Genomic DNA, 230686 nt, shown 5'->3' on the forward strand with positions numbered 1-230686 from the left:
CGGACCTCGGCGATCGCCACCGGCAGCCGGATGCCCGCGCCCTCGGGGCGGCCGTCCACCAACTGGGGCGTCAGCAGGGTCTGGAAGAAGGCGTCCATCACCACCGGGTGCACCTGGTGGCGCTCCCCCTGCCCGGCGACCGCCGCCGTCGGGCGGATCCGGGCCAGCGCCTCGCCGGGGCCGATCCAGACCTCCTCGATGCCCTGGAAGGCGGGGCCGTAGTGGTAGCCCAGCGCGGCCAGTTCGGCGTAGCAGTCGGGCCCGGCGAGCCGGCGCACCGCCCGCCCGCGCACCGCCTCGGCGTCCAGCGGCCGGCCGGGCCGGCGGCGCTGGGCGGGGCGGACGGTGCCGACCGCGTGCACGGTGCGCTCGGCGCCCTCGCCGGTGGCGACGGTGAACGAGCCGTGCTCGGCGGCGAGGGTGAGCCGGACGGCGCGGCTCTCCTCGTCCGGCAGGAACAGCGCCTTGCGCAGTTCGATGTCGGCCAGCGCGGCGTCCGTCCCGCCGGTGAGCGCGCGGACCGCCTGGACGGCCATCTCCAGATAGCCGGCGGCCGGGAAGAGCACGTCGCCCTGGATCCGGTGGTCCTCCAGGTAGGGCAGCGCCTCGGCGTCCAGCCGGGCCTCCCAGGCCGGTTCGGCCCCGGGCAGCCGGCGGCCGAGCAGCGGGTGGTCGACCTGCCCGCGCCTGACCTGCTCGACCGGCGGCGGCTCCACCCAGTGCCGGTCGCGCCGGAACGGGTAGCGCGGCAGCGGGACGATCCGCCCGGCGGGCTGGAGCACCGACCAGTCGACCGCCACACCGAGGTTGTGCAGCGCGGCCAGCGAGGCGGTGAGGACGGCCCGCTCGTCCTCCTGGCGGCGGATCGAGGGCAGGGTCCGCACCTCGGGCCGGTCCGCCGTGCCCGGGTGGGCCTCCAGGGTCTCCTGGATCGAGCGGCCGAGCACCGGGTGCGGGCCGATCTCCAGGAACAGGCCGTAGCCGTCGTCGGCCAGCCGCTCCACGGCCTGCCGGAAGCGGACGCTGTCACGGACGTTGTGCCACCAGTACCCGGCGTCGAGTTCGGTGCCGTGCGCGGTGCCCTCGCGGCCGGTGAGGTAGAGCGGGACCTGCGCCGGTCGGGCCTTGAGGTCGGCCAGCGACTCCAGCAGCTCGTCCTTGATCAGCTCCATCCGGGCGCTGTGGTAGGGGACTTCGACGGTCAGCGGCCGGGCGAAGACCTGCTCGGCGGTGAGCGCGGCGGCGAGCTCGGCCAGCGCCGGCTCCTCGCCCGCGAGGGTGAGCGAGCCGGGGCTGTTGACGGCGGCGACCGACACCGCGTCCCCGTACGGGCGGATCCGGCGCAGCGCCTCGGCCTCGGTGAGCGCGACGGCCAGCATGCCGCCGGTGCCGGCGAGCCGCTGCTGGAGGCGGCTGCGGTGGACCACCACCTTGACCGCGTCGGCCAGGTCGTAGACGCCGGCCTCGTGGAAGGCGGCGACCTCGCCGGTGGAGTGGCCGACGATCGCGTCCGGCCGCACGCCCCGGCTGCGCCAGAGCGCGGCCAGGCCGATCTGGACGGCGAAGTTGGCCGGCTGGGCGAGCCAGGTCTCGGCCATCCGGGAGGCCGCCTCGTCGGCGGCGAGTTCCTCGGTCAGCGACCAGCCGGTGAGCTCGGCCAGGTGCTCGCCGCACTGCTCGACGGCCGCCCGGTAGACGGGTTCGGTGGCGAACAGCTGACGGCCCATCGCCCACCACTGCGGGCCCATGCCGGTGAAGACCCAGGCGAGCCGGCGGTGCCGGGCCTCGCGGCGGTGGTCGGCGAGGACCCGGGGGTGCGGCTCGCCGCGCAGGTGCGCGCCGAGTGCCTCGTCCAGGGAGGCGCGGGCGGCGTGCTCCCGGGCGTCGTAGACGATCGAGAGCCGGGCGTCGTGGTGCTGGCGGCGGTGGGCGAGGGTGTGGCCGAGGTCGGCCGGGCGGGCGGGGCTGCCGCCGCGGACGCCGGTCAGCTCGGCCTGGACACCGGCGGCCAGTTCGGGCAGTGCGCCGGCCTCCCGGGCGGTGAGCGGCAGCACCGTCCAGGCGGGGAGGTCGGCGGCCTCCGCGGGGGCTTCTCCGGAGGAGTCCCGCGCGGGCTCCGTTGCAGGCTCCGGGGCAGCCTCCAGCAGGACGTGGGCGTTGGTGCCGCCGAAGCCGAAGGAGTTGACCCCGGCCCGGGCCGGGCCCTCGTGGGCCGGCCAGGGGGTGGGCTCGGTGGGGATCTGGTAGGGCAGGGTGGCCGGGTCGATCGCCGGGTTGAGCCGTTCCAGGTTGATGTGCGGCGGGATGGTCCGGTGCTTGAGGGCGAGTGCGGACTTGATCAGTCCGGCCAGGCCGGAGGCGGACTCGGTGTGCCCGATGTTGGTCTTGACCGAGCCGACGTAGCAGGCGTCGCCGGGGCGCCGGCCGACGGCGAGCGCCCGGGCGAGCGCGTTGGCCTCGATCGGGTCGCCGACCGGGGTGGAGGTGCCGTGCGCCTCGACGTACTGGAGGTTGCCCGGGGTGATCCCGGCCTCGGCGCAGACCCGCTCGATCAGGGCGACCTGGGCGTCCGGGTTGGGCACGGTGATGCCGTTGGTGCGGCCGTCCTGGTTGACGCCGCTGCCGATGACGACGGCGTGCACCGGGTCGCCGTCGCGCAGGGCGTCGGAGAGCCGCTTGAGGGCGACCACGGCGACGCCCTCGGCCCGGACGTAGCCGTCGGCGGCGGCGTCGAAGGTGCGCGAGCGGCCCTGCGGGGAGAGGAAGCCGCCCTTGGTCTCGGCGATGGTGTACTGCGGGGCGATGTGCAGCAGGGTGCCGCCGGCCAGCGCCAGGTCGGTCTCGCCGCGCTGCAGGCTCTGGGCGGCGAGGTGGACGGCGACCAGCGAGGAGGAGCAGGCGGTGTCGATCGAGACGCTCGGGCCGCGGAAGTCGAAGCAGTGCGAGATGCGGTTCGACACCATCGTCATCATGGTGCCGGTGGCGGTGTGCGCGGCGAGCGTCTCGAACGACAGGTCGGAGAACTGGACGATCTTGTAGTCCAGGGTGAACGCGCCGACGTAGACGCCGACCTCACGGCCGGCCAGCTCGGCCGGTTTCTGCCCGCCGTCCTCCAGTGCCTCCCAGGCCACCTCCAGCAGTTTCCGCTGCTGCGGGTCCATGTGGTCGGCCTCGCGGCCGCTGATGCCGAAGAACGCCGGGTCGAACTCGTCGAAGCCGTCGATGTAGCCGCCGCGGCCGCCGACCAGCCGGCCGGGCTTGGCCCTGTCGCGGCTGCCGAGGGTGGCGACGTCGTAGCGGCTGCGCGGGGTGGGGGTGATGCAGTCCTTGCCGTCGACCAGGTTCTGCCAGAACGACCGGTGGTCGCAGGCCCCGCCGGGCAGGCGGAGGCCGATCCCGATGATCGCGATCTTCTCCCGCCCGGCGGCGGACGGACCGGCGGGTGCGGGGCGTTCGGAGAGTTCCGGTGAGGTGACGAAGCGGGAATCCGTCATGCGAGTCGAGTCCTTGAGTCGCTGCGATCGCGCGTGCGGGCGGGGTGCGGGAGCGCCGCGCGCGCCGGGGAACGGCGGCCGTGCGCCGGTTCCGGGCAGGCCGGACACCGGGTCGGCCGAAGGGACGAGCCGGCCGGAGGGGTCGGTCGGGAGCTGGGCGGTCGGCGTGGGAGTGCCGGGTACGGAGTCGTCGGGTACGGGCGGGGCGGGTGAGAGCGGGGCGGGTGCGGGCGGATCAGGTCGAGCCGGTCGCCGAGCCCGCGGCCCGGGCGGAGCGGCGCCAGGCCTGGATATGGCTGGCGACCACCCGGCCGGTGGCGGGGAATCCGCCCGGATCGGCCAGCCCCACCGCGGCCGGACGGCGCCCCGGCCGCCAGGTGAAGCTGCCGAAGGCGTGGTCCCACACCGAGAGGTCGGAGCCGTAGTGGCCGGCCTCCGCCAGGTCGGTGCTGTGGTGCAGCCGGTGCAGCTCGGGCCCGGCGAGCACGTGGTTGAGCCGGCCGAGGCGGACGTCGACGTTGGCGTGCACGAAGTAGCCCTGGGCGACGACGAACAGGCCCACCACGAACACCGCCGGTTCCGAGAAGCCCGCCAGCGCCAAGGAGAACTGGACGCAGCCCTGGGTGAGCAGGACGTCCAGCAGGTGGTTGACCCCGTTGTTGCCGACGTTCACCTTGTCGGGCACGTGGTGCACCCCGTGCAGCCGCCAGAGCCTCGGGCTGGTGTGGCACCAGCGGTGGACCAGGTAGTTGGCCAGCGAGCCGAGCAGCAGCGCGAGTGGGACCTCCGCCCAGAACGGCAGTGCCCCGTGGGACGGCGCCGCCCAGAAGACCAGGGCGGACACGGGCACCTGGGACAGGGCCCCGCCGATCATCGTCAGCACGAAGTAGACGCCGTACCAGCCCCACTCGCGCGCGTTCGGCGCCCATTCCGGTTCGTACGGAATCAGCCGTTCGAGCAGCGCCATGTACCCGATCGTCCCGAGCAGGAAGAGCTGGTTCGCCCGGCCGAGATCCCAGCGCAGACGCAGGGTCGCGGTCGATATCACGACCAGGCCGACCAGCAGGAGCGGGTACGCGACATGGCGCAACGCGGTTCGAAGCTGCTCGCCCATGACGACCCCCTTCACGATCCCCACTCGAACGATCACCGAAAGTGTTCGTTCAGATACTAAGGGCGGCTGGAGTGCATGGCGAGGCATTTTCGAGGAGAATCATGAAATCCTCGATTTGTCTTATGATCTGCAGACAAACAATTCGGCAGAATGTACGGTTTTCGATCATCGGTAAGACATGAAATTGGATTCGATTAAGGAATCATCATTCCGGCCCGCTTGACGCTCCGGACCACCGGCGCCGTCTCCAGCGTGCCGACCCCCTCCAGTGCGCCCAGCCGCTCCGTCAGGTACTCGTAGAACGCCTCGGTGTCCCGGCAGACCAGCCCCGCCACCAGGTTGGTCGGCCCGGTGGTCGCCGCCACGAAGCCCACCTCGGGGTGGTCCGCCATCGCCCGGCCGACCGCCGCCAGCCGCCCCGGTGCCACCGTCAGCCAGCAGAACGCCTCGATCCCGTACCCGAGCGGGCGGGGATCCACGTCCACGTCGAAGAAGAGCAGCCCGCAGGCGATCAGCCCGGCCAGCCGCCGGCGCACCGTCGCCTCCGGGCTCCCGGTCCGGGCCGCCAGCGCGGCCAGCGGCGCCCGCCCGTCCACCGCGAGCTCCGCCAGCAGCGCGCGGTCCAGCGCGTCCGGCGCCGGCACCGCACCGCCCGCCGGCCCGGACGCGGGCGCGGCCCCGGGTACGGACGCTGGCGCGGACGCGGGCGCGGGAGACGGCGCCGCGGCGCGGAGCCGGTCGATCTGCCCGGCGCTCAGCGCCGAGGTCCGCCCGCTCCACGCCACCCGCCCGCCGACGTAGGTGCGCAGCAGGTAGTGCGCCGCCACCGACAGCACCCGCGGGGTCCGCGGCAGCTTGCCGAGCAGCAGTTCCGCCCGCTCCGGCCGGACCTCCGCGCGGGCGTTGCAGACGATCTCGCCGCCGGACAGCAGGCTCACCCAGGAGGTGTCCGGCCGCCTGGCCAGCGCCTCGGCGATCGACGCCGCAGCGTCCGGCACGCACCGGATCCGGGTCAGCCAGTCGACCTGCCCGAGCAGCCCCGCGTTGGTCCGGCCCACCACCCGCACCGCCCCGGCGGCGCGCAGCCGCTGGTAGCGGCGGGCCACCGTCTGGTCGGACACCCCCAGCACCTCGGCGATCCGCCGGAACGGCGCCCGGCCGTCCACCTGCAGGGCGTGCAGCAGCGCCCGGTCCAGCTCGTCCAGCGTCAGGGTTTCCACCACCAGGATGGTAGGTCGTGTCGAGATCCGCCGCACAACCGCCGCCGGGCGGCGCGGAGGGCGTCCCCGGACCGAGAGTGACGGGGCGTCCGGCCAGGGCGGCCAGCGCGGAGCGAGGGGACACGGGGATGCGCAAGTGGGGACCGCTGGTCGCGGTGAGCCTCGGGGTGTTCATGCTGCTGACCGACGTCAGCATCGTGATCGTGGCGCTGCCGGACATCGGCGCCGGACTGCACATGGACTTCGACGGCCTGCAGTGGGTGCTGGACGGCTACGCGCTGGCGCTGGCCGCGCTGCTGCTCGGCCTCGGCGCCCTCGGCGACCGGGCGGGCCGGCGGCGGGTGTACACGGCGGGCCTGGCGGTGTTCGCCCTGGCCTCGCTGGCCTGCGGGCTCGCCCCGGACGGCGGCACCCTGGTGGTGGCCCGGATCGTCCAGGCGGGCGGCGGCGCGGCGATGTTCGCCACCGCGATGGCCCTGCTCAACCTCGCCTACCGCGGCCGCGACCGGGCGGTGGCGTTCGGGGTCTGGGGCGCCGTCAGCGGCGCGGCCTCCGCCGTCGGGCCGGTGGCCGGCGGCGTGCTCACCGAGTACCTGGGCTGGCGCTCGGTCTTCCTGGTGAACCTCCCGCTAGCGCTGGCCGGCACGGTCATGGCCCGGCGCACGCTGAAGGAATCCCGCGACCCCGCCGCCCGCCGGCTCGACCTGCCCGGCGCCGCGGCCTTCACCGTCGCGGCCGGCGCGGCCGTCCTGGTGCTGATCCGCGGCGGGTCGGACGGCTGGACCTCGCCCGCCGTACTCGGCGCGGGCGCGGCCGCCGCCGCGGCGCTCACGGTGTTCGTGCTGGTCGAGCGCCGCAGCCCGGAACCGCTGCTGGACCTCGCGCTGCTGCGCCGCCCGGCGTTCACCGGGGTGCTGCTGTGCGGCGCCGTGTACTCCGCGGCCGCGTTCTCCGCGCTGCCCTACACCTCGCTGTGGCTGCAGTCGGTGCTCGGCCTCGGGCCGATGGCCACCGGGCTCACCCTGCTGCCGATGAGCGCCACGGCGTTCGTCGTCTCCGCGCTGGCGGGCCGCCGGCTCGCCGCCCTGCCGACGGCGGTGCCGCTGGCCGGGGGCCTGGCCGTGATCGGCCTGGGCGGGCTGCTCCAGGCCGTGCTGGACGGCTCGTCGGGCTGGGCCGCGCTGCTGCCCGGCCTCGCGCTCACCGGCCTCGGGGTCGGCGCGGTCAGTCCGATCCTGGCGTCCGGCGCGATGGCGTCCGTACCGCCGGAGCGCGGCGGCATGGCCGGCGGCGCCCTCAACACCTTCCGCCAGCTCGGCCAGGCGTTCGGCATCGCGGTGTTCGGCCTGGTCCTGCACCGCGGGCTGCGCGACGCCCTCGCCGGACACCCGGAGGCCGTCACCGATCCGGAGGCCACCGCCTCCGCCCTGAGCGCCGGCCACTCCCCGGCCGGCCTGCCCGGCGAGCTGCTCCGGACGGCCTTCGCCGACGCCCTGAACCACACCCTGCTGGCCGCCGGCCTCACCGCCCTGGCAGGCGCCGCGCTCGTCGCGGTCCTGCTGCGCCGCCGCCCGGAGACCGCTTCCGACCCTGGTCCGGCCTCCGATTCCGGCCGCGGTCGCACCACCGCGTCCCGCATCTGATAGCACTGGCAGTCCGCGACCGGCTGCAGAACGGACCCCTCCCGATGGACGACGGGAACCACGCCGCTTCCCACGGCTATTGGGACCCCCTGCCGACCGCCCGCCGCCTGCTCGCCGAGAACCGGCACCTGGACCAGTTCGGCGGACTCTGGCGGGAGCGCAACTGGCGCAACGTCCCCGGGCCGTTCTACGGCGCCGACACGGACACTATGGAGATGGGCCGGCTCGACGCGCCGTTCCACATCGCCTACGACGACGACGGCCGGGAGTTCGTCTACCGCCAGCCGACCGACCCGGACCAGACCTTCGACCTCGTGCACGGCTGCTTCTTCGGCCACGGCGGCTTCGCGATGGACGGGGACGACCACTGGACCGTCCCGGCCGTCCGCGACTGGTGGCAGGAGCGCGGCCGGGTGCGGGAGTGGGCCGTCGCGGCCTCCGACGTCCAGGCGCGGCTCCGCGGCGAGTACCGGGAGCACTACCGGGACGCCGCTCAGGGCCTGCGCGACTACATCGCCTACCTCGACCACGGCCTGGACGAGTACCTGCGCGGCTACCTCTTCTGGCTCGCCGAGCGCCGCCCGCCCCGTGCGGGCGAGGCCCGGCCCGAACCGGGACCGCCCCGCCGCAGCACTCCGGTGCCACCCACCGCCCGCGCCACCGGCGGTCCGCTGCTCGCGGGCTACTTCGTGGCGGTCCCCGAACGGCTGACCGGCCTCGACGTCCCGCACGAGCGGCTGACCACGGCCTGCGGCTGCCTGATCGACCGGCTGCCGGAGGACGGCTGCTGGTTCGACACCCCGCGGGAGGCCCTGGACGCCTGCGCGACGATCCGGGTGCCCGCCGAAGCACGGCTGTACGCGCTACTGGTACCCGCCGAGCACGCCGCCGGTCCGGTCTCCGACATCCGCGCGTCCGCGGTGTTCGAGCCGGTGCTGCTCGCCCACCTGGACCGCCCGGCCGGCGCCGGCCCCGCCCCCGGGCCGGGCGGGGGCGGGCGCGAGATCGGCTGGGAGGTGCTCGGCTACGACGACGGCGTGCTCCACAGCTGGCTCTGCAACGACCTCCACCGGGACGCCGTGCGCGACCTCGGAGTGACCACCGACGGACGCGGCCTCCTCCCCTCCCGCGAGCCGGCCGACCGCCTCGCCGCCTGGGCCAACGCCCGCGACGACACCAAGCCGGTCACCTGGTTCCCGGCCGCCCTCGTCGAGTGGGACACCCCGATCGAGAGCCGCTTCGTCCCGATCGTCACCGCACCCCCCGTCCCCGCCCCCGCCCCCTGGTGGAAGCGCCTCCTCGGGCCCTCCTGAACGGCACCTCACCTCCCGGCGCGCGCCTCGCGGAACGGCCCGGGCTCCCCGACCGGCTCGGCGACGGCCTCCCCGACCCCCTGTTCCCCGAGCCTCTCCAGCACCGTCTCCAGCAGTTCGGTGTCGCAGTAGATGTGCAGCTCGGTGATCCTCCCCCACTTGATCCGCACCACGTGCACGCCCTGGTTGGAGTAGTGGTTGCCCTCCCGGTCGGTGAGGTGGTCGACCCACTCGGCGAAGGCCACGGTGTCCCAGGGCCAGCCCTTGGCGACGACCTTCTTCAGCTCGAACCGCAGGTCGGGCATGACCTCGGCCAGCCGGTCGTACCACCGCTGGATCTCCTCACCACTGCGCCGCCCGCCCGACAGCGCGTGCCGCCCGGAGAACCAGTGCTCCGTCTCAGGCGCGAACTGCCGCACGATCGCCGCGTAGTTGCCGCGGTCGACCTCGGCGAAGGAGTTGCGGAGGTTGCGCCGGACGATGGCGTGGTACACGTTTCCACCTCTGGTCGTCGTGGTGCCGGTCGTACGGGATGACGGTTCGTCAACACCCTATGACCTTCCGACGAACGGCGACCGCCCATAGCTCCCATCCGCCCACCCCCTCCCCCGGACACCGCCGATCACCGGCCCGCACACCCCGACGCCGACACCGCCGAAGCCGACGACACCCGGCGTCGCACCACCCCGCCCCACGCCGCAAACACAAAGAAGCCCAGGTCAGACACTGTCTGACCTGGGCTTCTCACCGAGCCGCCTGCGGGGTTCGAACCCGCGACCTACGCATTACGAGCCCGAGAGTGATCATGTTGGCTGCTGCCAGCGTCGATCACTTGGTGACGTTTCCGCAGGTCAGGAGGTTGCGCCCTGGTCCACGATCTCGCTCGAACCGGCACGTGCTGCCCCGTCCGCTCACGCATCGCTCACGCAGATCCAGGCTCTCCGCTCGATCCTGAGCGTCACATCTGGGGACCAGGTCAATTCCCTCAGACAGCATCGGCTACGTCGTCCCCAGTCGATTGCACGCCCTTCTGCGGGACGATCCGCCCAGTCCCGGCGCCAAGGCGCTCTGCCCCATCCGACGTCCACGCCGATGACGGTGGCCGCACCCGTCCGCCGTGGCGACCGAGAGGATCAAGCCCGGCATATCGGCCATGCCACCGGTCGACTTCGACGGTGCCGGCGCCTGGCCGCCACACCGGCGCGGGCGCCGACGGCCAGTCTGGCGCCTCGGGGCATGCGGCCTGGAACGCATCTTCACCCATGCCGTGGTTCACGCCACCGCAGACGCAGTCGCACTGCGTGTCCGGTGAAGCCGCTGCGCAACTCGGCGAACCGCACCAGGGCAGGCCATTGCTGTCCGGATGGTGTCGGCACAGTCTGGGCGAACACGGGGTCCGCAGGTACCAGTCGAGACATCCGACTGCGCCCGTCAGCTCGCGATCTAGGACCGCCAGCATGATGGGTACGACGTCCTCCAGCATGGTGACGGCACTCCAGTAAGCCACTGGTGACCCACTACTGATGATGGCTTCTCGGTAACCGGAGGCGAAGGTCCGCGCCACCGCGTGGTCGCTGATCGCGCAGAGGTCCGCACTTAGCCCCAAGGGGCGGAAGTCGCCGATCACCCACGAGTCGTCGGACATGTGAGCCCACCGACTGCCCGTAGTGCTGCACTCGAATGCACCACCGCGGAACTCATCCCACTCGCGGACCATGCCGATGAGGACAGCCTTCGTTTCACGGCCGTCTGCGAGCCGTCGTTGGTTGGCAGGTGCCCTGGCGAGAACTGCACTGAGCGCATCCTCAGTTCGCTGGGCGCTCGTCCGCCCGGAACCCGCTTTGCCGCGTGATGACCTCAACCAGCACCTCTCGTGAGCGTGTGTAATGCCGGACAAGCCCGATCATGCTCACCGACCGGAGCCCGCAAACTGTGCTCCGGCTCGACCCTGGCTGCCGCGCCGCCGCCTTGCCGCCGAATCGCGCCTAACTTCGCCGAATCGCGCCGAAGTCTGCCGGACTGTGGTTTACTTGCGCCAGGTCACGAGGAGACTGGAGGAGGTGGGGCCCCATGGCGGATGTGCCGCGACCCGACTGGACGAACAAGAGCATGAGCTCCATGGTCCGAGTTGCCCTCTGGCTGCTTGCCGAGGTAGGCGAAGGGGGTGTCTTCGCTAAAGAACAGCTGAGAGCGGCCTTCCCTGACATCGCGCAGATCGACCGGCGAATGCGAGACCTTCGCGACTACGGTTGGCAGATTCACACGAACCGAGACGACGTCTCCCTGCAGATGACCGAACAGCGTTTCGTGCGAGCAGGTGAAGCCATTTGGGAACCCGGCGTCCGCCGAAGCGGCCGGGTGCGGGAACGGTTTCACTCCATGGGCATGGAGTCGGCCTACACCCTCCAGGCATCAGACCCCGAAGCTGCTTGGGAGCGGATGAAGAAGCTCTCTCCGAGTGAGAGATCACTGGTCTTGGCCTGGATCGCCATGGGTCAGCGGCCGAGCTCGCCTGCCGAACTGGCGTGGCGTGCGTACCGAAGCCTGCCCATGGAAAAGCGCCAAGAAATCACAGCCAAGCTCGGCGAGTTGGTCGCCTCCGAGATTCCCGAGGAGACGCCAACGCCAGGGAACGGGCCCACCACGCCCTAACCCAAAAAGAACTTCCGCCGGACCCGGTGTCACCTTCCACAGATCTCCCGGCCCCGGCGGATGGTCCACCCCCATCTACCGAGGAGAACCATGACTAGTATGCCGTCCGTATGGCGCGACGGCGAGCGTCCGCCCAGGCTCGAATTCCTCCTTGCGGCCGTCGCCGTTGGATACAGCGCCGGCTACAGCGCAGGAACCGGCAAGGAGGTCGAGCAGGCGATCGGCGCCGCGACGGTCTCACTGATCACCTGGCTCTGGTCGCGCCGGCGCCAGTGATGACAGCAGATCGCTAGCACCGTCGTCGAGCGCGTTGGTCCCTCTCGCCGCGAGGAGGACCAACGCGCCCTTCGTCTCGTCTATGACCCTTGCCTGGCAGTACTGGGCACGAGCTTCCCCCACACCGCCCAGGGACCGCCGCCGACATCGCGCCGCTCCTCCGACGCCTCCACGAACTTCCGTCCCAGCCATCCCATTGGGCTACCTCGCCCCATTTGTCCGGCTGGCCGCCCAGATCGACGGTGCGGCCACCCTCGATGACGAGCAGCGGCAGTGGCTACGCGACCGCCTAGCCGAACTCGAATCGGCCTGGTCCAGCCTCCCGCCGGGAATGCCGGCAAGCGTCATCCACGGCGACGCCTGGGGTGGGAACGTCGCGGTCACGCCCACCACCACCTACCTGCTCGACTTCGACTCACCTCCCTCGGGCCTCCCGAATGGGACCTCACCGCCACCGCCGTCGGCTATGGCACCTTCGGCACCGTTTCGGACAGCCAGTCCACGGCGTTCTGCGAGGCGTACGGCACTTACGTGACGGCCTGGGCCGGTTACCCGGTGCTGCGGGGCATCTGTGAGCTTCGGGTTACCTATTTCGCCCTCCAGCACGCGGCAGCCGATCCAACCCGTCACCGAGCGGAAGCCCACCACCGACTCGCCTGCATACGAGACCAGAGCGGTCCACGGCCATGGGGCTGGACCGCCGTCGGCTGGCGCCGGCTGGACGCCCAGCCACGGCGGTGGTTGGCATCAGGCCAAGCCGGGACGTCGAGATGCCCGAGTCTGGGTGATTCTGCCGTCCGTGGAAGGCTGGGGACGGTTGGCGTCAGCGTTGGCGTCAACCGGCGCGTGGACGGATCAGTGGTTCGGGAACGGCCAGGGGTAGGCGTGGGCGTTCTGTGAGTCGAGGTAGGGCGCCAGGTTCTGTCGGTTGGGTGGTGGATCGAGCGGCAGGGTCACGCCAGTGATCACCGGGTCGATGGAGTCGGCGTGCGCTTCCGCCCAGCGAAGCCACTCGATGGTCGCGTTGACGGGGGTACCGATGGCGCTCTCGCGTACCGCCGCGCAGAGGGCGCGGATCTCGTTGGCCGTCCGCCGGGTTTCCAGTTGCTGTTCGAGCGCCTTGATCCTGTGGTCGCGGATCAGCCTCTGGTGAGCTTCGTCAAGGGCTTCGAGCCAGCGCTGTTTGCGTAGCTGCTCTGCCTGCTCGGCCCGGACGCGTTCTTCTTCGGCCCGTTCAGCCCGCTCCTCGATGGCGGCGAGGAGGTGGCCCAGGCGGGATTCGAGGGTCCAGCGCGTCCCGTCCGAGCAGTCGTACTGGCGGTACCCGTAGGTCTGGTCATGACCAGGAGCGTCGATCATGAGCCGTCCGTCGGGCACGTGGTCGTACTTCGGGATGCGCTTGCGCATCCACGCGGGCTCGCGCTCGGCGTCGCGCAGTTCTCTGGCCGTCGGCTCATGCGGTTGCTTGGTGGTGCGTTCGCAGATCTCCAGCGGGAACGCATGCCCCTTCACGATGATTACGGCCGCGCTCCTTGGCTCGTCCCGTCGCCGGAATGCTTCTATCGGGCGGGCCTCCACTGTGTAGCCCCGCTGCTCGGCCTCGCTGAGGAGGCCCTGCATGATCCGCAAGGCCCGGTCGACGAGCGGGCTGGAGACATGGACCGGTATGACCCCCTGCTGTCCACGAGTGTCGGCCGTCCCCGTCTGGCGTCGCCCCAGGGCCTTGCGCGTAGCGGTGATCAACGGGTGTGCATGCGCGAGATCGGCAGGCACCTCGACGACTGGCACCGGCGGGGGCGGTGGAGGCTCCTTCGCGGGGTCGACGAGCCGTAGCTTGAGGTCCCCCTTCTCACGACCAGTGAGCCTCAACTTCTGCCCTGGTGGCAGGAGGTCGTTGTTTACCGCGTGGTAGAACGCCCTGGTCCACCGACCTCGGGTCATGACGCCTGGGTCCGGAACGGCGATGTTTCCGCCGGCGACTTCGAGTCGGCGAATCAGCTCGGCCCCGTCGGCCGGGGCATCCTTCGCCGTTTCCGGGTCACGGGCGTTGCGCTGTGCCTCGCGTTCGACCTCCTCCGGGTGCCGTCCGTGCTTCAGGTAGTACTTCCCCTGCTCGGTGACGGCTGCGGTCTGGACTTGGTAGCCCTGCTTCGTGATGGAGTACTTCCGCTTGACGAGTTTCCGCTGTTCGAGAGCCCATAAGGTGTTCGACTTGCGTGACTCGATCTCGACACCGGGGTTGGCGGCGACCCAGCGCAGCAGTTCGGCCTGGATCTCGGTTGGAGCCAGTGAGGACTTCACGTGCCGCACCATACGTGGGAGCTGACGGAGGTGGACGGCTTCAGCGAAGCTGCGAAGTGAGCGGATGCTGGGTGGTACGGGGCGGTGTCCGTGTGCTGCCGACATGGAGCAGCGCACGGACACCGATTACTTCTGGACGCTACGTACCGCAGAGGCAGCTGTGGTTACGCCTCGGCGATGGCCTCTTCAGCAGTGATGTCCGGCTTCACCTCACCGCCGAGAGCCTCGGCGATCGCCTCGAACTCGGCCAGGGCAGCCTGGAGATCTTCCACAATCTCCTGCGCGATGACATCAGGGGCGAGCATGCTGTCCGCGTCGTCAAGCGCGGGGTCCTTCAGCCAGGTGATGTCGAGGTTGACCTTGTCGCGTGCGATGAGCTCGTCGTACGTGAAACATTTGAAGCGGCCGTCCTCGGTCTCCTTGCGAGCCGAGCGGTCGTCCGGCTTGTATGCCTCAATGAAGTCGGCCAGGTCGGCGAGGCGGAGAGGATGCTGCTTGAGTGTGAAGTGCATCCCGGTGCGGAAGTCGTATACCCAGACTTCAGAGGTGTTGGGAACGTCGTCGGCCCGCGGGGGCCTCTTGTCGAAGAACAGGACGTTGGCCTTGACCCCGCCGGCGTAGAAGATGCCAGTGGGCAGGCGAAGAATTGTGTGGAGGTCGAACTCCTGGAGGAGGCGGCGGCGGATCTTCTCGCCGGCCCCTCCCTCGAACAGCACGTTGTCGGGCAGAACGACAGCCGCACGGCCATCCATCTCTAGCAGCGACATAATGTGCTGTAGGAAGTTCAGCTGCTTGTTGGTGGTCGTAGCACGAAAGTCGGAGCGGTCGTAAGAGATGTCTTCCCGGTCGGTTTTTCCGTCCGTTCCCACGACTGTGATCGCCGACTTCTTGCCGAATGGCGGGTTCGCGAGGACAAGAGAGGCCCGGTGGGAGGGGGCATCCGCGAGCGCGTCGCCGGTAGTGATGAGCGAACTGCCGTCTGCCTCACCGATGCCGTGAAGCAGCATGTTCATCGCGGCGAGGCGGGCGGTGCCGGGGACGAGTTCGTTCCCCCAAATGCTGCCCTGACCAAGTGCGAGGCGCTGCTCGCGGGAGAGGTCCTTGAGGTGGTGCTGACGGATGTAGCTGTGCGCGGCGATCAGGAAGCCGGCGGTGCCGCAGGCCGGGTCGGTGATCCGGTCGTTCGGGCGCGGCTGCATCACCTGCACGATGGCGTCGATTAGTGGGCGCGGGGTGAAGTACTGGCCGGCTCCGGTCTTGGTGTCCTCGGCTCCCTTGGCGAGCAGACCCTCGTAGGCGTCGCCCTTAAGGTCTGTGCCCTCCAGGACCCAGTCGGTCTTGCCGATCAGGTCGACGACCAGCTTCTCGAGGAGTGCTGGTTCGGTGATGCGGTTCTGAGCCTTGGCGAAGATAGTACCTAGGGTGGTGCCGGGGCGCTTACCGAGTTCGGTGAGCACCTTGCGGTAGTGCGCCTCTAGCTCTTCACCACGCTTGGAGACAAGCGATTTCCAGTCCAAGGCGGGAGGAACGATTGGAGCGGCTGCCTCGCGGGCGAACGGGTCGTCGGCCAACTCGTCGGCCATCTTGAGGAAGAGAAGATACGAGAGCTGCTCAACATATTCGATGGTCGACAGTCCGTTGTCGCGCAGGACGTTGCAGTAATTCCAGAGCTTGGCGACCAGTGAGTTGGTTTGCGTGATCGCCTTAGCGATGACCGGGGCGGCTTCGGTGCTCATCAGACGTCAAACTCCTGCTGTGCGATAATCTTATGGGGGAGATTTGAAGAATAAAGAGCCAGAAGCTCATAGGATTGGGCTGTTGCAGGAATTTGCGACCGCCGGGCAGGCTTGCGCTTCACCTTATCCTTTCGCCGTGCCTCTTGCTCGGCTCGGATCCGTTGGAGGAGCGTGCTGGCCGGTTCCTCCGCGGAGTTCTGCGGTACAAGCGTTCCTGTGAATGCGCGGGCGAGTATGGCGCTGCGAATATGGGTGGCACGGGTTTCTGCGTCGGTCGTCGCCGATGCCAGCCGGCGCGCTCCAGTCAATGCGACATCAACCGCTTCCAAAGTTTTCCGCTGTACTTCCAGAGGAGGCAAGGGAATGGGAAGCTGGGACAGGGTATCGGCACTCAGATTGTACTGGCCCGCGGATGATGCGGCGTACTGCTCAATCGTGCGGCGCCAGAGTGGGCTCTGCGTTACAAGCTCCACCCATCGGGGCTCAACAGCTCCAGGAGTAAGCCGGAATCGAATTAGATACGACGCAAAGGCGTAGGGGAGGGATCTGTCGACCACTCCTACTCGGCCAATCAATCTGGGGCTTCCGTTCGTGCGAACAAAAAGCACGTCGCCGGGCTCCAGGAAGAATTTGGTGAGATCAATCTCTGTATCGATCGCATGCTTCACATCGCTGAGATCGATCGTGCCGCTCTGAACATTTGGAATGCGCAGAACGGGTTGACCCTCTGCGCCGTAGTCACACTTTGTGGAAGTTCCATAGCCGGAAGCGTGGGAGAGCGTTCCGAGGCTCGCCATCGTCCAGTTAGGGGGAAGCGAGTAGCCCTTAACCTCAATTGGGGATACGGGCTTCCAGCGTCCAACTGCACGGGATCTGCTGAGCTGCTCGATGGCGGAAATGTCGACCTGATCGATTTCCTCGACCGGCTCGCTGAAACCACCGCTTGCTGCCTTGCCTAGCAGCAAACTGGCAAGTCGATCAGTTCGGTGTTGCGCAAGAGACAAATTCGAGGTTGCGGAATCGACGCGAGACAGGTAGCCATCGATGGCTTCTGCAATGCGATGCTGTTCTGCAAGTGGAGGTAGGCCAATCTGAACCTTTTCAAGGTTCTTCCTGGAGATCCGCTTTCTGGTCGTGCCGGTCTGATAACTAAGGATCTGCTCCCGCACTTGCGGTGAGTTAATGGCCCACATGAGCCACCGCTTATTGACGTGTCGGTGGTCGGGTCTGACGATACAGACGTCTACCACGGTGACTGCATGGCGATCCGATCCCGGATAAATGCACGCGCGCCCTAGAGGCTCCGGCATTCGAGCAACGAGAATGTCACCTTCCTGAATGAAGGTGCACCGAAGCTCCTCAGCCTTCTCCTGCGTCAGGGAACGATTGCTTCGATCGCGAAAGTGGCCGTCCCCAATGTCCGCTAGTTGTACAAGGCGAACTTCCCCGTCAGGATCCTGGTCCTTGCTTTCTACCCAGTCGCCGTCTTTAAAGATGCCATCTGGGGACACGAGATCCGCCAGTGAAACGAGGCACCAGCCCGTCGGGAGTTCCGTGTTGCTCAAGCCAGTTCTCGATTCAGCTCATTCAGAAGGTCGTGAGGGTCGCGTCCCGGAAAGGCCAGAGCGAGGCCCCTGCCGCCGCCGCGACTGGTGAAGGGTTCGGCTCGGAAATCCGCCGGAGCGATACCGACGTCGCTGGCTACGACGTCGCGGATGGCTTCCAGCCACCACAGCTGCTCGTCCGTGAACTCCGCGCCTGCCTGCTGTTGCCGCAGCAGCCAACCCTCGAAGCGTTCCTCTACGGTCTCACGGTAGGGCTTGAGCTCTGCGTCCACCCCGAGCTCGTACCTGATGAGAGAGATCAAGTCGGGTACGCCTGCCTGCTTACCGGGTTCCTGGCTGGCGTCGCCCAGATCCTCGTAATAAGTCCACAGGACCTGCGGGGTCCACGCGAAGTCAGGACGACGGATCTGGTCGGCCAGCTCCTTCAGTGCTGCGTATGCCTCAGTTGGGCCGACCGAGCGCGGGCTGGAGAGTGCGACGGAGACAGCGGCGATCTCGTCGCGTTGCTCCGTGAGTAGCCGGCTCCAGCGGTTGACTTCCTCGCGTGCCCGCTCCTCCCGGGGGATAGCGCGGACATCGGTCACCGAGACCGCGGTGGTCTCATCCATCACGTAGTCCTTGTCGCGACGGATCTCGATGATCATCTTTCGCAGGTCGGGGTTAGCGGTGAGTGGGGCGACGGCCGACTCCACAAGGGCTCGTGCCGCCTTCTCGCCACCCTCTGTCCTGGCGCGGTCCTGGCGGTCGGGGTCGACAGCCTTAACGATTGCGCCTGCGATTTCGGACAGCGTGCGCCCACCAGCGGCCTGGGTAAGCTGCTCGCGCTCTCGGTCGTTAAGCTGCTGGTTGAGGCGGGCAAGACGGCCGGCGAGGATTTCCGCCTCGGAAGCGCTGATCGACTTCGTGCCAGCCTTGTCGAGGAGCTTGGCCAGCGAGATCTGGCGCTCTCCTGCAGGGACGAGAGGTCGGGCGTCGACGAGCGGGGAGTCGGTGACGCCTACCGCGTCCACGAGGACGAACCGGTCCTTGCGCACCCGCTCGTCCCCGTCGGGGGTGACCTCGCGTAGCTCGGTGGCGTCGATCGTGCGGGCGCCGCGGCCCTTCATCTGCTCGAAGAGTACTGAGCTGCGGACTTCCCGTAGGAAGATCACGCACTCCAGTGCTTTGACGTCCGTCCCAGTGGCGATCATGTCGACGGTTACGGCGATCCGCAGTCGCGGGGACGTCCGCAGGGCGCGGATCAGTTCGTCAGGGTCCTCGCCGGCCTGGCGGCTCTTGTAGGTGATCTTCTTGGCGAAGTCGTCTCCGCGGCCAAAGACCTCCTTGGCCTGGGCGAGAACATCCTCGGCGTGGTCCTCGCCAACCGCGAAGATCAACGTCTTCGGGACCTCCATGCGGCCGGGGAACCAGCTCTGCCAGTTGTCCCGGTACGCCGTGAGGACGGCCCGGATCTCGTCAACGGCCACCACTGACCGCCCGATCTGGCGGGTGGTGTAGGTGAAGTCGTCCTCCAACTCCTGGTAGCGCTGGTGGCGGGTCTTACGGTCTCGAATCCTGACCGTCGTTCCCTCGTCTATGGTTGCGCCGCCGTTCTCCCGCAGATCTGTGTGCATGCGGACGACGTCGAAGTCGACGTTCACGCCGTCGGCGACGGCCTGCGGGTAGGTGTATTCGGAGACCAGGTTCCGGCCGAAGAAGCCGAGGGTCTGCAATGTCGGGGTGGCTGTGAGCCCCACCAGGTGGGCGTCGAAGTACTCGAGAACCCCACGCCACAGGCCGTAGATGGACCGGTGGCACTCGTCCACGATGATCAGATCGAAGGACTCGAGCGGTACGGCCGGGTTGTAGCCGACCTCGACGGGCCGCTCGGCCGTGTAGGACTGCTCATACGCGGTGTCGTCGTTTGCCTCGTCGGCCGGGTCGTCGTCGACGAGCTGCTCGCCGGTCAGCAGGCGGTACATCTTCTGGATGGTGCAGATCACCACTGACGTGCTGTCCTGCAGGCCGGCGGCGCCCAAGCGTTCGACGTTGTAGATGTCGGAAAACTTGCGCCCGTCGTCCGGGGTCGTGAACTTCCGGAACTCGTCCAGGGCCTGCTTGCCCAGGTTGTTGCGGTCCACCAGGAACAGCACACGGCGGGCACGGGCGTGCTTCAGCAGCCGGTACGTCTGGGAGACGGCGGTGTAGGTCTTACCGGCACCGGTCGCCATCTGGATGAGGGCCCGTGGCTTATCCACGGTGAGAGAGCTCTCCAGGCCGGTGATCGCCTCGATCTGGGCCGGGCGCAGCCCGTTGCGCTGCAGCGCCGGCATCTCGCGCAGGGCGGCGCGGAAGGTGGGCGCCTCGGGGTGCTCGTCGGCGCGCCGCATCCACGCGGCGATCGTCTCCGGCCGGTGGAAGGCGAACACCTCGCGGGAGCGTGCGTCGGGGTCGAGGCGGTTGATGAAGTACGTCTCGGTGCCGGTGGTGGCATACCGGAACGCGAACGGCTCGTCCTCTCGCCACACCGCCAGCCGGTGCTCCTTGAGGACACCGCCGGCGTAGCGGTCGTTCTGCGCGACCGCGCTCGCCAGGTGAGTGCCCTCACGCTTCGCCTCGATGACGCCGACGATGGACCCGTCGACGTACAGCACGTAGTCGGCGCGGCCGGTGGCGAGCGTGAACTCGCGTACCGCCACACCCCGACCGGCCATCGGGTTGACCGCGTCCCGATCCTGAACAAGCCAGCCTGCTGCCGCCAGCAGCTTGTCGATCTCTTCGCGGGCCTGCACCTCGTTGAGCGGAGCCGGCCGGTGGGCACGGTGGATGATCGCGTCCCGGGCCGCCGGATCCACTGTGCGCGGAGCCTGCCTCGCTTGCTCGTAGGCGGCCACTTGCACGGCGCGCATCTCGGCGACCTGCGCTGTCAGCTGTTCGAGCTGAGCCAGCAGCTCGGCGTTGTTAGCGCTGGCGCTGGCGATCAGGCGCTCTGCCTCCGCGCGAGCCTTGCGCTCAGCCTCCAGCTCGTCGGTGGACTCGGCGAGGCGGGTGCGCGCCTGGGTGAGGGCCTGACGATGGCCGGTCAGCGCCTCGTTCAGCTCGGCAAGCTCCGCCGGGTCGGCGATCCGCTCGGCTGCCTGCGGGTCGCTGGGCGGGACGAACTCCGCGACTGTCCGGCGGCCGGAGATCGCGTCGTGGAACCACAAGCCCAGCTTGTAGCAGGTACGCACGGCTGCCAGGGCCCGCGAGGTATCGAACAGGTGGGCGTGCGCCGCCTTGTTGCGATCGAGCCGCAGTTGATCGAAGTCGGTGCGGATCTCGGGGACCAGAACACCAGCCCGGGTCAGGGCCGTCAGGCGGTCGATCTGGCGATCACCTTCCACCCGCATGCCGATCCGGGTGACCAACTCCTCAGCGAGGACCTCCCCGAACTGGCCCGCCTGCACGAGCGAGGAGTTCGGGTTGGTGAAAACGGTCGCCTCGGCCTGAGCACCGTAGAGAGACAGCAGCGGCTTGAGCTGGTACAGGATGCCGAAGTTCGGTGAGGACTTGGCCAGATTCCGCAGTCGCGCGTCCATGTCCCCAGCTACTCCGTCCTCGTGGCGTCTGGCCGTGATGTCGCTCTGCTGTGACGTGCTAGCACTCAGTGTAGGAGCGATGAGGCCGGATGGAGAGCGAACGATCAAGGTGATGCCGCAGGGTGGGACCTGTAACACCCAACCTGTCTTCGACTACTGACGAGTCGCTCCATGCTCCAGGTAGACGGTCCCGGACTGCGTCCTGGCAGTGCAGGCGGCGTGGACGCGGCGGGCGAGGCGTGGGATGAGGAGTGCATCGAGCTGGTCGCTGGCGTGGAAGGCGTACTCGCCGATCTCGACCTGGTCGACGGCGATGCGGTCGAGTTCGTCGGCCGGGAGGACGCCCCCGTCGAAGACGAAGAGGAGCTTGTCGCCCTCGGTGGGGTGGGGTGCCCAGTCGGCGACGAGCAGGCGGCCGATCGGTGGGGTGATGCCGAGCTCCTCCTTGACCTCCCGGGCGGCGCCTTCGCTCGGGGTTTCGCCGGCGTGCAGGTAGCCGCCGGGGATCTCCCAGCCGGGCTTGTAGGTCGGCTTCACGAGGAGGATGTGGTCGTCCTCGTCGAAGAAGAGCACGCCGGCGGCGGTGCGAGGCTGGGCTACGACCTCTTGGGGCTGGGAGTCGCTCATGGTGACGACTGTAGCCGTCTGCGGCGATCACGCGACGATGCTGAGCCGCTGGGCGACGCCGGCGAGCAAGTGGCTGGGCTTGCCTCGCTGTTGGCGGACCCAGGCGGTCACCAGGTGTCGAGGGATGAAGTGGTAGCGGACCTGCTCGGGGGCCAGTTCCTCAGCGTCCAGGACGAGGGCGAGCGCCTCGTCCGTGCGGTTCTGTGCGCTGTAGGCGCGGGCGATTTCGAGGGTGTGTCGCACGCGGCGTTCGAGCGGGAGGGTCGAGGAGTCCACGCGGGGTCCTTGGTCGGCGGCGATCTGGACGTCGCCGAGCTCCATCGCGGTCGAGATCCGGTGGATGGCGACGTTGGTGGGGCCGAAGGCCGTCCACATGTGGTTGGCGTCGTGGCCGACGCGCTGTGCGGCCCGGTCCGCTTCGGCGAGGAACTCACGTACGGTGCCGCGGTCCTCGGTCCTTGCGGCGGCCATCGACCCGACGAGGAAGAGGGTGCCGTAGATCGAGAGGTAGGTCGGGGAGGCGTCGTCGAGGCCGGCTTCCAGATAGGCGGCGGAGTTCACGACCAGGTCGCGGGCTGCGGTGAGGCGTCCGTTGGTGAGCAGGCAGTGGGCGACCGAGCGGAAGAGTGAGCCGGTGACGACGATGTTGCCTGACTCCTGGGCGGCCGTGAGCCCGCGGTCGGCTGCGATCCAGGCGAGGTCGGCTTCGCCTATCTTCGTCAGGACCATGGCGGCACCCTGGTAGGCCATGGCGAGCAGTGCCTTGGCCTGAAGCTGCTGGTCGCCCTCGTACATGCGAACCGCACGCTGGGCCTGGGCGAGGATGTCGGGGACGAGCCTGGTTGCTCGGGAGTACCTGGCGTCCTGGTAGGCGGACCAGGCGGAGCCGACCTCGGCACGCAGGATGTCGAGGTCGGGCGGCTGCTCGACATCGTCGGCGGCCAGCAGGGGCGACATGTGCTTGTAGTCCATGAGCGCTTCGCGGAGCTTCGCGACCGCCCCGCTCTGGGTGTTGGTGGCCCCGTCGAGGAGCGACGGTTCGGCCAGGAGGTCGCCGAGCTGGACGTCGAGTGCGTCCGCCAGTGACTTGATGACCGAGAGGCGGTCGAGCTCGATCCGGCCGTTCTCGACCTTGCTCAGCCAGTCGGCCGTTCGCCCGACCAGGCCGGCCAGGACCTCCTGCGGCATGCCACGCCGGCGGCGGTACCAACCGACGCGCTCGCCGATGGTCAGCGTCTCCGTCATCCCTCGCATGCTCCCAGGCTCGGGGAGGCTCGGCTCCTTACCCCGGAAAGATTTTCCGGGTTCCTCTCCATCCATCCTCCTAGCGTTCTGACTTGCCCTCAAGCAGCTGTGCCTGATGGGCCATTGCGCGATGCGGAGGGGTGATCGTCATGGCACGTCAGGACCTGCGAGTCGGCACGACCGCAGCAGAGGGACAGGCATTCGCCAACCGCCTTCGCCCGGTGGCTCCTCGGGGCTGCGATGTGGACGCGCCCCAGCTGCCTCGCACCAGCGGTCTTGCGATGACCACCGCCTCGGCGACCGGCTGCGTGTCGGTGCTGATGAGTTTCCTCCGCGCTCCCGCCTCGGTGCCCTTGGTCCGGGCGCTGGTCCGAGGGATCGCAGGTGTTTGGGATCTCGACGAACTGCTTGTTCGGGACATCGAACTCGTGGCATCCGAGCTCTCCACGAACGCGGTACTCCACGGCGCGGCTTCCTGCATCGGTTGCTTCGACGTTCGGTTGGCGCCCCAGCCTCACGGGCTTCGGATCGAGGTCGCGGACGCGGGATCCGGGGCCGTCGGTCAGCGGGAGCCCGCCCAGACGGCCGAGAGCGGCCGGGGGCTTCTCCTCGTCAGCTGCTTGTGCGAGAGCTGGGGTGTCGACGAGACCCGCGACGGCACCGTGGTCTGGGCCGAGCTCAGGACCGATGCGGCATGACCGACTACCAGCTGCACCACGGCGTCCACCGCGCCGCCGACCGGGATCCGTTCGGCCGCGTCCTCACCTGGCTCTGGGCTCTCGGTCACCTGATCGTCCTCACCCTGCTGGGCGTGACGGCTCATGACCAGCTCAGTTCCGATCACTTCGGCCCCGTTCTGGCGGCCGACCACGAGCCCGACTGCGGCTTTGAGAACTTCACCGCGGTCGATCCCGGGGCCTGACGACGAAGTCACGCCCCGCCATCCGTCGCACCACCGAGATGAGAAGGGAACACTGCCATGTCGTCGATCGCGCACCTTCAGGCGCCCCAACCTCCGCCTCCTCCGCCCCCGCCGCCGCCGGCACCGCCGACCCCGCAGCCGCCGTACCCCGGTCGCTGAGCGAAGGAACCGTGTGGGCCTGCCGGACGGACACCGGCAGGCCCACACGGGCCCATCCTCCCCGACGAGTTGAGGGGAGCGAGACAGATCCAGCAGAGAACGACGCCGTGGCGGCACCGCCCGGTCGAGACAGCGACGGAGAGTGGATCATGACGACAGCGCTCGACGGCACACCGGCAGCGGTCCTCACGCCTTCGGCCATCAGGGCCATGGCGGAACACCACGGCGTGCCGGTGGAGGACGCCCTGCTCATCGCGATCAACCTGTACGGGATCTCCTCTGCCCACGGCCGGCACCGGGCCCGGATCTCCGTTCGCCTGACGACCCGGCCGGATGTCGCCTGGATGGTGATCGTCCCGCTCAACGCCGAGGCATCCCCGTTCCGCCTGGTCGGCGACGAGCTCTCGCTGGGCGGCGAGGTCGTCGGCACTATCGACCGGGTCTCCGCAGACGAGGCGGTCGGCGGGTACTTCCGGGACGGCGGGCGGGCCGCGACGCTCAACCCCAACGCCCGCAGCCGCTGTGTGGGGTGCGCGTTCTGCCCGAACACCCTGGAGGCCGCCGCTGATCCGCGGCTCGCCGAGGAGCGGGAGCTGAACGAGCTGCTGGCCGCGCTGGTCGAGCAGCACCCCCGGCACGACCTGACCGAGCTCCGGGAGGTCACCGTGTCGACCGGATGCTTCGAGCGGGAGCGGGCAGCCGTCGACCACCTGATAGGGCTGCGTGACGTGCTCTCCGCCCACGGGATCGGCGCCCGTATCGGATTCCTCACCTCGGTCATCCGCACCAGCGAGGCGTTCGAGGAACTGGCCGAGCGGGTCGCCCCGTTCGTGCTGCGGCTCACCGCCGAGTGCTTCAGCCGGAGAGACCTTCTCCTCAAGGCGAGCAAGGCGAACCTCACCACCGAGGAGATGCCACGCGTCCTGGACCGGGCGATCCGCGCGGGCCACGCGACCTCGTTCACCTACATCGTCGGCCTGGACCGCCTCACCGACCTCCGTTCCGGTGTGGCCGAGCTGATGCCGCTCGTCACCGAGTTCCCCAACTTCCAGGTGTACCAGGCGCACAACTCGATCATGGCGGGCCTTCGAGCCGACGGGTCCGACTCCCTCGAGTACTACCTCCAGGCCCGCCGGGACATCGAGGACATCGTCGGTCCGACCGGCCTTCGCCCGGCGGCATGGGAGTGCTACCGGCCGCTGTGGTACTTCACGTTCGGCGAGGAGCAGTTGGTGTCGCCATGCTGAACCGGGCCGATGCGCTGTGGCGGGCCGCCACGTGCGTGGCGGTGGCGCTGCTGCACCTCGACGACAACCAGCTGCTGACCGAACCGCTCAAGGCCGAGCACGTCAAGCCTCGCCCCGCAGGGCACTGGGGCACCGTTCCCGGCACGGCGTGGGCGCTCGCCCACACGGTTCTCGCCGCCGGAGAACTGGGCCCCGATCGCGAGCTGGTCCCGGTGATCGGGGCCGGCCATGCCGGGGTGGTCCAGCTCGCCTGCGCCTGGCTCACCGGCCAGCTGGCCTCCGTACGCCCCCAGTACTCCCGCGACGTGGCAGGGCTGCGACGCCTTGCCCGCGACTTCCCGCACGTCGACGGCCTCGGCTCCGAGACCCACCCCCTGCTGCCGGCGGGCGCGGCACCCGGAGGCTGCCTCGGTGGCGCACTCGCGTTCAGCCACGGCCTGGCGCTCGACGCGCCCGGGCGGATCGTCGTGCCGATCATCGGCGACGGCGAGTGCGAAACCCCTATGGCGGCGGCTTCGTGGCTTGCGGCCCGGACTCTCCAGGGGAGTGCCGTCCTGCCGATCGTGCACGTCAACGGCTTCCGGATGGGTGCCCAGTCGCTGCTGGGAACGATGACGGATGCCGAGCTCGTCGCGTACGCGGCCGGGCTGGGGTGGCAGGCCCGCGTGGTGCACGTGCCGGCGGCCACGGTGGATGCGCACGAGGCGTTCCGGGATGCCCTGGCCGCGTCGGCTGGCGAGGTCGCCGACGGCATGCGGACGGCCGTGTTCCTTCGCTGCGTGAAGGGTTGGAGCGGACCGGAGTCGGTCGACGGGCGGCCGGTGCTCGGCACGGCTGCGGCGCACAAGACGCCCCTCGGGGCGGCTCGCCAGGACGAAGGCCAGCGTGGCCAGCTGGAGAGCTGGTTGGCGTCGTACCGGCCCACCGAACTCTTCGACCAGGATGCCCAGCCGATCGGCCTGCTGGCCGAGGCGATCGAATCGGCCGCCTGGCACCCGGCTGAAGGCACCGGGCGCGCCGCGCTCGAACCGCCCAGGCCGGTCGTGCCCGCCCAGGCCGGTTGCCTCGGTGAGTCCGTGGGCAGCGTGCTCCGCAGGCACGCTGCTGCCGGCGGTTTCCGGGTCTTCAGCCCGGACGAACTCTCCTCGAACCGCCTCGGCGCACTGTCGGACGAGCCGTGGGTGTCCGAGGTGCTGGCCGAGGAGGTACTCCTGGGCTGGCTGGCCGGCTGGATCAGCAGCGGCCGTCGCGGTGTCCTGGTGTCCTACGAGGCATTCGCGCCTCTCCTGACCTCGGGAGTCGTCGGCCACCTCAAGCACCGCCGACTTGCCGGGGAGAAGGAGTCCCCGAGTCTCAACCTGCTGCTGACCTCGTACGGGTGGCACAACGTCTTCACCCACGGCGACCCATCGCTCTCGACCGCCCTCCTCGCGACGGAAGACCCTGCGGTGAGCGTGCTGGTCCCGGCCGATGCCCGGCGCACCGCCGCCGCGCTCGACGCGGAACTGAAGTCGACGGGCCGCGTCAACGTGCTGATCGCGGGCAAGCACACCGAGCTGCAGCTCCCGCACGAGACCGTCGAGCAGGAACTGGGACGCGGGCTCGCGATCTGGCCGCACCTGAGCGACCAGGAGGAGCCCGACCTCACCATCGTCGTGGCAGGCGACCTGCCGGCCGAGGCCGTCACGGCGGCGCTGCCGGTCATCCGTGACCAGCTGGGCTGCCGGATTCGCGTCGTGGGCGTTCTCGACCTGACCGTGCTCGGCGATCCGCAGCGCTGGCCGAGGGGCCTGACCGAGGCCGAGGTCGATCACTACCTCGGGGAGAACGCCTCGGTCCTGGTCGTCACGCTCGGGCACCCGGCAGCGGTGTGGGGACTGTTGACAGGGCGGTTGCGGAGGCCGGCCGAGGTGATCGGCTGGCGCGAGCCGTCCGGGCCTATGCCCCAGGATGTTCTCGCGCACGAACTCGGCCTCGACGGCACCGGATTGCTCCAGGCCGCCCGTCGGCTGACTGGCGAGCTGGGGGCAGCGCGATGACGGATCCACTCATCGACAAGGTGGAGACGGTGCTGGTCGGCGCCGAGACAGAGACCGGTGACGACACCGTGTTCGTTGCGGTCCATGGTGCGGGGCAGACGGGTTGGTACGGGCCTGTGAGCAGGCCGGTCGGTCGAGCCGTCGAGACGATCGGGCCTGTAGCCGTAGGGGCTGCCGTGTCCGACCACAGCGGTCTCCGACCGCGGCTTCGGGCAGCCGCACCCGGGGTCTCGGACTGGGCCGTCGGGGCAATCGACTGCGCTGCGTGGGATCTCCATGGCCGCCTGGTAGGCAGGCCAGTGGCCGACCTCCTGGTGCCACAACGGAGGACGAAGGCGGTACCGGCGTACGCCTCGTGGCTCCGGCTGGACCTCAGCGGACCCGCCAGCCACGGCACGCTGACCCAGGTCCTCGACGAGGGGTGGGCCTTCACCAAGTGGGGACTGCGCCGGCGCCCCGGGACCAGCGTCGCTGCTGAGGCCAGGGACCTGATCAAGGCACTGGCCCGCGCCGCTTCGGTGATCGAGGAGCCCTTCGCCGTCGACGCGGTGGGGACGTGGAGTCCACAGCTCGCCGCCGCTGTCGCCATCCTCCTCGACCAGCCCCACCTCACCTGGCTGGAGGATCCTCTGCCGGAGCACTACCTGCGCGTCTACAGCCAGCTGGCCACTGCCGGGGTGCCGGTCGCGGTCGGCGAGCGCTTGCGGCCCGACGAGGACCTGGGCACCCTCCTGGACCTTGCTCGACCCACCGCGCTGACCATCGACGTCGTCGGCTGCGGCGGCCTCACCCGCGCGGTCGAAATCACCGCGGTCGGCCACGAGGCGGGCATTCCCGTCTACCCCCACGGCCGCTCGTTGGTGCCCGGCATCCACCTCGCGGCGGCGTTCCCCGATGCCGTTCGAGCCGTCGAGTACCGCAGACAGTGGGAGCCGCGGCGCCAACTCCTCTACGCCGAACCGTGGATACCCGAGAACGGCAGATTCCCCGCACCCGAGGCCCCTGGACTCGGTACTCAACCCCGGAGCACCCGATGACCCGAACCACCGAGCATCTCCCCGTCCATGGAACGACCCGCCACGACGAACACGGCCTGCTGCTCGTCCTGGACCGGCGGCTCGACGGCCACGACACCTTCCTGTCCGGCCGCCTCGACCTCGGCCAGGGACCGGCTGCCGTCAGGATCATCACCCTCGACGACGTCACCGTCCTCCGCCCGATGGAGACGATCGAGGCACCCACCCCGGTCTGGGCCGGAACCCTCCACCTCCCCCACGGACTCCGACCGCGCAGCGTCCCCGGCGACCTGGCCGACGCCGCCCAGACCAGCCAACGGGATCTGGCAGCGCTCGACGCGGCCGAGATGCGGTACGCGCTGACCTTCCTGGGCGAGGCCACCACGGAGCAGATCCGCACCGCCCGGGTCGAGGCCATCGTCTCCGCCCTGCCCGCTGTCGGAGGCGATGCGGCATGAGCGAGTCAGTCCGTCCGCTGGTCAGCCTGGACATCGGGGGCACGCTGGGCAGTGCACAGGGCCCCGGCCTGGCGGCCCGGCTCGCGGCCATCTCGCCGCTCGGGCCCAAGCAGGCCCGTTGCGTCATGCGGGACGTCCTGCACACGGCTCCGGAGATCACCGATGACGTGATCAAGAAGGTCAGCGCGGCATTGGGCATCGAGCCGACCGAGTTTCCGACGGACCTGCCCGTCCCACCGCTCGTCCTGTTCCCCGGAGTCGTCGAGGCGCTTCAGCAGCTCAGCGACTGGGCCACCGTGGTCACGCTCTCGAACGTCACCTGCACCGAGGCCGACCCCGACCGGCTCCTCGCCCTCCTCTCCCCCTGGGTCAGCGCCCACTTCCCCTCCTGCCGTATCGGCTTCGCCAAGCCCGACTGCCGCGCGTTCTGGACCATCGCCGACTCCTACCAGGTCCCGGCCGCGACCATGGTCCACGTCGGCGACGACTGGGAGTGCGACATCCGCGGTGCTGCGGCAGCCGGCGTCGCCGCCGTCTGGCTCTCCCACGGCCGCACGGTCCCCGACGAACACGTACTCGTTGAGCACAACGTGCTCGTCGCCCACGACCTCACCGACGCAGTCCAACACGTCCGCCACCTACTCGGCACGAGGAACCCATGAGCCTGTTCACCGGCACCTCCAGCTACTACCGCCAGTACCGCCCCGGCATCCCCGACGAGGTCGCGACCGTCCTCGACCAGGCCGTCGCACCCGGCAAGCCCCGCCGGCTCCTCGACGTCGGCACCGGCACCGGACTCGTCGCCGAGTCCCTCCTCGGCTGGTTCGACGACATCATCGCCATCGACAACGACCCCGACATGCTCGCGGCCGCCCAGGAAGCCCTCCGGCCCCAACTCCCCGACGGGGTCAGCCTGTCACTCATCGAGTCGACGGCCGAGGACTTCAAGCCTCCGACCGGCTGGCAGGCCGACCTCGTGACGATCTGCCGGGCCTTCCACTGGCTCGACCAGGCCACCGTCCTCGCCCTCCTCGACGACCAGGTCGCACCCGGCGGTGCCGTCGCCATCTTCGGCGACAACAGCTTCTGGGCCGCCGACAGCCTCTGGAAGCAGTCCGTGCGCGCGGTCGTCCAAAGCTTCCTCGGTGAGGAACGGCGGGCCGGCAACAGCACCTTCAAGCACCACAACCGGCCCTACAGCGAGATCATGGAGGAGTCGCCCTTCAACCGGGTCGAGGAGATCCGAGTACCCGTCCACCGGACGTGGAGCACCAAGAGCATCCTCGGCTACCTCTACTCCACGAGCTTCGCCGCACCGCACCTCTTCGGAGACCGCCTCGACGAGTTCGAGGTGGCAGTGGAGAACGCCCTCGCGCAGCACAGCACCGAGGACGTGTTCCCGGAGGACAACGAGTTCCTCATCCGTATCGGCCGGCGGGGCACCGAGTGATACAGGCGGACGGTCCAGCCGCCCGCCAGTTCGGGTGGCTGGCCGCACCCGCGGTCCTCACCGAACTCACCACCGAATCCGTGCTCTGCCTGCCCATCGGCTCCCACGAACAGCACGGCCCCCACCTGCCGCTCAACACGGACACCGTGATCGCGGAGCGGTTCACCGCCATGCTCGTCCAGCGATACGGCGAACAGCACGACCTCTGGGCCCTGCCAGCCATCCCGTACGGGCTCTCACTCGAACACGCCTGGGCACCGGGCACCGTGTCGCTCCGGATCGCGAGCTTCATGTCCCTGCTCGACGCCGTGGTCGCCGAGTACCTGCGGGCAACCCCCGCCCGGCGGATTCTGATCATCAACGGCCACGGCGGCAACCGGGGAATCCTGGAGCCGGCGCTCTACGAGCTGAAGCGCAAGCACGCCTTCTCCGTCTGCGTCATCCACCCGGCCTCGCTGTCCGCCGTCAGGAGCGACAGCGAGACCGCACCGGAGATTCATGCAGGCATCCGCGAGACGGCCATCATGCTCGAACTCGCTCCGGACAATGTCCATCTCGACCGCCTCCCAGCGGACTTCAGCGTCTGCGGCGCCGAGGCGAAGCGGCTCGTCCTGGACCGCGGCACGACCTGGCCGTGGACCTCCGGCGACAGCACCATCGCCACCTGCGGCGTCATCGGAGGCGACCCGCGCGAGGCAACCGCCGACGCAGGCCGGGCCATTCTCGACGGCGCCCTCGACGCAGCCGGGCACGTACTCACGCACCTGACCAACCACCGCCAGTAGCAGACCTACGCCCACTTGGAGATCCCGTGGCCCTCACCGCCGCAGAGAAGCACGCCTTCATGCGCGACGGCCTGCTCGTCAGGCGCGGCACCGTCGCCGTCGACCAGATCGCCCGCGCCCGCGACCTGGTCACCGCCTGGTACCGCGAGTCGATGAACCCCGCGCTCATCAGCGCCTACACGCAGCGGACCTTCGCCCCGGAACTCGGAAGCCACCCCGACCTGCTCGCGCTGTTCGCCGAGTCCCCGGCCGCCGAACTCGCCCAAGACCTGCTCGGCGACCTCCGGCCCGTCTCCACTGTGCAGCTCCAGATCCGTATCCCCGACGGCCAGCTCGAACAGGGCCAGCCGGACAAGGCGATGCACGTGGACGGTGTCGCCTGCCCGCACCTTGACCCCGAGGAGCTACGGACTTTTTCGCTGCTGGTTTGCGTGGTGCTGTCCGACATCACCGATCCGCAGGCCGGCGCGCTGCGCTACCAGCCGGGCGGGCACCTGCCCATGGCCGAGTGGTTCCGCACCCAGTGGTCGCTCGGCATCACTGAACAGGTGCCCTCGGACATCGACGCCCAGGCCGGCACCCCGTTCCTCGGCCGACCGGGAGACCTGCTGCTGATGCACCACCTCGTCCCCCACGCCGTCGGCCGCAACCTCGGCCCCGAGCCGCGGATCATGGCGTACTTCCGCGTCGAACACCCCGACCACGCGTCGCGACGTCTTCAGGCACTGCAGGACCCGTGGCTCGACTACCAGGGCCTGCCGCAGGCTGCATGAACGCCCAGCGGAGCCGGCATCAAACCCAGCCCATCCACTGACTCCCAAGACGGAGGGATACCTGTGCGACCGATCCCAGCAGAACAGCTCGACGCCGCCGCCCGCGCGCTGGAAGCCGGCGAACTCGTCATCGTGCCCACCGAGCGCTGGTACATGATCTGTGCCGACGCCACGAACCTGGCCACCTGCAACAGCATCTTCGACGGCAAGCAGCGACCACGCACCAAGTCCCTCGTGCTCGTGCTCCCCTCGCTGGAGGAGTGCGAGAAGCAGTTCGTCATCCACCCCGAGGCCAAGCGACTGGCCGACGCCTTCTGGCCCGGCAACCTCGCCATCCTCCTTCCCTGGCAAAGCACCGAGGTCGGCGAACAGCACCCCGCTGTCGGGGCACCCGCGCTCACCACCATCTCGTCGGGCCCGCTCGGCGCCCTCGCGGCTGCGGCCCGTACCCCGGTGGCCGCCACGACCGTCAACATCTCGGGCGACGCAGGTGTCGACGCGCCCGGCCCGGCGATCACGGTCGGGGAGGTCCAGGACTTCCTGGACGCCAACGATGTCAAGGCGGCGGTCATCCTCGACGGCGGGGTCTCGCCGGCCGCCAACCACCTCACCATCGTCGACTGCTCTACGCCAGTCGCCCGGCTCATCCGTGCGGGCCTCATCCACGAGCGGGCGATCTCCGCTGTGCTCGGACGCCAAGTGACATGACCAGCAGCGCGAGGGGCAGGCCGGGCGACCCCGTATCCGATCTTGCCGACGTTCCGTCAGTGGACCGTCACTGGTGTACAACTCCGCCTACGCGGCTACCGTTGTGGACGGTCACGCAATTCCCCACCGCCGCGGTCACGAAATTCCCCAGATGCTCGACTGGGTCGGTGTGCTCGCGCCGCGCGACGATCGAGCTGATGGCCCGTCGCTGCTGGTACTGCTGGGGTCGCTGTCACCACGGATCAAGACATGCGGTCTGATCACTCGGGTTGTCCGTCAGCGGACTGGCCCCGGCCCGGGCTGGCTGAGGTGCGCGAGGATGCCCGGTCCTGGCTCGGGTGCGATGTCGTGTGCGGTGACGTCGGTTCCGCAGGTGTCGCAGGTGAGCCTGACGTGGGCCGCGCCGGTGCAGTCGCGGTGCCGGTAGCGCGCGGGCGGCCCGTCGGGGGCCATGTAGGTGTCGCCCCAGTCCCTGATCGCCATGAGGATCGGGTAGATGTCGTGGCCCTTGCGGGTCAGGCGGTATTCGACGTGGTCGCCGTCGTCGGCCTGCCGCCGGGCCAGGATGCCGTGCTCGACCAGTCGGGCGAGGCGGTCCTGCAGTCGGCTGCGGGAGATCCCGAGTGCGCTCTGGAAGGCGTTGAATCGGCGGACGCCGGCGAACGAGGCCTTCAGGATCAGCAGCGTCCAGCGGTCGCCGAGGATCACCAGCGGGCGCGTGATCGAGCACGGTAGGTCGGCGAGGTCTTCGTAACGCACGCCCCGACTCTACCCCCGCGGTTCCAAAACGAGACCGACCCGGCTAGTGTGCGGTCTCGAAACGAGACCGACAGCTCCGGCGGAGGCCACCCTTGAGCCCGACCAGCACCGGCACCGACCTGCACGAGGCGCTCAGCCGGATCCTCACCGACCGCTTCACCTGCCGCCAGTTCCGACCCGACCCCGTCCCCCGGGACACCATCGAGCGGCTACTGCACCTGGCCCAGCGCACCCCCTCCTGGTGCAACACCCAGCCCTGGCACGTGCACCTCACCGAAGGCGCCGCGACCGAACACCTGCGCACCCGACTCCTCGAGCACGTCCAGCGCCACCCCGCCGCCCCCGACTTCCCCTTCCCCGCCCAGTACACCGGCATCCACCGCCAGCGTCGGCGCGAATGCGGCCTCCAGCTGTACAGCAGCCTGGGCATCGCCAAGGGCGACCAGGAGCGGACCCTGCGGCAACTACTGCGCAACTTCGAGCTGTTCGACGCGCCGCACGTCGCGATCATCACCACCGAGGCGGACCTCGGCGTGTACGGCGCCGTCGACTGCGGCCTCTACATCAACACCTTCCTGCTCGCCGCCCACAGCCTCGGCCTGGCCACGGCACCCCAGGCCGCCCTCGCCTCCTACTCCGACTTCCTCCGCGACCACTTCGGCATCCCGGACAACCGGCGCGTGGTGGCCAGCATCTCCTTCGGCTACCCAGACCCCAACCACCCGGTCAACGCGTTTCGAACCACCCGCGAACAGCCCGAGAACGCCGTCACCTGGCATACGGGCAGCACCGAGGAATCAGCTGCAGATGCCTAATGCAAGGGGCCGGCGGACACGCACCGGACCAGCCCAGGAAGGACCGGCTCCGGACCGCCCGACCCACCGCTGGTGACCGCCGTCCCCATGGGGAATCGTGATCGCGGGGGTGGGGAATTTCGTGACGCCCAAGTGGCCTGGGGTGGGGAATTGCGTGACCGCCGACAACCGTGGAAGCCGTCACCAACCTGGGGAGAACCGACGTGGATCGTCGCAAGTTCATGGCCCTGGCACCGTTCGCCGCCGTCGCTGGCGTCGCTTCCCCACGTGACTGGCCATTGAGCGCGCTGGAGCAGTCCTCGACCATCTCCGGACCGCAGGTTCGGTTGGAAGACGTGACAGCGGTGCGGAACATGTTCGGCGCCTTCCAGCAGATGGACATCTTCCAGGGCGGCGGCTCCGGCCGCCTCGCGCTCGCCGAGTACATGAACGCCCACGTCTACCCGCTCCTCCGCCGCACCTACACCGAGCAGGTTCGGCGGGCGCTGTGCGAGGCCGCTGCCGAGCAGACGTACCTTCTCGGCTGGATGGCCTACGACAACGGCGAGCACGGCACTGCTCAGCGCTACCTGATTCAGTCCCTTCGCCTCGCCGAGGAGTCGCACAACCTCGCGCTCGGCGCCCACGTGTTGGCGGGCATGGCCGACCAGGCCACCCTGCTCGGCCACCCGGACGAAGGCCGCCGGCTCGCCCAAGCCGGCCGCGCTGGACTCTCCGGGGTCTCCTCTCCCGTCTGCCTCGCCGATCTCTGGGCACTGGAAGCTCGTGCCCTGGCCAAGCTCGGCGACAAGGTCGGCGCCGCTCAGGCCATCATGCGGTCCGAGGACGCCTTCGAGCGGGTCCAGCCGGACCAGGAGCGCGAGTGGGCGAAGTTCATCGACGCCGCCTACCTCCACGGCGAGCACGCCAACACCTTCCGGGACCTCGACCAGCCCGACCACGCGGCCGAACACGCCCGTCTCTCCATCGACCACGCCCGGCAGCAGAAGCGTGCCCGGCGCGGCGCGATGTCCCAGGCGGCGCTGGCCGTCTCGCACCTGCAGCGCAACGACCTTGAAGCCGCGCACGCTGCCGGTGTACGGACTCTCTCGCTCACCAAGCAGGTGCAGTCCTCTCGCACCGTCGAAGCCGTCCAGGACCTCCAGCGCCGCATGGAGCCGTTCGGCGGTCACCGTCTGGTGGTGGACTTCGCGGAACGGGCGCGGGAACTCACTGCTGCCGCCTGAGCCCGAATCTTGACCTGCTCACTCGCTGAACAACCAGCCCCCTCACTCAGTGAACGGTTGCAGCCCACCCGGTCGGTGAGTGAAAACATCGACATGCCCACAACGGGTCAGAGATCGCGGCATCCTGGAACTTCGATGTCGAAGGGGGCTTGATGGCCAAGCAGTTGACCGTCCACAACGCTACGATCAACACAGCGGCAGTAGAGGTGAAGACTCTCAGCATCTCGGGGAAACAGGTCACTCTCGCTGTCTTTCGCCAGCTCCGTGATGAACAGCTCATCGCTGATGATGGGACTGTCAACGGCCAGCCCTGGGGGTTTGTGAACTACCACCCCGACAAGTGCGATGGTGCACGAGCGCACAAGCATTACGTCTGGCAGCGCGGGGACGAACTTCTGCGAAGCAGGGTGTACGACGTTCCCGACTTCGACCCACAGGCAGACCGGCGGAGACTCCCCACTGACTTCCGACCCGACGAGGCCGATCGCTTCCTCGATGGGTTGGTTCGGGAGTGGATCAATGGGGCTGTCGAAGAGGCACCACTGACGCGCGAGAAATACCACTCCCGCCATATCGGCGAGCGCAGCCTTGGACACATGTTCGGGTTTCGTGTGATGGCATTTGCTTCAGACGCTGCTGTGGAAGCAGCGGACAAGAAGCTCCAAGCCGATCAGCAGCGAGCGGGGCTCGCGGAGAAGCTGCGAAAGGCTTCAGAGCCACTCGGGCGCTTCGAAACCGCGGAGTCGCGCGAGAGTGAGCTCAGTCGGCAACGCGAGTCGGCGGCCAAGGCTGACTCCGAGCTTGCCGCAGCGCTCGCCAACCTCGATGCAGAGCTCGACGCTTGGGGCATGACGTACGACATGCTGAAAGACGAGCTGACGGCGGCGGCCAAGGCAGAGTCTGACCGGCGCCAGCGACATCGCGACGCGAGGACCGAGCTGAACAAGCTGCCGCAGTTGTTCATTGCGGTATGAACGGTGAGGCCCTCCGCCCCCAGTGGCGGCCCTGCGCACGCTGAAGTCGGACATCATCGGCGGCCTCGGCGGACCAGTGGTCTTGGGGCTGGACACCACTGGGGAACGTGGCACACCAGCAGCAAGTACGGCCGCAGGTCCATCCCCGGGCATCGAGATCGTCGGTGTGGGGGACGGCTCGGACGATGGGTCGGTGGTCGCGGCTGGGGTTGGTCAAGTGGTGCCCTTCGGCCGGTGACGGGGTTCAGCGACACCACAAGACGTACGGCGGCCGGGGTGTTCCCGGCCGCCGTAGATGACATCAAATCGACATCGCAGTCTGGTCGTTGGTCCTGCAGGGTGGGTCAGGCAGCCTGATCCACTTCGCCGCACCTGGCCTCGCAGATGGTGAGGCGGGTGATGAGCGCGCGGTGGTCGGTGGTGAGCCCGTCGAGGACCTGGTGGGTGTGGAGGCTGTCGGGCTTGTTGGCGAGGGTCTGGAGGGTGTCCCAGCGCTCGGCGATCGCGGCCAGGCGCTCCTGGTCGCGGTGGACGGCGTCCTGCCTCCGCCCGAGCTCGTGGGTGGCGGCGTCGAGAGCAAGGTCGCCTTCGGTGACTCGGACGGCCAGGTCGGGGGCGTACCGGCGGAGGCTGTCGTACGCGGCCTGTTCGGCGTCGGCCTTGGCCTTGCGCTCGCGCGCAATGTCGGCGGCGGTGTCGAGTGGGAGCTTGCCGTCGCGGACGCGGTCGGCGAGGTCGGGTGCGGTCTTGAGGACGGTGTTGGCGAGGGACAGGCGGGTCCGGCTGATCGCGTGGAGCTTGGCGTGGGTCCGCAGCGAGTGTCCCGAAAGTGAAAGGTACATGGCCTGGACCATGGCGCGCTGGCCTGCGCTGATGTGTCGGCGGTGGACGTTGGCCGAGAGGATGTACGCGACCTGGTCGGTGCCGGTGTAGGTAGTGAAGGTCGGTGTGACGCCTGCGCGTTCGCAGGCGGCCAGGCGGTTGCGGCCGTCGAGGAGGACGCCGTCGGGGCCGAGGACGATCGGTTCGAGCAGGCCGTGGGTCTTGATGGCCTCGGCGAGGTCGTGCATCTCGTCCTCGGCGAGCAGCGGGAACATGTCGGCGTACGGGTGGATCTTCAGATGGGGCTCCTTGGTAGGGCGGGGCCGGGGGCACGGGATGGTGCCCCCGGGAGTGGGGCGGCTGGCGTGGGTGCCGGGCTGGGCTGCGGTCACGGCAGTGCAGGGGGCGGGGCTCGTGGCATCTGACTCCTCTCGGTTGGTCAGCGTCGGCGGACGGGGTCTTGGGCGGGCTGGATGCCGGTCGGCGCGGCGGCGGGCGTCGTGGACGTGGGTGCCGTGGTGGTGCGGCTGCCGGTGCGGGCGCGTGCGATGTGGGCGCGTTGGTCGATGCGGTCTGCGGTGGCGTGCCGGAGGCGCCAGAGGAGGACTTCGGCGGGGCGGTCGGCGGTGGTCAACTCCCGTTGCCGGGCGGCTTCGGCGAGGGCGCGGTGGGGCGGTTGGCCGGAGGATTCGGCCTGGGCGAGTGCGGTGGCGAGGGCGGGCCAGGAGGGGTCGGCGAGGATGCGCTGGGCGTGGTCCGGGACGGCAGTCTGGACGTGAGCTGCAAGGCGGTCGGTGGTCTTGGGGGTGGGGGTGCGGCGGGTGAGGTCGGCGACGACCGGTTCGGCGGTGTGCCGGTAGGCGGTGCGCAGGTGGACGAGGGCCTGCTGGGCCGCTGCCGCCTGCTGCTGGTGGCCTCGCCCCTGGTGCCAGTGCGCGATGGCGATGAGAACGAACACGGCGGTGGACAGGAGGGCTGCGGCTGCGTCGCCGTCCTGGCCCGAGCCTGCGGTGTACAGGAGTTCCTTGGCGGCCGTGCGCAGGGCTGCGGCCTGCTGGTGTTCGGCGCGGACGCGGGAGCGGTTGGCGCGGTTGAACGAGGTTGCGGCGGCTCGTAGTTCGGCGCGGGCGTGGGCGGGTGCGGTGAGGGCGGCGGTGTGGAGGAGTTCGCCGAACGCGGCGGCGTGGGCCTGGACGACCGCGTCCGACGCGAACGCCTCCGGCACTCCGCCGCCTGCCTTCTCGTCGGTGTCGTGCCGGCCGGGGAAGACGAACCGGAGTTCGCGCAGCGCGGTGTCGGCCTGCCGCCACCGGTCCGGCTCGCCCACGGCGCGGGTGGGCGTGGTGGGCTGCTGGGCAGTGAAGCGTTCGCGGAGGCGGTTGATGGACAGGTCGGGGGCGAGCTTGGAGCCGCCGAAGTAGACGGGTTCGCCTTGGGCGTTGACGTCGCCGGGGCGGGCGAGGCTGTAGCCGAGGACGTCACCGCTGTCGGGGCCGATGCGGTAGCGGAGCTGGATGCCGAGGGCGGTGAGGGTGGAGAAGTACTCCTGCTCGTTGCGGGAGGTGGCGGCGACGGCCTGGGCCTGGACCTGCAGCCACTCTTTGGCGGTCTGCTGGTGCCCAGCGCGCTGGGCCTTGGCCTGTTCGGCGCTGGTGGGCATCGGCGCGGCGGTGTGGTCGCCGGAGTTGAGCTGCCGCAGGCCGAGTTCCTTCTCGATCTTGCGGCACTCGGCCTGGGCGCGCCGGCCGTCGCCCTTGTTTCGGGGTCGGCGGCCGTCCTCGCGGACGGTGGTGGCCATGATGTGGATGTGGTCGTCGGCGTGCCGCACGGCGATCCACCGGCAGCCCTTGTCGTCCTGGTCGGGGGCGATGCCGGTGGCGTTGACGATCCGGTGGGCGACCTCGGCCCACTCGGCGTCGGTGAGGTAGCGGTCGCCGGGCGCGGTGCGGACGGGGCAGTGCCACACGTGCTGCGGCACCTTCTGGCCCAGGCGGGCCTCGCGGGCGCGGACGGGCTGGTCGAGGTAGTCGGCGAGCTGGTCGAGGAGCTGGTGGTGTTGGTCGAGGGGAGATCGGCCGGGGTCGGGCAGGCCGGGCATGGCGAACGCGGCGACGATGTGCGGGTCGGTGTGCTCGTCGCGCCGGCCGGGGCCGAAGAGGTAGGAGAGCAGGCCGCGCGTGCGCGAGCCGGTGGAGACGTCAGGCACCACGGCGGCCTCCCGGAGCCACACGCTGGTAGGCGAGGCGGGCCTCGGTCGCGCACGCGTCGAGGGCGCTGAGGACCTCCATGGCGCGCTCGGGGATCTCGCCCCGGTAGATCTCGACCATGAGCTGGTTGAGGTTGTTGCCGGCCTTGTTGATCGCCCGCTGATGGGTGCCGAGCAACACGGTGAGGTGATCGACGGCCCGCCGGTCGGGCAGCGGGACGAAACCGTCGGGGCGGCCCGTCTTCACGACCTCCTGCGCGACACTCATGGCACTGTCCGCCAGGAACGCGGAGCGCGACCGTTCGAGCTTGGCGGCGGCGATGTCGATGAAGTCCTTCTCCGCCGGTTCCACGGAGCAGGTCACCTGCTTGGTGCGGACGGTTCCGGAACGCGGCCGGTACATCCGCTCGGCAATCGGAACGATGTGATCGTCCACCGGAAGGGCCGGGCGGTCGAGTTCCGGAACTCCGAGGTGGAGGAACTCGGCGATGGTCACGGTCGGCGCTTCACGCACGACACGGACGTCGGCATCGACGGGCTCGACGTCGGGCTCGGAAAGCTCGTCCTGGTCGTGGCCGCCCTCGGTCACAACCTCCTGGTCCGGCGCGCCCTCGCGCCGGTCCCGCCCCGCCACCCCTGGGGCGGGGTCAAGCGCAAAGTCCGCGTCGCCAACGGCGATGTGGACTTTGCCCCAGCTTGCTCCGTCGTCATCCTGCCCCCGGCCTCCCCGGCTCAGCGCCCGCGTGACCTGGGCGAGAAACCGACCACGGCGGGGCTTGTCGCCACTGGTTGCAGGCACCTCGGTGCTCTCGTTGCCGGGGTTGTGGTCGTGCTGCGGGTCGGTCATGGGGGCCTCTGTTTCGTGTCGGTACAGGCGGTGACGGCCGGGTCGGAGGTTCGGTGGGAAATGCCGGCGATGCTTCCGGGCGGAACCCGGTTCGGAGGTCCCGGACATGCGGTGTTTCGGGGCGGCGGCCGGAAGTGCCGGATATCCGGATGGCGGGATGCAGGAGTTCCGGTGACCTGGAGGGGCGCGGCGAAGGAGGGCTCGCCCGATCCGGACCGGCCGGGTCGGGCGAGCCGGTTGTGGTGTGCCGGTCGGTTAGTCGACCCCGGAGTGGGCCATGACCGGCTCCGGCTGCCCGGCGGCCTGCTCGTCCTTGAGGAGCTGCAGGAGTTCGCCGAGGCGGTCGTTGGAGATCGGCGTCCCGGACGCGCGTACGGCGTTCTTGACCACGGTGAGGGTGGTGCCGCTCTCGGCGACGGCGGGCCGCGCGATCGCGAGGAGCTGGTCCATGGTCGCGGCCGGCGGACGGCCCCGCCTGATCGGCGACGCCGGCTCCCGATTCCCGGCAAGGACGGCGTCGACGGGCCCGACCTGCCTGGCAGCCACCTCCGGGGAGGGCTTCGGTGGCTGCGGCGCCGGGGCGTCGACCCCAGTCGGCATCGGTCCCGCTGGGTCAGCGTCGTTCAGATTCTGAACGGCACTGCTGTTCAGACTCTGAACGGTGACGCTGTTCAGAGGCTGAACGCCGACCGGTGGAGCGGGGGCTTCGGGGTTTGCGTGGAGGAGGCGTAGGAGGCCGGGGCTGACGATTCCCCAGCCGAGGAGGAGGCAGGGTGCGACAGCGTCGAGGCCGGCGCGGCCGTAGTGCCCGGCGAGGACAGGCTCGGTGGTGTTGAGGGCGAGGGTGAGCAGGCCGCACAGGTGCATCAGACGGATGGCCGGGCGGAGCTGGGCGGGGTCGGTGCCGGTCGCGGCGAGGTGGTGGAGGGCGACCAGGAGGCCGACGACGGAGAGATCGACCATAGGGGCGATCAGCGGTGCGACCGGACGCGATATGCCGAGCCGCAGCGCGAGTGCCCAGACGTTACCGAAGGAGAAGGCGAAGGCCAGGGCGGAGATGGCGGCAATCACGAGGGTGATGGTGGTGCGGGCGAAAGCACCGGAGCCGGTCGGGCGGTTGGCCAGCGGCGTCGTGGGCATGCGGTGGACGTCCTTGCATTGAAAGGGTGCTGTTGGATTGCCGTCTTTGCCGTCTTGCCGTTGCACCCGTGGGTCGGTGCGGATACAGCAGAGGCGGGCTCGGCTTGCCGAGGGGCACGGACGCGGCGGCGTTCAGTCTCGGGACGATGCGCGCATCTGTCTCGGGCCATCTCCGTCCTGGGACGCGCCCGGTGGGCCTGCAGCGTTACGGCGGGGTGGGCGCAAATGCGCGGGCGAATGTGCCGGTCAGACGGCGGTTCGCCTTCTGCGGTCGGTGCCGGTGAGGATGGCGCGTTCGCACATCTCGGCCAGCCGGGAGGCGGTGCGGTCGCCGAGGGCGGTCTTGATCTCGCCCGGCGCCAGGTTGGTGGTGAAGATCGTCGGGAGCAGGTGCTCGTAGCGGTGATCGACCAGCCGCAGCGTGAGTTCCTCGGTCCACTCGGACGCCTTGGCCGCGCCGAGGTCGTCGATGACCAGCAGCGGGCAGGTCATCAGCTCGCGCATCTCCCGCTCGGTGTCGACTCCCTGGCGGGGACGCTGGGAGGCGTACAGCTCCGTGGCGGTGAGCTTGTTCCAGCGCAGGCGCACCCCGGCCTTCAGCAGGCTGCGGATCGCCCCGTACGCCTGGTGGGTCTTGCCGGAGCCGGTGGGTCCGGCGATAAGGAGCGAGGGGCCCTGGGCAATGCCGGGGGTGCCGCCGGGGCCGGGTCGGCAGGCCAGGGTGACCTGTTGGACCCAGGTGGTGACCTCCGGGTGGTCGGCTTCGGCGAGCCGGTAGCGCGGCGGGATGCACCGGTCCGCCAGCTCCAGCGCAGTGGAAGGCTGGTCGGTGTCGTGCAGTGGCCGGTCCGGGTTGATGCCCTTGGCGGCCAGAAGCCGCTCCATACGGAGGATGGCCCCAGAGGCCGGCTGTGGGTCGCGACCGTCCGTGCGGCGGGGGTTGGGCAGGCTGGTCACAGGTCCCCCTCGTAGTAGGCGCGCGCGTCGGCCGGGTTGGCGAAGGGCTGGTAGGGCGCGCGGGCGGCTCCGTGCCCGGCGCGGGAGGGCGCGGTGGGCTGGGCGTTGATCGCCTCGTGGACCATGCTCGGCAGCACGCTCGGGCTCATCGGCTTCGCCGCGTACAGCCGCAGCCCGGCGCGAATGTCGTCAGCGCTGGTGCCGCCGTCCAGCAGGCCCTTGATGACCTTGCCGAGGTGGCCCCGCACGCCTCCCGGTACCGGCTTCGGGCAACTGGCGACGTACTCGGCCACCAGGTCGCCCGCGTTCACCGAGGGCTGGGCGGCTGGTGTGCCGACCAGCACCGAGCCGTCCCGACCGGGTGATGCCGGTGAGGGTGCCGGGGTGGGTGCGGCGAAGCCGCCCCCTTCAGGGGTAGGTCCATGGTCCACGGTCCATGGTCCAGGCACGACGTTCTCCGGAACCCTCCGGAGAGACTCCGGAGACGTGGCCTGACCTGCACTTTCGCCAGGAGCCGCCGTCTCGGGCACCGGCACGGCCCCGACGTGGGCGGACTCGGTACCGGCCGAGCCGGGCACCTTGGCGGGGAGGGGCTCGGAGACGGTCGCGAGCAGTTCCGGAACGCTCCGGAAGTTCTCCCGAGCCGGGCGCGCGCACCCCTTGGCCTTGCACTTGCCGCACCAGCGCGCCGTCTCGTGGACCGGGCAGGAGGGCAGGCGCGAGACGGTGGGGTGGGAGATCTTCTGGTGCTCGTGCCACTTGGCGATGTGCAGGTACTGGCGGCCGTCGCAGCCGGTGTACCGGCAGATCAGGCCGGTCTCGGCGAGCTGGCGCAGCTCGTCCTCGGTGTCGAGCGCCGTGTGCTCCGGCCGCAGCGACCACAAGGCGCCGTTGAGGACAGCCGCGTTGTCGCGGTGGCGTCCCTCGTCGTCGGCCTGGGTGAGCAGGCAGACGAAGGTACGCTCGGCGCCCAGGGACACCGAGGCCAAGTCCTCCGACACGGGGTACTCGGGCTTGATGGTGCGGATGCGCGCCATTGGCCTACCACCCCGTCTTCGGGGCGGCGGCGGGCGAGACAGGTGCGACGCAGGGGTGCGACGCCGTACGCTGGGGCACGCTGGTCCTTCCTCGGTGCACGTGGGCTGCAACCCTGCACCGCGGTCGATCGTCATGGAAGGGCGGTTCTGGACCTTGCGGGCCCTCGGTGTTCGAGCACCGGGGGCCTTTGCATGTCCGGGGACAGATGGGCACGCGAGCCGTCAACGCTCAACTCGCAGGATCGGCCTAGTCGTTGGCGGCGATCCATCGGCGACCTTGGGCGCCGAGGGACCACGAACCTACGCACACACGCCGGGAAGATCCACTCCAAACGGGCAAGTCCGCCCACAGCAGACAGGCTTGTCGAACGGGTTCTCGCCAAGTCAAGCTGCATCAGCCGCCACGTTCCCGCCGGCCGCATCCTCGATACCGAGCAGACGCAGGAGGTCTGCGGTGATCACGCGGTACTTCTTCCCCAGCCGGAGCACCCGGCAGGGGTAGTCGCCGAGGCGGGCCAGCTCGTAGCCCTTGCTGCGGCCCAGCCCGATGGCGCGGTTGGCGGTGTCAAGGTCGATGGCGACCGGCAGCGCGAGCAGCTCGGCCCGGCCCATTCCCTGCACCACGTCCGACGACGTATCAGTTCGCACATGAACTCCAAATCCGAGATCCCCCCGGGGAGGGGCGGCGGCGGAGTGCCGCAGCGGATAAGAGCTTGGCAGTAGCTATTGTGTCGATATGACACACGGCCGCTACGCAGACTGGTCCGCCGACGACGAGGACGTGCTCGACTGGCACGACCAGATCACCAAGGACGTGATCGAAGCGATCACCCGTACAAGGAAAGACCTGGAAATGACCGCGCAGGAGCTGGCCGACGAGACCCGGCGTCTGGGCCACGAGGTGCCCAGGAACGTGATCGCGAACTGGGAGTCCGGCCGGCGAAAGACGATCACGATTCCGGAGCTCATCGTGGTAGCCGAGGCCCTGGACGTCGCACCCGCCGACCTGGTCTTCTCACCTGCCCTCGGCGGCCATGTCAACTACCTGCCCGGGAAGGACATCGGCCGCTGGTCGGCCTTCAGCCGCTTCACCGGAGAGCACCCGCACTCACCCGGAACATTCGATCTCTACCTCCTCCGCGAGCACGCCCGAATCTGGCAGGAGCTGCAGCGCGAACATCACGACGCGTTCCAGCTGGAATTCAACTTCGACCGGGAGAACTGGCCACCCGGGTCAGAGGAGAAGCGCACCGCTTTCATCGATGCCGTCCGCCTTCGGCTTCAGCCCGTCAGAGCAAGAATGCGCGAGACGGGCTGCGAGGTACCCGACCTCGCGCCGAGCCTCAAGTTCCTGAACGCCGAACTCCCCCCGCTCAACACCGATTTCGACCTGGAGGACGAATGAAGGGTTCCACCTACCACCGCTGCTACTGCCGCGACGCCGAGACCGGGAAGCCGCTCGGCAAGGCGTGCCCGAAGGCTGGCAGCCGCAAGCACGGCTCCTACTCCATACGCCAGGAGCTGCCCAACGCCGAGGACGGCACGCGCCGTTCGTTCAACCGCGCCGGCTACGAGACGCTCAAGGAAGCTCAGGCCGACCTCGACCACGTTCGCGGCCTGCTCGCCCTCGGCAAGGAGGATCCGGACGACCTGGCCCTGGTCGCCGAGCTCCTCGTGAAGGTCGCCGATGAGAAGGCTCAGCTGCCCGACATCGAGGAGACCCGCAACCGCCTGAAGGCCGGTCAGGACCTCTCCTCTCGCGTCACCGTGGGCGAGTGGCTCGACACCTGGCTGGCCGGCAAGAAGATCCGCAAGTCCGGCATCACCCGCTACGAGTGTGACGTCCGGATCCACCTCAAGCCCCGCATCGGGCACATCCGCGTCGACCGGCTGCGGGTGAGCACGCTCGCCGAGATGTTCACGGCCATCGCCGACGCCAACGAGGAGATCCTCGAGAACAACGCCCTGCGGCACGCGCTGAAGGCCGAGCTCGCCACGGTGCCGATCAAGGGCGTGGAGAACCGCGCCCGCCGCAAGGCTCTGCGCACCGAACTCGCCGAGATGCCGCCCTTCCGGCGGACAACCGGCGCGGCCACCCGCCAGCGCATCCGGGCCACGCTCCGGACCGCCCTGAACGCCGCGATCCCCGAGGGCCTGATCACCCTCAACCCGGCCGCCCACGTCAAGCTCGACCCGGCGACCAAGCCGAAGGGTCTGGTGTGGACACCCGAGCGGGTCACGCAGTGGCGGGAGACCGGTGTGAAGCCCTCCCCCGTGATGGTCTGGACGCCACAGCAGACTGGCGCGTTCCTCGATTTCGTCGCTGACGACCGCCTGTACGCGATGTGGCACGTGATCGCCTTCCGCGGTCTTCGCCGAGGCGAGGCGTGCGGGCAGCTGTGGTCCGAGACCAACCTCGACGCCAACTCGCTGACCGTGACGACCCAGCTCGTGCAGGACGGCTGGGAGGTCGAGGAGTCCGACCCCAAGACCGACGGGAGCTTCCGGACCGTGGCGCTGGACGACGACACGGTGGCCGTCCTGCGGCGCCACCGCGAGCGCCAGCAGAAGGAACGGGACGACTGGGGAGCGGCTTGGAAGAACACCGGCCGGGTCTTCACCAACGAGGACGGGTCCTGGCTCCACCCCGGCAAGGTCACCGAGATGTTCGCGCGACTGATCGCCGCATCCGGGCTGCCGCCGATCCGCCTGCACGACCTCCGCCACGGCGCGGCCACGCTCGCCCTCGCCGGCGGGGTCGACATGAAGGTGGTGTCCGAGATGCTCGGCCACTCCTCCATCAAGATCACGTCGGACACCTACACCAGCGTCCTGCCCGAGATCGCCAAGGGCGCGGCCGAAGCCGCCGCGAGGCTCGTTCCCCTCCAGCGGAAGACCGAGGCCGAGACTCGCGCCAAGGCCGCGGCCGAAGCCGAGAAGGCCAAGCGGAAGGCCGCGAAGAAGGCGAAGACCAAGGCCAAGAAGGCCAAGGGCTAACCCAAGATCAACACCGGCGCTCACGCATCGCTCACGCAAGCGATCTTGTGGCGCGTCGCTGACGCCTGATCACACGTCAAGGAATGGCAAAAGGCCCAGGTCATGGGCTATATGACCTGGGCCTTTCCTGAGCCGCCTGCGGGATTCGAACCCGCGACCTACGCATTACGAGTGCGTTGCTCTGGCCAACTGAGCTAAGGCGGCGCCGTTGCCGGAAGTCCTGGCAACGCGGGCCAGTCTACACAGGTTCGCGGGTGATCCGTAACGGGATACCCGGGTGGGGGGTCAGGCGGAGGAGACGGCGAGCTTGGCGGCGAAGCCGGCGAAGAGGGCGGCGACGCCGCTGGTGAGGCCGGCGGAGAGGCGCTTGCGGCGGCGGAAGGCGGAGGCGAGGGAGGTGCCCGCGAAGATCAGCAGGGAGAGGTAGAGGAAGCTGAAGGTCTGCAGGATGCCGCCGAGGAGGGCGAAGGAGAGCACCGGGCTGCCGTAGGAGGGGTCCACGAACTGGGTGAAGAAGGACAAGAGGAAAAGTATGGCCTTGGGGTTCAGCAGGCTGATCACCAGGGCGCGGCGGAACGGGCGTTCGGTGGACTCGGCGGGGTCGGCGGCGGCCGCCGCGGCGAGGGCCTCGGCGCCGGCGCGGTGTTCGCGCCAGAGCTGGCGGGCGGCCCGCAGCATGCCGATGCCGATCCAGAGCAGGTAGGCGGCGCCGCCGAACTTCACCACCGCGAAGACCGCCGGGTTGGCCTCCAGGAGGGAGGCGGCGCCCAGGGCGGTCAGGCTGATGAGCGTGAAGTCGCCGACGAAGACGCCGGCGGCGGCGCGGTAGCCGGTGCGGACGCCCTTGCGGGCGGCGACGGACAGCACGTAGAGGGAGTTGGGGCCGGGGAGGAGGACGATGACGAGGGCGCCGAGGACGTAGGTCGCCAGGTCGTTGACTCCGAGCACGGTGGGCTCCGGTGGGGGCTGGAGAGCGATGAGGGGGCGCTCATCCTAACGTCGTACCGGGTGCCTGCTCAGTGCCCGCAGCGCTTCCCGTTCTCCGGTGCCTCGCCGGCCAGCAGGTAGCGGTTGACCGCGCCGTCCACGCAGGCGTCGTGGCGGCCGTACGCGGTGTGGCCGTCCCCGTCGTACGTCAGCAGCCGGCCGGACTCCAGCTGCCCGGCCAGTGCCTGCGCCCACGCGTACGGGGTGGCCGGGTCCCGGGTGGTGCCGACGACCACGATCGGGGTGGCTCCGGCGGCCCGGACGGTGTGCGGCGTGCCGGTGGCCCGCACCGGCCAGTAGGTGCAGGTCAGCGCCATCCAGGCCATGTCCCGGCCGAACCGGGGCGAGGTCCGCTCGAACTCCGGCACCGCCCGCGCGGCGTCGTCGGGGCCCGTGAACGGCGCGGGCAGGTCGAGGCAGTTCACCGCCATGTTGGCGGACATCAGGTTGGGGTAGGAGCCGTCCGGCCCACGGCCGTAGTAGTCGTCGGAGAGCCCGAGCAGGCCGGTGCCGTCGCCGGCCCGGGCGTCGGCGAGCGCGGTGCGCAGCCGGGGCCAGAGGAAGTCCGCGTACATGGCCTGGATGACGCCGGTGGTCGCCTGCGCCTCGGTGAGCCGGCGGGCGCCGTCGGTGGTGGGCAGGGGCTTCGCGTCGACCGCCGCGAACAGGGCGGTGAGCTGCTCGCCCACCTGCTGCTCGGTGCGGCCGAGCGGGCAGTCCTCGTGGGTGGCGCAGTCCCGGGCGAAGGCGGTCCAGGCGGTCTCGAAGCCGCCCGCCTGGGTGCGGTTGCCGGCCAGCGAGTCGAGCGACGGGTCCATCGCGCCGTCGAGCACCATCCGGCCGGCGCGGCCGGGGAACAGGCCCGCGTAGGTCGCGCCGAGGAAGGTGCCGTAGGACTTGCCGACGTAGTTGAGCCGCTCGTCGCCGAGCAGGGCGCGCAGCACGTCCAGGTCGCGTGCCGCCTCGACGGTGCTCAGGTGGCCGAGCCGGGCGCCGGAACGCTCGCGGCAGCCCTCGGCGAACTCCTTGGCGGCGGTCACCAGGGCGTCGACCTCGGCCCGGTCGTCGGGGGTGATGTCGACGGCGGTGTACGCGTCCATCCGCTCGCCGCTCAGGCAGGTGACCGGGGAACTGCGGCCGACTCCGCGCGGGTCCAGGCCGACCAGGTCGTACCGGGCGCGCACCGCGGGGTCGTACGCGCGGGCCGCGCCCTCGACGTACTCGACGGCCGAGCCGCCGGGGCCGCCGGGGTTGAGCAGCAGGGAGCCGAGGCGGCCGTCGGATCCACCGGATCCCTCGGAGCCCGCGGCCCCGGTGGGGACGGCCGGGGCGCGGACGGCGGCCAGGGTGAGGTCGCCGTCCGCCGGGTGCTCGTAGTCCAGCGGCACCCGGAAGGTGGTGCACTCGTAGCCGTCGTCGCAGGGCTGCCAGGCGAGCCGCTGCCCGTAGTAGGGCGCGAGCCCGGGCGGCACGGCGGCGGGCAGCGACTCCAACGGGGTGACCGCCGGACCGGACGCCGCCCCAGGCGCCGCCCCGGCCCCGGATGCAGCCGCGGACGGGGACGCGGACAGGGACGGGGACGGGGGGCCCGACGGCGTGGCGGCCGAGCAGCCGCCCACGAGCAGCCCGGCGGCCGCCGCCCACGCGGCCGCCGCCACCCGCCCGCCACGCCGCCCGCGCCCCGCGCCCAGCCGCGCCGGTGCGTCCTGCCGCCTGTCGGCCCGCATCTGGCATCCCCTCAGCCGTTCACTCCCGGTGGCCCCACTGCCACCCGGGGTACCGGTACCGGAAGCGTAGTGCCGCGCGCCGACGGCCTCAGGACGCCTTGCCGAGCGCCTCGCCGAGGAACTGCGCCGCCTGCCGGACCAGCCGCAGCCGGATCCGCTCCGCCGAGTAGTCCGTCGCGTTGTCGGAGATCCGCACCTCCGCGCGGGCGGCCGCGCCGGTGCCGCCGCGCAGCGCCGCCTGCAGCTTGCGGGCGGCGTCCAGCCCGGCGGTGTCGGCCTTGCCGGCGGCGAGCAGCAGCCTCGGGGTCCCGGTCGCGGGCGCCTCGGCACCGGTGCGGGCGAGCGCGGCCGCGTCGTACCGGCCGGAGACGGCCGCCGCCGCGCCGTACAGATCGGGGCGGGCGAGGCCGGCGGCCGCGGCGCAGGGCGCGCCGTCCTCGACGCCGAGCGTGCCCCAGCCCGCCGGACCGGGCGGCAGGGTGCGGAAGGTGGCCGCGATGGTGGTGCGCAGCGCGGCGTCGTCGGCGACGGCCATCGGGGCGGCGGCGACCAGCTCGCAGGGGTGGGCGGTGCCGTTCGGGGCCTCGGGGGCGACCAGGATGAACGGCTTGCCCTTGGCGCTCTGCACGGCGGAGGCCAGGCCCTCGAAGACGTCCGGCACCTCGGCGTCGGCGGTCTTCCGGGGGGTGGCGGCCTGCATCACGACGACCGGGAAGCGGGCGTTCGGGTCCTTGGCGTACTGGGCCGGCAGCCAGACCCGGACGTTGCGCGGATGGCCGTCCGGACCGGGCACGGCGGACTGCAGCAGCTCGCCGCCGCCCGGGTGGCCGACGCTGTCGAACCGGCTGACCACCGGCACCGGTGACGGCGTCGGCACGGCCGGCACGGCGGCCGGGGCGGCCCCCGCCGCGGGGGCCGCGGCGGGGTCGACCGGCGGAGCGGCCTGCCGGCCCCCGCCCGCACCGGCCTGCCCGTCGTCGAACCGGTCGCCGAACCGGTCGTCGAACCCGTCCGGGAGCGACCCGGCCGACCCGATCGACGCGTCCGCCCCGCCGCCGCTCAGCGCGCCGAACGTGCCCAGCGCCGTGAGCAGGGTCAGCACGGTGACGCAGACCCCGCAGACCATCGCCCCGGCCGCCCGCAGCAGCATCGGCCGCTGCTCCCCGGCCAGCTCGTACGTCTCGGCGGCCCTCAGGTCGCGCCAGCGCAGCAACGCGCCGCGTGCCAACCAGACGCCGCCCCCGGCGGCGGCCAGCAGCGGGATGATCAGGAGCGAACGGACCATGGGACGCACCACCTCGCAGGAGGGCCGGCCGACCGTGCGGGCCCGGCACCGTACGGGACGCGACGGCCCCGAAGCGGTGGGGCGCTGTCGGCCCCAGCGTGCAAGACGATCGGGGCTCGCACACGCGTGTGCCCGGCGCGTAACGCACGTTCACTCGAAGGTGGGACGGCCACATGCGGGCGGGGGCCGGACCGGCGCCCCTCGGCGCACCGCCCGCGCGGCTCAGCCCGCGCGCAGCGCCACCGTCATCGCCTCGACGGCGAGCAGCGGGTCGACGTTGCGGTCCAGCGCCTGCCGGCAGGCGAGCACCGCCTCGATCCGGCGCAGCGTGGACTCCGGCGGACCGGCCTGGGCGACCCGGTCCAGCGCCTGCCGCTGGTCCTCGTTGGCCAGCGCGCCGGTCGAGCCGAGCTGGAGCGCGAGCACGTCCCGGTAGAAGCCGAGCAGGTCGAGCAGGGCGACGCCGAGGGTCTCCCGGCGGGTCCGGGTGGCCCGGCTCTTCTGCCGCTTCTCCAGTTCCTTGACCGCTCCGGCCATGCCGCGCGGCGCCTTGGTGCCCTCGGCCGCGCCGTACGCGGCCCTGAGGTCGTCGGTCTCCTTGGCGTCCTGGGTCTCGGCGAGCGCCTCGGCGTCGGCCTTGGCGGTGTCGACCAGACGCTGGGCGGCGGCCAGGCAGCCGCCGATGTCGCCGACCTCCAGCGGGATGCGCAGCACGTCGGTGCGGCGGGTCCGGGCCTGCTCGTCGACCGCCAGCCGGCGCGCGCGCTCGACGTCGCCCTGGCCGGCCAGCGCGGCGAGCCGGGCGGTGTGCGGCTCGACGCCGTCGCGGCGCACCAGCATGTCGGCGACCGCGTCGGCGGCCGGGGTGCGCAGCACCAGCAGGCGGCAGCGGGAGCGGATGGTCGGCAGCACGTCCTGCACCGAGGGGGCGCACAGCAGCCAGACGGTGCGCGGGGACGGTTCCTCCACGCCCTTGAGCAGCGCGTTGGCGGCGGCCTCGGTGAGCCGGTGGGCGGCGTCGACCAGGATCACCGACCAGCGGCCGCCGGTGGGGTAGCTGGAGGCGCGCAGGACGAGGTCGCGCATGTCGCCGACGCCGATGGACAGGCCGTCGGTGCGCACGTACTTCACGTCGGCGTGGCTGCCCGCGAGGACGGTGTGGCAGCCGTCGCAGAAGCCGCAGCCGGGCGTGCCGCCGAGCGCGAGGTCGGGGCTGGTGCACTGGAGCGCGGCGGCGAAGGCCCGGGCGGCGGTGGTCTGGCCGGCTCCGGGCGGACCGGTGAACAGCCAGGCGTGGGTCATCAGCGAGGCGTTGGCGCCCGCCGCCGGCTCGGCGCCGCGCCCGGCGCCGATGATCGCCCCGGCCGCCCGGGCGGCGGCGGTCAGCTGCTCGACCACCCGATCCTGGCCCACCAGGTCGTCCCAGACGGCCACTGCTGCTCCCAAGCTCGCTACGGACCTGCCGCCCCGCCCGTACGGGCGGAGGCGGGGTGCGGGACCCGTCGGGCGTACCGGCCCGGCCGGCTCTCCCGTTCCCGCCGTCGAGCATACGTGGCCGCCACGACACCACCGGGCCCGTCGCGACAGCTGCGCCCGGCCGGACGGGCCCCTCGTCGCCCTGCGGCCGATCAGCTCCGGCGGCCCCAGCGGCGGCCCTTGCCCTTGCCGCCGTCCTCGCTCTGGTCCGGAGCGCCGCCGCGACCGCCGTTGCCGCCGTTGCCACCGGCGGGCCGGTCCTCCGGTCCCCAGCGGTCCCACTCCTCGCGGGAGCCGAGCAGGGTGTCGGTGAGGCTCGGCAGGTCGTCCATCGGGGTCTCCTCCGCCCAGTCCGGCCTCGGCCGGGGCTCGGCGGCGGGCGGCTGCTGCGGGTCGATCACCGGCATCTCGCGGGTGCTGTCCACCGGACGCTCGGCCGGACGCTCCGCAGGGCGGGCCGCCGGGCGGGCCCCGGTGCCCGGCCGCTCGTCGCGCCACAGGTGCGGGGGCGTCCGGTCCACGGGCGCGTCCGGCTCGATCCGGGGCAGCACCGCCGTCCGGTCGGCGTCCTCCGCCGGGATCCTGGGCAGCACGGCCGTCTCGTCCGCCGCCGCGCCGGTCCGCTCCGCCGGCGTGCCGGGCACGACCGGCAGCTTCGCCGTCGCCGTGAGGTCCGCCGCACCGGCGGAACCGGGGCCGGCGCCCGGGCCGCGCAGCGCGAGCTCCTGGGTCGCCTCGTCACCGCCGCCCGGGCGGTCCGCCGGGCCGGTGTCCCGCACCGCCCGCAGCTCGGTGGTCGCCGCGTCGTCCGGCGAGCCCGCGCCGGCACCGGCACCGGTGGCACCGGACGCACCCGCGCGCTCCGCCGCCTCGGCCGCCGCGGCAGCAGCCGCCGCGAGCGCGGCCGCCTGCGCCAGCCGGGCCTCCTCGGCCCGCTGCAGCGCCTCCTCCGCCCGGCGGCGCTGCTCCTCGCGGGCCAGCTCACGCTGCCGCTGGAGCTCCGCCCGGGCGGCCTCCTCCTCCGCCAGCCGCTTGCGCTCGGCCTCCTCGGCGGCCCGGCGGGCCTCCTCCTCGGCGCGCCGCTTCGCCTCCTCCTCGGCGCGCTTGCGGGCCTCCTCCTCGGCCTTCTTCCGCGCCTCCTCGGCGGCCTTGCGCGCGGCCTCGGCGGCGACCCGCTCGGCCTCCTCCTTGGCCAGCCGCTCCTTCTCCGCCTGCTCGGCCCGCAGCTGCGCCAGCACCTCCTGGCGCTTGCGCTCGGCGGCCTCCTCCTCGGCGCGCTTGCGGGCCTCCTCCTCGGCCCGGCGCCGCGCCTCCTCGGCCGCCTTCCGCTCCTGCTCGGCGCGGGCGGCCTTCTCCTGCTCGGAGAGCGGCAGCTCGCGGTCGAGCCGGTGGCGGATCGCGGTGGTGACGACACCGGGGGCCTGGCTGCCGTCGACGACCAGGTAGCGCGCCGGATCGGCGGCGGCGAGCGCCAGGAAGCCGGAGCGCACCCGCTGGTGGAACTCGGTCGGCTCGGACTCCAGCCGGTCCAGCGCCTCGGTGAACCGCTCGCGGGCCCGGGTCGGGTCGACGTCCAGGACGACGGTCAGGTCGGGCAGCAGCCCGCCGGTCGCCCAGCGCGAGATCCGGGCGACCTCGGTGGCGGCCAGGTCGCGGCCGGCGCCCTGGTAGGCGATCGACGAGTCCATGTACCGGTCGGTGATGACCACCGCGCCGCGGGCCAGCGCCGGACGGATCACGTTCTCGACGTGCTCGGCCCGGTCGGCCGCGTAGATCAGGGCCTCGGCGCGGTGCGAGAGGCCGGTGTTGCCGACGTCCAGGACGAGGCCGCGCAGCCGCTGGCCGACCGGGCTGCCGCCGGGCTCGCGGGTGAGCACGACCTCGTGGCCCTTGCCGCGGATCCACTCGGCGAGCGCCTGGGCCTGGGTGGACTTGCCGGCGCCGTCGCCGCCCTCCAGGGCGATGAAGAAGCCGGTGCCCGCCCGGTGCGGGGCGGGGCCGGTGGCGCCGCGCACGGCGTCGACCAGGTCCCGGCCGAACGGCACGGTGCCGCGCCGGTCGTCGGTGCGCAGCAGCACGACGGCGGCCAGCACCAGGGTGAGCAGTCCGGCGGTGGCGATCGCGAGGGCCGCGCCGCCGTGGATGAAGGTGAACGAGCCGGGCTCGACCGTGCCGTACTCGACGTCCCCGTAGGCGGCGGCGATCAGCGGGACGCCGACCAGCGCGGCGCCGACCACGGCCCGCAGCACCGCGTGCAGGTGCTCGGTGACCTGCGGCAGCCGGACCTCCTCGACCTCCTGGGCGAGCAGGGCTCGGCCGGTGGAGATCACCACGCCGGCGGCCAGCGCGGCCAGCACGGTGAGCAGCAGGACGAGCACGAAGTCCAGCACCAGGCCGGCCAGGATCAGCGCGACGCCCTCGGTGAGCAGGGCGAGCGCGAGCAGCCGGCGGCGGGAGAGCGAGGGCAGCACGGCCCGGGTGATCCGGACGCCGAGCGCGGGCACGCCGGTGGCGGCCAGCACCAGCAGGCCGTAGCCGATCGGCCCGGCGCGGTGCTCGGCGGCGGTCAGCAGGGCCAGCGCGGCGACGCCGGCCATCGTGGCGTACCCGGCGCAGACCGCGAAGGTGAAGTAGGGGGCGCAGCCGGTGCGGCCCTTGGCCAGGGCCGGGCCGGGAGCGGCGTCGGTGGGAGCGCGCAGGCCCCGCAGCGGCGAGACCGGCGGCACCCGGACGGGGCCGCCGGGCAGCTCCTGGAGGTGGACCCGGGCCGCCGAGACGGCGAACAGGGCGGCCGCGCCGAGGGCGGCGAAGGTGGTCTGGTGGGCGCGCAGCCAGTCCGAGCCGAGCGCCGCGCAGACGTTGTTGAGCAGGGTGAGCGCGATCAGCGCGGCGGCGCCGAGCGGCACGGTGGCCCAGCCGGTGCGGTGGTCCAGCGTCCGCACGGTGGCCAGGTTGGCGGCGGACGGGCGCTGCTCGGCGGCCGCGGCGTACGGGTCGGCGGGCGGCAGCAGCGCGGGGACGGCGGCGGCCTTGGCGATCGCCCAGACCCGTTCGGCGGCGCCGGTCAGGAAGACGGTGGCGAGCAGCACCCAGGTCGCGGCCCCGGAGGGCTTCGGGCCGGAGCCCAGCCAGACGATCCACCAGGGGGCGACGCCGATCAGCACGGCGCGGGCCGCGTCGGCGCCGAACAGCGTCCAGCGCCGGTCGAGCTTCCCGCTGAGCAGTCCGTGCACCGGGCCGAGCAGCGCGGCGCCGACCAGTCCGGTGGCGGCCAACCGGGTGGCGAGGACGGCGGCGACGGCGAGCGGCAGGCTGCGCGGCGGGTCACCGAAGGACCCGCCGAGCACGGCGGCGATCACGGTGAGCACGAGCAGCACCAGCAGACCGAGCCGGTCGGCGGTGCCGCCGATCAGCTGGGTGGTCCACAGCCGCCGGTAGGGGCGCAGCCGCAGCAGCGCCCGGATCCGCTCGCCGGCGGTTCCCGCGGGCGCGGTCTCCGGCCGGTCGGGCGTGCCGGTGCCGGCGGCCGCCGCGGCGCTGGGGGTGGGCTGCTCCTCGCTCGTCATACGGTCAGCGTAGCGGTCGGGGCATGGCGCAAAAGAGGGGAGCGCGGCTCCGGGAGGGCTCCGCCACCGGGTTGTGACGGTCCGCGTACGCCCCTGTCACGCCCGGGCCCCGGGTCCGCCGGGGCGGACCGGTGAACGGTTCGGGCCCGCGCCGCCGGGGCGGACACGGGCCCGGATGCGACCGACCGGGGGTCAGCCCTCGTCGGTGGCGGTGGTCTTGCTCGCCGCGGTCTTCTTGGCCGCCGCCGTCTTGGTGGCGGCCTTCTTCACGGTGGTGGTCTTCTTCGCCGCCGTCTTGGCCGCCGCGGTGGTCTTCTTGGCGGCGGTCTTGGTCGCGGTCTTCTTGGCCGCCGCCTTCTTCGCCGGGGCCTTCTTCGCCGTCTTCTTCACCGGCCCGCGCGCCCGCTTCTCGGCGAGCAGCTCGTAACCGCGCTCGGGGGTGATGGTCTCGACCGCGTCGTCCTTGCGGAGCGTGGCGTTGGTCTCACCGTCGGTCACGTACGGCCCGAACCGGCCGTCCTTGACCACCACCGGGCGCTCGCTGACCGGGTCGGTGCCCAGCTCCTTGAGCGGCGGCGCGGCGGCGGCCCGGCCGCGCTGCTTGGGCTGGGCGTAGATCGCCAGCGCCTCCTCCAGCGTGACCGTGAACAGCTGGTCCTCGCTGGTGAGCGAGCGGGAGTCGGTGCCGCGCTTCAGGTACGGGCCGTAGCGGCCGTTCTGCGCGGTGATCTCCACGCCCTCCGCGTCCACGCCGACCACGCGCGGCAGCGAGAGCAGCTTCAGCGCGTCGTCCAGCGTGACGGTGTCCAGCGCCATCGTCTTGAACAGCGAGGCGGTGCGCGGCTTGACGGCGTTCTTGCCGGTCTTGGGCGTGCCCTCGGGCAGGATCTCGGTGACGTACGGGCCGTAGCGGCCGTCCTTGGCGACGAGCGTGTTGCCGCTGACCGGGTCCGGGCCCAGCTCGTAGTCGCCGCTGGGGCGGGCCAGCAGCTCCTCGGCCAGCTCGACGGTCAGCTCGTCCGGCGGCAGCTCCTCCGGGATGTCGGCGCGCTGGCCGGGCTCGCCCTCGACCTCGGAGGCGCGCTCCACGTACGGGCCGTAGCGGCCGACCCGCAGGGTGATGTCGTCGCTGACCCGGAACGAGCTGATCTCCCGGGCGTCGATCGCGCCGAGGTCGGTGACCAGTTCCTTCAGGCCGCCCAGGTGGTCGCCGTCGCCGTTGCCGGCCTCGGCGGCGCCGCCCGCGGCCGTGCCCTCGCCCTCGCCGAAGTAGAAGCGCTTCAGCCACGGCACGGACTGCGCCTCGCCGGCCGCGATCCGGTCGAGGTCGTCCTCCATCTTCGCGGTGAAGTCGTAGTCGACCAGCCGGCCGAAGTGCTTCTCCAGCAGGTTGACCACGGCGAAGGAGAGGAACGACGGCACCAGCGCCGTCCCCTTCTTGAAGACGTAGCGGCGGCCGATGATGGTGTCGATGATCGAGGCGTAGGTGGAGGGGCGGCCGATCTCCCGGTCCTCCAGCTCCTTGACCAGCGAGGCCTCGGTGTAGCGGGCCGGCGGCTTGGTGGCGTGGCCCTCGGGGGTGATCTGCTCGGCGGCCAGCGGGTCGCCCTCGGTGACCTGCGGCAGCCGGCGCTCGCGGTCGTCCAGCTCGGCGTTCGGGTCGTCGGCGCCCTCGACGTAGGCCTTGAGGAAGCCGTGGAAGGTGATGATCTTGCCGGAGGCGGAGAACTCGACGTCCCGGCCGTCGGCGGCCCGGCCGCCCACCTTGACGGTGACCGACTGGCCGACCGCGTCCTTCATCTGGGAGGCGACGGTGCGCATCCAGATCAGCTCGTAGAGCCTGAAGTCGTCACCGCTCAGGCCGGTCTCGGCGGGGGTGCGGAAGCGGTCGCCGGACGGCCGGACCGCCTCGTGCGCCTCCTGCGCGTTCTTCACCTTGGAGGCGTAGGTGCGCGGCGCGTCCGGCAGGTAGTCGGCGCCGTACAGCTGGGTGACCTGCGCGCGGGCGGCGGCGACGGCGGTGTCCGACAGCGTGGTCGAGTCGGTGCGCATATAGGTGATGAAGCCGTTCTCGTACAGCTTCTGGGCCACCTGCATGGTCCGCTTGGCGCCGAAGCCCAGCTTGCGGCTGGCCTCCTGCTGGAGCGTGGTGGTGCGGAACGGCGCGTACGGCGAGCGGCGGTAGGGCTTGGACTCGACGCCGCGCACCGAGAACGCGGTCTGCTCCAGGGCGGCGGCCAGCGCGCGGGCGGCCTGCTCGTCCAGGTGCAGGGTGTTGGCGCTGCCCGCCTTGAGCCGGCCGTCCTGGCCGAAGTCGCGGCCGCTGGCGATCCGCTTGCCGTCGACGGCGATCAGCCGGGCGCCGAAGCTCTCCGGGTTGGCGGCGTCGGCCGGGGTGCGGCCGGTGCCGAAGGTGCCGACCAGGTCCCAGTACGAGGCCGAACGGAACGCCATCCGCTCGCGCTCGCGCTCGACGACCAGCCGGGTCGCGACCGACTGCACGCGGCCGGCCGACAGCTTCGGCATGACCTTCTTCCAGAGCACCGGCGAGACCTCGAAGCCGTACAGGCGGTCGAGGATGCGGCGGGTCTCCTGGGCGTCGACCAGACGCTGGTTCAGCTCGCGCGGGTTGGCCACCGCCTCCTGGATGGCCGACTTGGTGATCTCGTGGAACACCATGCGGTGCACCGGCACCTTGGGCTTGAGCACCTGCTGGAGGTGCCACGCGATGGCCTCGCCCTCGCGGTCCTCATCGGTGGCGAGGAAGAGCTCGTCGGACTCCGCGAGCAGCGACTTCAACTTGCTGACCTGGGACTTCTTGTCCGCGTTGACCACGTAGATCGGGGCGAAGTCGTGGTCCACGTCCACACCGAGCCGGCGCACCTCGCCGGTGTACTTGTCCGGGACCTCGGCGGCCGTGCTCGGGAGGTCGCGAATGTGCCCGACGCTCGCCTCGACGATGTAGCCGGGGCCCAGGTAGCCCTTGATCGTCTTCGCCTTGGCCGGCGACTCGACAATGACGAGTCGCTGTCCGTGCGCGGTCTCGCTGCTCGGGGACACCTTCGCTCTTCTCTCCCGGTCGTTACGTGAGCTGGTCGGCGCTGGCAGCACGGGCTGCGCTCCGCCCGACCCCTCCACCGTCCCGGGGCTGCCGCTGTACGACGACCCCACCAGCGGAGTGTGACCGTACCCCGGCCACCCTTGTCAAACGGACGGATCCCGCAATTTCACCGGCAAGGCCGACCGACGCCACTCGAACGGTAACCCGACGGCGACGGATCGCGCCCTGCGGAGGGGGGCTTCGGCGGGTTTCGAAGGATGGAATGACGGATTTCAAAATCTGTCAACGGAATATCCGCCCCCGGATCCCGGCCGCGGCCGGGGGTGGCGGGGGCCGCCGGACGGCCACCGCGGGCGGCGGCGGGGCCGGTCAGGAGGCGGTGAGCAGCAGGAGTGCGCCGGCGGCCAGGCAGCCGAGGGCGAGCACCGTCCACAGCAGGTCGGCGACGACGGCCCGCGGACCGGTCTCCTCCGGCGCGAGCACGGCGAGGCCCGGGCGGCGGGGGTCGTAGGCGATCCGCACAGAGGTCCCGGGGACGAGCCGGGGCGGGCGGCGCAGCGGGGTGTGACCGCGTGGCCGGGTCAGCACCAGCTCGCACGCCTCGACGGCCGGCAGCGGGACGCCGGGGGACACCGCCACGGGCTCGGTGGCGAAGGAGAGCAGGGGCGCGCTGTCGAGTTCGCCGTGCGCGTCGGACTCGGCGACCACGGTCGCGACGGCCGGCCGGCCTCGCCGGCGCACTCGGTGGCGCAGGCGCACTTCGGCGGCGCACCAGAGCATGAGTGCGCCGCCGAAGAGGGCGAAGACCACGCCCCCCGCCGTAGCCGTCGTCGTCTCCACCCCAGCCGCCCCCAGCTCTGTCCACAGCCTGTGGACAGAGCCTCACAGGCCACGGCCAACGAGGGGCGGATTTTCGGCGAACGGCCGCCGAACCGGGGGAAGCCTCGAAGTGAACCGGCCCCCGGGCAGCCGGCGCCGGCGGGGCTCGGGCCAGCGGGGCTCGGGCCGGCGCTTCGACCGGTGGGGTTCGGGCCTGCGGGGTTCGTGACGGCAGGGATCGTGACGGCAGGGATCGTGACGGCGGGGATCAGGCCACCGGCCGGATGAACCCCTGTTCGGTCAGCAGCCGCAGCGACTCCGGCATCCGGTCGCGCAGTACCACCCGGTCCTCGCCCAGCAGCTGGGCGATCGCGTCGACGATCTCGCCCGCCGACAGGGTCCCGTCGCAGACCCCGACGAAGCCGGCGCCCACCGTGTCCACCGTGGTCGCCCGGCGCATCCCGCGGTGGTACCGCAGGATCACGTGCTCCGGGTCCTCCGCCCCCGGTGCGCCCACCTGCTCCTGGACGACCTCGTCGGCCAGCACGTACCGCGCCGCCAGCAGGCCCGCGTCGTCGTGCGTGCGCAGGAAGTCCTGCCGGTCGAACCACTCCTCGATGTGCGGGCCGAGCGGCTGCTCCACCGGGTGCGGCCACTCCTCCACCCGGACGGTCGGCTGCTCGGCACCGCCGGCCCGCAGGGTGATCCAGCCGAAGCCGATGCCCTCGACCCGGCCGGCCTCGAAGGCGTCCAGCCACTCGCCGTAGCGGGCCCGGTAGTCGCCGCCGGGGCCGCGGTGGTCGCCGCCGTCGCGCAGCCAGAGCTCCGCGTACTGCGCCACGTCCTGGACCTCGCGCTGGACGATCCAGGCGTCCAGGCCGGTGCCGGCCACCCAGCCGGCCAGCCGGTCGTGCCAGTCCTCGCCCCTGACGTGCTGCCAGTTCGCGAGCAGCTGGCAGTAGCCGCCCGGCTCCAGGTGGGCGGCGGCCGAGCGGACCAGACTGCGGCAGAGGTCGTCCCCGGCCATCCCGCCGTCGCGGTAGGTGAACCGGCCGGCCGGCGAGATCACGAACGGCGGGTTGGAGACGATCAGGTCGAACCGCCGCTCCCCCACCGGCTCGAAGAGGCTGCCGACGGCGGCCTCGGTGTTGTCGAAGCCGGACAGCGCCAGGGTCAGCTCGGTGAAGCGCAGCGCCCGCGCGTTGAGGTCGGTGGCGGTCACCCGCCGGGCGTGCCGGGCGGCGTGCAGCGCCTGCACACCGGAGCCGGAGCCGAGGTCCAGCACCGAGCCGACCGGCCGGCGCACGGTGATGCTGGCCAGCGTGCTGGACGCGCCGCCCACTCCGAGCACCAGGTCCTTGCGGGCCACGCCGTGGGCGGTCTCCCCGGAGCCGATCCCGCCGGCGCCGCCGACCGCGCAGCCCAGGTCGGAGACCACCCAGGCGTCCGAATCCGGCAGCCCGGCGACCTCGTTGGCGTACGGGCGGATGTCCACGGTGGCGCGCACCAGCTCGCCGTCCGGACGCAGCCAGCCGTCGGTCAGGCAGTCCTCCACCGGCAGCGCGGCGGCCGCCGCCTTGTAGGGCACCGGCTGCTGCAGCAGGAAGAGCCGCACCAGCGTCTCCAGCGGGCTGCCGCCGCGGGTAGCGCGCAGCGCGGGCACCGCCTCGCTGCGGGCCAGCGCCGCGTACCCGGTGGGCCCGAGCAGGTCCAGGCAGCCGTCGGCGGTGTACGAGGCGGCGAGCAGCGCCTCGCGCAGCTTGGCGAGGCGGGTCGGGTCGAGAGCGGGGCTACTGATCACCCCGCCATTGTCCCCCGCGAGACCCGCCCCGCCCGCCCGTCCCGGCCGCTTGCCCCGGCACGCCGACGACCCCCTCGGCCGGGGGCCGAGGGGGTGCGGGGTGCGGGTCCGGGCCCGGCGTCGGGTCCGGCTTCGGGCCCGGGTTCGGATCCGGCTGGTCGGCTGCGGTCGGTCAGCTCGCCGAAGGGGCGGCGGCCGGCGTGGTCGGCGCCGGGGTGGCGGCGGGGTCGCCGGTCGCCGGGCTCGCGCCGTCGGTGGCACCCGCCGAGGGCGCGTCCGTGGGTGTTCCGGTCGCCTGGTCCGTCGGCGCGGCCGTCGGAGCGGCGGCGGCCGCACCCGGCTTGCACCCCTCCTGCTTGGCCATCGCCGCGCCCAGCTCGCCACGCTGCAGCTTGTTCTGCGCCTGCGTGGAGAGCGTGGACAGCTGGCGGATCTGGTCGCCCACGCTGCGCAGCCCGTCGGCGAACTTCGACTGGTCGTCGCTGGTGAGCGCGTCCAGCTTCTTCTGGATGTCCTGGTAGCCCTCGGCCGCCTTGTTGAGCTCGGCGACGGTGTCCTTCTGCAGGGCCGTGCCGTCGTCCACCTTGGGGGCGCCGGCCCCGTCGATGGCGGCGGCGATGTCCTGGTTGGTCTTGGCCAGCCGGCCGATGTCCGCCGAGAGGCGCTTCTGCAGGTCGCCCGGCGCCTCGCCGGTCTTCACCTGCGCGGTGTCCGCCAGCGCGGTCTGCGCCTGGGCGATCGGGTCCTTGGCCGCGCCGCACACGTTCGCCGCCCAGGACTCCAGCTGCTTGCTGTTGTCGTCGCCGCAGCCGACGGCGCCGAACGCGAGCAGCGCCCCGAGCGCGGGTACGGCCAGCAGTCGCTTGTTCACCGGGAGAAGCCCTTTCGGTTTCGGTCGTCGAACTGCGAACCTACACGGCCGCCGTTCGACTCCCGGTTCCCGCCCGGGCCTGCTCCCGCTCCCCCTCCGCGAGCCGCCGCCGCTCGGGGCGGCAGGCGGCGCTCAGTGCGCGAGCGCGTCCACCGAGGCCGGCCAGCTCATCCTGATCAGCCCTCCGCCGACACCGGCGGTGACCTCCAGGTCCTCGACCAGGCCGGTGAGCACCGCGAGGCCGAGCGCGTCCTCGTCCGGCTCGCCGCCGTCCGCCGACGCGGCGGTCGGGACGGTGTCGAGACCGGCCTCGTCCTCGACCTCGATGAGGAAACGCTTCTTCTGGTCGATCAGTGCGACGCGCACCGCGCCCTTGACGTCCCCGCGCCGGTGCAGACCGACCGCGCGGGAGCACGCCTCGCCGACGGCGAGCCGCACCTCGTCGAGCACCGACTCGTCGACCCCGGCCCTCCTGGCGACTGCCGCGGCCACCAGCCGGGCCGTGCGCACGTGCTCGGGAAGCGCGCTGAATCGAAGTTCGACGGTTGCCATGTCTTCCCCCTCGGGGTGCTCCGACCGGGGCCGGGCTCGCGGCCCCTGCGGGCCGGCGTCGACCGGCCCTGGGGCGGCCGGACGGGCCGGGGCACGCGGCCCCGGCGCCCGGACGCATAGGGATCGGGCGGGCCGGCCACCTGGGGCCGACCCGGCCGGGTCAGTCGGTCCTGCGGATCAGTCGGTCGCCTGGACCGCGTCGTCCACCGAGTTGTGGATCGGGAAGACCTTGGTCAGACCGGTGATCCGGAAGATCTTCAGAATGCGCTCCTGGTTGCACACCAGGCGCAGCGAGCCCTCGTGGGCACGCACCCGCTTCAGACCGCCCACCAGCACGCCGAGGCCGGTGGAGTCCAGGAAGTCCACGCCCTCCATGTCGACGACGAGGTGGTAGCTGCCGTCGTTGACGAGCTCGACCAGCTGCTCGCGCAGCTTGGGGGCGGTGTACACATCGATCTCGCCGCCAACCTCGACGACCGTGCGATCGCCGACTGTACGGGTCGACAGGGACAGGTCCACGGAACCTCCAGCACCTTGCCTTGCTACGTCATTGCGATCCTCGGCCGGACGGCCGCCACCGCATGGTCGCGAACTCCGGGCACACCCAGCCAGTGCGTGGCAAGCCTCGGCGCTGCGACCCCCGGCCGTACGGCCGTCACGGCCACATTCAACCACCTGCGACCATGCCCGCACGATGGCTTAGGACGATTCTCCGTCACGCCGGTGACACACTGGGTCCTCATGCCGCCGCGTCACAGCCCGCCCGAGGCTCTGCTCACGACCCTGTCCGCCACCCGAGGGCGGTCGGACCGGCTCACCCATACGGAGCACCTTCCCGCCCGGCCCGCCCGCTATGCGCCGTGGCCCGACTGGATCCGGCCGGAGGTCGTGGCGTCCGCCCAGGCCATGGGCGTCCGGCAGCCGTGGGCTCACCAGGCGGAAGCGATGAATCTGGCCAAATCCGGCCAATCTGTGGTGATCGCCACAGGGACCGCCTCGGGCAAGTCGCTCGGCTACCTGGGCCCGGTGCTCTCCGACCTGCTGGTCGGCACCGAGGCGCGCAACGGCCGGGGCGCCACCGCGCTCTACCTCGCCCCGACCAAGGCGCTCGCCGCCGACCAGCGCCGCCGGGCCGCGGAACTCGCCCCGCCCCGCGTCCGGGCCGCGCTCTACGACGGCGACACCCCGCCCGAGGAACGCGAGTGGGTCCGCCAGTACGCCTCGTACGTGCTCACCAATCCGGACATGCTGCACCGGGGCATCCTGCCCGCGCACGCCCGCTGGTCCTCCTTCCTCAAGACCCTGCGCTACGTCGTGGTCGACGAGTGCCACGGCTACCGCGGCGTCTTCGGCTCGCACGTGGCCCAGGTGCTGCGCCGGCTGCGGCGGATCTGTGCCCGCTACGGCTCCTCTCCCGTCTTCCTGCTCGCCTCCGCCACCACCGCCGACCCGGCCGTCACCGCCCAGCGCCTCACCGGACTGCCCGCCGAGGCGGTCACCGAGGACGGCTCCCCGCGCGGCCCGATGGTCTTCGGGCTCTGGGAGCCGCCGCTCACCGAGAACGTCGGCGAGCACGGCGCGCCGGTCCGCCGGACCGCCACCGCCGAGGCCGCCCACCTGCTGACCGACCTGGTCGAACGGGAGACCCGGACCGTCGTCTTCGTGCGCTCCCGGCGCGCCGCCGAACTCGTCGCCCTGCAGACCCAGGACCAGCTCCCCCGCCCGCTCGCCGACCGGGTCGCCGCCTACCGCGGCGGCTACCTCGCCGACGAGCGCCGGGCCCTGGAACGCTCGCTGCACTCCGGCCGGCTGCTCGGCCTCGCCTCCACCTCCGCCCTCGAACTCGGCGTGGACATCTCCGGCCTGGACGCCGTCCTGATGGCCGGCTACCCGGGCACCCGGGCCTCGCTCTGGCAGCAGGCCGGCCGGGCCGGACGCGAGGCCCAGGGCGCGCTCGCCGTGCTGATCGCCCGGGACGACCCGCTGGACACCTACCTGGTGCACCACCCGGAGGCGCTGTTCGCCACCCCGGTCGAGGCCACCGTGCTCGACCCGGACAACCCGCACGTACTCGCCCCGCACCTGTGCGCGGCGGCCGCCGAGCTGCCGCTCACCGATCCGGACCTGGAGCTGTTCGGCCCCTCGGCCGCGCCGCTGCTGCCGGTGCTGGAGCGGCGCGGACTGCTCCGCCGGCGCGGCGACGCCTGGTACTGGACCCGCCGCGAGCGGGCCGCCGACGCCGTCGACCTGCGGGGCAGCGGCGGCAGCCCGGTGCAGATCGTCGAGGCGCCGACCGGCCGGCTGCTCGGCACCGTGGACGCCTCCGCCGCCCACACCACCGTGCACACCGGGGCCGTCCACCTCCACCAGGGCCGCAGCTACCTCGTCCGGGACTTCGACCTGGACAGCTCGGTCGCCCTGGTCGAGCTCGCCGATCCGCCCTACACGACCTCCGCCCGGGACATCACCTCCATCTCCGTGCTCTCGACCGACACCACCGTCGACTGGGGCGAGGGCCGGCTCAGTTTCGGTTCGGTGGAGGTGGTCAACCAGGTGGTCGGCTACCTCCGCAAACGGATCTCCACCGGCGAGATCATGGGCGAGAGCAAGCTCGACCTGCCGCCCCGGACCCTGCGCACCCGGGCCGTGTGGTGGTCGGTCACCGAGGACCAGCTTCTCGACGCGGACATCCCGCCCGACCAGCTGCCCGGCGCCGCCCACGCCGCGGAGCACGCCTCGATCGGCCTGCTCCCGCTGTTCGCCACCTGCGACCGCTGGGACATCGGCGGTGTCTCGGTGCCGCTGCACCCCGACACCGGGCTGCCCACCGTGTTCGTCTACGACGGCCACCCCGGCGGGGCGGGCTTCGCCGAACGCGGCTTCCAGCGGGCCGTACGGTGGCTGACCGCCACCCGGGAGGCGATCGCCGCCTGCGAGTGCGAGCGCGGCTGCCCCTCCTGCGTGCAGTCACCGAAGTGCGGCAACGGCAACGACCCGCTGGACAAGGCGGCCGCCGTCCGGCTGCTGGACGTGCTGCTCGCCGGCGCTCACGCGGCCGCCGAAGAGACCGGCCGGGACCGGGAAGCCGCTCAGGACGGACCGGACGGGCGGCACGGGCGGCACGGGCGGGACGGGCAGGCCGGACCGGACGAGCGGGACGGGCGCGACGGGCGGGTGGCGCCCACGCACGTACCGGACCCGACGGAGGCGGCCCAGGCGGCAGCCGAGGCGGCCGACGGCGCCGAGGCGGCGGCCCGGGCGGTGGAGCGGGAGGCCGGACGGACGACCGACCGACCCACCGACGGGAGCGGGCCGGGAGCTTCATGAGCCGCCCCCGTTCCACTCGTCCGGCCCGCCCTCACCGAGTGCGGCCCGCGCGTCCTCGTCCGCCGGCTCCACCGGCGCCCTGACCGGTCCGGCCCTGGCCCGCGCCCGGGCCGGCCCCACCGCCAGGCGCAGCGGCAGTCCGGCGACGGGCACCCGCGCCACCACCTCGACGGCGTCCGCCGCCCGGTCCACCGCGCAGGAGACCACGGCGGCCTCCTGCGCGGCGGCCACCGCCTCGGCCCGGGCGCAGCCCCCGTCCGCGTCCAGCAGCAGCCGGTCGGCCGCCGCGAGCGCCGCCAGGTCCGCGGCGGACTCCGCCCGGTGGCGGGCGCCGACCACCGCGCCCACCGAGAGCCCGGCGGTGCACGTTAGGCAGCCGAGCAGGGCGCAGGCCAGCAGCCAGACCGTCGCCGACCCGGTGTCGGCCCGGCGCGGCGCCGACCGCGCACGGTTCCTCGGTCCGCTCACGGGCCCGAACCTCCCTCCGCTCCTCGCAGGGTGTCCTCCCGGGCCGCGACGGCGGTGGCGCTCAGCCGTACCGCGAGCACCTCCGCGAACCGCCCCGGTGCCCCGTACGGCGCGTCCACGGTGACCCGGACGGTGTCCGGCGCGAGGTCGACCAGGACCGCCGCGCCGGCGGGCGCGGCCGCCCGTGCCACCCCGGCGGCGTCCGCCTCCCCGCGCGCGGCCGCCCTGGCGCCCACCCGTGCCGCGTCGACGCAGCGGAGCTGGGCGGCCGCCGCGAGCACCGCCCAGACCAGCAGCACGCCCAGCAGCACCAGCGCCGGCAGTGCGACGGCGGTCTCGGCGGTGACGAAGCCGTTGTCGCCGCGCCGCCGTCGCCGCGGCAACCGCCACTGCTGCCGAAGCCGCAGCCGCAGCCGCAGCCGCCGGTCAGGTCGCATGGAGCGCCCGGTCCAGGGCACCGGCCAGCGCTTCGAGCACGGCCGTGCTCGTCGCCACCTTGTACAGCCCGGCCGCCAGGGCGCAGGCCCCGAGCGTTCCGACCGCGTACTCCGCGGTGGTCATCCCCGCGTCCGAGTCGCCCCGGGCCCGGATCCGCCGCCGGATCGCGAGCGGGACGGCGAGCCGGATCCGGCGCGTCGTCCCGGCAGCGGCGACGGCCACGGGCTTGATCGCCACGTTCATGGTTTCCTCCTTGCATCGAAATGGGTTCGCTCGTGCGCGTCGTCACGCCACGTGCCGCCACGTGCCGCCACGTCACATCGCGTACGAGAAGCGGCCGGTGAGCCCCACGACCACGGGGGCGACCCCGACCAGGACGAACGCCGGCAGGAAGCACAGCCCGAGCGGTGCCGTCGCGAGCACTCCGGCCCGGCGCACCCGGGCGTGCGCCGTCCGCACGGCCTCCGCCCGCCGACCGCTCGCCAGGCCGCAGAGCGCTGCCGCGGCCGGGGCACCGCTCAGACTCGTCCGGGCCAGGCAGCGGGCCAGCGGCGCCAGCGGCGGATGCTCCTCGCCGAGCCGCCTCCAGCAGACCTCCGGAGGCGCTCCCAGGGCGAGTTCGGCCGCGGTCGACAGCAGTCGCGGACCCATGGGGGCGTCCACGCTCGCGCCGACCGCCGCCACGGCCGCCGCCGGCGAGGCCGCGGAGCCGAGGCAGGCCGCCAACAGTTCGGCGGTGAGCGGCAGCTGCCGCACCAGCCGCTCCGCCTCCAGCGCGGCCCGGCGCTCCGCCGGGGACCTCGCCCGGGGCATCCAGCGGTGCAGCCCGACGGCCAGCAGTCCGCCCGCCAGCAGTCCGCCCGGTCCGCCGAGGAAGGCCGCCGCCCCGAGCCCGGCCGCCACCACCGTCGCCGCCCGCCGCGCCCACCCCGGGAGGGCGGGACTCCCCCGCGCCGCCGGCCGCCGTTCGACCCGCCACCGCCGGGGCGGGTCCCCGGCACCCAGCAGGGCGTCGGCCCGCCGCCGCGCCCGCCACCGCCCGGACGAACCACCGACCACCGCGAGCAGCAGCCCCGCGCCGACCGACTCCGCGACGGCCCGCTCCGTCAGCCAGGTCATCCGCACCCCACCTCCCGGCGGAACGCCCCACTCGGCCGACCGGGCCGGGCCCGGGTCCGGCTGATCCCGCACCGCCACTCCTCCGGCGGCGGCTCGGCCTCCCGCGGCGGGGCGGCGCCCAGGGCGCCCTCGGCGGCCGCCCGGACGATGCGGGCGGTCCACGCCAGCCCCAGGCCCTCCAGGGTCACGCCCGCCACCAGGCAGGCCAGCCCGGCGGGTGTGTGGAGCAGCACCTCCAGCGGTCTGGCCCCGAGGGCCGCGCCCAGCAGCAGCCCGGCGAGCGGCAGGGCCGCCAGCACCGCGATCGTGGTGCGCGGCGCCGCCAGCTCGGCGGCGATCTCCTCCGCGAGGGCGCGCTCGACCCGCAGGGCCTCGGCCACCCCGTCCAACCCGGCCGCCAGGCCCGACCCGCCGGCGGCGGTGACCTCCCAGCAGGCACCGACCGCCGCCGCCCCGCTGCCGCCCGGCAGTTCGGCGAGCAGCCGGAACGCGGCGGGCACGTCCGCCCCGTACCGGCCCGCCGCGAGCCGGGCGACCGGTTCGGCACCGAGCCTGTGCAACGCCACGAGATCGGCGGCGATCCGCGTGGTCACCAGGTGCAGTGCCTGCTCCGGCGTCGCCCCGCCGCGCAACTCGCCCGCCAGTGCGGCGCAGAGCTCCACCACGGCGGCCGCCCGGTGCCGCGCCTCGGCCGCCGTCGCGCGCCGCAGCCGCCACCGCCGCAGCGGCAGGACGGCCGGCACGGCCGCCAGCACCGGAACCGGCGACCCCGTCGCCCACCCGGCCGCCAACCCGCCGGGGAGCAGAAGCAGTTCGGGAGCACCCCGCAGGGGCCGCCAGAGCCTCCCCCGCCACCGTGGGACCGCGACCGCCGCGCCGCCGACGTCATCACCACCGGCACCGGCGTCGGCCTCACCCGTCAGCACCGCACCGGTCCGACGTACACCCACCACTTGCCGCTGCAGCCCGCACCACGCCGCCACCGCGGCCCCGCACAACATCAACACCCACCAGAGCGCCACCTCGTCCAGCGCCATGGACACCACCTCCCGCTCCGTCGCCACCAACGCCGCCCCGACTGCCCCGACCGCCCCGGCGGCCACCGTTCCGCTCCGCTCGTCTCCTCGGCCCGCCGCCCGGCCCGAGCAGCAGCACGGCACCCGCCGCACAGCCGCCCATGAACAGCGCGAAGGCCACCTCCGCCGCCCCGGCCGTCACGGCGGACCCTCCTCGACCGCGGCTCCCCGGGCGGCGAGCAAACCGGTCAGGCGCTCCCAGCCGGGGCCCGGGACCGTCCCGCCGTCCGGCGTGAACGCCACCGCCGGGGTGGTGACCGCGAGCCCGCGCCGGTCGCCGCCCAGCGTGTGGATCTCGGCGACGCGCCGGCGCCCGCTGACCGGCTCCCGCACCAGGTGCACCACCAGGTCGAGGGCGGCACGGAGCTGGCTGTGCAGGGCCTGGCGGTCCAGCCCGGCCAGCGAGCCGAGCGCCTCCAGCCGCACCGGCACGTCCGCCGCCGTGTTGGCGTGGACCGTCCCGGTGCCGCCCACATGATCGGGATAACCGTGCACGTATCCTGTGCCGGGCCGTGGCCCAGTCCGACCGAAAGAAAGGGCCACCGTGCCAACCGTCGTCATCTACGACCGCTTGTCTCGCCTGTTCGCCGAAGAGGCGCCCGACCACCGCATCAACGCATGCAAGGCGTACGCCGAACAGCGCGGGTGGCAGGTGATCCACATAGCCACCGACACCAACGTGTCCGGCGCCACGAAGCTGGAAGACCGCCCCGGCATGCGCGAGGTCCTGTCCTGGCTACCACGCGCTGACTACGTACTCGCCGCCAAGCTGGACCGCTACGCCCGCAGCGTTCTGGAGTTCCAGCGCCTGCTGAAGGCAGCAGACTCCACCCACGCGACGGTCGTCACCGCCGACGGTGTGGTGTCCCCTGAGAACGCTTCGATCATCATCAACGTGCTGGCTGCGTTCGCCGAGTACGAGCGAGACATGATCACGGCCCGCATCCAGGCGTCGAAGGACCACTTTCGGTCTCGCGGCAATCACCTGGGCGGCTTGGCACCCTACGGCTACGCCGTGGAGGGGCCAGTGAATAACAAGCGCTGGACCATAGACGAGACCGCCGCTTCCATCGTCCGCGAGTGCGCCGAACAGCTGACGCAGCACGGCGCATCGCTGGCCGGTCTGGCTCGGAACCTTAACGAGCGGGGCATTCTGCCCCCCGCCGATCATGCGCGACAGCGCGACGGCCGCAAGATGCGGGGCCAGGTCTGGCACACGACGACGTTGCGAGACGTGCTCTACACACCTGCGGTCCGAGGCTGGCTTGTACAGGCTGTGCCGGGTGAAAAGCGAGGGGCGCTGACAAATCAGCCGGTACTCGACGCCGAGGGCCACCCTCTGTCCGCTGGCCCCGCACTCTTGGATGCCGAAACCTGGTCTGCGGTGCGCGGGATCCTCGACGAGAAGGCCAAAGGGCGTGGTGTGCAGCGCAGCGGGAAGGCTCTGCTGTTGCACGTCGCGCCCTGCTCCGAGTGCGACGGACCCATGTACCGGCAGCGGCGCGAGGCGCGCGGGAAGGACTACACCACGTACGTGTGCCGGAAGGGCGTCGGCAAGCACGGGATCCACCGGCCAAACGTGATCGTGGCCGCGCCGGTCGAAGCAATGGTGACCGCCGAGTTTTTGAAGCGCTTCGGACGGCTCAAGCTGATGCGCTGGACTGAGCCAGACGGCAGTGCGGTTCTCCAGCTCTCCGAGGTCACGACGCAGATCGAGCGACTGGCCGGAAACCTGGTCCACCTTGAACCGGGTGGGGCAGCAGCGCGGATCGCCGTAACACAGCTGAACGCCTTGGAGCGCCGACAGGCAGAGCTGCGGACGGAGGCCGAACAAGCCGAAGGACGCTGGGTTGACGCTGGCCGGACAGTAGAGGCCGAGTGGAACCAGCGAGATGAAGAGGGGCGGCGGGGCCTGCTCATCGACTTGGGCGCACGGGTGGTGATATCACCCCCAGCACCGGGTGCACCCAAGCGATTCGACCCCTCGCGCGTATCCATCGACTTCGAGGGCCCCGCGTGGGTGCGCGACGCTGATCCCGCGACGGCAGAGCTGGCGGCAATCGCACGGGTTGAACTGAATCAAGTCCCATAAGGTCCCCAGCGCCCTTTGAGCGGCCCCACAGCCCCGCCCTGGCCATCTGGCCGGGGCGGGGCTTTCTCGTCCGCGCGGGACCTTCTGCGAGCCGGCGGACGGGTGCGCCGCCCCGAGCGGTGGGCACTCCACAGCACGGCGGAGGACGGCGCCGCGCAGGCCCCGTTAACCGTCCCCCATAAACACAGGAGTACTGGGCGACCACCCAGAGCAACATTGTTACGTTTCTTAGTATGACGGTTGATATTTCCCTAGTTCCATACATAGAAGCTAAGAAAGAGTCTCTATGGCGGTAACTGGGCAAATAGGTTCTTGCATACTCAGCTTCGTAACGCTACCCGAGAGGCTCCGTATGTTCTACGACCCGTATTGCGATTGGTGCGACAAGGCGCTGACCGGCCGCCAACGCACCTACTGCTCGAACGCCTGCCGTCAAGCCGAGCGGCGCGCCGACGAGCGCACCCGCAGCGGCATCCCGCCGCGCACCTGCGACAAGTGCGGAGAGGAGGGGATTGACCACGCCAACCGTTACGGCGGCTGGTGCTACGACTGTACGAACACTCCGGCCAGGCACCGCGCCGAGGAAGCCCGCTGGGAGGCTGCGTGCGAGCTTGAGGGCTGTGACAGCAGTGCCTTCTGGGAAGGTGTGGGGCGGGCCCGGAAGTATTGTTCCGACAGCCACCGCCAGAAGGCGTATCGCCAGCGGAAGCGCGCGGCATCGCTAACGGCCAGTGCGGCTTAGAGGCGGACCCTTAACCACCCCCCATTAATGTGTTTGTGGCGCTCAGCGCCCGAAAGGGAGTGGGCCGAACCACCCCGACAACAACAACTGAATATTGCTCCGGCAGGTAGTGCGCTGCCTGCCGGTCCGCCCCGCTTCGCCGGGTGCGTGCTTTCCCGAGACTTTCGGCGGTCTCGGATGTGCGTGCACTCGGCGGAGCGGGGCCCTTTTGCGTTCCCTCCGCTGTGCGCGCTGTCGACTCACGAAAGGGAATGACCTTGCTTGAACGTAAAGAGATCGTGCTCGCCGCTCTCAAGGGCGCGATGGAGAGCGCCGAACCCGGATCGGAAACCTCTGAGCAGATTAGCCCCGAGCATGCCGCTGATCTTCGAAAGCGCCTCATGCAGAGGCATGGAATTCCTTCGGCGCTTGCCGAAGGCGTGACAGGAAACACGGCGGCTGAAATCGCCGCCAGCGCTAATCGCATCCGCGATGGCCTGGCTCAGTACCAGCCGTCTGGTGGTCTTCATACCCGGCCAGTTTCGCTCCTTCCTTCGGCTGGCCACGTGGACTCACCGCCAGACGATTCCGCAATCGACCCCATGGACCTTGCAAAGAAGATCCTGTCCCGTCGCTTCTCGGAGATCATGCGATGACTGACGCTACCGATGTGCCGGAAAACCTGAACATGGAAAGCCGAGTCCTCAACCCGGAAGGCGCCAAGGGCAACGGCCGTTTCGGATGGCACTTCTGGCCGGACGCCCCCGAGGCCAACGACGCGACGGAGCAGAAGTGACCGATTACCGCAACGCACACTTCCTTCCGGACCTGACGGTGACTGCGAGCGTCCTGACGTTGAGCTCCGAAGGCTTGGCGTCGCTGTCCTTTCGGCCTGTGATCGGCTGGCTTTCCGGTCCACAGCTTTCCCACGGCCAGCGATTCGGCGGGCATTCGGTTCCCGTTGTCGTGCCGTTGGTACTGAGGCCGAACGGGACGGTGGATACCCCTTCTCCGCTCGATTCGGTACCCCGCGAGAACATGGGCCAGGACCCGGCGCCGGCCGAAGTCATCCTGTTGGGTATCTCACCCAATCGAGAGGAAGCCGAGAGGTCCTATGGTCCCGTGCTGAATGCGATCGCCGAGCTGGTCGCAGAAATCTCGGCCGAGCAGGAAGCCGCCAAGGCGGCGGCCCAGAAAACAGCCGAAAATGCCGCTCGCGCCGAACGTGAGGAAGCCGAACGCCTTGCTGCCGTCGCAGCCGAAAAGGTAGCGCGGCGCGCTCATCTGATCAGCGACGCCGATGCGTTGATTGCCGAAAGCCGCGAATTCCTTGCGGCGCGCACCACCGAGGAAAACGACATTGCCTGAGACACTGACGCCGGAGCAGGAGCGAGCAAGGCGGCTCGACCTGCTGGATACGATCGCAGAGCGGGCCATCCCGTTCTACGCCTACACGGTGACCCCGGAGCCCGTTCGGGATGCCCTTGCCCGGCTGGACGACCTCCGGGAGCGTAAGGCCGCCCTGGACGATCTGGTGGCCGTGCTGCGGGCCGAGCTGGCGGGTCTGGACGCGAGGGACGAGCAGGCCGCCAAGGAGGCCGTACGGGACGGCAAGCCCGTGCCCAAGCGCACTGCCCGTGGCCCGCTGGAGACCAAGCTTGCCGAGGCGGAGCGCGCGCAGCTCGCCATGTACCAGGTTGCGGCCGATGCCTCGGGTGCTGTCCGGGCAGCGTCCATCGCTGTGCGGGCCGACTGGCGGGCGAACATCTGTGCCGTCGCCGAGGAGAAGCGCACCGAGGCGCTGACCGCAGCGACTCAACTCGCGGCACTGATGGATGAGTTGGCGTCGCTGGCTCTGACTGTGGAGAGCATGGACGACGACCTTGCCCACCCGTGGGGGCCCAACGAGCAGCAGTGGCGCAGCATGGCGATGCGGGGTGGGATCACGTGGAACGCGGACCGCGCGGCGCTGGACCGGATCGTCACGGACCGGCTGGAGTACTCGACCACGTATCCCGGCGGTCTGCCTGGCAGGCTCAACCCGGCCGAGGACCCGACCACGGAGCACAACCCGATGGCCGGGCCGTCGGCACCGCTCGGCACTCGGGGTGACTGACCCGGCGCTGACTACTTAGCGTGAGGGAAGACCTGGGGGGTGACCCCCTCCCCGGTCTTCCTTTATCGCTATGCCATAGCAGCTCTCGGCCTCTCTACGGGTCTGGGAGTTTCGGGATGGCCCCTCGGTTACCCGCTGTGACCTGCCTTTCGTCCGGGTTTGCGGGAGGGGCCCATGCGCGCGTGCACAGCGCGGGTGCACGTGACGCGCCCGCGCCCGCACGTGTGGGCCCCGACGACCTGAAGATCCCCGTAGAGCTGCCACCCGGGGTCCTGGCCGGGCCGACAGCCGGCCGGGGCCCAACGGGCCCACCCGAGACGCGGCACGCCCCCAATTCCCCACTGTGGCAATACGCCTGGAGTCGACTATCCGTTCGCCTATCGTCCATCCGCCATGCGGCCGGGAGTGGTTCGGCCAGCGCGCCGAGCACTGCCCGGCCTGTCACGAGACGTTCGCCAGCACCAGGGCGGGCGACGCCCACCGCATCGGCCCGCACGGCGCCCGCATGTGCCTGCCCCCGGCCACAGTCGGTCTCTGGCAGGACGGCAGTGGACTGTGGCGCCGACGCCCCTACCGGACGTACTGATCGCCCCCTTGCCCCCGTCTGGTCCCTTCGCGGGGTCGGGCGGGGGCCTTGCGTCGTTGGGTGCAGTCGTCTCTAGGGGTGAGTTGATCAAGCCGTGAGGGCGAGCCTTCGGCTGCCCTAATCAGCTAGGGCAGGGCCTGGTGTGCCAGAGGATGTCCCGATACCAATGGACGTCGTCGCCCACTTCAATGGGCTGCTTGCAGTGCGGGCACACGGGTGGCTCATCGTCTTCAGAACTGAACAATGGCCTGCTGTAGTTGAAGCTCTTCGGCACCTCGCGAGCGTACAGCCACGCAGCAGCGCTTGGGGCGTCACGCTCGTTCTCCCTGTACGCGATCTGCGCCCTCCGGTACTTACCCCTGACGCCCTCTTGTGCTGATCGACTGACGGGGCGATAGTCGTGCAACTGACTGCAATCGGCTCGACACAGGGAGATGTCATGAGGTTGCGTTTCCTCGGGATCATTCCGAACACCCCCGTCGACGACTCGCCGACGATCTGGCTGGACGAGGACACCGGTGATCTCCTGATCCAGTCCTACAAGGCCACCGAAGAAGAGGTGAAGGCGTGCCAGGAGATCGGGTCAATTCCCGGTCACAGCACGGACGTTCCCGGACACGAGACGATCATCCGGCTCCCGGCCGTGATGCTGAAGTACATCCCGCGACCGGAGGGCGGAAACGGTGAAGTACCCCGTACGTGAGGGCTTGGCCAAGGCTCGACACTCCGCCGTGCACCTGGAGATGCGTGACAGCTACACGCCTGACGATCCGGAGTTCGCCCGCTGGCTCGCAGGCCACCGGTACAACAATGATCCGGCGAACTTGCCTGACTGGTGGGGATCTTGGGCAGACCTAGCGGCCGAGACCATCGGGCGCGGAGTGGTCATGCGACGGGCCCGAATCGTCTCGGAGCCGGTGACGGACTACATCCGGTATGAGCACGACCTCACGTTCGCCAACGTCGCAGCGGGCGAGCTCGTCCGCTGGCTGCCCAGGCGAAAGGCCGCCGACATCGCCCTACCGGGAACCGACCTGTGGATGTTCGACGGGTCGACGGTGCTATTCACGTACTTCTCCGGGGCGGGCGACGTCGTGGACAGGGAATGGCGCACGGATCCCGCCGTCGTGGACCTGGTCAGCTCTGCATTCGAAGCGGTGTGGGAGCGGGCCACGCCGCACGAGGACTACAAGCTGGCCTGACCCATCATGTCCGTTTCTGGTTCGTCTCACGTCCAAGCTGCCCGGCAAGTCCTTGCAGATCGCCTCCGGGAGATGTGCAAGGACGCCGGGCTGGACGGCAAGCAACTCGCCGCCCTGTGCGGCTGGCACCCGTCCAAGGTGTCCCGGATCGCCGGCGCCAAGACGTCGCCCTCCGCCGACGATCTGCGCGCCTGGTGCAGTGCCTGCGGCCGGGAGGACGAGACGGCAGATCTGGTCGCCTCCCTGCGCGCCGTGGAAGGCATGTGGGTCGAGTGGCGCCGCATGGAGCGCGCGGGACTGCGAAGGGCGCAGCAGGCCGTTCTGCCGTTGTTCGAACGAACCCATTGGTTCCGGGCCTACTCGTCTTGGCTTGTGCCCGGTCTCCTCCAGACGTACGGCTACACCGAGGACGTGTTGCGCGCCGTTCAACAAAGGCGCGTGTCAGTCGACGATGTGGCCGACGCGGTAGCGGTTCGAATGGAGCGGCAACGCGTGCTCCGCGACGGACACCGGCGGTTTGCGTTCCTGCTGGAGGAGTCCGTCCTTCGCAACGGACTGGGTGACGCCGATACCCAAGCCGAGCAGCTTGAACGCCTGGTCGCCGTGAGCGCACTGCCGAACGTCAGCGTTGGGGTCGTCCCCACTCGGCTGCACCGTGCCCGGATGCCCGTTGAGGGATTCTGGATCTTCGACACGGCGCAAGTGAACGTTGAGCTTGTCTCTGGACATCTCACGCTGACGCAGCCCAGCGAGGTGGCTATGTACGCCGACACGTTCGCCACCCTGGCAGACATGGCGGTCTACGGCCTGAAGGCCCGAGCACTGATCACCGCAGCCGTTGATGCCCTCGGGTGACGGCGTGCAATCTCGTGCAATCTCATAGATCCCAACTTGCGTGACTACCTAGCGTGTTGCCCGTCGGTTCTGACCAGTCCGAGGGAGTGGCCCGCATGACGGTGAGCACCAGCACGCGCAAGCCCAAGACCCGCGAGGAGTACCGGGCCGAGCAGCGCCAACGCGTCCCCATCAACGACCCGCTCACCGGCTACGACGCCGACCTGTCCATGCGGGTGACACGTGGCGGCATCCTGCGCGAGTGGCCGCCCTGCACCTGCGGCGCGGATCACTGCCCCGACAAGGGGGCCGCGTGATGCTGTACGAGATCACCCGGCGTTTGCCCGAGGAGCGGCCCACGGACGCCGGAGAGTGCCCCACGTGCCTGTGGTACGACGCCATGGCGCAGCAGGCGATCCAGGACCCGGAGGGGTTGAACTACTCGCTCCGCACGGACGTGAGGATCCTCCGCCGCCGACACGCCGAGTCGGGCGAGTGCCTGGCCCCCGGGAGTCCCCGTGGCTGACCGCCAGGACGACGCGCAAGCGGCCCTTGACGGTCCCGCCGAGGATTCTGACCCGGTGGACCCGTTCGGGTGGCTGAGGACCCATCGTTGGCCCCCGGAGCGACCCGCCGGACCCCGGCCGGTCCTCACCCCGGAAGAGCACACAAAGGTGCCCCTGACGGCCGAAGAACGGCAGCGCCGGGCCGAGCTGCTGGCCCGCGTGCGCGAGGCCAACCACCCCCGCCGCTGATGGACCCCTACGCCCCTCCCGTCTTCGGAATCGGCGGGTTGTGGGCCGGTCAGCGCCGAGCGCACGACGGCCTACCCGCCCCGGTGCCCTGGTGGCAGCAGAACCGGCCCTCTTGGACCCCACAGACCCCCGCCCGCAGCAGGCGACCCGAACGGATTCGCCGGCTGCCGGATGCGGGCAGCGAAATCCCCTCCCGCACAAGCGGGTTGGGTCCGAACCAGAGCTAGGAGAGTCCGCAGTGACCTCGATCAGCACGGAACGGATCATCGGCCGGACCCTGGTGGACCCGGCGCTGTTCGGGCGCCTGGTCGCCCGGATCGTCAAGGACGAGGACATGGACCAGGCGCTCGCCGAGAGGGTCATGGACCAGGCGCTCGCTTTCCTCGGGGCGTGCGCCGCCAACCCGGACGCCGGGCTGTCCCCCTCGGGCCTGGTGGACGTCGGATGGCACACGTTCATCCTGCACACCCGGGACTACGCGAAGTTCTGCCGCTCGGTGGCCGGGCGGTTCCTCCACCACGTGCCGACCGACGGCCGTGACGACTCCACCAAGGGCGTGAGCATCGCCGCCACGGTGGCCATCATCGAGGCCAGCTGGTTCGCCGTGGACACCGAGCTGTGGAGCATGTCCGCCGACTGTTCGGAGGGCAGCGGCGGCGACGGCAGCGACACCAGCGGAAGCGGCAACTGCTCGCAGTGCCACCGTGGTTGCCACAACAGCTAGCAACTGATCACCTGGCCCGCCCCTTCTGTTCTCAGGAGCGGGGCGGGCCCGAACCCGAAGGACCCACGATGGGTTACGCCTGGAACGACCTGCCGGACGAGTTGCGCGCGAGCATCGAAGGCCGGACGGGGGTGGTCGACGGCGCTGCGTCACCCACGGCCGGGACCGTCTCCGACTTCGCCGCCACCCTGGAGACGACCGGCGGGCAGGTGTTCTGCAAGGCCGTCCGCGAGGACAACGCCAAGGCGTGGATGCACCGCCTTGAGTCGGTCGTGAACACGGCGATCCCGGCGAGCATCGCCCCCCGGATGCTCTGGAAGATCGAGGCCGCCGGGTGGCTGGCCCTCGGGTTCGAACACGCCCCCGGCAGGCACGCGGACCTGTCGCCCGGCGCCGCCGATCTGCCGCTGATCAGCCGGACGCTGGAAATGCTCGCCGAGACGCTGACCCCGGCCCCACCCCTGCGGACCTTCAGCCTGGCCGACCGGTGGTCCGGTCAGGACTTCTGGCACAAGATCGGCGACCAGCACCGTGACCGGCTCGACCCGTGGATCATGGAACGGCTCGACACGCTGATCATGGCGGAACGCGAAGCACCCGACCTGATCGACGGCAAGACCCTGGTACACACCGACCTCACCGGCCCGAACCTCCTGGTGGACGGCGACACGGTACGCGTCATCGACTGGGCCTTCCCCGCCCCCGGCGCGCCATGGGCCGACACGGCGTACATGGTCATTCGGCTGATCGAGGCCGGACACACGCCCGAGGAAGCCGAACAATGGGCCGACAGCGTGGCCATGTGGCGAGAAGCCTCCCCGTGGTCCGTCACAGCCTTTGGCGCGATCCTCACCGGCCTGTGGACCCTGCGCGCCGCCGAGACGCCGGGTGCGCCGTGGGACGGGCTCAGCGCCCACGGGCTTGCCTGGCTCCGCCACCGGCTCAGGTAGCCGACCCGAGACCGGCCCGGCCACCTACGTCCCCCGCGAGGCGGTCGGGCCTCTGACTCCCGCTGCCGGGGAAGGCACGCCAAGCGCAGCGGGTCCGGCCCCGGTCGTCCGGTCTCATTCCCGTGACGGACGGCCGGGGATCCCATACCCGGCGGGGCAAATGCGTGTACGGTTATCGCAGTCACGCGCCCTCGTGGCCGGTGTTCAGGGCGGCGAGCAGCTCGGCCACCTCCGCCCCGCGCACCTCGCCGATCACCAGCCGGTCGGGCCGCATCCGCAGCGCCTGGCGGACCAGGTCCCGCAGGGTGAGCTCGCCCAGCCCCTCCTGGTTGGGCGGACGGCCCTGGAGCCGCACCACGTGCGGGTGGTCGGGCCGCAGCTCGGCGGAGTCCTCGGCGACGACGATCCGCTCCTCCGGACCGACCAGGCCGAGCAGCGCCGCGAGCAGCGTGGTCTTCCCCGTGCCGGTGCCCCCGCTGACCAGCAGCGAGAGCCGGGCCCGCACGACGGCGGCCAGCAACTCGCCGCCGCGCGGCGGGAGCGCTCCGCCGGCCACCAGCTCGTCCAGGCTGAACGGCCGGGGGCGGCACACCCGCAGCGAGATGTGGGTGCAGCCGGCCGCGATCGGCGGCAGGACGGCGTGCAGCCGGGTGCCGTCCGGCAGCCTGGCGTCCACCCAGGGCCGCGCGTCGTCGAGCCGCCGCCCGGCCGCCGTGGCGAGGCGGTGGGCCAGCCGGCGCACCGCCTCCGGGTCGGCGAAGCGGACGCCGGTGGCCCGGTGCAGACCGCCGCCCCGGTCGAACCAGATCTCGTCGGGCCCGTTGACCAGGACGTCCGTGACGTCGGGCGCCGCCAGCAGCCGGTCCAGCGGGCCCGCACCCACCAGTTCGGCGCAGAGCGAGCGCACGGTGTCGAGGACGTCGTCACCGCCGAGCGGCGGCCTGGCGGCGCGCAGGGCGGTCGCCACCGACCCGGCGGTCGGCGGCGCCCCGGACTCGGCCAGCCGCAGCCGGACGGCGTCGACCAGAGCGGCGGCGCGCTCCTCCCGCGCCGTTCGGCCGTAGGGGTTCGGTGCGGGCCGGGGAACGGCCGCCGGGGCGCTCCCGAGGTCCGGGACGCTCCGCAGCGCGCGCCGGGCCCGGGGCGCGTCACCACCGCGATCGACAGCCGGCCCCGTGCCGGTTCTGCGCAGCCGCACCATCAGGCGACACCCCCTTCGACCGCCGGCACCGGCGGAAGCACCTCGTCCAGGAACGCCCCGCAGAAGCGGGCCAGCGGCCCGCCCTCCCGGATGCCGGGCGGCACGCCCTGTTCGAGGTCCACTGCCAGACCGGGCTCCGGCTCCAGCACTCCGGCGAGCTGCATCCGCAGCCCCCGCGCGACCCGCTGTGCGGGCAGCCCGAGGGGCCCCGGCGGCCGCACCACCGCCCGGACGTCGTCGAGCCGCATCCGGACCGACGCGGCCACCCGGTCGGCGGCCGCCACCGCGCGCAGCTCGGCCGGCACCACCAGCAGGGCCGTGTCGGACTGCTCCAACGCCTGCCCGGCCGCCGGATCCAGCCGCCGGGGAACGTCGACCACCACGAGGCCGCCCCGGCGGCGGGCGGCGGCGAGAACGCTGCGCATGGCCTCGGGCGGGACCGCGAGGGTGTCGCCACGGTCCCAGGACAGGCAGGACAGGGTGCCGAGCCGTTTGAGCGCGGGCAGCGCCCGGGCCAGCTCGGCGCCGCTCACCCGGCCCCGGGAACCGGCGAGGTCCGGCCAGCGCAGGCCGGTGGCGGTCTCCCCGCCGAGCAGGATGTCGAGGCCGCCGCCGAGCGGGTCGCCGTCGACGAGCACCGTGCGCAGGCCCCGGCGCGCGGCGGTGACCGCGAGCGCGCAGGCCAGGGTGGAGGCGCCGGCACCTCCCCGCCCGCCGAGCACGGCCACGGTACGCGCCGGAGCGCCGCCCCCTTCGGCGGCGTCGGCGACGCGGTCGAGCAGCCAGGCCTCGGCCTCGGGCAGGAACAGCACGTGCTCCGCGCCGAGTTGGACAGCCCTGACCCAGACGCCCGCGTCGTCGAGGTCCAGCCCGAGCAGCAGTACCCCGGGTCTGCGGGGCAGCCCGGCGCACTGCCCGGACCGGTCGTCGCCGACCAGGACCAGGGACGCGCCCTCCCAGAGCTCGCGCGGCGGCGGAGCGCCCCGGATCAGCCGCGGCTCGGTGCCGGCCGCCGCGCAGATCCGCAGCAGCTGCTCGGCCAGGCCGTCGTCCCCGGTGAGGACGAGCGGTCCGGGGGACTCCGGCCCGCCGGTGGTGGCGCGGTCGGTGATGGGCTTCGTCATGGCGGCTCCCCGGTCGTCCTGGTGTCCGGCTCCTGGTGTCCGGTCGCTCCCGCGGCCGGTCGCCGGGCCCGCAGCACGGGCCGGCGACCGCTGCCGGACATCACGGTGTACGGCGATCCGGATTCCGGCCGCCGGGTTCCGAATCCCTGTGGACAACTCGGGGCTGTGGACGAAAACGTTCACCCACACGGGGGGCTATTGAACAAAGAATTGACGAAACGGGCTCACGGAGATGAACCGCCATAGCGGCGGATCCCGATAGCGCGGTGCGCGCCGCAGGCTCCCCGGGGCAGGTCCGGGCCTCATTCCCGAAGCCGCGGGGCCGGAGCCGGCCCTGGGCCAGGCTCGACGAACCTTCTACGGAGAGTGACGAAAAGGAGGGATCACCCCCGCTCGCCGACACCCCCTGTAGACGCCGGCGGGGCCGGCCGCCCGATCTCCGCGGCGAGCCGTTCAAGCCCTGAAAATGGCCCCGGACGTGCGACGACCCCCGCCGGGGGGGAGAGCGGGGGTCGTCTATCCACGGCCCGACTCGGGGGGGAGGAGCCGGACCGGGTTAGCACGGTCGCGAACGATCCGTGACTTCCATGGTGTACCCGAGCGGCCAGAAACACAAACCCGCACGCCCACGAGTACGCCGAATGGCGGGCTGTTTTGCGGCGCCCTCTATCCTCGGTTCCCGTGGACACCACCGAGAACGCCGACGAGCACGCCGACGAGTCCCCGGACTCCACCGCCGCAGCCGCCGGAACCGACGGGACGCCCGGGCCCGACGGGACGGCCGTGACCGGCCCGCGGCCCGCGGGGCCCGACGCCGCCCCGCCCGCGGCCCGCCCGCCCGCCGCGCGGCCGCGCCCGGCCGGCCCCCGCACCGCCGCCTTCTTCGACCTCGACAAGACGATCATCGCCAAGTCGAGCGCCCTCGCGTTCAGCCGTCCGTTCTACCAGGGCGGTCTGATCAACCGTCGGGCCGTCCTGCGAAGTGCGTACGCCCAGTTCGTCTTCCTGGTGGGCGGCGCGGACCACGACCAGATGGAGAAGATGCGCGAGTACCTCTCCGCGCTCACCCGGGGCTGGAACGTGCAGCAGGTCCGCGAGATCGTCGCCGAGACCCTGCACAACCTGATCGACCCGATCATCTACGACGAGGCCGCCTCGCTCATCGAGCAGCACCACGCGGCCGGACGCGACGTGGTCATCGTCAGCAGCTCCGGCTCCGAGGTGGTCGAGCCGATCGGCGCGCTGCTCGGCGCGGACCACGTGATCGCGACCAGGCTGAAGATCGAGGACGGCTGCTACACCGGCGAGATCGAGTACTACGCCTACGCCGAGAACAAGGCCGCCGCGATCCGGGAGTTGGCCGAGGTCGAGGGCTACGACCTGACCGAGTGCTACGCCTACAGCGACTCGTCGACGGACCTGCCGCTGCTGGAGGCGGTCGGCCACCCCTCGGCGGTCAACCCGGACCGGGCCCTGCGCAAGGAGGCGGTGGCCCGCGAGTGGCCGGTGCTGGTCTTCGACAAGCCGGTGGAACTCCGGCGCCGGCTCCCGGAATTCTCGGCGCCGAGCCGCTCGGTGCTGACGGCGGTGGCGGTCGGCACGGCCGCGCTGACGGCCGGGGTCATCTGGTACGCGGCCCGGCGGCGGCGCCCGGCGGCCTGAGCGCGAGGCGTTGGACAAAACGGTCAAAAGCCGAAGACGTCGCTTTTCGGGTTCCCCTTTCGCTCGAAACGCGATACAAAGGAAACACGGCCCGCGAGACCCGGTCAGGACCGAAGAGGTCAAACCGTCAACGCAGTTCAGGCCCCACGGACCGCCGTACAGATGACCGAGCACCCACATGCAGCCGACCCGCTGTCGGGCCGCCGGACCAGACGAACGGGCAAGATCCCCGTCTGATCGGCACTTCCGGTGCATGCATGGTCACCCGGCATCTGTGCCAGTGGCGGCACCTGGCAGGATCAGGTGCCGCCGCATCTCGTTGTCCGGCCGGGCGGTTCGGTCCGAACGGCCCCTCGCCGCCCGGACCGCCACCGCCCGGACCTCCGCCGCCCGGACCGCCGCCGCTCAGACCGCCGCCGCTCAGACCATGCCGCGCTGCATCGCCTCGCAGACCGCCGTGCTCTCGCGCACGCCGAGCCGCAGCGCCCGGCCGCAGTGGCCGATCCAGGCCGCCAGGCCCTCCGGCGTCCCCGCCAGGTAGCCGGCCAGCGCCCGCCGGTAGGCGTCCGTCCCCAGCTCCACCAGGCCGACCTCGACCGGGCAGATCGACTTCGGGTCGAGACCCTCGGCGATCAGCACGATCCGCTGGGCGGCCCGGGCGATCAGGCCGTTGTGGGCACCGAACGGCCGCAGCGCGAGCAACTCGCCGTGCACCACCGAGGCGACCACCAGGGCCGGCGTGCCGACGCCCCGGCCCTCGGCGCGGGCCACCAGCAGCCGGGAGAGCTGGTCGAGCCGGGCGGCGACCTCCTCGGGGCCGGGCGCCGCCGGCAGCGCCGGCACGGGCCCGTCCGCCGTCGCGCCGACCGGCCCGGCCACCGGCGCGTGGTCCGCGGCGACGCCCTCCACCGGCTTCAGCTCCAGCGGGAACGGCTCGTCGCCGCCCTCGCCGCCCTGTCGCGGCCGGCCCGCCGCCGGGTCGGCGTCCCCGACCGCCAGCAGGTGCAGCCGCGCCAGCACCTGCAGCGGCGAGTGCCGCCAGACGCTCAGCAGCTGGCCCGCCTCGGCCGCGATCCGCAGTGCGGCGCCCACCGTTCGGGCCTGCGGGTCCGCGCCGAAGTCGCTGCGCCGCCGGACCTCCTCCAGCGGCCAGTCGGCCCCGGCCAGCGCCGCCGAGGCACGGGCGCCGCGCAGGGCGGACTCGGAGGTGACCTCGGCCGCGCGGCGGCGCATCACCCGGTGGCCGTAGAGGCGGTCGACGGCCTTGCGGACCTCGGCCACCGCGTCCGGCACCCCGGGGAGCTGGGCCAGCGGGGCGAGGGGATCTGTTCCAGTGCTCACCTACCCGAGAGTAATGACCAGGTGCCCCGGCCGGAACAGCAACCTCGCATCACCCGATAGAGGCAATCCTCACTTCCCTCCGACATGCGACCCGAAACCGCCGATAGCATGGCAATGGCCGAAGATGATAACGATTTCCACCTCGGGAGATCGTCGGCCTCGCCGCGGCGCGCAGCCGCGACCGCGGCGGGCCCAGGAGCGAGAGCCGGAGTCCCAAGATGAAGATCGCCTTCGTCGGCAAGGGCGGCAGCGGCAAGACCACGCTGTCCGCGCTGTTCATCCGCCATCTGGCCGCCGCGGGCCGGCCGGTCCTCGCCGTCGACGCCGACATCAACCAGCACCTCGGCCCGGCGCTCGGGCTGACGGACGGCCAGGCCGCCGCACTGCCCGCGCTCGGGGCCCACCTGCCGGAGATCAAGGAGTACCTGCGCGGCAGCAATCCGCTGATCCGCTCCGCCGAGGAGATGATCAAGACCACCCCGCCGGGCCGGGGCTCGCGGCTGCTGCGGATCGTCGAGGAGAACCCGGTCTACACCGCCTGCGCCCGCGCGGTCGCGCTCGACGAGGGCTCGGTGCGGCTGCTGGCGACCGGCGCGTTCGCCGAGGAGGACCTCGGCGTCGCCTGCTACCACTCCAAGGTCGGCGCGGTGGAGCTGCTGCTCAACCACCTGGTCGACGGCCGGGAGGAGTACGTGGTGACCGACATGACCGCCGGCTCCGACTCCTTCGCCTCGGGGCTGTTCACCCGCTTCGACCTCACCTTCCTGGTCGCCGAACCCACCCGCAAGGGCGTCTCGGTGTACCGCCAGTACCGGGACTACGCCCGCGACTTCGGCGTGCGGCTGCGGGTCGTCGGCAACAAGGTGCAGGGCCTCGACGACCTGGACTTCCTCCGCCGCGAGGTCGGCGAGGACCTGCTGACCGCCTTCGGACAGTCCGACTGGGTGCGCCGCCTGGAGCAGGGCGCGCAACCGCCGCTGCGCGCCCTCGAACCCGCCAACCGCGCCGCGCTGGGCGAGCTGCGCGCGGCCGCCGACGCCGCGTACGGGCTGCGGGACCCGCGCCGGTACACCGAGCAGGCCGTCCTCTTCCACCTGCGCAACGCCGAGAGCTGGGCCAACGCCAAGGTCGGCACGGACCTCGCCGCCCAGGTCGACCCGGACTTCGTGCTCGGCGGCGAGCCCGCCCCGGCCGGCGGTCCCGCCGCGGTCGGCGAACCCACCGCCGCCGGCGCGGCGGTCTGAGCCGGACCCCCGCCGCACCACCCGCGGGCCGCGGTCCCCCGCACGGGGACCGCGGCCCGCGCGCATCCCCGGCACGCCCGCCACCAGCAGATTCCCGGCCGTTCGACCACCACCCAATGGAGTGAATCAGGCCTTTATTCACTGTCGCTCCGGATGACGCTGTGCAAAGCTCTCATTACCCTCGGTTTACCGAGTCTTGATATTCCGCTTCCGTCCCGGCGCCCCTCGCCGCGGCCTGGCTCCTCCCAGCGCCCGGCCGAGCGGCCGCCGGGTCGCCCGATGGTCCAAGGCCCGGCCGGTGACACCCGCACTCCCGGCCCGGCCGCGCCATCCCGCCACACCGTCGCGACCCACGACAGCCGATCCGTTCCACCGAGCCCATGCCCGGACTCACCGCCGGACCTGACTGCGTTCGTTTCCCCGGACAGACGGGAAGACCCATGACCCTCGACATCTCCAGCGCCCCCATCCCCTCCGACACCACCGACCACGCCCCACCGGGCCGACGTCCCCGCGCCGCCCTGGCCCGGGACCTCTCGGCCTCCCTGGTGGTGTTCCTGATCGCCGTGCCGTTCTCCCTCGGCATCGCCCTGGCCACCGGCGCCCCGCTCACCGCCGGCCTGGCCGCGGCGGCCGTCGGCGGCCTCGTGGTCGGCCTGTTCGGCGGCACCCCGCTGCAGGTCAGCGGCCCCTCCGCCGCGCTCACCGTGATCACCGCCGGGCTCATCGCCCAGTACGGCTGGCAGGCCACCTGCGCCATCACCCTCGCCGCCGGCCTGCTCCAACTCCTGCTCGGCGCACGGCGGGTGGCCCGCACCGCGCTGGCCGTCTCACCCGCCATCGTGCACGGCATGCTGGCCGGTGTCGGCCTCGCCATCGCCATCGCGCAACTGCACGTCGTCCTCGGCGGCTCGCCGCAGAGCTCGGCCCTGGCCAACCTGCTCGCCCTGCCCGGCCAGTTGTCGACCCCGCACCCCGCCGCCCTGGCCGTCGGCGCGCTCACCGCCGCCGTCCTGCTCGGCTGGCCCCGGCTGGAGAGACTCCCCGGCCGGTACGGGGAGTTCGGCAGCCGGCTGACCAGGGTGCCCGGACCGCTCGCCGCCGTCGCCGCCGCCACCGGGCTCGCCGTCGCGCTGGACCTGCGGCTGGCCCGGATCGAACTGCCCGCCTGGCAGCCGCACGGCCTCGTCCCCGACCTGCCGCACGGCCCGCCGCTCGCCGTCCTGGCCGCCGTGCTGACCGTCACCGCCGTGGCGAGCGTCGAGTCGCTGCTCTCCGCCGTCGCGGTCGACCGGATGTCGCGCCGCACCGGGGACCTCGACCGCGAACTGCGCGGCCAGGGCCTCGCCAACCTGGTCAGCGGCCTGGTCGGCGGACTTCCGGTCGCCGGCGGCGCGGTACGCAGCACGGCCAACGTCCGGGCCGGGGCGCGCAGCCGCTGGTCCTCGGTGCTGCACGGAGTGTGGGTGCTGGCGGCCGCGCTCGCCCTGACCGGCGGGCTGCGCCGGATCCCGCTGTCCGCGCTCGCCGCCCTGGTGCTGGTCGTCGGCCTGCAGATGGTGAGCTTCGCGCACATCCGCAAGGTGCACCGGCACCGCGAGTTCCCGGTCTACCTGATCACCGTGCTCGCCGTGGTGCTCTGCGGCGTGCTGCCGGGGGTGGCACTGGGCGCGGCGACGGCCGTGCTGCTCGCGCTCTACCGGCTGACCCGCGCCCACGTGGACGTCCTGGCCGGTGCCGACGGCTCGTTCACGGTGGAGACGCACGGCCCGCTCACCTTCACCGCGGTGCCCCGGCTCAGCCGGGCGCTGGCGGGCATCCCGGCCGGCGCCGAGGTCACCGTCGTCCACGACGGCTCCTTCCTGGACCACGCCGCCTTCGAGACGGTGCACGGCTGGCGCACCGGCCACCAGGCCGGCGGCGGCCGGGTGTCGATGGTGACGCGCCGCCAGGACGACGAGGTGCTCGACCCGGACGGCACCGTCCGCGCCGGCAGCTCCCCGGGCCCGCACCGCTGCCGGGCCTGGACGCCCTGGGTCGGCCACCACTGCATCGAGCAGCAGGAGGACCCGCACGGCCGGCTGCTGGACGGAGTGCGGGTGTTCCAGCTGCACACCGCCCCACTGGTGCGGCCCGAGCTGGCCCGGCTCGCCCGGGAGGGGCAGACGCCCTCACAGCTCTTCCTGACCTGCGCCGACTCCCGGATGGTCACCAGCATGATCACCAACAGCGGGCCGGGCGACCTCTTCACCGTGCGCAACGTCGGGAACCTGGTACCGGCGCCGCACGAGCCGGGCGCGGCCGACGACTCGGTGGCGGCGGCGGTGCAGTACGCGGTCGAGGTGCTGGAGGTGCGGTCGATCACGGTCTGCGGGCACTCGGGCTGCGGGGCGATGAAGGCCCTGCTGGACGGGGTGCACGAGCAGCCCGGCCGGCCCACCCCGCTGGCCCGCTGGCTGCGCAACGGCCGCGGCTCGCTGGACCGGCTGCGCAGGGTCCCGGCGGAGTTCGCCGACCGGCCGGCGGTCGACCTGACCGAGCAGCTGTGCATCACCAACGTGGTCCAGCAGCTGGACCAGCTGCTGGCCAATCCGGCGGTGGAGCGGCGGGTGACCGAGGGCACCCTGCGGCTGGTCGGCATGTACTTCGACTTCGCCACGGCACAGGCCTATGTACTCGACCGGGAGACCGGCCGGTTCGGCCCGGTCGAGGCAGCGGCACCGGCCTCCGCCCGGGCGCTGGCACCGGCGCCGACGCCGGCACAGGAGGGCGACACGCCCGGACACGTGAAGGAATTCGAACAGGTTCCGGCCACCGGCACCACCGTCGCGGACCAGGCCGGGGACGGAGGAGGTCCCGGCCTGGCCGCCTGAGAGCCGGGCCCGCGTCCCGCCGGGCGGGCCAAGGACGCGGGCCCACCTCCCGATGACACCCGGGGGCACCGCCGACCTCGGGCGACCGTTCGATGCCCGGTCAAAGGTCTACACCAATTATCCGGAGCCTCTTGTCAACTGACCTCTTCGCCTGGTGAGCTGTGCGCTGGGACACACGGGACAATCCCCACGCACGGGAAACGACCCCGATCATGACTCATGAGGAGTGCGCGTTGAGCAACGAGAGCCTGGCCAACCTGCTCAAGGAGGAGCGGCGCTTCGCCCCGCCGGCAGAGCTCGCCGCAGCCGCCAACGTCACCGCGGCCGCGTACGCTCAGGCCTCCGAGGACCGCCTCGGCTTCTGGGCCGAGCAGGCCCGCCGCCTCAGCTGGGCCGTCGAGCCCACCCAGACCCTCGACTGGTCCAACCCGCCGTTCGCCAAGTGGTTCGCCGACGGCAAGCTCAACGTGGCCTACAACTGCGTCGACCGGCACGTCGAGGCCGGCAACGGCGACCGCGTCGCCATCCACTTCGAGGGCGAGCCCGGTGACGGCCGCTCGATCACCTACGCCCAGCTCAAGGACGAGGTCTCGCAGGCCGCCAACGCGCTGCTGGAGCTCGGTGTCGCCAAGGGCGACCGGGTCGCCATCTACCTGCCGATGATCGCCGAGGCGGTCGTCGCGATCCTCGCCTGCGCCCGGATCGGCGCCACCCACTCGGTGGTCTTCGGCGGCTTCTCCGCCGACGCCGTGGCCTCCCGCATCCAGGACGCCCAGGCCAAGCTGGTCATCACCGCCGACGGCGGCTACCGGCGCGGCAAGCCGTCCGCCCTCAAGCCGGCCATCGACGAGGCGCTGACCAAGGTCGACGGCGTCGAGCACGTCCTGGTCGTGCGCCGCACCGGCCAGGAGATCGCCTGGACCGAGGGCCGCGACGTCTGGTGGCACGAGGCCACCGGGCGCCAGTCCACCGAGCACACCCCCGAGGCGCACGACGCCGAGCACCCGCTCTTCATCCTCTACACCTCGGGCACCACCGGGAAGCCCAAGGGCATCCTGCACACCTCGGGCGGCTACCTCACCCAGGCCAGCTACACCCACCACGCCGTCTTCGACCTCAAGCCGGAGAGCGACGTCTACTGGTGCACCGCCGACATCGGCTGGGTCACCGGTCACTCGTACATCGTCTACGGCCCGCTCTCCAACGGCGCCACCCAGGTCATCTACGAGGGCACCCCGGACACCCCGCACCAGGGCCGCTTCTGGGAGGTCGTCCAGAAGTACGGCGTGACCATCCTCTACACCGCGCCGACCGCGATCCGCACCTTCATGAAGTGGGGCGACGACATCCCCGCGAAGTTCGACCTGTCCTCGCTGCGGGTGCTGGGCAGCGTCGGCGAGCCGATCAACCCCGAGGCGTGGATCTGGTACCGCGAGCACATCGGCGCCGGCAAGACCCCGATCGTGGACACCTGGTGGCAGACCGAGACCGGCGCGATCATGATCAGCCCGCTGCCGGGCGTCACCGAGACCAAGCCGGGCTCCGCCCAGCGCGCGCTGCCGGGCATCGCGGCCACCGTGGTCGACGACAACGGCGCCGAGGTGGCCAACGGCTCCGGCGGCTACCTGGTGCTCACCGAGCCGTGGCCGTCCATGCTGCGCACCATCTGGGGCGACGACCAGCGCTACATCGACACCTACTGGTCGCGCTTCGAGGGCCGCTACTTCGCCGGTGACGGCGCCAAGAAGGACGAGGACGGCGACATCTGGCTGCTCGGCCGGGTCGACGACGTCATGCTGGTCTCCGGCCACAACATCTCGACCACCGAGGTCGAGTCGGCCCTGGTCGGACACCCGTCGGTGGCCGAGTCCGCCGTCGTCGGCGCCACCGACGCGACCACCGGCCAGGCGATCGTCGCCTTCGTGATCCTGCGCGGCAGCGCCACCGACAGCCCCGAGCTGGTCGAGGAGCTGCGGGCGCACGTCGGCCGTACGCTCGGCCCGATCGCCAAGCCGAAGCAGGTCAAGGTGGTCGGCGAGCTGCCGAAGACCCGCTCCGGCAAGATCATGCGCCGCCTGCTGCGCGACATCGCCGAGGGCCGCGAGGTCGGTGACACCACCACGCTGGCCGACTCCACGGTGATGAACCTCATCCAGGCCCAGCTGCCGCCGGCGGGCAGCGAGAGCTGACCCACAACCCCCTCACCCACGCCGCCGCCGTGCGCCGTGGGTGAGGGGAGGCGTACGTGAGGGTGCCCCGGGCGGTCGTGACCGCCCGGGGCACCGTCGTGTCCGGGGCACCGTCGCGTCCGCGGCACCGGCCCAGGGCCCCAGGGCAGCCGGTCGCCGTGCACAACGGGCCGCGGAGGGCTTAAGTCCTTAGATAGGACAATCCGGATGTCCCTTTGTCGCCACGCTACAATGTCAAAGACGCATCAAGATCCACCAAAGCTCCATTCACGATCCGCGTCACAGGGCGAGCCGGGAAGTCTGGTCGGCGATGCACCACAGGTGTGTCCGCACCCCGTCCCCTCGCCCCCAGGAGGCCACGCGTGGCCAGCCAGCCGCCCGTCCACGAGCCGACGCCCCAGCGCCGCCAGTTCCTCGGCAGGCTGCCCCTCCCCGAACGCAGCTACGTCGCCGACGCCCTGCGCACCGAGACCGTCGGCGGTGTCCTGCTGCTCCTCGCCGCCGTCGTCGCCCTGGTCTGGGCCAACGTCTGGCCGGACTCCTACCAGTCCGTCCTGAACCACACCGTCGGCCCCTCCGCGCCCCTTCACCTCGACCTCACTCTGGGCACCTGGGCCAAGGACGGGCTGCTGACGATCTTCTTCTTCGTGGCCGGTATCGAGCTCAAGCGCGAGTTCGTGGCGGGTGAACTGCGCAGCCCCAGCGCGGCGATGCTGCCCGTCATAGCCGCCGTCTGCGGTGTCGTGCTGCCCGCCGTCCTGTACACCGTCGTCAACGCGGGCCCCGGCGGGCACCCGAGCGGCTGGGCCGTCCCGACCGCCACCGACATCGCCTTCGCGCTCGGCGTGCTCGCGGTGGTCGGCAGCCACCTGCCCTCCGCGCTGCGCGCCTTCCTGCTCACCCTCGCCGTGGTGGACGACCTGATCGCGATCCTGATCATCGCGGTCTTCTACAGCTCCGGCATCAAGTTCTGGGCGCTCGGGCTGGCCCTCGCCGGTCTCGTGCTGTTCTGGTTCCTGCACCGGCGCGGGGTGCACGGCTGGTACCTGTTCGTCCCGCTCGCCTTCGTGATCTGGGCGCTGATGCACGAGAGCGGTGTGCACGCCACGGTGGCCGGCGTCGCGATGGGCCTGATGCTCCGCTGCCACCGGGAGGGCGACGAGAAGCACTCCCCCGGCGAGCACATCGAGCACCTGGTCCGGCCGCTCTCGGCCGGGCTGGCCGTGCCGGTCTTCGCCCTGTTCGCGGCCGGGGTGACGATCTCCGGTCCGGCGCTGCGCGAGGTGTTCACCCAGGCCGCTCCGATCGGCATCATGGTCGGCCTGGTGGTCGGCAAGTCCGTGGGCGTCTTCGGCGGCACCTGGCTGGCCGCCCGCTTCACCCGCGCCGAGCTCAACCCGCAGCTCAAGTGGGCCGACCTGTTCGCCGTCTCGGTCCTGGCCGGTATCGGCTTCACCGTCTCGCTGCTGATCGACGAGCTGGCCTTCCCGGACGACCCGGCGCTCACCGAGCGGGCCAAGGCGGCCGTCCTGGTGGGTTCGCTGATCTGCGCGCTGGCCGCCACCGTGCTGCTGAAGCTGCGCAACCGGCACTACCGCGAGCTGTGCGAGGAGGAGGACCGCGACCTCGACGGCGACGGCATCCCCGACGTCTACCAGCAGGACGACCCGGCCTGGCAGCAGCGCATGGCCGACCGGGCACGGCAGACAGCGGCACGGGAGACAGCGCCGGAGCAGACAGCGGCAGGACAGTCGGACGCACGGCGGGCGGAGCCGCGGTCCACGGACCAGGGGCCGCCGACCCAGGGGCCGACACGCCCGGCCGGCGAGGGCCGCGACGGAGCGCGCTGAGCGGCCCGCCCGCCGGACACGTCCCCCCGGCGGGGCCCCGGAGTGGTGTCCGCTCGTCCGGTGGGGGCATGATTCTGAACTGTCGACAGTCCACCGAAGAGGAGAACCGCTGATGCCCGCAGGAGCCGCAGACCCGTCCAGCAACGGCCGGGCGCCCTACGAGGGCGAGCGTTCGGTGGGGCAGCTGTTCGCCGCGGCCACCGCCGACCTGTCCGCCCTGGTCCATGACGAGATCGCGCTGGCCAAGGCCGAGATCCGCGCCGACGTCAAGCGCGGCGTCTCCGGCGGCGTCTCGCTGGGCGTCGCCGGCGTGGTGGCGCTGGCCGCCGTCCCGATGCTGAGCGCGGCCGCCGCGTTCGGCATCCACGCGCTGGGTCTGTCGCTCGGCTGGTCGTTCCTGATCGTGGCCGGCGCGTACCTGCTGCTGGCCGTGCTGCTGGGCCTGCTGGCACTGCGTTCGTTCAAGAAGATCGAGAAGCCGGTCCGGACCATCGAGGGTGCGCAGAAGACCGCCGACGTGCTGAAGAACGCGCGGCCGCGTCCCGCCACCAAGGAGGAGATCGACCGCGCCCTGGGCCGCATCCCGTAGGCCCGCCCCGGAGACCGGCTCCCGCGCGCCGGACACGCGCCAGGAATCACGCCAGGAATCACGCCAGGAATCGCGCCGGGGAAACGCCCCGGACGCGCTCCCGGTACGCCAGGGGCCGGAACGGCCGAGTGCGAGTGCCGGGCGCGTGTCCGGCGCGCGGATGTGACACGCTCTCGGTATGTCGCTCGACCAGAAGCCCGTGCCCGCGCAGCCGTCCGCCAGCTCCGGCCTCACCACCCCCGGCGACCCCCAGGACGGGCCCTCCCCGGCCACGGCCGCCTGGGACGTCCGGCAGGCCGGGCCGTGGACCCACCGCGACCTCGCCGCCAACGGCGCGCGGTTCCACATCGCCGAGCTCGGCGAGGGCCCGCTGGTCCTGCTGGTGCACGGCTGGCCCGAGTACTGGTGGGCCTGGCGCCACCAGCTGACCGCGCTGGCCGCGGCCGGCTACCGGGCCGTCGCCGTGGACCTGCGCGGCATCGGCGGCAGCGACCGCACCCCGCGCGGCTACGACCCCGGCAACCTCGCGCTGGACATCACCGGGGTGATCCGCTCGCTCGGCGAGGACCGGGCGCACCTGGTCGGCCACGCCTCAGGCGGCACGCTGGCCTGGGTGGCGGCCGTGATGCGGCCCTCGGTGATCCAGAGCCTCACCGTGGTCTCGGCCGCGCACCCCCGTGACCTGCGCCGGGCCCTGCTCACCGACCGCAAGCAGCTCGCCGCCTTCGAGCACGTGCTGGGCTTCCAGCGGCCGTGGATACCGGAGCGCCGTCTGGTGGCCGACGACGCCGAGCTGGTCGGCCGCTACCTGGACGCCTGGGCCGGCCGCACCCCGCTGGACCGCGCGGCGGTGGCCGCGTACCGGCGGGCGATCCAGATCCCCAGCACCGCGCACTGCTCGATCGAGCCGTACCGCTGGCTGCTGCGCTCGATGGCCCGGCCGGACGGCATCCAGTTCGCCCGCCGGATGAAGAAGCCGATCACCGCGCCCACCCTGCACGTCCAGGGCGCGGCGGACCCGGTGCTGCTGTCGCACACCGCGCTGGGCGGCGGCGAGTACGTGGCCGCGCCCTACCGCTGGCGGCTGCTGCCGGGAGTCGGGCACTTCCCGCACGAGGAGGCGCCGGAGCAGTTCACCGCCGAGTTGCTGGACTGGATCGGCCTCCACAAGGACTGAGGGTCCGAGGGGCCGGGAGGAAGGTCCCGGCGCCCGGATGGGCGAACAGGGCCGAAGGTCCCAACTCCCTTAATCTGATGCTCATATGACAAACGCATAGGCCACGTTGGTGGCCCGCCGGGCGGTTACCCCCGTCGGCCCAGGGGCATCCATTGCGGTATGACCTGGATGCCCGATCGCGGCAGCGCCCCGCGCGGCCGACAGCACAGCAACAGCCCGCGGCGTGCCGCCCACCGCCCCGACTGGGCGGACGACCACGGCTACGACGGCGCCGGCCACGACACCGGCTACGACGGCGCGGGCGGCCACCCGCGTACGGCGCAGCGGCAGCTCGGCATCCCGCACATCCTCGGCCGCCGCGCCCGCTGGGTGGGCGCCCGCCTCCGCCGCGACACCTGAGCGGTCCTGGGCGGCCCGAGCGGTCCTGGGCGCTCCTGACCGACCCTGCCAGGCCCTGTCAGGCTCCGGCCGACTCGGCCGCACCGGTCGGCCGGCCCGGCCGCACGGCTCAGAGCGCGCAGCCCTGGGTGTCCACCCGGGCCGTCGCCGCGCTGCCCTGCTCGGCGTCCTGGCGCACCTCGGCGGCGGTCAGCACGTACCCCGTGTCCGCGCTGTCCAGCGACTTGGCGAACACCATCCCGTACACCTGGCCGTCCGGCGTGAGCAGCGGGCCGCCGCTGTTGCCCTGGCGGACCAGCGAGCGCACCGAGTAGACGTCGCGGACGACCTGGCCCCGGTGGTAGATGTCCGGGCCGTTGGCCTGGATCCGGCCGCGGATGCGGGCCGGCTGGACGTTGAAGGAACCGTTCTCGGGGAAGCCCGCGACGATCGCGCTGTCGTTGGTCTTCGCCTCGCCCGCGAAGGCGAGCGGCGGCGCGTTCAGCTTGGGCACGTCCAGGACGGCGATGTCGCGCTGCCAGTCGTAGCGGACCACCGTCGCGTCGTACAGCGGGCCGACGCCGCCGATCTGCACGGTCGGCTCGTCGACGCCGCCGACCACGTGGGCGTTGGTCATCACCCGGTGCGGGGCGTAGACGAAGCCGCTGCCCTCCAGCGTCTTGCCGCAGGAGGTGGCGGTGCCGACCACCTTGACCAGGCTCTGCCGCGCCTTCGCCACCGCCGGGCTGCCGGCCAGCGCCGGGTCGGGGATGTCGACCTGGGTGATCGGCTCGTGCTCGAAGGGGTTGAACACCTGCGGGAAGCCGTTGCGGGCGAGCACCTTGGAGAAGTCCGAGAACCAGTTGGGCGCGTCGGCGGGCAGCGCGTCCTGGACGCCGCCGAGCACGGCCGAGGTGCGGACCTGCTTGGAGACGGTCGGCAGGGACGTCCCGGCGAGCGCCGAGCCGATCAGCCAGGCCACCAGCAGCATCGAGATCACGTTGACCACGGAGCCGCCCGCGGCGTCCAGGGCCCGGGCCGGGCGGCGGTCGATGTGCCCGCGCAGCTTCCAGCCGAAGTGCGTGGTGATCGCCTGGCCGGTCGCCGCGAGCACGATCACCACCACCACGGCGATCACCGAGGCGGTCGTCCCGGGGCTGAGGTGGTCGAGCAGCAGCGGCAGCAGTTGGACGGCGAGCAGGCCGCCGCCCAGGAAGCCGAGGACCGACAGCACGCCGACCACGAAGCCCTGCCGGTAGCCCGACACGGCGAACCCGAGGGCGGCGGCGATCAACAGCACATCCAGGACGTTCACCCGGACACCCTCCCACGACGGACCCTTCGCCCGGGCGGCCGATCGCCGAATCCGGCCGGGACCGGACGGGGCCGACACGCCCCGCCCGCCGCCCCGAAGCTCACCGCGTCACCCTGCGGTTCACGGCGCCGCGGCGTCGCGGCCGAGCGCCGCGCGGGAACGTTCCAGGTCGCCCTGCACCAGCGCCAGCGCCTCGTCCGAGAGGTCGACGATCCGGTCGGTGTCCCACGGCCGCTCCAGGCCGCTGTGGTGCAGCACCCGGTCGATCACCCCGGCCGTGAAGCCCCAGACCAGCCGCCCGGCGACCGTGAAGGCCGGCCCCAGGTGACCGGACGGGTGCCGCAGCCGGGCCCGGTTGGCGGGGTCGGTCAGCTCCGCGACCGGCACCCGGAACACCGCGCCGGTCTCCCCGAGGTCCACCGGGCGGACCGGCGACTCCTCGCGCCACCAGCCGAGCACGGGGGTCACCACGAACCGGCTGACCGGGATGTACAGCGCGGGCAGGGCCGCGAAGACCTGCACGCCGGCCGGGTCCAGCCCGGTCTCCTCCCACGCCTCGCGCAGCGCCGCCGCCACCGGCCCGGACCCCGCCGGGTCGCCGTCCTCCGGGTCCAGCGCGCCGCCCGGGAAGGACGGCTGCCCGGCGTGCGAGCGCAGCGAGCGGGCGCGTTCGATGAGCAGCAGGTCGGGCCCGGAGGGGCCCTCGCCGAACAGCATCAGCACGGCGGCGGCCCGGCCGCCCCCGGCCGGCGGCAGGAAGCTGCTCAGCTGCTCGGGCAGCACCCGCTCGGCGGCCTCCCGGACCGGCTCCAGCCAGCGCGGCAGTCCGTCCCGCTCGATTCGCGGCGCCCCCCGCCCGCTCACTCGGCCACCGCCAGGTCGGCGACCTGGCCGTGGTGCGCGGCGGCGTCGGCGCGGGCGCCGGCCTCGCCCGGGAAGTCGGCGGGCGGCCGCAGCCGCTGGCCCGGGTGGCCGCCCAGCTCGTACTTCAGCAGCTTCCCCGCCTTCTCCGGATCGGTCTCGCCCTCCCCGTAGGCGGGGCAGAGCGGCGCGATCGGGCAGGCCCCGCAGGCCGGCTTCTGGGAGTGGCAGATGCGCCGGCCGTGGAAGACCACCCGGTGCGAGAGCATCGTCCACTCGGACTTCGGGAAGATCTCCGCGACCGCCGCCTCGACCTTCACCGGGTCCTCCTCGGTGGTCCACCCGAAACGGCGGGCCAGTCGCCCGAAGTGGGTGTCCACGGTGATCCCGGGAACGCCGAAGGCGTTGCCGAGGACGACGTTGGCGGTCTTGCGGCCGACGCCGGGCAGGGTGACCAGGTCGGCCAGCCGGCCGGGCACCTCCCCGTCGAACTCGTCGCGCAGCGCGATCGACAGGCCGATCAGCGCCTTCGCCTTGTTCCGGAAGAAGCCGGTGGGGCGGATGATCTCCTCCAGCTCCGCGGGGTTCGCCGCCGCCATGTCCTCCGGGGCCGGGTACTTCGCGAACAGCGCCGGCGTCGTCTGGTTCACCCGCAGGTCGGTGGTCTGGGCCGACAGCACGGTGGCCACCAGCAGCTGGAAGGGGTTGTCGAAGTCCAGCTCCGGGTGCGCGTACGGGTACAGCTCCGCCAGCTCCCGGTTGATCCTCCGTGCCCGCCGCACCATCGCCAGCCGGGACTCCGGCTTGCGCACCCTGACCGTCTTCCCCACCGGCTTCCCCGCAGACGCGGTCTTCCGGACCTTGCTCTCTGCCATGCGTGAAGGCTACGCCGGACGGCCGCGCTCCTGCGGCGGATCGGGCAGGACCGCCCCCGCGCGGTGACCGTCCGCCGGGCCCGTCAGGGGCAGCCGACGACCTGGCCGGCCCAGGAGAGGCCGCCGCCGAAGCCGAGCAGCAGGGCGGGGGCGCCGGTGGGCACCTCGCCGCGTTCGACGAGCTTGGCGAGGGCGAGCGGGACGGAGGCGGCCGAGGTGTTGCCGGACTCGACGACGTCGCGGGCCACCACGGCGCCGGTGGCACCGAGGCGGTCGACCAGCGCCTCGACGATCCGCAGGTTGGCCTGGTGGGTGACCACCGCGCCGAGGTCGGCGGGGGTGAGGCCGGCCCGGCGGCAGGCCTCCTCGGCGATCGGCGCCAGGGTGGTGGTCGCCCAGCGGTAGACGGTCTGGCCCTCCTGGCGGAAGCGCGGCCGCCAGTCGTCGTCCAGCCGGACGGCGTGGCCCTTGGTCGGGTCGGAGCCCCAGACCACCGGTCCGACGCCCGGACGGCCGGCGGCCCCGGTGTCCGGGCCGAGCACGGCGGCGCCCGCGCCGTCGCCGAGCAGGACGCAGGTGGAGCGGTCGGTCCAGTCGGTGACGTCGCTCATCCGCTCCGCGCCGACGACCAGCGCGTACCGGGCGGCCCCGGCCCGGACGGCGTGGTCGGCGGTGGCCAGCGCGGTGCAGAAGCCGGCGCAGCCGTTGTTGACGTCGAAGCCGGCGGCCGCCGGGATGCCGAGGCGCCCGGCGACCCGGGTGCCGATGTTCGGGCAGCGGTCGCGCGCGGTGCAGGTCGCGACCACCACCAGGTCGATCTCCCCGGGGGCGAGTCCGGCGGCGGCCAGCGCCTTGCCGGCGGCGGAGGCGGCGAGGTCGGTGACGCTCTCCTCCTCGGCGATGCGGCGGGTCACGATGCCGGTGCGCTGCCGGATCCACTCGTCGCTGGTGTCGACCAGCCGGGCGAGGTCGTGGTTGGTCAGGACCTTCGCGGGCTGGTGGTGGCCCAGCGCGACGATGCGGGAACCCGGCATGGCTGCTCCTCGGTGATGGGGCGTCATCACGCCGGACTATAGCGTCCGAACGGTCGGACGCTAAATGGTCCGGCGGTCGCTACACTGACGCGGTGAGCCCGAGAAGATCCGCCGCCGACACCCGCCGGACCCGCGCCTCGATCCTGGCCCGGGGGCTGGACCTCGCCTCGGTCGAGGGGCTGGAGGGCCTGACCATCGGCCGGCTCGCCACCGACCTGTCGATGAGCAAGTCCGGCGTCCTGGGCCACTTCGGCACCAAGGAGAGCCTGCAGCTGGCCGTCGTCGACGAGGCGGTCGCGCTGTTCGTGCGCGAGGTGGTGCACCGCTCGGAGGCGGCCGGGGCCGCGCCGGGCCTGCCGCTGCTGCTCGCCCAGTGCGAGGCCTGGGTCTCCTACCTGGAGCGCGACCTGCTGCCCGGCGGCTGCTTCTTCACCGCCGTGACCGCCGAGTTCGACGACCGGGAGCCCGGGCCGGTCCGCTCGGCGGTGGCCGCGCGCAACGCGCTCTGGCAGCGGAGGGTGCGCCACCAGGTCGAGCTGGCGGTCGCCGCCGGGCAGCTGCCCGCCGGGACGGAGCCCGAGCAGACCGTCTTCGAGCTGACCGGGCAGGTGCTCGCGCTCAACCACGCCCGGCGGCTGTACGGAGACCGGGGCGCCGCCGACCGCGCCCGGCGCGCGATGCGGCGGCTGCTCGGGCTGCCGGACCCGGGCGCCGGGCAGCCGGCGGCGCTCGCCGAGCTGCCCGCGCCGCCGGAGGCCTGACGCCCGCCGGGGCACGGCCCTGCCGACGGGCCGGCCGGGGCGGCCGGGCCCGTCAGCCGCGGAACAGCGCGTCGACCTCGCCGAAGCCGAGGGCGCCGGCCGGCGCCGTCAGGGTGCCGGGGCCGAGCAGCTCCGCGGCCGCCCGCAGCGCGGCGGTGTAGGCGAGCTGCGCCACCGCGGTGCCCGCGCTGATCCGGCGCACCCCGGCGGCGGCGAGTTCGGCGACGGACGGCCCGCCGGCCACCGCCATCGCGTTGACCGGCAGCGGCGAGCGCGCGCAGAGCGCGGCCAGTGCGTCGAGGTCCAGCAGTCCCGGCACGAAGAGGCCGTCGGCGCCCGCCGCCGCGTACGCCTCGGCGCGGACCAGCACGTCGTCGAGGCCGCCCAGCCCGAACAGGAAGACGTCGGTGCGGGCGTTGACCAGCAGCTCCGGCAGACCCGCCGACCGCGCCGCCGTCCGGACCGCGCGCAGCCGGGCGGTCTGCTCCTCCACCGCGAACAGCGGGCCGCCGACCGCCGTGGAGTCCTCCAGGTTGACGCCGGCCGCGCCCGCCTCCACCAGCGCCCGGACGGTGTCCGCGACATCGGCGGGCGCGGGTCCGTAGCCGCCCTCGGCGTCCACCGTGACCGGCAGCTCCACGGCGGCCGCCACCCGGCGGGCGGCCTCGACGGCGCTCGCGCGGTCGAGGCGCTGGCCGTCGCCCCGGCCCAGCGACCAGGAGACTCCGCCGCTGGTGGTGGCGATCGCGGCGGCGCCCGCCGAGGCGATCACGGCGGCGCTGCCGGCGTCCCAGGCGTTCGGCAGGACGAGCACGCCGTCCGCGACCAGCGCCCGCAGGCGGGCGGCCTTCGCACGCAGGGCGGCGGACGGGGCGGGGATGGACGGGGCGGCGTCGGAGGGCAGGGCGGGGGTGGAGGGCAGGGCGGGGGTGGACGTGGTCATGAGGGGTCACCGGCTTTCACGGATCGGGGCGGAGCGGAGCGCGGGTGGTGCGACGACGGCATCCTGCGGGCGGCGGGCACCCGCGCTCCAGTGATTAAGCTGAGGCCGAATCACGGCCGGGGCGGGAGGGCGGGGCACCGATGCGGACCGAACTCGCTCTCTCGGCCGACGACCTGGCGCGCACCCGCTTCGCCGTCTCCCCGATGTGGGAGGTGGTGACCAGCCTCCGGGTGCTCGCCCAGCCGGCCGTCCCCGCACCGCACCGGCGCTGGGCCGCGCAGGTCCGCCCCCGGCTGGCCGCCGCCGGGCCCGCCGTCCGCCGGCTGGCCGCGATGGTCCCGCCCACCGGCCACCTGCCGGACTTCCTCACCCCCGTCCCCGGCACCGCCACCCCCGCGCTCGCCGACGAGCTGGCCGCGATCACCGCGACCTCCCCCGGACCGGTCCGCGCCGACCTCGCCGTGCTGGCCGCCGAACGCGGCGGCCGGCTGCCCGCCGTCCTCGAAGCGCTGCACCGCGACCCGGCCGCCCGGCTGCCCCGGCTCGCGGCCGACATCGAGACCTACTGGGAGCTGGCGCTGGCGCCGTACTGGGCCCGGATCCGCGCCCTGCTCGACGCCGACGTGCTGCACCGCGCCCGCCAGGCGGTCGGGCACGGCACCGCCCGGGTCCTCGACGACCTGCACGGGACCGTCCGCTGGGACGGCAGCGGGCACGGGGCGCTGCGGCTGGAACAGCGGCACTGCGCGGTCGAACGGCTGGACGCCGCGGCCGGCCTGGTGCTGGTGCCCTCGGTGTTCGCCTGGCCGCGGGTGCTGACCCGCGCGCTGCCGCCGGACCCGCCGCAGCTCGCCTACCCGGCCCGCGGGATCGCCACCCTGTGGGAGCCCCGCCCGGCCGCCGGCGCCCCGGACGCGCTCGCCGCCGTCCTCGGCCGCTCCCGCGCCCGGCTGCTCGCCGAACTCGACGCGCCCGCCTCCACCACCGAGCTGGCCCGGCGCACCGGGCTCTCCGCGGCCGGCGTCTCCCAGCACCTCACAGCCCTGCGCGCGGCCGGGCTGACCAGCGCGCACCGCGCCGGCCACGCCGTGCTGTACGCCCGGACCGCCCTCGCCGACGCCCTGCTCGACCCGGACCGGTCCTGATCGATCCCGACCGGACCTGAAGCGATCCTGAACCGGGCCCGCGCCGGACCCGCGCTGGACACGAGCCGGAGGTGAGCCGGAGGTGAGCCGGGAGCGACCGGATCCGACCGGCGCACGGGGCCCCGACAACCGGCTGACCTGCCGGTTCGGGCGGCGCCCCGGACCGCCCCGGCGGTACGAATGGCCCCGCGCAGCACACCTCGGCACACCCCCTCCTCATATGATCGGAGCGACATGCGCCATGCTTGGTGATGCAGAGCACTGTACGAACTTGTGCCGGAGGGCTTGACGGCCGGCCGGCCGAGAAGGAGGAAGCACGTGGACGACGTTCTGCGGCGCGCCGCACTCTTCGCGGCACTCGACGACGAACAGGCCGGCGAGCTGCGCGCTTCCATGACCGAGGTGACGCTCGCCCGCGGCGAGTCGCTGTTCCACGAGGGCGACCCGGGCGACCGGCTGTACGTCGTCGCCGAGGGCAAGGTCAAGCTGCACCGCGCCTCGCCGGACGGCCGCGAGAACATGCTCGCCGTCCTCGGCCCCAGCGAGATGATCGGCGAGCTCTCGCTGTTCGACCCGGGCCCGCGCACCGCCACCGCCAGCGCGCTGACCGAGGTCAAGCTGCTCGGCCTCGGCCACGGCGACCTCCAGCCCTGGCTGCACGCCCGCCCCGAGGTCTCGATCGCGCTGCTGCGCGCCATCGCCCGCCGGCTGCGCCGGACCAACGACGTGATGTCCGACCTGGTCTTCTCCGACGTGCCCGGGCGCGTCGCCAAGGCCCTGCTGGACCTCTCCCGCCGCTTCGGCGTGCAGTCCGAGGAGGGCATCCACGTCGCCCACGACCTCACCCAGGAGGAGCTGGCCCAGCTGGTCGGCGCCTCCCGCGAGACGGTCAACAAGGCGCTCGCCGACTTCGCCGGCCGCGGCTGGCTGAAGCTGGAGGCCCGCGCGGTCGTCCTGCTGGACGTCGAGCGGCTCTCCCGCCGGTCCCGCTGACCGCGCACCGCTCACGGAAGGGCCCGCACGCTCCGGCGTGCGGGCCCTTTCCACGAGCGGTGCCGGCCCGGGCGTCAGTCCGGGATGAGCCCGTGCTCCCGCAGGTACCGCAGCTGGGCCTGCACCGACAGTTCGGCGGCCGGCCACAGCGAGCGGTCCACGTCCGCGTAGACCCGGGCCACCACCTCGGCGGCCGTCCGGCAACCCGCCTCGACCGCCGTCTCCACCTGGGCCAGCCGGCCCGCCCGGTGCGCCAGGTAGTAGTCCACCGCGCCGAGCGCGTCCGCGAGCACCGGGCCGTGCCCGGGCAGCACCGTCCGCACACCGTGCTCGGCCGCCATGGTGTGCAGGTGGCGCAGCGAGTCCAGATAGTCGCCGAGCCGGCCGTCCGGGTGGGCGACCATCGTGGTGCCGCGGCCCAGCACGGTGTCGCCGGTGAGGACCGCGCCGTCGGCGGGCAGGTGGAAGGTCAGCGAGTCCGAGGTGTGACCGGGCGTGGCGATCACCCGCAGGTCGAGGCCTCCGACGTCCAGGCGCTGGCCGTGCGTGAGGCCTTCGGAGCCGAGCCGGTGCGCCGGGTCCAGCGCGCGGACCTCGGTACCGGTCAGCTCGGCGAACCGGGCCGCGCCCTCGGAGTGGTCCGCGTGGCCGTGGGTCAGCAGGGTGAGCGCCACCCGCGTGCCGCGCTGCTCGGCGGTCTCGATCACCCGGCGCAGATGGCCCTCGTGCAGCGGGCCCGGGTCGATCACCACCGCGAGGTCCGAGCCGGGCTCGGAGAGCAGCCAGGTGTTGGTGCCGTCCAGCGTCATCGGGGACGGGTTCGGCGCCAGCACGCAGAGCGCGCGGGCGGTGGCCTCGCCGCCGATCGCGGCGGCGGGGTCACCGGGCAGCAGTCCGCTCACCGGCCGCCCTCGCCGTCGCGATGCAGCAGGCGCAGGGGCAGCGCGCGGACGAGGGCGCGCTGGGCCACCTCGGTGAAGGGGACCTGGGCGCTGTCACAGGCCGGGGTGCGCGGGGTCAGGCTGCGGGCGGGCATCCGGGGTGCCGTCCGGCGAGCCACGTCGTTGTGGGTCATCGGGCGAAGGTCCTTTCGTCTCGCGGGGTGCGTCGGGGGATGGATGGGTCCGGTGGGAGAACGGGGGCGAGGGCGCGGCGTCAGTCGACGCGTTCCTCGGGGAACTCGGGGAAGGTGCCGTCGATGGTCAGTTCGTCGTACCCCGGCCAGCGGACGGTCAGCCGCTCGCCGTGCACCTCGGCGCGGCCGAGCACCGGCTCCAGCGAGCGCTCGGCCGCCGCGCCCAGCGCCTCGGCGGCGCTGCGCACCGGCAGCAGTTCGCGCAGCACGGTGACGGTCGGCGGCAGCATGCCGAAGCGGCCCTCCTGGTAGCCGCGGACGGCCTCGGCCGGGGTGAGCCAGGCCACCCGGTCGGCCTCGCCGACCTCGCGGGCGGCGTCCTGCCCGGGCGGCAGGGCGGCGACGAAGAACCAGGTGTCGTAGCGGCGCTCCTCGAACGCCGGGGTGATCCAGCGCGCCCAGCCGGCCAGCAGGTCGCTGCGCAGCAGCAGGCCGTGGTCACGCAGGAAGTCGGCGAAGGAGAGCTCGTGGGCCTCCAGCGCGGCGCGTTCGGCGCTCCAGTCGCGGGGCTCGGCGACGCTGCCGGCGTCCGGGCCGGCCAGCAGGACCCCGGCCTCCTCGAAGGTCTCGCGGACCGCGGCGCAGACCACCGCCTGCGCGGTCGCGGCGTCCACCCCGAGCCGCTCGGCCCAGGCGCGCGGACCGGGGCCGGCCCAGCCGAGCTCCGCCTCGGCGTCCCGCCGGTCGACCCCGCCGCCCGGGTAGGCGTACATGCCGGCGGCGAAGGCCATCGAGGTGCGGCGGCGCAGCAGGTACGCCTCGGGCCCGGCGCCCCCGGCGGTGTCCCGGAGCAGCACCACGGTGGCGGACGGCCTGGGCACGGGCGGGGTCAGCTCGCCGGCGTCGGCCGCCCTGATCCGGGCGGGCCAGCCGGGCGGCATCGGGAGCGTCGTTGCTCGCTGGTCCATGCCCGGATGCTAAGCGCCCGGGGGCGGGGTTGGACAGGGGTGATCCGTTGTCCGACCCCGCCCCCGGCAGGTGCGCGGGCGGCGGGCGTCCGGGTCAGGCGCGGACGCGGACCTGCAGCTCGACCTCGACCGGGGCGTCCAGCGGCAGCACGGTGACGCCGACCGCGCTGCGGGCGTGCACACCCGCCTCGCCGAACACCTGACCGAGCAGCTCGCTGGTGCCGTTGATCACACCGGGCTGGCCGGTGAAGTCGGGGGCGGAGGCGACGAAGCCGACCACCTTGACGACCTGCTCGACCAGGTCGAGGTCGCCGATCACCGACTTGACGGCGGCCAGCGCGTTCAGCGCGCAGATCTGCGCGAGCTCCTTGGCCTCCTCCGGGGTGACCTCGGCGCCGACCTTGCCGGTGTTCGGCAGCTTGCCGCCCACCATCGGCAGCTGGCCGGAGGTGAAGACGAACTCACCGGTGCGCAGCGCGGGCACGTAGGCGGCGACCGGCGCGGCCACCGGCGGCAGGGTCAGACCCAGCTCGGCGAGCTTCTCCTCGACCTTGCTCATGCCTGCTTCTCCCGCTTGAAGTAGGCCACCAGCTGCTCCGGGTTCGGGCCCGGTACGACCTGGACGAGCTCCCAGCCGTCCTCGCCGAAGTTGTCCAGGATCTGCTTCGTGGCGTGCACGAGCAGGGGTGCCGTCATGTATTCCCACTTGGTCATGGCCAGACTCTAGACGCTCCGTCCCGGCGGACCGGCACGGTCCGCGCCCGGGCGCGCTCCGGCGTGTGAAGTGGCCCACAAACCGGGCATGATTCAGGCCCGGCCCCCGGGGTAGTCCCGGCATCCGGCGCGGTCCCTGGTTACCCTCGCGGAAGGGCACCCGTGTGGTGCCGGCCCTCGGAGACGGACGGAGACGGAGCGTGGCACGCACCCCCGGCCAGGCGGCCCGGCGCGATCCCGACTGGGAGGGCGTGCGGTTGCACGTGGTCAGCGGCAAGGGCGGAACCGGGAAGACCACGGTGGCCGCGGCACTGGCGCTGGCGCTCGCCGCGCGGGGCCACCGGACGCTGCTGATCGAGGTGGAGGGGCGGCAGGGCATCGCCGAGCTGTTCGGCATAGCGGCGCTGCCGTACGAGGAGCGCCGGATCGCCTCGGTCACCCCCGCCCAGCTGGGCCTGCCGGCCGAGGACGGCGCCGCCGGCGGCGAGGTGCACGCGCTCGCCATCGACACCGAGCAGGCGCTGCTCGAGTACCTCGACATGTTCTACAAGCTCGGCCGGGCCGGGAAGGCGCTGCAGAAGGTCGGCTTCGTCGACTTCGCCACCACCATCGCCCCCGGCGTGCGGGACGTCCTGCTGACCGGCAAGGCCTGCGAGGCCGCCCGCCGCAAGGGCCCGGACGGGCGGCGCCGGTACGACGCGGTGGTGATGGACGCGCCGCCGACCGGGCGGATCACCCGGTTCCTGAACGTCAACTCCGAGGTGGCCGGCCTGGCCCGGATCGGCCCGATCCACAGCCAGGCGCAGGCCGTGATGCGGGTGCTGAAGTCGCCGGAGACCGCCGTGCACCTGGTCACCCTGCTGGAGGAGATGCCGGTCCAGGAGACCGTCGACGGCTTCGCCGAGCTGCGCGAGGCCGGGCTGCCGGTGGGCGGGGTGCTGGTCAACATGGTCCGCCCGCCGGTGCTGGACGCGGCGGCGGTGGCCGCGGTGGACGGCGACCACCGCGAAGAGGTCGCGCTGGCCCTCGGCGAGGCCGGCCTCGGCGGCCGCTCGCGCAAACCGGAGACCGTCCGGGCGGCGGTCGATCCGCTGCTCGACCCGCTGCTGGAGCAGGCCCGGGAGCACGCCGAGCGGGTGGAGCTGGAGCGCGCGCGGCGCGCCGACCTGCAGCAGCTGAAGCTCCCGACCTACGAACTTCCGCTGCTGGGCGAGGGCGTGGACCTCGGCGGGCTCTACCGGCTGGCGGGCGAACTGAAGCGTCAGGGGGCAGCGTGAGCGGGCGGAACAGCGTGCGCGACGGCGTCGGCAGCGGCGGTGCGGGTACCGGCAGCGGCGGTGCGGGCGTCGGCAACGGCGGCGGCCGGCCGCTCGCCGTGGACCGGCTGATCGACGACCCGAAGACCCGGATCATCGTCTGCTGCGGCTCCGGCGGCGTCGGCAAGACCACCACCGCGGCGGCGATCGGCCTGCGGGCCGCCGAACGCGGCCGCAAGGTCGTCGTGCTGACCATCGACCCGGCCCGCCGGCTGGCGCAGTCGATGGGCCTGACCGAGCTCGACAACACCCCGCGGATCGTCAAGGGCGTCAGCGGCGACGGCGAGCTGCAGGCCATGATGCTCGACATGAAGCGGACCTTCGACGAGGTCGTGCTGGCCCACGCCGAGCCCGAGCGGGCCCGCGCGATCATGGAGAACCCCTTCTACCAGTCCCTGTCGGCCGGCTTCGCGGGCACCCAGGAGTACATGGCGATGGAGAAGCTCGGCCAGCTGCGGGCGGCCGAGGAGTGGGACCTCATCGTCGTCGACACCCCGCCGTCGCGCTCGGCGCTGGACTTCCTGGACGCGCCGAACCGGCTGGGGTCCTTCCTCGACGGCAAGGTGATCCGGATCCTGACCGCGCCGGCCAAGGTCGGCGGCCGGTCCGCGATGAAGTTCCTGAACGCCGGGATGGGCCTGTTCACCGGCACCCTGGGCAAGATCTTCGGCGCCCAGCTGCTGACCGACGTGCAGACCTTCGTCAGCGCGATGGACTCGATGTTCGGCGGCTTCCGCGAGCGCGCGGACCGCACGTACCAACTGCTCCAGGCACCGGGCACGGCGTTCCTGGTGGTGGCCGCGCCGGAGCGGGACGCGCTGCGCGAGGCGGCGTACTTCGTGGACCGGCTGGCCGCCGACCGGATGCCGCTGGCCGGCCTGGTGCTCAACCGGGTGCACGGGACGGGCGCGCCCCAGCTGACCGCCGAACGGGCGCTGGCCGCGGCGGAGGCGCTGGAGGAGAACGGTTCGGAGCACGCCTCGCCGGCGGCCGAACTGCTCGCGGCGGGGCTGCTGCGGCTGCACGCCGAGCGGATGCAGGTGATGGTGCGCGAGCGCCGGACCCGCGACCGCTTCGTCTCGGTCTACCCGGACGTGCCGATCGTCGAGGTCGCCGCGCTGCCCGGGGACGTCCATGACCTGGACGGTCTGCGGGCGATCGGCGAACGGCTCAGCGGCACCGTCTGCGCCGACTGAACCCCCGGACACCGGTCCGGCCCGGGCCCCCCAGCCCGGGCTCACCGACCGCGCGCGTCGCGCGCCCCGGGGATCAGCCCGCCTTCGGCCCGTCGTGAGCCCACCTCGAACCCGCCCGGGGCTCAGCCCGCCTGGGCGTAGTCCGTCAGTATCACGCCGGTGGCCAGCGATGCCTCGTACTCGGTGCGCGCGGTCTCCAGCAGCCGGCGCCACGAGATCACGGTCGGCCGACGGCGCAGCAGCGCCCGGCGCTCGCGCTCGGTCATCCCGCCCCAGACCCCGAACTCCACCCGGTTGTCCAGTGCGTCCGCCAGGCACTCCGTGCGCACGGGGCACCCGCTGCACACCGCCTTGGCGCGGTTCTGCGCCGCCCCCTGGACGAACAGTTCGTCCGGATCACTCGTGCGGCAGGCGGCCTGCGCACTCCAGTCGTCTACCCAGCCCATGCCGGCGCCGTCCTCTCCCGAATCGAGGCTCCCCCACGGCGGCAACGGCATATTCACCGTTGCCAGTTGAGGACGTTACGGAAGAACGACAGCTTGCAACAGCCCCTTCGGGCTCAATCTCGAATGACCCAATTGGACTATGGGTGGCGATCAGCTCACTCGTTGGAGTGATCGCAGGTCGCAAGCCTTGCCAGGGTCACGGGCGCCACTCTCGCCACGCAAGCCGTCACGCAGTGCTACCGGACACAGGGGTGCAGTGGGCTACAGCTGCCTCAAAAGCCCACCAAGAGCGGGCAATTCGGGCAATTCTCATCACTCACAAGAGTGATCGATGCTGACGCAGCGAAGCTGTCGCAAGCTTGTGACAAGCCTAGGCGAACACCTGCCCCGGTGTGCGGCATTCGGCAACGTAGGGTTCTCCCCATGGCACCGAAGCTCCCCCAGGCATCCCCGCCCCCCGGCAACACCGGAGCTCCGCGCGGCAAGCGCCGCGGGTCACCGCTCGACTTCGCGGGACACGGAGTGAAGTTCCTGGGGGTCAGCGTCCTCTCCGGCGTCCTGCTCGCCGGTATGGCCCTGCCCGCCGTCGGCGCGCTCGGGCTGACCGCGAAGAACACGGCCGAGGGCTTCTCCAACATCTCGGACGACTTCAAGACCCCGCCGCTCACCCAGGCCACCCAGATCTTCGACGCCAAGGGCGGCCTGATCGCCAAGGTCTACGAGCGCGACCGCACCGTCCTCACCGCCGACCAGATGTCGCCGTACATGCGGCAGGCCCAGGTCGACATCGAGGACGCCCGCTTCTACGAGCACGGCGCCGTCGACCTCAAGGGCGTGCTCCGGGCGATCAGCAAGAACGCCGAGAGCGGCACCGCCTCCCAGGGCGCGTCCACGCTGACCCAGCAGTACGTGAAGAACGTCAACGTCGAGAAGGCCGGCGACGACCAGGCCGCCGTCCTGGAGGCCCAGCGCAAGACCCTGGGCCGCAAGATCCAGGAGCTGAAGGTCGCGATCAAGCTGGAGGAGGATCTGACCAAGGACCAGATCCTCACCAACTACCTCAACATCACCTTCTACGGCCACCAGGCGTACGGGATCGAGGCGGCGTCCCAGCGCTACTTCAGCAAGTCCAACAAGGACCTCACCGTCGCCGAGGCCGCCACCCTGGCCGGCCTGGTGCAGAACCCGTCGCAGTACGACCCGGTGCGATTCCCGGACAACGCGGTGAAGCGGCGCAACGTCGTGATCGACAAGATGGTCGAGAACAAGCACATCACCGCCGACCAGGCCAAGGAGGCCAAGGCCGCCCCGCTGGGCCTGAAGTACAAGGACCCGCAGAACGGCTGCATCACCGCCCAGGCGGGCATGGGCTTCTTCTGCGACTACGTGCGGCACGTGGTCAAGCAGGACCCGGTGTTCGGCAAGAACGCCGCCGAGCGCAAGAAGTTCTGGGACCAGGGCGGCCTGAACATCTACACCACCCTCGACCCGGACAAGCAGGCCGCCGCCCAGGCCGCGGTCACCAGCAAGGTCAAGGTCACCGACCCGGTCTCGGCCGCCACGACCATGATGGAGCCCGGCACCGGCAAGATCCTGGCGATGGCCCAGACCCGTCCGTACGGCCTGGAGCCGGCCAAGAACCAGACCGTGGTCAACCTCAACGTCGACGCGGCGATGGGTGGCGGCAACGGCTTCCAGCCCGGTTCGACGTTCAAGCCGATCATCGCCGCGGCCGCCCTCGAGAACGGCATCTCGCCCACCAAGCCGTACCCGTCGGAGAACCGCATCGAGTGGCCGACGATGAAGACCTGCGAAGGCACCTGGAAGAACACCTACAAGGGCAACGAGCGCTACGTCCCGAACGAGAGCAAGAGCGAGGTCGGCCCCTACGAGCTGAAGCAGGCGATGGCCCTCTCGGTCAACACCTACTTCGTCCAGATGGAGCAGGAGATGGGGCTCTGCCCCGTCAAGCAGATGCTCGACAAGCTCGGCATCACCACCACCGCCTCCGGCGCCAAGCTGGAGGTCGTGCCCTCGATCACCCTGGGCACCAAGGAGATGTCGCCGCTGACCATGTCGAACGTCTACGCGACCTTCGCCGCCCGCGGCAAGTACTGCACGCCGATCGCGATCAACAAGATCACCACGGTCGACGGCAAGGAGGTCAAGGTCCCGCAGACCAGCTGCACCCAGGCCTTCTCCGAGCAGACCGCCGACGCGATGAACACCGTCCTGCTCAACGTGACCGAGAAGGGCACCGGTGCCTCCCTCGGCCTGGAGGACGGCCGCCAGATCGCCGGCAAGACCGGTACCACGGACAAGAAGAAGGCCGCCTGGTTCAGCGGCTACACCCCGCAGCTCGCGACCGCGGTGTGGATCGGCGGCCCGACCGGCGGCGTCGAGATGAAGAACATGAAGATCGGTGACACCTACTACGGCGCCGACGGCGTCTTCGGTGCCACCGGCCCCGGCCCGATCTGGAAGATGGCCATGGACGGCGCGCTGAAGGGCTCCCCCAAGGAGACCCTGCCGACCATCGACATCCCGGACCCGGCGCCCAAGATCGACCCGAACGCCACCGCCCCGGCCACCCCGCCGGCCGACCCGAACGCGGCGGGCAACCCGCCGCCCGCCCAGAACCCCGTCCCCGGCGGCCCCGGTACCAACGCGGGCGGCGTGATCGGCGGCGGCTTCACCTTCCCGCCGGGCGTCATCGGCGGCGGTGACGGGAACGGCAACGGGAACGGCAACGGGAACGGCAACGGGCGCCACTGAGCGGACGCCCTGGTGAACGACGAGGGGCGCCCCCCGAGCGATCGGCTCGGGGGGCGCCCCTTCGGCGTGCGCGGCCCGTAGGTGGGCCGTTCGTGGGCCGTTCGTGGGCCGCGTGCGTCGCGGCTCAGCCGGCGAGGGCGGACTTCACCGCGGCGGCCACCCGGCCGCCCTCGGCCAGGCCCTCGACCTTCGGCCGCACCAGCTTCATCACGGCGCCCATGCCCTGCGGCCCGCTCGCCCCGCTCTCCGCGACGGCGGCGGCCACGATCGCGGCCAGCTCCTCGTCCGACAGCTGCTTGGGCAGGTACCCGGCCAGCACCTCGCCCTCGGCCCGCTCGCGGGCGGCCTGCTCGCCCCGGCCGGCGGTGTCGAACGCCTCGGCGGCCTCCCGGCGCTTCTTCGCCTCCCGGCCGATGACCTTGAGCACGTCGGAATCGGAGAGCTCGCGCTTGGTCTTGCCCGCCACCTCCTCGCTGGTGACGGCGGACAGCGTGAGCCGGATGGTGGACGAGCGCAGCTCGTCCCGGTCCCTGATGGCAGCCGTGAGGTCCTCCTGCAGCTGCTCCTTGAGCGTGGTCATGGCCCCGAGTCTCCCACCTGCGACGTTCCGCTGCCCACCATTAACCCGCGCCCCCGTCTTCCGCCGGCTCGCCGACACCGATTAAAGTGGTTACATGACCGACGAGCGAACCCCCGGCCTGGTCCTGCACTCTCCCGGCGGTACGCGGTTCCACTTCGACCCCGGCACGCTCTGCCTGGAGCTGCTGCCCACCGGCGGTCCCGGCCCGTACGCCCGCTACGAGGTGCTGCACCGTCCCGCCGACCTCGCCGACTGGGCCGGGAGGTCCCGGCTGGGCCTGCCGCCCGGCGCCGTCCGGATCACCGACGCCCAGCTCACCGCCGTCCGCACCCTGCGGGACGCCCTCTGGCGGCTCACCGCGGCCCGCGCCGCCCACGGCCCCGGTGCCGGGGAGCCCGCCGACCGCGCCGTGCTCAACCGGGCCGCCGCCCGGTCCCCGCTCGCCCCGCAGATCGCCCCCGACGGCACCGCGGCCCCGCCGCTGCCCGGCGACGGCGACCAGCTGGCCTCCACCGTCGCCCGCGACGCCATAGCGCTGTTCACCGGCCCGTCCGCGGACCGGATCCGCGAGTGCGCCGCCGACAACTGCTTCCTGCTCTTCGTCGACACCTCGCGGCCCGGCCGGCGGCGCTGGTGCTCGATGGAGCGGTGCGGCAACCGCCACAAGGTCCGGGCCCTGCGCGCCCGGCGCGAACAGGACGAGGAGTGATCCCGTGCACACCACCACCCCCGGCCGCCCGGTCGGACTCACCAGGGACGCCGGCTGGGAGATCGGCGTCTCCCGCACCCTGCCGCACCCGCCCGAGGCCGTCTGGTCGCTGCTCACCTCCCCCGACGGTCTCGCCCTGTGGCTCGGCCCCGGGGCCCGCCTCGCCGACCGGGTCGGCGGGCCCGTCACCGCCGACGACGGCTCCGCGGGCGAACTGCGCGGCCTGCGCCCCGGCTCGCGGATCCGGCTCACCTGGCGGCCCGCCGGGCGGTCCGCGGCGACCACCGTGCAGGTCACGGTCACCCCGGGCCGGGGCGGCACGCTGCTGCGCTTCCACCAGGAGCGGCTCCACGACGAGGCGGAGCGCATCCGGCGGCGCGCGCACTGGCGCGCCGTCCTGGACGCGGTGGCCGCCGAACTCGCCCCGGCCGCCGGCTGAGCCGACCGGGTGCGCCCCCGCGCCGTGTCCCCGTGCGACCACCGGCAGTTCACCTGCTGATCCGCCGTCTGAGAGCATGGAACGATGCGACCGCTGTACTCCGTTCCCCTCGGAATCGCCGCCACCGGCGCCGCCTGCCTCGCCTACTCCGTTGGGTACGAGGTCCGTTCCTTCCGCCTCCGCCGGATCGAGGTCCCGGTCCTCCCCCGGGGCGCCCGCCCCGTCCGGGTACTGCAGGTCTCCGACATCCACATGGTGAGCGACCAGGGCAAGAAGCAGCGCTGGCTGCAGAGCCTCGCGGGCCTGCGCCCCGACCTGGTGGTCAACACCGGCGACAACCTCTCCGACCCGCTCGGCGTCCCGGCCGTCCTGGACGCGCTCGGGCCGCTGATGGAGTTCCCCGGCGTCTACGTCTTCGGGTCCAACGACTACTACGGCCCCGCCCGCAGGAACCCGGCCCGCTACCTCCAGGCCATGCGCAGCGGCGTCCACGGCATGAACAACCCCGACGGCACCGCCGCCCGCGGCATCAGCGGCGCCGTCCACAACCCGTGGGAGAAGCTGCGCGACAGCTTCGACGCGGCCGGCTGGCTCGACCTCACCAACACCCGGGGCCGCCTCACCGTCGCCGGCCTCGACCTGGAGTTCACCGGCCTGGACGACCCGCACATCCGGCGCGACCGCTACAGCGAGGTCGCCGGCGGCCCCTCCGCCGACGCCGATCTCTCCCTCGCCGTCGTGCACGCCCCCTACCTGCGCGTCCTCGACGCCTTCACCGCCGACCGCTACCCGCTGATCCTCGCCGGCCACACCCACGGCGGCCAGCTGTGCGTCCCCTTCTACGGCGCCCTGGTCACCAACTGCGATCTCGACGCCAAGCGGGTCAAGGGCCTCTCCACCCACCAGGCCGGCGGCAGCCGCTCCTACCTCCACGTCTCGGCCGGCTGCGGCACCAACCGCTACACCCCCGTCCGCTTCGCCTGCCCGCCCGAAGCCACCCTCCTCACCCTCACCCCGACCCCCCACTGACCCGCCCACCCCGCTCGCCGAGATACCGGATTTCGTCTCTCGGCGAGCGTCCGGTAGAGTTCTACTCGTCGCGAAGGAGACGGAGCGACAAACAGAAAAACCGGGGTGTGGCGCAGCTTGGTAGCGCGCTTCGTTCGGGACGAAGAGGCCGTGGGTTCAAATCCCGCCACCCCGACCCAGTAAGACCAGCTCAGGGTCGGTCTCCCGCAAGGGAGACCGACCCTGACTGGCTTTTGGGGCCCGCTCCGGGGCGATCCTGGAGAAGATTGGAATTCCTCTCCGGAGTCTTCTCCCGTCGGCCGCGCTTCAGGAGGACATCGAGGACGGCCGCGGGTGAGCCGGGACACATCCGGCGACGCGCCTCCAGCGCGGCCTCCCGGATCGATGCGAGGCCGGCGACCGGTCCCTTCCACGTGCTCGCCGGCGAGTCCCGGCCCGACCACCCCGCTCCGGGAGGCCGTACGACGCCGGATCATGGCAGTAGGGGCACGCGCCGCAGCAGCTCGCTCCAACTGCCGGGCACGGGAGCGTACTCGGCGTCGACCATGGGCCCTGAGCCCTTTGGGCCCGTGGGCACCCCGGCAGTTGTGACATCTGGCGAGGGAATGAGCCCCGGGGACAGCGGCAGCCGGCTCACGGCCAACCAGGCGGTGCAGAACCTCGCCGGCGGCGTGGCGACCGCTGTCGCGGTCTTCCTCTCGGAGAGGAAGCGGGAGAAGCGCCCTGCCCGCCGCGTCTGCGGCCGAAGCTCCCGCGTCATGGACCGGTACGGGAACTGCGGCCCCCCACAGGAACAAGTGGTGGAACGGAGAGCTGACCTACAAGCCGATGCGGGCCCTGGGGCCGGCAGTGCGCGCCCGCCCCCGGCACCCCGCCCTTGCCCGCCCGGCTCAGGGCCGGTCTCCCGTGAGGGGGAGCGGCCCTGAGCGGATCTCGGCAAGCGCCCGGGTGCCCTTCGCCGGTGGGCTTCGAGTGACCCGTCCCGTACTTCGGCGAGTCGGTTCGTGATCCGGCTACGGGCCCGTGGGGGGAGTGGGTCAGGCGGGGGTGAGGGGGGTGGTGGTGACGATGATGGAGCAGGAGGGGGTGTGGGGGCCCTGTTGGAGGGTGACGCCGACGCGGTCGCGGCGGGCGGGGTCGCGGGGGAGCTGGGTGACCTCGACCAGGCAGGGCTCGTCGAGTTCGACGTAGCGGGTGAAGTCGCACTCCATGGCGACGGCCATCACCGGCTCCTGGTGGTGCAGGGCCTGTGCGGCCTGCCGGGCGGCGTCCAGGAGGAGTGAGCCGGGCGCGTGGTCGACCGGGTGGTCGAAGTGGACCGGGTGGTGGGTGTCGACCCGCAGCTGCCAGCGGCGGGCGCGGCCGGTGGCGGAGAGCGCGACCTCGCGGGGCACCGCGCGGCCGGCCCGGGCGGCCGGGATCGGCGCGGGCAGCGGGACGGCGCGGGCCATCATCTCGGCGGCGTCGCCCCTGTCGGCGCGCAGGCGCCGGTAGATCGCCGGGGTCTGGACGGTGAAGCGGGTCTGCGCGGTGGCGATCGGCTCGCCGTCCCGGCTGACCACGTAGGCGAGCGTCAGCGCGGCCACCCGGTTGCCGCGGCGGACCACGTCCTGGCAGACGGCGTCGATCCGCACCTCGTCGTCGGCCCCGCCGGCACGCCGGGCGGGGGCGCTGTCGCCGGCGGCGCGCTGGCGCGGGACCGCGTCCCGGGCGCCGGCCCACAGGCCGCCCGGGATGAGCGCGTAGCCGAAGTGGTCCCAGATCAGCTGGTGGCCGAGCGGAACGCCGAACGCCACGTGCGAGAGCAGCGGGAAGGTCTGACGGATGGTCTCCACCAGGAGCATCGGGTCGTGGTAGCCGTTGCGGACGCCGTAGGCGCGGTGGTCGCGCGGCCACCGGGCGGTGATCCGGTAGGAGTCCTCGGCGAGTTGCTCCCAGGCGGTCAGCAGCACCTCCTCGGCCGCCCGCTTGTGCACGTACTCCTTGGGCACGGTCACCGGCACGCCGGTCATGGCCGCGTCGAGCGAGCTGGTCATGGTGGTGCTGTGGTCTGTGCGAAACATGGATGCACTCCCCCAGAGTGGCCACAGGCAAGGTGAAAGATCGGCGCTCCGGTGTGTACGCCGGGCTCCATGGCGAATAACATAGAGGTCGTTCTTTTTGTTTGTCGAGGCGTTTGGAGTGACTCGTGGCAAGAGCCAAGCAGGAACGAGCCGTACGCACCCGCGAGACCATCCTGCGGGCCGCCGCGCAGATCTTCGACGAGTACGGCTTCAGCGGCTCCAGCGTCAGCAAGATCATCAACCGGGCCGGGACCACCCAGGGGGCGATGTACTTCCACTTCAAGTCGAAGGAGGACCTCGCCAAGGCGGTCATCGACGAGCAGGCCTCCGACCTGGAGCTTCCGGAGCAGCCGGAGGGGCTGCGCCAGCTCATCGGGCTCAACCTCTACCTGGCCGACGAGCTGCAGGGCAACGTGCTGCTGCGCGCCGGCGTCACCCTCGCCGTCGAGCAGGGGCAGCTCGGACTGCGCGACTTCAGCCCGTACGAGATGTGGGCCGAGCAGTTCCGCGCCGAGCTGGAGGCCGCCCGGCGGGCCGGCGAACTGCTCGACGACGTCGTGATCGAGGAGCTCGCCCAGGTGCTGGTCGCGGCCTACACCGGCTCGCAGATCATGTCCCACCTGCGCACCGGGCGCGCGGACCTGCCGGAGCGGATCGTCCAGCTGTGGTGGTTCCTGCTGCCCGGCATGGCACCCGCGCCGGTGGTCGAGGAGCTGCGCGCGGTCCTCCTGGAGCGCCGGGGGCAGTCGGCATGACCGGGGCACGGGGGAACACCAGGGGGCGGCGAACGGGCGCGGACGGGCCCGCCGTCCTGCTGACCGGGGCCGGCGGCTTCATCGGCTCCGCCGTCCTGGCCGAGCTGCGCGCCCGGCCCGGCGTCGGTGAGATCCGGGCGCTCACCCGCTCCTTCGCGCCGGCCGGGACCGTCCCGGTCGCGGCGGACCTCGCCGATCCGGCGACGCTGCGCGGCGCGGCCGACGGCGCCGACGTGCTGATCCACCTGGCCTCGCTGGTCGGCGGCCCGGAGCAGGAGTGCGCCTCCGTCAACGTGCACGGCACCCGGGCACTGCTGGCCGAGGCCGGCCGGGCCGGGGTCGGCCGGATCGTCCACCTCTCCACCTGCGCGGTCTACGGCACCGGCCCGCACCGGGGCATCGGCGTGGACGAGGTGGCGCCCGCGCCCGTCTCGGCGGCCAGCCGCACCCGGCTGACCGGCGAGCGGGCGGCGCTGGACGCCGGGGCGGTGGTGCTGCGGGCGCCGCTGGTGCTCGGCGCCGGCGACCGCTGGGTGGTGCCCTGCCTGGCGGACCTGCTCCGCCGGGTGCCGGCCCGCTGGGACGGCGGCGGGGCGCTGCTCTCGCTGGTCGCGGTGAGCGACCTGGCCCGGCTGGTCGCGGACCTCGCCCTCGCCCCGGAGCCGCCCACGGTCCCGGCCGGGGTGTACCACGCCGGCCATCCCCACCCCGTCACCATCGCGGGGCTGTTGGCGGCGCTCGCGGAGCACGGCGTGCTTCCGCCGGTACCCGACGCCGACTGGCCCTGGGAGCGCTGCGCCGCCGAACTCCGCAGGGTCCCGGGGGTGTTCGGCGAGCGACAGCTGGAGCTGATGGCCCGTCACCACTGGTACGCCGCCGGGCCGATCTGGCGGCTGGCCGGCAGCGACCCCGGCCCCGGACCGCTGCACCGGCTCGCCGAGGCCGCGCCCTGGTACCGCGCGCACCTCGCCGCAGCCGCGGACGGGAGCCCCGGATTTGCGCCAACCCCCTTGCCTTTTCGGGCATTTACCAAGGAAGTGCCAAAGCCGACGGGGGATCCGGCGGATACCGTGCGTATGCATCACGCCGGAGCGTAACGTCGCCGTGTCACCGGGCCGGTACGCGCCGGCACGCCCCGACCGCGCGAAGGAGCCACGCCGACCATGTGGTTCGTCCACCCCCACCCTCCGACCGCCCCGGCGGCGGACCTCCCCGAACCCGGCCCGGCCGGCGGTGCGCGATGAGACAGGAACGCGCCCAGCAGACCCACCGGACACTGCTGCGCGCCGCGGCCACGGAGTTCGACCGGCACGGCTACGCGGGCACCTCGCTGGCCCGGGTCAGCCAGAGCGCCGGGGTCACCATGGGGGCGCTCACCTTCCACTTCCCGTCCAAGGCCGCCCTGGCGGACGCGGTCCGCGCACAGGCGACGGCGCTCACCCGGGCGGCGGTCGCCCGTACCTCCGGTGCGGACGGGCAACCCGGCGCGGGTGTCGCCGAGTTGCTGGACACCCTCACCCGGCTGCTGGAGGAGGAGCCGAGCGTGCGGGCAGCCGCGCGGCTCACCTGGGAGCAGCCGGAGTCGGCCGGCAACTGGCACGCGGGCTGGAGCCCGGACCTGCGCGACCGGCTGGCCCGCGAGCGCGCTGTCGGGGCCGGTACCGGCACCGGCCTCGACGACACCGTCCCCGACAGCACCGGTCCCGACGGCGCCCGCCCCGACAGCACCGGCCCCGACGGCGCCGACCTGGAGGTGCTGGCCCACTGCCTGGTGGTCGGCGCCGAGGCCCTGCGGCGCGGAGTCGTCACCCTCGACGGCGACGATCCGGCCGAACGCGCGGAGGTCCACCAGCGGCTCGGACGGCTCTGGCGCCGCGCGGTGGCCGGCCCGCCGGCCCCCGGCGCACCCCGCTGACCAGCGGCTCCACACCCCGACCGCAGGGTCGGCCCACCGCCCGTACCGGCCGTTCGACGCCGGTGCGGGCGGTGGCGCGTTCTCCGGGCGCCGGGCACCGGGCATCAGGCGCCGGCCGGCGGCCAGCGGCCAGCGGCCACCGGGACTTGCCAAAACCGGACCGGCGCCCGCACGGGAGTCAAAAACAAAGAGATCGTTCGCTATTCTTTTGCTGACGGAACCTCACGGCACCACACGATCCCGGGGAGCTCCCATGGACGCGCAACCCCTGTCACCGGCCGGCGAAGCCGCGGTCTCCCGTTTCGCCGAGCAGGTCTTCGCCCACCTGACCCGGATAGACCAGCGCCGCTGGGCCCGGGCCTACCTGCACGGACTGCTGGCCGCGCCCGGCCGCAAGTCACTGTCGAACATGGCCGCGAGCCTGGCGACCGGACCGACGGCGGCCACCGCCTCGCTCTCGCTCCAGCAGTTCATCAACGGAAGCCCCTGGGACTGGCGCCCGGCCCGCCGGGTGCTGGCCCGCGCCGCCGCCGGCGACCGCCCGGTCCGCGCCTGGACGGCGAGCCTGGCGGTCATCCCCAAGCGCGGCGACCAGGCGGTGGGCGTCCACCGCCGGTTCGTCCCGGACGCCGGCCGCACCCTCAAGTGCCAGGCCGCGCCCGGGCTGTTCGTCGCCACCGACCGGGACGCCGTCCCGGTGGACTGGTCACTGCTGCTCGACCCGAGCTGGACGGACGACCCGCAGCGGCGCGGCCGTGCCCGGATACCCGACGGCCTCGCGCCCTACGCGGCCGGGGAACTGCTGCTCGGGATGGTCGACCGGCTCCGCGCCCTGCTCCCGGTCGCCCCGCTGGTCGCCGACCTCGGCGTGGCGGACGAACCGCTGCGGCTGGCCGGCGCACTCGCCCGGCGCTCCGTCCCGTACCTGCTGGAGGTCCGCGGCGGCCAGGCCGTCCGGCCGGTGCTGCAGGCCACCACCGGACGGCACGGGCGGGTGCGGCAGGACACCACGACGGCCGAGGCCCTGTTCCCGCACCGCCGGCCGCGGACGCCCGGGGCCCCGCAACCGGTGCTGCGCGGCGCGCCCGTCCTGCTGCCCGGCCCGCCGGGTCCGCACGGCACGCCGGTGCACCGGCTCTGGGCGCACGGCGGCGGGCCGGCGGGACCGCGCCGGTACTGGCTCACCGATCTGACCGAGGACGCCCCGGGCGTGCTCGCCCTGCTGAACGCCGCCAGGGCCACCCGGACCACGGTGGACCGGCTCGGCTCGGACTTCGGCCTGCTCGACTTCTCCGGCCGCTCGTTCACCGGCTGGCACCACCACATGACGCTGGTCTCGGCCGCGTACTCGCTGAGCCGCTCGCTCGGCCCCGCGGCGGGCCACTCGCCCGACCGCGGACTGCGGGGCCCCGACCTGCCCGCGAGCGCCCAGGAAATCATCCGGGAAAGCCTCCGGAATTCCGCCTGATAACCGCCCGGACGACTTGCCGAAGACGTCCGAATCGCATTGACCGGAAATCCCCGCCGGACCGATGATTCCAATGCCGGAGAAATCACCGGAACAACCGGCGTAAACCGGCGCAACCGGAGAGGAGGTGAGCACCATGAGCGCGGCGGCCGCCACGGACCCGCTGGTCCAAGCATTCCCGGGAATTCTCGGTGAGCAGCTCTTCGCCTCGTTCGACCGGGCCGACTACCGGATCAAGGCCGAGGAATACCTGCGCGGACTCCTCGGCACGGCCGGCCGGAAATCCATCAGCAACATCGCCCGGACGCTCGGCGACCCGGGGGCGGTCCAGCGGCTGCACCACTTCATCCGCAACTCGCCGTGGGCCTGGGCGCCGGTCCGGGAGGCCCTGGCCGCCCGGCTGGTCGAGGCGTGCACCCCGCGCGCCTGGCTGGTCCGGCCGATGTTCATCCCGAAGTCCGGCACCCGCACGGTCGGCGTCGGCCGCCGGTTCGTCCCCGAACTGGGGCAGCTGGCCGGGGCCCAGCAGGCCGTCGGCCTCTGGTACCTGGCCCCGCGGCTCAACGCGCCGGTCGACTGGCAGCTCCAGCTGACGGACCCGCCCCACCGGGCCCTCCGGCCGGAGCCGCCCGGACCGCACGGACACCGAGGGCAGCACCGGGGGCCGGGCCCGGCCGGGGACTCCCTGGAGCGGCAGGCCGCGCTGCTCGGACCGCTCGCGGACCGGCTGCCGGCCACCGCCGCGGCCACCCTGATCTGGGACGGCTGCCCGGCCGAGCCGGGCGGACTGTTCGCCACCGGCCGGGAGCTCGGCCTGCGGGTGGCCGTCCGGGTGGACCCGACCACCCGGCTCACCCCGGTCACGGCCCCCACCCGTGACCGCGGCCGCGCCCTGCCCGCCTACCAGCTGTTCGCCTCCGCCGGCGCCCGCCGGCTGGCCGCCGCCTCGGGTCCGCCCGGGGTCGAGGCGCACGTGGTCCGGGTCGCCCTGCCGGGCACCCCGGCCGAACTCCTCCTCTACGCGGAGTCCGGGGCGCGTCCCACCGCGTTCTCCGGATTCTGGCTGACCGATTCCGAACCGGACCGGGCCGCCGAATTCCCCCGGCTCTTCCGTATGGCCGGCGGCGTCGAGGAGGACCGCACCGCCCTCGGCGAACGGGTCGGCCTGCGCGATTTCGAAGGGCGCTCCTTCGAGGGCTGGCACCGGCACATGACGCTCGCCTCGGCGGCCTACGCCGCGGTGGCGCTCGGCCGCCACTTCTCCTGCTGATTCCCCCCGAACCGAAACCACCGCACCACGAATTCACCCATGCCTTCACAAGGGAAACCGACATGCTTGTCTTCGACAACCACCCGAGCGGCCTCACCTACAGCCCGTCCTCGAACTCCTGGCGGGTGCGCGCGGTCAAACCGGTCGAGTACGAGGTCCGCGTCTGCGACGGCGTCTTCGACCCGGCCAGTACCGCCCTGATCGAGCAGACCGCCGCCGCCGGGAGCGGCAACCGCCGCTTCGTGGTCATCGACGCCGAGGTCGACCGCCTGCACGGCGAGCGGATCCGCCGCTACTTCGAGCACCACCGCGTCGACTACTTCCTCCAGGTGGTCCGCGCCGACGAGACGCTCAAGGAGTTCGAGACCGCCTCCGACATCGTGGTCGCACTGGACTCCTTCGGCCTCGACCGCCGGCGCGAGCCGATCATCGTGATCGGCGGCGGCGTCCTCATGGACATCGTCTGCCTGGTCGCCAACCTCTACCGCCGCGGCACCCCGGTGGTCCGCGTCCCCACCACGCTGATCGGCCTGGTCGACGCGGGCGTCGGGGTGAAGACCGGCGTCAACTTCAACGGCCACAAGAACCGCCTGGGCACCTACTTCGCCCCGGTGCTCACCCTGCTCGACCGCTCCTTCCTCGCCACCGTCGAGCGCCGGCACATCGCCAACGGCATGGGCGAGATCCTGAAGATGGCGCTGATCAAGGACGCCCGGCTGTTCGACCTGCTGGAGCAGCACGGCCCGGCGCTGATCGAGCGCAAGTTCCAGGACGCCCGCGGCGGCGACCCGGCCGGCGAGGTGCTGCGCCGCGCCATCCACGGCATGCTGGAGGAGCTCCAGCCCAACCTGTGGGAGGCCGAGCTGGAGCGGATCGTCGACTACGGCCACACCTTCTCCCCCACCCTGGAGATGCGCGCCCTGCCCGCCCTGCTGCACGGTGAGGCGGTCGCCGTCGACATGGCGCTCACCACCCTGCTCGCCTGGCGCCGCGGCCTGGTCGACCTGGAGCAGCGCGACCGCGTCCTCGCCGTCCTGCGCGCGCTCGAACTGCCCAGCTGGAACGAGCTGCTGGACGCCGAGCTGCTCGACGCCGCGCTCCAGGACACCGTCCGCCACCGGGACGGACAGCAGCGCCTGCCGCTGCCGGTCGGCATCGGCGACGCGGTCTTCGTCAACGACGTGACCCGCGAGGAGCTCGCCGTCGCCGTCGAGGACCTGCGGGTGCTCAACGCCCGGGAGCTCAGCCGTGTCTGACGCCTCCGCCCCCGCGGGCCTGATCGTCGCGGACACCCGGGACGCCTCCGAGATCCACGGCGTGCACGGCGCCCCCGGCCTCACCTACTGGAAGGCGCTCGCGAGCCGGCAGCACCTGGAGGCCGAGGTCGAGGCGATCGAGGTCGCCCGGATCCCGCCCGGCGGCCTGAGCGGCGAGCACCGCCACACCCGCACCGAGGAGATCTACTTCATCCTCCGCGGCCACGGCGAGTTCCTGGTGAACGGCGAGGTGCGGCCGGCCCGCCCCGGCTCCCTGCTGCTCACCGGGATCGGCACCGTGCACGGCCTGCGCAACACCGGCGCCCCCGCGGGCGTCACCGGCCCCGGCTACGGCAGCGCCCCCGAGGGGCACCTGGAGTGGCTGGTCATCGAGATGCCGGCCCCGGCCACCTCCGAGGTGCTGCACGGGCTGGTCCCCGACGCCCCGACCGTCGAACCGACCGAGAGGAAGACCGAGACGATGCGGCTGCACGACCTGCGGGAGGAGAGGGCGGTCGACCCGGCCGGCGTGTTCACCGGCCCGCTGCGCCTGGTGGAGATCCGGGAGCTGGCGGCCGGCGACAGCGCCGCGTTCGGCGCGCACGCCCGCGAGCACACCGTCTTCGTGCTCACCGGCTCCGGAACCGCCGCGGCCGACGCGACCGTGGTGGAGCTCACGGCCGGGACGGCGGTCACCCTGCCGTTCGGGGCGGACGCGGTGGTCACGGCCGGCGCGGGCGGCCTGGAGTTCTTCCACGCCGAGCTCGCCGTCCCGGAGCGGGGCGCGCGATGATCGTCAGCCGCGCGCTCCGGCCGGTGGACTGCGACCCGGCGGCCACCGGCCCCGACCGGCGGACCTGGTCCTGCCTGGCCCGCCGGGGCATGCTGCACAGCGAGACGGAGACCTTCGACCTGTGGCGGCTGCCGCCCGGCGAGCGCCTGGTCCACGAGGCCCGGGACGGCGTCGAGGAGGCCCTGTTCGTCCTCTCCGGCACCGGCACCGCCGGCCGCGGACCCGACGAACTGCCGCTCACCGAGGGCTCGTTGGTGCTCGCCCCGCACGACTCCGAGGTCACCGTGACGGCCGGCCCCGAGGGCCTGCGCCTGCTCAGCACCCGCGTCCTGCCGCGCGCGCTGAGCACCGCCCTCCCCGCCCGCGTCCCCCGGCTCGACTGACCACCCGGCATCCGAACCCCTGAACCAGGAAGTGGGAAGAGTTCCATGCGCAATCTCAGTCGCCGCACGTTCGTGGCGGGTGCCGGGGCGACCGTCGGCACCGCCACGGCGGGCGGGCTGCTCGTCCCGGCCGCCCGTGCCGCCGCGGAGGACACCACCGACCCGGCGTCCAGAGCGGTCCGGGGCGGGGACCTCATCACCGTCACCCCCGACCAGCCGCGCTACGCCGACCTGACGTCCGGCTTCAACCCGCGCTGGGAGGCCCGCCCGAGGGGCATCCGGCTGCCGCGCACCACCGCCCAGGTGGTGCAGGCCGTCCAGGACGCGGCCGACCGGAACCAGCGCCTCACCATCCGCGGCGGCGGCCACTGCTACGAGGACTTCGTCTACAACGCCGAGGTCGAGATCGTCGTCGACATGAACCTCATGGACGCGGTCGGCTACGACCCGGGCCGCCGGGCGTTCGAGGTCGAGGCCGGCGCCACCCTGCTCAAGGTCTACCAGACCCTGTACGAGGGCTGGGGCGTCACCGTCCCGGGCGGCGTCTGCTACGCGGTCGGCGTCGGCGGGCACGTCACCGGCGGCGGCTACGGCAACCTGTCCCGCAAGCACGGCCTGGTGGTCGACCACCTCCACGCGATCGAGGTGGTCACCCTCGGCGCCGACGGCCGGGCCCGGGCGATCGTCGCCACCCGCGAGCCGAACGACCCGCACCGCGACCTCTGGTGGGCCCACACCGGCGGTGGCGGCGGCAACTTCGGCGTGGTCACCCGGTACTGGTTCCGCTCGCCGGACGCCACCGGCAGCGACCCCTCCGACCAGCTGCCCAAGCCGCCGGCCGAGGTGCTGATCGCCATCCCGAGCTGGTCCTGGGAGAACATCACCCGCACCGGCTTCGCGAACATGATCCGCGCCTACGGCAGCTGGTTCGAGCAGAACAGCGGCCCGGACCCGGTCCACACCGGCCTGACCAGCTGGCTGTTCCTGAACCACAAGGTCTCCGGCAGCCTGGTGCTGCTGCTGCAGGTCAACGGCGACGTGCCGCAGGCCGAGCAGCGCGCCAAGGACTTCGTCCAGGGGCTGAGCGACGCGCTCGGCGTGCCGCACACCGGCGACGTCGTCCGGCTGCCGTGGCTCAAGGCGGTCAAGTACCTCGGCACCATGGACGCCTCGCAGACCAACCCGCAGCTGCGGGCCGGCCACAAGTCGGCGTACATGAAGAAGGGCTTCCCGGAGAACCAGATCGCGGCGATCTGGAAGCACCTGACCCGCACCGACTACACCAACCCGAAGGGCGGCCTGGCCGTGGTCTCCTTCGGCGGGCGGATCAACACCGTCGCCTCCGACGCCACCGCGCTGCCCCAGCGCGACGCGATCTTCAAGCTGCTCTACCAGACCTACTGGACGTCGCCGGCCGACGACGCCCCCAACACGGCCTGGCTGCGGGAGTTCTACCGCGAGGTGTACGCCGACACCGGCGGCGTCCCGGTCTCCAACCGGGTCACCGACGGGTGCTACGTCAACTACGCGGACCGCGACCTCGGCGACCCGCGGCAGAACACCTCGGACGTCCCGTGGACCGCGCTGTACTACAAGGACAACTACCCGAGGCTCCAGCGGGTCAAGCAGGCCTACGACCCGAAGGACTTCTTCCGTCACCGCCAGTCGATCCGGCTGCCCGGGAGCGTCCGGTGAGCGCCCCCCGCCCCTCGGCCGACCTCGCGCGGCTGCCCTCGCTGACGGGCATGCGGTGGATCGCCGCGCTGCTGGTCTTCCTGACCCACGTGTCGGTGGCCAAGCCCTTCGACACCCCCGCGCCGAACGACTTCCTGTCGGACTACCTCAGCCGGGCGGGGTTCCTGGGCGTCGGGTTCTTCTTCGTGCTCAGCGGCTTCGTGCTCACCTGGTCCGCCCGGGAGGGCGACCGCCCGTCGGCCTTCTATCGCCGCCGGCTGTTCAAGCTCTACCCCAACCACGCCGTCACCTGGCTGGTCGGGCTGCTGCTGATGGCCCGGGCCGGCACCGAGCCGACCACCGCCGGGACGGTGCCCTCGCTGCTGCTGGTGCAGAGCTGGATCCCCTCCTTGGAGGTCATCGGCGGTACCAACGGCCCGAGTTGGTCGCTCGCCTGCGAGGTGCTGTTCTACCTGAGCTTCCCGGTGATCCTGCCGCTGGTGCGGCGGATCCGCCCGGAGCGGCTCTGGCTCTGGGTGGGTGTGGTGACGGCGGTGCTGTTCGCGCTGCCGCTGATCGCCCAGCTGCTGCCGGGCAGCCCGAACTCGCCCTGGCAGCCGCTCTCCTTCTGGCGGTACTGGTTCGTCTACTTCCTCCCGGCCGCCCGGCTGCCGGAGTTCGTGCTCGGCATCCTGCTGGCACGGATCGTCCGGACCGGGCGCCGGATGGCCATCGGCTGGCCGGTGGCGGCGCTGCTCACCGCCGCCGGGTACGCGCTGATGATCACGCTGCCGGACGCCTGGGGCATGGCCGCGCCGACCGCGCTGCCGGTCGGGCTGCTGATCGCGGCGGTGGCCGCCAGGGACGCCGCCGGGGTGGGGACGCCGTTCGCCGGCCGGACCATGGTCTGGCTCGGCGAGGTCTCCTTCGCCTTCTACATGGTCCACTTCCTGGTCATCCAGTACGGACCGCTCGGCCTCGCGGCGACCGGATCGGCCGGCGCGAACACCTGGAGCACCCCCGGTGCCCTGGGGGTCATGGGGATCACCCTGGCGCTGAGCATCGGCTTCGGCTGGGCGCTGTACCGCCTGGTCGAGGTGCCGGTGATGCGTCGATGGGGTCGGTCCGCCAAGGCCACCTCCCGTCGGGGCGGGACCGCAGCGGCCGTTCAGGCCGAACCGGCCCCGGTCGCCGGCACCGCCCCGGTCGTGGGCAGCGGAGCGGCACGCTAGACCGGCCGCCTCAGGCCGGCACCAGCACGGCCGTCTCGACCACCTCCACCGGCTCGACCGGCTCGGCCACCTCGGCCTCCCGCCGGGCCACCGCGACGATCCCCGCCAACGCGGCCCGGCTCGCCCCGAGCGCCAGCAGCTGCCGGTCGAGCAGGTCGAGCCGCTGCTCCAGCACCTCCAGCATGCAGGGGGCCACCGTGCCGTCGCCGCCCACGCAGGGCAGCACGTCCCGGATGGCGCTGGTGGAGAGCCCCGCCCCCAGCAGGGCCCGGATGTTGCGGACCACCGCCGGTGCGTCCTCGCCGTACCGGCGGTGCCCGCCCTCCGGCCGACGGGCCTCCAGCAGGCCCTGCTCCTCGTAGTACCGCAGCAGGCGGACGCTGACCCCGGTCAGCGCCGCCAGCTCACCGATCCGCATGTGACACCCCTCACATCCCCTTGAATCTCACACGAATGGGAGATTGTACCGTGACCGGCATGACGAACACCGAGATCACCGCCCAGATCGACCGTCAGACCTTCGCCCTCGGCGGCGATCTGACGGTCCGCCGGATCGGCTACGGCACCATGCGCCTGGCCGACACCCCCGACATCAAGCCCACCGAGGCCGTCGTCTGGCACGCCCCCACCCCGCGCTCCGCCGCCCTGGACGTGCTGCGCGCCGCCGTCGAGAACGGCGTCCAGCTCATCGACACCGCCGACTCCTACGCCCTCGGCGGCAGCGAGGAGCTGATCGCCGAGGCGCTGCACCCGTACGCCGAGGACGTCGTGGTCGCCACCAAGGTCGGCATGACCCGCCCGAGCCCCTCCGAGTGGGTCCCGGTCGGCCACCCCGCGTACATCCGCCAGCAGGCCGAGCTGAGCCTGCGCCGGCTGCGGGTCGAGCGGATCGACCTGCTCCAGCTGCACCGGATCGACCCCGAGGTGCCGCTGGCCGACCAGATCGGCGCGCTCAAGCAGCTGCAGGACGAGGGCAAGGTCCGGCACATCGGCCTCTCCGAGGTCACCGTCGAGGAGCTGCGGCAGGCGCTGGAGATCGCCCCGATCGCCACCGTGCAGAACTGGTACAACCTGGCCACCCGCCAGCACGACCCGGTGGTCGACTTCACCGCCGAGCGCGGCATCGCGTTCATGCCGTTCTTCCCGATCGCCATCGGCGGCCACGCGGGCGAGGACAGCCCGGTCACCGAGGTCGCCCGCGAGATCGGCGCCACCCCGGCGCAGACCGCGCTCGCCTGGCTGCTGCACCGCTCGCCCAACATCCTGCCGATCCCGGGCACCACGTCCGAGAAGCACCTGGTGGAGAACCTGGGCGCGCTGGCCGTCGAGCTGAACGACGAGCAGTACGCCCGCCTGGACGGCATCGCCGCCGCCGAGGCCGCCAGGGCCGCTGAGGCCTCCGAGGCCGAGGCCGCGGCGGGCGAGTGACCGGCGCCCCGCCCGGCGGCCTGCTCCGCCGGGCGGGCCGGTCCCCCATCCGGAAAGGGCCCCCTCCCCCGTGGGGGCCCTTTCCCCTGCCGGGCCCCGGCGCCCGCGGCCTCACCGGTCCGTCAGGCCCAGGTCGGTCACGTCGGCGGCCAGTGCCTTGAGCAGCGAGCCGGCCCGCCTGTCGTCCGGACCGAGCGCGATCAGCCGGTTCATGACGTACGAGACGCCGAGGCCGGCCCGGGGCCAGGCCTGGTTCGCCGAGCCGCCGCCACCGTCGTGGCCGAAGGTCTCGCCGTCCGGGCCGGGCCGCTCGGCGGTCCGCAGCCGGTAGCCGCCCCCGCCGTACGCCATCACCACGTCGATCAGCTGGTCGGTCTTGCGGGCGTACACCCCGCGGGCCCCGTCCAGCAGGCGGCGGGAGAGCAGCAGCGGCTCGTCGTCCAGCGGCCGGCGGGCGTCCTCGGCGAGGATCCCGTAGAAGGCCGAGAAGGCCCGGGCGGTGCCGCTGACGTTGATCGCCGGGATCAGCGCGGAGCGGCGCTCCGGTCGGCCCCAGAGGCCCTCGTCGTCCGGGAACGGCTGGGGGTTCTGCCAGATCCGCCGCGTCAGCGGGTCGTCGCTGTGGAAGAAGCCGGTGAACTGGGGCAGGAAGTTGCGGCCGTAGGTGGTGCGGGCGAGCCGGGGCCAGTCGGCCGGGCCGGTGCCGTAGTGGATGTCGAGGTCCAGCGGGACGGCGATCTCCTCGCGGAAGAACCGGTCCAGCGGGCGGCCGTCCACCCGGCGGACCAGCTCCCCGACGATCCAGCCGGCCGACAGCGGCCCGTAGAGGATCCCCTCGGCGCGCGGGTCGCTCTCCAGCGGCTGGGCGGCGATCAGCCGGGCCATCAGCAGCGGGTCGTTGGCGTCGTCCTGGGTGACCGGGGTCCAGGTGCCGGGCAGCCGGCCGGTGAAGGTGACCACCTCGCGGACGGTCACCCCGCCCTTGCCCTCGGCCGCGAACTCCGGCCAGTAGTGGGAGACCGGGCGGTCCAGCTCGATCCCACCCCGGTCGACCAGCCTGAGCAGGGCGGTCACGGTGATGCCCTTGCTGCCGGAGAAGATCGTCTGCAGGGTGTCCCGCTCCCAGCGGGCACCGGTCAGGTGGTCGGCCGTCCCGCCCCAGAGGTCCACCAGGACCTCCCGGCCGCGGTGGACGGAGAACGCGGCGCCCAGGTCGTCCCGTTCGAGGAGGTTGCGCTCGAACTCCTCGCGGACCCGCTCGAAGCCCGGGGCGGCATGGCCGGCGACGTGCACCGCGGCCGTCGACGTGATCGTCATCTGTACCAACTCCGCTCGAATTCACGACGTGAAGGGAAACCGCTATCGGGCCGACAGCAGAACACAGCCGACCGGAAACCGTGAATACCCGGGGCCCCGGTTCGGCACCTTGACAAAGTCCTCCGCCGTGCGTTGCCACCCGGTGCCACGGCGGCCCATTCTCGGATCGGCCGGCGGAACCCCGCCGGCCCGGGAACGGACGAAAGAGGATTCCCATGGCCAAGATTCCGGGCGCCCGGGCGGTGCACCACATCGCCTACACCGTGCCGGACCTCCGGCAGGCGGTCGACTTCTTCGTCGACGTCATCGGCGCCGAGCTCGCCTACCGGCTCGGCCCGGTCGAGGACCCGGAGGGCGACTGGATGGCGCGCAAGCTCGGCGTGGACCCGCGGGCCTCGGCGAACATCGCCATGCTCCGCCTCGGCCCCAACGCCAACCTGGAGCTCTTCGAGTACACCGCCCCCGCCCAGGACCGCGAGCAGCCGCGCAACAGCGACGTCGGCGGACACCACTTCGCGATCTACGTGGACGACGTCGACAAGGCCGCCGACCACCTGCGCGAGGTCCCCGGCGTGACCGTCCTCGGCGACCCCGAGACCATCGAGGACGGCCCGATCAAGGGCGACCGCTGGGTCTACTTCACCACCCCCTGGGGCATGAGCATGGAGCTCATCAACATGCCCGAGGGAATGCCGTACGAGGACGCCACCGAAACCCGCCTCTACCTCCCCACCGAGCACTGGCCGGAGAGCTGACGACAATGCCGCCCAACCGCCCGCGGAAACGCCCTCGGAATCGATTCGCTGACGAATCGAAGAACCACCTCGCATTCCTCTCGCTCGCCTTCGTCGCCTTTGTCGTCGGCACCTCGGAATTCGTCGTGGTCGGCGTTCTCGGCCCGATCGCGGACGGTCTGCGGACGGGGCTCGGCACGGTCGGACTGCTCGTCACCGGCTACGCCCTGGGCATCTCCCTCGGCGGACCGGTCCTCACCGCGCTCACCCTCCGGCTGCCGCGCCGCACCCTGCTGCTCGGCGCGCTCGCCGCCTACGTGGCGGCGAGCGCCGGGGCGGCGGCGGCCGGCACGGTCGGCGTCCTGCTGGCCGCCCGCTGCGCGGCCGGGCTCGCCCACGGGGTGATCGTCGGCGCCGCCACCAGCGTGGCCGTCGCCCTGGCCGGTCCCGGCCGGCAGGGGCGGGCCATCTCGCTGGTCTTCGGCGGCATCTCGGTCGCCACCGTGCTCGGCGTACCGCTCGGCACACTGGTCGGGCAGTGGCTCGGCTGGCGGGCCGCGCTCGCCGCCGTCGCCGTGCTCGCGGCGCTCGCCCTGGCCGCCGTCCGGCGGACGGTGCCGCCGACCGCCGCGATGGGCGCGCCCGGCCTGGCCGGGCAGCTGCGCGGCGCGCTCTCCCGGCCGGTGCTCGCCGTGCTCGGCACCGCCGTGGTGCTGTTCACCGGGCAGTTCACCGCGTACACCTACCTGGCCGGCTACCTGGAGGACGTCACCGGCGTCGGCGGGGGGCGCGTCGGCGGCTACCTGCTCGCCTTCGGCACCGCCGCCGCCGTCGGCACCTTCCTCGGCGGCCGGTGCGCCGACCGCCGGGCCGCCGGCACGCTCACCGCCGGCTGCGCCGGGCTGACCGCCGCGCTGCTGGCGCTGCACCTGTGCGGGCGCTCCGGGGCGGCGGCGGCCGTCCTGGTCGCCTGCTGGGGCCTGGCCGGCTTCGGGATGGTCCCGGCACTGCAGTCCCGGATCGTCGAACTCGCTGGCCCCGGCGGGGATTTCGCCGCCACCCTGGGCGTCTCGGCGGCCAACGCCGGGATCGCCGCCGGCGCCGCGCTGGGCGGCTGGACGGTCGGCGCGCACGGCGTCGGCGCGGTGGTGCCGCTCGGCGCCGCGGTCTGCCTGGCCGCGCTGCTCGCGGTGGCGGCCGGGGCCCGTCTGCGGCCCGCCGCCGCCCGGCACCCCGTGCACCCCCTTCACCTCGATCCGCCGCCCGCTCCTTCCCTCGACCGTGAAAGGACCGTCCGAGCATGATCGGCACCCTGGAGCGCCCACCCGTACGCGCCGCCTCCGCGCTTCCCGTCTGGTACCGGCACACCCCCTCCGGCCCGGTCGGCCGCGACCGGATCCGGGGCCTGGTGAAGGACCGGCGGATCACCTCCGTCGCCCTCACCGGCCCCGCCCCCGAGGACGAACTGCGGTGGCTCTGCGACCTGTTGGCCCCTCTGGGCGAGAGCGGTGACGGCCTGGTGTCGGCCCCCGCGGGCGTTCGCAGCGGTACCGCCTGCGACCAGGTGGCCGCCGCCCGCCGGCTCGTCGGCGCCGTCGGCCGGCCCAACCTGCTGCCCGCCCTGCCCGCCTCCGACGCCGGCCTGTGCGCCCTCACCTCGCTGCTCGGCGAGGGCATCGGCGTCCGGCTCGGCCCGCTGCACTCCGTCGCCCGCTACCGGCAGACCGTCCGGGCCCACCTCGACGGGCTCGAACTCGCCCGCTGGCGCGGCCTCGACCTCACCGGGCTCTGCTCCGTCGCGGCCTTCGGCGTCGGCGGGATCGACGTCGAGATCGACGCCCTGCTCGACCGCGCCGGCAGCCACGAGGCCAAGGCCCTGCGGGGCGCGGCCGGCACCGCCACCGCGCACCTCGCCCGCCGCGTCCACGCCGACGCCCACGACACCGAGACCTCCACCCGCTGGCGCGCCCTCGCCGCGGCCGGTGCCCGCCCGCAGCGGCTGGTCTGGACCCAGCTCTACCACGGCGTGCCCGGCCACCGGACCGCCCGCTACCTGGACGCGCTCGCCACCCCGGGCGCGGCGCTGGAGCTGTGCGCGCCCGCCCTGGAGACCCTCGACGGCACGCCCGAGGTACGGACCCCGCGCAGCACCCGGGCGGAGCGGGACGCGCACGCCTTCACCGAGCGGCTGATCGCCTACCTGCGCTGGTTCGACATCAACCACGAGTCCGTCCTGCGTTCCCTCGACGCCGCCCACGCCCACCAGTGACCACCGCCGCCCCCCTTTCAGGAGCCCGCTCATGGCACCGCAGCTCCACCTGGACCTCGCCCCGTCCCCGTCGGACGCCCTCCCCTCGCCCCCGGTGCGGCGGATGGCCCTCGCCACCGGCGTGGTCGCGCTCGGCGGGCTGCTGTTCGGCTTCGACACCGGCGTCATCTCCGGCGCCCTGCTCTTCCTCAAGGACCAGCTGGCGCTGAACTCCTTCCAGGAGGGCGCGGTGATCTCGGCCCTGCTGCTCGGCGCCGCCGTCGGAGCGCTGGCCGGCGCCCGCCCGGCCGACCGCTTCGGCCGCCGCAAGGCGCTGATCGGCGTCTCGGCCACCTTCACCGTCGGACTGGCGCTGGCCGCCGTGGCACCGGACTTCTGGACGCTGCTGGCCGCCCGGGCCGTGCTCGGCCTGGCGGTCGGCAGCGCGTCCACGATCGTGCCGCTCTACCTCGCCGAGATCGCCCCGCCGCGGCTGCGCGGCCGGATGATCACGGTGAACCAGATCCTGCTGACGGTGGGCATCCTGGTCTCCTACCTGGTCAACCTGGCCTTCGCGGACGGCGGGGACTGGCGCGCGATGTTCGCCGTCGGGCTGATCCCCTCGGTGGCGATGCTGATCGGCACCCTCTTCATCCCGGAGACCCCGGCCTGGCTCGACGGCCGGCCCTCCGCCGCCCGCCCGCCCGCCGGCCGGCCGCGTGCCCTGCTCACCACCCCGGGGACCCGCGCCGCCCTGCTCATCGGCGTGACGCTGGCGGCGGTGCAGCAGTTCGGCGGCATCAACTCGATCATCTACTACGCCCCGAGCATCATGGCCCGCGCCGGCCTGCCCGCCACCAGCTCGATCGGCTACTCGGTCGCCATCGGCACGGTGAACGTGCTGCTCACCGTCGCCGCCATCCCGCTGATCGACCGCGTCGGCCGCCGTCCGCTGCTGCTCTGGTCCCTGGCCGGCATGGCCGTCTCGCTCACCGCCCTCGGCCTCGTCCTCGGCCCCGCCCACCCCGGCCCGCTCGGCAACGCCGTCGCCCTGGCCGCGATGACCTCCTACGTCGGCGCCTTCGCCATCGGCCTGGGCCCGGTCTTCTGGATCCTCGCCGCCGAGATCTTCCCGCCCGAGTCCCGCGCCCGCGGCACCGGCCTGTGCGCCCTGGTCAACTGGGCCGCCAACTTCGTCGTCGGCCAGGCCTTCCTCCCGACCGCCGACGCCGTCGGCGAGCGCTGGGTCTTCTGGTTCTTCGCGGCGGTCTCGCTGGGCGCGGTCCTGTTCGTCGCCCGCCGCGTCCCCGAGACCAAGAACCGCTCCCTGGACGAGATCCAGTCCGCCCTGGCCCCCCGATGAGGCCCCATCCCCATGACGGAGCAGGACGTCGGCCGGACCGACTTCCTGCTCCGTGGTCGTACGCCTCGGGGCCCGCTCCCCCACGCCCTGCGGCCGATTGACGTCCGGCGACGGGCGCCGCCGATCACGGTGCGGCACCGGGTGTCGGATCGTCAGGAGGTCGGCCGCACATGTGGGGCAAGTGGATCGGGTGCGAGGTGGCGGAGGGGGCCGGGGGCGGTTCTCCGCCGCCCGCCGGCGGTACGCCGCCGAGCAGTCGCCGGCCCTGCGCGGGCGCGCGGTGCCCGGGGACGACGTGTGCTCGCTGACCGGTCGTCTGCTGCCCCTGGAGCCGGACTGGACCGTGCTGCCGGTCAGGCCGCGATCGTGAGGGCCTCGTTGATCCGGCGGGTGATGTCGGCCATGACGGGGGTGGGCTCGCCCTTGCGGGCCTGCGTGGCGGTGGCCAGGGCCACGTTGACGATGCCGCGGAAGTTGTCGGCCTCGGCCGGGTCCTGGGCGTGGAGCAGGGTCGCGGCGGCGGTCAGGGCCGGGAGGACGTGGTCCGCGAGCTCGGCGACGGTCCTGCCGTCGAGGGCCGTCACCTTGGTGTTCGCGGCGAGCACGTGGCCGACCGGACCGGTGCCGGAGGCCAGGGCGACGGAGCCGTGGGTGGCGATCCGGTGGGGCGAGCCGGTGGCGTCGGCGGCGGCGAGCAGCGAGACGGCGCCGTAGGCGGCGGTGCGCAGGGTGGTCTTGTCCTGGTCGGTCAGGGTGAGGGACATGGTGGTGGGTTCCTTCGCTGTGGTGGGGTGGGGTCGTCGGCCCGCGGTCAGGCGTCGAGGGCCTGGTAGGCGGTGGTCCAGAAGTCGTGGATCAGCCGGGCCGAGTTCGGGACGGTCATCCCGACCTGGGTGAGCAGGAGGCCGGTGATCCCGGTCTCCGGGTCGGCGTAGGTGGAGGTGCCGCTGCCGCCGTCCCAGCCGAACTGGCCGATCGGCGCGTAGTCGCCGCGGTAGCTGCGCACGGCCATCCCGAAGCCCCAACCCCCGTGCTGCCCCTGGCCGTACGAGAGGTGGACGAGGTCACGGGCGAGGGCTTCGCGGGTGGCGGTCTGCTCGGCCGTGAGGCGGTTGGTGGTCATCAGCCGGACGGCCGGGCGGGAGAGGACGCGCTCGCCGCCGTGCGTGCCGCCGTTCAGCAGCATCCGGAAGTAGGCGTGGTAGTCGTCGACGGTGGAGACCAGTCCGCCGCCGGCGCCCGGGAACGCCGGGGGCTTGCTCCAGCGCCCGTCCGCCGGCTCGTCCCAGACGTGGAACTCCCCGGTCTGCGGGTCGGGGGCGTAGAGGGGCGGCAGCCGGTCGATCTTCTCGGCGGGCACGTGGAAGCCGGTGTCCTTCATGCCCAGCGGGTCGAGGACGCGCTCGCGGAGGAAGTCCTCGAACGGCTGCCCCGTGACCCGGGCGACGAGCACGCCGAGCAGGTCGCTGGCGACGTGGTACTGCCAGCGCTCGCCGGGCTGGTGCATCAGCGGCAGCGTGCCGAGGCGGCGCAGCCACTCGTCCGGCTCGGGCATGGGCTGGGGGAGGTCGGGCGTCAGACCGTTCTCGATGATCGCGGTCATGATCGGGGCACCCACCGCCGTGATGTCCATGCCGAGGCCGAAGGTGGAGGTCAGCACGTCCCGGACGGTGATCGGCCGGCGGGCGGGGACGGTGTCGTCGAGCGGACCGTCGACCCGCTTCAGCACCCGGCGGTCGGCGAGTTCGGGCAGCCAGGTCTCGACCGGGTCGTCCAGCCGCAGCCGGCACTCGTCGAGCAGGACCATGGCGGCGGCGACGGTGACCGGCTTGGACGTCGAGGCCATCCGGAAGACGGTGTCCCGGCTCATCGGCGCGCCGCCGCCGTGCGACATGGTGCCGACCGCCTCGACGTGGGTCTCGCCATCACGGGCGAGGAGGGCGACGACGCCGGGGACCTTCCCGGACTCGACGTGGCGCTCCAGGATGATGCGGACCTTGCGCAGGCTGTTCCTGTCCATCATGAGTCTCCCCACTCATTGCTGTTCGAGAACCTCTGAACAACGACGAAGCTACATTGCGTTCAGAGATTCGTCAACGCGCAAAGAGGCTCGCAATGCCCCTTCATAGCAAGGGATACTTGGAAGTCATTGCAATGAATATGAAGCTGAACGCAATGATCGATCAGGCCGCCGTTGCAATGAGTTCCGAGTGAATGCATACTCGCACCACGTGTCGACAGACGGAGGACGAGGACCGATGCCCGGAGGCAGGCTCACCAGTGAGGACCGTCAGCGCATAGCCGCAGGGCTGGCCGAGGGGCTGGGCTACGCCGAGATCGGGCGGCGCCTGGAGCGGCCCGCCTCGACGATCATGCGCGAGGTGACCCGCAACGGCGGGCCGGAGGACTACCGGGCGGAACGGGCCGCCGAGGCCACGCAGACGCGGGCGCGGCGGGCGAGGAAGGACCGGCCCGAGGTACCGGCGGTGTCCGACAGCGGGTACGGGCGGGATCCGGAGGCGGTACAGGGCTTCACGGAGGCCTTCACCGCGCTGATCGCGCAGTCGGGGCTTCCCCGGATGGAGGCGAGGGTGCTGGCCGCCGTCTTCACCACCGACGCCGGCGCCCTCACCGCCGCCGACCTGGTCCAGCGCCTGCGCGTCAGCGCCGCGTCCGTCTCCCACGCCGTGGGCTTCCTCGAACAGCAGGGCCTGATCAGGCGCGAACGCCTCCCCGGCGAGCGCCGCGAGCGCTACGTCACCGACGACGAGATCTGGCTCCGGTCCATCCTCGGCGCCGCGGAGATGAACGCGACCCTGGCCGGTATGGCCCGCCAGGGAGCCGACGTCCTCGGGAAGCAGACCCCGGCGGGCGCCCGCTTCGCCTCGTCCGCCGAACTCTTCGTCCTGATCAGCGAGTCCATGCGCGGGCTGCTGGAGCAGTGCCGGCACCACCTGGCCGCCCGGGACGCCGAACGCGAGGAGTGATCCGCCAGGCGGTCCGGCTGCGCGGCCACGGCATCCACCTCCCCTTCCTCCTCCGCGGCGCCCCGCCGAACGGCGGAGGAGGAGACACGCCCGGACCCATCGGCCGGGGACCGCGTTCGTCATCGCCCTGGCGCCCGACGAGGACCCGGACCTGGAGCCGACCGGCCGCCTCCACAGCCACGACGGACGCGTCGTCCCGTACGAGATCATGCGCTGGTTCATGGAGCACGTGACCGAGGAGGTGGACCATTGCCGCGCCGAACCGGCGCGGGGAGGTGCCGAGTCGGCGGAATGACCGGGGCTCTCGCGGCTCAGAAGAGCGCCACCAGTTCCGTTCGCGAGGTGATCCCCAGCTTCGGGTAGGCCTTGTAGAGGTGGTGGCCCACCGTGCGCGGGCTGAGGAACAGCTGGGCCGCGATGTCCCGGTTGCTGAGCCCCTGCGCGGCCAGCCGGGCGATCTGCAGTTCCTGGGGGGTGAGGACCGTGAGCGCCCCTGCCGGAGCGGTCGGGGCGGCGGTGCCGGTGGCGGTCAGTTCGGTGCGGGCGCGGTCCGCCCACGGCGCGGCGCCGAGCCGTTCGAAGGTCTCCAGGGCGGCGGTGAGGTGCGGCCGGGCGTCCGTACGCCGGCGCTCGCGCCGCAGCCACTCGCCGTACAGCAGCGCCGTCCGTGCCTGCTCGAACGGGCGGTGGGTGCCCTCGTGCAGGTCGAGGGCCGCCCGGTACGCGGACTCGGCCGACTCGTCGGGGCCCAGCAGCGCCCGGCAGCGCAGCCGCAGCGCCTGCGCCCAGGGCGTGCCCGCCGCGGCCGCCCAGCGTGCGAAGCGCTCGTACGGCCCGGCCGCCCGCCGCGGCTCGCCCAGCCGGACGGCCGCCTCGACGAGGTCGGGCACCGCCCGGGTCGCGCCCACGTGGTGCCGGTAGGGCCCGGTGGTGAGCGTGTGCAGCCGGTCGGCGGCGGCGGCCGCGCGGCCCCGGCCGAGGTCCAGCAGGGCGAGTGCCCACTGCGCCCACGGCGCGCCGGCGGCCGGCGCGGACGAACCTGGGGCGAGCGCCTCGGCGGCGAGTTCCGCGCACCGTTCCTCCGCCCCGCCGAGGGCGGCCAAGCAGGCCAGGATGGCCGCGAGTTGGCTGGTCCACTGGTGCTGCCCGGTGTCCCGGGCGAGCGCGAACCCCTCCGTCGCCGTGACCTCGGCGTCCCGGTGCCGTCCGTGGAACAGCTCGGCCTCGGCCAGGAAGAACTGGAGCGTGGGGAGCACCCCGACCGTCCCCTTGGCCCGTGCCTCGGCGGCGAGTTCCGCGGCCAGTTCCAGCGTCTCGTGGTCCCGCCCGAGGACGAGCGCCGCGCCGCACAGCTGCACCAGGTCGACCGGGCTCTCCGCCCCCGCCTTCCGCGCCGCCTCGGCGGTCCTCCGCACGTCGGGCGCGGGCCCGGCGGGACGCCCCAGCGCGGGCAGCACGGCGGCCGGCAGGGCCCGGGCCAGCGGGGCGAGCGGCTCGTCGGGGCCGAGCGGGAGGACGGCCAGCCGGTCGAGCACGGTCGCCACCGGCTCCTCGCCGACGTACCAGGCGGCGTGGAAGGCCTGGAGCAGCATCCGCGCCGCGTGCGCGGGCTCGATGTCGGTGGCGGCGGCGTCCAGCAGCAGCCGGTACGCGGCCGGGTAGGCGCCGCGCCAGAAGTGGGCGACCGCCCGGACCTGGTCGAGCAGGGCGTGCGCGAAGACGTCGTCGGTGCGCGCCCCGGCCCGCTCGGCGAGCGCCTCGGCCTGCGCCAACTTGCCCTCCTCGGTGGCCGCTTCGGCGGCGAGCACCAGTCGGCGGGTGGCGCCGTCGCGGTCCGGGGTGAGCCCGGCGGCGCGCTCGTACGCGGCCGCCGCGCCGCCGTGGGCGCCGCGCGCCTCGGCCCGTTGCGCGGTGCGCTCCAGCGCGTCGGCGAGGCCGGCGTCGGGCGCGGTGGCGGCGAGCGCGAGGTGCCAGGTGCGCCGGTCGCCGTCCTCCAGGGCCTCGCCGATCGCCCGGTGGACGGCCAACCGCTGCTGCAGGGGCGCCCGTTGGAGGAGGGCGGCGCGCAGCAGCGGGTGCCGGAAGGCGAGCCGCCGGTCGGCGCCGACGGCCACCAGCCCGGCCTGTTCGGCGGGCTCCAGCGCCGCCCCGGCGGCCACGCCGAGGGCCGTCGCGGCGGCCAGCACGACGTCCGCCTCGCCGTTCTCCTCGGCGGCGGCGACCAGGAGCAGGGTCTGGGTCGCCGGCGGCAGGCCGGTGACCTGGCCGTGGAAGGCGATCTGCAGCCGGCTGGTCAGGGCGAGTCCGCCGCTCCCGGACTCCGTTTCGGCCAGGGGGAGTTCGACGAGGGCGAGCGGATTTCCGGCCGCCTCGTCGAGCAGCCGCCGGCGGGCCGGTCCGGTGAGCGCCGCGCCCGCGCGGTCGTCGGGCAGGCGGACATCGGGCAGACGGGCATCGGGCAGCCGGACGGCGGGCAGCCGGACGGCGGGCAGGCGGACGCCGAGCGATCGGCCGCCGAGCAGCCGGTCGTCGAGCAGGCGGACGGCGTCCGGCTCGGCGAGCCCGGTCAGCCGAAGCTCCGGGAGTCCCGCGAGCGGCAGCGGCTCCGCGCCGGCGCCCGCGTCCCGGGCGGCGAGCAGCAGGGCGACGCCCTCGGCCTGGAGCCGGCGGGCCGCGATCAGCAGCGCGTCCAGCGAGGAACGGTCGAGCCAGTGGACGTCGTCGACGACGCACAACAGCGGCCGGTCGGAGGCGAGTTCGGCGAGCAGGCCGAGCACGGCCAGTCCGGTGAGCAGCCGGTCCGCGCCACCGGGCGCTTCCCCGAGCCCGAACGCGCCCTCCAGCGACCGCCGTTGCGGCCCGGGCAGCGCGTCCAGCCGGTCCAGACCGGAGGCCAGCAGCAGGCTCAGCCCCGCGAAGGGGAGTTCGGCCTCGTACTCGACCCCGGTCGCCCTGATCACCCGGACGCCGTCCCCGGCCGCCGACACCGCGTACTCCAGCAGCGCCGTCTTGCCGATCCCCGGCTCGCCGCGCAGCACCAGGACGCCGCTGCGACCGTCCCGCGCCCCGTCGAGCAGCGCGTCGACGGCGGCCCGCTCCCGTTCCCGCCCGTACAGCACCCCGGTCTCCCTCCCGCTGCCCCGACCCTACTGGCGGCGACGTACGTACGCCCTACCCATCCGTGACGGATTCGCCCGCCGGCCGCCGTCCGTACCTTTTCGACCAGCGGGAACGACCCGCTCAACCACCCAGCAGGACAAGGGAGAAGACGATGACCGCCACCCAGTCGACCGACCTCCGGCAGCTCGCCGCCCGCTACCTGGCCGCCTGGAACGAGACCGACCCGGCCGCCCGCCGCAAGCTGGTCGACGACGCCTGGGCCGAGGACGGCAGCTACACCGACCCGCTGGCCGCCGTCACCGGCCGCGCGGGCGTCGACGCCCTGATCGGCGCCGCGCAGGCGCAGTTCCCCGGGCTGGTGTTCACCCTCGGCCCGGTCGACGCCCACCACGACATCGCACGTTTCACGTGGAACCTCGGCCCGGCCGGCGAGGAGCCGCTGGTCATCGGCTTCGACGTGCTGGTCGCCGACGCGGCGGGGCGGATCGCCTCGGTGTACGGCTTCCTCGACCGCGTCCCGAGCGCCTGAGCCGTCCTGCCGACCCATCGACCGCCGGGCGGGCGCCCCACCGCCCGCCCCGTCCCCGACACCCCAGGAGGGAAGAAGCGTTGTCCGGCACGCTCACCGCCCGCCCGACCGCCTCCGCGACCACCGCCGGCGCCACCGCCCCGCGCGGTCTGCTGCCGGTCCTGCTGACCGCGACCTTCATGACCGCCCTCGACGTCTTCGTCGTCAACGTCGCCATACCCTCCCTCCAGACCGATCTGAGAGCCGGGCCCGCCGCCGTCCAGTGGGTGGTCGCCGGCTTCGGCCTCGCCCTCGCCGCCGGGCTGATCACCGCCGGCCGGCTCGGCGACCGCTACGGCCGGCGCCGGACGTTCGGGCTCGGCCTGGCCTTCTTCACCCTGGCCTCGGCGGCCTGCGGCCTGGCCCCGACGGCGGGCACGCTGGTCGTCGCCCGGATCGCCCAGGGGCTGGCGGCGGCGCTGATGGGCCCGCAGGTGCTGGCGATCCTGCGGACGGCGTACAGCGGCGCGGCGCAGGCCCGGGCGTTCGCGATGTACGGGCTGACCATGGGCCTCGGCGCCGTCTTCGGGCAGCTGATCGGCGGGGTCCTGATCCGCGCCGACCTGTTCGGCCTGGACTGGCGCAGCTGCTTCCTGCTCAACCTGCCGGTCGGCCTCGCCGCGCTGGCGCTGGTGCGGCGCTGCCTGCCCGAGTCCCGCGCCCCGCACCGCCCGGGCCTGGACCCGGTGGGCGTCGCACTGGTCACCGTCGCGCTGACCGGGCTGGTGCTGCCGCTGATCCAGGGCCCGGAGGCCGGCTGGCCGCCGTGGACCTGGCTCTGCCTGGGCGGCGCGGCGGCGCTGCTCGTCCTGTTCGCCGTCCACCAGCACCGCGGCGGGCGGACGGGCGGCTCGCCGCTGGTCGACACCCGGCTGTTCGCCGACCGGGCGTTCACCACCGGCCTGCTCGCCCAGCTGGCCTTCTGGCTCGGCCAGGCCTCGTTCTTCCTGGTGCTCGCCCTCTACCTGCAGCCCGGCCGCGGCCTGGACGCGCTCGGCGCGGGCCTGGTCTTCACCGCGATCGGCCTCGGCTACCTGGTGACCTCCACCACCGCGCACCGCGTCGCCGCCCGGCTGGGCCGGCAGACGATCGCGCTCGGCGGGCTGCTGATGACCGCCGGTCTGGGCCTGCTCGGCCTCGCGGTGCACACCGCCGGTTCCACCGGCAGCGTCTGGTGGCTGGCGCCCGGCCTGTTCGTGGACGGGCTGGGGATGGGCCTGGTGGTCGCCCCGGTGACGTCGGTGGTGCTGGCGGGCGTGGCACCGCGGCTGGCCGGCTCGGCGGCGGGTCTGGTGGCCACCGTGCAGCAGGTGGCCGGGGCGCTCGGGGTCGCGCTGATCGGCATCCTCTACTACGCCGCCGACGACCCGGCCGGCGCGTTCGGGCGCAGCCTCGCGGCGCTGGCGGTGCTGGAGGTGCTGCTGGCGGGCCTGGTCCAGCTGCTGCCCCGCCGGACGGGGTGAGCCCCCGGGCGGGAGGGGAGGGGCGGGGGAGGGGAGGGCCGCGGTGTGTTCCTCCCCTCCCCTTCGGGTTCCGCCCTCCCGTTCCGTTTCCTCCCCCCGATCGGGTTGGATGGGTGGATGAGCGAGGAGAAGAGCGCCGTACCGGCGTGGGAGCAGCGGTTCAGGGCGGCACGGGTCTCCCTGCCGGACTGGGCGGAGGACGCCCCCGACCGGGCGCTGTACGTGTCCAACGCCAGCGGCGCCTACGAGGTCTACGCGTGGGACCGCGCCACCGACACCCACCGGCAGGTCACCGACCGCCCCAACGGCACCACCGACGCCGAGCTGTCCCCCGACGGCGCCTGGATCTGGTGGTTCGACGACAGCGACGGCGACGAGTTCGGCATCTGGCGCCGCCAGCCCTTCACCGGCCGGCCCGAGGGCGCCGAGGGCCCGGACGAGGAGGCCGTCCCCGGACTCGCCCCGTCCTACGAGGCGGGCCTGGCCCTGGGCCGGGACGGCACCGTGGTGGTCGGCCGCTCCACCGACGACGGCGGCACCACCCTGCACCTGCGCCGCCCCGGCGCGGCCGAGGCCGTCGAGATCTACCGGCACGCCGAGTACGGCGGCGTCGGTGACCTCAGCCACGACGGGACGCTGCTGGCCATCGACCACACCGAGCACGGTGACGCCATGCACGGCGCGATCCGCGTCGTGCGGCTGCCGGCGGGCGGTGGCGACGGCACCGGTGGAGACGGCAACGATGGCGCCGCCGAGGTCGTCACCGTCGCCGAGCTGGACGAGGTCACCGGCAGCGACGAGCCGCGCGGGGTGGCCTGCCTGGGCTTCGCGCCGCTCGACGGCGACACCCGGCTGCTGGTCGCCCACCAGCGCACCGGCCGCTGGGAGCCGATGATCTGGGACGTCGAGACCGGCGAGGAGACCGCGCTGGTGCTCCGCGACGAGCAGGGCCGCGAGCTGCCCGGCGACCTCTCCGCCCAGTGGCGGCCCGACGCCCGCACCCTGCTGATCGAGCACGAGTACGAGGCGCGCAGCGAGCTGTTCTCGTACTCCCTGGACGAGCACGTGCTCACCCGCCTGGACACCCCGCGCGGCACCGTCGGCGGCGCGACCCCGCGGCCGGACGGCACCGTGGAGTTCCTCTGGTCCTCCGCCGCCGAGCCGTCCGCCGTGCGGTCCACCGCCGGCACCGTGGTGCTGCGCGCGCCCGGCGCCGTCCCGCCCGGCTCGGTGCCGGTCGAGGACGTGTGGGTGGACGGGCCCGGCGGGCGGGTGCACGCGCTGGTCCAGCGGCCCGCCGGGGCGGGCGACGGGCCGTTCCCGACCGTGTTCGAGGTCCACGGCGGCCCGACCCACCACGACAGCGACTCCTTCGCCGCCGGACCGGCCGCCTGGCTGGACCACGGCTACGCGGTGGTCAGGGTCAACTACCGCGGCTCCACCGGCTACGGCCAGGCCTGGACGGACGCGCTGCGCGAGCGGGTCGGGCTGATCGAGCTGGAGGACATCGCCGCCGTGCGCGCGTGGGCGGTGGCGAGCGGGCTGGCCGATCCGGAGCGGCTGGTGCTATCCGGCGGCTCCTGGGGCGGCTACCTGACGCTGCTCGGGCTCGGGACGCAGCCGGAGCTGTGGAGCCTCGGCGTCGCCGCCGTGCCCGTCGCGGACTACCTGACGGCGTACGACGACGAGATGGAGGCGCTGAAGGCGATCGACCGCACGCTGTTCGGCGGCACGCCCGAGGAGGTGCCCGAGCGCTGGACGGCGTCCTCGCCGCTGACGTACGTCGAGCGGGTGCGGGTGCCGGTGTACATCAGCGCCGGGGTGAACGACCCGCGGTGCCCGATCCGGCAGATCGACAACTACGTCGAGCGGCTGGAGCGGCTCGGCAAGCCGCACGAGATGTACCGGTACGACGCCGGACACGGGTCGCTGGTCGTGGACGAGCGGATCAAGCAGCTGCGGCTGGAGATCGACTTCGTCCGCCGGCACCTCGGCGGCGCGGCGGTGGGCGAGAATCAGGCGGACACGGAGTAGTCGAGCAGTCGGTACGGGGGGTACGGGTGAGACGCCTGTTGACGATCGTGGGGGCCGGGGTGGCCGGGGTGCTGGTGCTCACCGGCTGCTCGGGTCAGGACGACGACGACGGCGGGGGGAGCGCGGCCTGCCCGCCGGCCTCCTCGCCTTCGGTGACGGCGTCGCCGTCGGTGTCGGTGTCGGTGTCGGTGCCGCCGTCGGTGTCGGTGTCGCCGTCATCGGCGCCGACGGCCACCTCCACGGTGGTGAAGGCGGCGTTCCGCACCACGGTGGCGGACGGCGACGTGGTCGTGCTCGCCAAGTCGGGCGGGGGGTCGAGCGGGTCGAAGGGGTCCTCGGGATCCAAGGGGTCCAAGGGCTCGAAGAGCGGCCGTACGACGCGGCACCACAGCGACACGTACAACTCGGACCGCAACGGCAGCAACGGCAGCAACAGCAGCCGCAGGTGCGACTACCCGCCGCCGACGGTCTCGCCGTCGCCCAGCGCGTCGCTGTCCGGCGCGCCGTCGGCCGGTGCGCCATCGGGCGGTGCGCCGTCGGGCGGTGCGCCGTCGGCCGGTGCGCCGTCGCCCGCCGCGCCGGCACCGTCCGCGCCGGTCGTCCCGACCAAGCCGACCGTTCCGGCCAAGCCGGCCGTGCCGCCGGTGAAGCCGACCCGCTGATCGGCGGGCCGCCGCCGGTCCGGCGCCGTCAGTCCAGGACCGGGTCCAGCCCGAGGGCCCGGTCCTGCTCCGCCTCCGCCTCGCGGCGCAGCAGGCGGAACCACATGAACACCACGAAGCCGCCGAAGACGAACCACTCCAGCGTGTAGCCGAGGTTCTGGAACGCGCGCAGGGAGAGGCCGTCGCCGCCCTGCGGCTGCACGGTCGGCACGGGGGTGAGGCCGTCCGGCGCGGCGTCGGCGGCGACCCAGCCGTCGTACCAGCCGTCCAGCGCGAGCTTGTTGACGAGGGCGGCCCGGTTGATCGTGCCGAGCTGCCCGTCCGGGAGGCCGCCGGCCACGGCGCCGCCGCTGCCGCTGGTCTCGCCGGCCTGGAGGCGACCGGTCACGGTCACCTCACCGGTCGGCGCGGCCGCCACGGGGCTGCCGGCGGCGGCCCCGCCCGCCGGGGGCGCACCGGCGGCCCAGCCGCGGACGACCGCGGCGGTCCGGCCGTCGGCGGTGCGCAGCGGGGTGAGCACGTAGTAGCCCTGCCTGCCGTCCAGCACGCGGTTGGGGACGAGCAGTTGGTGCTCCTGGTCGAAGCTGCCGGTGATGGTCACGGCACGGCCGACCGTGTCGGTGGTGACCTGCGGGCGATCGGCCGCGAGCAGTTCGTCGAGCGGCCGCGGGGCGCCGCCGTCGGCCACCGCCCGGCTGATCTCCTGGTGCGAGGAGACCCGGTCCTCGAACCGGCCGAGCTGCCAGGAGCCGAGCAAGACGCACACCGCGACGGCCGCCACGGCCAGCGCGGTGCCGCTCAGCCAGCGCGGGGTGAGGAGGAACCGGTACACACCCCCCACGGTAACCACTCTTCACACCCCGCCCGCCCCCAGGGCCCCCGCGCGCCCACCACCGACTCCTCCCGCCCCACGGAATCGGCAGACCGGTCTACCGATTCGGGCCGGGCCGTCGCGGACGCCACTTGGAGTGGGAAGTCGGACCGGCCGACTTCCCACTCCCGGCGCACCCCCACCCCCGCCGACCCAGCGGACCCAGCCCCGAATATGCAGACCGGTCTGCATAGCCCCCTCCCCCGCACCCAACCACCGGAGTGGAAAGTCGAACCCGCCGACTTCCTACTCCCGCCACGCTCTGGCCCCGCCCTGTCCAGGACTGAATATGTCGACCGGTCTACCTACTAAGCCCACCTTCAGTAGACCGGTCTACATATTCCACCGCCCCGCCCGCCGCCGCCCGCCCCCGCTCCGGAGCAGGAAGTCGGACCCGCCGACTTCCTGTGCGCGAGCACGCCGCGCGGCCCCCGGCCGCAGGTCACCCGGCCGAGGACGGGGAGGTGCTGGGGGCGGACGCCGGGGCGTCGGTGGGGAGGAACTGCGGCGTCGTCCGGTAGACCGTGCCCGCACAGGCACCGGGCAGGACGACACTCGCGGCGGCCGGGTTGCCCGGCGCCGGGGTGTACACCACCGTGACGCTCGCCGAGGGCTTGCTCGGGCCCGGCGTCGGGGTGGCCGACGGGCTCGGCGCACCGGTGGGCGCGCCCGTCGTCGTCGTGGTCGGCCGCGGCACCGCCGTCGGCTCCCCGGTGGGCTCGGCTCCCGGGACCGCCCCGGGCACCTCGCCGGTACCGCCCGCCGCCGTCGCCGGGCCACCCGTCTGGGGCCCTCCCGCCGCGCCACCGCCCGAACCCGCCGCGCCACCGCCGGAGGTCCCGCCCGTTCCCGAGCCGCTCGCCTCACCATCGGAGCCGGCGCCGGAGCCGGATACGGCACCACCGGTACCGGCACCACCGCCCGCCCCCGGCACCGCGCCCGGACCCGTCCCCGGGCCGCCGCTCGCCGTACCACCGGGACCGGCCGGACCACCGCCCCCCGTCGTACCGCCGCCGGACGTGCCCGGCTGCCCGGTGCCGGCGGACGCGCTGGGCGAGGCCGTCCCGCCGGGGACGGAGCAGCCGGTCGGGTCCGGGATCCAGGCGAAGTCCACCCGGTACCCGGCCCGGGGCGCGAGGACGGCTCCGTCGCTCCCCGCGTCCTTCCCCGTCGCGGGACCGGACGAGGGTCCGGGTGCGGGCAGGTCGGTCGCCGGATCGCCGGCGGTGTGGAAGGCGATCCGGATCCGTCCGGCGTCCGCCGCCGCGACACCGGTGACGGTGACCGAACCGGGACCGCCCAGCTGGCAGCTGCGCCCGGAGACGTTGGTCACGGTGAAGGAGCCGTAGATCCGCCCCTCGGCGTCCGCGGCACCGATGTGCGCGGTGCCCTGCCCGAGGTCCGAGCGCGTGCACAGCGCCGCCACCGGGGCGTTGGTCCCGCCGGTGGTCGTGGCGGTGGACGGCGCGAAGGTGCCGGGCGCGGGGCGGGTGGTGCTGGGGCCGACGCTCGGCGAGCCGTCGACGGTGCCGGACGGGCTGCCCGGCGCGACCGGCACCCCGGTGACGGCGGCCGCCGGCAGGTCGGGCGAGCCGGTGACGCCCCCGGGAACGGTGCCCGCGACGGTCGCGGAGGCGCTCCCGCTCGCGGTACCGGGCGAACCGGGGCCGCCGGACAGGCCGAGGTGGTCCGCGGTGTGCAGGGCCGGCAGCAGGAAGGTGGCGGCCGCGGCCACGGCGGCGGCCCCCGTCCACGCCCCGCGCCGGACGGCCCGCCGCCGCGGCACCGCGCGCCGGATGTGCTGCAGGCCGCCGGGCGCGGGCCGCACGTCGGCCACGGCCCGCTGCATCAGCTCCCGGACCAGCCGCTCCTCGCGCTCCTGGGGATCCTCCCCCGCACGCGGAGCGCCCTCACCATGCGGAGCACCCCCATCACGCGGAGCGCCCCCGCCACCAGGAGCACCTCCGCCGGCGCCCGTGCGATCGTTCTCAGCCATGCCCGGCCTCCATCTGGACCCGCAGCGCGGCGAGCCCTCGTGAGCCGTACGCCTTCACCGAACCCAGCGAGATGCCCAGCGTCTCCGCCACCTGCGCCTCCGTCATGTCCACGAAGTAGCGCAGCACCAGAACCTCCCGCTGACGGCGTTGCAGACCCCGCAGCGCGACCTTCAACTGGTCGCGCTCCAGCGCATCGTAGGCGCCTTCCTCTGCACTGGCCATGTCAGGCATCGGCTTCTGCAGCAGTCGCAGGCCGAGGATCCTGCGCCGCAGCGTCGAGCGGGACAGGTTGACCACGGTCTGCCGCAGGTAGGCCAGCGTCTTCTCCGGTTCGCGCACCCGCCGCCGGGCGGCGTGCACCCGGATGAAGGCCTCCTGGACGACGTCCTCACAGCTCGACAGGTCGTCGAGGAGCAGGGCTGCCAGCCTCAGCAGGGAGCGGTAGTGCGCCTGATAGGTCTCGGTGAGCAGATCCTCGCTGGTCCCGGCGGCGGTACCGGCGGTACCGGCGCCGGAATCCGCGGCGCCGGGTGCGACTGCCGTCATCTGGTTATCTTCCGGCCTATCCGCAGGCCACTGGACACGCGACGGGAACGTCACCGCGGCTGCCGCCGAGATGCCCGCCCCTGCCCCCACCATCACGTTCGCCACGCCCGTTGGACACTCGATCCCCTGTCATGGTTGCCCAGCCCGGCGGATATTCTCCCGCATCGGCCGAAGGCCCCTCCAGAGGATTCGGCGAGGATTCCTCGCGCAGTCGGCGAACATCCCGCGCAGAGCCGGGCCACCGCCCTCACACCTCGCGCGAAACAGCTCCCCCGGGCCCCGCCCCCACCCTGCGACGCGCCCCGGAAGCGCGAGGCAGCGCACCCCGGAAGGCCCGAGGCAAAGCGCCCCGGGACGGGCCCGGGCACCGGCTCTAGAACACGCCCTCCGCGGCCACCAGCTCCGCGATCCGAAGCGCGTTCAGCGCCGCGCCGCGGCGCAGGTTGTCCCCGCAGAGGAAGAGGTCCAGCGCGTTCGGGTCGTCCAGCGCCCGCCGCACCCGCCCGGCCCACACCGGGTCCGTCCCGACCGCGTCGTTCGGTGTGGGGAACTCCCCCGCCGCCGGGTCGTCGTACAGCAGCACCCCGGGGGCCTCCGCCAGCAGCTCCCGGGCATGCTCCTGGGTGACCTCGCGCTCGAACACCGCGTGCACGGCGAGCGCGTGGGTGCGCACCACCGGGATCCGCACGCAGGTGGCGGAGACCTTCAGCCGGGGCAGGCCGAGGATCTTGCGGGACTCGTCGCGCACCGTGCGCTCCTCGGACGACCAGCCGCCGTCCGTCAGCACGCCGGTCCAGGGCACCGCGTTGAGCGCGAGCGGGGCGGCGAACGGTCCGTGGTCGGCGATCACCGCGCGCAGGTCGCCGGTCTGCTCGCCGACGTCGGTGCCGGCCACCTGGGCGAGCTGCGTGCGCAGCGCGTCCGCGCCGGCCCGGCCGAGCCCGGAGGCGGCCTGGTAGGAGGCGACGACCAGCGATTCCAGCCCGTACTCGGCGTGCAGCGCGCCGATCGCCGCGAGCATGGTCAGCGTGGTGGAGTCGGGGCTGGCCACGATGCCGCGCGAGCGCATCCGGGCGGCCGCCGCGTTGACCTCGGGCACCACCAGCGGAACGGCGTCGTCCAGGCGGAACGCGCCGGAGTTGTCGACCACCACGACGCCCTTGGCGGCCGCGATCGGCGCCCAGCGGGCGGCGATCTCCTCGGGAACGTCGAACAGCGCGACGTCGATCCCGTCGAAGACCTCTTCCGTGAGCGGGAGCACCTCGACTGGCTCCCCGCGCACGACCGCCTTGCGGCCGGCCGAGCGCGGGGAGGCGACGAGACGGATCTCGCCCCAGATGTCCTGGCGGAGGGAGAGCAGGCCGAGGAGCACCTCGCCGACCGCGCCGGTGGCGCCGACGACGGCGAGGTTCGGCCGCCGGGTCATCGCCCGGTGCCTCCGTAGACGACGGCCTCGTCCGTCTCGCTGTCCAGCCCGAAGGCGGTGTGGACGGCCTGGACGGCCGCGTTGACGTCCTCGGCGCGGGTGACCACCGAGATGCGGATCTCCGAGGTGGAGATCAGCTCGATGTTGACGCCGGCCGCGGAGAGCGCCTCGAAGAACGTCGCGGTGACGCCCGGGTTGGAGCGCATGCCCGCGCCGACCAGCGAGATCTTGCCGATCGCGTCGTCGTAGCGGAGCGACTCGTAGCCGATGCCGTCCCTGACCCGGTCGAGCGCGTCGATGGCCTTCTGGCCCTCGGTCTTCGGCAGGGTGAAGGAGATGTCCGTCAGGCCGGTCGAGGCCGCCGAGACGTTCTGCACGACCATGTCGATGTTGATCTCGGCGTCCGCGATGGCACGGAAGATGCGCGCCGCCTCGCCCGGCTTGTCGGGCACGCCGACGACCGTGACCTTCGCCTCGGACGTGTCATGGGCGACTCCGGAGATGATGGCCTGCTCCATCTCGCCCCCTTCGGGCTGGTTCGGGTTGTCGTTGCTGACGATCGTCCCGGGGAGGCCCGAGAAGGACGAGCGTACGTGAATCGGGATGTTGTAGCGGCGCGCGTACTCCACACAGCGGTCGAGCAGCACCTTGGAACCGGACGAGGCCAGCTCCAGCATGTCCTCGTAGGCGATCCAGTCGATCTTGCGGGCCTTCTTCACCACGCGCGGATCGGCGGTGAAGACGCCGTCCACGTCGGTGTAGATCTCGCAGACCTCCGCCTTGAGGGCGGCGGCGAGGGCGACCGCGGTGGTGTCCGAGCCGCCGCGGCCGAGCGTGGTGATGTCCTTGCTCGACTGCGAGACACCCTGGAAGCCGGCCACGATCGCGATGTTGCCCTCGTCCAGGGCGGTGCGGATGCGGCCGGGCGTCACGTCGATGATGCGCGCCTTGTTGTGGACGGAGTCGGTGATGACACCGGCCTGGCTGCCTGTGAACGACTGCGCCTCGTGGCCCAGGGATTTGATCGCCATGGCCAGCAGCGCCATGGAGATGCGCTCTCCAGCGGTCAGCAGCATGTCGAACTCGCGGCCGGCGGGGAGAGGTGACACCTGCTCCGCGAGTTCGATGAGCTCGTCCGTCGTGTCGCCCATCGCGGACACCACGACGACGACCTCATGGCCGGCCTTCTTGGCATCAACGATTCGACGGGCCACGCGCTTGATGCCCTCGGCATCCGCAACGGATGAGCCGCCGTACTTCTGCACGACAAGGCCCACGTGCGCTCCTCGACTTGTGTCGTCTTCGGGGGCGATCGGCCCCCGCACCCCCGGGTGGCGGGGGTTGTGCGGTCGGCGCCAGTCTACCGAGCGGGGGTCCTACGACCTCCGCTTTCCATATGATGAGACACACGTTTCAGCAGGTGAGCGGGGGTGCGGGCGGTCCCACCGGCAGGTCTGCTGGCGGACCCCCGCCGTTCCGAAGAATCGGCGGACGAACGGATGACAGCCCCGGGGTTTTCCGCTCCGCGCGCGCGGGTGAGGCTTCCGTCACAGTCCGCCGCCCGCCACCGCGCGGGGTCCGGACTCCGCCCGCCCACCATCGCGGAGGGGGGCACCGGCCGCCGCTCCGGACTACCGGCCCAGGCCCAGCTCCGCCGCCATCAGGTCGCCGGCCTGCTGCTCCAGCTGCTCGTCGGTGAGCCCGTCGTTGTCGGTGTCAGCGCCGTCCGGCGCCGCCCCGATCGGGCTGTCCAGCCGAACGTGCGCGATCAGCGACTGCAGCGCCCGCAGGACGGCCGTGCAGGTGGTGCCCCAGTTCGACAGGTACGAGAACTGCCACCACCAGAGCGCCTCGCTGACCCGGCCCTCGCGGTAGTGGGTGAGCCCGTGCTGCAGCTCGCCCACCACCCCGGCCAGGTCGTCCGAGATCCGGAAGGCGTTCGGCTTCTCCGGCGGCCCGTACGGGTCGAAGACCTCGTGGTAGACGTCGATCGGCGCGAGCAGCTCGGCCAGGCGCTCGCGCAGCTGCTCGCCGTCCGGCTCCGGTCCGGCGTCGGGCTCGAAGCGGTCCTCGGGGACGACGTCCTCGATCGCGCCCAGCCGGCCGCCGGCCAGCAGCAGCTGCGAGACCTCCAGCAGGAGGAGCGAGACGGCGCTGCCGGGCTCGTCACCCTTGGCGACCTCGGTCACCGAGAGCACGAAGCTCTCCACCGAGTCCGCGATCTGCACCGCGAAGTCGTCCGGCTCCGAGCCGTGCCCGTGGGTGTGCGGGGCGTGCCCGGCGTCCTGGGCGGTGCGCCGGTCCTGCTCCGGTCCGGCCTGGTGGGGCGTGTGGGGCTGCTGGTTGGTCGTCCGGTCAGACATCGAGCAGTCGTCTCCCTTCGAAGGCGCGGCCGAGCGTGACCTCGTCCGCGTACTCCAGATCCCCGCCGACGGGCAGGCCGCTCGCCAGGCGGGTCACCTTCAGGCCCATCGGCTTGCAGAGCCGGGCCAGGTAGGTGGCGGTCGCCTCCCCCTCCAGATTGGGGTCGGTGGCCAGGATCAGCTCGGTGACCGTGCCGTCGGCGAGCCGCGCCAGCAGCTCCCGGATCCGCAGGTCGTCCGGGCCGACGCCCTCGATCGGGCTGATCGCGCCGCCCAGAACGTGGTAGCGGCCGCGGAACTCCCGGGTGCGCTCGATGGCGACGACGTCCTTGGGCTCCTCGACGACGCAGATGACCGCGAGGTCACGGCGCGGGTCGAGACAGACCCGGCACTGCTCGGCCTCCGCGACGTTGCCGCAGACGGCGCAGAACCGGACCTTGTCCTTGACCTCCAGCAGCGCGTGCGCCAGCCGGCGGACGTCGACGGGGTCGGCCTGCAGGACGTGGAAGGCGATCCGCTGCGCGCTCTTGGGCCCGACGCCGGGCAGCCTGCCCAGTTCGTCGATCAGGTCCTGAACCACGCCCTCGTACAACGTCGCGCCTTCCCTCGGGTTGGACCGGTGGCACCCGCACGGGGGTGCTCCGGTGCCATCATCCAACGAATCGGACGCCGGGCACACCGCCCGACGCCCGACTCCCGCATAAATCACACAGGTCCATCGGTTGAACTCCGGACCGTCACGGCCCGGCGTCCCCCGGACCGTTCCGCCGTTCTCAGAACGGCAGGCCCGGGATCCCGCCGCCGAGGCCCTGGGTCAGCGGGCCCATCCGCTCGGCCTGCATCTTCTGCGCGGTCTGGTTGGCGTCCCGGACGGCCGCCAGCACCAGGTCCGCCAGCGTCTCGGTGTCCTCCGGGTCCACGGCGGCCGGGGCGATGGTCAGCGCCACCAGTTCCCCGGCACCGGTCACCGTCGCCTCGACGAGGCCGCCGCCCGCCGAACCGGTCACCTTCGCCTCGGCCAGCTCCTGCTGCGCCTGGGCGAGGTCCTGCTGCATCTTCTGCGCCTGCTTGAGCAGCGCCTGCATGTTGGGCTGGCCACCACCGGGAAACACGGCTCACTCCTTGCGTTCGTCCTGCGCCTGCTACGTCCTCTGGTACGTCCTCGACGAGCCTACGTGCCGGTCAGTTCCCACCGTGCCGGATCTCCTCCAGCACCGTGGCGCCCAGCTCGCGGATGATCAGCTCCTGACCGGAGAACGCGTCCTCGTTGAGGTCGGGGTCGTCCTCCTCCGGGATGTCGTCCTCCGGAGCCACGGCCCGCACGGGATGCGCCGGGGCCGCCGGGGGCGGAGCCTGGACGGGCGGGGGCACCGGTGCGACCGGCGCCGCCTGCGGCTGCGGCTGCGGTGCGGGCACGGCCGCGGGCGCCGGAGCGGGGGGCTGCACCGGGGGCGCGGATGCCGCCGGGCGCGCCGGTGGGGCACCCCAGCCGCCCCCGCCACCGCCACCGCCGTAGCCGCCCGCGCTGCCGCCACCGGACCCGCCACCGGCACCGGCACCGGCACCGCCGGACGGGTCCACGATGCACTCGATCCGCCAGTCCACGCCGAGCGCGTCGGCCAGCGCGGAGCGCAGCACGTCGTCGCTGTTGCTGCTGACGAAGCTGTCGCGGGCGCCCGCGTTGATGAACGAGACCTGGAGCACGCTGCCGTCGAACCCGGCCACCTGGCCGTTCTGGCTGAGCAGGATCCAGGTGAACCGGCGCCGGTTCTTCACCGCCTCCAGGATCTGGGGCCACAGCTGCCGCACCTGCGCCGCGCCCTGCTGCGCCGCCGCCGACGGCTGCCCGCCGGGCGCCGCGGCCGGAACGGGCGCGGGGGCGGGTGCGGGGGCAGGGACGGGCGAGGGCGCCGCGACGGGGACCGGCGCCGCCGGGGCGGGCGCGGCCTCGACCGGCTCGCCGGCGGGCGGGAAGCTCCGCTTGATCGGCCAGGCCCCGGGCGCCGGCCCGGTCGGCTGCGCGGGCGCGGGCGCCGGGTGCACGGGAGCCGCCGGCTGCGGCACCTGCTGCTGCACCTGCGGTGCCACCTGCGCCACCGGAGCGGCCGGCATCACCGGCGGAGCCGCTGCCGGAGCGACCGCCGCCATCCCACCAGCAATTCCACCGGCCATCCCACCGGGCATTCCACCGGCCAGCCCGCCCGCCGCGGCCCTGCGCTCCAGCTTGTCCAGCCGCGCCTGCAGCGACAGCTCGTCGCTGTACGCGCCCGGAAGCATCACCCGGGCGCAGATCAGCTCCAGTTGCAGCCGGGGCGCCGCGTTGCCGCGCATCTCCGTCAGCCCGGTGTTGACGATGTCCGCCGCCCGGCTCAGCTCGGCCGCCCCGAAGGCGTCCGCCTGCGCCTGCATCACCGCGACCCGGTCCGCCGGGGCGTCGATCAGGCCCTTCTCCCCCGCGTCCGGCACTGTGGCGAGGATCACCAGGTCGCGCAGCCGCTCCAGCAGGTCCGTGACGAACCGCCGCGGGTCGTGCCCGCCCTCGACCACCCGGTCGATCACCTGGAACACCGTCGCCCCGTCGTGCGCGGCGAACGCGTCCACCACCTCGTCCAGCAGCGCCGAGTCCGTGTACCCGAGCAGCGCGGTGGCCATCTGGTAGGTGACGCCGCCCTCGCCCGCACCGGCCAGCAGCTGGTCCATCACCGACATCGAGTCACGCACCGAGCCGGCACCGGCCCGCACCACCAGCGGGAACACCGTGTCCTCGACCTGGATCCCCTCCCGGCCGCAGACCTCCGCCAGGTAGTCGCGCAGCGTTCCGGGCGGCACCAGCCGGAACGGGTAGTGGTGCGTCCGGGACCGGATCGTCCCGATCACCTTCTCCGGCTCGGTGGTCGCGAAGATGAACTTGAGGTGCTCCGGCGGCTCCTCCACCACCTTCAGCAGCGCGTTGAAGCCGGCCGAGGTCACCATGTGCGCCTCGTCCAGGATGAAGATCTTGTACCGGCTGTGCACCGGCGCGAAGAACGCCCGCTCCCGCAGCTCGCGCGCGTCGTCCACACCACCGTGCGAGGCCGCGTCGATCTCGATCACGTCGATCGACCCGGGCCCGCCCGTGGCGAGGTCCCGGCAGGACTGGCACTCGCCGCACGGCGTCGGCGTCGGCCCCTGCTCGCAGTTCAGACAGCGGGCCAGGATGCGCGCGCTCGTCGTCTTGCCGCAGCCGCGCGGGCCGCTGAACAGGTACGCGTGGTTGACCCTGTTGTTGCGCAGGGCCTGCTGGAGCGGAGCGGTCACGTGCTCCTGCCCGATGACCTCCGCGAAGGTCTCGGGGCGGTAGCGGCGGTACAGGGCTAGGGACACACCACCGACGATATCGGGACGGACCGACAAACGCGTCGTCCCTCGACCCCAAGCCCCGATCCCCTGCCCCGGGAACGCAAAGACCCCTCGCGCACCCGCCAGAGCCCTCCTACCCTTGCTGCCTTCCGGCCCTGGGGGGGTTCAGAGAGATAACGCCACACGAGGGGCTGCCCCCCACAGTACCGGATCTCGGCCCCACCCCTCCACCACCACCCCCACCCCCGCATCCGCAGGCCACCCCCTCCGCCCACCTGCGACATACGTGGTCGCGACCACCCCGAAACATGTACTAAGCTCTCCCTCGGAGGATTCGCCTAGAGGCCTAGGGCGCACGCTTGGAAAGCGTGTTGGGGGCAACCCCTCACGAGTTCGAATCTCGTATCCTCCGCCATGGCTGACCAGCCATAACGAAGGCCCCGGCCGCCCAGCGGTCGGGGCCTTCGTCGTTGCGTGGTCTCAGTTCTGGTCTCAGTCGCCGATTACCTACGACCGAACGCCTTGCTCCCGAGTGATGCCAGCACTTACGTTCCCTGAGGCAAGCAGCCGTGAGCTGGCTCACTGCAGCAAGGACGCGCGCAGCTCCTCGTCCCGCAACAGGGCCACGATTCGAGGATCCACATCGATGAAGATCGAGTCAGCGTTCACCGACACGGCCTTGTGTAGAGCCGCATAGCAGACATCGGCGAAGGGTTGGTCACGCATGCGCCAGATGCAATAGCGCATGTCATCGAGCCGGCCATCGGCCCGAGCACGTGCCCACTCCTTCAAATCGCCGCCCAGGCTCCGCCAGGCACGCTCCCTGGCTCGTGGACGCTTTCCCTCGTTGAGCCCGCACACGTCGATCGTCCACTGACCCTTCCTCGAACCTTCCACCGCGCGGTACATGCCGCTCTCCAGGCCGAGGTCGAGATGCTCGTTGGGGTCATCGCGTGCCGGATCCACAAGTAGGGAGCCAACCAGCCCGTCGCCCCTGTGCTGGTCTCTCTTGAACCGGGAGTTGCAGGTGGAGCAGGCGAGCAGGAGGTTCGGCCAGTAAAACGTCCGGAGCGCACAGCGAGACTTAGGAACGAAGTGGTCGACTGTGTCAGCCAGGTGGTTACCGCAATACATGCAGCAATCCAGACCTGGAGCCATGCCCTCCAGTACGTCCTTGACCGGCCGGTAGACGTCACGGCGCACGGTCTTACGCTCCCACATCCGGTCCGCGTGCTCAGTGCGTTCGACTATCGCGGTGCCCGCGAGCTCCTGTGTCAGTCTCAGGAGCTCGGATTCCAGTTCAGAGGGCAGACGCGGCCGTACGAGTTTGATCACGTACGGTCCTCCCCTCTCCTCCTCGCCCCTATGTCGAACTCGTCCAGACGTGTGGACTGAGAGCTTGCTAGCTTCATGCGCAGAGATCTGAACCGCTGCATCATCGCGGCGTCGGCCCTACCTGTCCCGACTGCATACTCCAGGTCAGCCAGTTCCTCCCGCATCTCCTCCGCGCGGCGGGAGAACGGAGACTCCAGCCCGAAGAACTCCGACAAGACCGCGTCATCCCCCGTCCCGAAGACCACCCTGCCGTAAGTCTTCTCGTCCACCACTTCCGGTGGAGTTTGTTCGTCAGGGCCGGGAAGTCTGATCAAGCCGCCAGGGTCGGCAGCCTGGCAGATGTAGGGGCTGTGCGTGCTGACGATGAACTGCACTGCTGGGAAGTGGGCCTTGAGCCACTCGCCGATGCGCTGTTGCCAGGACACATGGAGGTGGGCATCAACCTCGTCGATGAGGACAACACCCGGGTGGGGCAGATAGGGCCGGCTACCGGCCTGGGACAGCTCCAGGGCGCCGTAGGCGGTGTGCATCTGCCGCACGATGTCCAGGACCAACGCGGTGACCGTACGCAAGCCATCACTCATGCGCCGGAGCGCGGTAAGGGGCCCCTCACCGTCGACTCGCCGCAGCCACAGCCCCCGCGAGGTGACCTCCTCGACACGGAAATCTCCGGGCAGTAGATCGTCGTTGAGGAGCGCGAGCACCGATTCGAGCAGCCGCCCAGCCCCGGCTTCGCCTTCCAGTTGACGCAAGTGCAGAGATACAAGCCAGTCGACCGACTCAATGAGGGCCGATTGCTCCTCGAAAAGGGTGCGTAGGGCCGCAGTGCGGTCCGGGTTATGTGCGTTCCGTTCGTAGAGCCCAGTGCCAGTCAGTCGCCGGAAGGGGCCATAGCCAGCGGAAAACCAGCCGGCGGGAGGAGAAGGCGACCACAGCAGGCGCGCGAGCTTCCCACCCTCCTGGGGGGTGAAACGCACCCGTGTCGGTGGCTGATCGTCCGGCGTGACCGGATCCCGATCGGGCCCCCACAAGATTGCGACTCTCAGCCGCCCAGCTGTTGGAGGTGCCCCGAGGTCGGCCTCCCCGTCCGTGTGGAGCGACAGCTCGACGAAACCACGAGTCCTTCCGTAGGAGAGATGATCCTCGATCTCGTCGTCCAGCTGGCTGGACCGGCGTTGCCCTGCCAGCGCCAAGGCGATCGCCCTAAGCAGGGTCGTCTTCCCGGAGCCGTTACGCCCCGCGAGCACCGTCCAGCCTGCGAGACTTCCGTCCGGGCGCGTGAAGTCGAGGTCGCAGGCGCGGGCGCCGTGGAACCCACGAACGCCATCGAGCCGGAGCCTCGTCACATACACCGGACTATCCCTCTCCTGACCTTCCTCATCCCTCTGGCCTCATAGCTTCATGGCCTGCCGCAATCTACCGCCCACTCTACGGATGCACACTGACAGCGCGCGTCGCAGCCTGTGGCTGGATCCGGATGGTCGGAGCCGGGCGACCCGAGACTCACCGTACGCGCGTACGTCGACTGATGTAATGAGTGAGACTCGCGGGCTGAGTCAGGACGCGTCGGAAGCACGGAGTAACGAAATACAGGGAGGGGCCGTGACCGCTGCTGACTTGCAGGCGAGCGAACGGGCCGAAAGGGCTCTGCGTGAAGCTGGGTGGCGGGTCTGCGCTCCGCACGAGCGCGACCTCAAGCCAGACGCCACAGCTGTCCGCACCGACCATCCGCAGGACCCTCACCTCCGTATGTACCTGCTCTACGTCGCTCGCGACCTCTGTGGCCTCGTCGTGGCGGGAGCGGTTGACCCGGACGAGCTGATGGCTGAAGCCGACCAGCTCGCCGCCCCGGTGGCCGAGCATCACCCAAAGCGCGCTTGGCAGGGGCTCCCCCTGCCTTTCTGCTATGGAACCAATGGCTACATGTGGCGCTTCCGAAATGCCCTCGATGTCCAGCGCCTCGACGGCACGCCTGCTCCCGGCGCTCCTCAGGGCGGCGCACGTAGCCGTTACGTCTTCGCCCCAGCCCGCCCAACCACCGTCGCCCGCTGGAAGCGAGAAGCCATGCGCTTTCCCGAGGCGCCGACCCTGCGAGCTCGCCTTCGGCAGCTGCCCAACGTCCCCCTCGACCCGCAACGGCAGCTGTACAACGCCCAGCGCCGCGCTATCGAGGGCCTGGAGACGTCCTTCGCCGCGGACAGCCCCCGTGCCCTCATCCAGATGGCGACCGGTGCCGGCAAGACGTACACCGTCGTTCAGGCTAGTCATCGGCTGCTCAAGCACGCTGGCGCCCATCGGGTGCTGTTCCTCGTCGACCGCAACAATCTGGGCGACCAGGCGTTTATGGAGTACCGCGGGTTCCTCCCCACGGACTCGAAAAAGCCACTGCACGAGGAATTCCCGCTGAAGCACCTGTCAGGGGGCAGGTCGGGACTTGCCGACTCCGACAAAATCGTGATCACCACGATCCAGCGGCTGTGGTGCAAGCTCTCCGGCGGAACGGCGCCCGAGCCTGGCGGCAAGGACGAGGAGAAGTTTGAGGCTGGAGGCACCGCGGGACTCGAGGCGGCAGTTCCCAAGGTCCGTTACTCGGCCGACCTCCCGCCCGACTACTTCGACTTCATCGTCATCGACGAGTGTCACCGGTCCATCTACGGGCGCTGGCTCCCCGTGCTGGAGTACTTCGACGCTCACATTGTGGGTCTGACCGCGACCCCTATCGGGCCAACGTTCGCGTTCTTCCAGGAGAACCTGGTGAGCGAGTACACGTACGAGGAGGCCGTCGCCGACGAGGTCAACGTCGACTACGACGTCTATCGGATCTCAACGAAGATCACCCGCGAAGGGTCGGTGATCAAGGCCACGACCCCGACGGTGGCTCCCGACGGCACTGTCGAACACCTGAACACTGTTCTTGCTCACGTGGACCGCGTCACCCGGAAACAGCACTGGCGCCAACAGGACGAGGATGACGAGTACACACCCAGCGAGCTCAACGCTCGGGTGGAGTCCACGAGCCAGATCCGCACGATCATCCAGACCTTCAAGGACCGGTTGTTCACAGAAATCTTCCCGCCGGTCATCGATCCGGCGACCAGCGAGATCATCCACGAACGGAAGCGCGTTCCGAAGACTTTGATCTTCGCGGCTACGGACCAGCACGCCGAGTCGATCGTGACAGAGGTGAATCGAGCTTGGGGTGCAGGAGACGATTTCTGCAAGAAGATCACCAGCGCCGCGAGCCAGCCGGGCAAGGCCATCCGTGACTTCCGCAACGAGCCTGAGATCCGCATCGCCGTCACTGTGGACATGATCGCTACCGGCACGGACATCCCCGCCCTGGAGTGCCTGGTCTTCATGCGGGACGTCAGGACTTGGTCGTACTTCGAGCAGATGAAGGGCCGTGGCGCCAGGAGTATCAAGCCGGAAGACCTGCAGAAGGTCACTGAGGACGCTCTCCGAAAGGACCGCTTCGTCATCGTCGACACGGTGGGCGTAACGGAACACGCCATGGTTGACGCACGACCCCTGGTTCGGGACGGGCAACCGGAGGTGCCGAGCCTGGAACGACTCCTGGAGGCGTGCGCGAACGGGCAGGCCCTGTCGATAGACGATGTCGCCACCTTGGCCGGCCGCCTGAGCCGACTGGGCCAGCGCCTGGACGACGAGCAGCTCGCCCGGATCGAGGGCAGCGCAGGCGGGTCAAAGCTCACCGAGCTGGTGACCGGCCTGGTCCTGGCGGCTGACCCGGATCGGCTAGCGGGAGAACGGGTACGGGCAGTAGCCACAGAAGGCGGCGCAACGCTCTGGGATGGTGAGACTCACGGAGAACCAGCCGACAGCTCGACCGACGAAGTGCTGCACGAGGCGCTGCGTCCATTCGTCGAGCGCGAAGCTCTCCGCAAGGCCCTGCTGGAAGCTGTGAGGTCGCGCAGTTGGATCAAGATCGACCACCTCAGCCGGGATGGCGGCGTCATCGCGGAGGGCGTGACCGACGTCATGCGCGCCGAGCGAACGATCCTGAATTGGCGGGCGTACATGGAGGACCAGCGGGAGCGGTTCGCCAGCCTTCGAATCGCCTTCGAGGAGCGCCGGCCGCTGAACGAGGTGCGGCAACGGATCGAAGAGGTCCTGAGCCTGGTCAGCCCACCCCAGCAGCGCTGGACCGACAAGCAGCTGTGGAAGGCGTACGTGGATTTCGGGATCGCGCGGGAGGGGCGGCGCCGGGGAGCAGGGCTACCGGAGCTGCTGTCGGTGTTGCGGTTCGAGCTAGGACTGGACGGGGACGAGTTCCGGCCGTATCGGGATACCGTGGAGGTCCGCTTCCAGGAGTGGCTTGCGCGCCAGGAGACGGCGGGGGTGACGTTCACCGAGGAGCAGCAGAAGTGGCTGCGCCTCGTTATGGGCGTGGTCTCCACGTCGGCGACGGTGTCACTGGAGGCGTTGGACCAACATGCGCTGTGCCGTGATGAGGGTGGCTGGAGCAGGTTCAGGAAGGTGTTTGAGGGCGACCGTCGCTCGCCGAACGAACTGATTGACGAGTTGGATCGAGAACTGGGTGCGTGAGCGTGGCTAGCGTTGATGGCGGCTTGGAGGAGACCAAGCTGCCGGAAGGGTGGGCTTGGGCCACCGTTGCTGAAGTCGGCGAGGTGGAGCTGGGGCGCCAGCGTCATCCCGACTGGCATACGGGTCCCGAGATGCGGCCCTACTTGCGGGTAGCCAACGTGTTCGAGGACCGTATCGACACTACGAGCCTCATGGAAATGGACTTCTCTGGGGTCTTCGAAAAATATCAGCTTCAAACAGGTGACATTCTCCTCAATGAAGGCCAGAGCCCACACCTCGTGGGGCGCCCTGCATTGTATCGCGGCGAGCCTCCGGGAGTGGCTTTCACCAATAGCCTTCTGAGGTTTCAGGCCGATGACGGGGTCCTGCCCGAGTGGGCGCTACTCGTCTTCCGTCATCACTTGCACTCCGGGCGATTCATGCGTGAGGCGCGCATCACTACGAACATCGCACACCTCTCGGCCGCTCGGCTGAAGCCCATTGAATTCCCCGTTCCACCCACTGCCGAGCAGCACCGCATCATCGACGCCCTCGGCACGCGCCTTACTCGGCTGGACGAACTCGAGTCACGCCTTGTGGCTGCTCAGCAGCGCCTGGAGAAGCTCCGCGACTTTGTCATGACCGCCGCGGCAACAGGTGCCCTTGCCTGGGATGCCGACCCGCAACACATGCCTATCGCTGGCTCAATAGCGGTCAAGGACGGCGTATTGCCCCCACTTGCCTCGGGGTGGCAATGGGGCCGACTCCAGGACATCGCCGATGTCGTAGGGGGAGTCACAAAGGACTCCAAGAACCAGCACAACCCGGACCTGCCCGAGGTACCGTACCTGCGCGTGGCGAATGCCCAGCGCGCCCGGCTGGATCTCTCACAAGTAGCCAAAATCCGGGTTGCGCCAAAGGCCCTCGATAAGCTCCGTCTCCGTGACGGTGACCTTCTGATGTCCGAGGGCGGTGACAGAGACAAACTCGGACGAGGATGGATCTGGGAGGAGCAGATCAAGGACTGCATTCACCAGAACCATCTGTTCCGCGCACGGATTCAAGGTTCGCTCACGCACCCCAAGCTCCTTGGATGGTATGTAAATTCAGCTGCACGCTCTTGGTTCGAGGCCAATGGCAAGCAGAGCGTGAATCTCGCTTCCATCAGCATCTCCAAGGTCAAACTGCTTCCCGTCCCAGTGCCTCCACCAAACGAGGAGAAGCAGGCAGCCATCGTTGAACTGGGAGAGCGGGTCCTCGCACGCTTTGATCACCTTGTGACAGCCTGCGAGAACGGCCTCGCACACGCCCACGCCCTCCGCTACGCCCTCCTCGCTGAAGCCTTTGCTGGCCGCCTCGTCCCTCAGGATCCGAACGACGAATCCGCTGAGGATCTCCTCAAGCGCATCCGTGCCGAGCGTGAGGCCGCTGAGGCAGAACGGAAAGCGGCCCGTAGGGCAACCCAGGGCAGGCATAAGAGTCCCGTTGGGCCCAAGGCGTCCGCTCCCGCGCAGGCGCCGCCATTGCCGACCCGTACATCCGACACACCCCTTTCCGAGGGCGAACAGAACACTCTCCCCCTGGAGTTCAACGCATGAAGCTGGAAGCTCGCCGTCTCGTCGACCGGCTCTGGAACTACTGCAACGTACTCCGCGACGATGGTGTCTCAAGCCTCGAGTACCTGGAGCAGCTCAGTTTCCTGGTGTTCCTCAAGATGGCCGCCGAGATGGAGGAGGCCGGCAAAACCCTCCACGCAGACAAGCGGCGCCATGTATTGCCCGACACCGCGGAGTGGCGAGGCCGGGGCTGGTCTGAGTTGCTGGACCTCACAGGCAGCGCGCTGGAGGAGGAATACACGCAGCTGCTCACCGACCTCGGAAAGCAGGACGAGGGCCAGAACACCACCCTTGGCCTGATCTTCTATCGGGCTCGTAACCGCCTCCAGAACCCAGCTAACCTTCGCCGTCTCATTGTTGACCTGATCGACAAGGAGGACTGGTTCAGTGCAAGCAAGGACATCAAGGGCGATGCCTATGAGGCACTGATCGCCCGCAGCGCCGAGGACACCAAGGCTGGAGCCGGGCAGTACTTCACGCCCCGTGTACTCATCGAGTCCATCGTGCGGTGCATGCGGCCCACCCCGGACGACACGATCACGGACCCGGCCTGCGGGACCGGCGGCTTCCTGCTCGCCGCGCACGACTACATCGTGCAGGAGCACGGGCGCGACATGTCTACAGAGGAATCCGCCCGCTTTGATGAAGGCGCCATCTGGGGCACCGAACTTGTCCCCGCGACGGCCCGCCTCGCCGCGATGAACCTCCTTCTCCACAAGATCGGCAGGCCTGACGGCAAGCCCCTCATCCACGTGGAGGACGCGCTCGCTAAGCGGCCAGCCCCTGGCAAGCGGGCTTCGCTGGTCCTCGCCAACCCGCCCTTCGGCAAGAAGTCCTCGATCGTGATCACCAACGTCAACGGCTCGATCAGCCGCGAGGACATGTCCTACCACCGTGAGGACTTCTGGGAGACCACGACCAACAAGCAGTTCAACTTCGTCCAGCACATCGCGAACCTGCTGACCGACAACGGCCGGGCTGCAGTGATCCTCCCGGACAACGTCCTCTTCGAAGGCGGCCGAGGGGCGAGCATCCGCCGCGAACTGCTCAAGCGCTACAACCTCCACACCATGCTGCGCCTGCCCGCCGGCATCTTCTACGCGGGCGGAGTGAAGGCAAACGTCCTGTTCTTCGATGCCGCCCCGCCCCGCCGCAGCAACGACGAGCCCCCGCACACAAAGCAGCTCTGGGTATACGACCTGCGGACCGGCAATCGCTTCACACTGAAGCAGAACCCGCTGCTCCCTGGACACCTTGAGGACTTCGAGAAGCGTGTGTTCGGGGTCGGTGAGTGCGACCGCGGCACCGCAATCGCCCGGCGCTCGCCCGAAGGACGCCTCCAGGTCTTCGACGGCACCGAACTCGTCGACACGAAGGACGTCAACCTCGACATCGGTCTGCTTGACACGAGTGACGACGCCGCCACACAGGCCAAGTCCCTGCCTGAGCTGACACTCGCACTATCAGCGGACCTACGCGGAGCGCTGGCCGAGCTGGAGCACCTGGCAACAGACTTGGGCGTGAAGCTGCCACCGCTGGTGTAACAACTGCAGCAGACGAGCCCTGTCCAAGACCTGTCAGGGCTCGCCCGCTTATCGTCCGGTCACCACTCGTCGGTGTCGCCGCACTTCCCCGGATGTTGCGCTCGGTCGATAGCCTCCCGCTGTGCACACGCCTCGTTGAAGGCATCCTCGACGGCCGCCCTGCCTGTGCCTCGCTCCTGAGCTTCGACCACGCACTCCGAATGAGATCCGGCTTCACATAGTTCAGAGAAGCCAATGTTCAAAGAAGCCGATCCGGCTGCGCTTCTCGACCACCCAGAGCCCGACGGCATAGCCGCCGGGCTCTGGCGTCAGGTGATCGGAGCTACCAGGGGATCAGGCCGCATCCTCGTCGGGGTCCTCTGGGCCAGATCCGACGTCGCCCCACAGAGCCGCGCCGATCTTCCTGCCGACGTTGTTCAGCATCGGCTCGGTGACGTGCTGGTAGCGCTGGGCCATCGAGGTCGAGGACCAGCCCATGATCGCCATCACGATCCGCTCCGGCACGCCGAGCAGGAGGAGCACGGTCAAGGCGGTGTGGCGGGCGTCATGGAGGCGGCCGTCACGGATGCCGGCCTCGCGCAGGAGCCGCTTCCAGTGGTGGTAGTCGGTGCTGGGGTTGAGCGGCTCGCCGGTCTCCGAGGTGAAGACGTAGCCCTTGTCCGTCCAGAGGCCGCGGGCGAGGGCCCGCTCGCGGTCCTGCTCCTCCTTGTGCTGCCGGAGGATCACGACGAGTTGCTCGGGCAGCGGCACCGCGCGTCGCCCGGCTCGGGACTTGGTGTCCTTGGTCTCGCGCCGGATCGGCTCCTTCTTCGGGCAGAAGCCGGGCTTGCGCCCGCAGCGGTCGCCACAGCCGTGCTGGTACTTGGGCCGCAGCCGACCGCGCTTGACCCATGCGACACCGCGCTTGAAGTCGACGTCCTTCCACTGGAGCCCGAGCACCTCGCCCTGGCGCAGGCCGATGGCGAGCGCGAAGATCCAGCGGGCGGAGTTGCGGCGCTTGCGCGCCGTGTCCATGAGCGCCTGGACCTCCTCGATCTCGAAGGGCTCGACCTCCTCCTCTTCGAGCTTCGGGGCCTTGGCGATCGTGGCCACGTTGCGGGTGAGGTGGTCGCGCCGCAGGGCCTCGCCGAGGGCGACTCGGATGGTGCGGTGGGCCTGGTGGGCGGTACCGGCGGCGCTGCCGGCGGCCTGCATCTTCTTGTAGAAGCGCTCCAGGTGCTCGGGCTCCAACTTCTCCAGGCGGTGCGCGCCAAGGCCCGGGACGAGGTGCACGCGGACAGCGACCTCGTATCCGGCGTACGTGTTCTCGCTGACGGCGCCCGGCACGATCTCGGTGATCCAGTGGGTCAGCCACTTGCCGACCGTCCACTTCTGGCCAGCCTTGGGCACGGTGCCGTTGTCGCGCAGTTTCTCCAGCTTGCGGACCTTGGCCGTGACCTCGGGGCGGGTCTTGGCGCTGACGTGGCGGCGGTCGGGAGTGCCGTCGTCCTTGACCCCGACAGTGACGCGGCCGTGCCAGCGGCCGTCGCTGCCCTGGTAGATCGAGGAGTCGCCGTTGGGCTTGCGGGTGTTCGCCATTCGGTTTCCCCCGCTCAGGCCGCGAGCGCGACGGTCGAAGGGGCAGCCTGCGTACGGGCAGCCACGTACTCCTTGAGCGCCTCGGCAGGCACCCGGCGAAGACGGCCGATCGTCACGGACGGGACCTCGCCCGAGGCGACCAGGGCGTACATGGTCGTCCGGCCGACGCCGAGACGACGGGCGGCTTCCTCCACGGTGAGGGCGACGAGCGTCGGGTCCGGCACCTCCGTGCCGCAGTTGGCGACGAGGGCAAGGAGCTGGTGCTCCGTGAGGCCGATTGCGCCGGCAAGGCGCGCGAGGGACAGGGGCGTTTCAGGCATAGGTGTTCCTCCCGGCGGCGCGGGGCAACGCGCCGCCGTGGCGACTGTTGGGATGGGCGGTGGGTTGATGGGCTGCCGGGCGGCCCTCGACGTTCGTAGCGCCGGGGGTCAGGCAGCGGGATAGGTGGTGGGCGGGGCGGGCACACTACGGCGGCCCCGGCCGGAAACGAAAAAAGATCTTGGGCGCGTGCGCCGGTCTGGCCTTTTTAGGTTTCCGGCCGGGTCGCGGCGAGGATGCCCCAGGCGGCGAGCTGGGCGGGCTCGCTTACCGGTCGGCCGAGGGGTCCTTGCGGAGCGGGTCCCACTGGGAGTTGGGGGCCGGGTACCACGTGGGCTCGGCGCCGGAGGGGCCGAGGTCGACGCCTTGGGCTTCGAGCCGTTCGGCGATCTCCTCGTACGTGCGCAGGGCCTCGTCGTACCGGGCCTTGGCGGCCTGTTCGAGGTCGTGGGCGGTTCTCCACTCCTGCTCGGCCTTCTCGACGGCGAAGCCTGCTTCCTGCAGCTCGTAGTCCGGTTCGTCCGGGCCGGCCACGGCTTCGGTCATGAAGTTCGCTGGCGGGACGCTGAGTGCCTTGGCCAGGCCGATCACCTCGTCGAAGCGGACCGGGCGGGTTCCGTTCTCGATCTTGGCGACCTGGGTCTGGTGGAACTTGAAGCCGAGCCGGGTCATGCGTTCGGCCACGTCCTCCTGGGAGAGGCGGGCGGCCTTGCGCAGGACCTTCAGGTTGTGGGCCACGAGGGCCTCGCCCTCCAGAGCCTTATACCGATGCACCATGGGGTTGACCATACCAACCTCCTTCCGATTGCGAGTAGGCGCGACGCGACGGCAGGAGCGACTGTAACAGCATGAAAAGCCCAACCGCCAAGCGGTTTGCCTGGACCTTCACGACACCTTCACGAATCAGTTCGGCCAGCAGAAATGCCGAGAGAGGTTGAGATTGCCATGCGTGAATCGCTTGACGGGTAGTCGACGCCCCGCTAAGTTCGACCATGCCAGCATGAAACGACCAACCGAGAGGAGGTTAAGCCGGGTCGGGCGCCAGCCCGAATGCCCCCAGGAAAACGCGAAGCCCCCGGCGCTACGAACACCGGGGGCTGATCGAAAACCTCGCCACCGCCCATCCCAGGACAGTCGACCTACGGCGGACCGGGTTGCCCCCCGGAGCCGCCGAGTGAGGATCTCCATGACCGAGGTTACTGCCTCCCAGCCCCACGCCACACCCCTCCCAGCGGACAAGCCCGCTGTCGCATGGCCGCCCGTGGCCAAGGCCGGCGAGCCCGGCACCTACCTGCCCGCCCAGCAGCCCGTCGTGTCCACAGCCTGTGGACGCGACGCCGAGGCGGCGCCCGCCGAGCCCACCGTCCCGGACGGGACCGACCTGATGCCCGACACCGAGGCGACCGAGGGCGCCGACCTGCTCGCGCAGCTGAGGGCCCAGATCGCGAAGTTCGTGATCCTTCCCTCCGAGCAGGCCCTGGACGCGGCCACGCTGTGGGTCGCCGCGACCCACCTGCAGGGCTCGTGGCAGCACGCCCCGCGCCTGGCCGTTGTCGGTCCGGCCAAGCGCTGCGGCAAGTCCCGCCTGCTCGACGTGCTCGCCGAGACGGTCCACCAGCCGATGCTGACGGTGAACTCTTCTCCGGCCGCCATCTTCCGCTCGATCAGCGAGGAGCCGCCCACCCTGCTGGTGGACGAGGCGGACACGATCTTCGGCAGTCCGAAGGCGGCGGAGAAGAACGAGGAGATGCGGGGCCTGCTGAACGCCGGGCACCAGCGCGACCGGTACGTGCTGCGGGTGGTCGGCAACGACCACACCCCTCGCCAGTTCCCCACCTTCGCCATGGCGGCCATCGCCGGCATCGGCGACCTCCCCGACACGATCATGGACTGCTCGATCGTGATCCGCATGCGCCGCCGAGCCGAGGGCGAGCGCGTCGCCCCGTACCGCACCCAGCGGGACCGGCCCGCCCTGCACGCGATCCGCGACAAGATCGCCCGCTGGACGGCACCGCTCGCTGACCAGGCCCTGCGCCTGGAGCCGAGCATGCCGGTCGAGGACCGCGCCGCCGACACCTGGGAACCGCTGGTGATCATCGCCGACCTCGCCGGAGGACCATGGCCCCGCCTGGCCCGCCAGGCGTGCAGGCGGATGGTCGCCGCCGAGGTGCAGACCGAGGAGGACAACCCCGGCGGCGCGCGGATCCTCGCGGACATCTGGCGGATCTTCCACGCCGCCGGTGAGCCGGACAGCATCGCCACCGACCAACTGCTGTTCAACCTCAACGGCGACCCCGAGGCCCCCTGGGCCGAGACCAGCCGAGGCGGGCTGACCCCACGCGGCCTCGGCGCGATGCTCCGCGAGTTCGGCATCTCCTCCGGCAACGTCCGCATGCCCGACGGAACCCAGCGCAAGGGCTACCTGCGCAACAAGTTCCTCGACGCCTGGCGCCGCTACTGCCCCGCAGTCCACCCCGTGACCGCCACCGGAGCGGGCAGCAGAGGCTGACCGCCCTCCCCGAAATGCCGTCCCTGCCGTCCCGGCCGTAACACCGCAGGTCATCGCACCTGCCGCCAAGACGGAACGGCACCCCAAGACTGCAACGGCATCCGCACCAAGACGGATCAGGCCCACGCCAAGACGGCAGCCGTCCACTCCCACCAGTGGCCCGCCGCCGCCCCTGTCCGGGGCGCGAGCGGCGGGCCCGGTGGCGGGACGGGAAACACATCCGTCTTGTGCCGTCCCAGCCGTCTCTGCCGTAAAACCGCAGGTCACAGGCCATGCCTCCGAGACGGATACGAGCCCCAAGACGGATACCGCACCGGCCTGAACCCGAACTCCGCCGCGTCCACGGCACCACCCGGGCAGCCGAGCCCGCCCCAGCCCAGAGCCCGTCCCGCAGCACCAAGACGGCAAGACGGCAAAGACGGCAATCCCACAGACCACCACCGCCCGACCCGCGAGGACCACCTTCCGCATGACCTCCACCACCCCACCGCGTCTGCCCCGCCCGGACGCCGTCCTCGTACAGGCCGCCATCGCAGGCGCCCTGTCCTTCGCCCACCTCCACGACATCGCCGAAGCCGCCGGACAACACGGCTGGAAAGCCTGGGCCTACCCCGTCTCGGTCGACCTGCTGCTCGTCGCCGCCTGGCACCGCATGCGGACCCTGCGCACCACCGGCCGCCCCGCCGGCACCGCCTGGACCTGGTTCGCCATCGCCCTGACCGCCTCCCTCGGCGCCAACGTCGCCACCGCCGGACTCCTCGACCTCGCCCACGTCCCCGCCTGGCTACGGATCCTCGTCGCCGGATGGCCCGCCCTCGCCTTCTTCGGCGGCACCCTCCTCGCCCACACCCGCACCACCACGACCGCCACCGACTCGAGGAGCGCCGAGGGAGAACTCCCGCTCCGCGAAAACACCGAGCCTGCACCGGCAACCGAGTCCGCACCGGTGACGGACGCGGAGCAGGATGACCTGCCCGCCGACGAACCGGTGCTCGAGCCCGACGACGACGTCCGGCCCGACAGCCGGGAACCGGTGGTGGGCACCAAGCGCACCGGCCGCAAGCCCGCCGCCTCGATGGACGAGCTGGCCGAGATCGTCCGGCCTGCCGTCCAGGAGCACGGCCCCACCCAGGCCGTGATCAGGACAGTCCTGCGCGAAGCCGGCATACCCATCGCCAGCGACCGCCTCGGCAAGCTGACCCAGCGCTTCAAGGACGAACAGGCCAGCCAGCAGGCCGACGCGCAAGCCAGCGCCTCGGCGGCCTGACGCCCCCGCCGCTCGCCCGAGCACCGGCCCGCTTCCGGACCGGGCGAGCGGCCCCCACCGACGCTGACCGGAACTCCCCCAGCGCCCATCCGGAGACACCGGAAGTCCTGAACCGGCGACGTCTCCACCGGAACTCCGGCACCGCCAAACCCCTCTTCCGCCGGACCATCACCCCGCATCCGGCGAACGCCCCACCAACCGACAACCACCTGCCCCGACAGAAGAACCGGAAGATCCCCGTGCCCGACCAGCAGCACCACCTCGCCCCTGCTTCCGCCACGTCCGAGCAGGAAGCACAGCCCCGCGGAACCGGTAGCGACAAGCCCGGACGTGGTGGCATATTCGCCCGCGTCAAGCAGGCCCTGCCCTGGACCGGCCACGGTCACGACAACGACGGAGCAAGCTGGGGCAAAGTCCACAACGCCGTTGGCGCCGCGGACTTTGCGCTTGACCCCGCCCCAGGGGTGGCGGGGCAGGACCGGCGCGAGGGCGCGCCGGACCAGGAGGTCATGACCGAGGGCGGCCATGACCAGGACGAACTTCCCACGCACGACACCGAGTCGCACAACGACCTCGACGCCGAGCGTGCCGACGCCGACGACCGCGTCGTGCGTGAAGCGCCGACCGTGACCCCTGCCGAGTTCATCCACGAGCGCGTTCCGGTGCTCGACCGCCCCGCGCTTCCGGTGGACGACAACACCGCTCCGCTTGCCGAACGCATGTACCGGCCGCGTTCCGGAACCAAGCGCGACGACCAGATCACCTGCTCGGTCGAGCCGGCCGAGAAGGAACTGCTCGACTTCATCGCCACGAAGCTCAAGCGCTCTCGATCCGCGTTCCTCGCGGATTCCGCCATGAGCGTCGCCCAGGCGTACATGCGGACCGGCCGCCTCGATGCGTTCGTCCCCATGCCCGACTACGAGGCCATCGCCCTCCTCACCGAAGCGATCGGCACCCACCAGCGGGCAATCGACCGGGCCGGCAACAACCTCAACCAGCTCATGGTCGAGGTCTACAGCGGCCCGATCCCCGAGCGCGCCATGGAAGTCCTGACCGAGCTGCACGCCTGCGCGACCCAGGCCCGTCACGCTTACCAACGCGTCCTGCCGGGAGGCCGCCGTGGTGCCTGACGTCTCCACCGGCTCGCGCACCCGCGGTCTGCTCTCCTACCTCTTCGGCCCCGGCCGACGCGACGAGCACACCGACCCGCACATCGTCGCCGCGTTCGCCATGCCCGGCCTGCCCGACCCCGGCCGAGCCCCCCTCGACCAGCACCATCAGCTCCTCGACCAACTGGCTGACTACCTTGACCAGCCCGTCCGTGCCCGCGAGAGGCGCCTGGGCGCGACGGTCCCGCAGCACGTGTGGCACTGTCCCGTCCGCACCGCCCCGGGCGACCGCTACCTCACCGACGCCGAGTGGGCCGAGGTCGCCCGCCGGATCGTCCACGCCACTGGCATCGCCCCCGATGGCGACGACAAGAGCTGCCGGTGGATCGCCGTACGCCACGCCGACGACCACATCCACATCATGGCCACCACCGTCCGCGAGGACGGCCGCCGCCCCCGCAACAAGCGCGACGGCCAACGCGCCCAGGCCGAGTGCCGCAAGATCGAGAAAGAACTCGGCCTGCGCCAGCTCAACTCCGGCGACCACACCGCCGCCCCGATGCCCACCAGCGCCGAGCAGGCCAAGGCCCAGCGCACCGGCCACCAGCAGACCGCCAAGGAGTGGCTGCAGGAACAGGCCCAAGCCGTCGCCGCCGCCGTCCGCGACGAGCAGGAGTACTTCTCCACCCTCACCGCCCTCGGCATCCAGGTCCGCTACCGCATCGGACCCGAGAGCGGCGACGTCATCGGCTACAGCCTCGCCCGACCCGGCGACGTCAACGCCCAAGGCGAACCCGTCTACTTCGGCGGCTCCAAGCTCTCCCCCGACCTGTCCATCAACCGCCTGCGCGAACGCCTCGCCGCCCAGCAGCCCACCACGCCCGCACGGGGCACGGTCGAACCGGACCGCTGGCGACAGGCCGAGACCACCCTGCGGGAGACCGCCCGCTTCGCCTTCCAGGACCAACACCACCCCGACGTGCCCGACGTCGACACGTTCGACACCGTCGTCCAGGCCCAGGCCGCCGCTTTCGGCGAACTCCTCCACACCGCAGCCCTCACCGCACCCGCCCACACCCGCGCCGAACTACGAGCCGCCGCAAACGCGTTCAACCGCGCCACCCGATCCAAGGTCCGTGCCGAACACCAGCAGGCCGCAGCCCTGCGCACCGCCGCCAAGCAACTCCTGCACACCGCCGGCTCCGGCGAGGACGGCGCCACTGCCGCTGCCCTGTTGTCCACCGCCGTCTTCGTCGTGATCGCCATTGCCCGCTGGCACCAGACCCGAGGCCACCGGCAGCAAGCCCACGCCGCCCAGCAGTCCCTCGTCCACCTGCGAACCGCCTACCGGCAGACGGCCGATCCGGTCATCGCCGACCTCACCCGCCGCACCCCCACCCCCAAGACCACCAACCGCCTCGCCGCCCAGGTTCAGGCCGCCGTCCCCGACCACGCCCAGCGCATCCTCGCCGACCCGTCCTGGCCCGCCCTCGCCACCGCGCTCGCCCAGGCCGAATCCTCCGGCCAACCACCCCGCCGAGCCCTCACCGAAGCCGCCCAGCAACGGGAGCTCACCACCGCCGACCGACCCGCCGAAGTCCTCCTCTGGCGCCTGCGCAACGCCACCAGCGACCGCATCGACCAGCGTGCCCAGGCCGCACGCGCCCGTACAGGCAGCCGCACCACCCCGACGCCCGCACCCACCACACCCACCGTGCCGACCGGCACCAGGGCCGACAACGACCCCACCCGCCGACGCTGATCACTGACTGGAGGAACCGGATGTGCCGAGCCCCACCCAGCATCACAAATCCCCAGCCTGGCCTGGCACCTGCGCCAGACCGCCTCGCCCCTGCCCTATCCCATCACCTTCACGCACGTCAATTGACGCTACGTCAAATCTCTTGAATCGCTAGCATTTCTTCATGCCATCACAGGGCGTGAAGGTATGAAGGGGGTTGCAGTGATCACCTCTGGCGACGACGTGTACCAGCGCCGAACCAGGCTTCGACTCACCCAACAGCAGCTCGCAGGCGAAGTGGGGGTCTCGGCGGGACACGTCTCGCAGATCGAGAATGGTCTAGCGCATCCGAATCTACAGACGGCCGTCCTGCTTGAAGTTGCCCTGACTGAGTACGAGCGCAACATTCCCAGGCGCGAGCCAACCATCCTCAGGATCGGTAACAAGCTGAGCGAACTCAGCGACTCGCACATTTACCAGCTCCAGGTCTACCTGGAGCACATCCTGCGTGATCACTACTGAAACTGCTCCGGCCCACCACCAGGAATAGTGCAGCGCGGTCTATGCCAGCTCTGGCCCGAAAGCACTACGCCGTGGCCCCCAGCATCGGTACGGTAGCGATCCGTAGTGGCTTCGACACGGCACCGGGGGCCAACGTGGGGGGCAGCGGCATCACGTTCGGCAAGTTCATCGCGCTCCGTCGCGCCGAGATGGAGTGGACCCAGCTCCGTCTCGCCACTGAGCTCGACCGCAGCGAGGTCTGGATGTCGCTGGTCGAACGGGACTTGCAGCGGGTGAAAGACTTGACCCTGCTCCGGCGCCTCGCGGAGGTACTGCGCTGCGAGCTCAGCGAGCTGATGGCCTTACCGCAACCGGCCTCCGACCGGCCGAGGTCCCGCCCTCGCAAGTCCACCTCCGTTACGCTGACGAGCAGTTCCGCTGCCGAGGAGGACGATGTGCGACGCCGCCCGTTCCTGACCCTGGCGGCTGCCGCCCTGTTCACCCCGGTCGCAGGCCAGCAGGCCGCGCACGCCGAGACGACCTCACCGCTGGCCGGTCTGGAGGACCTGCTGCTCTACGGGACCGGACGGGTTCCGGCACCCCGCAGCGAGCCGACCCCCGGGTCGGTCACCGCTTCTCTCCTGACGTCTCGTCGCGAGTTCAAGGCAGCACAGTACGATGCGCTCGCCGAGGCCCTGCCGGGCCGGATCGCCGCCGCCCAAATGGTCGGTAGCACCGAGGAGCGGGCCCTGAACGTCGCCCAGCTCTACAACCTCGCAGTCCGGCTATGCATCAAGATCGGCGACAACAACCTGGTGGCCATCACCGCCGACCGCGCGCTCACCGCCGCCCGGGGCGGCGGCAACCCGCTGGTAGTCGCCGAGGCACAGCGGATGGTGTCCAGTGCCTGGCGGCGGCAGGGCAGCCTGGCCCGGGCAACCGACATCGTGGTCGTCGCCGCCGAGGACCTCCTCGTCGACACCACGGTGCCCGAGCCCGCCCGACTGGCCGCCCGCGGTGATCTGTACGCCACTGCGGCCTACACCGCCGCGAAGACCGGAGACCGCGCCTACGCGCACTCGCTGATCCGGGAGGCCGCCGACAGCGCCGCGGTCGCCAGCCGGGCCTCCGGCCTGACGGACGGCGTCCAGGGCGTCGCCCTGCACGAGTTGTCGGTGCACTACGAGCTCGGAGACGCCGGCCGGGCAATCGAACTGGCCTCCACGATCGACCCCACCGCGCTGCCGACCGCCGAACGTCAAGCGCGCTTCTTCACCGACGTGGCCCGCGCGTTCGACCAGTGGGGCAAGCCCGAACAGTGCTACCGGGCTCTGTTGGCCGCCGAGGAGGCGGCCCCGCAGGAAGTCCGCCGGGGTGCCGTCCGCGACATCGCCACCACCCTGCTGCGGCACGACCGCAAGCTGCCCGGCGTCCGGGACTTCGCCACCCGAGCGGGCGTTCAGATCATCTGACCCGTAGCCGGACTACGGCCCGTAGTCCGGCTACGGATCCGGCCTTTCGCCCGGCAGTTCACTGGGGAGTGCCCACCCCTCCCCGCTGCTGAAGGCCCTCTCATGCCAACGCCCAGCACGTCCCCGCCGACCACCAGTCGGCGCCACGCCGCCCCGGCGGACCGCGACCGGCTCGGCACCTTCCTCACCGCCTCCTGGGCTGCCCTGCACCTGCCTGTGCTCACCCTCCTCGGCCTGGCTGTTCACAACCACCCGGCCGAGGCCAGCCCCCCGAGCGCGGCGCCCGCACCCGATGCACCTGCCTCCTGAGGCCCCCAGGGGCCGTCGCGACGACTCCGCTCTCCTTCTTCCACTCGCTCGCCCGAGAGGAGACCCAGCCATGCACCGGCTGACCGACACGCCCGCGCTGCACACCGAGTTGGAGCGCATCGACTACCGCACCACCCCCGCGTACTACTTCGACATCGAGCACGTCACCGACCCGGTCGTGCTGGAGCTGCTGAACTGCTGCCCGACCGTGTTCGGCCTCAAGAAGGCCATCACCAACCTGCTGGCCGGCACCCTGGACATCCCGCTGCCGGACGCGACCGGGACCATCGAGCCCGGCGCCACCGTTCGGGGCCACGTGATCGTGGCACCCGGGGCCGTCATCGCCGAAGGCGCGTTCGTCACCGGCCCGGTGCTGGTCTGCCCCGGCGCGGTGATCGAGGCCGGCGCCCGGGTGCGCGACAACACCGTCGTTGGCCCCGGCTGCCGCATCGGCTTCGGCGCCGAGGTCACCCGCTCCCTGCTGACCGGCGGCGTCTTCATGAAGCACACCAGCTTCGTCGGGGACTCCGTGCTCGGCCTCGGCGTCAACATCGGCGCGTTCGTGTCCACCACCGGCCTGCGGATCACCTCCGGACCGGTCACCGAACCGGCCACCGAAGAGGTCTGCGCCCACCTCGACGGTCACCGCGTCACCACCGGCCAGACCAAGTTCGGTGCGGTGATCGGCGACGGCGTGATCGTCCCCGCCGGCACTGTCCTCCAGCCCGCCACCCTGATCGGCGCGCACACCCTGCTCTACCCGAAGACCCAGGTCGGGGGCTTCTTCCCGGCCGGAAGCCAGGGAAGGTGACCATGCCCACCACCGACACCACCACGACGGCCGACCAGCGGGCCGTACGGATCACCGGAGGCCGCCGCCTGGCTGGCACCACCACCGTCCAGGGCAGCAAGAACATCGCCCTGCACCTGTACGCCGCCGCGATCCTCGCCGACGACTCGCTCACCCTGACCGGTGCGCCCGAGATCCTGGACACCCTGGTCATCGCCGACATCCTGCACCGCACCGGCACCCGCGCCACCGTGTCCGAAGACGAGTTCGCCACCCGACCGGCCGACTCCTACTTCCCCGTCATCCCGGACGACCTCGGACGGCGCATCCGCACCACCGCAGTGATGGGCGGAGCTCTGCTGGCCCGGGCCGGCAAGGTCACCTTCCCCACTCCCGGCGGGGACGCCTTCTGCGTGCGCTACATCGACCGGCACCTGGCCGCGATGGAAGCCGCCGGGGCCGAGGTCGAGGTGAACCGGGGCCGGGTGCGGGCCCGCTTCACCGGCAAGCGGCTGCCGTTCGTCACCGATGCCGAGACCCGCTCGTGGGGGCCGAGCCTGGGCGCGACGGTCACCGCCATGCTGCTGGCCGCCCGCACCCCGGGCACCTCCTCGATCCTCAACCCCAGTGTGGAGCCCGAAGTCACCCACACCGCCGCCCTGCTCTCGCAGGCCGGCGTCGGCATCGAGTGGCGAGGCAGGACGGCCCTGAACGTCACCGGCACCGACCGCATCCGGGGCGGAGTGTTCACCGTGCCGCCGGACCGGTTGGAGGCCGCCACCCTCGCGCTGGCCGCCGCCATCACCGGCGGCACCGTCCACCTGGACGGCTTCCCGCCGGCCGCCTTCCCGGACGGGCTGGTGTCGGTGTTCGCCGACGCCGGAATCCAGCTCGACCCGCTGGACGGCGGCACGGCCGTCAGCCTCCCGGCCGGGCCTCGGCCGGTGCAGATGGCCACCGGCCCGCACCCCGGCTTCCCGACCGACGTGCAGCCGCAGCTGACCGCCTTCCTCACCCAGGCCGAGGGCACCTCCCGCATCGACGAGCGGATCTACACCCAGCGCGACACCCACCTGCCGGCCCTGGCCGCGTTCGGCGCCGCCGTCAACGCGACCGGCTCGGTCATCACCGTCCGGGGCCGGTCCGCCCTCACCGGCGCCGGCGTGGCCGGGGAGGACATCCGGGCGGTGACCGCTCTCGTGATCGCCGCCCTCGCCGCTGAGGGCACCTCTACGATCCGAGGGATGTACCACCTGCGGCACGGATACGGCAGCCTGCTGCCGAAGTTGGCCGCGCTCGATGCCGACCTGACGATCGACCAGGAGTAGCCGTGACCCTCACCGTGCCGTGGAAGCCGAACGCGCTCGCTGACCTGCGCGAGTGCCTGGACCTGATGACCGCCGACGGCACCGTGCCCGGCGGAGTCATCGCCCACGGCACCTTCGACAGCGAGCCCGGCTACCTGGCCTCGGGCGTCGTCGCCCCCGAGTGCGGCGACGCCTGGCCGGGGCCGGACACGGTGTACGACGTGGCCTCGCTGACCAAGGTCCTGGCCACCTGGCCGCTGGTCGGCACCTCCCTTATGGACGGCTTCACCCTGGACACTCCGATCCGCGAACTGCTGCCCGCCATCCCGGCCGAGGCGCCCGGCGGCCGGGTGACGGTTGGCCAGATCCTGGCCCATACCTCCGGCCTGCGGGCCGACACCCGCCTCGATCAGTACCGGGGCCGCACCGAGCCGCTGGCCGAGCTGATCTGCGGCGAAGACCTGATCGCTGAGCCCGGAGCCGGTCACCGCTACATCAACCGCGGCTTCATCCTCCTCGGCCTGGCCCTGGCCCACTACCGCGGCCAGCGCCTGGACGAGCTGGCAGCAGAGCTCTGGCAGCACCTCGACCTGACCAGCACGACCTACGGACCGGTGCCCCGCTCCACCCTGGTCGCCCCGACCGAACAGCGGCTGGCCGGCGGGCCCCGGCTGTCGGGCATGCCGCACGACGACAACGCCGCCCTGCTCGGCGGAGTCGCCGGCCACGCCGGGGTGTTCACCACCCCGGCCGACCTCGCCGCCTTCGCCACCCACCTGCTGATCTCGCACGCCGACGGCAATCCCCTGGGCAGCTGGCTCACCCACAGCATGCAGCCGCAGGCCGAAATCGAGCCGGGCCTCGACCGTGGCCTGGCCTGGATCCTCGCCGACGAAGGCAGGGTCGCCTACCACCACGGCTTCACCGGCACCAGCCTCTACCTCGCCCCAGCCACCGGCCGCTACCTGGCCATCTGCACCAACGCCGTCTACCACCACCAGGACAACCGCACCCGTCTCGCCCCGCTCCGGGCCCTCGCCCTGAAGGCGATCACCGACGAACCCTAGGAGGGCCTACCGTGCCCAGCACCACGCTCGCCTCCCTCACCACCCTGCGACTCGGGGGTCCCGCCGAGCACGTCCTGACGATCTCCACCCCCGCCGACTGGGCCGACGCCGTCAGGACGATCAGGCAGCGCCACGAGCAGGCACCCGTGGTGCTGGGCCACGGCAGCAACGTCATCGCCTCCGACTCCGGCCACCCCGGCACCGTCGTAGTCATGAACACCCGGGGCATCACCGCCACCCGCGTGGACGACACCACGGTCGACGTCACCGTGCAGGCCGGACACCCGCTCACCGACCTCACCGCCTGGGCCGCCGCCGAACACCTGGCCGGGATCGAGTGCCTGGCCGGCATACCCGGCACCACCGGTGCCGCCCCCGTCCAGAACGCCGGCGCCTACGGCCAGCAGATCTCCGACACCCTCGACCACCTGACCGTGTGGGACTGGGAGACGGACAGCGCGCGGACCCTGCCCGCCGAGGCATGCCGCCTGCGCCACCGCGACAGCCTGTTCAAGAGCAACCCCGGCCGCTGGACCGTCCTCACGGCGACGTTCCACCTCACCCGCTCACCGGCTGCCCCTGTCACCTACCAGCCGCTCGCGGAGGAACTCGGCACCTCCATCGGCGCCCGCCCGCCGGTCGCCGAGGTGACGGCCGCCGTCCTCGCCAACCGCCACCGCCGCGGCCTCCTCCTCGACCCCCACGGCCCCGCCGCCCGCCAGGCCGGATCGGTCTTCCTCAACCCACCCGTCACCACCACCCAGGCCACCCGCTTGTCCGCCGCTGGCTGTCCCACCCACACCGACAGCGACGGACAACTCCGGGCCAGCGCCGGCTGGCTGCTGGAGCACACCGGCTACCGCCCCGGCTACAAGATCGCAGACGGCATCCACTGCTCGGAACGCCGCACGCTCACCCTCACCGCCCACGACGGAGCGACCGCAAGGGGCTTCGCCCAGGCCCTCACCGAGCTCTCGGCGCAGGTCGAGATCGCGACCGGGATCGCCCTGCAGCCCGAGCCGGTGGCGGTCGGTGCCTGGGCGCCGACCGCCGAGACCGTATCCCTGCATGCCGCTGCCAGCCGCCACGACGACCAGCACCGGCACAACGTCTAAGCCGCCGACGACCAACCGCACACGCCCGCGTCGCCTCGGATGGCCCTCCGCGCCACCCCCAACAACCCACGACAGCCCACGGAGACCAGTGATCGAGATGCGACCCAGCCAGCAGATACAGTCCCTCGGCGTCGTCCAGCAGGGCGACCCCGTACTCGCCGAGCCCGCCCGAGCGTTCGACCTGCCCACCGAGCGCGAGGCCGCCGAGCAGGTCATCGAGAAGCTGTTCACCGCGATGGAGCGCATCGGCCAGGTCCACCCCTTCGCCAAGGGCATGGGCATCGCGGCACCGCAGATCGGGATCGGCCGGGCCGCCGCCATCGTCCGGCCAGCTTCCCCAGACGCTCCGGCAATCGTCCTGCTGAACCCGCGGATCGCCGACAGCTCCGACGAGGCGGACGAGCAGTTCGAGGGCTGCCTGTCGTTCTTCGACGTTCGCGGCTTGGTCCCCCGGCCTCTGCGGATGACCGTGGAGACCACCACCCTGGACGGCCAGGTAGCCACCAACACCTACGAACGCGGACTCGCTCGCCTGATCCACCACGAGATCGATCACCTCGACGGCCTGCTCTACACCGCACGCATGGCTGCCAGCGTCGAGCCCATCCCTGTCGAGCAGTACCGGCAGACCGGCCAAGCGTGGTCCTACGAGCAGTGAGCACCGACACAGCTCGCGCTGAGCGCTCACGGTCAGCGATGTCAGCTGGTCGCCTACGCCCTCGTGATCACCACACCGACGCTTCCCGATCGTAGAGGTGCAGCTGCGCACCCTTATAGGTCAAGATCCAGGTGGGACCGGCCTGTTGGGCAGCCACACCGTCGAGGCCGCCCACCGGGTGGGTCATCGCCGCAACGAGGTCCTGTGGATACGGGTAGGAAGTCCACTCCAGAAACCACAGGTCATCCCTGCCCCAGAGGCGCCGCTCCGCTTGGTTACGGCGGTCACGGGGACGGCCCAGCGTGTTGTGGTACCAGTTCACGTGCCAGCCACCTGCCGGATCCCGCAGAGTGGAGCGCATAGCAAGCGCGCCCAGAAGACGCCGCGCCGCCTCCGACATCGGCGGAATGCTGTCCAGCTTTCCCTGTTCCGCAGGGGTTACTAGCTGATCCACCATGAGCATGTCCCGATGGCGGATGAGCCTGCCTGTCAGCTTCGGGACCTTGGGTTGACTCAGTTCGGTGACTTCCAGACTTGCCCCGGTCGGCAGATGCCGCAGCAGGACGGTCTCCCAGCCCACGACGCGCTCCAAACGCATGCCCGGGATTCCGGACCAGGGCGGGCTGGCGACGAGCTGGTCCGAAACGTTGAGGGCTGCGGACACGATAAGCACGAGATGGTCGTAGCGCGGGGAGAGCACGGTGCCGTAGTTGAGGGTCGACCCGAGCGGCCAATCGAAGCCCGGCGCCGAGAGAAGACCTAGGTTGAACCAGCCGAGCGCCAACAACGCCCGCAGCTGCGCCTGGGCGGGGGTGCACTCGTCCAGGCCGATGGAGGCGCGCCCCAGACCCGACCGTGCGGTGGCTCGGTGCTCGTCAGTGAATGCGCTGCGCTGGGCAGCCAGTACCCGCGCGGTGGAGTGCGACATGGCGAATCCTTCGTGCTGCCCGGCCAGCCAAAGGAGATCCCTGTCAGCGCATCGGTGCTGAGGACGAGGAACGTGAGGGGGAGTGAGCGCCCTGCACCCGGGACGACGACCTGGCCAGCCGGGCGGCCTCGTCTCGTCCTGCGACCCTCCGCCGGCCGCTGGGACGACCATAGAGCATGGGTTCCTCGTGCGAGACGGCGACACGCACACGCCGCAGGGCAACCGGGCCCAGGACCTTCCGCTCGGTGTCAATGAACAGCCGCTACGCCGCTCTTTCCGGTGATCACCACGCTGATCGACACTGCAGGGGCCCGGGCATCGCAACACTCGTCGGGTGGCCGACCCAACAACCCACGCACCGGGCGAGCCCGGGCAGCCCCCGGAAGACCGCCTCGGGCCAGCAGGAGAGACGGCCGCTGGCGTCGACCGTGTGCGGTTCCCGCTCACGCGCTGGATTCTCGCGCCTCGGACGACATGGCGCGCCCGCCGCTTGGCCGCCGATTTCGGAGCTGGGATAGATGTGCGTACCGCCTGGGTGATGGCGCGGCTGGCACGGCACCCGGAGGAGTACGACTACGCGATGGCGCACCTGGACGGCAAGGAGCAGACCCACTGAGGCCGCACGGCGTCGCCGGAGTTGAGAAGGTCCTTCGACCGTGCTTACTCGGCCGGTGAGGCTGATTCGTTGGCTGAACGCTCGACGAGACCGCTGAAGAGGATCTCCGCGAGCCGCCGCGTCTTCCACTCCGGCCACTCTTCGACCTCGAAATGGACCTCAGTCTCGCCGTTCTTCCAGCAGTTGTACTGGCCTACGGAGGTCCCCTGAGGGTGGTCGCACCCGGCCGGTTCCTTCTTCATGCCTGGAGCATCGCACAGCTCAGGTCTCGGGATGGAAGGTTCAACTGAACGCGCCCCGTAGCATTCAAGGGATCTGGCAGGGGGCATGGGCGTGTCTGCCGTACGGGGGAACGCACGCCGAGGCCGCCCTCAAACGAACGGCATCGGGCAAGCCCGCCGTGACAATCGCCGCTATGACATCGATGACGGCAACCTTCCACCAGGCCCTGCAGACTGCGCTGGCCAGCCGGGCGACGGTGAGCATCCGCAGGACCTGGTCGAGATGCTCGAACGGGAGCCCTCGAAGACAGAGATCTCGGCAGCCAACAAGGCTGCCCGCATGATCGCCGAGGACGGGGACGCAATCCTCATCTCGCTACTTCCTGCCCAAGCTGGCGCCGATGCGTACGTGCCTGCGGCCAGGGGGCAGCGCGCGTCGAACTACCTGACCGTCGACGAGAAGATCATCAAGGACTTGCCCTGCCGCGTCAGGTTCGCCACGGAAAAGTGGGACGCGATCATCGACGAAGGCATGCGGTCAACCCAGCAGATGATCGAAAGCGACCCACTCCTGTCAAGGTTCCTGCCCGGCTGGAAGGCCGAACCACGTGCTGAGAAGCGGGCTCGCCTGATGGCGGAGGCCGCAGGAGCCGACTGACCAGAGATGTCGTGAGCAGGGGTTGTCTGGCCTGGTGAGCGGAGCCAGCTGGTCTCAGTTTTGGTCTCATTCACCCCCGTCCAACCGGGTCCAGCCACCGTCCAGCGGTTCGTTCTGCCGCAGGTCAAGACGGGTGCGAACCCCGGCAGACGCCGTTCGGGAGAATTGGAAAGCGTGTTGGGGGCAACCCCTCACGAGTTCGAATCTCGTATCCTCCGCCGGCAGAAGGCCCGGACCGCATCGCGGTCCGGGCCTTCGTCGTTCACAGTCTCATCTGCAGTCTCAACGGCCGACTCTCATGCCTTGGAGCGGAGGAGGCGCCACTGGCAGTGGCGCCCCACCGGCCCGAGCGTCGTGGATGATCGGCGCCGCAGCACCTACAGGCCGCGGTACACGTCGCGGCGGTTTCCGGCAGCCATTACCCACACGATCAGCTGGCCGTCCTCAATCGTGTACACGACGCGGTAGTCGCCGACCCTGAGACGCCACCGCGAGCTGTGCCCCTGAAGAGCCTTGATGTCGAAGGCCGCTGTGTCGCCCACGTCCAAGCCGAGTTCGCTCAGGCGATGGAGGATCCGCAGAGCGTCGGGGCGCGGAATCTTGAGCATGTCCCGTTGCGCGTGCGGGGTGAACCGCGTCACGTAGCCCATGGAGATCAGGCGTGGTGGGCACGGAGCAGGGCGGCCATCTCTTCGAGCGAGACCGAACCTTCGGTGCCTTCGGATTCCGCCTCGTCGGCCAACTGGTTCAGCCAGGACTCCTCGGCCTGCTCAGCCAGCCGGCTCAGACGCCGGTACTCAAGGATGTCGATCACGACGGCTTCCTGCTTGCCGCGCCGAGTAATGATCGTCGGGGTCTCGTCCCGACGGGCCCGGTCGAGGACGTCCGCCAAGTGACTGCGAACCTCGGCCATAGATGCGATCACCGGTTCACTCATGTCACAAATGTAGCAGATGTACATGTACCCTCGAGGCTTCTACCCACCCGCCTCCGAGCTCCGCCCTTCGGAGCCCGGTTCGACACGTGGCACCCACTGCTTCGGTTGCAGTTCTGGTTGATTCGCCTCCGTTCAGCGTCGTCCTCAGCTCAGCGGCTGGACCACTCCGCCCCCAGGTCAGAACACCTACGTTCACTCCCGAACGGCCGGACGAACATTTGGAAAGCGTGTTGGGGGCAACCCCTCACGAGTTCGAATCTCGTATCCTCCGCCATGGCTCACCAGCCATAACGAAGGCCCCGACCGCTCAGCGGTCGGGGCCTTCGTCGTCTCATTCTGTGCCCGGTCGGTTCCTTGGGCCTTGGCGCGGCTCACCGGGCCGGGGGAGGTCGCTTCTCTCCGTGGCTGCCGCCGGACCGTTTCAGCCGCCGCCCCCGTCGCCGGGCGAAGCTCCGGTGACAGCCCGCATCTCGCGGCCGGTGATCTCCTGCAGCGGCAGGCCGTCGCAGTTGCCGAGGACGACGCCGACCCAGCCGGTGTGCGGGTAGATGTTCCAATTGGCGCTGACACCGGGGTTGCCACCGCCGCGGCCGAGCACCCACTGGCCGTTGACGATACGGACCGGCATGTCGTAGGCCCCGAACGACGAGCCGCTGTGGGGGATCTTGGCCCCGGTGAGCAACTCGGCCCAGGGCCGGTGGAGCACCGTGCCGTCGCCCAGCGCGTGCGCGAACCGGACCAGATCCGGCGCGGTGGCGAAGCCGCCGTCCCCGGGGGCGTCGATGAAGGCGCGGCCCGGGTTCTTGCCGAGTACGTCCGGGGACGGGCTGCCCTTGTCCAGATGGCGGACCGCGTCCACCTGGCTTCCGTCGGCCAGCGTCATGTACGGGTGCGCGATGTGCTCGTCGGTGAGCCACTCCTGCCTGGTGCGGAACGCCGAGCCGGTCATGCCGCAGCGCCCGAAGATGTTCTCCTGCACGTAGTCCCAGTACGTCTTGCCGCTCACGGCCTCCACGATCGACGCGGGGATGCCGACATCGGCGCCGGAGTGGCTGGTGCGAGTGCCGGGGGCAGCCACCAGCGTGGACTGCCGGACCCACCGCTCGTAGTACTCGTGCACCTCCTCCCGGCTCTGGAAGATGCGTTGCACGTCCTCATCCGGGGTGCTCAGCCCCGAGGTTCCGGAGAGCAGGTGGTGGATGGTCACCTGCTCGGCGATGTCCTTGGCGTAGCCCTTCAGGTGGGTGCCCACCGTGTCCGACAGGCTCAGCTTGCCCTGCTGTGCCAGCTGCAGGACGGCCACCGCGCCGAACGGCTTGCCCGCCGAGCCGAGGCTGAACGCGATGCCTTCGTGATTGCGGATCCCCTTCTCCCTGTCGGCCATGCCGTAGCTGCGGGACAGCACCGTCCGGCCCCGGTGCGACAGCAGCACCACGCCGGAGAACCTCCCCTCGGCGGCCAGCTTCGCCACGTACTGGTCGTAGGCTCCGCCGGGACGGGTGGCCGGCGGGATCTCGGAGTCGGCTGAGGCCTGGTCGGCGTGGCCGGGCCGGGCGCCCGCCGGCGGCGCGCCGGCCGCCACCGCGCCGGCGGCCGCCAGCCCTCCCCACCCGAGCAGTCGCCGCCGATTGATACCACCTACGGAATCCGGGTCCATGATCACGGCCCTTTCCTGATCGACACATCGACCGGTGGAGGTCTGCCGGCGGCCACTGTCGGCAACCGGTCACCCACCCATGCGGTCCTCGTACCTCCACTGAAGACGGAGGACCGTTGCGGTGGCGTATGCGACTTTCCATACGCCCGCGATACGCCGATTCCCCGGCATCAGGAGCCGGAGCAGGCCGCCAGTGCGCTGGTCCTGCCGCTCCGCCGGTGATCGCGACAGCCCGGTTGCGGCAGGTGCCGAACGACTCCCCGGTGAACAACCGCGGCGGCGGCACGCGCATCCACCGGAAGGTCTAGGAGTTGCTCGGGGACGATGCCTGCGGCGTGCCGGGAAGTCGAATCGTGACGAGGAGGCCGCCGGTGGGGCGGGGTTCGAGGTCGACGGTCCCGTCGTGTGCTCGGACGATGCTGTGCACGATGGCCAGCCCGAGGCCGACCCCGACGTGTTCGTCGCTGCGCGTGCGTTCTGTTCCGCGTCGGAAGGGTTCGGTGAGGGTCGGTACCAGTTCCGGCAGGAGCGGAGGGCCGGTGTTCTCGACCCGCAGCACGCTCGCGTCGTGCTGCGATTCGGTGTGGACCGCTACCGTGCCGCCGGAGGGGAGGTTGTGGACGACGGCGTTCTGGACGAGGTTGGTCACCATCCGCAGAATGAGCGCCGCGGAGCCGTGGGTCTGCGCCTTCTCGCCGGTGACGTCGAGCGTGATCCGGCGCTTCTCGGCGAGGGGAAGCAGCGTTTCGGTGGCTTCTTCGGCGACGAGGGACAGGTCGACGGGCTCGCGGGTGAAGCTCTTGCGGTCGGCGCGGCTGAGCAGCAGGAGGGCCTCGGTGAGGTCGATCGCCCGCGTGTTGACGGTGTGGAGGCGCTCGATGAGTTCGCCCTGGTCCCGCGTGGGGTCGTTGCGGGCGAGGTCGAGGAGCGTCTTCGAGATCGCCAGCGGGGTGCGCAGTTCGTGGGAGGCGTTCGCGGCGAAGCGTTGCTGCTCGGTGACGTGGGATTCGAGTTGTTCCAGCATGAGGTCGAACACGTCGGCGAGTTCGCGGAATTCGTCCCGGGGACCTCGCATGCGGACCCGGTGGGACAGTGATCCGTTCGCGGCCGTCCGTGCCGCGGCCGCGATCCGTGTGAGTGGTGCGAGCATCCGGCCGGCGAGGATCCATCCTCCCAGGAGGCCGAACGCCAGCAGGAAGGCCAGTGCCATGGCCGCGGCGGGGGCGAACCTGCGCACGAGGAGGTAGCGGTTGGGTGCGACGCCGAGAAGGCCCCGGGGGCTGTCGGGTACGTAGCGCAGCAGGAACACCCACACCACGGCCAGCAGGAGAGTGCCGGCGATGAGGAGGAATCCGGCGTAGCTGATGGTGAGTTTCAGGCGGGCGCTGAGCCCTGGGCGCCTGTTCACGAGTGCTGCGGGGGGTGAGGGGTGTCCGTGCCGGTGTCGATTCGGTAGCCGACGCCGGGCACCGTGGCGACGAGCCATGGTTCGCCGAGTCGTTTGCGCAGGCCGGAGACGGTGATGCGGACGGCGTTGGTGAAGGGGTCGGCGTTGGCGTCCCAGGCCCGCTCCAGGAGTTCTTCGGCGCTGACGACACCGCCTTCGGCGGCGACGAGGACTTCGAGCACGGCGAACTGTTTCCGTGTGAGCGCGATGTAGCCTCCGTCGCGGAAGACCTGCCGGCGGAAGGGGTCCAGCCGCAGGCCCGCGATCTCGCTGACCGGGGGTCGGGCGTGCGCGCGTCTGCGGTCCAGCGCCCGCAGCCGCATGACGAGTTCCCGGAGCTCGAACGGTTTGGTGAGGTAGTCATCGGCGCCGAGCGCGAACCCGGACGCCTTGTCGTCGATCCGGTCGGCAGCGGTGAGCATGAGGATCGGGATGCCGCTGCCGGAGGCGACGATTCGTCGGGCGATCTCGTCGCCGGAGGGACCGGGGACGTCGCGGTCCAGGACGGCGAGGTCGTAGGAGTTGACGCCGAGCAGTTCCAGAGCGGAGTCGCCGTCGCCGGCGATGTCGGCGGCGATCGCTTCCAGCCGGAGACCGTCCCGGACGGCTTCGGCCAGGTAGGGCTCGTCCTCCACGATCAACACGCGCATCCCTGGAGCCTAAGCAGCACGGCATATCGCCGGCATATGCTTCTTCACCCGGCGCGGGCTCAGCCCCGCCGTCGCCCGCCGGCCTGTCCCGCACCCCGGCCGTGGCTGGTTTCATCCCGGCGGCGAAGGCCTGGGGCGCCGACAGGACGCCCGGCGTCATAGCGCCGGTGGTCAGCGCGGTTTCGGCGGACAGGGCCCGTCACCGGCCGAAGGCCTTGCCGTGTCCGTCCACGCATGAGTCAACTCCCCGGGAACTGCCGGATCTTCGTCCGGGTCGCCCGGGCCCGGCGAGCCGGGCCCGGGGGGTGGCGTGCCTCAGCCGCACAGGGCCCTGTCCACGGCGTCCTTCACGTGCTGCGTGGCCGCCTCGTCCGTCGGGATGGTGGTGACCGCGACGTTGGCGGCGCGGCCGTCGTCGGTGACACCGCCCCGGGTCTCGTACCCCGCGATGTCGCCGCCGTGGCCCCAGTAGACGCCGCCGCACGACAGCGGCCTGCTCGTGAGCCCCAGCCCGTAGCGGAGGCCCGAGGTCCCGGCGGGGACGGTCGTGCGCATCTCGGCGAGCTGGTCCGCCGGGAGGAGGTGACCGGCGAGGAGCGCGGTGAAGAAGCGGTTGAGGTCGGAGTTGGTGGAGATCAACTGGCCTGCGGCCCAGCCTGCGGAGGGATCCATCTCCGTGAAGTCGCGCAGCGGTCCGTCCGCCGGGTTGCGGTGGTAGCCCTGGGGGTGCGGCTCCCGGATGGTCATCTCGCCGGGGGCGGGGAAGTAGGTGTGGCGCAGCCCGATGCGCTTGATGATGCGCCGGTCCATCTCCTCGGCGAGGGGGCGGCCGGTGACCTTCTGGACTATCAGGCCGGCCAGGACGTAGTTGGTGTTGCTGTACCCCCAGGTCGTCCCCGGCTCCGCGTCGGCCTTGTACCGGAGGGCGATGTCGAGCAGCTCGCGGGGCTCGAAGTACCGGTTCCTGATCTCGTCGTCGTCGACGTGGATGCCGTACTCGGGGAGTCCGCTGGTGTGCTGGAGGAGCTGGCGGACGGTGATGCGGCGCCCGTCGATCCCCTCGCCGCGGACGAGGCCGGGCAGGTAGGTGTCGACGGTGGCGTCGAGGCCGATCTTCCCTTCGCCGACCAGTTGCAGGACCACGACCGCCGTGAACGCCTTGGTGTTGCTGCCGATCCGTACCTGGCCGTCCCTGGGCACCTTCGAGCCGGTGGTCAGGTCGCCGACTCCTGCGGTGTAGGTGCGGGTGCGGCCGTTCCGGTCCTGGACGCTCGCCAGCGCGGCGGGCATCCCGTCGTCGCGCACCAGCGTGTTCAGGGCCTGCTGGACGGCGTCCGGCCTGGCGGCGGCGGCAGCAGTGGAGGCGGCCGCGGAGCCGAAGGCGGAGGCGGCGGGCGGGGCGAGGGCGCCCAGCGTCATGACGCCGATGGCCACCCCGGCGGCGGCCGACACGGCTCGCCGCCGCCTGCCGCCCTGCTGCCGGGTCGAGGAACGAGAGCCCTGCCGGATCTGAGCACGCATCAGTCAACTCCTGGGAATCGTTTGGTCTGGGCACGATCCTGGCTTCCGGGGCCCGCTGACCGCATCGCGGGAAGGCGGGAGAAGTCGCTCCCCCGATCGGGGGAGGCTGCCGGTGGGCCACCCGGCGATACTGGCGACCATGATCAGGGGAATCCGGCCGCTGCTGCGCGGCTCCACGTATTCGGGCGTGCTGTTCGCCTATTGCGGCGCGCTGGCGAGCCTTCCGCTGCTGCCTCTCGCCCTGTTGCCGGCGCTGTCGTGGCGCTCCGCTCCGGAGAGCGTGCAGATCGTCCTGGTCCTGCTGATCTGGGCGGTGCTGGTCGGCGTGGTCGGACTGGCGCGCCCCGTACGGCGCGCGCTGGTGGTGTCCGCCCGCCGGCTGCTGCGGGTGCCGCTGCCGAACCCGGTGGCCGGTCGCCGGACCTCTGGCGCACTCGGCCTCGACCGCTGGCGGACCCCGGTCTGGCTGGTGCTGCACGTGGCCGTCGGGTGGACGGGAGCGCTGGCGAGCGCGGTGCTGTTCATCATGGGCCTCTCCCTGCCCGGGAACTGGCTCGGCGGCGAGGCGCGGGCGAGTCTGTTCGGCACGTCGGTCCGGGTGTCGGGCGGGTGGAGCTGGGTGATGGCGGCCGTGTGCATCCTGCTGGCGGTGGCCGTCTGCGTACTGGTGACGAAGGCCCTGCGGTGGTCGGCGCCGCGGCTGCTGGGCCCGTCGGCGGCCGAGCGGCTCGCGCTGGCGGCCGAGCGGGAGCTGCTGCTGGCCGAACGCAACCGGATCGCTCACGAGTTGCACGACTCGATCGGGCACACGCTGACGGCGGCCACCATCCAGGCGGCGGTGGCGGGCGAGATGCTCTCCGCCGACCCGGTGGCGGCGCGGGCCGCCATGCGCAGCATCGAGGAGTCGGCCCGGGCCGCGCTGGAGGACCTGGACTACGTGCTCGGAGTGCTGCGCGAGGAGCAGTCGGGAACGGCGCCGGCCCGGACCCTGGCCGACCTCCCCGAGCTGTTGGACCGGCTGCGGCACGCGGGGGCGACGGTGGAACCGGTCCTGTCGGGCGAGCTGGCGCAGGTGCAGGGGACGCTCTCCCGGGCGGCGTACCGGATCCTCCAGGAGGGGCTGACGAACGCGCTGCGCCACGGGGCGGGCGGCCCGATCGAAGTCCGGGTGGCGGCCGGGCCGGACGGACTGGATCTCACGGTGGTCAACCGGACCGGGGAACGGACGGGGCCGGGCGCCTTCCCGACCTCCGGCCACGGTCTGCCCGGACTGGCCGAGCGCGTCCGGCTGCTGCACGGTGAGTTCCAGGCCGGCCCGGACGGGACGCAGCACTGGCGGCTGGCCGTCCGGCTGCCGGTACGGGTCTCGGCGTGAGTGGATCCGACGCGGGCGAAGGCATGGCCGTCCTCGCCGTCACCGTCCCCGCCGTCACCGACCCCGCCGTCACCCTCCTGATCGCGGACGACGACGAGGTGACCCGCAGCGGCCTGCGCATGCTGCTCGCCGCACAGCCGGGGATCACGGTGGTCGGCGAGGCCGCCGACGGCGTCGAGGCGGTCGAACGGGCGCAGAGCCTGCGGCCGGACGTGGTCCTGATGGACGTCCGGATGCCGCGTCGCAACGGGATCGAGGCCACCCGCCAACTGCTGGCCGAAGCGGCCGACCCGCCGAAGGTCGTGGTGATCACCACCTTCGAGAACGACGGCTACGTCACCGCCGCCCTCAGCGCGGGCGCCAGCGGCTTCGTCCTCAAGCGCCTCCCGGTCCGCCAGATCGCCGAGGCGGTCCGGGTGGTGGCGGCGGGCGAAGCGGTCCTCTTCCCGGCCGCGTTGGGCCGCATGGTCGCCGCCCGCCCGCTGGGCTCCGCCGAGGCCCTGCCGCGGGCCGCCCTGACCGGCCGGGAGGAGGAGGTGCTGCGCCTGATGGCCACCGGGCTCTCCAATCCGGAGATCGCGGAGTCCCTCACGGTGAGCCTGGAGACGGTCAAGACCCACGTCGGGAACGTGCTGACCAAGCTCGGCGCGCAGAACCGGACCCATGCCGTGGTGATCGCGTACGAGTCCGGCCTGGTGGTCCCGGGCTTCGCCGGCTGACCGTTCCGCACAGCACCCGACCGAGACGGCTGCAACGCGATCCCGGCTACGACCTGGTCGCCGTTCCGGTTGCCTTCACTCCCGTCCAGCACCGCTCGGAGCCCCTCCGACGAACCGCTGCGCCGCAGTTCTCCTCACATCCTCCGCCGGCAGAAGGCCCGGACCGCACGACGCGGTCCGGGCCTTCGTCGTTCGTCGTCCCCCGGTCTCGGGCCGCGGGGCGCGGGTGGAGGGCGGCTGGGCGGCTGGGCGGCTGGGCGGCCGACGGGACATCGACCAGTGCCGAGGGGGTTGCGGTGATCTGACGATCATTCTGTGACCATGATCCCGTCCCATGGGTGGGCCCGGACCGATAGCGTCGGCTCCGGATCCGGGAGGCGGGGAGGGCCGCGCCGGGCGGTGAGGGGAGCGGGCCATGGAGCCGCTGGCGGCGGACGATCCGCGACAGGTGGGCGAGTACCGGTTGCTGCGGCGGCTCGGGGCGGGCGGGATGGGCCGGGTCTACCTCGGCCGGACGGGGGGCGGGCGGACCGTCGCCGTCAAGGTGGTCCGTCGTGAGCTGGCCGAGAACCCCGAGTTCCGGGCGCGGTTCCGGCACGAGGTGGAGGCCGCCCGGCGGGTCGGCGGTGCCTGGACGGCGCCGGTCCTGGACGCGGACACCGAGGGCGGGGACCTCTGGGTGGCCACCGGCTACATCGCCGGGCCCGCGCTCACCGACGCGGTGCGGGAGTTCGGGCCGCTGCCCGAGCCGGCCGTGCGCACCCTCGGGGCCGGGCTCGCCGAGGCGCTCGCCCATGTGCACGGCCTCGGGCTGGTGCACCGGGACGTCAAGCCGTCCAACGTGCTGCTGACCCTGGACGGGCCGCGGCTGATCGACTTCGGCATCGCCCGCGCGCTGGACGCCACCACCGTGCTCACCCGGTCCGGGCACGTGTTCGGCTCGCCGGGCTTCATGTCGCCGGAGCAGGCGAACGGGCTGCCCGCCGGGCCGGCCAGCGACGTCTTCTCGGTCGGCGCGGTGCTCGCGTACGCGGCGACGGGCAGGATGCCGTTCGGCTCCGGGGTGAGCGCGCCCGTCCTGCTCTACCGGGTGCTGCACGAGGAGCCCGACCTCTCCGGGCTGGCCGGCCCACTGCACTCCCTCGTCCGCGACTGCCTGGCCAAGGACCCAACCGCCCGTCCGACGCCCGGCCGGCTGCGGGAACGGCTGGACGGTGACGGCGCGGACGGTGACGGCGCGGACGCCGCCCGACTGGGGCGCGGGGACTGGCTGCCGGCGGCGCTCGCGGCGGCGGTCGGGCGCGGCGCCGTACGGCTGCTGGACCTGGAGGGCGAGCGGGAGGCCCGGGAGGGGACGACGGTCGCCGAAGCCGCGAGGGCGGCGCGAGCGGCCGAAGCGGCGACGGGCGTGCCGAGCGTGCCGGGTGTGCCGGGCGCCGCCGCGTCCTGGACACCCACGACGTACGGGGCCCCCGGCGCGCCCGGGTTCGGGCCGCCCCCGCCGGGTTACGGCCCGCCGACCACGGTCCCCGGCCACGGGCCGCACCCGCAGCCGCCGCGCAGGCGGCGGAGGTACGGCGTGGCGGCGGCCGTCCTGGTCGCCGTCCTGCTCCTGGGCGGCGGCGGATACCTGGTGAACGGGTGGCTGCGGGCGGATCGGGGCATCGTCCCCGCGAAGTACCTCGGGACGTGGACCGGCGAGATCAAGGCCGACAACGGGAACGTCACCACCGTCATCCTCACCATCGTCCAGTCGAAGAAGAGCGAGGAGAAGAGCACGATCCGCGCCGATACATTGGCCACCGGCATCTGGTGCGAGGGCAAGTGGACGCTCAGCGAGGCCAGCGAGGAGCGGGCCTCCTACGCGTCCCGCGAGGTCGCCTCCTCACCCGGTGCCGAATGCACCGCCAACCGGTCGATCTACCGCCTGATCACGGTGCAGCCGGACGGCACGCTCCACTACAGCAAGGACCTGGGCAGGCCGGAGGAGTACATCGTGCTGCGGAAGAAGGGCTGAGCCACCGCCCGCCGGCGGGGAACCGCGCACCCCGTCCACCCGTCCTCGCCAGCGAACCGACACCATCTCATCACCGCTTTCCCTCTTCACCTCCCAGGTCCGAGGAGAACCATGGCCGACACCGTCAACTCGCTGATCGCCCGCTTGCACGAACTGCTGGTGACGCAGCTGACCAACGGCGCCACCGACGTCGCCGCGGGCTTCCAGGACGTCGTCGCGCGCGCCGCGGCGCTCGGCCCCGACGGCACCTGGCTCGCCGCCGCGGGCCACGCGGGCCTCGCCGACCTGGCCGTCACCCGCGGGCAGGCGGACCTGGCGATCCTCCACCTCGAGGCCGCCGTGGCGGCCGGCTTCAACGACTGCGTGGCACTCCACGTCGCCCCCGTGCGGCCGCTGCACCAGGCTCCCCGCTTCCAGGCCCTGTACCAGCGCATGCGCGTCACCCAGGCGGACCTCGACGAGTTCTTCTGGCTGCACCGGGAGATGCACACCATGGTGCGGGAGGCCCAGGACGCGACCGTCGACAACATCGGCCGCCTCGACACCGGGGTGTCCCCGCTCCCGCAGGCCCCGATGCCGACCCGCGAACCGCACACCCCCGGCGTCCTGATCACCCGGATCGATCTCGCCGCGGTCCAGACCGCGCTCCAGCAGACCGCCCTGAGGGCCGAGTTCCAGCGCAGCGCCGGCAACACCAGCCTCGACCTCATCGACGGCACCTGGGACCACCCCCGCGCCATGCGCGACGCCTGGTACGCCGACGAGCTGGACACCCGCCGCCAACGGGCCGCCGAGGCCCGGGCCTTCGTCGAACGCCCCGGAGCCGGGGGCACGCTCGCCCCCTGCCCGCCGCTGGGCACGATCGTCTACCCGGCCTGAGGGGTAGCGGCCTGAGGGATACCGGCCCGGGGCGGACCGGCCCGGACGGCACCCGGGGCCGTGGGTGCTCAGGCCGGGGCCGGTCAGGCCGGGTGGCGGCGGATACGGCGGAGGGCGGTGGCGGCCAGGGTGGCCGTCAGGGCGGTGTAGAGGGCCGTTTCCAGGGACTGGAAGGTCCAGTAGCGGTCGGCGGGGTGCTCGGCGATCTCGACGTGGATGTCGCGCGCGGCCAGGCAGGCGGGCAGCTCGGCGAGCGGGCTGTGGTCCATGCAGTCCTGGAACCAGGCGGTGCGGCCGACCTCCTGGCCCGCGGTGTCGAGGATCGGGCTGGTCTCGACGACCCAGGGGCCGCCGGGGACGCGCAGGCCGCCGATGTCGCCGTAGGTGCCGATCTTCGTCAGCCGGCCGATGAGATCGGCGGTGAGCGGCACCGAGGTGCGGGTCGGCGCCTCGTAGTGCGGGCGGACCAGGGCGGGGACGGCGATCTGGAGCGCGGCGAAGACCACCAGCGTGGCGGCCATCGCGGGCACGGCGCGGCGCAGGAACAGGCCCAGGGTCGCGCCCAGCACGAAGGCGAAGGCGGCGTAGCCGAGCGGGGCGAGGTTGCGGGAGGCGAAGACGGCCGGCTCGAAGCGGTTGTCGAGGATGTCGGTGACCGGCCCGGCCGCCCAGGTGAGCAGCAGGCTGTACAGCCCGGTGGCGGCCACGCTCAGCAGCCCGACCAGTCCGAGCTTGGCCGCGAGCCACCGGCCCCGGGTCACGCTCTGGTTCCACACCAGGCGGTGGGTGCCGGCCTCCAGCTCCCGGGCGACCAGGGGCGCGCCCCAGAACACGCCGACGGCGCCGGGCACGGCGAGCAGCAGGTAGCCGAGCAGGTCCACCTGGAGGCCGTAGCGGTCGGCGAAGGCGCCGAGCGGTCCCGTGCAGGCCTCGCGCGCGGCGCAGTGGGTGAGGGTGTCGGCGTACGCGCCGTGGATCCGCAGGCCGAGCACGAGCAGCCAGCCGGCCACGAGGACGAGTGCGCCGAGGCCCACGAGGGCCTGCGCCCGGAACTGGCGCCAGGTCATCCAGATCATCGGTGCGCCTCCGCCGGGGTCGGGGTGGTGGAGCCGGCCGGGGTGGTGGAGCCGGCCGCCCTGCCGAGGTGGGCGAGGACCACCTCCTCAAGGCCGATGTCCGCGGTGGTCCAGGGGCCGTCGGACGGCAGCGCGCGGTCGGTGCGGACGACGGCGGTTCCTTCGTCGGGAGCGCCGCCGCCGGGAGCACCGCCAGGAACACCGCCGGAAGCACCGCCGGAAGCACCGCCGGTGTACCGGACGATCTCGGCGCCGCCGGGCAGCCGCGCCAGGTCCGCGTGCCGGGCGGTCACCCGGACGTGGCCCGCGAGCAGGTCCGTGACGTCACCGGCCACCAGGACGCGGGAGCCGGCCAGCACGATCACGTGGTCGCACACCCGCCGCACGTCCGAGAGGGCGTGGGAGGAGAGGACGGCGGCGGCGCCGAGTTCGGCGACGGACTCCGTCAGGTGCTCCAGGAACGCCTGCCGGGCCAGCGGATCCAGGGCCGCGGCGGGCTCGTCGAGGATCAGCAGCTCGGGCCGTTTGGCCGCCGCGAGGGTCAGGGCGAGCTGGGCGCGCTGGCCGCCGGACAGCCGGCCGGCCTTCTGCCGGGGGTCGAGGTCGCTCCGGGCGAGCCGGCGCCGGGCGAGCGCCTGGTCCCAGCGGGGGTTGAGCCGGGCGCCCATCCGCAGGTGGTCGGCGACGGACAGGTCGGCGTAGACGGGCGTGTCCTGGGCGACGAAGCCGACCCTGGCCAGGTGGGCGGGGCCCGCGGCGGGTGCCGCTCCCAGCACGCGGATGGTGCCCGAGCTGGGTGCGATCAGCCCGCAGGCCAGTTGCAGCAGGGTGGACTTGCCGGCGCCGTTCGGTCCGACCAGTCCGATCACCCGGCCGGGCGGGACGTTCAGGTCGACGTCGGTGAGCGCGTGGCGGCGGCCGTACCGCTTGCCCAGCTTCACGGCTTCCAGTACCGGTGTCATGACGCTCCCCCGGTCAGCCGCGCCGGGTGGCGCGCTTCGCGCGCGACGACCGGACGACGCGGTACACGCCGTAGCCGACCGCGATCAGGACGGCCAGGTTCAGCGCCCACCAGGCGTAGAGCAGCGGGCTCCGCTCGGTCCGCTCGGCCTGCGCCGCCGCGGCGGCGAGCAGCGTGGGTGCGGAGACGAGGTCAACGGGGACGAGATCAACGGAGACGAGATCAACGGGGATGAGATCGACCATGGGCCCCAGCCTGCGGCTCCGCGCCGGCCGCCCGCAGCGGCCGAAGGTACGGTCCGCGCGGCCCCGAGTCGTACTTTCGGCTGGTCCGGGGCCGGCGGTGATCGCCTAGCGTGGGCCGGGTGAGTTCGGTGAAACGTCCGGCGGTGCTGGTCAACACGGTGCTGGGGCTGCTGTTCGCCCTGGTCCTGGTCGTCATGGCGGCCCAGTACGCGGCCCAGGGCCGGGTCTGGGCCTTCGACGCGGTGGTCGGCGCCGTCGTGTGCGCGATCGCGCTCGGCCGCGAACGGAACCGGGGCCGGGCGGCTGCCCTCGGGCTGCTGGTGGCGGGCGCGGCGGCGGTGGTCGCCCGGGTCGCCCAGCTGCCCGGCGAGCCCGGGGCCGCCGCGGTCCTGGGGCTGCTCGTCCTCGGTGGCTCCGCCGTCCGGACGCTCGCCCGGCGACGGGCGGCGGCCGTCGCGCTGGCGGGCCTCGCGCTGATGACGGCCGGCCTGCTGACCGTCGAGGCGCCGGGCACCCCGTTCCGGGTGGGGATCGAGGTCTGGGTCGTCGCGCTCGGTGCCGGGCTCGGCCTGCGCCTCCTGGACCACCGCCGCCGGCTGGCCGCCGAGGCGGTCCGCCGGGAGGAACGTCTAACGCTGGCAAGGGAGTTGCACGACATGGTCGCTCACCACGTCACCGGCATGGTCGTCCAGACGCAGGCCGCCCGGATCGTCGCCCGGCGCCGGCCGGGGAGCCCGGACGCCGCGGAGAGCCCGGACGCCGCGGAGAGCCTGGACGCCACCCTCGCCGGCATCGAGGACGCCGGCGGCGAGGCGCTGGCCGCGATGCGCCGGGTGGTCGGCCTGCTGCGCGACACCGAGGACGCCGCCGGCACGGCCGCCATGGCGCCCGGCCCGGATCAACTGGCCGAGCTGGTGCGGAGGTTCGAGGGCCACGGCCCGGTGGTGAGCCTGCGGCTGCCCGCCGATCCCGCGCCCTGGCCGCCCGAGGTGGCCACCACCGTGCACCGGATCGTCCAGGAGGCGCTGACCAACATCGCCCGCCACGCCGCGCACGCCCGCACCGCCGCCGTCGACGTCGTCCACGGGCCGGGCGCGCTCACCGTCACGGTCACCGACGACGCCCCGGCCGGCCCCGCGCCACGGGAGCACCGCGGCTTCGGCCTGATCGGCATGCGCGAGCGGGTCGAGGTGCTCGGCGGGCACCTGTCCGCCGGCCCCGGCCGGGACACCGGGTGGTCGGTCTGCGCCACCCTGCCCGTCCCGGGAAGGGCGCCCCGTTGACCATCCGCGTCCTGCTCGCCGACGACCAGGCGATGATCCGCAGCGGTCTGCGGCTCATCCTGGAGGACCAGGACGACATCACCGTGGTCGGCGAGGCCGCCGACGGCGCCGAGGCGGTCCAACTGGCGCGCAGGCTAAGGCCGGACGTGTGCCTGGTCGACATCCGGATGCCCGGCCTGGACGGCATCGACGTCACCCGCGCGCTGTCCGGTCCCGCCGTGGCCGAGCCGCTGCGGGTGGTCGTCGTCACCACCTTCGACCTGGACGAGTACGTCCACGGCGCGCTGCGCGCCGGGGCGGTCGGCTTCGTCCTCAAGGGCGCCGCCCCCGCGCTGCGCGTCGAGGCCGTCCGCGCCGCACACGCCGGGGACGCGCTGATCTCCCCGGCGATCACCCTGCGCCTGCTCCGCGGCCTCGCCCCCACCCGTCCGGCGACCGCCGCCCGGCCCGCCCAGCCGCTCTCGGCCCGAGAGACGGAGGTGATCCGGTCCATCGCGCGGGGCCGCACCAACCAGGAGATCGCCGCCGCCCTCTTCATCACGGTGAGCACCGTCAAGAGCCATCTGACGGCCATCCAGAACAAGCTCGGTGTGCGCAACCGCGTCGAGATCGCCGCCTGGGCCTGGGAGAGCCGGCTGATGGACTCCGCCGTGGGCGGCGCCTGACCGACCCGGCAGAAGGCCCGGGCTGCGGTTGTTCCCCGCGGTGTGGCACGCGGGGCGTCCTCGATGCGCGATGCTCGAGGCCCGGCCGTTTCGGGTGTGGAGCGGCGTCCGCTCCGGGTGGCGAGGTGGTTCCCACCGGCAAGACGAGCGGCTCGGCTCTCGCCGCATGGCTGCGTGGTGTCGACACGCCCCAGTTGGTGCGGGTCCTGGCGGCGCGGCCGGATGCCGCGGTGGATCCGGAGCCGCGGTCGGTCGGCGAGTTGGCGGACCGGCTTCAGCGCCCCGGGTCGGTCGCGCCGGTCCTCCCGCTGCTCACCTTGCCCGAGGTCCAGGTGGCGGAGGCCGTCGCCGCGCTGGCGCCCACCACCCGGGACGTCCTGGCCGGTGTCCTCGGCGCGACGGACGGGGACCGTGCGCGCCGGTTCGACGCGGTGCTGCGGGCGTTGGCCGATCACGCGCCGGTCTGGCCGGTCACCGAGAAGCCCGACGGCTCGGTCCGCGTCGAGCGGGCCCGGCGGCACCGGGCGAAGCACCCGGTCCCGTCCCCGCGCCGCCCCGAAGCCCGACGGCCTCCCCAGGGCGCCCCCACCGATCTGACCGCTCTCGCCACCCGGTTGCTGGCAGCCCCGTCCGAAGCCCTGGAGCCCGACCCCGGGGACGGCCGCCCCTGCGCCAGCGACACCGAGGAGGTCATCGCCCGCGCCGCGCGCAACCTGACCTTCACCGACGTCCGCCAACTGACCCACGCCGTCGACACCGGACAGCCGATCACCGTCGAGTACGTCGCCGCCACGGGCAACGAGACCGTCCGCACCCCTCAGCCGCCCTGGAACTGGACACCCCCACCTCCGCGCCTGGTGCCACCTGCGCGACGACGAACGCGTGTTCACCCTCTCCCGCATCCACGGGGTGATGCCCGCGTAGCCACCCCTCCTCCGGACCCCGGGCGTCGGCAGTGGGTCCGACAACCACCGCCGAGGCCGGAAGGCCCGGCCCTCGGGGTGGGGGCCGGGCCTTCCGTGGGCGCCCTGGGCAGGCGGGCGCCGGTCTGGGGGTGGGGTGGTCGGGGGCTCAGGGGATGAGGACGCGGGGCCGGTGCGGGTCCGGGTCCGGAGTCGGGGCGGGGGCGGGGGCGGGGGCGGGGCGCAGCGGCCACCAGAGGGCGCGGCCGAGGAGGGTGGCCAGGGCCGGGACCACGGCGAGCGAGAGGACGCCGGCGGAGAGCAGGATGCCGAGCGTCAGGGAGAAGGCGATCTGCTCGCTGCCGGGGGTGGTGGCGAGGCTGGCGAAGGAGCCGGCCAGGACCAGGCCCGCGGTGGCGACGGCGGGCGTGGTGTGGCGGACGGCGCGGGCCACGGCGGCGCGGGCCGGGCCGGGCCGGTGCATCTCCTCGCGGATCCGGTCGGTGATGAGGATGTTGTAGTCGGTGCCCAGCGCGACGACGAACAGGAACAGCACCAGCGGCAGGGTGAAGCTGACGCCGGGCTCGTCCAGCACGTGCTGGAACAGCAGGGTGGCGGCGCCGAGGGTGGCGGCGAAGCCGAGCCCGACGGAGAGCATCAGGACCACCGGGGCGAGCACGCTGCGCAGCAGGAGCAGCAGGATCAGGGCGATGAGGACGGCGGCGACCGGGAAGACGATCGTCAGGTCGTGGTCGACGGCGGCCGAGACGTCGGCGAAGACCGCCGCCGTGCCGCCGACGTGGGCGCTCGTCCCGGCGGGCGTGTGGGCGGCGACGGCGGCTCGCACCGGGCCGGACGCCAGCTCGCGCGCCCGTGCGCTCTGCGGGTCGGCGGTGAGGAAGAGGTCGATCCGGGCGGCGCGGCGGTCCTGGTTCAGGACGGTGCCGGCCACCTGGCCGACGCCCTCCACCTCGGCGAGGGCGCGGGAGAGGCCGTCGAGCCGGGCGGTGTCGAGGGTGCCGCCGCCGTCGGCCGTGACGTAGACGGTGGTCGGGTCGGACACGCCGGCCGGCAGGGCCCGGGAGATCTCCGCGGCGGTGGCGGAGGCCGCCGTCCCGGAGTCACCGCCCTGGCCGTAGTCCATCCGGACCCCGGTCATCCCGGCGGCCAGGGCGCCGAGCAGCGCGACGGAGCCGAGCAGCAGGGCCAGCGGGCGACGGGCGACGAACGCGCCGTAGCGGGCGGCCACGCCCCCGCGCGGTTCCCGGCGCAGGCTGCGGGAGGGCCAGAACATCTTGCGGCCGCAGGCGGCGAGCAGGGCCGGCATCAGGGTGAGGCTGCCCAGCAGCATGACCAGGACGGCGACGGCGATCGCCGGGCCGAGCGAGCGGAACTGGCCGAAGGTCGCCACGCCCAGGGTGGCGAAGGCGGCCACGATGGTCAGCGCGGCGGAGGTGATCGCGGTGCCGACCCGGCCGGACACCTCGGCGGCCGCCTCGCGGGCGGGCTGGTCGGGGCGGGCGCGCAGGTGCTCGCGGAACCGGAAGAGCAGGAACAGCAGGTAGTCGACGCCGATGCCGAGCAGCACCACGGAGATCAGGCCCGGGGTGGAGACGTCCAGCCGGAGACCGGTGAGCTCCGCGGCGCCGGCCACCGCTCCGGTGGCCACGCCGCCGATCAGGGCGACCGCGAGCAGCGGCAGCACGGCCGCGAGCACGCTGCGGAACACCAGCACGTTGAGCAGGACGATCAGCCCGGTGACCAGACTGCTGCCGATGACGGCGGCGGTCCGGTTGTCGTCCGCGCTGTCGGCGGCCTCGGCCAGGCCGCCGGTGAACCCGGTGCGCATCCCGGCGCCGGCGAACTGCGCGCGGGCGGAGTCCCGGAAGGTCCGGTAGACCTCCTGGACGCCCTCGTCCACGGCGCTGCCGGTCAGTTCGACGGAGAGCAGCTCGAAGCTCCGGTCGGGCGCCGTCATCGCGGGGGCCACCCGAGGGGTCTGCGAGCGGTCGGGCTTGAGGAAGGCCGGCTCGTCGTCCTTCCTGGGCATGACGACCCGGCGCTTGCCGAGCTCCGCCGCCTCGGCCTCGATCCGCTGCTGGTCGGCGGCGCTCAGCGCCTTGCCGTCGGTGCGGGCGACCAGCACGGTGACCGTGGTGGCGTCGGGCTTCACCCCGAACCGCTCCTCGGCGATCCGCAGCGCGGCGGCCGAGTCGTAGCTCTTCGGCAGGAAGTCACCGGTCTGGGCCTGGGTGACCCGGCCCAGCAGCATCGGGCTCAGCCCGGCCAGTGCCAGGCCCAGCACCGCCCAGAGGGCGATGACCTTCCACGCGTGTCTGGTGGAGAATCCGGTCAGTGCGCGGATCACGGTGCCCTCCGGCGGATGGTCGCGAGCTTCGGCCTTGTCGCCGGGGGTTCCCGGCCGGTCTCCAGACCATCAGGTGAAGGGGGTGCCGGGCGTCCGGGCAGCGGACGATCCGCGCCGGGGCCCCCGGTCCCCCCGGTGGGCCGCGACCGGGACCCTGCTCCTGGTCCGCCCGCCCGGCCTCGGCCGGAGGGAGCATCCGGGGCGGGCCGGGCCGGTGCCAGAATGAGGGCATCAGCGCTGGTCGGCCGGGAGGACAGGGATGGACGGGCGTCAGCGCCCCGGGGAAGCCGTGGACGACGCGCCACGGAACGACGTGGCCGATACGCCGCGGAGCACCGCGGCCGGCGGCACGGGCGGCCCGCCGTGGACCCAGGCCGACGCGCTGGTGGCCGTCGGCGCCGGCACCCTCGACCTGGTCGCCTACCTGCTGTTCAACGAGGTGAACGGCACCCGCGCCGTGAACGTGCCGGGCTTCGTCCTCGTCGTGCTCTCGGGCCTGCCGCTGCTCGCCCGGCGCCACCGTCCGGTGTGGGCGCTCGCCGCCGTCCTGGTGTTCGAGGGCGCGATCGACCTGCTGGCCCCGATGGGCACCCACTTCGGCGCCGTCCTGATGGTGGCCGTGTACTCGGTCGCCCGGCACCGCAGCCCCCTGGTGACGGCGGCCGCCACCCTGGCGACGGCGGTGGCGACGGCGCTGAGCCAGAGCCACTTCCGGGTTCCGACCTGGGAGGGGATCATCGCCGCGCCCTTCTCCGCGGCGCTGGTGGCCGGTGCAGGCCTCGCGGTCGCCCGCTGGCAGCGCGAGGTGGCCGCCAACCGCAAGCTGCTGGCCGACCGCGCGGTGGCCGAGGAACGCCGCCGCATCGCACGGGAGTTGCACGACATCGTGGCCCACCACATCACCACCATGCAGCTGATGGCCGGCGGCGCCCGCGCCAACCTCGCGAACCCCGAGGTGGTCCGCGACGCCCTGGTCACCCTGGAGTCCTCCGGGCGGCTGGCGCTGCGCGAGATGCGCCAGCTGCTGAACGTGCTGCGCGCCGGTGACGAACCGGACGCCGGCCCGACCCCGCCCCAGCCCGGGGCGGAGGACCTCGACCGGCTGGTCGACGAGTCCTGCCGGGCCGGGCTGCCGACCGGTCTCGACGTCCACGGGGCCCGGCGCCCGCTGCCGCCGACCGTCGGCCTGACCGTGTTCCGGATCGTCCAGGAGGCCCTGACCAACGCCCGCAAGTACGCGGGCCCGGCCCGGGCGACCGTCCGGCTGACGTACCGCCCGGACGGGGTCACCGTCGAGGTGCGGGACGACGGCGCGGGCGTCGTCCCCTCCCAGGGCACCGGGCCCGCGGCCGGGGACCGGGGCGGGTACGGCCTGGTCGGCATGCGCGAGCGGGTCGCCCTGCACGGCGGCACCCTGGAGACCGGGCCGGGGCCGCAGGGCGGCTTCGCCGTGCGGGCCGAACTGCCGCTGGCCCCGGAGGAGGACGCCGAGGCGGCCGTCCAGCGCGGGGAGGCGTACCGATGAGCACCGAAGCCCCGGTGATCCGGATCCTCGTCGTGGACGACCAGCCGCTGGTGCGGCGCGGCCTGTCGCTGATCCTCTCGCCGGACCCGTCCTTCGAGGTGGTGGGCGAGGCCGAGGACGGCGAGCAGGCCGTCGCGCTCGCCCACCGGCTGCGCCCGGACGTCGTGGTGATGGACATCCGGATGCCGGTCCTGGACGGGGTCGCCGCGACCGAGCAGCTGGCCCGCACCCTGCCCGGGTGCAGGGTCCTCGCGCTCAGCACCTTCGACATGGACGAGTACGTGGTGGCCGCGCTGCGCGCCGGCGCGTACGGGTTCCTCCCCAAGGACGTCTCGCCGGAGGACCTGGGCGCGGCGATCCGTACCGTCCACACCGGGGAGGCGGTGGTCGCCCCGCGCCTGCTCACCCGGCTGATCTCCGCCTACGTCCGGGCGCCGCTCGGGGCCGCGCAGCCGCCGCCCGCCGTCACGGCGGGGGATCTCACGCCCCGGGAGGTGGAGGTGTGGCGGCTGATGGCCACCGGCCTCGACAACGCCGGGATCGCCCGGGCCATGGACATCAGCCAGTCCACGGTGAAGAACCACATCACCGGCCTGTTCGGGAAGCTCGACGTCCGCGACCGGGCGCAGGCGGTCATCGCGGCCTACGAGACCGGCCTGGTCACCGCCCGTACGGGGGGCGGTGACCAGGCCGGCGGGAGGGGTTAGGGCCCGGTCACCGCTTCGCGCAGAGGGTCTCGTCGAACAACGCCTGGGCGTGCTCGAACCCCTGCGGGGAGGGCGCCAGGTTCGCGGTGACGGCGATGGTGACGGCGCGGCCGTCCTCGGTCACCCCCGGGAGGGTGTGGAAGCCCGGCGTGGCGCCGCCGTGCCCCCAGGCGACCTTGCCGCAGCTCAGCGGCCGGCGGATGAGCCCGAGCCCGTACTCCTCGCCCTTCGACACGCCGGGGCCCTCCGGGATCTTCACCGTGGTGCGCATCTCGGCGAGCTGGGCGGGCTTGAGCAGCCTGCCGCCCATCAGGGCGGAGAAGAAGCGGTTCAGGTCGCCCGGCGTGGAGATCAGCTGCCCGGCGGCCCAGGCCCAGGAGGGGTCCAGCTCGGTGACGTCGGCGAGCGACCCGTCCGGCCCGGCCGCGTACCCGTGGGGGTGGGGCTCGCGGATGCTCTCGTCGCCCACTCCGGGGAAGTAGGTGTGCCGCAGCCCGATGCGGTCGATCACCCGCTTGGTCAGCTGCTCGGCGAGCGGGCGACCGGTGACCTTCTCGACCAGCAGACCGGCCAGGACGTAGTTGGTGTTGCTGTAGGACCAGTCGGTGCCGGGCGCGAAGAGCGCCTTGTGGGAGAGCGCCATGTCGAGCAGCTCGCGGGGCTGGTAGTAGCGGTGGCGTCCCTCGCCGAAGACGGCGTCGAATATGTCGTCGGTGAAGTTGGGCAGCCCGCTGGTGTGCTGGAGCAGCTGGCGCACCGTGATGACCCGGCCGTCGATGCCCTCGCCGCGGACCAGGCCGGGCAGGTAGCGGTCGATCGGGGCGTCGAGTTCGACCTTCCCCTCGCCGACCAGCTGCAGGACGACCACGGCGGCGAAGGTCTTGGTGTTGCTGCCCGCCCGCACCTGACCGTCCGCCGGCACCTTCGCCCCGGTGCGCAGGTCGGCGACGCCGGCGGTGTAGCCGCGGGTGCGCCCGTCGGATCCCGTGACCGCGGCCATCGCGGCCGGGTAGCGGTCCTCCTCCACCAGCCGCTCGAGTCCGGCCCGCACACCGTCCTTCGGGCCGGCGGACGGCGCCGCCGCGGCGGGGACCGTGCCGGCCACGCCGAGCGCGGCGGCCGTCGCGAGCAGCAGGGCGAGGGCGCGCCGCGGCGGCATGCCCGTGACGGCGGCGGCACGGCCGCCCAGGGGGTGGCGGGAGGGGCGAGCGGACATGCGGAAACTCCTTGGGTACGGCGCGACGAGGGCGCGGAAGGGGGAGGAAGCGTGAGGTGACGGCGGTGCCCGCCGGGCGGGCGGACCGCCGTGATCACGCTCCCGACCCTAGGGAGCGGGCCCCCTGCCCGGCATCGCCCGACGGCAGGAGGACCCGGCTCCCGCCGCGTCCCGGCCCCGGTACCCCGCTCCCTGCCCCGACCCGCCTCCCTCCCTCCGGCCGCTCCCCCGGCGGTCCTACAGGTTGAGCAGGGTGCGACGGGCGAAGCCCGCGTCCCGCAGCGGCTTGAGGGCGAGCCTCAGCAGCGGCACCGGATTGTCGTCGCCGGCGATCCGGTTGGTGCTCAACTCACCGCAGGACAGGCACTGGTGGACGATCAGCCACTCGCCGTCCGCGCGGACGGACATGCCCAGGGCCTCCATCCGGCCGCGGCAGTCGGCGGCCCGGTCGCCGGGGATCCGGCGGTCGACGTGAAGGCTGGCCAGGCAGTTCGGGCAGTGGTTGCGGTGCGCCGTCCCGGGGGCGTCCACGGGGACGTCCAACCGGCAGCCGACGCACCGGAAGTCGTTCGCCCGGTGCCCGCCCCGGGCGTGCAGCACGTCCTTGGGCCGCTGCCGGCGCCGGCGGTGGTCATCGCGTTTCTTCTGTCGTGGCACGGTTCGCCCTCCTCTCCCACCGGGCGGTTCAGAGCGAACCGAACGCTTCGAGCGGGAACGGCGGCTGGGCCAGCGGCCGGACGGCGATGCGCATCAGGATGAGCTGGTTGTCGTCCGCGCAGACCGGATTGGACGTCAACTCGTCGCACCGCACGCAGCGGTGGACGACCATCCAGTCTCCGGTGCGCAGCACGGCGATGGCGATCGGCGACATCCGCCCGTGGCACCCGCTCGGCCCGCCCTCGACGTGGTCGGTGACGTGCCGCGAGTGCAGACAGGACGGACAGTGGTTGCGCCGCGCACCGTCGACGGCGAACGCGGACACGGTCAGACCGCACCACGCGCAGGCGAACGTGGCGGTCTTCAGGGTGTTGCTGGTGGTGTTGGTGCTGGACACCCGGGGTGCTCCTTGCTGGAGGTCAACGATGACAGCAAGAGCAGGCCGAGCGGCCCCGACGACGATCCGTCAGACAGTGTGGCGAGGCGCACTCGGCGCGGTCCGGGACATCAAGACACCCTCTCGGCGGGCACGAACGGCCCACAGCAGACGCGAACAAACGGAGCGGCGAGCGTAACCAACCCCACCACCGGCCTGCCACCGAATTTCCCCGGGCCGGGAACGCCGGTCAGGCGGGGGCGGTGAGGACGACCGGGTCGTGGGCGAGGTCGGCCAGGAGGGCGTCCAGCTTGGCGCGGTCGACGGAGGGCATCAGGAAGACGTGGGCGTAGCCGCGCAGGGTCGTCGGGTCGCCGGGGGTGGTGAGGACGTTCTCGCAGGACAGTGACCACTTGGCGACCAGCGCTTCACCGGGCTTGCGGAAGCGCACGGTGATCGCGCCGGGCGTGCGGGCGGGCCGGAGGGCGGCGCCGGTCTCCTCCTCCAGTTCGTGGAGCCGGCGGTCCAGGTAGCCGGCCAGCTCCTGGGAGCGGCGGATCCGGTCGACCTGGTCCCGGTAGGAGTGCCGGGACAGGTGGTCCCAGAGGACCAGCGGGGAGAAGCCGTTGCGGGATCCGGCGAAGGTGCTGTCCGGCGCGCCGATGTACTCGGGCTGGGTCGGCGGTTCGAGCTGGTACTTGGCCTTCGTCATGAAGACGCCGCACGGCCACGGCACGCCGGCCCACTTGTGGCCGCTCATCGCGATCGAGGCGACGGGGTCGACGTCCCCGGACGCCCGGCTCGGCAGGGTGAGGCCGAAGTCGAACTCCGCGGGGACGGCGCCGGGTTCCGGTGCCCAGCCGTACGCCGCCGGGTCGTCGGCGGCCATCCGCAGGAACGGCGCGTAGCCGGCGCCGAGCGCCCCGTCCACGTGGATCCAGAAGCCCCGGCGCTCGGCGCTCCCGGCGGACGGCAGCAGCCCGTGCCGTTCGAAGACCGGCAGCAGCCGCTCGCAGGCGCCGCGGACGTCGTCGTGGGCGCCCTTGAAGGTGCTGCCGAGGTTGAAGTTGACGAAGACCGGGTGGCCCTTGGCCGCGAAGAACTCCACCAGCACCGCCAGCGCGTCCACGTCGACGGCGCCGGGGCCGTCCCAGGAGTGGCCGGACGGCCCGGGCAGCGAGGGCACCTCGGCGGGCCAGTCGCCGCCGAGCGGGCACTCGCCGGGGTAGTCCGCCGTGCCCACCGCGTGGAAGGTGTCGACGCCCAGCACCCGCACGGCCTTGGCGAAGGAGTAGTGGGTGTCCTCCGAGTAGAACGCCACCGGGCGGGGCGCACCGGGGCGGGTCAGGTAGTCGCGGGCGTTCCAGAGGGCGTACATGTTGCCCTCGGTCGAGCCCATCGAGAGCATGTAGCCCCAGTAGGACTCGGGGTCGGCCGGGTCGTACGGGCGCCCGGCGTGCCACAGGCGCGCGTAGTAGTCGAGCACGGCGCGCTCGACGGTCTTGGTGTTGGGCTTGTAGCCGCCGCTCTGGAACGGGTCGCCGAGGTTGTTGATGTTGCTCAGCATGAAGCGGGCGAGGTCGAGGGCGCTGCCCGCGAGTTCCTGGGTGGCCTGGTAGCCGACCAGGTGCCGGCGCTTGCGCGTCAGGTAGCCGTCCATCCGGTCGAGCGCGCGCAGCCGCTCGCCGTCGGTGAGCCCCTCGGCGGGTATCGCGAAGTCCCCGTGCTCCGGCTCCGCGTCGACGTCGACGTGGGCGCGGCCGTGAGCGGCTCGGACGGTGGTGGGGCTCATGGGGGGCGGCGCTCCGGATTCGCTGGGCGGGGTCGGCTGGGACGGGTCGGCCCGGGGCCGCTCGCCCGCCAGCATGGAACTTTCCACCGCCCGGGCGAAAGTCTTCCGCAGAAGATTCGGATTCACCCGCTCCCGCCTTGCGGATCTGCGGTACGGTCCGGGACCCTGGCCGGTGTGCCGAATTTTCCGCAGGCCCACCGGGCGCCCATCGACGACACCGACCGCGCGATCCTGCGGGTCCTCGCCGAGAACGCCCGCACGCCGAACAACGCGCTCGCCGAGGCCGTGGGCATCGCCCCCTCGACCTGTCTGGCCCGGGTGCGCGCGCTGCGCGAACGCGGCATCATCCGCGCCTTCCGCACCGAGATAGACCCGGCCGCGATCGGGCTGCCGCTGCAGGCGATGATCTCGGTCCGGCTCCGGGCGCACACCCGCGAGCAGAACGAGAGCTTCCGGAGCAGCGCGCCCGACCTGCCGGGCGTCCTCGCCGTGTTCCACATGGCCGGGTCGGACGACTACCTGCTGCACGTCGGTGTGGCCGGCCCGGAGGAACTGCGCGACTTCGTGGTGGACCACCTCACCACCCACCCGGCGGTGGCGCAGACCAGGACCAACCTGATCTTCGAGCAGATCCCCGGCCGCCGCTACCTGACGAACGGCTGACGCCGGCGCCCCGTCCCGGTCCGCGCCCCGCTCCCGCTCACCGCCCGGCTACCGCTCACCCCCTGGCTCCCCCGCTCACCGCCCGTCGGCGTACAGCGCCCGGACGGTGGCGTACCCGGGGGTGCCGGTGGAAGCCGCCGGCGCCGGGCTGCCCGAGCGGACGGCGAGGGCCGTGGAGACGGCGGCGGCGAGCGCGGTGCGGTAGAGGTAGGAGCCGAGGCTGACCCGGGCGACGCCCAGCGCCGCGAGGTCGGGCAGGGCAGGGCCGGTCGGGCTGTACAGGATGTTCAGCGGGAGGTCCAGGCCCGCGCAGAGCCGCGCGATGGCGGCCGGGTCGCTCAGGCCGGGGACGAACAGGCCGTCCGCACCCGCCCGCCGGTAGGCGGCGAGGCGGCGGTCGGTCTCCTCCGCGGGATCGGGCAGGGCGAGCCAGTGGGTGTCCGTGCGGGCGTTGACGAACAGGTCCGGGGCGGCGGCCTTGACCGCGCCGATCTTGGCGGCGTGCACGGCGGCCGGGGTGAGCGTGCCGTCCGGGCGGCCGTCCTCCAGGTTGATGCCGGCGACCCCCGCGCTCGCCAGCTCGACGGCGAACGCCGCGACTTCGTCCGGGTCGTCGCTGAAGCCGTTCTCCACGTCGACGGAGAGCAGGCAGCGCCCGGAGCGGCCGAGGCGGCGGGCCAGCCGGAGCGTCTCCTCGCGGGTGGCGGCGGCGCCGTCGGGCAGCCCGGCCGCCGCCGCGACGCCGAGGCTGGTGGTGCCGACGGCGGCGAATCCCTGCTCGGCGAGGACGGCGGCGGAGGCGTGGTCCCAGGCGTTGGGGAGCAGCAGCGGCTCGGGGCGGCGGTGCAGGGCGGCGAACGGCGTGTCGAGCGGGGAACGGTCGATCGGGCTCATCGGGCTCATCGGGCTCATCGGGCGGTGGTCCTCCCGTGCGGACGGAGGTCGCCGACGGCATCCGCGTAGTACGCGGACTCGGCTACGTGGAAGGCGAGTTGGCGGAACGACCAGGCGGTGTCGGGCGTGCGGTCCAGCTGGTCCGGGGTGAGTGCGGCGAGGCGGACGGACCAGATCCGGGCCAGCCGGGTGAGCCGGCTGCGGGCCTCGTCCAGGTCGGCCGCGGTGAACGGCGCCAGGTCGGCGGGGGTGGTGGCGGCGGAGGCGTGCCAGTGGTCGGGCTGGGTCGGCTCGCCGGCCAGACGCGCCTCCAACTCCGCCAGGTGGTCGAGGAGATGGTCGGTGACCCGGCGGATCGCCTTGTGCGGGGTGTACGTGCGGCCGTCGGTGGTGGCCGGGCGGCCGTCCCACCCGGTCCACGTCGCGGCGAGGGCGAGGACGTGCTCGACCATGGCGGGGACCAGCCCGGCGGGGTCCCGGTCGTCGGTGACCGGCGCGTCCTCGACCGGCGCGTCCTCGACCGGTCCGGATCCGGCGGGCCCGGCCCCGGCCTCCCGCACGACGGGCGAGGCCCCGTGCAGGATGCCCGCCGCGATGGCGAGCGCGTGCGTCCGGCCGGGGCAGAGCCTCGGCGCGGCGCCGAAGGTCAGCGGCGGCAGGTCGGGCCGTCCGGCCTGGGCGGCGGCCACGTCGAGCAGCACGTCCGCCCCGGCCGGGACGGCCACCCCGCCCACCGCGGTCGCCCGGACGGCGCGGCGGCGCATCACCCGCACCGGCGGGTCGTGCCGCAGCGCACCGGCCACCGGGTCCGCCCCGCCCGCCCGGCGCGCGTGCTCCACCAGGGTGGCGGTGGCGTCGCAGGCCTGGACGAGCAGGCCGATCCGGCCGGCGGCGCGTTCCAGGTCCCCCGCATCCCCCGCGTCCGCCGCCCCCTCGCTCCCCGGCAGCATCCGGGGCAGCAGCCAGGCCACCGCCGCGTCGGCCTCCGGGTCCTCGGGCCGCTCCACGAAGTACGCCCGGGCGACCACCCCGACCGCCCGCGCCACCTCCTCCGGCTCCGCGAGCCCGAGCGCCTGCGCGAGGACGCGCACCGCCCGCACCCGCACGTCCGCCTCGAACCCGGCCGCCGCCGCGAGCCGCAGCGCGTGCGGATCGAGCCCGGCGAGGTCCGCCTCGACGAACGCCCGCCGGGCGGCGTGGCGCTCGCCCGCGCTGAACCGGGCCACGGTGGCGCGCAGCCAGGCCACGCCGCCGACCGGCCCGGACCCGGCGGGCGGCGGCACCAGCGCCGGATCGGCGAGCGCGGCGGTGACGTCCTCGTGCCGGGTGAAGGAGAGACCGGCGGTGACGGTGGGAGTGGTGGGATCGGCCATGGGCCCCACGCTAGGAGCCGGACGTTTCGGCGCCCGCCGAACCGTGTCCGCGGCACCATGGACGCATGTCACTCGCCCACCTCGCCGGTCTGCTCGCCGACCCGACCCGCGCCGCGTTCTGCACGGCCCTGCTCGACGGCCGCGCCTGGACCGCCGGTGAGCTGGCCCGCCACGCGCGGGTGGCGCCGTCCACGGCGAGCGAGCAGCTCTCCCGGCTGATCGCCGCAGGCCTGCTGGCCGAGGAGCGCCAGGGCCGCCACCGGTACGTCCGGCTGGCCGGCCCGGAGGTCGCCACCCTGATCGAGGACCTGGCGTCCTTCCCGGTCCCGGCCGAGTCCGCCGGCCGCTCCTCCCCCGCCCCCGGCTCGCTGCGCGAGGCCACCCGGATGAGCGCCGAGGCCCGCGCCCGCACCTGCTACGACCACCTGGCCGGGCGCCTGGGCGTGGCCGTCCGCGACGCCGCCCTCGCCCGCGGCCTGGTGTCGGACGAGGACGGCCCGGCCCTCACCGGGCGCGGCCGGTCCTGGCTGGCCGAGCTGGGCGCGGAACTTCCGGCGCGGGCCGGACGCCCGGGCGGGCGCCCGGTGGTCCGCACCTGCCTGGACTGGACGGAGCGGCGCAGCCACCTGGGCGGCGCGTTCGGCGCGGTGCTCTTCCGGACGGCGCTGGACCGCTCCTGGGTCGAGCGGATCGGCACCGGCCGCGCCCTGCGGGTGACGCCGGACGGCGAACGCGCCCTGCGCGACCTCCTCGGCGTCACACTCTGAGGCCCCGCCCCCTCGGCAGCCCCCCGGGTCCCGCACCCGCACCCGCTCACCCCATCGTCTTCGCCCCGTCCAGCGCCTCCCGGATGATGTCGGCGTGCCCGGCGTGCTGCGCCGTCTCGGCGATGACGTGCAGCAGCACCCGCCGCACCGACCAGGCCGCGCCGGGCTCGAACCAGGGCGCCGACGGCAGCGCGTGCTCCTGGTCGAGGTCCGGCAGGCTCGCCACCAGCGCGTCCGTCTCGGCGGCCACCCGCTCGTAGGCGGCGAGCAGCCCGGCCAGCGTCTCGCCGTCGGTCATCCGGAACTGCGCCTGCCACTCGGCCGGTCCGCCCGGCCCGGCGGCCTCCATCGCGGCCGCGCCGCCGACGGCGAACCGCATCCAGCGCGCCTCCACCCCGCTGACGTGCTTGATCAGCCCGCCGAGGCACAGCTCGCTGGGTGTGGTGCGCCGGGCGGCCTGCTCGTCGCTGAGGCCGCGGACGGTGTACCGCAGGAAGCCGCGGTGCTTGTCCAGCGTCTGCAGCAGATCCGCCCGTTCGCCGTGGAGCACGGCGCCGCCGGAGCTCACTCCGCCACCAGGGCCGGCATCTCGCCGGCCGTCTTCCCGAGGTCGATCACGCCGAACGCGGCCCCCTGCGGGTCGCCGACCGCCGCGAACCGGCCGAACGGGCTGTCCATCGGGCCGAAGTAGAGCTTCCCGCCCCGCTCGGTGATCCTGGCGATCGTCGCGTCGCAGTCGTCCACCGCGAAGTACACGCTGACGTAGTTGGGCGCCTGGGGCGGCAGGTCGCCCGGGCCCGCCTGCATCCGGCCGAGCACCGGCTGCTCCCGGACGTCGAAGATCTTGTAGTCGACCTCCCCGGAGTCCATCCGCTTCACCGTGTACGGGAAGACGGCGGGGAAGAAGGCATCCGCGGCGGCCCCGTCGCGGGTGACGATCTCGGCCCAGGTGTACGCGCCGGACGCGCCCTGCTTCTCGAAGCCCTCGTGGGTGCCGGCCTGCCAGACGCCGAAGACGACGCCCGCCGGGTCCTTGGCGATCACCATCGAGCCGAACTCGCCGACCGTCATCGGGCCCATCAGCACCTCGCCGCCGTTGCCGCGGATCTTCTCGGCGGTGGCGGCGGCGTCGGGCGAGGCGAGGTAGAGGCACCAGGCGGAGGTCACCTCGCCCTCCTGGTTCGGCATCGGCGGGACGATCGCGGCGACCGCCTTCCCGTCGGAGTACGCCTGGGTGTAGTTGCCGTACTCGGTGGAGGACTCGCCGAAGGTCCAGCCGAGCACCTCGCCGTAGAACGCCTTCGCGCCCTCCAGGTCGGCGAACATCGCGTCGGCCCAGCAGGGGGTTCCCTCGGGTAGCACAGCCATGACGAAGCCCTCTCGTGTGACGTTTTGTCCCGGTTCGCCACCCTAGCCAGTCCCCCACCCGTCCGCGCGCGCAGAGACGGCGGTCCGTCGGGGCCGGAACCCCCGACGGACCGCCGCCGCCCTTGCCCGCCCGCTAGCCGGCTACGCCCGTCACCGCACCCGCCGGCGTGGCCGCCGACGTCCCCAGCCCGGTCGGCCGCACCAGCAGCGCGCCCAGCACCCCGCCGCCCGGCTCGACCGCCTCCCGCGCGACGGTCTCCGGCACCCCGGCCGCCTCCCGCCCGAAGTGCCGCAGCAGGTCCTCCTCCCGGTACCGCCGGCAGCCCTCGTGCCAGATCAGGATCCCCGCGAGCCAGTTCTCCAGCTCCCTGACGTACCCGGCGAGCACCGCCCGGGCCGGCCCGTCCAGCCCGAAGTCCTCGAACATCACCGGGAACTCCTCGGCCACCACGTGCCGGAACTGGTCGAGCCGCGCGTGCATCAGGTCGTCGACGATCCGCACCGCCGCCGGGTAGTCGCAGCCGAAGAAGTTCTGCACCACCAGGGCGGCGTTGTGCACCTCGCCCTCGAACTCGACCTCCTTCTGGTACGAGAACAGGTCGTTCATCAGGCAGGCGAAGTCGGCGGCCGCGTTCTCCAGCGATCGCATCGGCCCGCTCGCGTAGACCTCCGGCGGCACGGCGTTCCCGTGCGCCAGCCGGGAGAGGCTCATGGTGAGGTCGGAGCCGAAGGTGGCGCGGCGCATCTCCAGGTAGTCGACCGGATCCGGGATCCGGTTCTGCACCTGGTTGTGCAGCTCCCAGATCCAGCTCAGCGTCATCGTCTCGACGGCCTCGCGCAGCTTCCCGCGCGCCTCGGCGGTCATCGGTCCGGCGGTCCGCTCCCACAGGTCGGCCAGCCCGCGCTCCAGTGCGGTGAGCGGCTCCGCGGCCGGCTCGCCGTCGACCGGCATGAGCAGCCCGAAGCGCGCGTTCTGCGCCTTGGCGCCGGCCAGGTCGCCGGTCCGGCCGAACGCCACCGGGAAGTAGTCGTCCGCGTACGTGCCCCAGGCCAACCAGTCGGTGGTGAGGTCGAGTTGGTCGGCGGAGGCGTCCGGGTGGATGCCGGCCGCGCAGAGCGCGAGGTCGTAGTCCGCCATGCTCTCGGCGGTCCACACCCCCGCGGTCGGGTCGTCCGGCCGGGCCGTCAGCAGACCCGTCCGTTCCGCCCAGGCGAGGGTGTGCAGCCGGGAGGCCTCCAGGCAGGGGTTCAGCTCGACCGTGAACGGCAGCCGGAACCGCGGCAGCCGGGACGGACCGACGGCCTGGAACGGCACGTGCGCGTGCGAGCGCGCCCGCCGCACCCCGGGGTCGACGTCCCCGCGCGAACCGCCGATCAGGCCCGTCCCGGGCGACTCCAGCGACGCACCCGACCCCGGCGTCCCCGCCCGCAGCGCCTCCAGCAGCCCGGCCACCGGCGACTGCCCGACCGTCGGCGACCAGGCCCGCGTCACCGGCCCGGAGCGGCTCAACGAGCCCAGCTCGCCGGCGAGGCCGTCCAGCGCCCCGCCCGGCTTCAGCACGTCCAGCGCCGACGTTCCCACCCCGCCGATCGCGAACGGGTCCCACCAGGTGGCCGTGCCCGCCGCCGCCCCGCCGCCGTTCATGTACCGGCTGGACCGCATGTGCCACTCGTGCCCGCCGGCCTGCCAGTCCTGCATGCCCTTGACGTAGGCCAGCACCCGGGCGCAGCCCTCCGCGTCCAGCCCGGTGTCCGCGAACAGCTGCGGCAGCTCGGTGAACACGGTGCTCTCGAACTGCTGGAGGCGCGAGGTGAGCAGGTCGTTGACGGCGTCCGCCGCCTCCTGCGTGGTGCACTCCAGGAACTTCTCCAGCACCAGGACGCCGTTGCTGAGTTCGCCCTCGTCCTCGACCTCGCGCTGGTACGAGAACAGGTCGTTGCGCAGGTGGACGCCGTCCGAGAAGGCGTCCATCAGCACCCGCAGCGGCCGCGCACCCGACACCGCCGCCGGCACCTCGGCCCCGGCCGCGTACTCGATCAGCCCGGCCGACCACGGCGCGCCGCCCACCTTGCGGCGCATCTCGATGTACTCGACGGGGTTGGCGATCCGCCCCGCGTTGATGTTGGCGAGCTCCCAGAGCGACTCGTTGAGCAGGTTGCGGGTGCTCTCCGCGAACCGCACCCGCCAGTCCTCGCCCATCGACGGCACCGTGCGCCGCCACAGGTCCGCGAGCCCGGCCTCGACCGGATTGGTGGGCTCGGGCACCGCCGCCGCCGGGTCGGCCGGCATGAAGAGCGGCAGCCGGTCCAGGTACGCCTTGCCGCCCTCCCGGTCGTTGGTCCGCTTGAAGACCTCCAGGAAGTGGTCGTCGAAGAAGAACACCCAGACGTACCAGTCGGTGACCAGCGACAGCGCCTCCGCGGACGCGTCCGGGTGCGTGTACGCGCAGAGCAGCCCGTAGTCGTGGGCGTCCAGGTCCGCCTGCGTCCAGACCCCCGACCCCTCCAGCATGCCCATCTCCCGGGCCCACCCGGAGGAATGGACCCGGGCCTCTTCGAGGTGCGGGTTGAGGCGCGCCGGGTGCGGCACGTAGAAGGACGGCAGTTCGAACGGCTGGGACACCGGGCGAGCCTTTCTGGACGCGTCGACAAGGCCGACTCAGCATTACCCGACTTCAACGATCTCAGCCGGGGAATCGGAACAGTCATATGAGATAGACCAGTCCACTCGAACACCTGCCCAACCCACCGCCCCCGACTAGCTCATCAGTACGACTGATCGGCCCCACCCCACCCTTCTCCACCCGCACATGACGGAGACTCGATTACGCTCGTGGTTCATGGAGTACACCGAGGTCGAGCAGAAGTTCCGGCTCCTCAGCCCCGCCGCCGAGCTGAGGGAGCGGCTCACCGCCCTCGGCGCCGCGCCGGGCCGGCCGACCCGGCAGGTCGACACGTACTACAACGCGCCGCACCGGGACTTCCTCGACAACGAGGTGGTCTCCGAGTGGCTGCGGGTGCGGGTCGAGGACGGGGCGGCGTCGCTCAACTTCAAGCGGTTCCACCCGATCGCGGCGCCGGCCAAGACCCACTGCGACGAGTACGAGAGCGCCGTCACCGATGCCGAGGCGGTCCGGCGGCTGCTCGGCTCGCTCGACTTCGCCGAGCTGACCGTCGTCGACAAGACGCGCGAGGAGTGGCACGCCGACGGCATCGCGGTCGCCTTCGACACCGTGGCCGGCCTGGGCGACTTCGTCGAGTTCGAGTACAAGGGCGACGCGCCGACGGTCACTCAGGCCACCGCCCGCCTGGAGGCGTTCATCGCCGCCCTCGGCGTCGAACTCGGCGACCGCGTCCACCTCGGCTACCCCCACATGACCCTCGGCCTGGAGTAGCCGCTCCGGACCCGCGCACGCTCCGCCGACGAACCACCCGCTGGTTCCATGGAATCACCCGGTCATGGCGTGTTGACGCGGCCGCCCCACCGCCCGTCCAGCAGACTGGGCGCGACCCGAGTCCACGCTCCGAGGAGGTCGTCCCATGAACGTCACCGTGCGGCTCGCGCAGCAGCCCGAGGCCGACGAACTGCTCGGGCGGAGCCCGCTCGCCGCGCTCGTCGGGATGCTGCTGGACCAGCAGGTGCCCATGGAGTGGGCGTTCACCGGGCCGCTCACCATCGCGCAGCGGCTGGGGCACGAGGACCTCGACGCGCACGAGATCGCCACCTACAACCCGGAGAAGTTCGTCGCGCTGCTCTGCGAGAAGCCGGCCGTCCACCGGTACCCGGCGGCGATGGCCAAACGGGTGCAGCAGCTCTGCCAGTTCCTGGTGGCGCAGTACGACGGGGACGCCGGCGCGCTGTGGAAGGACGTGGCAACCGGCCGCGAGCTGCTCAGCCGGCTCAACGCCCTTCCGGGGTTCGGGAAGCAGAAGTCGCAGATCTTCCTCGCCCTCCTCGGCAAGCAGTACGGCGTGCGGCCGCAGGGCTGGCGCGAGGCGGCCGGGCTGTACGGCGAGGAGGGGGCGTTCCGCTCGGTCGCGGACATCACCGGGCCGGAGTCACTGGAGCGGGTGCGCGCCACCAAGCAGGAGGTGAAGCGCGCCGCCAAGGAGGAGAAGGCCGCGAAGGAGGCCCAGGCCAGGACCAAGGTCCGCGCCTGAGCCCGCCCCCACGCCCCCCGGGGGGGGTAGCCCCACCACGCGCGGACCTGCTGCCGGGAGCCCGGGTCCACCTGGTACCCCCGTGGCCCGCGTGATCTTCGCCGACCAGGCTGAACACATCCGAATCTTCCCGGCAAAAAGGAACTCCCCGTGTTCAGCCTGAAGCCCTCCCGTCGCCGTACGGCCCGCGCCGCCGCCGTCGGCGCCCTCGCCGCCGCCGCCTGCGCCACGCTCATGGCGGGCAGCGCCGGGGCGATCGTCAACGGTGACGATCCCACCGCGAGCTACCCGTTCATGGCGGTGATCCCGGAGTCGGCCCCCACCCTCGGTCTGGTCGACGGCAACTGCGGCGCGTCCCTGATCGACCGTCAGTGGGTCCTGACCGCGGCGCACTGCGTCACCGGCGAGGGCCTCGAACTGGAGGGCACCGTCCGGGTCGGCGGCGACCGGCGCAAGACCGGGGGCACCGTCCGCGGGATCGACCGGACCTTCGTCCACCCCGGCTACGTCAACGGCGAGGGCAAGGGCGCCAACAAGGACGACATCGCACTGGTCCGCCTCGACCGGCCGGTCACCGAGCAGCCCATCAGGATCGCGCAGGAGGCGGGGCGGCCCGGCACCACGACCCGGCTGCTCGGCTTCGGCAGCACCGTCGACGGCGCGTTCACCTTCTCGGAGCGGCTCCGCGAGCTGGACACCCGCCTGGGCGCCGAGTCCGAGTGCGCGCCCGGCTGGGCGGACCCGACCAGGCTGTGCACGATCACCACCAAGCCCAGGGCCATGGCGTGCTTCGGCGACTCCGGCGGCCCGCAGCTCCAGAAGGGCCGGGGCGACCAGTGGGAGCTGGTCGGGGTCACCTCGGGGCCCGGAGCCCCGAAGGTGCCGTGCTCGGAGGGGCCGGGGCTGTACACCAGCGCCCCCGCCTACGCGAACTGGATCGAGGACACCATGAAGGCCAACGGCGCCCAGGCACCCGCGGAAGGCGGCGCCGCCCTCGCCGAGACCGGGACGAACGACCGCACCGCGGTGCTCGTCGGCGCGGCCTCGGCCCTGCTGGTCGCCGGCGGCGCCACCACCGTCGCGCTGCGCCGCCGCAAGGCCCGCCGCCCCGCCTGACGCCCCACCCGACGCCCCGCGGGGCCGGCGGGCGTCCGGCACCGAAAACCCGTTGCCGGGCGCCCGCCCCGCGCGCGACGCTCGGAGCATGACCGCCCCCGCCGCCCCCGCCGTGTCCGCGCTGTTCGCCCCCGACGGCCGGCTGATCGCCGTTCCCCGCCGCGCCGCCCGCCGCGAGCAGTTGCTCGACCACCTCGCCCGGACGCTCTTCGAGCCCGACCGCTCCTACACCGAGGGCGAGGTCAACGACGCGCTGCGGACGGTCCACGACGACTTCCCGGCCCTGCGCCGCTCCCTCGTCGAGGGGCACCGCCTCACCCGCGCCAAGGACAGCAGCAGCTACCGCCTCGCGACGGCCTGAGGCGCTCCGCCCCGCTCCCTCACCGCAGCCGCCGCCAGTCGTACCGGTCGCGGATCTCCCGGACGAAGTACCGCCCGAGGCTCTCCGCCGCCATCAGCCCGCGGTGCACCCGCCGCGGCACGGCCAGGTACGCGTAGACGCCCCCACCCGTGAACTCCAGCTCCAGGACGCGCCGCGCCGCGTCGTACCCGACCGAGCGCAGCGCCGAGGAGTCCACCGGCGTACGGTCCATGGCCCTCCAGTGTGCGCACACGGGCCCCGGCCGCGCACGCCGCGCGACCGGGGCCCGTGCCCATCCGCCCATGTGCCCGGGAGCACCCTGGGCGGCTACACCAGCACCGGCTCCCGCTCGGCCTCCTCGGCCACGCCCCCGGCCCCGGCGACCGCCGCCTTCCGCCGCCCGGGCAGCGCGAACATCAGCAGGAACACCACGCCCAGCACCCCGAGCACCCACCACATCGCGTGCCGGAACGCCCCGACGAACGGCTCCCCGGCCACCGTCCCGGCCGGCACCGCGTCGAAGAACGCCACCGACACCAGCCCCAGGCCGAGCGCCAGGCCCACCTGGTTCACCGTGTTGATCAGCCCGGACGCCGAGCCGGCGTGCTCCCGCGGGACCTCCGCCAGCACCGCGTCCGTGATCGGCGCGACGATCAGGCCCATCCCGAGGCCCATCACCACCAGCGGCAGCGCCATCTGCCAGGGCGCGATGCCGGTGCCGTACCGGTGCGCCTCGCCGATGTAGACGAGCACACCGGCCGCCATCACCAGCGCACCCGTCTGGAGCACCTTGCGCCCGAACCGGGGGACGAGCTGCTGCACGGAGACACCGGCCGCCGCCGAGACGGCGATCGAGAACGGGATGCCGGTCGCGCCGGCCTTCAGCGGGCTCCAGCCGAGGCCGAGCTGCATGTAGAGGGTCCAGACCAGGAAGAAGATCCCGGAGACGATGCCGAAGGTCAGCTGGACGCCGATGCCCGCCGCGAACGACTTCACCCGGAACAGCGACAGCTCCACCAGCGGCGAGCCGTCCCGCCGGGTCTTCACCCGCTCGTAGGCGACGAACAGCGCGAACACGGGCAGGCTGCCGGCCATCACCAGGTGGCCCCAGAGCGGCCAGCCGGCCTCCCGGCCGTGGGTCAGCGGGTAGATCAGCATCAGCAGTCCGGCGCTGGCCAGCAGCACGCCCGGCAGGTCCAGCTTCAGCGCCCGCTCGGCCCTGGACTCGCCGATGAAGACCCGGCCGAGCAGCAGGCCGGCGACGCCGACCGGCAGGTTGATCAGGAAGATCGGACGCCAGCCGAGGCCGAACACGTCCCACTCGGTCAGCACCGCGCCGATCAGCGGACCACTGACCGCGCCGAGCCCGACCACCGCGCCGAACAGGCCGAACACCTTGCCGCGCTCCTCCGCAGGGAAGGTCGCGTGCACGATCGACAGCACCTGCGGCACCATCAGCGCCGCCGTCCCGCCCTGCAGGATCCGCATCGCGACCAGCATCTCGGAGCCGCCCGCGAACCCGCACAGCGCCGAAGCGATCGTGAAGCCGGCTATTCCGATCAGGAACAGCCGCTTCCGGCCGTAGATGTCACCCAACCGGCCACCGGTGATCAGGCCGATCGCGAAGGCCAGCGCGTACCCGCCGGTCACCCACTGCACGGCGGAGAACGACGCGCCCGTGGACTCCTGGATGCTCGGGATCGCGATGTTCACGATCGTGACGTCCACCAGGTCCATGAACGAAGCCGTCATCACGATCGCCAGCGCGATCCACCTCCGCCGGTCCGACACCGGTTCCGCCACCGGGTCTGCCGCCCGCTCCGGCACCCGCTCCGGCACCCGCTCCGCCACCTTGCCCACCACGCGCTCCTCGTCGCCGTTCTTCCTCAGCACGCCGACGAAACTAGGGGGCATCTAGGTCAGATCCTGACCGCCACTTCCGGCAGGCTGGTTCCCATGACGGACACCCCGGCACGACTCCTCAGCCTGCTCTCCCTCCTCCAGACCCCGCGCGAGTGGCCCGGCAGCGAGCTCGCCGAACGGCTCCAGGTCAGCCCGCGCACCATCCGCCGCGACATCGACCGGCTCCGCGACCTCGGCTACCCGGTCGAGGCCACCATGGGACCGGTCGGCGGCTACCGGCTGGTCGCGGGCACCGCGATGCCGCCGCTGCTGCTCGACGACGAGGAGGCCGTGGCCATCGCGGTCGGCCTGCGGGCGGCCGCCGGGCACGCCGTGGTCGGCATCGAGGAGGCCTCGGTGCGCGCCCTCGGCAAGCTGCTCCAGGTGCTGCCCGCCCGGCTGCGCCACCGGGTCGCCACCCTCGACCGGGCCACCCTCCCGCTGCTGGGCGGGGACGGTCCGACCGTCGACCCGGAGGACCTCACGGTGCTGGCGGGCGCGGTCGCCAACCACGAGCGCCTGCGCTTCGGGTACCGGGCCGGCGACGGCGCCCGCACCCGGCGCCAGGTCGAGCCGGACCGCCTGGTCTCGGCCGGCCGCCGCTGGTACCTGGTCGGCTTCGACCTCGACCGGGACGACTGGCGGCTGTTCCGGGTGGACCGGATCAGCGAGCCCTTCGCCACCGGCGCCCGCTTCACCCCCCGCCCGCTGCCCGCCGAGGACGCCGCCGCGTACGTCGCGAGCAAGCTCCGCCGGCAGTCCCCCACCCCCACCCTGGACGCCACCCTCCAGCTGCCGGCCGACGAGGCCCGCCACCGGCTGGGCGGCCACGGCGACGCCGACGAGATCGAGCCGGTCGACGAGCACAGCTGCCGCCTCCGCTCGCACACCGACTCCCTCGAATGGCTGGCCGTGCGCCTGCTCATGCTCGGCTGCGAGGTCGAGGTGCACTCGCCTCCCGAGATGCGCGCCCACCTCCGCGCCCTCGCCGCCCGCGCCACCCGCGCCGCCGGCCCGGCCTGAGCGAACGGCCTGAGCGAACGGCCTGAGCGAACGGGCCGGGCGAAGGGCCCTGGCGAGCGGCCCGAAACGACGACGCTGCCGCCCGTGGCACCACGGACGGCAGCGGAACGTCAGGGCTCTCAGACGCCGTACTCGGCGGTGACCACGGCGCGGGCCAGGGTGTGGAAGGTGATGTTGAAGCCGACCTGGGCCGGCGGGGTGTCGGCGTCGACGTCCAGCGCGTCCACGTCCAGGGCGTGGACGGCGAAGGCGTAGCGGTGGGCCGGCCCGGGCGGCGGGGCGGCGCCGTCGTACTTGTTGCCCGGGAAGTCGTTGCGGCCGTGGAAGGACCGCTCGCCCGGCAGGTCGGCGTCGGAGGCGCCGGCGCCGCGCGCCAGGCCGGTGGTGTCGGCCGGCAGGTTGAGGGCGAGCCAGTGCCACCAGCCCGAGCCGGTCGGGGCGTCCGGGTCGTAGCAGGTGACGGCGATCGAGCGGGTGCCCTCCGGCAGGCCGGACCAGGCCAGCTGCGGCGAGAGGTTGCCCCCGCCGTGGATGAACTCCTCGGCCAGCTTCCCGCCGTCGGTGATGTCCTCACTGGTCAGCGGGAAGGACGGCACCTGCGGCAGGAACTCATACGGCAGCGGCGGACGCACACTCATGGAGGGTCACCTCTCGGCACGGTGGGAAGGGGTTGCCCCGGCCCGGGTCAGGGCCGTCGGACATGGTCGGACGGGGTTCACCTTAGTGGGGTGACCAACCGGCCGCTCCGGCCCTACAGTCGGGTCATGTCCCCGCGATTCGCCCGTCTGCTCCGCGATTCCCGCGCCGCGCTGTTCACGATGCTCGGCGCCCTGGCCGTCATCTGGGCCGTCCAGGTGGCGAACTGGCTCGACGACTACCGGCTCTCCTACGAGTACGGGATCAGCTCCGGACAGCTGGGCGAGCTGCCGGACATCCTCACCAGTACGCTGCTGCACTTCGGTTGGGACCACATCCAGGCCAACTCCTGGCCGCTGTTCGCGTTCGGCTTCCTGGCCGCCTACCGGGGCATGAAGCGGTTCCTGCTGGCGACGCTGCTGATCGTGGTGTCCAGCGGTCTGACGGTCTGGCTCTTCGAGCGGCCCGACACCGTGACGGCGGGCGCCAGCGGGGTGGTCTACGGGTACTTCGGCTACGTGGTGCTGCGCGGGGTCTTCGACCGCAACCTGGTGGACACCGCAATCGGCGTGGTCGTCGCCGCCGTGTACTCGTACCTGCTGCTCGGCGTGCTGCCGAGCGCGCAGGGCGTCAGCTGGCTGGGACACCTGGGCGGGCTGGTCGGCGGCCTGGCCGGCGCCTGGCTGCTGCGCGACCGGCGCAGCCGGGACGACCGGGGCGACCGGACCCCGAAGAGCACCCCGGGGAGGGCCGAGTCCCCGGCGAGCCCGGGCGCCGCGCTGCTCAAGGAACTCGACGACCTGGGCATCTGAGCCCGGCACCTCCGCCAGGTATAGACCATTCCCGCCCCCGGGGTTAGCGTGGGCGGGCACCCGCCCCCTGCTCCGGAGCCGCACCGTGGAGTCGTCCGTCCTCGCCTTCGCCACCGACCTCCTCGACGAGGGCGCCGGCACCTTCTTCGGCAACCTCACCGACCGGGCCGGGGTCGGCGGCGTCACCCTCGCCTCCGTCTACCACGAGGCCCGCGACGTCTTCCCGCACAACCCGCACCGGGTGATCCGCTACCTGGAGCCGGGCGCCGCCTACTTCCGCCCCGACCCGGCCCGCTGGGAGGGACGGCGGCTGCGGCCCGTGCCGTCCACCGCGATCGGCGAGCGCGACCCGTTCGCCGAGGCCGCCGAGGAGGCCCGCCGGCGCGGTCTGAAGCTGCACGCCTGGACGGTGTTCTGCCACAACGACCGGCTCGGCTTCGAGCACCCGGACTGCGCGCCCGCCAACGCCTTCGGCGACCGCCACCTCACCGAGCTGTGCCCGGCCCACCCGGAGGTCCGGGAGTACGCCCGGACCCTGGTGGCGGAGCTGGCCCGGTACGGGGTGGACGCGATCCGGGCGGAGTCGCTGCACTTCCACGGGCTGCGCCACGGCTACCACCACGAGCGCTACTTCGAGGAGCTGGGCCCGGCCGCCGAGGCGCTGCTCGGCCTCTGCTTCTGCCCGCACTGCCGGGCGGCGGCCACCCGCGCGGGCGTGCCGGCCGACGAGGTGGCCGCGGCGGTCCGCACCGAGCTGCGCCGCCGGCTGGCCGACGACGCGGCCGCCGCCGAGCCGGCCGCGCTGGACGAACTGGCGGACGGCGCCGTCGCCGCCTACGTGGACGCCTCGGCGGTCACGGTGACCTCGCTGGCCGCCGAGCTGGCCGAGGAGGCGGCCCGTCACGGCATGCGGCTGACCTTCATGGACGGCGGCGGGCCCGGCACCGGCTGGCTGTCCGGGATCGACCTGCCGGGGCTGGCGAAGGCCGCCCACCAGATCGAGACGCTCGGCTACGCGCGCACCCCGGAGGAGGTCCGCGAGAAGGTCGCCGCCTTCGCCCTGCACGGGGTGCGCCCGCAGGACATGGCGGTGATCCTGCGTCCGATGGCGTCGGACTGCGACGGCCCGGCGAACCTCGCGGCGAAGATCGCCGTGCTGCGCGGACTGGGCGTGCCGGAGGTCGAGTTCTACAACTACGGCCTCATGCGCCTCTCCTCCCTCGACCGGATCGGCGCCGCGCTCGGCTGAGCACCGCTCCCCGCCCGCTCGAACCCGGTCGAACCCGGTCGAACCCGGTTGGCCATTTGGCCGGATCCGATCGATCAGCTGCGCGAAATGATCCTGACCATGCCAACACGTGGCCCCTAAGCTCCCCCTCAGTCGTGATCATCCGACGAGGGGGAGCACTCCATGTCCACACCACGGATCACCCGCCGCGGCCTGCTCGCCGGCGCCGCCGGAACCGCCGGCGCCGCCGCCCTGGCCACCGTCACGGGAGCCGGTGAGGCCTCCGCCGCCACCATCCCGGCCGCCGCCCCGTACGCCCCCAAGCTGCCGCACCAGATCGAGGCCGAGGCCCTGATCGACAACCTGCGCCTGCGCCCCTGGGAGCACCTCGCCAACCGCTACAAGCGGGCCGGCGTGTTCGACGACGTCCCCACCAGCGTCCGCTGGGGCGCCCCGGGGCACCCGGAGGAGTTCTCCAACCTCTCCCAGTGCTCCTCGTTCGTCACCCTGGCGCTCCAGCGCGCCTACGGCACCGCGCCCACCGTGCCCGCCGGCACCCCGATGCCCTGGGGCGACTACAGCTACGGCTGGGCGACCCGGGAGTACTTCCAGCAGTACTTCATCAAGGACCCGGCCAACACCAACCCGTACCCGACGGCCGAGAAGTACCAGCAGGCCTTCCTGGACACGGCCTCGCTCCCGCACTTCACCCGCGTCACCAAGCCGGTGAACCTGCGCCCCGGCGACCTGGTGGCCCTCGACTACCACCCGGACGAGGACGACACCAAGCCGTACACCGGGCACGTCGTCATGATCCGGGAGCGCAAGGGCACCTGGTCCGACGCGGTGGTGGACGCCAAGATCGGCCGCCCGGTCGTGCCGTACGTCTTCGAGGTCATCGACTGCACCAGCGACCCGCACGGCAACCCGGCGCTCGGTGGCACCGCCACCGAGCTCTACCGGGCCTTCCCGGACTCCCGGATCGAGGAGGTCCCGGGCACCGGCGGCTCCACCTGGAAGGAGCACGACGGCGTCGGCTACGGCCACATGGTGTTCTACGCGGACGCCGACACCAAGCTCTTCGCCGGCTACCGCTGGAGCCTGAACACCACCGTGCCGCGCACCGTCGCCGAGCGCCCGATCTCGGCCGGGCGGGTCTGGCTCACCGACAGCGTCTGATCCGCGTAGGGCCCTTCGCTCACCTGCGCCGCCGGGACGTCCCGAACAGGCTCCGGGAGATCTCCCGCCCGAGCTGCGTCCCGGCGGAGCGGGCGAAGGACTTCAGCGCCGGGTTGCTCAGCAGCGACCCGAGCAGCCCGGCGTCCTCCTTCTCCCGCCGCCCCTCCGGCTCCCGCCGCGGCTCCCGCTCCGGCTCCCGCCGCGGCTCCCGCTCCGGTTCCCGCCGCGGCTCACCGGACGGCACCGGCTCCGCCTGCGGCCGGGCGGCCCGCGCCGCCAGCTTCTCGTACGCCGACTCCCGGTCGACCGCGTCCCGGTACGCGCCCACCAGCGCCGACCCGTCCACCGCCGCCCGCAGCGCCGCCGGCTCCAGCGGGCCCATCAGCGACTGCGGCGCCCGCAGCCTGGTCGCCGCGACCGGCGTCGGCGCGCCCTTCTCGGACAGCACCGTGACCACCGCCTCGCCCGTGCCCAGCGAGGTCAGCACCTCCCCCAGGTCGTACACGGGCGACTTCGGGAAGGTCGAGACGGTCGCCTTCAGCGCCTTGGCGTCGTCCGGGGTGAACGCCCGCAGCGCGTGCTGCACCCGGTTGCCCAGCTGCGCCAGCACGTCCCCCGGCACGTCCTTCGGCGTCTGGGTGACGAAGAAGATCCCCACCCCCTTCGAGCGGATCAGCCGCACCGTCTGGGTGATCGCCTCCAGGAAGGCCTTGGAGGCGCCCTTGAACAGCAGGTGCGCCTCGTCGAAGAAGAAGACCAGCTTGGGCCGGTCGAGGTCGCCGACCTCGGGCAGCTCCTGGTAGAGGTCGGCGAGCAGCCACATCAGGAAGGTCGAGAAGAGCCGCGGCCGGTCCTGCACCGCGGGCAGCTCCAGCACCGAGACCACGCCCCGGCCGTCCTCCGTGCGCCGCAGCAGCTCGGCGGTGTCGAACTCCGGCTCGCCGAAGAACGCCCCGGCGCCCTCGTTCTCCAGCAGGGTGAGCGAGCGCAGGATCACCCCGGCGGTGGCGGCGGAGAGCCCGCCGATGCCCTTCAGCTCCTCCTTGCCCTCGGGCGAGGCGAGGAAGGTGATGACCGCCGTGAGGTCCTTGAGGTCGTAGAGCTCCAGGCCCTGCCGGTCGGCGTAGTGGAAGACCAGGCCGAGCGAGGACTCCTGGGTCTCGTTCAGGTCCAGCACCTTGGCCAGCAGCAGCGGCCCGAAGCTGGTCACCGTCGCCCGCAGCGGGATGCCGGTGCCCTGGCCGCCGAGCGCGAAGAACTCGGCGGGGCAGCCCCGGGCCTGCCAGTCCTGGCCGACCTCGGCGGCCCGGGCGGCGGTCCGCTCCCCCGGCTCGCCGGGCGCGGCCACCCCGGAGACGTCGCCCTTGACGTCGGCCAGGAACACCGGCACGCCCTGGGCGGAGAGCTGTTCGGCGATCAGCTGGAGGGTCTTGGTCTTCCCGGTGCCGGTGGCGCCCGCCACCAGCCCGTGCCGGTTGAGCACCCCGAGCGGCACCCGCACCGGCGCCCCGGCGTACGCGGTGCCGTCCAGCAGCACGGCGCCGAGGTCCAGCGCGGGCCCGGTGAAGGCGTACCCGTCGGCGATCTCCCGGACGGCGGACGGAACGGCAGCGGACATCGGACACCCTCCAGAGCGGGACGGCGGACCGGGCGAGCGGACGGTAGCCACGGGACCTACACGACATTTCCCATGAAACAGCCGCAATCCCCCGCCCGCAGCCCGTACCCGTGCGCGTGGCGGCGTCGCGGCTGCTGCGCCATCCGCCGCCCAAACGGTAGGCTTTCCGTGTGATCTTCAAGCGCATCGGCAATGGGCGGCCGTACCCGGATCACGGCCGTACCAGCACCCGCCAGTGGGCGGACGTCGCCCCGCGCCCGGTGCGACTCGACCAGCTGGTGACCACCAAGGGACAACTGGATCTGGAAACCCTCCTGGCGGAGGACTCCACCTTCTACGGGGACCTCTTCGCGCACGTCGTGAAGTGGCACGGTGACCTGTACCTGGAGGACGGACTGCACCGGGCGGTCCGCGCCGCGCTCCAGCAGCGCCAGGTGCTGCACGCCCGCGTCCTCGAAATGGAATGACCCGGGGGCCGGCCGACCGGCCCCGTACGCGTGCGGACCGCCCTCCGGCCAGCCCGGCAGGGCGGTCCGTTCGTACCCGGGTGCGGTCGCGGTGCCGCCATTCGGGTACCGGCGTACTCCTGATGATGATCGTTTAGTACCTTCACCGCTGTACGGCACTAATCTGCTGACTACGGCCACGACGGCGTGCGCGTGACACCGCGTCCGCCTGGCACCGCGCCCGGCCCACCGTCACCCGATCCCCGCCCCGGCACGAGGGGGAGACAAACCGTGAGCATGTTGACTCCCCAAGGCCTGAAGGGGAAGCAGTACCGGATCACCGGCAACTCCTATCCACGGCTGGGCCGCCCGCCGAAGAAGAGCCGCAAGGTGTTCGCGCTGATCGCCGCGGTGCTCGCGCTGGCGCTGATCGGGCTCGGCGGCGTCCAGCTCTGGGACATCTTCAGCGGCAAGGGCAAGAACGCCTCCGCCCAGGCCTGCGCCACCCCGTCCGGCAAGCCGCTGGCCGCCCCGGCCCCGGAGGCGACACCGACCGTGCCCGGCTCGGCCGCCGCCCCGATCGACCCGAACGCCGTCCCGCAGCCGGCCGCGGTCACCGTGAACGTCTACAACGCCACCGCCAAGGCCGGCCTGGCCGCCCGCACCGCGGAGGAGCTGAAGAAGCGCGGCTTCACCATCGGCAAGGTCGGCAACGCCCCGGCGGAGCTGGACAAGAAGGTGCCCGGCACCGCCCAGGTGATCGCCGGCCCGGCGGGCGCCGGGGCGTCCACCCTGGTCGGCTCGGTGATCGCGGGCGCGACCAGCACCGCCGACGCCCGGACCGACGCCACCGTGGACTTCGTCATCGGCGACAGCTACAACGCGCTGCTGGACGAGACCCAGGCCGCCGCCGCGCTCGCCCTGGCCACCAAGCCGGTCCCGGCGCCGAGCACCACCGGCGCCTGCTGACCGGCCCCACACGACGACGAAGCCCCCCGGCGGCGCGCCGGGGGGCTTTCTCGTACCGGGGGCCGGGGCCCGGGGCCGGGACGGGGCTCAGCCCGCCGTGCCGTACAGCCGGTCGCCCGCGTCGCCGAGGCCCGGGACGATGTAGCCGTTCTCGTTCAGCCGCTCGTCGACGGCGGCGGTGACCACGGTGACCGGCAGGCCGGCCAGCTCGCGCTCCATCACCGCGACGCCCTCGGGCGCGGCCAGCAGCACCACGGCGGTGACGTCGGTGGCGCCGCGCTCGATCAGCATCCGGATCGCCGCGACCAGCGTGCCGCCGGTGGCCAGCATCGGGTCGAGCACGTACACCTGGCGGCCGGACAGGTCGTCCGGCATCCGGGTGGCGTAGGTGGAGGCCTCCAGGGTCTCCTCGTTGCGCACCATGCCCAGGAAACCGACCTCGGCGGTCGGCAGCAGCCGGGTCATGCCGTCCAGCATGCCGAGGCCGGCCCGCAGGATCGGCACCACCAGCGGGCGCGGGTAGGACAGCCGGGTGCCGGTGGTCACGGCCACCGGGGTGGTGATCTCCACCTCGTCGGTGCGGACGTCCCGGGTGGCCTCGTACGCGAGGAGGGTCACCAGCTCGTCGGTCAGGCGACGGAAGGTCGGCGAGTCGGTGCGCTCGTCGCGCAGGGTGGAGAGCTTGTGGGCGACCAGGGGGTGGTCGACGACGTGGATCCGCATGCATCGAGGTTAGCCCGGGTCCGGACGCCCGTACGACACGCCGTGCCAGGCCGGGCCGCGCGGCGACCCGGGCGGACGCGGGCCGGACCGTGACGCGCCGTGACGCGGCGAGAATGTCCGGACGGATCGGCCTCCTGTGGTATCAACCCGGCCGATCTGGGAAAGTCAGGTCCTATGACGAGCAACCCGAACCCCGGGGACGGCTCGGCGGACGGGGCCCCCGCCCCGTCGGGTGGCCGCTCGGGCCCGCCCCCGGACCGGCCGGAGACCGAGGCGGAGCGCCGCAGGCGCCGCGCCGTCTTCCTGCGCGAGCTCACCGAGGCCCGCGAACTGCGCGAGCGGGTGCAGCCGCGCCGGACCAAGGAGCGCCGGATGCGCGAGGCGATGCGGATGCGAACCTTCCGGTTCTGACAAGCCCTCCACGGCTTCTCCACACTCCCGCTGCCACCCGGCCGCCGTTGACCGTCCGGCGGCCAGCCCTTCCGACACGACCTGCAAAGACGCGCTGCAGAACACCCCCCGCGGAGCCTTGCTTTCTGTCACGATTCCGATGGGACGGTCCGAACAGCGGACCGCCTCTGGCGCGGGGGCGGCCAGTACCGCGTCGCCCGCGAGCGCCGACAGCCGAGACCGAGATCTTGGGAGTGTCCCTGGTGGCGTACTTCGCTGCAGTGCTTGCTCGCACCGAGGACGGGTGGGATGTGAGCGAGACGGAGCTCGACGACGTCGAAACCCTCGCCGACCTGGCCGACCTGGCCCGCGAGGCGACCCAGGACGACGACAGCGTCCTGGTCTTCATCGAACAGGAGGACGCCTGGTTCGCCATCGTCCGCGTGGACGGCGAGGAGGATCCGCGGATCTTCGTGTCGGACGGCGCCGCCGCCGCCCGCAGCTCCTACGGCTCCGTCCTCACCGACGAGCTGGTGGACCAGGCCGGCGAGAGCGAGTTCGGCGACCTGGACAACCTGGTCGCCGAGCTGGAGGACGACGCGCAGGCCGAGGAGCAGGAGGACGACGAGGACGGCGACGGGCGCGGCGGCGTCCCGGTCGGCCCGCTCGGCGACGCCCACCTGCTGACCGAGTTCGGCCTCGCCGCCGACGAGCTGATCGCCCTCAGCGGCGAGGGCGCCGTGCCCGGCGACGCGCTGGAGGAGATCGCCGAGGCGCTCGGCTGTGGTGAGGTCCTGGAGGCCGTGCGGTAACGCTCCGTGTCCGTCACCCGGACGGCCGGACCTCCGCCATGCCCGACACTGGATGCCATGCAGTCCGCCCGCCCGATTCCCCCGCTGCCCGCCCCCGTCCGCCCCGATCCGGTCCGCGACCGCTGGGCGGCGCCGATGCGCCTCGCCATCGCCGAGGCCGCCCTGGCGCCGGCCACCGGGGACGTCCCGGTCGGGGCGCTCGTCCTCGGTCCGGACGGCGAGGTCCTCGGCCGCGGCCACAACGAACGCGAGGCCGTCGGCGACCCGACCGCCCACGCCGAGGTGGTCGCCATCCGCGAGGCGGCGGCCGAGCTCGGGGCGTGGCGGCTGAGCGGGTGCACGCTGGTCGTCACCCTGGAGCCCTGCACCATGTGCGCGGGCGCGATCGTGCTGTCCCGGATCGACCGCGTGGTCTACGGCGCCCTCGACGAGAAGGCCGGCGCGGCCGGCTCGCTCTTCGACGTGATGCGCGACCGCCGGCTCAACCACCGCCCCGAGGTGGTCTGGGGCGTCCTGGCCGACGAGTGCGGCGAGCAGCTGCGCGCCTTCTTCGACACCCACCGCTGATCCCGCCCCGGGAACGGATTTCGTTCCCGCGCCACCCGTCCGGTAGAGTTCCCCTCGGTAGCGTGTCCGAGCGGCCAAAGGAGCACGCCTCGAAAGCGTGTGTGGGGGCAACTCCACCGTGGGTTCGAATCCCACCGCTACCGCCAGAAAGCCCGAGGGCCCGTCCGGTGAACCGGACGGGCCCTCGGCGTTCCCGCGCACCCTCGGGCGCGGAAAGGGCTCCGTACCCGTCGGCCGATGACCACCAACGCCTGTCGAGTACGGAGCCTGGAAGAGGGGGAGCGGTTCGGGGGGACTGACCGCTCCCCCGGCGGAGTCCCACAACCGGGGCCGCGTCGGGGGGGAAGCCGCGGCGCCCGGTCCCACAGCGGGGAACTCCGGATCCACGTACCGGGGATTCCTGCCAGATCCTCGGTACATCAACCATCCTGCCGCCCGCGGGCGGCCCGGGCACCCGGAGAAAGGCCCCTGTCCCGGGGACCTTCGTCCCGGCAGGTGAACGCGTCGCACACTTGATAGGCCGTCCGGGTGGATAAGCTGCCCGTTGCACCGGGCCGATCGGGGACCGAACGACGGCGGCCCACAGCAGGGAGGAAGGTCACCGGATGGCGCAGGCGAAGAAGATCGGAATGGTCCTCCTGCTCATCTTCGTGCTCTACACGATCATCACCTCGCCCGCCCGCGCGGCCGAGCTGGTCCAGTTGGGGTTCGAAGGCATCTCGAACGCCGCCAAGGCGATCGGCACCTTCATGACCGGCCTGGTGAAGTAGCCCGGACCCCACCGGCTAC

Annotated in this window: 208 protein-coding genes, 4 tRNA genes, 1 other RNA gene and 1 pseudogene (1 of these 214 only partly in view); 114 read left to right on the forward strand and 100 right to left on the reverse strand. The window is 72.4% G+C overall.

Annotated features, from left to right (window positions below; genetic code table 11):
* The 3 genes from ABT093_RS00995 to ABT093_RS01005 form a co-directional block, all read right to left on the reverse strand.
* A protein-coding gene (locus ABT093_RS00995; protein WP_350558388.1) for a non-ribosomal peptide synthetase/type I polyketide synthase crosses the window boundary here: on the reverse strand, positions 1-3494 show its 5' end (the start). 5971 nt of this gene lie to the left of the window's left edge; the window shows 3494 of its 9465 coding nt (coding positions 1-3494); the start codon lies at positions 3492-3494; its stop codon lies beyond the left edge, outside the window.
* 235 nt (positions 3495-3729) lie between these two features.
* Positions 3730-4608, reverse strand: coding sequence for a sterol desaturase family protein (locus ABT093_RS01000; protein WP_350558391.1), 879 nt, complete (start codon positions 4606-4608; stop codon positions 3730-3732).
* A gap of 194 nt (positions 4609-4802) precedes the next feature.
* Positions 4803-5828 carry an Lrp/AsnC family transcriptional regulator gene (locus tag ABT093_RS01005; protein ID WP_350558394.1) on the reverse strand — a complete coding sequence of 342 codons (1026 nt, stop codon included), beginning with the start codon at positions 5826-5828 and terminating at the stop codon, positions 4803-4805.
* A gap of 128 nt (positions 5829-5956) precedes the next feature.
* Here ABT093_RS01005 and ABT093_RS01010 point away from each other — a divergent pair, with 128 nt between their 5' ends.
* Positions 5957-7471 (forward strand): MFS transporter, encoded by a 1515-nt coding sequence (locus tag ABT093_RS01010; protein WP_350558397.1) that lies wholly within the window; start codon positions 5957-5959, stop codon positions 7469-7471.
* 44 nt (positions 7472-7515) lie between these two features.
* Positions 7516-8784 (forward strand): hypothetical protein, encoded by a 1269-nt coding sequence (locus ABT093_RS01015; protein WP_350558400.1) that lies wholly within the window; start codon positions 7516-7518, stop codon positions 8782-8784.
* 8 nt (positions 8785-8792) lie between these two features.
* On the opposite strand, the gene ABT093_RS01020 is transcribed toward ABT093_RS01015, so the two are convergent.
* Entirely contained in the window at positions 8793-9278 is a 486-nt protein-coding gene (locus ABT093_RS01020) for a nuclear transport factor 2 family protein (RefSeq protein WP_350558403.1), read from the reverse strand.
* Between the two features lie 1576 nt (positions 9279-10854).
* On the opposite strand from ABT093_RS01020, the gene ABT093_RS01025 reads away from it, so the two are divergent.
* From ABT093_RS01025 to ABT093_RS01035, 3 genes are all read left to right on the forward strand, one after another.
* The gene (locus ABT093_RS01025) at positions 10855-11436 is read left to right on the forward strand and encodes a KpnI family restriction enzyme N-terminal domain-containing protein (protein WP_350558406.1); all 582 of its coding nucleotides are present in this window, start codon (positions 10855-10857) and stop codon (positions 11434-11436) included.
* 90 nt (positions 11437-11526) lie between these two features.
* Positions 11527-11712, forward strand: coding sequence for a hypothetical protein (locus tag ABT093_RS01030; RefSeq protein WP_350558409.1), 186 nt, complete (start codon positions 11527-11529; stop codon positions 11710-11712).
* Positions 11713-11794: 82 nt separating this feature from the next.
* Positions 11795-12247: a phosphotransferase gene (locus tag ABT093_RS01035; RefSeq protein ID WP_350558412.1), complete on the forward strand. Its 453-nt coding sequence runs from the start codon at positions 11795-11797 to the stop codon at positions 12245-12247.
* Between the two features lie 320 nt (positions 12248-12567).
* Here the strand turns inward: ABT093_RS01035 and ABT093_RS01040 are convergent, their stop codons facing one another.
* The 6 genes from ABT093_RS01040 to ABT093_RS01065 all read right to left on the reverse strand — a co-directional run bounded on the left by ABT093_RS01040 (position 12568) and on the right by ABT093_RS01065 (position 22743).
* Positions 12568-14013, reverse strand: a complete 1446-nt coding sequence (locus ABT093_RS01040; protein ID WP_350558415.1) for a hypothetical protein — start codon at positions 14011-14013, stop codon at positions 12568-12570.
* A 164-nt stretch (positions 14014-14177) separates the two neighbouring features.
* Positions 14178-15749, reverse strand: a complete 1572-nt coding sequence (locus ABT093_RS01045; protein ID WP_350558418.1) for a type I restriction-modification system subunit M — start codon at positions 15747-15749, stop codon at positions 14178-14180.
* A complete protein-coding gene (locus ABT093_RS01050; protein WP_350558421.1) occupies positions 15749-17314 on the reverse strand; it encodes a restriction endonuclease subunit S in 1566 nt (521 codons plus the stop codon). The genes ABT093_RS01045 and ABT093_RS01050 overlap by 1 nt, the downstream gene beginning before the upstream one ends.
* Positions 17311-20871: a DEAD/DEAH box helicase family protein gene (locus tag ABT093_RS01055; RefSeq protein ID WP_350558424.1), complete on the reverse strand. Its 3561-nt coding sequence runs from the start codon at positions 20869-20871 to the stop codon at positions 17311-17313. The genes ABT093_RS01050 and ABT093_RS01055 overlap by 4 nt, the downstream gene beginning before the upstream one ends.
* Before the next feature lie 153 nt (positions 20872-21024).
* Positions 21025-21498, reverse strand: a complete 474-nt coding sequence (locus ABT093_RS01060; RefSeq protein WP_350558427.1) for an NUDIX domain-containing protein — start codon at positions 21496-21498, stop codon at positions 21025-21027.
* 27 nt (positions 21499-21525) lie between these two features.
* Positions 21526-22743 carry a helix-turn-helix domain-containing protein gene (locus ABT093_RS01065; protein ID WP_350558430.1) on the reverse strand — a complete coding sequence of 406 codons (1218 nt, stop codon included), beginning with the start codon at positions 22741-22743 and terminating at the stop codon, positions 21526-21528.
* Positions 22744-22892: 149 nt separating this feature from the next.
* Here ABT093_RS01065 and ABT093_RS01070 point away from each other — a divergent pair, with 149 nt between their 5' ends.
* The 11 genes from ABT093_RS01070 to ABT093_RS01120 all read left to right on the forward strand — a co-directional run bounded on the left by ABT093_RS01070 (position 22893) and on the right by ABT093_RS01120 (position 32300).
* Entirely contained in the window at positions 22893-23441 is a 549-nt protein-coding gene (locus ABT093_RS01070) for an ATP-binding protein (RefSeq protein ID WP_350558433.1), read from the forward strand.
* The gene (locus tag ABT093_RS01075) at positions 23438-23665 is read left to right on the forward strand and encodes a hypothetical protein (RefSeq protein WP_350558437.1); all 228 of its coding nucleotides are present in this window, start codon (positions 23438-23440) and stop codon (positions 23663-23665) included. Before ABT093_RS01070 ends, ABT093_RS01075 begins: the two co-directional genes overlap by 4 nt.
* A gap of 368 nt (positions 23666-24033) precedes the next feature.
* On the forward strand, positions 24034-25071 hold the full coding sequence (locus ABT093_RS01080; protein ID WP_350558440.1) for a hypothetical protein: 1038 nt from the start codon (positions 24034-24036) through the stop codon (positions 25069-25071).
* Positions 25065-27110: a phosphoketolase family protein gene (locus ABT093_RS01085; RefSeq protein WP_350558443.1), complete on the forward strand. Its 2046-nt coding sequence runs from the start codon at positions 25065-25067 to the stop codon at positions 27108-27110. The genes ABT093_RS01080 and ABT093_RS01085 overlap by 7 nt, the downstream gene beginning before the upstream one ends.
* Positions 27107-28147, forward strand: a complete 1041-nt coding sequence (locus ABT093_RS01090; RefSeq protein WP_350558446.1) for an enolase C-terminal domain-like protein — start codon at positions 27107-27109, stop codon at positions 28145-28147. The genes ABT093_RS01085 and ABT093_RS01090 overlap by 4 nt, the downstream gene beginning before the upstream one ends.
* Complete coding sequence (locus ABT093_RS01095) at positions 28144-28584, forward strand: hypothetical protein (protein WP_350558449.1); 441 nt, start codon at positions 28144-28146, stop codon at positions 28582-28584. The genes ABT093_RS01090 and ABT093_RS01095 overlap by 4 nt, the downstream gene beginning before the upstream one ends.
* A complete protein-coding gene (locus tag ABT093_RS01100; protein WP_350558452.1) occupies positions 28581-29246 on the forward strand; it encodes an HAD family hydrolase in 666 nt (221 codons plus the stop codon). The genes ABT093_RS01095 and ABT093_RS01100 overlap by 4 nt, the downstream gene beginning before the upstream one ends.
* Positions 29243-30034 (forward strand): class I SAM-dependent methyltransferase, encoded by a 792-nt coding sequence (locus ABT093_RS01105; protein ID WP_350558455.1) that lies wholly within the window; start codon positions 29243-29245, stop codon positions 30032-30034. Before ABT093_RS01100 ends, ABT093_RS01105 begins: the two co-directional genes overlap by 4 nt.
* Positions 30031-30819: a creatininase family protein gene (locus ABT093_RS01110; RefSeq protein WP_350558458.1), complete on the forward strand. Its 789-nt coding sequence runs from the start codon at positions 30031-30033 to the stop codon at positions 30817-30819. Before ABT093_RS01105 ends, ABT093_RS01110 begins: the two co-directional genes overlap by 4 nt.
* A 26-nt stretch (positions 30820-30845) precedes the next feature.
* Positions 30846-31592, forward strand: a complete 747-nt coding sequence (locus ABT093_RS01115; protein WP_350558461.1) for a phytanoyl-CoA dioxygenase family protein — start codon at positions 30846-30848, stop codon at positions 31590-31592.
* A 63-nt stretch (positions 31593-31655) separates the two neighbouring features.
* On the forward strand, positions 31656-32300 hold the full coding sequence (locus ABT093_RS01120) for an L-threonylcarbamoyladenylate synthase (protein ID WP_350558464.1): 645 nt from the start codon (positions 31656-31658) through the stop codon (positions 32298-32300).
* Positions 32301-32576: 276 nt separating this feature from the next.
* Here the strand turns inward: ABT093_RS01120 and ABT093_RS01125 are convergent, their stop codons facing one another.
* Positions 32577-33059, reverse strand: a complete 483-nt coding sequence (locus ABT093_RS01125) for a winged helix-turn-helix transcriptional regulator (RefSeq protein WP_350558467.1) — start codon at positions 33057-33059, stop codon at positions 32577-32579.
* Positions 33060-33151: 92 nt separating this feature from the next.
* Between ABT093_RS01125 and ABT093_RS01130 the strand changes: the two genes are divergently transcribed.
* The 3 genes from ABT093_RS01130 (at position 33152) to ABT093_RS01140 (ending at position 36074) form a co-directional block, all read left to right on the forward strand.
* On the forward strand, positions 33152-33874 hold the full coding sequence (locus ABT093_RS01130; RefSeq protein ID WP_350558470.1) for a nitroreductase: 723 nt from the start codon (positions 33152-33154) through the stop codon (positions 33872-33874).
* A gap of 170 nt (positions 33875-34044) precedes the next feature.
* Positions 34045-35100: an NsdA family TPR-like regulatory protein gene (locus ABT093_RS01135; protein WP_502884095.1), complete on the forward strand. Its 1056-nt coding sequence runs from the start codon at positions 34045-34047 to the stop codon at positions 35098-35100.
* A gap of 152 nt (positions 35101-35252) precedes the next feature.
* Positions 35253-36074 (forward strand): hypothetical protein, encoded by an 822-nt coding sequence (locus tag ABT093_RS01140; RefSeq protein ID WP_350558473.1) that lies wholly within the window; start codon positions 35253-35255, stop codon positions 36072-36074.
* 344 nt (positions 36075-36418) lie between these two features.
* Here the strand turns inward: ABT093_RS01140 and ABT093_RS01145 are convergent, their stop codons facing one another.
* From ABT093_RS01145 to ABT093_RS01175, 7 genes are all read right to left on the reverse strand, one after another.
* Complete coding sequence (locus tag ABT093_RS01145) at positions 36419-37288, reverse strand: ParB/RepB/Spo0J family partition protein (protein ID WP_350558476.1); 870 nt, start codon at positions 37286-37288, stop codon at positions 36419-36421.
* A gap of 47 nt (positions 37289-37335) precedes the next feature.
* Positions 37336-39105, reverse strand: coding sequence for a relaxase/mobilization nuclease domain-containing protein (locus tag ABT093_RS01150; RefSeq protein WP_350558479.1), 1770 nt, complete (start codon positions 39103-39105; stop codon positions 37336-37338).
* The gene (locus ABT093_RS01155) at positions 39095-39949 is read right to left on the reverse strand and encodes a hypothetical protein (RefSeq protein WP_350558482.1); all 855 of its coding nucleotides are present in this window, start codon (positions 39947-39949) and stop codon (positions 39095-39097) included. The genes ABT093_RS01150 and ABT093_RS01155 overlap by 11 nt, the downstream gene beginning before the upstream one ends.
* Before the next feature lie 255 nt (positions 39950-40204).
* Entirely contained in the window at positions 40205-41155 is a 951-nt protein-coding gene (locus ABT093_RS01160) for a DUF2637 domain-containing protein (RefSeq protein ID WP_350558485.1), read from the reverse strand.
* Positions 41156-41335: 180 nt separating this feature from the next.
* Positions 41336-41974: an ATP-binding protein gene (locus tag ABT093_RS01165; protein ID WP_350558488.1), complete on the reverse strand. Its 639-nt coding sequence runs from the start codon at positions 41972-41974 to the stop codon at positions 41336-41338.
* Between the two features lie 68 nt (positions 41975-42042).
* A complete protein-coding gene (locus tag ABT093_RS01170) occupies positions 42043-43083 on the reverse strand; it encodes a hypothetical protein (protein WP_350558491.1) in 1041 nt (346 codons plus the stop codon).
* A gap of 384 nt (positions 43084-43467) precedes the next feature.
* A complete protein-coding gene (locus ABT093_RS01175) occupies positions 43468-43695 on the reverse strand; it encodes a hypothetical protein (RefSeq protein WP_350559201.1) in 228 nt (75 codons plus the stop codon).
* Between the two features lie 124 nt (positions 43696-43819).
* Here ABT093_RS01175 and ABT093_RS01180 point away from each other — a divergent pair, with 124 nt between their 5' ends.
* Together ABT093_RS01180 and ABT093_RS01185 are read left to right on the forward strand one after the other, a co-directional pair.
* The gene (locus ABT093_RS01180; protein WP_350558494.1) at positions 43820-44488 is read left to right on the forward strand and encodes a helix-turn-helix domain-containing protein; all 669 of its coding nucleotides are present in this window, start codon (positions 43820-43822) and stop codon (positions 44486-44488) included.
* Positions 44485-46080, forward strand: a complete 1596-nt coding sequence (locus ABT093_RS01185) for a tyrosine-type recombinase/integrase (RefSeq protein ID WP_350558497.1) — start codon at positions 44485-44487, stop codon at positions 46078-46080. Before ABT093_RS01180 ends, ABT093_RS01185 begins: the two co-directional genes overlap by 4 nt.
* Before the next feature lie 130 nt (positions 46081-46210).
* Here ABT093_RS01185 and ABT093_RS01190 read toward each other — a convergent pair.
* The 12 genes from ABT093_RS01190 to bldG all read right to left on the reverse strand — a co-directional run bounded on the left by ABT093_RS01190 (position 46211) and on the right by bldG (position 62744).
* Positions 46211-46284 (reverse strand) — tRNA-Thr (locus ABT093_RS01190).
* Positions 46285-46365: 81 nt separating this feature from the next.
* Positions 46366-47028 (reverse strand): leucine efflux protein LeuE, encoded by a 663-nt coding sequence (leuE, locus tag ABT093_RS01195; protein WP_350558500.1) that lies wholly within the window; start codon positions 47026-47028, stop codon positions 46366-46368.
* A gap of 68 nt (positions 47029-47096) precedes the next feature.
* Positions 47097-48794, reverse strand: coding sequence for an alpha/beta hydrolase (locus tag ABT093_RS01200; RefSeq protein WP_502884096.1), 1698 nt, complete (start codon positions 48792-48794; stop codon positions 47097-47099).
* A gap of 88 nt (positions 48795-48882) precedes the next feature.
* Entirely contained in the window at positions 48883-50079 is a 1197-nt protein-coding gene (locus ABT093_RS01205) for an alpha/beta hydrolase (RefSeq protein ID WP_350558503.1), read from the reverse strand.
* A 222-nt stretch (positions 50080-50301) separates the two neighbouring features.
* Entirely contained in the window at positions 50302-51513 is a 1212-nt protein-coding gene (locus ABT093_RS01210; protein WP_350558506.1) for a DNA polymerase III subunit delta', read from the reverse strand.
* 194 nt (positions 51514-51707) lie between these two features.
* The gene (gene tmk / locus ABT093_RS01215; protein WP_350558509.1) at positions 51708-55121 is read right to left on the reverse strand and encodes a dTMP kinase; all 3414 of its coding nucleotides are present in this window, start codon (positions 55119-55121) and stop codon (positions 51708-51710) included.
* 192 nt (positions 55122-55313) lie between these two features.
* Positions 55314-58181, reverse strand: coding sequence for a type I DNA topoisomerase (topA, locus tag ABT093_RS01220; RefSeq protein WP_350558512.1), 2868 nt, complete (start codon positions 58179-58181; stop codon positions 55314-55316).
* Between the two features lie 370 nt (positions 58182-58551).
* Complete coding sequence (locus ABT093_RS01225) at positions 58552-58992, reverse strand: DUF3592 domain-containing protein (RefSeq protein ID WP_350558515.1); 441 nt, start codon at positions 58990-58992, stop codon at positions 58552-58554.
* A gap of 277 nt (positions 58993-59269) precedes the next feature.
* On the reverse strand, positions 59270-60802 hold the full coding sequence (locus ABT093_RS01230) for a DUF7059 domain-containing protein (protein ID WP_350558518.1): 1533 nt from the start codon (positions 60800-60802) through the stop codon (positions 59270-59272).
* A gap of 172 nt (positions 60803-60974) precedes the next feature.
* On the reverse strand, positions 60975-61673 hold the full coding sequence (locus ABT093_RS01235) for a hypothetical protein (RefSeq protein ID WP_350558521.1): 699 nt from the start codon (positions 61671-61673) through the stop codon (positions 60975-60977).
* A gap of 132 nt (positions 61674-61805) precedes the next feature.
* On the reverse strand, positions 61806-62225 hold the full coding sequence (locus ABT093_RS01240; protein ID WP_350558524.1) for an ATP-binding protein: 420 nt from the start codon (positions 62223-62225) through the stop codon (positions 61806-61808).
* Positions 62226-62402: 177 nt separating this feature from the next.
* Positions 62403-62744, reverse strand: a complete 342-nt coding sequence (gene bldG, locus ABT093_RS01245; RefSeq protein WP_344342978.1) for an anti-sigma factor antagonist BldG — start codon at positions 62742-62744, stop codon at positions 62403-62405.
* Between the two features lie 222 nt (positions 62745-62966).
* On the opposite strand from bldG, the gene ABT093_RS01250 reads away from it, so the two are divergent.
* Positions 62967-65552: a DEAD/DEAH box helicase gene (locus tag ABT093_RS01250; RefSeq protein ID WP_350558527.1), complete on the forward strand. Its 2586-nt coding sequence runs from the start codon at positions 62967-62969 to the stop codon at positions 65550-65552.
* Here ABT093_RS01250 and ABT093_RS01255 read toward each other — a convergent pair.
* From ABT093_RS01255 to ABT093_RS01280, 6 genes are all read right to left on the reverse strand, one after another.
* The gene (locus tag ABT093_RS01255; protein WP_350558530.1) at positions 65547-66020 is read right to left on the reverse strand and encodes an Rv3654c family TadE-like protein; all 474 of its coding nucleotides are present in this window, start codon (positions 66018-66020) and stop codon (positions 65547-65549) included. The genes ABT093_RS01250 and ABT093_RS01255 overlap by 6 nt on opposite strands.
* On the reverse strand, positions 66017-66457 hold the full coding sequence (locus tag ABT093_RS01260) for a TadE family type IV pilus minor pilin (protein WP_350558533.1): 441 nt from the start codon (positions 66455-66457) through the stop codon (positions 66017-66019). The genes ABT093_RS01255 and ABT093_RS01260 overlap by 4 nt, the downstream gene beginning before the upstream one ends.
* A complete protein-coding gene (locus tag ABT093_RS01265) occupies positions 66447-66701 on the reverse strand; it encodes a DUF4244 domain-containing protein (protein ID WP_350558536.1) in 255 nt (84 codons plus the stop codon). The genes ABT093_RS01260 and ABT093_RS01265 overlap by 11 nt, the downstream gene beginning before the upstream one ends.
* Positions 66702-66773: 72 nt before the next feature.
* Positions 66774-67577 carry a type II secretion system F family protein gene (locus tag ABT093_RS01270; RefSeq protein WP_350558539.1) on the reverse strand — a complete coding sequence of 268 codons (804 nt, stop codon included), beginning with the start codon at positions 67575-67577 and terminating at the stop codon, positions 66774-66776.
* Positions 67574-68332: a hypothetical protein gene (locus ABT093_RS01275; protein ID WP_350558542.1), complete on the reverse strand. Its 759-nt coding sequence runs from the start codon at positions 68330-68332 to the stop codon at positions 67574-67576. The genes ABT093_RS01270 and ABT093_RS01275 overlap by 4 nt, the downstream gene beginning before the upstream one ends.
* A 459-nt stretch (positions 68333-68791) precedes the next feature.
* Positions 68792-69148, reverse strand: coding sequence for a hypothetical protein (locus ABT093_RS01280; RefSeq protein ID WP_502884097.1), 357 nt, complete (start codon positions 69146-69148; stop codon positions 68792-68794).
* Positions 69149-69197: 49 nt separating this feature from the next.
* Here ABT093_RS01280 and ABT093_RS01285 point away from each other — a divergent pair, with 49 nt between their 5' ends.
* The 12 genes from ABT093_RS01285 (at position 69198) to ABT093_RS01335 (ending at position 78633) form a co-directional block, all read left to right on the forward strand.
* Positions 69198-70745: a recombinase family protein gene (locus ABT093_RS01285; protein WP_350558545.1), complete on the forward strand. Its 1548-nt coding sequence runs from the start codon at positions 69198-69200 to the stop codon at positions 70743-70745.
* Positions 70746-71097: 352 nt separating this feature from the next.
* Positions 71098-71487 carry a hypothetical protein gene (locus ABT093_RS01290; protein WP_350558548.1) on the forward strand — a complete coding sequence of 130 codons (390 nt, stop codon included), beginning with the start codon at positions 71098-71100 and terminating at the stop codon, positions 71485-71487.
* Positions 71488-71738: 251 nt separating this feature from the next.
* Entirely contained in the window at positions 71739-72122 is a 384-nt protein-coding gene (locus ABT093_RS01295) for a hypothetical protein (RefSeq protein ID WP_350558552.1), read from the forward strand.
* Positions 72123-72258: 136 nt separating this feature from the next.
* Positions 72259-72834: a hypothetical protein gene (locus tag ABT093_RS01300; RefSeq protein WP_350558555.1), complete on the forward strand. Its 576-nt coding sequence runs from the start codon at positions 72259-72261 to the stop codon at positions 72832-72834.
* Positions 72827-73582, forward strand: a complete 756-nt coding sequence (locus ABT093_RS01305) for a hypothetical protein (RefSeq protein ID WP_350558558.1) — start codon at positions 72827-72829, stop codon at positions 73580-73582. Before ABT093_RS01300 ends, ABT093_RS01305 begins: the two co-directional genes overlap by 8 nt.
* 343 nt (positions 73583-73925) lie before the next feature.
* Positions 73926-74168 carry an FDXHR family putative zinc-binding protein gene (locus tag ABT093_RS40920; RefSeq protein ID WP_502884098.1) on the forward strand — a complete coding sequence of 81 codons (243 nt, stop codon included), beginning with the start codon at positions 73926-73928 and terminating at the stop codon, positions 74166-74168.
* Between the two features lie 439 nt (positions 74169-74607).
* Positions 74608-74871 carry a hypothetical protein gene (locus tag ABT093_RS01310; protein WP_350558561.1) on the forward strand — a complete coding sequence of 88 codons (264 nt, stop codon included), beginning with the start codon at positions 74608-74610 and terminating at the stop codon, positions 74869-74871.
* Positions 74852-75370 carry a DUF6879 family protein gene (locus ABT093_RS01315; protein WP_350558564.1) on the forward strand — a complete coding sequence of 173 codons (519 nt, stop codon included), beginning with the start codon at positions 74852-74854 and terminating at the stop codon, positions 75368-75370. Before ABT093_RS01310 ends, ABT093_RS01315 begins: the two co-directional genes overlap by 20 nt.
* A gap of 6 nt (positions 75371-75376) precedes the next feature.
* Positions 75377-76225 (forward strand): helix-turn-helix domain-containing protein, encoded by an 849-nt coding sequence (locus ABT093_RS01320; protein WP_350558567.1) that lies wholly within the window; start codon positions 75377-75379, stop codon positions 76223-76225.
* Positions 76226-76320: 95 nt separating this feature from the next.
* A complete protein-coding gene (locus ABT093_RS01325; RefSeq protein ID WP_350558570.1) occupies positions 76321-76521 on the forward strand; it encodes a hypothetical protein in 201 nt (66 codons plus the stop codon).
* Between the two features lie 676 nt (positions 76522-77197).
* Positions 77198-77683, forward strand: coding sequence for a glycine-rich domain-containing protein (locus ABT093_RS01330; RefSeq protein ID WP_350558573.1), 486 nt, complete (start codon positions 77198-77200; stop codon positions 77681-77683).
* Between the two features lie 68 nt (positions 77684-77751).
* Complete coding sequence (locus ABT093_RS01335; protein ID WP_350558576.1) at positions 77752-78633, forward strand: phosphotransferase family protein; 882 nt, start codon at positions 77752-77754, stop codon at positions 78631-78633.
* A 187-nt stretch (positions 78634-78820) separates the two neighbouring features.
* Here the strand turns inward: ABT093_RS01335 and ABT093_RS01340 are convergent.
* Together ABT093_RS01340 and ssd are read right to left on the reverse strand one after the other, a co-directional pair.
* Positions 78821-79834, reverse strand: a pseudogene (locus tag ABT093_RS01340) (TadA family conjugal transfer-associated ATPase); the annotation flags it as partial.
* Complete coding sequence (ssd, locus tag ABT093_RS01345) at positions 79834-80958, reverse strand: septum site-determining protein Ssd (RefSeq protein ID WP_350558579.1); 1125 nt, start codon at positions 80956-80958, stop codon at positions 79834-79836. The pseudogene ABT093_RS01340 and the gene ssd, both read right to left, overlap by 1 nt.
* 681 nt (positions 80959-81639) lie before the next feature.
* Here ssd and ABT093_RS01350 point away from each other — a divergent pair.
* The gene (locus ABT093_RS01350; protein WP_350558582.1) at positions 81640-82620 is read left to right on the forward strand and encodes an HAD family hydrolase; all 981 of its coding nucleotides are present in this window, start codon (positions 81640-81642) and stop codon (positions 82618-82620) included.
* Between the two features lie 420 nt (positions 82621-83040).
* Here the strand turns inward: ABT093_RS01350 and ABT093_RS01355 are convergent, their stop codons facing one another.
* Complete coding sequence (locus ABT093_RS01355; RefSeq protein ID WP_350558585.1) at positions 83041-83961, reverse strand: Fic family protein; 921 nt, start codon at positions 83959-83961, stop codon at positions 83041-83043.
* 218 nt (positions 83962-84179) lie between these two features.
* Between ABT093_RS01355 and ABT093_RS01360 the strand changes: the two genes are divergently transcribed.
* The 7 genes from ABT093_RS01360 to ABT093_RS01390 all read left to right on the forward strand — a co-directional run bounded on the left by ABT093_RS01360 (position 84180) and on the right by ABT093_RS01390 (position 94282).
* A complete protein-coding gene (locus tag ABT093_RS01360) occupies positions 84180-85205 on the forward strand; it encodes an ATP-binding protein (protein ID WP_350558588.1) in 1026 nt (341 codons plus the stop codon).
* Between the two features lie 440 nt (positions 85206-85645).
* Positions 85646-88078: a SulP family inorganic anion transporter gene (locus ABT093_RS01365; RefSeq protein ID WP_350558591.1), complete on the forward strand. Its 2433-nt coding sequence runs from the start codon at positions 85646-85648 to the stop codon at positions 88076-88078.
* Between the two features lie 212 nt (positions 88079-88290).
* Positions 88291-90267 carry an acetate--CoA ligase gene (gene acs / locus ABT093_RS01370; protein WP_350558594.1) on the forward strand — a complete coding sequence of 659 codons (1977 nt, stop codon included), beginning with the start codon at positions 88291-88293 and terminating at the stop codon, positions 90265-90267.
* A 362-nt stretch (positions 90268-90629) separates the two neighbouring features.
* A complete protein-coding gene (gene nhaA / locus ABT093_RS01375) occupies positions 90630-92117 on the forward strand; it encodes a Na+/H+ antiporter NhaA (RefSeq protein ID WP_350558597.1) in 1488 nt (495 codons plus the stop codon).
* Positions 92118-92229: 112 nt separating this feature from the next.
* Positions 92230-92706, forward strand: coding sequence for a phage holin family protein (locus tag ABT093_RS01380; RefSeq protein WP_350558600.1), 477 nt, complete (start codon positions 92230-92232; stop codon positions 92704-92706).
* Between the two features lie 178 nt (positions 92707-92884).
* Entirely contained in the window at positions 92885-93883 is a 999-nt protein-coding gene (locus ABT093_RS01385) for an alpha/beta fold hydrolase (protein WP_350558603.1), read from the forward strand.
* Positions 93884-94042: 159 nt separating this feature from the next.
* The gene (locus ABT093_RS01390) at positions 94043-94282 is read left to right on the forward strand and encodes a hypothetical protein (RefSeq protein ID WP_350558606.1); all 240 of its coding nucleotides are present in this window, start codon (positions 94043-94045) and stop codon (positions 94280-94282) included.
* Between the two features lie 109 nt (positions 94283-94391).
* On the opposite strand, the gene ABT093_RS01395 is transcribed toward ABT093_RS01390, so the two are convergent.
* From ABT093_RS01395 to ABT093_RS01410, 4 genes are all read right to left on the reverse strand, one after another.
* Complete coding sequence (locus ABT093_RS01395; protein WP_350558609.1) at positions 94392-95576, reverse strand: MarP family serine protease; 1185 nt, start codon at positions 95574-95576, stop codon at positions 94392-94394.
* Positions 95577-95696: 120 nt separating this feature from the next.
* Positions 95697-96440: an NUDIX hydrolase gene (locus tag ABT093_RS01400; RefSeq protein ID WP_350558612.1), complete on the reverse strand. Its 744-nt coding sequence runs from the start codon at positions 96438-96440 to the stop codon at positions 95697-95699.
* Positions 96437-97312 carry an endonuclease III gene (gene nth, locus ABT093_RS01405; protein WP_350558615.1) on the reverse strand — a complete coding sequence of 292 codons (876 nt, stop codon included), beginning with the start codon at positions 97310-97312 and terminating at the stop codon, positions 96437-96439. The genes ABT093_RS01400 and nth overlap by 4 nt, the downstream gene beginning before the upstream one ends.
* Before the next feature lie 83 nt (positions 97313-97395).
* Positions 97396-98346: a beta-ketoacyl-ACP synthase 3 gene (locus tag ABT093_RS01410; protein WP_350558618.1), complete on the reverse strand. Its 951-nt coding sequence runs from the start codon at positions 98344-98346 to the stop codon at positions 97396-97398.
* A gap of 92 nt (positions 98347-98438) precedes the next feature.
* Between ABT093_RS01410 and ABT093_RS01415 the strand changes: the two genes are divergently transcribed.
* The gene (locus ABT093_RS01415; RefSeq protein ID WP_350558620.1) at positions 98439-99107 is read left to right on the forward strand and encodes a TetR/AcrR family transcriptional regulator; all 669 of its coding nucleotides are present in this window, start codon (positions 98439-98441) and stop codon (positions 99105-99107) included.
* A 52-nt stretch (positions 99108-99159) separates the two neighbouring features.
* Here ABT093_RS01415 and ABT093_RS01420 read toward each other — a convergent pair whose 3' ends face one another.
* Positions 99160-100050 carry an isocitrate lyase/PEP mutase family protein gene (locus tag ABT093_RS01420; RefSeq protein WP_350558622.1) on the reverse strand — a complete coding sequence of 297 codons (891 nt, stop codon included), beginning with the start codon at positions 100048-100050 and terminating at the stop codon, positions 99160-99162.
* 140 nt (positions 100051-100190) lie between these two features.
* Here ABT093_RS01420 and ABT093_RS01425 point away from each other — a divergent pair, with 140 nt between their 5' ends.
* Both ABT093_RS01425 and ABT093_RS01430 read left to right on the forward strand, forming a co-directional pair.
* Positions 100191-101195: a DUF5937 family protein gene (locus ABT093_RS01425; protein ID WP_350558624.1), complete on the forward strand. Its 1005-nt coding sequence runs from the start codon at positions 100191-100193 to the stop codon at positions 101193-101195.
* Positions 101196-101513: 318 nt separating this feature from the next.
* On the forward strand, positions 101514-102188 hold the full coding sequence (locus ABT093_RS01430; RefSeq protein ID WP_030288117.1) for a Crp/Fnr family transcriptional regulator: 675 nt from the start codon (positions 101514-101516) through the stop codon (positions 102186-102188).
* Between the two features lie 74 nt (positions 102189-102262).
* Here the strand turns inward: ABT093_RS01430 and ABT093_RS01435 are convergent, their stop codons facing one another.
* From ABT093_RS01435 to sp36, 5 genes are all read right to left on the reverse strand, one after another.
* Positions 102263-103090: an MBL fold metallo-hydrolase gene (locus tag ABT093_RS01435; protein ID WP_350558627.1), complete on the reverse strand. Its 828-nt coding sequence runs from the start codon at positions 103088-103090 to the stop codon at positions 102263-102265.
* The gene (locus ABT093_RS01440; RefSeq protein WP_350558630.1) at positions 103087-103263 is read right to left on the reverse strand and encodes a hypothetical protein; all 177 of its coding nucleotides are present in this window, start codon (positions 103261-103263) and stop codon (positions 103087-103089) included. Before ABT093_RS01440 ends, ABT093_RS01435 begins: the two co-directional genes overlap by 4 nt.
* 80 nt (positions 103264-103343) lie before the next feature.
* Positions 103344-104231 (reverse strand): NUDIX hydrolase, encoded by an 888-nt coding sequence (locus ABT093_RS01445; protein WP_350558633.1) that lies wholly within the window; start codon positions 104229-104231, stop codon positions 103344-103346.
* 94 nt (positions 104232-104325) lie between these two features.
* Positions 104326-104790, reverse strand: coding sequence for a RidA family protein (locus tag ABT093_RS01450; RefSeq protein WP_350558636.1), 465 nt, complete (start codon positions 104788-104790; stop codon positions 104326-104328).
* On the reverse strand, positions 104787-104945 hold the full coding sequence (gene sp36, locus ABT093_RS01455) for a Sp36 family protein (protein ID WP_350541473.1): 159 nt from the start codon (positions 104943-104945) through the stop codon (positions 104787-104789). Before sp36 ends, ABT093_RS01450 begins: the two co-directional genes overlap by 4 nt.
* 200 nt (positions 104946-105145) lie before the next feature.
* On the opposite strand from sp36, the gene bagA reads away from it, so the two are divergent.
* Together bagA and bagB are read left to right on the forward strand one after the other, a co-directional pair.
* Positions 105146-106222, forward strand: a complete 1077-nt coding sequence (gene bagA / locus ABT093_RS01460; protein ID WP_350558639.1) for an ATPase BagA — start codon at positions 105146-105148, stop codon at positions 106220-106222.
* A gap of 98 nt (positions 106223-106320) precedes the next feature.
* Positions 106321-107457: an ATPase BagB gene (gene bagB / locus ABT093_RS01465; RefSeq protein ID WP_350559207.1), complete on the forward strand. Its 1137-nt coding sequence runs from the start codon at positions 106321-106323 to the stop codon at positions 107455-107457.
* Positions 107458-107579: 122 nt separating this feature from the next.
* Here bagB and ABT093_RS01470 read toward each other — a convergent pair whose 3' ends face one another.
* Positions 107580-107903 (reverse strand): WhiB family transcriptional regulator, encoded by a 324-nt coding sequence (locus ABT093_RS01470; protein ID WP_344338874.1) that lies wholly within the window; start codon positions 107901-107903, stop codon positions 107580-107582.
* Between the two features lie 423 nt (positions 107904-108326).
* Here ABT093_RS01470 and ABT093_RS01475 point away from each other — a divergent pair, with 423 nt between their 5' ends.
* Positions 108327-110678, forward strand: coding sequence for a transglycosylase domain-containing protein (locus ABT093_RS01475; RefSeq protein ID WP_350558642.1), 2352 nt, complete (start codon positions 108327-108329; stop codon positions 110676-110678).
* Positions 110679-110802: 124 nt separating this feature from the next.
* On the opposite strand, the gene ABT093_RS01480 is transcribed toward ABT093_RS01475, so the two are convergent.
* Positions 110803-111258 carry a GatB/YqeY domain-containing protein gene (locus ABT093_RS01480; protein WP_350558645.1) on the reverse strand — a complete coding sequence of 152 codons (456 nt, stop codon included), beginning with the start codon at positions 111256-111258 and terminating at the stop codon, positions 110803-110805.
* Between the two features lie 94 nt (positions 111259-111352).
* Here ABT093_RS01480 and ABT093_RS01485 point away from each other — a divergent pair, with 94 nt between their 5' ends.
* From ABT093_RS01485 to ABT093_RS01500, 4 genes are all read left to right on the forward strand, one after another.
* The gene (locus tag ABT093_RS01485; RefSeq protein WP_350558648.1) at positions 111353-111967 is read left to right on the forward strand and encodes a CGNR zinc finger domain-containing protein; all 615 of its coding nucleotides are present in this window, start codon (positions 111353-111355) and stop codon (positions 111965-111967) included.
* Positions 111968-111971: 4 nt separating this feature from the next.
* Entirely contained in the window at positions 111972-112406 is a 435-nt protein-coding gene (locus ABT093_RS01490) for an SRPBCC family protein (RefSeq protein WP_350558651.1), read from the forward strand.
* An 84-nt stretch (positions 112407-112490) separates the two neighbouring features.
* Entirely contained in the window at positions 112491-113435 is a 945-nt protein-coding gene (locus ABT093_RS01495) for a metallophosphoesterase (RefSeq protein ID WP_350558654.1), read from the forward strand.
* 101 nt (positions 113436-113536) lie between these two features.
* A tRNA-Pro gene (locus ABT093_RS01500) sits at positions 113537-113610 on the forward strand.
* 862 nt (positions 113611-114472) lie between these two features.
* Here ABT093_RS01500 and ABT093_RS01505 read toward each other — a convergent pair.
* Positions 114473-115498, reverse strand: a complete 1026-nt coding sequence (locus ABT093_RS01505; protein WP_350558657.1) for an AfsA-related hotdog domain-containing protein — start codon at positions 115496-115498, stop codon at positions 114473-114475.
* 125 nt (positions 115499-115623) lie between these two features.
* On the opposite strand from ABT093_RS01505, the gene ABT093_RS01510 reads away from it, so the two are divergent.
* The 10 genes from ABT093_RS01510 (at position 115624) to ABT093_RS01555 (ending at position 126244) form a co-directional block, all read left to right on the forward strand.
* Complete coding sequence (locus tag ABT093_RS01510) at positions 115624-116253, forward strand: ScbR family autoregulator-binding transcription factor (protein WP_350558660.1); 630 nt, start codon at positions 115624-115626, stop codon at positions 116251-116253.
* A complete protein-coding gene (locus ABT093_RS01515) occupies positions 116250-117350 on the forward strand; it encodes an NAD-dependent epimerase/dehydratase family protein (RefSeq protein ID WP_350558663.1) in 1101 nt (366 codons plus the stop codon). The genes ABT093_RS01510 and ABT093_RS01515 overlap by 4 nt, the downstream gene beginning before the upstream one ends.
* A 143-nt stretch (positions 117351-117493) precedes the next feature.
* The gene (locus ABT093_RS01520; protein WP_350558666.1) at positions 117494-118168 is read left to right on the forward strand and encodes a TetR family transcriptional regulator; all 675 of its coding nucleotides are present in this window, start codon (positions 117494-117496) and stop codon (positions 118166-118168) included.
* Between the two features lie 253 nt (positions 118169-118421).
* A complete protein-coding gene (locus ABT093_RS01525) occupies positions 118422-119636 on the forward strand; it encodes an IS701 family transposase (RefSeq protein WP_350558669.1) in 1215 nt (404 codons plus the stop codon).
* A 136-nt stretch (positions 119637-119772) separates the two neighbouring features.
* The gene (locus ABT093_RS01530) at positions 119773-120906 is read left to right on the forward strand and encodes an IS701 family transposase (RefSeq protein WP_350559210.1); all 1134 of its coding nucleotides are present in this window, start codon (positions 119773-119775) and stop codon (positions 120904-120906) included.
* Between the two features lie 62 nt (positions 120907-120968).
* A complete protein-coding gene (locus tag ABT093_RS01535; protein WP_350558672.1) occupies positions 120969-122162 on the forward strand; it encodes a sedoheptulose 7-phosphate cyclase in 1194 nt (397 codons plus the stop codon).
* Positions 122155-122955 carry a cupin domain-containing protein gene (locus ABT093_RS01540; RefSeq protein WP_350558675.1) on the forward strand — a complete coding sequence of 267 codons (801 nt, stop codon included), beginning with the start codon at positions 122155-122157 and terminating at the stop codon, positions 122953-122955. The genes ABT093_RS01535 and ABT093_RS01540 overlap by 8 nt, the downstream gene beginning before the upstream one ends.
* Positions 122952-123338 carry a cupin domain-containing protein gene (locus ABT093_RS01545; RefSeq protein ID WP_350558678.1) on the forward strand — a complete coding sequence of 129 codons (387 nt, stop codon included), beginning with the start codon at positions 122952-122954 and terminating at the stop codon, positions 123336-123338. The genes ABT093_RS01540 and ABT093_RS01545 overlap by 4 nt, the downstream gene beginning before the upstream one ends.
* Positions 123339-123383: 45 nt before the next feature.
* On the forward strand, positions 123384-125033 hold the full coding sequence (locus ABT093_RS01550) for an FAD-binding protein (RefSeq protein ID WP_350558681.1): 1650 nt from the start codon (positions 123384-123386) through the stop codon (positions 125031-125033).
* Positions 125030-126244, forward strand: a complete 1215-nt coding sequence (locus tag ABT093_RS01555) for an acyltransferase family protein (RefSeq protein WP_350558685.1) — start codon at positions 125030-125032, stop codon at positions 126242-126244. The genes ABT093_RS01550 and ABT093_RS01555 overlap by 4 nt, the downstream gene beginning before the upstream one ends.
* Before the next feature lie 10 nt (positions 126245-126254).
* Here ABT093_RS01555 and ABT093_RS01560 read toward each other — a convergent pair whose 3' ends face one another.
* Positions 126255-126662: a MerR family transcriptional regulator gene (locus ABT093_RS01560; protein ID WP_350558688.1), complete on the reverse strand. Its 408-nt coding sequence runs from the start codon at positions 126660-126662 to the stop codon at positions 126255-126257.
* Between the two features lie 59 nt (positions 126663-126721).
* Here ABT093_RS01560 and ABT093_RS01565 point away from each other — a divergent pair, with 59 nt between their 5' ends.
* Complete coding sequence (locus ABT093_RS01565) at positions 126722-127672, forward strand: aldo/keto reductase (RefSeq protein ID WP_350558691.1); 951 nt, start codon at positions 126722-126724, stop codon at positions 127670-127672.
* 111 nt (positions 127673-127783) lie between these two features.
* Here the strand turns inward: ABT093_RS01565 and ABT093_RS01570 are convergent, their stop codons facing one another.
* On the reverse strand, positions 127784-128989 hold the full coding sequence (locus ABT093_RS01570) for a serine hydrolase domain-containing protein (protein ID WP_350558694.1): 1206 nt from the start codon (positions 128987-128989) through the stop codon (positions 127784-127786).
* 215 nt (positions 128990-129204) lie between these two features.
* On the opposite strand from ABT093_RS01570, the gene ABT093_RS01575 reads away from it, so the two are divergent.
* Genes ABT093_RS01575 through ABT093_RS01590 form a run of 4 tightly spaced genes read left to right on the forward strand, consistent with a single transcriptional unit; the run spans position 129205 to position 133334 of the window.
* Complete coding sequence (locus ABT093_RS01575; protein ID WP_350558697.1) at positions 129205-129744, forward strand: VOC family protein; 540 nt, start codon at positions 129205-129207, stop codon at positions 129742-129744.
* A 5-nt stretch (positions 129745-129749) separates the two neighbouring features.
* Positions 129750-131027: an MFS transporter gene (locus tag ABT093_RS01580; protein ID WP_350558700.1), complete on the forward strand. Its 1278-nt coding sequence runs from the start codon at positions 129750-129752 to the stop codon at positions 131025-131027.
* Positions 131024-131992, forward strand: a complete 969-nt coding sequence (locus ABT093_RS01585; protein WP_350558703.1) for a transaldolase family protein — start codon at positions 131024-131026, stop codon at positions 131990-131992. The genes ABT093_RS01580 and ABT093_RS01585 overlap by 4 nt, the downstream gene beginning before the upstream one ends.
* A 31-nt stretch (positions 131993-132023) precedes the next feature.
* Positions 132024-133334 carry an MFS transporter gene (locus ABT093_RS01590; RefSeq protein WP_350558706.1) on the forward strand — a complete coding sequence of 437 codons (1311 nt, stop codon included), beginning with the start codon at positions 132024-132026 and terminating at the stop codon, positions 133332-133334.
* 353 nt (positions 133335-133687) lie between these two features.
* On the opposite strand, the gene ABT093_RS01595 is transcribed toward ABT093_RS01590, so the two are convergent.
* Both ABT093_RS01595 and ABT093_RS01600 read right to left on the reverse strand, forming a co-directional pair.
* Complete coding sequence (locus tag ABT093_RS01595; protein ID WP_350558709.1) at positions 133688-134098, reverse strand: hypothetical protein; 411 nt, start codon at positions 134096-134098, stop codon at positions 133688-133690.
* 47 nt (positions 134099-134145) lie between these two features.
* A complete protein-coding gene (locus tag ABT093_RS01600) occupies positions 134146-135354 on the reverse strand; it encodes a serine hydrolase domain-containing protein (RefSeq protein WP_350558712.1) in 1209 nt (402 codons plus the stop codon).
* A gap of 238 nt (positions 135355-135592) precedes the next feature.
* Between ABT093_RS01600 and ABT093_RS01605 the strand changes: the two genes are divergently transcribed.
* On the forward strand, positions 135593-136321 hold the full coding sequence (locus ABT093_RS01605) for a GbsR/MarR family transcriptional regulator (protein ID WP_350558715.1): 729 nt from the start codon (positions 135593-135595) through the stop codon (positions 136319-136321).
* Positions 136322-136632: 311 nt separating this feature from the next.
* Here ABT093_RS01605 and ABT093_RS01610 read toward each other — a convergent pair whose 3' ends face one another.
* A complete protein-coding gene (locus ABT093_RS01610; protein WP_350558718.1) occupies positions 136633-139440 on the reverse strand; it encodes a helix-turn-helix transcriptional regulator in 2808 nt (935 codons plus the stop codon).
* 152 nt (positions 139441-139592) lie between these two features.
* Between ABT093_RS01610 and ABT093_RS01615 the strand changes: the two genes are divergently transcribed.
* From ABT093_RS01615 to ABT093_RS01625, 3 genes are all read left to right on the forward strand, one after another.
* Positions 139593-139970 carry a nuclear transport factor 2 family protein gene (locus ABT093_RS01615; protein WP_350558721.1) on the forward strand — a complete coding sequence of 126 codons (378 nt, stop codon included), beginning with the start codon at positions 139593-139595 and terminating at the stop codon, positions 139968-139970.
* 80 nt (positions 139971-140050) lie between these two features.
* Entirely contained in the window at positions 140051-141472 is a 1422-nt protein-coding gene (locus ABT093_RS01620; RefSeq protein WP_350558724.1) for an MFS transporter, read from the forward strand.
* Positions 141473-141589: 117 nt separating this feature from the next.
* Positions 141590-143506: a S9 family peptidase gene (locus ABT093_RS01625; RefSeq protein ID WP_350558727.1), complete on the forward strand. Its 1917-nt coding sequence runs from the start codon at positions 141590-141592 to the stop codon at positions 143504-143506.
* Positions 143507-143600: 94 nt separating this feature from the next.
* Here ABT093_RS01625 and ABT093_RS01630 read toward each other — a convergent pair whose 3' ends face one another.
* The 12 genes from ABT093_RS01630 to ffs all read right to left on the reverse strand — a co-directional run bounded on the left by ABT093_RS01630 (position 143601) and on the right by ffs (position 154906).
* Positions 143601-143861 carry a hypothetical protein gene (locus ABT093_RS01630; protein WP_350558730.1) on the reverse strand — a complete coding sequence of 87 codons (261 nt, stop codon included), beginning with the start codon at positions 143859-143861 and terminating at the stop codon, positions 143601-143603.
* A gap of 96 nt (positions 143862-143957) precedes the next feature.
* Positions 143958-144116: a hypothetical protein gene (locus tag ABT093_RS01635; RefSeq protein WP_350558733.1), complete on the reverse strand. Its 159-nt coding sequence runs from the start codon at positions 144114-144116 to the stop codon at positions 143958-143960.
* An 80-nt stretch (positions 144117-144196) separates the two neighbouring features.
* Positions 144197-145000, reverse strand: a complete 804-nt coding sequence (locus ABT093_RS01640) for an SURF1 family protein (protein ID WP_350558736.1) — start codon at positions 144998-145000, stop codon at positions 144197-144199.
* A gap of 481 nt (positions 145001-145481) precedes the next feature.
* Positions 145482-147035 carry a hypothetical protein gene (locus ABT093_RS01645; protein WP_350558739.1) on the reverse strand — a complete coding sequence of 518 codons (1554 nt, stop codon included), beginning with the start codon at positions 147033-147035 and terminating at the stop codon, positions 145482-145484.
* On the reverse strand, positions 147028-147582 hold the full coding sequence (locus ABT093_RS01650; protein ID WP_344345760.1) for a SigE family RNA polymerase sigma factor: 555 nt from the start codon (positions 147580-147582) through the stop codon (positions 147028-147030). The genes ABT093_RS01645 and ABT093_RS01650 overlap by 8 nt, the downstream gene beginning before the upstream one ends.
* Positions 147583-147955: 373 nt before the next feature.
* Positions 147956-149008 (reverse strand): aspartate-semialdehyde dehydrogenase, encoded by a 1053-nt coding sequence (locus tag ABT093_RS01655; protein ID WP_350558742.1) that lies wholly within the window; start codon positions 149006-149008, stop codon positions 147956-147958.
* Positions 149005-150285: an aspartate kinase gene (locus ABT093_RS01660; RefSeq protein ID WP_350558745.1), complete on the reverse strand. Its 1281-nt coding sequence runs from the start codon at positions 150283-150285 to the stop codon at positions 149005-149007. The genes ABT093_RS01655 and ABT093_RS01660 overlap by 4 nt, the downstream gene beginning before the upstream one ends.
* 354 nt (positions 150286-150639) lie before the next feature.
* Complete coding sequence (locus tag ABT093_RS01665; RefSeq protein WP_350558748.1) at positions 150640-151371, reverse strand: DUF5063 domain-containing protein; 732 nt, start codon at positions 151369-151371, stop codon at positions 150640-150642.
* On the reverse strand, positions 151364-151963 hold the full coding sequence (gene recR, locus ABT093_RS01670; protein ID WP_030392621.1) for a recombination mediator RecR: 600 nt from the start codon (positions 151961-151963) through the stop codon (positions 151364-151366). The genes ABT093_RS01665 and recR overlap by 8 nt, the downstream gene beginning before the upstream one ends.
* A gap of 181 nt (positions 151964-152144) precedes the next feature.
* Positions 152145-152483, reverse strand: coding sequence for a YbaB/EbfC family nucleoid-associated protein (locus tag ABT093_RS01675; RefSeq protein ID WP_350558752.1), 339 nt, complete (start codon positions 152481-152483; stop codon positions 152145-152147).
* Positions 152484-152553: 70 nt separating this feature from the next.
* Positions 152554-154734, reverse strand: coding sequence for a DNA polymerase III subunit gamma and tau (locus ABT093_RS01680; protein WP_350558755.1), 2181 nt, complete (start codon positions 154732-154734; stop codon positions 152554-152556).
* Between the two features lie 75 nt (positions 154735-154809).
* Positions 154810-154906: signal recognition particle sRNA small type (ffs, locus tag ABT093_RS01685), an RNA gene on the reverse strand.
* A 131-nt stretch (positions 154907-155037) separates the two neighbouring features.
* On the opposite strand from ffs, the gene ABT093_RS01690 reads away from it, so the two are divergent.
* A tRNA-Ser gene (locus ABT093_RS01690) sits at positions 155038-155125 on the forward strand.
* Between the two features lie 164 nt (positions 155126-155289).
* Here the strand turns inward: ABT093_RS01690 and ABT093_RS01695 are convergent.
* Together ABT093_RS01695 and ABT093_RS01700 are read right to left on the reverse strand one after the other, a co-directional pair.
* A complete protein-coding gene (locus ABT093_RS01695) occupies positions 155290-156045 on the reverse strand; it encodes an HNH endonuclease (RefSeq protein WP_350558758.1) in 756 nt (251 codons plus the stop codon).
* A complete protein-coding gene (locus ABT093_RS01700; RefSeq protein WP_350558761.1) occupies positions 156042-157391 on the reverse strand; it encodes an AAA family ATPase in 1350 nt (449 codons plus the stop codon). Before ABT093_RS01700 ends, ABT093_RS01695 begins: the two co-directional genes overlap by 4 nt.
* 256 nt (positions 157392-157647) lie before the next feature.
* Here ABT093_RS01700 and ABT093_RS01705 point away from each other — a divergent pair, with 256 nt between their 5' ends.
* From ABT093_RS01705 to ABT093_RS01715, 3 genes are read left to right on the forward strand one after another with little or no spacing between them, the layout of a single operon-like run.
* Entirely contained in the window at positions 157648-160611 is a 2964-nt protein-coding gene (locus ABT093_RS01705) for a DEAD/DEAH box helicase family protein (RefSeq protein WP_350558764.1), read from the forward strand.
* A gap of 23 nt (positions 160612-160634) precedes the next feature.
* Positions 160635-162188, forward strand: a complete 1554-nt coding sequence (locus tag ABT093_RS01710; RefSeq protein ID WP_350558767.1) for a restriction endonuclease subunit S — start codon at positions 160635-160637, stop codon at positions 162186-162188.
* The gene (locus ABT093_RS01715; protein WP_350558770.1) at positions 162185-163750 is read left to right on the forward strand and encodes a class I SAM-dependent DNA methyltransferase; all 1566 of its coding nucleotides are present in this window, start codon (positions 162185-162187) and stop codon (positions 163748-163750) included. The genes ABT093_RS01710 and ABT093_RS01715 overlap by 4 nt, the downstream gene beginning before the upstream one ends.
* A gap of 333 nt (positions 163751-164083) precedes the next feature.
* On the opposite strand, the gene ABT093_RS01720 is transcribed toward ABT093_RS01715, so the two are convergent.
* The 3 genes from ABT093_RS01720 to ABT093_RS01730 form a co-directional block, all read right to left on the reverse strand.
* A complete protein-coding gene (locus ABT093_RS01720) occupies positions 164084-165328 on the reverse strand; it encodes a tyrosine-type recombinase/integrase (protein ID WP_350558773.1) in 1245 nt (414 codons plus the stop codon).
* Positions 165329-165342: 14 nt separating this feature from the next.
* Complete coding sequence (locus ABT093_RS01725; RefSeq protein ID WP_230055129.1) at positions 165343-165648, reverse strand: helix-turn-helix domain-containing protein; 306 nt, start codon at positions 165646-165648, stop codon at positions 165343-165345.
* 265 nt (positions 165649-165913) lie between these two features.
* A complete protein-coding gene (locus ABT093_RS01730; protein WP_350558776.1) occupies positions 165914-166423 on the reverse strand; it encodes a helix-turn-helix domain-containing protein in 510 nt (169 codons plus the stop codon).
* A gap of 409 nt (positions 166424-166832) precedes the next feature.
* Here ABT093_RS01730 and ABT093_RS01735 point away from each other — a divergent pair, with 409 nt between their 5' ends.
* From ABT093_RS01735 to ABT093_RS01790, 12 genes are all read left to right on the forward strand, one after another.
* On the forward strand, positions 166833-168155 hold the full coding sequence (locus tag ABT093_RS01735; RefSeq protein ID WP_350558779.1) for a DUF3631 domain-containing protein: 1323 nt from the start codon (positions 166833-166835) through the stop codon (positions 168153-168155).
* 469 nt (positions 168156-168624) lie between these two features.
* Positions 168625-169422, forward strand: a complete 798-nt coding sequence (locus ABT093_RS01740) for a DUF2637 domain-containing protein (RefSeq protein WP_350558782.1) — start codon at positions 168625-168627, stop codon at positions 169420-169422.
* Positions 169423-169661: 239 nt separating this feature from the next.
* Positions 169662-170552, forward strand: a complete 891-nt coding sequence (locus ABT093_RS01745; RefSeq protein ID WP_350558785.1) for a hypothetical protein — start codon at positions 169662-169664, stop codon at positions 170550-170552.
* Complete coding sequence (locus ABT093_RS01750; protein WP_350558788.1) at positions 170542-172293, forward strand: relaxase/mobilization nuclease domain-containing protein; 1752 nt, start codon at positions 170542-170544, stop codon at positions 172291-172293. The genes ABT093_RS01745 and ABT093_RS01750 overlap by 11 nt, the downstream gene beginning before the upstream one ends.
* Positions 172294-172494: 201 nt before the next feature.
* Complete coding sequence (locus tag ABT093_RS01755; protein WP_350558791.1) at positions 172495-172794, forward strand: helix-turn-helix domain-containing protein; 300 nt, start codon at positions 172495-172497, stop codon at positions 172792-172794.
* Positions 172795-172865: 71 nt separating this feature from the next.
* Positions 172866-174245: a helix-turn-helix domain-containing protein gene (locus ABT093_RS01760; protein ID WP_350558794.1), complete on the forward strand. Its 1380-nt coding sequence runs from the start codon at positions 172866-172868 to the stop codon at positions 174243-174245.
* 102 nt (positions 174246-174347) lie between these two features.
* On the forward strand, positions 174348-174554 hold the full coding sequence (locus ABT093_RS01765; protein ID WP_350558797.1) for a hypothetical protein: 207 nt from the start codon (positions 174348-174350) through the stop codon (positions 174552-174554).
* A 70-nt stretch (positions 174555-174624) separates the two neighbouring features.
* Positions 174625-175365 carry an LbetaH domain-containing protein gene (locus ABT093_RS01770; protein ID WP_350558800.1) on the forward strand — a complete coding sequence of 247 codons (741 nt, stop codon included), beginning with the start codon at positions 174625-174627 and terminating at the stop codon, positions 175363-175365.
* A 2-nt stretch (positions 175366-175367) separates the two neighbouring features.
* Positions 175368-176672, forward strand: a complete 1305-nt coding sequence (locus ABT093_RS01775) for a UDP-N-acetylglucosamine 1-carboxyvinyltransferase (protein ID WP_350558803.1) — start codon at positions 175368-175370, stop codon at positions 176670-176672.
* A 2-nt stretch (positions 176673-176674) separates the two neighbouring features.
* Entirely contained in the window at positions 176675-177718 is a 1044-nt protein-coding gene (locus ABT093_RS01780) for a serine hydrolase domain-containing protein (protein ID WP_350558806.1), read from the forward strand.
* Between the two features lie 11 nt (positions 177719-177729).
* A complete protein-coding gene (locus ABT093_RS01785; RefSeq protein ID WP_350558809.1) occupies positions 177730-178833 on the forward strand; it encodes a UDP-N-acetylmuramate dehydrogenase in 1104 nt (367 codons plus the stop codon).
* A gap of 97 nt (positions 178834-178930) precedes the next feature.
* Positions 178931-179491 carry a peptide deformylase gene (locus ABT093_RS01790; RefSeq protein ID WP_350559213.1) on the forward strand — a complete coding sequence of 187 codons (561 nt, stop codon included), beginning with the start codon at positions 178931-178933 and terminating at the stop codon, positions 179489-179491.
* Between the two features lie 67 nt (positions 179492-179558).
* Here ABT093_RS01790 and ABT093_RS01795 read toward each other — a convergent pair whose 3' ends face one another.
* Entirely contained in the window at positions 179559-180419 is an 861-nt protein-coding gene (locus tag ABT093_RS01795; protein ID WP_350558812.1) for a hypothetical protein, read from the reverse strand.
* Positions 180420-181079: 660 nt separating this feature from the next.
* A complete protein-coding gene (locus ABT093_RS01800) occupies positions 181080-181277 on the reverse strand; it encodes a hypothetical protein (protein WP_350558815.1) in 198 nt (65 codons plus the stop codon).
* An 85-nt stretch (positions 181278-181362) separates the two neighbouring features.
* Between ABT093_RS01800 and ABT093_RS01805 the strand changes: the two genes are divergently transcribed.
* Positions 181363-181914, forward strand: coding sequence for a hypothetical protein (locus ABT093_RS01805; protein ID WP_350558818.1), 552 nt, complete (start codon positions 181363-181365; stop codon positions 181912-181914).
* Positions 181915-182291: 377 nt separating this feature from the next.
* Here the strand turns inward: ABT093_RS01805 and ABT093_RS01810 are convergent, their stop codons facing one another.
* From ABT093_RS01810 to ABT093_RS01835, 6 genes are all read right to left on the reverse strand, one after another.
* Positions 182292-182564, reverse strand: a complete 273-nt coding sequence (locus ABT093_RS01810) for a type II toxin-antitoxin system RelE family toxin (RefSeq protein WP_350558821.1) — start codon at positions 182562-182564, stop codon at positions 182292-182294.
* 5 nt (positions 182565-182569) lie between these two features.
* Entirely contained in the window at positions 182570-182851 is a 282-nt protein-coding gene (locus tag ABT093_RS01815) for a type II toxin-antitoxin system Phd/YefM family antitoxin (protein WP_329884972.1), read from the reverse strand.
* A gap of 421 nt (positions 182852-183272) precedes the next feature.
* A complete protein-coding gene (locus ABT093_RS01820; protein ID WP_350558825.1) occupies positions 183273-184508 on the reverse strand; it encodes a serine hydrolase domain-containing protein in 1236 nt (411 codons plus the stop codon).
* Positions 184509-184812: 304 nt separating this feature from the next.
* Positions 184813-185916: a sensor histidine kinase gene (locus ABT093_RS01825; RefSeq protein WP_350558828.1), complete on the reverse strand. Its 1104-nt coding sequence runs from the start codon at positions 185914-185916 to the stop codon at positions 184813-184815.
* A complete protein-coding gene (locus tag ABT093_RS01830; protein ID WP_350558831.1) occupies positions 185913-186605 on the reverse strand; it encodes a response regulator transcription factor in 693 nt (230 codons plus the stop codon). The genes ABT093_RS01825 and ABT093_RS01830 overlap by 4 nt, the downstream gene beginning before the upstream one ends.
* A 315-nt stretch (positions 186606-186920) precedes the next feature.
* Positions 186921-188126: a serine hydrolase domain-containing protein gene (locus ABT093_RS01835; RefSeq protein ID WP_350558834.1), complete on the reverse strand. Its 1206-nt coding sequence runs from the start codon at positions 188124-188126 to the stop codon at positions 186921-186923.
* Positions 188127-188265: 139 nt separating this feature from the next.
* On the opposite strand from ABT093_RS01835, the gene ABT093_RS01840 reads away from it, so the two are divergent.
* The 4 genes from ABT093_RS01840 (at position 188266) to ABT093_RS01855 (ending at position 193116) form a co-directional block, all read left to right on the forward strand.
* Complete coding sequence (locus tag ABT093_RS01840; RefSeq protein WP_350558837.1) at positions 188266-189501, forward strand: sensor histidine kinase; 1236 nt, start codon at positions 188266-188268, stop codon at positions 189499-189501.
* A 23-nt stretch (positions 189502-189524) separates the two neighbouring features.
* Positions 189525-190220: a response regulator transcription factor gene (locus tag ABT093_RS01845; RefSeq protein WP_350559216.1), complete on the forward strand. Its 696-nt coding sequence runs from the start codon at positions 189525-189527 to the stop codon at positions 190218-190220.
* A 415-nt stretch (positions 190221-190635) separates the two neighbouring features.
* Positions 190636-192237 (forward strand): serine/threonine-protein kinase, encoded by a 1602-nt coding sequence (locus tag ABT093_RS01850; RefSeq protein WP_350558840.1) that lies wholly within the window; start codon positions 190636-190638, stop codon positions 192235-192237.
* 111 nt (positions 192238-192348) lie between these two features.
* Positions 192349-193116 carry a hypothetical protein gene (locus tag ABT093_RS01855; RefSeq protein WP_350558843.1) on the forward strand — a complete coding sequence of 256 codons (768 nt, stop codon included), beginning with the start codon at positions 192349-192351 and terminating at the stop codon, positions 193114-193116.
* An 83-nt stretch (positions 193117-193199) separates the two neighbouring features.
* Here the strand turns inward: ABT093_RS01855 and ABT093_RS01860 are convergent, their stop codons facing one another.
* From ABT093_RS01860 to ABT093_RS01870, 3 genes are read right to left on the reverse strand one after another with little or no spacing between them, the layout of a single operon-like run.
* A complete protein-coding gene (locus tag ABT093_RS01860; RefSeq protein ID WP_350558846.1) occupies positions 193200-194192 on the reverse strand; it encodes an ABC-2 membrane transporter-related protein in 993 nt (330 codons plus the stop codon).
* Positions 194189-195154 (reverse strand): ABC transporter ATP-binding protein, encoded by a 966-nt coding sequence (locus tag ABT093_RS01865; RefSeq protein ID WP_350558849.1) that lies wholly within the window; start codon positions 195152-195154, stop codon positions 194189-194191. The genes ABT093_RS01860 and ABT093_RS01865 overlap by 4 nt, the downstream gene beginning before the upstream one ends.
* A gap of 13 nt (positions 195155-195167) precedes the next feature.
* Entirely contained in the window at positions 195168-195398 is a 231-nt protein-coding gene (locus ABT093_RS01870) for a hypothetical protein (RefSeq protein WP_350558852.1), read from the reverse strand.
* A 119-nt stretch (positions 195399-195517) separates the two neighbouring features.
* On the opposite strand from ABT093_RS01870, the gene ABT093_RS01875 reads away from it, so the two are divergent.
* From ABT093_RS01875 to ABT093_RS01885, 3 genes are all read left to right on the forward strand, one after another.
* On the forward strand, positions 195518-196681 hold the full coding sequence (locus tag ABT093_RS01875) for a sensor histidine kinase (protein ID WP_350558855.1): 1164 nt from the start codon (positions 195518-195520) through the stop codon (positions 196679-196681).
* Positions 196678-197346, forward strand: coding sequence for a response regulator (locus ABT093_RS01880; protein ID WP_350558858.1), 669 nt, complete (start codon positions 196678-196680; stop codon positions 197344-197346). Before ABT093_RS01875 ends, ABT093_RS01880 begins: the two co-directional genes overlap by 4 nt.
* A 230-nt stretch (positions 197347-197576) precedes the next feature.
* Complete coding sequence (locus tag ABT093_RS01885; RefSeq protein WP_350558861.1) at positions 197577-198428, forward strand: hypothetical protein; 852 nt, start codon at positions 197577-197579, stop codon at positions 198426-198428.
* On the opposite strand, the gene ABT093_RS01890 is transcribed toward ABT093_RS01885, so the two are convergent.
* Complete coding sequence (locus ABT093_RS01890) at positions 198418-200616, reverse strand: MMPL family transporter (RefSeq protein WP_350558864.1); 2199 nt, start codon at positions 200614-200616, stop codon at positions 198418-198420. The genes ABT093_RS01885 and ABT093_RS01890 overlap by 11 nt on opposite strands.
* A gap of 259 nt (positions 200617-200875) precedes the next feature.
* Between ABT093_RS01890 and ABT093_RS01895 the strand changes: the two genes are divergently transcribed.
* Both ABT093_RS01895 and ABT093_RS01900 read left to right on the forward strand, forming a co-directional pair.
* Positions 200876-202141, forward strand: a complete 1266-nt coding sequence (locus tag ABT093_RS01895; protein ID WP_350558867.1) for a sensor histidine kinase — start codon at positions 200876-200878, stop codon at positions 202139-202141.
* Entirely contained in the window at positions 202138-202848 is a 711-nt protein-coding gene (locus ABT093_RS01900) for a response regulator (protein ID WP_350558870.1), read from the forward strand. The genes ABT093_RS01895 and ABT093_RS01900 overlap by 4 nt, the downstream gene beginning before the upstream one ends.
* A 7-nt stretch (positions 202849-202855) precedes the next feature.
* Here ABT093_RS01900 and ABT093_RS01905 read toward each other — a convergent pair whose 3' ends face one another.
* The 4 genes from ABT093_RS01905 to ABT093_RS01920 form a co-directional block, all read right to left on the reverse strand.
* Entirely contained in the window at positions 202856-204007 is a 1152-nt protein-coding gene (locus tag ABT093_RS01905; protein WP_350559219.1) for a serine hydrolase domain-containing protein, read from the reverse strand.
* 294 nt (positions 204008-204301) lie between these two features.
* A complete protein-coding gene (locus ABT093_RS01910) occupies positions 204302-204721 on the reverse strand; it encodes an RNHCP domain-containing protein (RefSeq protein WP_350558873.1) in 420 nt (139 codons plus the stop codon).
* Between the two features lie 28 nt (positions 204722-204749).
* Positions 204750-205118, reverse strand: coding sequence for an RNHCP domain-containing protein (locus ABT093_RS01915; RefSeq protein ID WP_350558876.1), 369 nt, complete (start codon positions 205116-205118; stop codon positions 204750-204752).
* 229 nt (positions 205119-205347) lie between these two features.
* Entirely contained in the window at positions 205348-206889 is a 1542-nt protein-coding gene (locus ABT093_RS01920; protein ID WP_350558879.1) for a PLP-dependent aminotransferase family protein, read from the reverse strand.
* 174 nt (positions 206890-207063) lie between these two features.
* On the opposite strand from ABT093_RS01920, the gene ABT093_RS01925 reads away from it, so the two are divergent.
* Positions 207064-207552, forward strand: a complete 489-nt coding sequence (locus tag ABT093_RS01925) for an Lrp/AsnC family transcriptional regulator (protein ID WP_350558882.1) — start codon at positions 207064-207066, stop codon at positions 207550-207552.
* 75 nt (positions 207553-207627) lie between these two features.
* Here ABT093_RS01925 and ABT093_RS01930 read toward each other — a convergent pair whose 3' ends face one another.
* Both ABT093_RS01930 and ABT093_RS01935 read right to left on the reverse strand, forming a co-directional pair.
* Positions 207628-208464 carry an isocitrate lyase/PEP mutase family protein gene (locus ABT093_RS01930; RefSeq protein WP_350558885.1) on the reverse strand — a complete coding sequence of 279 codons (837 nt, stop codon included), beginning with the start codon at positions 208462-208464 and terminating at the stop codon, positions 207628-207630.
* Positions 208461-209819: a cytochrome P450 family protein gene (locus tag ABT093_RS01935; protein WP_350558888.1), complete on the reverse strand. Its 1359-nt coding sequence runs from the start codon at positions 209817-209819 to the stop codon at positions 208461-208463. Before ABT093_RS01935 ends, ABT093_RS01930 begins: the two co-directional genes overlap by 4 nt.
* Positions 209820-209884: 65 nt before the next feature.
* Between ABT093_RS01935 and ABT093_RS01940 the strand changes: the two genes are divergently transcribed.
* A complete protein-coding gene (locus ABT093_RS01940; RefSeq protein WP_350558891.1) occupies positions 209885-210586 on the forward strand; it encodes an ArsR/SmtB family transcription factor in 702 nt (233 codons plus the stop codon).
* Positions 210587-210632: 46 nt separating this feature from the next.
* Here ABT093_RS01940 and ABT093_RS01945 read toward each other — a convergent pair whose 3' ends face one another.
* The 3 genes from ABT093_RS01945 to ABT093_RS01955 form a co-directional block, all read right to left on the reverse strand.
* Positions 210633-211154: a DinB family protein gene (locus tag ABT093_RS01945; protein ID WP_350558894.1), complete on the reverse strand. Its 522-nt coding sequence runs from the start codon at positions 211152-211154 to the stop codon at positions 210633-210635.
* Entirely contained in the window at positions 211151-211954 is an 804-nt protein-coding gene (locus ABT093_RS01950) for a VOC family protein (protein WP_350558897.1), read from the reverse strand. The genes ABT093_RS01945 and ABT093_RS01950 overlap by 4 nt, the downstream gene beginning before the upstream one ends.
* A gap of 133 nt (positions 211955-212087) precedes the next feature.
* Positions 212088-214577 carry a terpene synthase family protein gene (locus ABT093_RS01955; RefSeq protein WP_350558900.1) on the reverse strand — a complete coding sequence of 830 codons (2490 nt, stop codon included), beginning with the start codon at positions 214575-214577 and terminating at the stop codon, positions 212088-212090.
* A gap of 217 nt (positions 214578-214794) precedes the next feature.
* Here ABT093_RS01955 and cyaB point away from each other — a divergent pair, with 217 nt between their 5' ends.
* The 4 genes from cyaB (at position 214795) to ABT093_RS01975 (ending at position 217592) form a co-directional block, all read left to right on the forward strand.
* The gene (cyaB, locus tag ABT093_RS01960; protein ID WP_350558903.1) at positions 214795-215349 is read left to right on the forward strand and encodes a class IV adenylate cyclase; all 555 of its coding nucleotides are present in this window, start codon (positions 214795-214797) and stop codon (positions 215347-215349) included.
* 145 nt (positions 215350-215494) lie between these two features.
* Entirely contained in the window at positions 215495-216115 is a 621-nt protein-coding gene (locus tag ABT093_RS01965) for an HhH-GPD-type base excision DNA repair protein (RefSeq protein ID WP_350558906.1), read from the forward strand.
* A 150-nt stretch (positions 216116-216265) separates the two neighbouring features.
* Positions 216266-217231 (forward strand): trypsin-like serine protease, encoded by a 966-nt coding sequence (locus ABT093_RS01970; RefSeq protein ID WP_350558909.1) that lies wholly within the window; start codon positions 216266-216268, stop codon positions 217229-217231.
* Positions 217232-217319: 88 nt separating this feature from the next.
* A complete protein-coding gene (locus ABT093_RS01975; protein ID WP_350558912.1) occupies positions 217320-217592 on the forward strand; it encodes a DUF2087 domain-containing protein in 273 nt (90 codons plus the stop codon).
* 19 nt (positions 217593-217611) lie between these two features.
* On the opposite strand, the gene ABT093_RS01980 is transcribed toward ABT093_RS01975, so the two are convergent.
* Both ABT093_RS01980 and ABT093_RS01985 read right to left on the reverse strand, forming a co-directional pair.
* Positions 217612-217824 (reverse strand): KTSC domain-containing protein, encoded by a 213-nt coding sequence (locus ABT093_RS01980; protein WP_350558915.1) that lies wholly within the window; start codon positions 217822-217824, stop codon positions 217612-217614.
* A 95-nt stretch (positions 217825-217919) separates the two neighbouring features.
* Complete coding sequence (locus ABT093_RS01985) at positions 217920-219344, reverse strand: MFS transporter (RefSeq protein ID WP_350559222.1); 1425 nt, start codon at positions 219342-219344, stop codon at positions 217920-217922.
* 204 nt (positions 219345-219548) lie between these two features.
* On the opposite strand from ABT093_RS01985, the gene ABT093_RS01990 reads away from it, so the two are divergent.
* Positions 219549-220517, forward strand: a complete 969-nt coding sequence (locus tag ABT093_RS01990) for a helix-turn-helix transcriptional regulator (protein WP_350558918.1) — start codon at positions 219549-219551, stop codon at positions 220515-220517.
* A gap of 119 nt (positions 220518-220636) precedes the next feature.
* Here the strand turns inward: ABT093_RS01990 and ABT093_RS01995 are convergent, their stop codons facing one another.
* Positions 220637-221155 (reverse strand): YbhB/YbcL family Raf kinase inhibitor-like protein, encoded by a 519-nt coding sequence (locus ABT093_RS01995; protein WP_350558921.1) that lies wholly within the window; start codon positions 221153-221155, stop codon positions 220637-220639.
* A 126-nt stretch (positions 221156-221281) separates the two neighbouring features.
* On the opposite strand from ABT093_RS01995, the gene ABT093_RS02000 reads away from it, so the two are divergent.
* From ABT093_RS02000 to ABT093_RS02010, 3 genes are all read left to right on the forward strand, one after another.
* Positions 221282-221965, forward strand: a complete 684-nt coding sequence (locus tag ABT093_RS02000; protein WP_350558924.1) for a rhomboid family intramembrane serine protease — start codon at positions 221282-221284, stop codon at positions 221963-221965.
* Between the two features lie 85 nt (positions 221966-222050).
* Positions 222051-223214 (forward strand): hypothetical protein, encoded by a 1164-nt coding sequence (locus ABT093_RS02005; RefSeq protein WP_350558927.1) that lies wholly within the window; start codon positions 222051-222053, stop codon positions 223212-223214.
* 162 nt (positions 223215-223376) lie between these two features.
* On the forward strand, positions 223377-224372 hold the full coding sequence (locus ABT093_RS02010) for a hypothetical protein (RefSeq protein ID WP_350558930.1): 996 nt from the start codon (positions 223377-223379) through the stop codon (positions 224370-224372).
* A gap of 19 nt (positions 224373-224391) precedes the next feature.
* Here the strand turns inward: ABT093_RS02010 and ABT093_RS02015 are convergent, their stop codons facing one another.
* Positions 224392-225990, reverse strand: a complete 1599-nt coding sequence (locus ABT093_RS02015) for a helicase HerA-like domain-containing protein (RefSeq protein ID WP_350558933.1) — start codon at positions 225988-225990, stop codon at positions 224392-224394.
* Positions 225991-226160: 170 nt separating this feature from the next.
* On the opposite strand from ABT093_RS02015, the gene ABT093_RS02020 reads away from it, so the two are divergent.
* Complete coding sequence (locus ABT093_RS02020; RefSeq protein ID WP_030061387.1) at positions 226161-226457, forward strand: type II toxin-antitoxin system VapB family antitoxin; 297 nt, start codon at positions 226161-226163, stop codon at positions 226455-226457.
* A gap of 276 nt (positions 226458-226733) precedes the next feature.
* Positions 226734-227405 (forward strand): LytR C-terminal domain-containing protein, encoded by a 672-nt coding sequence (locus tag ABT093_RS02025; RefSeq protein ID WP_350558936.1) that lies wholly within the window; start codon positions 226734-226736, stop codon positions 227403-227405.
* 87 nt (positions 227406-227492) lie between these two features.
* Here the strand turns inward: ABT093_RS02025 and upp are convergent, their stop codons facing one another.
* Positions 227493-228128, reverse strand: coding sequence for a uracil phosphoribosyltransferase (upp, locus tag ABT093_RS02030; protein WP_350541577.1), 636 nt, complete (start codon positions 228126-228128; stop codon positions 227493-227495).
* A 174-nt stretch (positions 228129-228302) separates the two neighbouring features.
* Here upp and ABT093_RS02035 point away from each other — a divergent pair, with 174 nt between their 5' ends.
* The 5 genes from ABT093_RS02035 to ABT093_RS02055 all read left to right on the forward strand — a co-directional run bounded on the left by ABT093_RS02035 (position 228303) and on the right by ABT093_RS02055 (position 230667).
* The gene (locus ABT093_RS02035; RefSeq protein WP_350558939.1) at positions 228303-228539 is read left to right on the forward strand and encodes a hypothetical protein; all 237 of its coding nucleotides are present in this window, start codon (positions 228303-228305) and stop codon (positions 228537-228539) included.
* Between the two features lie 290 nt (positions 228540-228829).
* The gene (locus ABT093_RS02040) at positions 228830-229330 is read left to right on the forward strand and encodes a tRNA adenosine deaminase-associated protein (protein WP_502884102.1); all 501 of its coding nucleotides are present in this window, start codon (positions 228830-228832) and stop codon (positions 229328-229330) included.
* A 57-nt stretch (positions 229331-229387) separates the two neighbouring features.
* Positions 229388-229897 (forward strand): tRNA adenosine(34) deaminase TadA, encoded by a 510-nt coding sequence (gene tadA / locus ABT093_RS02045; protein ID WP_350558945.1) that lies wholly within the window; start codon positions 229388-229390, stop codon positions 229895-229897.
* Between the two features lie 56 nt (positions 229898-229953).
* Positions 229954-230043: transfer RNA gene (locus ABT093_RS02050), tRNA-Ser, on the forward strand.
* Positions 230044-230526: 483 nt separating this feature from the next.
* Positions 230527-230667 carry a hypothetical protein gene (locus ABT093_RS02055; protein ID WP_199839657.1) on the forward strand — a complete coding sequence of 47 codons (141 nt, stop codon included), beginning with the start codon at positions 230527-230529 and terminating at the stop codon, positions 230665-230667.
* Positions 230668-230686 lie beyond the last annotated feature (19 nt).

The organism is Kitasatospora sp. NPDC002551 (genome assembly GCF_040296005.1).
Classification (GTDB): Bacteria; Actinomycetota; Actinomycetes; order Streptomycetales; family Streptomycetaceae; genus Kitasatospora.

Bases quoted from the DNA above. Each gene is read 5' to 3' on its own strand.
- ABT093_RS01000 (WP_350558391.1), bottom strand. From the start codon at position 4,608: ATGGGCGAGCAGCTTCGAACCGCGTTGCGCCATGTCGCGTACCCGCTC.
- ABT093_RS01010 (WP_350558397.1), top strand. From the start codon at position 5,957: ATGCGCAAGTGGGGACCGCTGGTCGCGGTGAGCCTCGGGGTGTTCATG.
- ABT093_RS01015 (WP_350558400.1), top strand. From the start codon at position 7,516: ATGGACGACGGGAACCACGCCGCTTCCCACGGCTATTGGGACCCCCTG.
- ABT093_RS01025 (WP_350558406.1), top strand. From the start codon at position 10,855: ATGGCGGATGTGCCGCGACCCGACTGGACGAACAAGAGCATGAGCTCC.
- ABT093_RS01030 (WP_350558409.1), top strand. From the start codon at position 11,527: ATGACTAGTATGCCGTCCGTATGGCGCGACGGCGAGCGTCCGCCCAGG.
- ABT093_RS01035 (WP_350558412.1), top strand. From the start codon at position 11,795: ATGACCCTTGCCTGGCAGTACTGGGCACGAGCTTCCCCCACACCGCCC.
- ABT093_RS01045 (WP_350558418.1), bottom strand. From the start codon at position 15,749: ATGAGCACCGAAGCCGCCCCGGTCATCGCTAAGGCGATCACGCAAACC.
- ABT093_RS01055 (WP_350558424.1), bottom strand. From the start codon at position 20,871: ATGGACGCGCGACTGCGGAATCTGGCCAAGTCCTCACCGAACTTCGGC.
- ABT093_RS01060 (WP_350558427.1), bottom strand. From the start codon at position 21,498: ATGAGCGACTCCCAGCCCCAAGAGGTCGTAGCCCAGCCTCGCACCGCC.
- ABT093_RS01065 (WP_350558430.1), bottom strand. From the start codon at position 22,743: ATGACGGAGACGCTGACCATCGGCGAGCGCGTCGGTTGGTACCGCCGC.
- ABT093_RS01070 (WP_350558433.1), top strand. From the start codon at position 22,893: ATGGCACGTCAGGACCTGCGAGTCGGCACGACCGCAGCAGAGGGACAG.
- ABT093_RS01075 (WP_350558437.1), top strand. From the start codon at position 23,438: ATGACCGACTACCAGCTGCACCACGGCGTCCACCGCGCCGCCGACCGG.
- ABT093_RS01080 (WP_350558440.1), top strand. From the start codon at position 24,034: ATGGCGGAACACCACGGCGTGCCGGTGGAGGACGCCCTGCTCATCGCG.
- ABT093_RS01085 (WP_350558443.1), top strand. From the start codon at position 25,065: ATGCTGAACCGGGCCGATGCGCTGTGGCGGGCCGCCACGTGCGTGGCG.
- ABT093_RS01090 (WP_350558446.1), top strand. From the start codon at position 27,107: ATGACGGATCCACTCATCGACAAGGTGGAGACGGTGCTGGTCGGCGCC.
- ABT093_RS01095 (WP_350558449.1), top strand. From the start codon at position 28,144: ATGACCCGAACCACCGAGCATCTCCCCGTCCATGGAACGACCCGCCAC.
- ABT093_RS01100 (WP_350558452.1), top strand. From the start codon at position 28,581: ATGAGCGAGTCAGTCCGTCCGCTGGTCAGCCTGGACATCGGGGGCACG.
- ABT093_RS01105 (WP_350558455.1), top strand. From the start codon at position 29,243: ATGAGCCTGTTCACCGGCACCTCCAGCTACTACCGCCAGTACCGCCCC.
- ABT093_RS01140 (WP_350558473.1), top strand. From the start codon at position 35,253: ATGGCCAAGCAGTTGACCGTCCACAACGCTACGATCAACACAGCGGCA.
- ABT093_RS01155 (WP_350558482.1), bottom strand. From the start codon at position 39,949: ATGACCGACCCGCAGCACGACCACAACCCCGGCAACGAGAGCACCGAG.
- ABT093_RS01165 (WP_350558488.1), bottom strand. From the start codon at position 41,974: ATGGAGCGGCTTCTGGCCGCCAAGGGCATCAACCCGGACCGGCCACTG.
- ABT093_RS01170 (WP_350558491.1), bottom strand. From the start codon at position 43,083: ATGGCGCGCATCCGCACCATCAAGCCCGAGTACCCCGTGTCGGAGGAC.
- ABT093_RS01175 (WP_350559201.1), bottom strand. From the start codon at position 43,695: ATGGGCCGGGCCGAGCTGCTCGCGCTGCCGGTCGCCATCGACCTTGAC.
- ABT093_RS01180 (WP_350558494.1), top strand. From the start codon at position 43,820: ATGACACACGGCCGCTACGCAGACTGGTCCGCCGACGACGAGGACGTG.
- ABT093_RS01185 (WP_350558497.1), top strand. From the start codon at position 44,485: ATGAAGGGTTCCACCTACCACCGCTGCTACTGCCGCGACGCCGAGACC.
- ABT093_RS01200 (WP_502884096.1), bottom strand. From the start codon at position 48,794: ATGCGGGCCGACAGGCGGCAGGACGCACCGGCGCGGCTGGGCGCGGGG.
- ABT093_RS01205 (WP_350558503.1), bottom strand. From the start codon at position 50,079: ATGGTCCGTTCGCTCCTGATCATCCCGCTGCTGGCCGCCGCCGGGGGC.
- tmk (WP_350558509.1), bottom strand. From the start codon at position 55,121: ATGACGAGCGAGGAGCAGCCCACCCCCAGCGCCGCGGCGGCCGCCGGC.
- ABT093_RS01240 (WP_350558524.1), bottom strand. From the start codon at position 62,225: ATGGCAACCGTCGAACTTCGATTCAGCGCGCTTCCCGAGCACGTGCGC.
- ABT093_RS01250 (WP_350558527.1), top strand. From the start codon at position 62,967: ATGCCGCCGCGTCACAGCCCGCCCGAGGCTCTGCTCACGACCCTGTCC.
- ABT093_RS01260 (WP_350558533.1), bottom strand. From the start codon at position 66,457: ATGCGACCTGACCGGCGGCTGCGGCTGCGGCTGCGGCTTCGGCAGCAG.
- ABT093_RS01265 (WP_350558536.1), bottom strand. From the start codon at position 66,701: ATGAACGTGGCGATCAAGCCCGTGGCCGTCGCCGCTGCCGGGACGACG.
- ABT093_RS01270 (WP_350558539.1), bottom strand. From the start codon at position 67,577: ATGACCTGGCTGACGGAGCGGGCCGTCGCGGAGTCGGTCGGCGCGGGG.
- ABT093_RS01290 (WP_350558548.1), top strand. From the start codon at position 71,098: ATGTTCTACGACCCGTATTGCGATTGGTGCGACAAGGCGCTGACCGGC.
- ABT093_RS01295 (WP_350558552.1), top strand. From the start codon at position 71,739: ATGACCTTGCTTGAACGTAAAGAGATCGTGCTCGCCGCTCTCAAGGGC.
- ABT093_RS01310 (WP_350558561.1), top strand. From the start codon at position 74,608: ATGAGGTTGCGTTTCCTCGGGATCATTCCGAACACCCCCGTCGACGAC.
- ABT093_RS01320 (WP_350558567.1), top strand. From the start codon at position 75,377: ATGTCCGTTTCTGGTTCGTCTCACGTCCAAGCTGCCCGGCAAGTCCTT.
- ABT093_RS01325 (WP_350558570.1), top strand. From the start codon at position 76,321: ATGACGGTGAGCACCAGCACGCGCAAGCCCAAGACCCGCGAGGAGTAC.
- ABT093_RS01335 (WP_350558576.1), top strand. From the start codon at position 77,752: ATGGGTTACGCCTGGAACGACCTGCCGGACGAGTTGCGCGCGAGCATC.
- ssd (WP_350558579.1), bottom strand. From the start codon at position 80,958: ATGACGAAGCCCATCACCGACCGCGCCACCACCGGCGGGCCGGAGTCC.
- ABT093_RS01360 (WP_350558588.1), top strand. From the start codon at position 84,180: ATGAAGATCGCCTTCGTCGGCAAGGGCGGCAGCGGCAAGACCACGCTG.
- ABT093_RS01365 (WP_350558591.1), top strand. From the start codon at position 85,646: ATGACCCTCGACATCTCCAGCGCCCCCATCCCCTCCGACACCACCGAC.
- acs (WP_350558594.1), top strand. From the start codon at position 88,291: ATGACTCATGAGGAGTGCGCGTTGAGCAACGAGAGCCTGGCCAACCTG.
- ABT093_RS01380 (WP_350558600.1), top strand. From the start codon at position 92,230: ATGCCCGCAGGAGCCGCAGACCCGTCCAGCAACGGCCGGGCGCCCTAC.
- ABT093_RS01385 (WP_350558603.1), top strand. From the start codon at position 92,885: ATGTCGCTCGACCAGAAGCCCGTGCCCGCGCAGCCGTCCGCCAGCTCC.
- ABT093_RS01390 (WP_350558606.1), top strand. From the start codon at position 94,043: ATGACCTGGATGCCCGATCGCGGCAGCGCCCCGCGCGGCCGACAGCAC.
- nth (WP_350558615.1), bottom strand. From the start codon at position 97,312: ATGGCAGAGAGCAAGGTCCGGAAGACCGCGTCTGCGGGGAAGCCGGTG.
- ABT093_RS01410 (WP_350558618.1), bottom strand. From the start codon at position 98,346: ATGCCGGGTTCCCGCATCGTCGCGCTGGGCCACCACCAGCCCGCGAAG.
- ABT093_RS01420 (WP_350558622.1), bottom strand. From the start codon at position 100,050: ATGACCACGTCCACCCCCGCCCTGCCCTCCACCCCCGCCCTGCCCTCC.
- ABT093_RS01425 (WP_350558624.1), top strand. From the start codon at position 100,191: ATGCGGACCGAACTCGCTCTCTCGGCCGACGACCTGGCGCGCACCCGC.
- ABT093_RS01440 (WP_350558630.1), bottom strand. From the start codon at position 103,263: ATGACCCACAACGACGTGGCTCGCCGGACGGCACCCCGGATGCCCGCC.
- ABT093_RS01445 (WP_350558633.1), bottom strand. From the start codon at position 104,231: ATGGACCAGCGAGCAACGACGCTCCCGATGCCGCCCGGCTGGCCCGCC.
- ABT093_RS01450 (WP_350558636.1), bottom strand. From the start codon at position 104,790: ATGAGCAAGGTCGAGGAGAAGCTCGCCGAGCTGGGTCTGACCCTGCCG.
- sp36 (WP_350541473.1), bottom strand. From the start codon at position 104,945: ATGACCAAGTGGGAATACATGACGGCACCCCTGCTCGTGCACGCCACG.
- ABT093_RS01470 (WP_344338874.1), bottom strand. From the start codon at position 107,903: ATGGGCTGGGTAGACGACTGGAGTGCGCAGGCCGCCTGCCGCACGAGT.
- ABT093_RS01475 (WP_350558642.1), top strand. From the start codon at position 108,327: ATGGCACCGAAGCTCCCCCAGGCATCCCCGCCCCCCGGCAACACCGGA.
- ABT093_RS01480 (WP_350558645.1), bottom strand. From the start codon at position 111,258: ATGACCACGCTCAAGGAGCAGCTGCAGGAGGACCTCACGGCTGCCATC.
- ABT093_RS01485 (WP_350558648.1), top strand. From the start codon at position 111,353: ATGACCGACGAGCGAACCCCCGGCCTGGTCCTGCACTCTCCCGGCGGT.
- ABT093_RS01495 (WP_350558654.1), top strand. From the start codon at position 112,491: ATGCGACCGCTGTACTCCGTTCCCCTCGGAATCGCCGCCACCGGCGCC.
- ABT093_RS01505 (WP_350558657.1), bottom strand. From the start codon at position 115,498: ATGTTTCGCACAGACCACAGCACCACCATGACCAGCTCGCTCGACGCG.
- ABT093_RS01515 (WP_350558663.1), top strand. From the start codon at position 116,250: ATGACCGGGGCACGGGGGAACACCAGGGGGCGGCGAACGGGCGCGGAC.
- ABT093_RS01520 (WP_350558666.1), top strand. From the start codon at position 117,494: ATGAGACAGGAACGCGCCCAGCAGACCCACCGGACACTGCTGCGCGCC.
- ABT093_RS01525 (WP_350558669.1), top strand. From the start codon at position 118,422: ATGGACGCGCAACCCCTGTCACCGGCCGGCGAAGCCGCGGTCTCCCGT.
- ABT093_RS01530 (WP_350559210.1), top strand. From the start codon at position 119,773: ATGAGCGCGGCGGCCGCCACGGACCCGCTGGTCCAAGCATTCCCGGGA.
- ABT093_RS01535 (WP_350558672.1), top strand. From the start codon at position 120,969: ATGCTTGTCTTCGACAACCACCCGAGCGGCCTCACCTACAGCCCGTCC.
- ABT093_RS01545 (WP_350558678.1), top strand. From the start codon at position 122,952: ATGATCGTCAGCCGCGCGCTCCGGCCGGTGGACTGCGACCCGGCGGCC.
- ABT093_RS01550 (WP_350558681.1), top strand. From the start codon at position 123,384: ATGCGCAATCTCAGTCGCCGCACGTTCGTGGCGGGTGCCGGGGCGACC.
- ABT093_RS01560 (WP_350558688.1), bottom strand. From the start codon at position 126,662: ATGCGGATCGGTGAGCTGGCGGCGCTGACCGGGGTCAGCGTCCGCCTG.
- ABT093_RS01565 (WP_350558691.1), top strand. From the start codon at position 126,722: ATGACGAACACCGAGATCACCGCCCAGATCGACCGTCAGACCTTCGCC.
- ABT093_RS01570 (WP_350558694.1), bottom strand. From the start codon at position 128,989: ATGACGATCACGTCGACGGCCGCGGTGCACGTCGCCGGCCATGCCGCC.
- ABT093_RS01575 (WP_350558697.1), top strand. From the start codon at position 129,205: ATGGCCAAGATTCCGGGCGCCCGGGCGGTGCACCACATCGCCTACACC.
- ABT093_RS01580 (WP_350558700.1), top strand. From the start codon at position 129,750: ATGCCGCCCAACCGCCCGCGGAAACGCCCTCGGAATCGATTCGCTGAC.
- ABT093_RS01585 (WP_350558703.1), top strand. From the start codon at position 131,024: ATGATCGGCACCCTGGAGCGCCCACCCGTACGCGCCGCCTCCGCGCTT.
- ABT093_RS01590 (WP_350558706.1), top strand. From the start codon at position 132,024: ATGGCACCGCAGCTCCACCTGGACCTCGCCCCGTCCCCGTCGGACGCC.
- ABT093_RS01595 (WP_350558709.1), bottom strand. From the start codon at position 134,098: ATGTCCCTCACCCTGACCGACCAGGACAAGACCACCCTGCGCACCGCC.
- ABT093_RS01600 (WP_350558712.1), bottom strand. From the start codon at position 135,354: ATGGACAGGAACAGCCTGCGCAAGGTCCGCATCATCCTGGAGCGCCAC.
- ABT093_RS01605 (WP_350558715.1), top strand. From the start codon at position 135,593: ATGCCCGGAGGCAGGCTCACCAGTGAGGACCGTCAGCGCATAGCCGCA.
- ABT093_RS01615 (WP_350558721.1), top strand. From the start codon at position 139,593: ATGACCGCCACCCAGTCGACCGACCTCCGGCAGCTCGCCGCCCGCTAC.
- ABT093_RS01625 (WP_350558727.1), top strand. From the start codon at position 141,590: ATGAGCGAGGAGAAGAGCGCCGTACCGGCGTGGGAGCAGCGGTTCAGG.
- ABT093_RS01645 (WP_350558739.1), bottom strand. From the start codon at position 147,035: ATGGCTGAGAACGATCGCACGGGCGCCGGCGGAGGTGCTCCTGGTGGC.
- ABT093_RS01650 (WP_344345760.1), bottom strand. From the start codon at position 147,582: ATGACGGCAGTCGCACCCGGCGCCGCGGATTCCGGCGCCGGTACCGCC.
- ABT093_RS01655 (WP_350558742.1), bottom strand. From the start codon at position 149,008: ATGACCCGGCGGCCGAACCTCGCCGTCGTCGGCGCCACCGGCGCGGTC.
- ABT093_RS01665 (WP_350558748.1), bottom strand. From the start codon at position 151,371: ATGTCTGACCGGACGACCAACCAGCAGCCCCACACGCCCCACCAGGCC.
- ABT093_RS01715 (WP_350558770.1), top strand. From the start codon at position 162,185: ATGAAGCTGGAAGCTCGCCGTCTCGTCGACCGGCTCTGGAACTACTGC.
- ABT093_RS01720 (WP_350558773.1), bottom strand. From the start codon at position 165,328: ATGGCGAACACCCGCAAGCCCAACGGCGACTCCTCGATCTACCAGGGC.
- ABT093_RS01725 (WP_230055129.1), bottom strand. From the start codon at position 165,648: ATGCCTGAAACGCCCCTGTCCCTCGCGCGCCTTGCCGGCGCAATCGGC.
- ABT093_RS01730 (WP_350558776.1), bottom strand. From the start codon at position 166,423: ATGGTGCATCGGTATAAGGCTCTGGAGGGCGAGGCCCTCGTGGCCCAC.
- ABT093_RS01735 (WP_350558779.1), top strand. From the start codon at position 166,833: ATGACCGAGGTTACTGCCTCCCAGCCCCACGCCACACCCCTCCCAGCG.
- ABT093_RS01740 (WP_350558782.1), top strand. From the start codon at position 168,625: ATGACCTCCACCACCCCACCGCGTCTGCCCCGCCCGGACGCCGTCCTC.
- ABT093_RS01765 (WP_350558797.1), top strand. From the start codon at position 174,348: ATGCCAACGCCCAGCACGTCCCCGCCGACCACCAGTCGGCGCCACGCC.
- ABT093_RS01770 (WP_350558800.1), top strand. From the start codon at position 174,625: ATGCACCGGCTGACCGACACGCCCGCGCTGCACACCGAGTTGGAGCGC.
- ABT093_RS01775 (WP_350558803.1), top strand. From the start codon at position 175,368: ATGCCCACCACCGACACCACCACGACGGCCGACCAGCGGGCCGTACGG.
- ABT093_RS01790 (WP_350559213.1), top strand. From the start codon at position 178,931: ATGCGACCCAGCCAGCAGATACAGTCCCTCGGCGTCGTCCAGCAGGGC.
- ABT093_RS01795 (WP_350558812.1), bottom strand. From the start codon at position 180,419: ATGTCGCACTCCACCGCGCGGGTACTGGCTGCCCAGCGCAGCGCATTC.
- ABT093_RS01800 (WP_350558815.1), bottom strand. From the start codon at position 181,277: ATGAAGAAGGAACCGGCCGGGTGCGACCACCCTCAGGGGACCTCCGTA.
- ABT093_RS01805 (WP_350558818.1), top strand. From the start codon at position 181,363: ATGGGCGTGTCTGCCGTACGGGGGAACGCACGCCGAGGCCGCCCTCAA.
- ABT093_RS01810 (WP_350558821.1), bottom strand. From the start codon at position 182,564: ATGGGCTACGTGACGCGGTTCACCCCGCACGCGCAACGGGACATGCTC.
- ABT093_RS01815 (WP_329884972.1), bottom strand. From the start codon at position 182,851: ATGAGTGAACCGGTGATCGCATCTATGGCCGAGGTTCGCAGTCACTTG.
- ABT093_RS01820 (WP_350558825.1), bottom strand. From the start codon at position 184,508: ATGGACCCGGATTCCGTAGGTGGTATCAATCGGCGGCGACTGCTCGGG.
- ABT093_RS01830 (WP_350558831.1), bottom strand. From the start codon at position 186,605: ATGCGCGTGTTGATCGTGGAGGACGAGCCCTACCTGGCCGAAGCCGTC.
- ABT093_RS01835 (WP_350558834.1), bottom strand. From the start codon at position 188,126: ATGCGTGCTCAGATCCGGCAGGGCTCTCGTTCCTCGACCCGGCAGCAG.
- ABT093_RS01840 (WP_350558837.1), top strand. From the start codon at position 188,266: ATGATCAGGGGAATCCGGCCGCTGCTGCGCGGCTCCACGTATTCGGGC.
- ABT093_RS01845 (WP_350559216.1), top strand. From the start codon at position 189,525: ATGGCCGTCCTCGCCGTCACCGTCCCCGCCGTCACCGACCCCGCCGTC.
- ABT093_RS01850 (WP_350558840.1), top strand. From the start codon at position 190,636: ATGGAGCCGCTGGCGGCGGACGATCCGCGACAGGTGGGCGAGTACCGG.
- ABT093_RS01855 (WP_350558843.1), top strand. From the start codon at position 192,349: ATGGCCGACACCGTCAACTCGCTGATCGCCCGCTTGCACGAACTGCTG.
- ABT093_RS01860 (WP_350558846.1), bottom strand. From the start codon at position 194,192: ATGATCTGGATGACCTGGCGCCAGTTCCGGGCGCAGGCCCTCGTGGGC.
- ABT093_RS01865 (WP_350558849.1), bottom strand. From the start codon at position 195,154: ATGACACCGGTACTGGAAGCCGTGAAGCTGGGCAAGCGGTACGGCCGC.
- ABT093_RS01870 (WP_350558852.1), bottom strand. From the start codon at position 195,398: ATGGTCGATCTCATCCCCGTTGATCTCGTCTCCGTTGATCTCGTCCCC.
- ABT093_RS01895 (WP_350558867.1), top strand. From the start codon at position 200,876: ATGGACGGGCGTCAGCGCCCCGGGGAAGCCGTGGACGACGCGCCACGG.
- ABT093_RS01900 (WP_350558870.1), top strand. From the start codon at position 202,138: ATGAGCACCGAAGCCCCGGTGATCCGGATCCTCGTCGTGGACGACCAG.
- ABT093_RS01905 (WP_350559219.1), bottom strand. From the start codon at position 204,007: ATGCCGCCGCGGCGCGCCCTCGCCCTGCTGCTCGCGACGGCCGCCGCG.
- ABT093_RS01920 (WP_350558879.1), bottom strand. From the start codon at position 206,889: ATGAGCCCCACCACCGTCCGAGCCGCTCACGGCCGCGCCCACGTCGAC.
- ABT093_RS01930 (WP_350558885.1), bottom strand. From the start codon at position 208,464: ATGAGCCCGATGAGCCCGATGAGCCCGATCGACCGTTCCCCGCTCGAC.
- ABT093_RS01935 (WP_350558888.1), bottom strand. From the start codon at position 209,819: ATGGCCGATCCCACCACTCCCACCGTCACCGCCGGTCTCTCCTTCACC.
- ABT093_RS01940 (WP_350558891.1), top strand. From the start codon at position 209,885: ATGTCACTCGCCCACCTCGCCGGTCTGCTCGCCGACCCGACCCGCGCC.
- ABT093_RS01950 (WP_350558897.1), bottom strand. From the start codon at position 211,954: ATGGCTGTGCTACCCGAGGGAACCCCCTGCTGGGCCGACGCGATGTTC.
- cyaB (WP_350558903.1), top strand. From the start codon at position 214,795: ATGGAGTACACCGAGGTCGAGCAGAAGTTCCGGCTCCTCAGCCCCGCC.
- ABT093_RS01965 (WP_350558906.1), top strand. From the start codon at position 215,495: ATGAACGTCACCGTGCGGCTCGCGCAGCAGCCCGAGGCCGACGAACTG.
- ABT093_RS01975 (WP_350558912.1), top strand. From the start codon at position 217,320: ATGACCGCCCCCGCCGCCCCCGCCGTGTCCGCGCTGTTCGCCCCCGAC.
- ABT093_RS01980 (WP_350558915.1), bottom strand. From the start codon at position 217,824: ATGGACCGTACGCCGGTGGACTCCTCGGCGCTGCGCTCGGTCGGGTAC.
- ABT093_RS01985 (WP_350559222.1), bottom strand. From the start codon at position 219,344: ATGACGGCTTCGTTCATGGACCTGGTGGACGTCACGATCGTGAACATC.
- ABT093_RS01990 (WP_350558918.1), top strand. From the start codon at position 219,549: ATGACGGACACCCCGGCACGACTCCTCAGCCTGCTCTCCCTCCTCCAG.
- ABT093_RS01995 (WP_350558921.1), bottom strand. From the start codon at position 221,155: ATGAGTGTGCGTCCGCCGCTGCCGTATGAGTTCCTGCCGCAGGTGCCG.
- ABT093_RS02000 (WP_350558924.1), top strand. From the start codon at position 221,282: ATGTCCCCGCGATTCGCCCGTCTGCTCCGCGATTCCCGCGCCGCGCTG.
- ABT093_RS02010 (WP_350558930.1), top strand. From the start codon at position 223,377: ATGTCCACACCACGGATCACCCGCCGCGGCCTGCTCGCCGGCGCCGCC.
- ABT093_RS02015 (WP_350558933.1), bottom strand. From the start codon at position 225,990: ATGTCCGCTGCCGTTCCGTCCGCCGTCCGGGAGATCGCCGACGGGTAC.
- ABT093_RS02025 (WP_350558936.1), top strand. From the start codon at position 226,734: ATGTTGACTCCCCAAGGCCTGAAGGGGAAGCAGTACCGGATCACCGGC.
- upp (WP_350541577.1), bottom strand. From the start codon at position 228,128: ATGCGGATCCACGTCGTCGACCACCCCCTGGTCGCCCACAAGCTCTCC.
- ABT093_RS02035 (WP_350558939.1), top strand. From the start codon at position 228,303: ATGACGAGCAACCCGAACCCCGGGGACGGCTCGGCGGACGGGGCCCCC.
- tadA (WP_350558945.1), top strand. From the start codon at position 229,388: ATGCAGTCCGCCCGCCCGATTCCCCCGCTGCCCGCCCCCGTCCGCCCC.
- ABT093_RS02055 (WP_199839657.1), top strand. From the start codon at position 230,527: ATGGTCCTCCTGCTCATCTTCGTGCTCTACACGATCATCACCTCGCCC.